The sequence below is a fragment of the Bacillus sp. BC08 genome (assembly GCF_054326875.1).
Window position 1 is genome coordinate 173,015 of sequence record NZ_JBTGPA010000034.1, and the last position, 169,486, is coordinate 342,500.

Consider the following 169,486-nt stretch of genomic DNA (forward strand, 5'->3'; position numbering starts at 1 on the left):
CATACGTATATATACATGCAGGTGTTTTACTATGATTATTCAATCTATTATCATCCTCTATATCGTTATAATTACAATACTTTTTCATATAAAATTAAATGATATCACATGCCTGAAATAAAGAGAAACGTTAATAAATAAAAGAGACTGCCATTGGCAATCTCTTTTGATGTATTAACGGAAAGAAGATACGCTATTACCCTTCGCTTCGTAATAATCTAAAATACCTTGATAAATCGCTTCCGCTGCAGCTTGTCTCTGTTTTGGTGTAGCAATTTTATCTGCATCACTTTTATTATCTACAAATGCTAATTCTGTTAATACAGCTGGCATTGTATTTTCTCTAGTTACGTATAAGTCCTGATGTCTTATACCACGATCTTTTGTTCCAAGTGCTGCTACAAGACGGTCTTGAATTTTTTGTGCTAATAACATACTGTCTTCTACATGCGGATTCGTTACTTTTGCTCTTGCTGACTGATAATATAATGTTTCTGTACCTTGTCCATTTTTCTTTTCAGAACCATTGGCATGGATACTTACAAAAATATCTCCATTATGTTCCTGTGCAAACTCTACTCGTTTTTTCAATGAATCTGTTGAGTCTACTCCTGGACGTGTATTATCTGTACGAGTGAACATCACAGTAAATGGTGCCTTTTGCTCAAATATTTTCTTTAATCGTAATGATACATCTAATACAGTTTGACTTTCTTTCTCATAATAACCAGGATTACCCGAGTCAATTCCGCCGTGACCTGGATCAATAATAATCGCTTTACCTTCTAAGAAGTTCTCTTGTTTTACTGGGTTTAATTGATTTTTATCAACCCACTGGAATCCAGCGCCTACGCGGATACGAATCCAGCTACCACTCTCTTCCATAATCGTTACTGTTTGTGCATTATATGTTCCTAGCACTTTAGAACTATGTGAAGCTGTTTCATATGCAGTAAAGTTTTGGTTAATCTTTTCTGTTTTTTCTTGTAAAGGTGTCCACTTCTCACCTTTACTTGTTACAATTTTCAACCAGCCGTCTGCTCTTTGCTCTTTCACTTCAACCATTTGTGGCTTATGCTGAACGTCAGTAATACCAGATGATAATGATGGTTGATGATATGTAATAAAGTTTCTGTTCATATACATTCTTTTTGATGTATTTGTTTTATCTTTATCAGCCATTGCAATGAACTGAGCTGCTTCTGCACGCGTTACAGTTCCTTCAGGATTCCAGCCACTTCCCGTACCCTTAGAAATCTCTAAAGCTACTAAAATATTAGCTTGTTTCTTACCCCAATGAGGTTCCAAATCTTTAAACTGTGTTGGAAGTTCTCCAATAATTTTCTTATCTAATGAGTACGCTTGTACTAACATAGATGCCATAGATGCACGGTTAATTTTGCCGAATGGATTGAAATTACCAGTACCATCTCCACTAATTGCACCTGCTTTTTCCACTGCAGCAATGTACGGTGCTGCCCAATGGCTTTGTGCATCTTTAAAAGATGGCTTTGCTTTTAAATCAATTGGTAAACCAAGAACGACTGCTAAGATTTTTGCAGCTGATCCTCTATCTACTGCTTCCGATGGAGAAAACGTTCCATCTGGCTTGCCATCAAGCGCTTTTTTTCCTACTAAATAATCAACTGATTCTTGCGCCCATGTAGGAACATCCGAAAACTTCTTCGCTGCTGCGAAACTACTTACTGGAGACGATAATAAACTTGCGGCTAAAATACCTGCCGCGACTGCACGATACTTCATAAAAAATAATACTCCTCTCGACAATCACCTTTTTATAACGCGTAATCTTAATATATAAATCTCGATAAATCCGGACAAAAAAAATTAATGCGCCTCTATTATTTTATAATACTCGAATTATGTAGTAAACCTACTTTCTTAATATTGTAAAATAAAATACAATTAATTTACTTTTTGTTAAATAAAGTCGTTCAAACTCGTTTTAAATCGACCTCCACAAAAAATAGACTACCTCTGGCAGCCTATTTCTTTTCTTACTCCGCTATCATCTCTGATAATACGTATGCATAAACAAGTGCTTCTGTATGTGCAATCGAGCTTTCATGCGTACGCTCAAATGCATGAGAAGAATCAATACCCGCTCCAATTAATGCATGTTTCACATCAAATCCAGCGTGAATCGCAGCTGATGCATCCGATCCGTAATACGGATAAATATCTACTTTATATTCGATATTGTTCGTTTTCGCAAGCTCTACTAAATGTTTACGCAGTGCATAATGATACGGACCACTAGAGTCTTTTGCACAAATAGATACTGTATATTCGTCAGATGCTTGTCCATCACCTAACGCTCCCATATCAACTGCTAAATATTCAATCGTTTCTTCTGGAATGTTAGAGTTACCACCGTATCCAATCTCTTCATTATTAGAAATTAAGAAATGAGTTGTATATGGTAATGTTACGTTTTCATCTTGTAATCTCTTAATTAATTTTAATAGAATCGCAACACTTACTTTGTCATCTAAATGACGTGATTTTATGTATCCACTCTCTGTAATTTGAACGCGCGGATCGAATGAAACGAAGTCTCCTACTTCAATTCCTAATTCGCGTACTTCATCAGCTGAAAAGACACGCTCATCAATACGAACCTCAATATTTTTCTCATCGCGTTTCGCTTCACCTGCATCTTTATATACATGCACAGATGTTTGATGCATTAAAATCGTCCCTGTATACGTCTTACCACTTGATGTTTCAATTTCGCAATATTCCCCTTCTACAGAGTTCCAGCGAAATCCACCAATCATAGAAAGACTTAGACGACCGTCAGGCTTAATTTCTTTCACCATCGCACCTAACGTATCAACGTGTGCTGTTAATAAACGGTGCTGTGCATCATTTTTCCCTTTTACCGTTAAAATAAGAGCGCCTTTATTGTTACGCTTCGTTTCTACGTTCCACTCACTTACATAGTTTTCAATAAAACGAATGATTTTCTCTGTATTTCCAGACGGACTTGGAATAGAGACAAGCTCCTTAATAAGTTCCATCGTTTCTTTCGCATGATATGCCATTGTTGTTTCCTCCTCATTTTTTCTACTATTTAGTATACAAAATTTGCTAGAAAACCTCTACTCATATAGCTTAATTTTCTAAATTGCGGTAAAATTCTTTTAGTATACAAAAGGAGGTATAAAATATGAATATATCAAAAAAATATATATACATTGCACTCATTTGGTTTTTAGCATCCTTATTTTGTTTACAAGTTTCTTATGCAGTTCACACTACTACTTCTATTACAATTGGCTGGGTATTAACAGCTATCTTCTTCATTATTAGTTTAATTGCAACAAAAAAGCATAGCGTTACTCACTAACGCTATGCTTTCCCTACGAAACTATTCTTCTGACACATCTAATAAATAAATGCCTCTTTCAAACCCACCGCGCTCTATTTCTTTTTGCTTTCGTAAACGCTCTACATCTTCAATTGTTGCACCTTCTGCACGCGCTAATGAGATGATGACTTCCAGTGCATCTGCAAGAGAATCAAGCGCATGTTCACGCTCTTTCATGGAAGCAAATTCACGAATTTCTTCCGTTCCAATTTTCGCTAAAGCTTGTATGTATGCGTGTCCTGTTAATTTTTGTGCTGTATATGTTTTTCCAGACATCAAAATCTTCTCTGGAACACGGTCTCTTACTAACTTGTTATATGCTGACATCATTCATCCTCCTATGTTTAATAACAACCGAGCTCTGCTTTATAGAAAAACCATTTTTTCTTCACGCACGCACTAAGCATATCAATTCCTGATCCATGCGCCCTTACGTGAGGAAAGAAATAGTGCTCTGATTCTTCTTCCTTACCATATAAAGTTTGGTACTCATCTGGAATTGCTTCTTTTTTCACATCTTTTTCTTTCGTCACCTCGCCAGAAAACGCAACGCTTGGATGTCCTTCAAAAAACAAAGCAGTCCGTACCGCCATAGATGGTGTACTATGCAACGCATAATATGCTATGACAATTATGCCGATAACACCGATAATTTTCTTCATATATTACTCCTTAAAAAAAGTGCTAACACAATTATACTAAAATGTGTTAGCACTTTCTCCCCTTTGCCTTAAATTAACCGGCAGTAAAACTACCATTCATTCAAATTTCACTTTATTCCCCTTTAAATGCTGGCAAACGTTTTTCTAAAAATGCAGCAATGCCTTCTTTATGATCCGCTGTTTGTCTCATCGCATATTGGCCGCGTTTTTCAAGCTGCAATGTTTGTTCTAAATTAGAGCGATTTACTTCACATAAAATTTGCTTCGTTTGAATCATCGCTTTAATCGGCTTTTGTGACCATTCACTAATTTTTTGCTTCACAGCCGTTTGGAAATCCTCGCCGCTTACTTCATCAATTAAGCCGATATCAAGCGCTTCTGTTGCTGATAATTTCTTTCCTTCCCAAATAATTTGCTTCGTCATATTTTCACCGACGCGCTTTTGAAGGAAGAAATGGCCGCCACCATCTGGAATTAAAGCGATTCCAATAAAGTTCATCGCAATAACAGATGATATATCTGCCATCACATAGTCAGCTGTTAATGCAATACTTAATCCAAGACCAGCAGTTGGTCCATGAATCGCACTAATAACAAGCTTCGGCATCGTATATAAAGTTACAACAACTTCAGAAATATTATTCATAATACCATCAAACTTGCTTTCATCATTACTTGAAAGCATCGATTTAATATCTCCACCCGCAGAAAAACCACGGCCGTTCCCGCATAACACAACAATGTGTGCAGAACTCTCCGCTACTTCTTTCAGTTTTTGTAATAACTCTTTTAACGTTGGCTCATCTAATGCATTTAACACCTCTGGGCGATTGACCATAACCGTTGCAACGCGCCCTTCATATTTCACAACAACAGATTCTGTTTTACTTGTTACTTCCATTATATACCCCTCTTTTCTACATAAAGTGAAACTTTAATCAGTGGGGGTTTTCTTCATCCCCCACTGATTATTAGTTGAACCAATCGGACTTTTATGGGCAGTTGATCCCCTACCTAACTTCTTTGCTTTCGCTGCATTTTGAGGTGGGGATCTTACTGCCCATTAAAGTGGGATAAAGATTATACTTATATAATTATAGAAAGGAGTTGAAAAACCCTTCTTTTTTCTTAATTTTCTGTCTAATAATCTCAGAATTTGTATAGAACCCTGCATAAAACATACAATTCCGTTAAAAAATATAGCAATTAAAGTCGGTTTATCGCCTCTCCTCATCTATTTACCATTACAATGAAATGGTGTATTCTTAAGTTTGATATAAAAAATCAAATATAGAAATTCATTTTCCTTCCTATTATATATAGAAGTGCTGAAATAAAGGAATGAAGAAATGGAGGCACATATGGTTACTAAGTTAAAACAGACGGATAACTACTTCCCGCATTTCCTACTGCTATTCATTGTGTTTCAACCAATTTTAGATTTATTAACGTCTTTTTCAATCTATGTATTACACATGAGCGCAACAGTCGGAATCGTAGTCCGTTTTGCCTTTATGCTTCTTGCATTAGGTTATCTACTTCTTCATCATAAACAACAAGGCGCGAAAAAGTATATTCTTTATTTATGTCTCTTTGGCATCGTACTCGCAATCGGCCTTGTGAATAATTTAATGGTCAAATCTCCAGTTTCATTTGGAGAAGAAGTGAAATTTATTTTGAAAAGTGTATATCCAATTGTACTACTGTTTGGATATATTATCGCACTAAAAGAATTAAAAAATAACGAATATGCGTTTCATAAAATCATTACGTATTTCTTATATGCAACGTTAATATTAAGCATTTCAATCATCGCGGCTATGGCAACTGGTACAGATTTCCCAAGCTATCCAAACTCAAAGATCGGTTCAAGAGGATGGTTCTTTGCTGGAAATGATTTAAGTTCCATTTTCGCAATTATGTTCCCAATCGTTGTCTTATACTCGGTTCATAAAACAACTTCTTTCTCAAAAGCGTATTACTGGATTCCAACTGTACTTGCGATGTATGCAAGCATTATGATTGGAACAAAAGTAGGCTATGGTGCCATCGTTATTACACTTGGTATCGCCCTTTTCTTCCTATTCATTGAATATATGATTCATCGTAAAAAAGAAGGAAAAGGATTCACATATCTTGTAAACACAATTGTTGCTGCTGTCGTATTAGGAGGGTTACTCGTACTTACACCGCAAACTCCTATCGCAAAAAACATGAGCATCCATTTACAAATATATGAATACAAAAAATCAGTACAAGAAGAAAAAGACCGAAAAGAAGGAAAAGTAGTCACAGAAGAAGAACATAAAGAAGGCGAACTAACAGACTCTGAAATGAAGAGTTTAATTTACAGTGATCGCGACAAATTTTTAAAAGTATATAAACAATACTATAAAGAAGCACCACTATCTCAAAAACTATTTGGAATGGGCTACGCTGGTAACTATACAACGAAAATGAAGTTAGTCGAAATGGATTTCCACGACCTATTCTTCGCATTCGGAATTGTCGGCTTCCTTATGTACTTACTGCCGCTTCTTTATTTCGGTATAAAAATATTCATTCGCTTAATCACAAACTTCAAGAAACTATTTAGCGTAAAACATATGCTACTAGCTAGCACACTCGTCTTATCGCTCGGTATCGGCTTTATGTCTGGACACGTATTAACAGCACCAGCCGTTAGCATTTTCTTTGTTGTGATACTTGCTTACTTAATTGTTGATTTAGAAATAGAATAAAAGAAGCAGCATCCATCTGGATGCTGCTTCTTTTCTATTCCAATCCTTTACCGCCTCTAGCATTCAAAGCACTCATTCTTTCTGCTCCAGTAATCATTGGTTTTGCTCGCTTTATTAAATTTTGTGTAGACTCTAACATTAAAGATGCTTTATGTGCTTCTTCATTACTCCATACTTCAAAAACATATACAGCATTCGGCTCTTCATCAGAAGTACTTACAATATACACCTCACAACTATGAAGTGAGTTCATCGATTCCGCCGCCTCTAGCAAAATATTCGTTAATTCTTCCCGGTTACTTTCCTCAACAATAAACTTACCGTACAATCCGAATTTACTCATTCTTCTCCCCCCTAATTATGCCTCTCCCCTTATCCAAACTAATATTTCTACACCAACATTTATGTTTCCTGTAAAAAAAGACCGAATCACATTATGATTCAGTCTTTTTTACAAAACTATTCTTTCTATTGAAAAGACGCCCGAATTTCCTCCAGCACCTCATCAATATTGTCCTTCGTAATAACAATACCGAAATCTTTCGGCACAGTACTATCTTCTTCATTTACAACTTTATGTGCAATCATCTTCCCGATTTCTGGTCTGAAATGATGTCCATCCATATAGTTATCTAAATTCTTTGTTACTGAATTTAAATACATGAAATGATGTACTTCTCCAAATACATCGACAGCATCATGGAGCCATCTTTTATAATCTTCCCATCGTCCTGATTGAATCATCGTACGGAACAATGGCTCTGAAACAGGCGTTGTAAAAATATAAAACTTTGCATTCGGATTATGGGATTTTACAGTACCCAATATTTCCTTCATATTTTGATAATCATAATTCCCGCCATAAATCTCTCTACTAAATTTATCTACTTGCGCGGCAATTTGTGCATCCCGTTCTTCCTTCGTATACTCACGCATCGATTTTACATTATCACGATTATATACATCGATAGTCTTATTGTGATGAATGGAGTTTTGAATTGTATTTCGGGAATATGTAATCCCATCCATACTCACGTACGATTTAATTGGATATAGTAAGCTTTGCGCCTCCTTAATATACACTTCTGGTTTATCAAAACCGATTTCTCTATTTTTGTTCGTTCCAAGGAAATCTAAACCAATCACAATAGAAGATAGTTCACTACCTTTTCGCTCTTTTGCATATTCAATGTACGCATCATATTCACGCGGATCTGTACTACTTACCGCATAATTAAATGCGTTTAATCCCGTAAAATCATTTTCATTGATAAACGTTGTTCTACTACTTCCAAGTATAACGCCATCATATGTAAACTGACGATATGTTATATAATTCGTTTTTTGTTGCCTCTCATTAAACCCAAACTGAACATCATTCCACTTATTTTTATGCGAGAATAACCAAAGCGAATCTGCATAGCCATTAAATATTCCAACACCTGCAAGTGGAACAAAAACACATACAAAAACGAAAATAAGCCACTGTTTGTTTTTCATATTCTCCACCTAGAAATTAAAGTATAAAAACTCACTAATACTCGTTAAATGCAACACACTATACACAAGTAATATTGCAGTAAATAACGCCGTCCATACTGTCGGACGGAATGAGTCTTTTAACTGAATTGAATTTTTTAAGAAGAAACTAATACATACTGCTCCGAAAATGTACGCAACTATTTTCGTATCTAATAATGAAACATGATATGCTTCAGTAAATGAAACACCGTACTCTTTTAAAAATTGTAGTTTCTCCATAATAAATACTGGGAACACGCTATTTGCTAGTTCGAATCCATTAAACCCAAACATTCCTTTTAACACTTTCACCGCATCATGCATCGATGTTGCTCTAAAGAATACCCACGTTATATTAATGAAGAAAAACGTTACGAGCCATCCTGCCCAGGCCGGCATGCGACCTCCTGCTTTATTCCACAGACGATGAATGACAGAAGCTAATCCGTGCAGGAATCCCCAGAAAATAAACGTCCAACCCGCTCCATGCCAGAGTCCACTTATTAAGAAAACAATCATAATATTGACGTATGTACGCGTAATTCCTTTTCTATTTCCACCAAGAGAAATGTACACATATTTCGTTAAAAACTGGCTTAATGTCATATGCCAGCGATGCCAAAAATCTTGTATACTCACCGCTTTATAAGGGGAATTAAAGTTTTGAGGCAATTTAATATTAAACATTAACGCAATCCCAATCGCCATATCGCTATATCCACTGAAATCAAAGTACAACTGGAATGTAAACGCTAATGAGGAAAGCCACGCTTCAACAAATGTTAGCGACTGCTGTACATCAAACCCTTCTCGTACAACGGGAGATAACACATCTGCAATCCCTACCTTTTTGAAAATACCGATGGCAAATACAAAAATACCGAGAACGATATAATTTGATTGCCAACGCTTTTTACTACGATCAGCAAACTGCGGCATAATTTGCGCATGGTGCACAATTGGCCCTGCAATAAGTTGCGGGAAAAATGTTACGAACAGAGCGTAATCAAGAAAATGACATGCCTCCGTTTCCCCACGATACGTATCTACTAAAAACGCAATCTTTTGGAATGTATAGAAACTAATCGCAAGCGGTAACGTTAATGATAGTAATGTAAAATGACTTCCAAATAACGAATTCACATTTTGTAAAAAGAAATCATAGTACTTGAAATAACTAAGCATTCCTATATTAAATATTAAGCCTACTGTTAAAAGGAGTTTGCTCTTATACTTCACGAGCCTCATTCCGATAAAGTAGTTCACAATGAGCGATATTAACATAAGCGGCAAATATTTTATATTCCAATAACTATAGAAAAATAAAGATGCTGCCACAAGCCAAACTTTCGCTAAAGTAGTTTGTCCAAATTTATTTAATAGAAAATATAAAAGAAATGCTATCGGTAAAAATAAAAAAATAAACTCAAACGAGTTAAATAACACACCATCTCTTCCCTTCTAAACAAATCACACCTTATTCATCTTATCTTATCCAGATAGCGAGTGTCAAAAGGATTCCATACCGCTTTCCTTCTATTATATAGAATAATTATTTTAATCGAATTATTAACATGATAAAATATTAAAGGCATCATTATATAAAAGAATATATAATAGATATGTCGGTTTTTTGCACGAAATGTATTTCGAAAAAGTGAGGAGAGTCCTTTGGTATTTAGTAGTTCGATTTTCTTATTTATCTTTTTACCTCTCGTATTATTTTGCTATTTTATAGTGCGTGCCGAGCTACGTAATTTCGTATTACTTGCATTTAGTTTAATTTTCTATGCATGGGGCGAACCACGTTTCGTTCTTTTAATGCTCTTTTCCATCGCATTAAACTACTGCTTTGGCCTACTCGTGCATCATTATGATAAACGAAAAAATATGAAAGTCACATTCTTAATTATGGCTGTGGTCGGAAATATTTTATTACTGTCTTATTTTAAATATATTTCATTTTTCACAGACATTTTAAACAACGTATTGCATTTATCTATTCATGTGGAACCTATTCCACTACCAATTGGAATTTCATTTTATACATTCCAAGCGATGTCCTATGTCATCGATATATACCGTAAAGATGGGGATGTTCAAAAAAATCCACTTAACTTAGCGCTATATATATCTATTTTCCCTCAGCTTATTGCTGGACCAATTGTTCGTTACAATATCGTCGCTGAGCAAATTAAAACGCGTATCCATTCTTTTGAACGATTCACAGAAGGTATTCAAATTTTCGTTCTCGGACTAGCAAAAAAAATATTAATCGCCAACCAAGTAGGTTTTGTAGCCGATAAAATATTTGCCTTACCACCATCTGAAATAAGTGTTGGAACGGCATGGATTGGTATTATCGCCTACACCCTGCAAATTTATTTCGATTTCTCAGGGTACTCTGATATGGCAATCGGAATTGGAAAAATGTTCGGATTTGATTTCCCGAAAAACTTCCACTATCCGTACATCTCTAAATCTATTTCAGAGTTTTGGAGAAGATGGCATATTACACTTGGTTCTTGGTTCCGCGATTACATATATATCCCGCTCGGCGGAAACCGCGTTTCAAAACTAGCGAATTATCGTAACCTCTTCATCGTATGGGGATTAACTGGTTTATGGCACGGGGCGAGTTGGACATTTATCGCCTGGGGCTTATATTACGGCTTTATTATTTCAATTGAAAAAGCCGGATTCGAAAAAATATTAAACAAACTATGGAAACCGCTGCAACATGCATACGTATTATTCATCGTTATGATTGGCTGGGTCTTCTTCCGAGCTGACAACTTCGCTTACTCTTTCCAATATTTAAAAGCGATGTTCGGCATAGGAGGACAATCTTTCATTGATGACAATACTATGCTATACGTACATGAATACATTATCGTATTTCTCATTGCCTTTATCGCAGCGACACCAATTTTAAAACGAATAAAAAACATACTAGAACTTGCGCCAAAAACGTATATGTTCATGATGCAAATTGTACGTCCTATATTATTACTATCATTATTTATGATTTCGGTTATGTACTTGATTAACTCAACATATAATCCATTTATTTATTTCAGGTTTTAACTTATCCCGCATTAATGGGCAGTAAGACCCCCACCTCAAAATTCAGCGAAAACAAAGAAGTTAGGTGGGAATCAACTGCCCGTAAAAGCCCGATTGGTTCAACTAATAATCAGTGGGGGATTCCCCCCACTGATTAAAGTTTCACTTTATGTAGGAAGGAAAAGTTACTATGAAAAAATTGGGAAACCTCATCCTATTAATCGGTTTTCTCACCATTATCTTTTCATTTGGCATATTATCGTTACTCAAAACAGACCGAGCCATTTCACCAGTTGAAAATCGACCGCTCGCTCAAAAACCAGCAATGACGAAAGAAGCTCTCCTAACTGGTAGCTTCTTTAAAGATTTTGAAACATACACAAATGATCAACTAATCGGACGAGATGAATTTATTAAAAGCTATACAATTGCCCAAATTAATATGGGCAAATCTCTCATTAACGACATTATTTTGACTGATGATAAATGGCTCCTAAAAAATCCAGCGTGGACGAAAAAATATAATGAAATTGACCAATCCATGCCCGCTATAAAAGACTTATCTCAGTTTTCAAAAGAACAAAACGTTGAGTTTTACTTTGCTTTACCACCGTCAAAAACGAATGCTTTATCATTTAAATTACCTTCTCATATTTATACATATGCACAGGACAATTTAAATTACTTTCTAAAAAAACTTCCTGCTGACGTAAAGCCAATAAAACTGATGGAGCAATTTAAAAAGAACTATACGAACGAAGAAATACAGGACATGTATTTCAAAACAGATCATCATTGGAATATGGATGGTGCCTTCTTAGGCTACCAATATATAATGAACACAATCGGGCAACAATCTTCTATATATAAAGGAAAAGAAATAAAAAAAGAAGACTACACTCGTACATGTGCGCAAAATAAGCATTTAGTCGGTAGCTTCAACAACCAACTATACCAACTCATCGATGCAACAGGTGAAAAATTGTGCTACTACACACCGAAAGACGGTTTCAACTTCACAAGCGTAACCGCAAAAGATGTGACAGGTACTGTTCATCAAAACTTAGATAGCATATACGGCGTAGAAAAACAAAAAGATACAACATCATACGCAGGTTATTACACAGACGACTATCCAGAAATCGTCTTTGAAAATAACAATGCACCAAATGAAGTACGCGCCTTAGTCCTAAAAGACTCATTCGCAAACGCAATCGTGCCACACTTAGCACAAAGCTTTAAACATACGTCCATCCTTGACCTGCGTCACTATCACGAAAAAGATGTATATCAATACATTAAAGACAACAACATTAACATGGTATTGTTCGTGTATAGTGATTCAAATTTGAGTGGGGATATGTTTAAATTTAAGAAATAACTATTAAAAATAGGTGTCTTTAGAAGATTCTAAAGACACCTATTTTTTCAGAACAAAAAACAATCCTCATGTCACAATGACATGAGGATTGTAAATCTAATCATTAGATTTTTTCTTTAATAACGTTGATTGTTACAGCTTTTGTACCATACTCAGTAGTTGGTGCTACTCTATCTTTCATTACTTTAAAGATTACTGTACCTTTATCTCCAAATGCAGTTGTTACACCTTTGAAGACGTCGTTTTTCTTAGTAGCAGTTTCATCAGTTAAGAAGTTGAATAATTCATTTCCTTCTTTAGAAACTGTATCATTTGATTTAACAGCTGTTACATAACCAAGCACAACATCGTTACCGTCGAATGTAGCATTGTCGTTACGATCTAGGTAAACTTTACCTTGCTCTGTACCTTCAGCATCAACGATACGTACTTTATGTTCTGTTGAGATGTTTAATTTGATGCCATTTAGAACATCATCTTTATCACTCTTCACAACGTCTAGTACTCTGTCGATATCAACTTTACGGTTTTCAAATTGCTCAACTTCTACATCTTTAAATTTAACAGATGTAATTTGGATATTTTCTTGTGTAACAGTAATTGTTGCGTGTCCAGCTGTAGCGCCATCTTTCGTTAAGATAACATCTGTAACACCAGCTGTTTTACCTGTTACTTTTAATGTTTTCCCTTCAATTTTAGCTGAAGCGATAGCATCATTACCTACTCTAAACTCATATCCTGCTAAATCAGCTGCATCAGCATATACGCCTTCAGTAGTGTAATTAGATAATTGATATGCTACTGTATTTCCAGCACCAAGTGTAGTGTCAGCAGCTTCACCTTTTTGACCAGCTTTAGAAACAAGCTCTAAGCGTGGAGCTTCATGACCGATATTGCTCTTCGTAACTTCAACATGAAGTGATCCGTAGCCTTCACCACTTGCATTTGGATTTTGGAAGTGGATTGTACCAGCTCCAACTTTTGCACCTTTAACTTTAATTGAAGATGTACCGATAGAACCTTCATTTGTTGTAGTAACATCTAATTCAGCTACAACGCCTGTTTGTGGGAATACTTCTTTAATAGCACCAGTATTTGCACCAAATGGATCGCCGTATTGGTCAGTCGTTACGAATGTTACTGGTAACTCTTTACCATCTACAACTTTTAATTGATCTGGATTAGCTTTTACAGTTGTAAGTTTACGAGTATCCGTTTTTACAACGAAATCAAATGTTTTTGTTACATCGCCAACTTTAACTGTAAGTGTTGCAGAACCAGCTGCTTCAGCTTTAATTTCACCATTTTTAACAGAGATAACACCTGGATTAGATGATTTTAGGCTAATCGCGCTAGGATCAACAACTTTGTTTTCTTTGTTAATTTGAGCAACAACTTTGTGGATACCAGCTTTTTCACCAGCAACTAAAGTTTTGCTGTTTAATGTGAAGTCTGTTCCACTTAAAGCTTTAGCGTAATTCACACCAGCTTTATCTGTATCTACTGCAAATACAACATCTTTAATTGCAGTTGCTTCTGCATCAAGGTTTTTCACTTCGATAATACCAGTGTTAGAAACTGTGATGCCGCCACGTTTCGTAACTTGTACTTCCACTTTGTATTTACCTTCATCGATACCAACTGCTAGTTTACCAGTTTTTGACTCTGCAGTGCCACCTTCAAAGATGTTTGCTGGAGTGCCATCTAATTTATTCGCAACAAATTTCACATCATGACCAGCGATATCTAAATACTCGATATCAGCGTTATCTTTTTCTTCATTTAATTTGAAGACAACTGCTTGATCTGCACGGTCGTCATCAAATGTAAGTTGTTCTACGCGTAATTTTTTCACTTCGTATACATACTTCACAATAAATGTATTGCCTTTTACTTTAACAGGAAGCTCTTTATTTGGAGCAATTTTTCCACTTAATGTTACAACTGCAGATTTCCCATCTTTACTCGCTTCAAGTGCAATTGCTTTATTTCCTTCAAGCGTAACATCTTCAGCTGTAAGCTTGTTTAATCCTGTACCAGTTAACGTTAATTGTGTTGGCTCAGTAGCAGCAACGTTTGTTACTTTCGCATCACTGTTCTCTGGTTTTGCATATTTTTTATCTGTTAATGCGATAAATTGAGCTGCTTCTGCACGAGATACAGATTTATTTGGCTCCCATTTACCACCAGTACCTACAGAGATTCCAAGGTTAACTAGGATGTTAGCTTTCTCTTCACCCCAATGTCCTCTTAAATCATCAAATTTTGTAACTAATGTGCCATCTACTTTTTCTTTTAAGTTATAAGCACCTACTAGCATAGACGCGAAAGAAGCGCGGTCAATCTTTCCTTCAGGATAGAAATTATCTTTACCGTCACCTTTAACGATACCAGCTTTTTCAACTGCTGCGATATATTTAGCAGCCCATGTATTTTTAGCATCTTTGAAAGAAGGTTGCGCATTGTCATCAACTGGTAAATTTAAAATTTTAGTGAAGATAACAGCTGCAGAAGAACGATCGATTGTCTCATCTGGAGCATATGTACCGTCTGGCTTACCTGCAATTGCACCTTTTTCTACTAAGTAATAAACTGATTCTTTAGACCAGTGGTTTTCTACGTCTGGGAATGTTTTACCTGCTGCTGCTACTGGAGCGACAATTCCTGCTACCATTGCTGCTGTCATCGTACCTGCGATTACTTTTTTGTAAGAGTTAGTCTTTGCCATTTTATAAATTTCCTCCTTCAGGAATATGCTACTAGTTTCATATCATATTAAATTTGAAAACTAGCTAGTTAGAAAAACCATAAAACAATAAAAACACAAACAAAAATACTATAATGAAAAGTAGTTCACATAATAAAATGATACAAACCGCTAAATGTAAATATAAGGTTTAAATACCATTTTTTGAAACAAGTTCATCATACTATACAAAACCATTCGTTATCAAGAACTTTCTCAAAAGAAGATTCGACACATTCTGATAATTCAGTCTTTTAATCGTATTATTTTTATATTAATAATACTCAAATATAGAAATAAACAAACTGTTTTCCTATAAACCACTCTCACTGCGCTTCGTATATTTTTCATATCGAATACACAATTGGAATTATAGCACATATTTCCACTTCATCACCTAAATATTTTTTACAATAAATACAATTTTCAGACTACATTCGACTAAAATGATTGCATTTCGACATTTTTTTCTTCTTTTCGAAGGTTTTTTTAACAGGAAAAGGTGTGAATTTACAAATAATTTACATATCGGTGGGATATTCTTCTACTTTTGAAAGCGTTTTCGATTTATTTCTCAATACAACTAACTACTAATCTGCAAAATATGATCTACATTTCAGAGCTCCTTTTATATAAAAAATTAGATAAAAAAGAGCCCACATGTTGTGGACTCTTTCTATTGAAATAAATTTTAATTAGCGAGTTACTGTTACTGGTTTGAAAGCAACAAGTGCATTTCCTGCTTTGTCAGTAGTTTTGAACTCATATTTAGCATTATTTTCTAACTCTGTAGCTTTTACTGTTACTGTACCAGTTGCTAAGTTAACATCTGTTGGAGCTGTTACTTTAAGAACTACGTCTTTAGCAGCTTCTGCATTTTCGTCAGCTTTTGCTACAGTTAATTCTACACCGTTTAAATCAACTGTGAAGTCAGCTGTATTAACGTTTACAGCTTCAGAGAATGTTAAAGTGATTTCTTTAGCATTAACTTTTGTAATTTTAGCTGATTTGAATTCAGGAGCTTTTGTATCTACAACATTTAATAATGAGTTTGTTGTACCCATTTTTACTCCAGATTTGTTTGCAACGTTAGATACTGTGAACTTCACTGTTTCTGACTTTTCGAAAGTGAATGTTTTTGGAAGTTCGATAGTTGCTGTTGTTTTTGTTACTTCTTTTCCTTCTACTGTTACTTTTTCATTAGCTAGAGTAATTAAAGTACCTTCTGGTAATTTAGCACCACCTAATGTGTAGTTGTTAACGTTAGAAGCAGATTCTGCAACTTGGCCACCTTTTACTTCTTTATCAAATTTCACTTTGATTTCGTTAGCATTTTTATCGAATACAACTTCTCCCTCTACTTTTGGAGCTACTTTATCTGTTTCTTTTTCAGCTTCTTTTTCTACAACTTTTACTTCTTTAGTAAATGCTACAGATTCATTACCAGCTGCATCTTTTACAAAACCTTTTGTAGCAGCAACTTTGTAGTTACCTTTTGATGGGAATGTTAGTGTAATACCTTTTTTATTATCTTTAGCTGCTGGTGCAACAGTTACATTAGCAGTTACATCTTCACTTGTATCTAAGTTAATTACACGAAGTTTTCCGTCTTGTGCAGTTACTTCTTTGTCAAAAGTGAATGTCGCTGCTTTATCTTGATCAGCCTCAACTTTTACGAAGTTAGGAGCTACAACGTCTTTTGAAACTTTTACTGCTTTAGATACTTTAGAACCTACGTTGTTAGCTAAATCTTTGTAGCCAACAAACTCAACTGTAAGATCTGTAGCAGTTTCTTTTTCTTTAAGAGCGCCTGTTACTTCAATAACTGCCTTTGTTTTATCTTGAGGATCAACAGCAATTGTAGATTTTAATCCTTCTTTACCTTTTTTAACTACAACTGTTCCTTGACCATTATTAGCAAGTTCTTCTGAGAAAGTAACTTCTAATGTTGCGTTTCCTTCAGCAGTAATTTCTTTAACTTTAACATCTTTAACTTCTGGAGCTGTAGTGTCTTTTTCTACTTTGTAAGTAGCTTTACCTTCGTACATTTCCATAGTGTTGTTAACTAAATCTGTAGCACCCGTTACGATGATTGAGAATTCTTTACCATTTTCAAGGTTTAAAGCGTTAGTAGAAGTGAACGTATTGTTTTCCACTTTACCTTCAACTTTTTGACCGTTAACTACTACAGTTGCACCTTTTGCTTCATTTAATTTTTCACTGAATACAACTTTAAGTTTTCCATCTGGAGTAGATACTGTAGATACAGTTGGAGCTACTTCATCGTTAAAGAAGATAACTTCTAATGCTTTTGGGATTGCTTTGCCTTCAGCAGTTTTTAAGCCGTCAACAGTTACAACATAAGCATTGTTATTTTTAAGCATAGCAGCATCTTCTAAAGTTAAGATTACAGATTTTTTGTCTTCACCGATTTTTGCTGCAACTTTTACTGGGTTGTCGCCTTGAGAAATTGTGAATGTCGCTTTCTCCACATCTTCTGCTTTCACTGTAGCGCCAAGTTTAACTTCGATTTCTTTAGCGTTTACTGCTTTAATAGACTCAACTTTAGCTTCTTCTTTTTGTCCGAACTGCTTGTCAGTCATAGCAATAAATTGAGCTGCTTCTGCTTTAGTTACAGATTTATTTGGCTCCCATTTGTCGCCAGTACCAACAGAGATTCCTAATTTAACTAGGATGTTAGCTTTATCTTTACCCCAGCTATCTTTTAAATCATCGAATTTAGTTTCTAGAGGACCGTTTACTTTAGTATCTAATTTGTAAGCTTCTACAAGAAGAGATGCCATAGAAACGCGGTCGATTTTTCCAGTTGGATCGAATTTGCCTTCGCCTTTACCTTTAACAACGCCAGCTTTTTCTACAGCTGCGATGAATGGAGTGTACCATTGTCCTTGAGAATCACCGAATGATGGTTTAGCATCTTTATCGATTGGTAAGTTTAAGATTTGAGCCATCATTGTAGCTGCTTCTGCACGAGTGATTTCTTTTTCAGGCTCGAACATTCCTTTGTCGTTACCTTTTACTGCGCCTTTTTCTACTAAGTAGTTAATAGACTCTTCTCCCCAGAATTTTTCTGGAACGTCTGGGAATGTTTTACCTGCTGCTGCTACTGGAGAAACAACACCTGCTACCATTGCTGCTGTCATTGTACCAGCGATTACTTTTTTGTAAGAGTTAGTCTTTGCCATTTTATATATTTCCTCCTTAGGAATGTAATACTAGTTCCATAAGTTTTTAAATAGATATTCTATTTATTTTTGAAACTAGTAGATATAAATGTGGTTAAAGTATTCTTTGTATAGAATCACAAAGAAAGTATACACCATTTTTATCCAATCGAAAATCTGAAATTCGACAAAAAAGTGAATTTTCGCAATTCTAAACGATCGCTTTTTCGACTTATATTTTAAAAATCCAGATTATAAAATCAGAATATTTTAAACAGAAAGAAAAACGCGTCAGAATTACGTTTCAAATAATTTTCTCATAACCATTTACAACTATAGCAGAAAAACGTTTCCAATTTCAATATTTAACTATGAAGATATTACGACATTAATCGACAGTTTATTTTTATGTAATTCGACATTTTTCTTACCTTCTCATTTTTCGAAATTACCATACCTATTTTCTTATAATTTACTAAGTAAAACGCCGAATTCTAACATTCCCTATATATTAATGTTAGGATTATTAAACATACATCTTATCCCTCAAACTTCTTTTTTTATGAGCATACATTTAAAATCACTTATGTAATTCGACATTTTTCTACAAATGTTTCTTTTCTTTCGACATTTTCTTTTTTTCAAAAAATAAAAAAGAGGATGTCCTCTTAAATTAAGATTACATTCCTCTTTTTTCAAACTCTTTTGAATTCAAGTCACTTATGATGTAGCGAGACGCTGTTGAAATTTGTTCTCGCAATTCTTCTACTCTTTGTTCCAATGTTGCTTGTACATATTCTTTTTGTTCTAGTTGCTTCGTTGCCACATTATACAAAGTTTCAGCCGTCCAGTCACCATCTACGTTTCCGATAATCGGCTGATTTACTTGTTGTAAAAATGAATCGATCTTTGGATCATACGAAATACCGACCATAGGAATATTAGCAACCGCAGATAATATGAGCGCATGAAGTCTCATCCCTATTAGAAGCGAACATTCCGACAAAATTGCAATCTTCTCATGGATATCCAGCTTATAAGGAAGCATGTGAGCTTCTTCTCCCATTAAGTTAATAATATCGCGTGATGCATTTTGATCAAAAGGTCCATGCATTGGTACGAATAAAATATGGTATCCATCACGCTTAAATTTTTTCAGCGTATCTGCTAGCTTCTTCATATAATCTTCTTTCGCATCCCAATATCTCACACTAACTGCAATTACTTTCCCTTGAATCGAATGTTTTTGCAGCCAATCCGATTTCATTCCTTCTGGTTGACATGCCAATACTGGATCTGGAACTAGTTCGATATCTTTCTTAATACCCATATCTTTTAAATACAAAAATGAATCTTCATCACGAACTGATATATATGCCGCTTTTGATACTTGCCATTTCACTAATAAACGATTTTGTTTTTTCGTAATTGGACCAATTCCTTGCGCATAAATATAATACGGCTTCTTCAAAAAACGAGCAATCCGCATAATACCTGTATAGTACAAAATACTTTTAATACTCGTTTTATCTTGAAGGAGACTTCCCCCTCCGCTAATTAAACCATTACTTTTCTTTATTTCCTTATAAATTGCTCTTATATCCCAGCGATTTACTGCCTCTACACCGTACATTTTTCTTGTATAGTCGGGGTCATTCGAAAGTACAACAAGCTCAAGAGTAGGATCCTCTTCATGTAGCGCTTTAATAATTGATTGCAAAATTGCTTCGTCCCCAACATTATAAAAACCATAATATCCTGATAAAACTAACCGCACTCTTAATCTCCTCCAACATTTCGCAATCAACTTTTTGTCATTCAACAAATTGCTATCAACTCTTTAATAAGAAAAGTTGGATAACTTCAAATTGATTTCTTTCACAAACATATACATAACCATACTCATTTATAAACAAATTTACTTACGCAAAAATGGAATTTGCTTTTTGGATATCCAGTTCAACTTTAATGCGCATATGCCATATATGAACAAGGCCACACAAAATGCTAAACCACTATATATTACTGCAATAAGTCTAGAATCTACAACATTTATTACAGTAGATGTGAAATATAACCCTATACCTACTATACTAGATACTCCAATTACAGCAAAAAATCTTCCCATTCGAATCGAATAAGCCAATTCTTTTCGAATGTATATATAATTTACGATACAAATCATGATATATATGATAAGTGTACTATAAGCCGCACCAGTTATGCCAAATTGACTTACGAGTACTATATTTAATATGACTTTTACAAAACTCGCTCCAACAACTATCCACGCCGCTTGCTTAGAACGATTAATTCCTTGCAAAATTCCTATTGATAATACCATAAGTGATGTGAAATACGAACTACCAATTAAAATAGCTAACATGCCGCTCCCTTTCGCATCTGTAAACAACCCAACATTTAACGGGACTGTAAGTGCCATGAGCCAGATTGTTATCGGCGTTGTTAAAACATGAGCAAGCTCATTTGTTCGTTCAATTGTGTGTTTTGCTAACGCTATATCTTTCTTTGTTAATGCAGCAGTTAACAATGGGATTAACGGAAATACCATCGCACTTGCAAACACAACAATTAATTGTGTAAACGCAAAGCCACGACTATATATACCAAATTGTTCTTGAATCGTTGCAGTGGATTCATGTAGCATATGTGGAATCGTTACAGAATCAACTAAATTTAACACTGGCATTGATAATGCCCCAATTGCAATTGGAATCGAAACCTGAAGTATCTTTTTTGCATTATCTTTAAAGTCTTGCAGTGAATATGTATTACTTTTATAACGATATATACTTTTTACATACTTCAATCTCAAATAAATAAGTGACGTAATTACCCCAAGGCAAGAACCAATCATTGCACCGCCTGTTACAACATCACTATCTTTATTCCAAGATACGAATAAGAATGCAATTGCTAACATAAAGAAAACACGAATGAACTGCTCAATTACTTGTGACACCCCGGTAGGAATCATATCTCCAAAACCTTGGAAATACCCTCGATATACCGCCATATATGGTGCGATTAATAAAGCAAACGAAGTGATAATTAATGGAAGTCTTGTATCTTGTCCACCAAGCATATTTGCAAACATACTTGAGCCAATCATAATAACCGAAAATCCAAGCACCCCAAATATTACTCCAATAATAGATGCTGACGTAAATAGTTTGGCAATCCCATCTTTATCATTCTTCTCATGAAGTTCAGCGATTAACTGTGATATTGCTAGCGGTACTCCCGCTACTGATAAAGTTAACGCTATCATATATACAGGAAAAACAAGGCGAAAAATCCCAAGCACTTCATCTCCTGCTATATTTTGTAATGGAATTTGAAAAAAACTTCCCAACACTTTCGATAGAAACGTTGTAATCGTTAAAATCGCAGCGCCTTTCACAAACTTATTATTCATCTTCTAGCTCTTTTCTTTCAATATATAATTTCCATACCTAATACATCATAAAATGAGATAACTATATTCTTCTCTTTTTTGAAAAATTCCACTTTATCTCATTTAGCTATCATACCAAATTTATTATACATTGAATACTCTCTTTCTTTACGGCTTTTAAATATATCATATGTAATAACCCTTTATTTTTATCCAGTTTTTTCTTCAATTTACTACTTCTACTTATTCCTGATAAACATGTGCTATAATGTAGCTATTGTCAGTAAGAGGAGTGTTTACAACATGCTGAATTCGGTAAAAAAGCTGTTAGGAGATTCTCAAAAGAGAAAACTAAAAAAATATGAACAATTTGTTCAAGAAATTAATAATCTAGAAGAAAAACTATCTGATTTATCTGATGAAGACTTACGTCATAAAACGATCACCTTTAAAAGCATGCTAAACGATGGAAAAACAGTAGATGATATAAAAGTAGAGGCGTTCGCTGTTGTACGTGAAGCTGCAAAGCGTGTACTTGGATTACGTCACTACGATGTGCAGTTAATTGGTGGTCTTGTACTATTAGAAGGTAATATTGCAGAGATGCCAACTGGCGAAGGAAAAACATTAGTTTCTTCTCTTCCAACATACGTACGTGCCCTTGAAGGAAAAGGTGTTCACGTTATTACTGTAAACGACTATTTAGCAAAACGAGATAAAGAATTAATTGGCCAAGTTCATGAATTTCTAGGTTTAAAGGTTGGATTGAATATTCCTCAAATCGATCCTTCCGAAAAGAAACTTGCTTACGAAGCTGATATTACATATGGTATTGGAACAGAATTTGGCTTTGACTATCTACGTGATAATATGGCATCTTCAAAAAATGAGCAGGTACAACGTCCCTATCATTTTGCTATTATCGATGAGATTGATAGCGTTTTAATTGATGAAGCGAAGACGCCTCTTATTATCGCTGGTAAGAAATCAAGCAGCTCTGATTTACACTATTTATGTGCAAAAGTTATTAAGTCATTCCAGGATACTCTTCATTACACGTACGATGCAGAAACGAAATCTGCTAGTTTTACAGAAGACGGTATTACAAAAACAGAAGATTTATTTGATATCGATAACCTATATGATTTAGAACATCAAACTTTATATCATTATATGATTCAAGCATTACGAGCTCATGTCGCTTTCCAATGTGATGTTGACTATATTGTACATGATGAAAAAATTCTACTTGTAGATATTTTCACAGGCCGCGTTATGGATGGTCGCTCTTTAAGTGATGGTTTACACCAAGCTCTTGAAGCAAAAGAAGGTTTAGAAATCACAGAAGAAAACCAAACACAGGCATCCATTACAATTCAAAACTTCTTCCGTATGTATCCAGCATTATCTGGTATGACAGGTACAGCAAAAACGGAAGAGAAAGAATTTAACCGTGTATATAACATGGAAGTTATGCCGATTCCAACAAACCGTCCTATCATTCGTGAAGACAAAAATGACGTCGTGTACGTAACAGCCGATGCTAAATATAAAGCCGTACGTGAAGATGTTCTAAAGCACAATAAACAAGGACGCCCGATTTTAATTGGGACAATGTCTATTTTACAATCAGAAACTGTTGCTCGTTACTTAGATGAAGCGAATATTACATATCAATTATTAAATGCAAAAAGTGCCGAACAAGAGGCCGATTTAATCGCTACAGCTGGACAAAAAGGACAAATTACAATTGCGACGAATATGGCCGGACGAGGTACTGATATTTTACTAGGTGAGGGTGTCCATGAAATTGGTGGATTACATGTAATTGGAACAGAACGCCATGAATCAAGACGCGTTGACAATCAGCTAAAAGGTCGTGCTGGTCGTCAAGGAGATCCAGGTAGCTCTCAGTTCTTCCTTTCTTTAGAAGATGAAATGCTAAAACGTTTCGCGCAAGAAGAAGTCGAGAAATTAAATAAATCACTGAAAACAGATGAAACAGGACTTATTCTAACTTCTAAAGTCCATGATTTCGTGAACCGTACACAATTAATTTGTGAAGGTAGCCATTTCTCAATGCGTGAGTACAATTTAAAGTTAGATGATGTAATAAATGACCAACGTAACGTTATTTATAAATTACGTAATAACTTGTTACAAGAAGATATAAATATGATTGAACTTATTATTCCAATGATTGATCCTGCTGTAGAAGCCATTTCTAAGCAATATCTTTTAGAAGGTATGCTTCCGGAAGAATGGGATTTCGCTCGTTTAACAGAAAATATAAACGAAATTTTACCAGTAGAAAACATGCCATCACTATCAGCGAATAATGTACATTCACCTGAAGATTTACAATCCGTTTTGAAAGAAACATTATCTCTTTATAAAGAGCGCGTAAATGAACTAAATAGCCATACTGATTTACAACAGTCGCTACGATATGTTGCCCTTCATTTCCTAGATCAGAACTGGGTAAATCACTTAGATGCGATGACCCACTTAAAAGAAGGCATCGGGCTAAGACAATATCAACAAGAAGACCCTACTCGTCTTTATCAAAAAGAAGGTTTAGATATCTTTTTATACACATATGGTAATTTCGAAAAAGAAATGTGCCGCTATGTTGCAAGACATTTAGGTGTTCCTGAAAACGTACAATAACGAGGTGAAAGATTATGTTATCATTCCTAAAAAGAGCTAAGAAAAGCGGAAAAGATACGACTGTCTCTAGTAATCAATTATTCGGACAGGAAGAAACAACTACTGAAAATAAAACTGTAAAACCAACGCTTTACTTCCACCCTAGCTGGGGTGCAGTAGCACAAGAACAAAAATACATTTATCAATTTTTACATAAAGAACTAACACGTTTACAAGAATATCAAATTTCTTTATCTGGAATTGAGATTGAAAAACGTGATAATGGTTATGACGTAGCTGTATTTATTCGTAGCACTGTTCCGAAACCAATTTCTTTCGAAGAGGTTACATTAATCCTTCTAAATAAAGAGAAGAAACTATGTGCTCGCAAAACATTTAACCTTTCTGCATTAGGAGATATTCCTGCCAATGTAAATATGCCATTCATCTTTACATTTGAGCAAGAAACAATTACAGATGCTGAATTATCGCAAACAGATTGGGAATTAGCATTTGAACTTGAAAGTAAGCATGCATTAGATTTAGATCCATCTTGGGAAGCTCAGTTACCTGAAGCAAGCAAAGAAGCTTTACGTAATTTCGTAGACAATTTAACACCTCCAAATGATGGTGAAATTAACTTCCTAGGTCTGCAAGCTGCAAGAAAAGAAAACGGTGATTTACATACAACGCTTCTTATTCGTAACGGTTGCAAAGACAACATTCAACTAGAGCAACTTCCTCTTCATATTGAAGATGCTTCAGGTGCAGTTGTTGTGAAAGGTGCTTTCACATTACCGGATCTTGAAATTAAAGCGAATACTACAAAACCGTGGTCATTTGTCTTCCCTGCTTCGTCTATATTAAAAGAAGATATGGATCTATCTTCTTGGAAAGCGTTTGTACCACAAGACTAATAAGAGAGGCTGCTCTGGAAGCAGCCTCTCTTATTCTTTTTCATACAAAAAGCCTGTTCAAAAAGATGGTCATCACACCTCCTTGGACAGGCTTATTCTTTATGTAAAATTTACTTCGTTACTAATAAACGTTCAATATGATATTCAGCTTCTAATTTGCACATTTCATCTGCGTGTTGCACTTTATTTCTCTTTAATTGCTCTACTTGCTCTTCGCTCGGCTCTTCATTAATAAGCTCGTTAATTTTTTCATTCACTTTCACTGCTAATGCTTGATGGAAATCTGGATGTCCTTTCAACTGATCATCTACTTTATTGACCCAAGTTGATTTTGTGTATAAGTATTGTTTCCACTGTTCAACAAATTGCTGCATATCAAATTTTTCTTCATTCCATTCAATTTCTTTCATATACTTCTCAAAAGAAACAACAATTGATCGCGTAATCCCGATCTTCACTCCATGTGGTAACTGTTTGTACATCAAATATTCCCTCCAGCTTAAAGCTCTTCCTTCTGAATATAAAGGAATCTCAAAATTCATATACCTTCTTATAATAGCACATTGATAATCTAAGATGTTACTATACTGCTAAGATTAATAAATGTCAATAAACGCAAAATATCTCTATATAGAGATATTAAACAAAATAAAAAACACCCTCATACGAGGGTATTTCCTTATATAGCTTCAGCTTTTACAAACTGTAATTTATCTTTCTGCTCATTACTCGCCATCGTTACTAACGTGTTTTCAATATGAGCAGGCACTTGTTCTAGCGTCACACTCGCGCCCGCTTTATCCGACTGTTCAACAAAGTTCAACAATGCCATAGCTCCTGATACATCCATATAGCGTACATCTTTCATACGTAAAACAACCGGAGACGTTACGTCTTGTAACGCATAAAAAATACGATCCACTGTTAAAAAAGAAAGTGGGCCTTTAATTTTATACGTCGCTTCCTTTTCTTTTACAATAGAAGCTTTACGTTCTTTACATTTCACTATGTATATAATGAACGAAAGAATAATTCCGAACGCAACAGCAATCATTAAATCAAACTTCACTGTGACAACCATTGTTACGAGCATAACAATGACATCACCTTTTGGTGCTACATGCATTTTCTTCATGCTTTCCCAATCAAACATGCCAATACCAGTTAAAATTAAAATACCTGATAATACAGCAAGTGGAATGTATTGCACGACTGATCCAAGTCCCATAATGAAAATAAATAATATAACACTATGCATACTTGCTGAAAGCGCCGTTTTACCGCCACTTCTTATATTAACGATAGACCGTACAGTCGCACCTGCTCCTGCCAATCCGCCAAACAATCCACTCATCATATTACCGATACCTTGTCCAACCAGTTCTTTATTACTTTTATGACGTGTCCCCGTCACATTATCCATTACGACCGATGTTAACAACGAGTCAATCGATCCTAATAAAGCAATACTAAGCGCTGGTAAAATAAGTTCCGCTAAGCCTGTTCCACTTAAAGATGGAATATGAAGCGTCGGCATCGCTTCTGGAATCGTCCCGATCTTCTCAATCACCTTATTTAATGACAGATTGCCGATAATCGGTAACCTCACTGTAAGTCCTTCTAACGCAGAAGAAAATAAAGGAAGCAAAGCAGTCACACCAACTAATGCAACTAAACTAGATGGAATAGCCTTAATCCATTTTCCAGAAACAATCATTACAATAATCGTTAATACTACGAGTAGAAAACTATTTTGCACATGCTTCATTTCACCTAAAATAATAATTAATGCGATTCCGTTCATAAATCCTGAAACGACAGGATACGGAATATATCGAACGTAAGAACCAAGCTTACATACACCGAATAAAATTTGAAACAGTCCCGCCATCATAAATGCTATAAAACTCGCCTCTAATCCGTGCGTTGCAATAACGCCTGTTGCAATAACCGTAATCGGTCCAGTTGGCCCTGTAACCTGACCCGGTGTACCACCGAACAACGCCGCAAATAAACCTGCAAAAATCGCACCATACAATCCGACTAGTGCTCCCTCAGACGTTCCCGTTGCAGCAATACCAAATGCAATGGCAAGTGGCAACGCAACAATCGCAACAGTAAAACCAGCTAAACATTCCTTTGCTATTTTTTGAAACATATAAATAACCACCTTCACATTAAGTCCACATTCCATTGTACACCTAAAAGAATATATTCGTTAGCCCACTTTTTACAGTATCGTGACGTAAACGCATTCAATTATAAGCCTCTCCTTACCTTTGGAAACTATTATAACTATGGTATAATGAACAAATTAAATCTTTTATTATATATTTGGAGGCACTATGCTAACTTTTGAAGAAAAATTATCGATTATTGAATCTTTCCCAGAATTAGAAAGAAAGAACGTATCATTAAAACGCGTGAACTTTCACTTTGAAGAAAGTCGTTTAGATAAAAAGAACGTTGTATATCATTTACACCCAAATGGAAACGGATTTGTATATGCAAACTTCATTAAAGGTTATAAAACAGATGATAAAGGTATGATTAACATCCGTGAGTTTTCAGAAGAAGAACTACGTTCATTAATTGAAAAAGTAATTGAACGTCTATCACAAGAGCCAGAGGAAATTGTAGCACCAATGGAACCTGCTGCTGAAGAAGAATGGAAGAACGAAGACGGTCATATCCTAACTCTTATTCAAGAGGATGACATGTGGAACGTGTACGCTGGTGTAAACTTAGACGGTACATTCAACTCTTATCCAGAAGCTGCGGAATACCTTGATGAAGAAGGATTTTCACGTAAATAAAAGTAGAAAGTGGGCATACCAACATGACCATCAAACAATGTTGCGAACCCCATTTCATTCAATGATTTTTATAACAATAAAAAACCCCTCAAGTATTCATATACTTGAGGGGTTATCAATTGAAAGGTAGAACTTGTGGGCTTCCTTAAATTAAGAACAAAGTGGAATTATTCCTAAACCAATTAATAGAGCTGCAGCTACTGCTGGAATTGGTACAGGAATTTGAATACCTTCTACAAATAAGAAGTATTGACCACTTATTATTTTAAAACAAACTAATTGCATAGCTATTCCTCCTTTCTGTTAGATTAATACATTATATTAGTTAATCTTATTATTGATATAATTAAATAGTTTGTTTTTTAAAAGTTACTATGTTACCATATCTTCACCTTTCTTTTTGACTATATAAACTCCTTCCTCACACTGTTTCTATTAATTTACATAAAATGATCTAGAGGAGGATTAAAAATGAATACAACTGCTAGATTAGTAAATTGGAAAGAACATGGAGATATGATTATTTTGGAATGTGAATCAAATGGAAAACGCTTCGAGATATCAACGTATAAACCAAGAATATATAATGCCCATCTTTTGTCAGATGACGTGTATGTTCGTTTAGATTCATCTGATAATATAATTGGAATAAATATTTATAAAAAATAAGAAAAGCCCCCTATTTTTTGTAGGTGGGCTTCACCTTTATTACAAAATAACAAAGCATACTCTCTTTTTCTTATGAAGTTTATGTAATTATACATATTCACAAAAAATAAACCAAATGAATATTACATGTAGTAAAATACAACTTATGGACACGTTCTATAAAGCAGATTCTTTTAAAAGGCGTAACATATCAATCATTTCAGGGGATGTGGCGTTACTCCAATACTCAGTTCAAATCTCTTGTATTTTTTGAACTAACAATTAGTGTATATAGACGATTCTGCTTTATAGTATGTGTTTACACTTATAACAAAGGGGTAATACGGATAGATTCGTATGAAATGAAAATGGTTCAAGTCGGAAAGAGGCACCTTAGGGTGTCTTTTTTTGTACATTACATCCCTTTAGTTCTTTCACATTGTTCCAAATGCACGAATTTCTCGTCTTTACAAAGAAACGAGAATTAAGTGAAGACTAATTGATCTTCACTTAATTCTCCACCTCTACAAAAGAGCAAAGATATTACTTACAGACAAACAGGCGAAAATCACATAGGTATAGTGCATCCCACACTTTCTATTTTTTCGCACCTTTCAACGACTCTCTCAGGACAAATTTTTGTAATTTTCCACTCGCATTACGAGGCAGTTCATCCACAAATAAATAATGACGCGGACGTTTATAATCTGCTAATTCATCACTGTCTTTACAATATATTTCTAAATCCTCTTCTGTAATCGCTTCATCTTTCTTTACAACGACAGCTACAACACGTTCTCCCCATAATTCATCTGGCTCACCAAGCACAGCAACATCTAATACACCAGGATGACTATGAAGGAAATCTTCAATTTCACGTGGATAAATATTAACCCCTCCGCTAATTACCATATCATCCACACGATCTGCGACGAATAAATAGCCATCTTTATCGAAATAACCTAAATCACCCGAGTGATACCATCCTTTATACATCGATTTTGCATTTGCTTCTTCTCGGTTATGATAACCAGCCATCATAGTTGGGCCGCGCAAAATAATCTCCCCAACTTCATAAGGAGGCAATACATCATCTGGCTCTGCTGGTGCATCTTCGTTCGGTTTTACGATGCGGATTTCATGACTAAAGCATGGTGTTCCCGCTGAACCTGCTTTCGTAATTTGATCTTCTTCTACGAGAAACGCAACTACTGGTCCCATTTCTGTCATTCCGTAAATTTGGACAAGATTAATATAAAGACGCTCTTTACATTCCTTCACTAACGCTGGAGCCATCGCCGCTCCTCCATAAACACCAATCTTCATCGAAGTTAAATCGTACTCTGTTAAATCTTTTTGCAGTAACATATTCCACATCGTCGGTGCTGCAAAAAACGTCGTAATCTTCTCTTCTTGAATCGTATGTAATACTCTATCTGTATCAAAGTGATGTAAAATCACATTCTTTCCACCAACTTGAATACGCGGAATGATTCCAGCATTTAACTCGCCGCAATGATATAAAGGCGCAACTACAAGCCCAACACTATCTCTATTATATTTTATGAAATACGTACAAATCATACTATGCTCAGTCATTTCACGATGGCGATGTAGTACGCCTTTCGGATGACCAGTCGTACCGCTCGTATACAGCATAGAACAATAATCCATTTCATCGACTTCAATATCTACTTTTTCAGCTGGTGCTTCATTTACTTTTTCATGGTAAGAACTCGCATAGGAAGGTGTATCGTCTTCTACATACCAAAAAGACGAATTTGGAAAATCTCGTTCAATGATAGCAACAGTTGATTCAACCGCTTTTTCAAAGACTACTACTTTCGAGGCTGCATCTTGAAGGATATACGATAATTCTTTTGCTTTTAAACGGAAGTTAATCGGGTTAAAGATTGCCCCAATTTTCGCACAGGCTAAGTAAACGTTTACAAATTCACGGCAATTATATAAGTAAACAGATACAGTATCTCCCTTTCTTACCCCTTCTTTCAACAGAGCTTGCGCCGTTTTATTTATTTGCTCATCCCACTGTTTATATGTCCAGCGAATATTTTTTTCTGGTTCTACTAACGCCTCTTTATTCGGATACTTACCAACCGCTAAATCAAATATTCTCCCTATCGTCATGTACATGCCAACAATTTCCCCCTTTTCTCTTTCATAAATCTATCATTTCGTCCATAAGTAGACATTGTCCTCTAATGATTTGACTAATTTTTCTGATTATTATCGACATAGTTTTACAAACAGTGCTGCTTAGCGGTAAATAAAATTATATCGAACACAACTTGAATCAACCCACAAATAGCGGAATAAAAAAGAGGCTATTCCAAATCGGAACAACCTCTTTCTTCTTATACAAATAGCTCTTCTAAAATTTTCAGTTTATCTTCTGTATATTTTACGAAGCCATCGTTATATGATTTTGGATCTTTCGGATTTGCGAAGTGCGTAATTGCACCTGTCTTCGGATGAACAAACTTACTTGATGCACCACAGCCAAGTCCGATAATTGATTGAACTTCTTCCATAATAACAATGTTATAAATACTTTCTTGCGTCGGCATTGCATAACCAACGTTCTCTAAGTTACCTAAAATATTCTTTTGACGATATAGGTAATATGGTACGTAATTATGCTTTTGCGTCCACTCTTCTGCTTCGTGCATCATCGCTGTAATTTCTTCGCGACCAGCTACTTTATATTTACGTTTGTTTTGCGTCATTTCAGAAGCACGTTTAAATGATAACGTATGAACTGTTAATGATTCTGGCATTAACTTTTCTGTCTCATCTAACGTGTGCTTGAAGATATCTAGCCCTTCACCAGGAAGACCAATAATTAAGTCCATATTAATATTGTTCATTCCCATTTCACGAGCTAAGTGATACTTCTCAATTGTTTCTTCTACAGTATGATGACGCCCAATTGCTTTTAATGTCTCTTGATGGTATGACTGCGGATTAATACTAATACGGTCAATATTCCATTTATTTAACACTTCTAGCTTAGCTGGCGTAATTGTATCGGGGCGACCTGCCTCAACTGTTACTTCACGCACATTTTTCACATCTGGGAACGCTTCATACATTTCTTCATACAGCATATCCATCTCTTCTGCTGTAATACTTGTCGGTGTACCGCCGCCGTAATAAATCGTCGTAACTGTTACACCTTTTTCTTTTAAAAACTTACCAATTTCACGAACTTCATAATGTAAACCACCTAAGAACGAATCAACAGATCCTTGGCGTCCGTTAATTGCATAAGCCGGGAATGTACAATATGCACATTTTGTTGGGCAGAATGGAATACCGATATAAATACTTACTTCCTCTTTTAAACGGTATAAATCCGGAACTACCGCTAATTGGCAATCCACAATACGCTGAAGAAGTTCAATTTTCTCTTCATGAATTAAATAGCTTTCACGAAGTTCTTGATGCGCTTCTTCTTTTGACATACCACTTTGAAGCATTTTATGAAGAAGTTTTGTTGGACGAACTCCTGTTAAAATGCCCCAGCTTTGTTCAAGACCAGTTAACTGCTGAAGAACAGAAAGATATACATAAGAAACAACGTGCTTCACTTGCTTCATACGCTCTTTCTCATCTGTGAAAGCAGATAAATCTTTTGCGAATGTTTCTTCATACACATTTCCAGTAGCAACATCTGTTAAACGAGCAGATGCTTTTACATTCTCTTCAATGTGTATATCAACAATAAGATTTGCTTCCTCTTTCTCAAATCCAATCGTACTATCTTCAAAAAATAAGCCGCCAATATTTTGCAGCGGACGTAAAAAACGATCATCTTGTAGCGTTTTAATTGAAATTAACAACATTATCACCTTTTCATTTGCAAACTCTCTTTAGTTTACTTGAAGGGCGTTTGTAGGTCAATACAGAAGGTTTTACCTTATTTCTATATCCTATTTAAAACAAACTGAATATTGGTTTTTCACGAACTTTTCCTAGTTATATAGACATTAGAATATACTCTTGTTACAATCTAGAACGTATTAGTACTTGCTACTAATTTAAATACACCTAAAGGAGGACTGTTAACACGACATAGATACTATAACGTGTTAAAAAACAACTATGAAAAAAAGGTTTTACAACATTTTAGCACTACCTTTGGCATTACAAGTATTTATAGCACCTACCCATTCATTCGCAGAAAATATAGAGAAAACTGCGGAATTGTCTATTGAGGAACAAGCTTTGAAAAGCATTGAAGAACATGCAAAGCAGCATAGACATGACGAAGAAAACGACCTTGAAATCTCGGGTGAATATCTTCTCCACTTATCAACAAAACTTCCACTTTACGATACAAACGACTTAAAAACCAAAACAAATATTGAAATTACCGAACCAGTAGTAAAGGCAACGAAGAAAAAAGGGAATACATATTACGTACAAACTACATCCGGTTCTGGTTGGGTTAATGAGGACAATAATAGTTTAGAAGTACAAGAGATTCATAAACTCTCGGGACAAAAACTAATTGTGAAAGACGAAACATCAATATATTCATTCCCTTTCCAATCATTTAAAGAAAAAATAACATTACAGCCACAAACAGTAGCTCCTACCGAACAAGCTAGGAATTGGTTTAAAATTCAACTGAACGGAACTGAGAAATGGATTTATGCTCCTTCAGCTACATTCGAAGGTACGAAAACATCATTATTTGAAAAAACAGGTTCTATCGAAAAGAGAAGCGCAACTTTCTTCAAAACACCATCTAATTTGCCTACAAATAACGTTTATGGTGTTACGTTTAAAGAAATGATCGTTCCAAAAGGGAATGAAAACATTCGTCCTGGCTACGCAATGGAACCGAAATACATTACAATTCATGAAACCGCTAATACAAGTAAAGGTGCTAACGCGTTAAATCATGCGAAGTACTTAGATAGCCAAGCCCGCGGAAATACTGATCGTTCAGCATCTTGGCATTTTACAGTAGATGACAAAGAAATTTATCAACACCTTCCATTAAATGAAGTTGGTTGGCATGCTGGAAATAAGACAGGAAACTATGAATCTATCGGAATTGAAATTGCCGTGAATAGTGATGGAAATTATGCGAAAGCGGTAGAAAATGCGCGTAAGTTAGCTGCTTATTTAATGAATGAATTAAACATATCTCTAGATCACGTTCAAAAGCATCAATTTTGGAGCGGAAAAAACTGCCCTGCATTTATGATTCAGCGCGGACAATGGGATGCTTTCTTAAAAGGAACGAACGCTTACTATAATGAACATCATAAAGATGATATTCCGCCGCCAGGAATCCCTCATGAAAAAGACGACATTACAGGCGGGTGGTATGAGCAAGACATTCGCCAGTTAGCAGCTAGGAAAATCATGTTCGGTGACGGCAATGGTTCTTACTGGCCAAACCGCCTCGTAACACGAGCGGAGTTTGCAAATTTAATGTCGCGAGCTTTAAAATTACCGGCTGGAAACGCTAAATTTACAGACTTAAACGAAGCACATCCATCTTTAATAGACGGAATTAACCGTGCCGCTAGCGCAGGTATCATTAGTGGTCGCGGAAATAATAAATTTGATCCAACCGCTACAATCACACGTGATGAAGCTGTTATTATGATTGACCGTGCATTAGCATATAACTCGATTTATAGAAAAGAAATGAAATTGCCATTCATTGATCAAGATGTAGCATACGATAAGAAGGCATTACAAAATGTTTATGCCTACGGAATTGTAAAAGGGAACGAACGGAATGAATTCGTACCAAAAGGTACAGCAACACGTGCTGAATCAGCCGCATTTTTAAATCGAATGCTTAAAGTTATTGAAGCTTAAAAAACAAAACTAAAAGGCATAAGAGATAACATTTCTCTTATGCCTTTTATAATACTATTAACTATTTTTAATCATAAATCTAAGACGTATTCCTAATAAAACAAGAGCAAAACCAATGAATGGTAGATAATTCATATCATGTCCTGTGGCTGGAAGACGTTGCGCATGGGACGCACCTTGTTCTTTTTCTGGTAAGGTAGGTTTTCCTTTATCTACGTTTTCCATTCCTTCACCTGGTTTTTCTGTTTCTTTACCCGGCTTTTCTATTCCTTCACCTGGATTCTCTGTTTCTTCACCCGGTTTTTCTGTTTCTTCACCTGGTTTCTCTGTTTCTTCACCTGGTTTCTCTGTTTCTTCGCCTGGTTTCTCTGTTTCTTCACCTGGTTTCTCTGTTTCTTCGCCTGGCTTTTCTGTTTCCTCACCTGGCTTTTCTGTTTCTCCACCTGGTGTTTCTTTTTCATTTGTAATTTGAAGTTTTACTACTTCAATTTTTTGATTAGAAATCGTAAATTCGATTTCCTTATCAGATAACTCATAACCTTCTGGTGCTTGAACTTCCTTTAAAATATAATCTCCTGGATCCAGTTCTTTCGAAATTGCTTTACCATTTCCATCTGATCTTAATGTGTCTATTTTTGCTCCATCTTTCAAAATTTCAAACACTGCGCCCGCTAATTTTTTATCTTTATCATTAGCATCTACTTTTATGATTTCTATTTGACCTGTAATTTTTTCTTTCACTTTTTCATTTAATATTTCTTGTTTTACTACTGTATTTGCAACAACATTTACTTCTACCGTCACTTCTAACGCTTTATAGCCTTCTGGCGCTTTCGTTTCTTCTAACGTATACTTTCCTGGCAATAAGTTTTCGAATGTTACTACACCGTTTTTATTCGTTGTTTTCGCTTCTCCAACTACTTGACCAGCTTCATTCTTCAGCTTAAATTCTGCACCTTCTAGAACTTTTCCACTCTCTGCATCCTTTTTGATTACTTCTAAGCTTCCTAGTTCTTTTGCGTTTTCTACTTGTACTTCTACTACTTTGTTTGCTTCCACAACGACTTCAATTTCTTCTTTTAACAACTTATACCCTTGTGGTGCTTTCGTTTCTTTTAATGTGTATGTTCCTGGTTCTAATTTCTGAGAGATTACTTTACCTGTTTTATCTGTTCGTAACGTCTCTACCTTTTTACCATTTTTGTACACTTCAAATTCTGCGTCTGACAATACTTTCGCTTTATCTTCTGCATCTACTTTTACGATTTCAAATTGACCAAGGCTCTTACTGTTCGTTACTTTTACATCAATAACTTTTTCACCATCAACTGTTACATGAATTACTTGTTTTGTTAACTCATAACCTTCTGGCGCTTTTGTTTCTTCTAACGTATATTCACCAGGCACTAGTCCGTCTACTTTAACAATTCCAGACTTATCTGTTGTAATTCCTTCTTTTACAACATTCCCTTGTGCATCTTTCAATGTAAATTCTGCGCCTGCTAAATGTTTCGCTTGATCTTTATCATCCGTCTTAATAATTTGTAGAGAACCTAAGATTCTTTCGTTTTCCGCCTCTACTTTCACTACTTCTTTCTCGTTTTGTATTGTTACTTTCCATTCTTTATTTGAAAGCTTGTAACCTTCTGGTGCTTTCGTTTCTTTCACTGTATATTCACCTAATGGTAATTTTGGTGACATCACTTTTCCACTCTCATCTGTTTTCAGTTCCGCTACCTTTTTACCATCTTTATATACTGTAAATTCTGCACCTGATAATACTTTCGCTTTATCATTCGCATCTACTTTTACAATTTCAAATTGACCTGTTACCTTTTCATTCATAACTTCTTGTTTTACTACTTCATTCGCTACTACGTTTACTTCCACTGTTACTTCTACTTTTTTATAGCCTTCCGGCGCTTTCGTTTCTTCTAGCGTATACTTTCCTGGCACTAAGTTTTCGAATTTCACAACGCCGTCTTTATTCGTTGTTTTCGCTTCTCCAACTACTTGACCAGTTTCGTTCTTCAGTCTAAATTCTGCGCCTTCTAGAACTTTTCCACTCTCTGCATCCCTTTTGATTACTTGTAAGCTTCCTAGTTCTTTTGCATTTTCTACTTGTACTTCTACTACTTTGTTTGCTTCCACAACGACTTCAATTTCTTCTTTTAGTAATGTATATCCTTGCGGTGCTTTCGTTTCTTTTAATGTGTATGTTCCTGGCTCTAATTTCTGAGAGATTACTTTACCCGTTTTATCTGTTCGTAACGTCTCTACTTTTTTACCATCTTTGTACACTTCAAATTCTGCGTCTGATAATACTTTCGTTTTATCGTTTGCATCTACTTTTACGATTTCGAATTGACCTGTTACTTTTTCAACTATCTTTTTATTCAACACATCTATAGTCACTGTATTATTAGCAACTACATCCACATGAACTAAGCTAGATGATAGTTCGTAACCTTTTGGTGCTTCTACTTCTTTTAATGTATATGTTCCAACTAGAAGTTGTTTTGATAAAGCTTCACCTTTACCATCTGTAATAATTGTTTCGACAACGTTCCCATCTTTATCTATAACATCAAATTTTGCACCTGGTAAAAGTTGACCAGATTCACTATCTTTTTTCAATAATTTAAATTGACCATTTTCTACTTTTTTCGTATTCTTCATAACAAATTCAATTATGTTTGTATTATCAATTGTTACTTTTACTGGTGTATCAACTTTTATATATCCCTCTGGTGCACTAATTTCTTTTACAAAATAATCACCAAATGGTAAATCTTTAACTTCCGCAATACCCTTTTCGTTTGTTGTAACAGTAGCCACAACATGATTATCTTTGTCTATAACATCAAATTTCGCGTCTTTTAAAACAATGTTTTCATCGTTTTCATCAACTTTTTTAATTTGTAAATTTCCTTTTTCAGCTGCCGGCTTTTTCCACTTTGGCCAGTTAAATTTAAAATTATGAACCTCAAATCCATCTCTTTGGTGTAATCCACCAACATAGGCTTGTCCGTTAATAGAGCCACCCTTTGTATCTACAACTGCATTAGGTGCAAATACACTTCCTACTACACCATATCCTTTAGTTGTTATCTTTTTAGCATTAGGGAACACCCAAATGACTTTACTAGCTAACTCAGTAAAGAAGGAATTAGGGTCATATGCTTGAGAGGTATTAACTAATGTGAACCCGCCCTTATCTGTTGTATCATACAAGATTGCACCGCCACCAAAATTAACTTCTTCTGCATCTGAATGAATAACAATAAAATCTTTGTTACTTACATTTGGAAGATAAACATCCTTTACATTGAATGGTTCTTGCCCTTCTAATCCTGAAGAGACATAAATGTTAGGATTCTTTACATCTTCACCGATTCCAAAGGTCATACCCGATTTTGGTTTATCAGTATGTAATTGGCCCGCATCCTCAATTACACTATTAACGTCTTTTCTAAACTCTTTAAATTTAGCATCAATCTCCGCTTGCTCTCTATATGAGATACGGTCATATGATGATTTCATTGCCCCTTCTGGATCACCATCTTTTGTCATTGCCACTGTTCCATCTTGGATAATTACTTGTCCTGTTCCCGCTTTCGTAAATTGACCGCCTAGTAATAATGATGGATATCCTTCATCTACCCATGTCGCTCCAGCTAAATTATTCGCCCCAGTTGCAGCCGCTACGACTGTATAACTTGATGCATTCATATTTTTTTGAACAGCCATCGCACCCTCAATATCCGCACTCGTTGCACTATGATCTCCAAAAATGATTGCATTGTAATAAGATACATCACCTAAGCCTTTTAATTCTGTTGTAGCTGCCTCCGCTTTATACGGTAAATGGATTAAAAAATTCATACATACTAGTAACACAACTATAAAACTACTACTTAATTTTTTTATTTTTTGATTAAATGATTTCCTCAAGAAATTCATTCCCCCTTTTAAACTTCCTAAAACCAAACAACAAGCATCTTTCATATGTACCCAGCCTTACTTACAATAACCTAAAATCATCCATTTAAATAAAACAAAGAAACTCTACAACTGCTTAATAAAATTACTACAATTCATTTTTGAAATAATGCGTAAACGGAACTAACATGCGGAAGTATTTTTGCATACGGAGCTCAATAACATTAACCTGGAGAATATTTCATATGGTATAACTATTTTGGCAACATCACTCACTCTACAATATTTTCCCAGAGTATTCAAGTGAATTGTATAGATTTCATACACAATTCACAATCTAAAACGTTTTCATTCATTTTAATACGTTCAACAAAAAAACGTAGCCCAAAAGCTACGTTTTTCTTTCATCGTTTCGGTGTATTTTTATGATTCTTCAAAAATGGAAGCGGAAATTGCTTACGGAAATGTTCTTTAATCATATACTCTACACCGTTCTCACTATTTGAACGTGTAATCCAGTCGGCTGCTTGCTTTAATTCTACAGGCGAGTTCCCCATCGCTACACCAAGCCCAACATTTTCAATTACTTCTAGGTCTTCTAAACTATCTCCAATCGCAACCATTTCGTTTAGCGAAATATTTAAATGCTCTCCAAGCAATTGTAATCCACGTAATTTTGATACATTTTGCGGCAAAATTTCTATTCGTTTTGAATCACATTCAACATACTCTAAATCTTGGAACGCTTTTCTTAATGTATGGAGCCCTCTTTCTTTTTCACCTTTACTCTGGAAAATCACATCAATTTTTGGTGCGGCTACTGGATGATCACGAAGCGCATCACCTAACGAGTCTACAAACTGAACCGGATAAAATAACGGATCTGCGCTTGATAATACAGTACGAGCAATTAAGTTTGGTGTATTTCTCTCACGATTTCCAATTGAAAACCGTTCATGAGAAATGCGGACGTTACAATCGAAGTGCTCTAACACTTGCACAATGTTAAACGTCTTCTCTTCCGATAATCTTCTTTGAGCGTACGGCTTATCTAACGTTGCTGAAACGAAAGCACCGCCATGTGTCACTAATATAGAATCTAATTTTAACGCCTTTGCTACCTTATAAGCGGATTGAAAATTACGGCTCGTAAATAATGTAACGTATACATCTTTTCTTTTCACAAATTCAATCGTTTCTCGTAATCCTTTTGCAATTTTTCCGTTGTTGTATAGTAGTGTCCCATCTATATTAAGAGCTAGTAAGCGATAAATCATGTCGCACTCCCCCTCTTCGCTGTTGTACTCTATCCATAATTTATGAAATAAATGTAGTAAATAGAACGAGTTAGAATTACTACTGAAAATTTGGTTTACTATATACATATACACTCAGTAAAGGAGATAGTACAATGCAAGCACCTCCTTCCTTTTATGAAGGCGATACGTTAGAAATCGCAAAGAAATTACTCGGACAGAAACTTGTACATATTGTAGATGGAGTAAAACGAAGCGGAATTATTGTAGAAGTAGAAGCATATAAGGGACCCGATGATAAGGCCGCACATAGTTACGGCGGGAGACGGACAGACCGCACAGAAGTCATGTTTGGCGCACCTGGACATGCTTACGTATATTTGATTTACGGTATGTATCATTGCTTTAACGTCATTACAGCACCAGTTGGCACCCCGCAAGGCGTTCTCATTCGAGCCCTTGAGCCAGTAGACGGAATAGAAGAAATAAAACTTGCACGATACAACAAAACCGACATTACAAAAGCGCAGTATAAAAATTTAACGAATGGCCCTGGCAAACTATGCCGTGCCCTTGGAATTACGTTAGAAGAACGAGGCGTATCCTTACAAAGTGACGCATTGCATATTGAACTCGTCCCAGAAGAAGAACACATATCATCACAATATAAAATAACAGCAGGACCTCGTATTAACATCGACTATGCAGAAGAAGCTGTACATTATCCGTGGCGTTTTTATTATGAGGGGCATCCGTTTGTTTCAAAAAAATAAAGTGAAACTTTAATCAGTGGGGGGTTTTTTCATCCCCCACTGATTATTAGTTGAACCAATCGGACTTTTATGGGCAGTTGATCCCCCGCCTAAATTCTTTGCTTTCGCTGAATTTTGAGGTGGGGGTCTTACTGCCCATTAAAGCGGGATAAACGATATTAACGACACGGCAAATAAAAGAAGACTGTTCCACAATGGAACAGTCTCTCTCTTTTACTCTGCGCCTTCCGCAGTCGCAATATTATCCTCTAAGTTTTCTCTTGATAATTCAGCTGCCATAAAATCAGCTGTTTCTGGAAGTGCTAAATGCATATGCGCTTTTTGACAAATTTGGATCGTACAGTTTTCAACAACATAATCGAAAACATGTCCGCCCCCGCTTCTTTCATCATCAATATAATGTAAGTGGAAACCAGCTACACCAATACCTTGCGCATAATCTGGTGTCCAAAATCCAGCCAGCGTACCTTCTGTATGCTTAAATGAAAAGATTGGTTGCGATTTCGTCACTTCAACGAGTGGTGTATACGGTTTTTCTTGTCTTGGAACAGTTCTCGTTCTTACTTCACGGAACGTACCATCCATTCGAATACCATAAAATAAGTTTTTACTCGGCATTAATTCATGTAATAAAGCTTCCACTTCTTCACGATTCATCGGACGCTCTATTGTATAACTCATTTCTTTTTCAAAAAACGTTACCGTCGCAAACGGTGTTGTTTCTTCCGGTTCTACTTTTTCTGCTGAACCGTCTGAACGTAAATGATAAAATTCGTTATCAAATGCAATCATTTCACCATCTAATTGATCAAATGTGCCAATGCCGAAATCGCCACGTTCTTTCAATTCCTCAAAGCTAATCACACCATCATATATACCATCTAATAGCGCAAGCATTGTAGATGTTTGATATACTTCATTACTCGTTTTCGTTCTTTTTGCATCAATATCGATTAATTGCGCAACAGTCATCTCAAATCTGCCTCCATTAGTTTAATTGGTTTGGTAATAGTTTTTCACTTAATTTAATGTTGTCACGGTAGTCAATTGGAATATCAATGATGACAGGGCCTTCTGCCGCTAGTGCTTCTTTTAATACACCTTCTAATTCATCAGGCGTGTTAACACGAAGACCCTTTGCACCGAAGCTTTCTGCATATTTCACAATATCAACATCGCCGAACTCTGTAGCGGATGTTCTACCGTATTTCATCATTTGTTGGAATGCAACCATATCATACGTACCGTCTCTCCATACAAGATGTACAATTGGTGCGTTTAATCGTACCGCTGTTTCTAATTCCATTGCTGAGAATAAGAAACCACCGTCACCTGATACGGAAACTACTTTTTTACCTGGTTCTACTAAAGTAGCAGCAATTGCCCAAGGAAGTGCAACACCTAACGTTTGCATACCGTTACTAAATAATAATCTACGTGGTTCATAAGAACGGAAACATCTTGCCATCCAAATGTAATGGGAACCGATATCACACGTAACAGTTGTATCATCATCAATTAAAGAACGAAGTGTACGAATCACTTGCAGCGGATGTGTAACACCTTCCGAAGCACGGTTTGGAACTTCTGCTTGTTCTGATAATTTCGCGCGTAATCGTTCTAACACTGCTTCTGATTTCGTACTTAATACAAGTTTTGGTAATTTCTCTGCAATGCTATTTACAGTTAAAGCAATATCGCCAATTAATTCACGCTCTGGTTGGTAATCATGGTCGATATCTGCTTGATGGTCATCAAGATGGATAATCGTTCTGTCTCCAAGTTTATTCCAGAATTTCGGATCATACTCAATTGGGTCATAGCCGATCGAAATAACAAGGTCTGCTTCTTCTAGTAAAATATCACCTGGTTGGTTACGGAATAATCCAACGCGGCCGAAGAAATGATCTTCTAACTCACGTGAAATTGCTCCAGCTGCTTGATATGTTTCAACAACAGGAAGTTCTGTATCCGCAATTAATTCACGAACGGCTTTCGTCACTTCATTTGTGCTCGCTCTCATACCGAGTAAAATAACCGGTAATTTCGCTACTTTTATTTTTTCTACTACATATGTAATATCATGTGTGGGAGCGATTCCAAGCTGTGGCTTAGAGAGCGCACCGATAGACCCTACAGTCGTTTCCGCAGTCATAACGTCTTGCGGCAAACTTACTAAAGTAGCGCCTGGATTTGTGGAAGTCGCACTTCGGAATGCATTTGATAATGCTTCTGGCACATTATCAGGATGCTCTACTTCTACGCTATATTTTGTGATTGGTTCGAATAGTGCAGCATTATCCATAGATTGATGCGTACGTTTTAATCGATCCGTACGCGGAACTGCACCAGCTAAAGCAACAACGGGATCACTCTCCGCATTCGCAGTAACAAGACCTGTCGCTAAATTTGATGTCCCTGGTCCTGAAGTTACAAGACATACGCCCGGTTTCCCTGTTAATCTACCAATAGCAGCTGCCATAAATGCTGCATTTTGTTCATGACGACAAACAATTAACTCTGGTCCTCTTTCTTGCAGTACATCAAATACAGAGTCAATCTTCGCTCCTGGAATACCGAAAACATGTGTAACACCTTGTTTAATTAAACAATCAACAACAAGATCTGCTCCTTTTGTTTTTGTCTTCACATCGTTTGCTTTTACACCTGTACTCAAACTAATCATTCCTTTATTTCATAATGTGTGTAATAAAGATTTTTTAATTTCACCTAGTTAATTAACGTGGTGAAGTATTATTTATCATTATAGTACAAATGCATTATTTTTCCAAGAATATGAATTTGGCAGTATTTTGACAAATAATAAGGAATCCGCTTACAACCCTTTATTTATCCTAAAATAATATTTTTATATCTCATCTAAAAATGCCCGAAAAACTCCCATCACATCACAGTATTAAAAACATTACAGTACCTTGCAAAGAACATTAGTAAATGATATATTTGTAAATATTGGAATACCCATTAATTGGAACATTCTTTGTATTTCGTATCCTCCCTTTCAAAATATAGCATTCTCAACTTTAATTCATCATTCTATAAAGGAAAGTGATTGTTATGAACAAAAATGAATTTTTGGAACAACTTAATTCTGCCCTGCGGAATATGCCTAATGCAGAAAAGAAAGATATTATTTCGGAGTATGAAACTCATTTTATCAGTGGTAAACAAGATGGGAAATGTGAAGAAGAAATTGCTAGAAAACTAGGAAACCCTAAAACGATCGCGAAAGAGCTTACTGTTTCCTATGCAATAAGCAATGCTGACAAGAAACGAAGCTTTAAAAATATGATAACTGCACTATTTTCTGTTATGAGTTTAAGTGTTTTAAACTTTACCTTTATCATTATCGCCTTTTTCGTACTACTCTTTTTATTACCGATTCTTCTAGCACTTATCATTGCCACTCCATTATTAATCATCTCACCTATTTTATTAATAGGACTAGGATTCTTTAAAGGGTTTCATCAAATCAGTTATTCGGATGTTTATAATGTGTTCATCGCTTTTTGCAGTGGTTTACTCATATCCGTCATCTGTTATCAAATGATAAAACATCTATACGCAACTTTAGTTAAGTACTTGAAATGGAATGTAGCTATTTTACAAAGATATTAATGCAAAAGGAGATTAAGATGAAAAAGTATATTTTATATGCACTCATGTTACTTACAATTTTATTTCTATCAGCTTGTTCAAACAGTGCGCAACCTAAAGAAGAAAACGATGTACAATCTATTAAAGATGTTACGGTTAAAATTCCGGAAACTATATTCACTTCTTCAAAAAAGAATGAAACGATTAACGAAGACGAAATGAAACAAAATATAAAAACGTATTTAGATTATAGCGGAGAGTTATACGAAAACACCGTCCCGCTTTCATCAGCCATGTCTGACGAGGAAGTCACGGAATCCGACCGCGAGAAATTACAACAACTTGTCGATTTAGCAAAACAAAACGATGCGAATTTCCATGCTTTTATTAGTAACAATACGATTCCTGATGATTACAAAAAACCTTCGAAGGAAATTCATGATTATATTTCAGCGTCTACGGCACTTTCAGTGGAACTAGAGCAAGAACTAGACAAACTCGCTCAAGATGGTAACTTATTCAAAACTGATTTTTCTTTTACAAAACGCTTTGAGCAAGTGAATGGTAGGAAGCAAAAAGAAATCGAAAAGTTTTTGAAGGAAAAGAATATTGAGACTGATTATTTCCACAAATAACAAACAGAAAAGACGCCCCTATACAGGGGCGTCTTCCACTATTACGCTTGTTGTTGCGCGTTATATAATTCTTCAAGTGGCTGCATGATAATTTTGTTAACGTCAGTGATAACGATGTTTAAACGTTGTTCAGTTTCCATTAACTTTGTGATTTTAGCATCTTGTTGAATGCGAGCTACAACTTCTTGTGCTTTTTGGTTATCTTCTTCAGTGATTTCTTGACCTTGCATCATTTTTTGTTGTAGGCCAAGTTGCATTGTACGGAACTCATCGAATAAGTTCTTTGAAGCTGCGTCACCTTGTACTGCTGCGTAGCTTGCTTTTAATGTTTGGAAATCTTCGTTTTCAGCGATTGCTTTTTGTAATTCATATGCAACATCATGAATGTTTTTTGTCATTTTATTTTTCCTCCTTTAGAAGGCTAGCGCTTTTCGCTCGCACTGCCTTTTAAGTGCATTTACATACGCACCTCTTCTTACCATATCAAACTATGCAAGAGATGTGAAGAAATTTCACTTTTATTTCTATGTACTCATCTTATTATTTAAGAAACAACAGTAACAGTCCTTGCAAGAGTCCAATCATCCCGCCTAATAGTGCTCCTAAATACGTAATCATTTTTAGCTCATTTTTTGTAATGGACAGCACTAAATCTTCTAGTCTCTCCGTTGAAAATGTGGATACTTCTTGCTGCACAATTTCCGCAAGGTGGAGATTGTTTAATATACTCGCTACGTTTTCTGTCCCCCACTTTAAGCCTTTCGTTACTGCACTTGGGACTACCTTTTCCATGATTGTTTCTCGAACTGGCTCACATACTTGCTGCACAGATTGGTTTAAAAACTTGCTCACTGTTTCCTCCACTTTAACTGCTGACAATATAGAGCTTACAATCATTTCTTTTTCTACAAACGTTTCTACTTCTTTTACATCTCTTCCTTTTAACTTCTCCCACTCTTTTTGCAGTACATCAGTTAAAAGCTGTTTTGTGCCATCTTGCCCTAAAAACTTAATAACCTCTGGCTGCACACGATCCACCACACTTACATTCCCTAAAAACATTCCGACTAAATTAAGCAGCGTTCCCCTAGAAGCAAAGAAATCATCAATCATTTTTGAAAGACGTACTTTCCCTTCTTCACTTTCAAAAAAACGAATTCCTCGATCTAAAATAAAAGCCGAGACATTTGGGATCGCATTCTCAATTTTTTCATGAACAGAATGAGGTAAAGCCTGTTCCCATGTATATGTATAGTACTCCGCTAAAAATGCCTGAATCTTTTCTGTAATCACATGCTCGATTTTCTCGGTTGCTTCTTTTTCTACATGCGCTACGTTCCATTTTTCTAACATTTGTCGCAGTGATTGTTCATTCGTCATTACTTTATCCACTTCTACTTGTGCCCAGTGGATTAACCCTTTTTGAAACTCTTCATTTGTTAGCTTCTTTCCGATTCCTTCTGGCGTCAACAAATGCTCGACAACCATTTTCCCTAATTGAACAGCAAGCTCATCACGGCGCTTCGGAATTAATCCTGGTGTAAATGGAACTTGAAAATTCCCAATATAAATAGGGCGATGAGGACGAAATAACATTTTTATTGCTAAATGATTTGTGAATCCCCCAATAACTGCTCCGAGCCCTGTCGTCGTTAACATACTTAACCATATATTCATTACAATCAACCTTTCGCTTCTCCAAAACTATAGCATATCATCATACGGACAAAAGTATAATGGTATAAAAACGTATTTGCAATATATAGCTTCGCCTATTGTGCCATCATTTTGTTAGTAAAGGAGTGATTTCGTTGGTTCTCGGTATTTTAACTTCTCACCCTCATTATGAGCAAACGTATTACACCGAAATCGCTAAACGCGCTCGGCTTTATCATAATGTCGTTGCCCAGTTTACGCCATTTGGTATTGATCCTAAAACAGATCTTATTTCTGGTCTGATTTATGATACTGATACAGGAAAATGGAAAGAGCAAACATTCCCTATTCCTTCTTATATATACGATCGTTCTTCTTTTAACGAGGAAACAGACTTCGAAAAAGCAAAGTCAATTATTCACTCATTACACAACCGTCCTACCACTACCTTTTTAAATAACACACTCATCGACTTAAGCGAACTACATGATGTATTTCTCACGAATAAAAAATTATCTCCTTATATACCAAAATTTGAAATAGCAACGATACAAAACATTTTCAAACTGTTATTAAAAACAAAAGATATTATTATACGTCCTACTCATACACATTCCAATGAAAGTCTATACCGGATTGCTTACAAAAATAAAACGTTTCATATCGATACGATAAATGATGACTATCATACTTCTACTCCAATCAAGCGGACAGATGCATTTATATCTTGGTACAAATCTAATATACGATCAGCACGTTACATCACCCATACGATGCTGCAGCCACCTAATCAATTAACATACCCACTCCATATTCGAACCATTTTGCAAAAAAATAAAGAACAGAAGTGGAATGCTATCGGCCAGTTTATACAAAAAAGCTCATTTCCGAATCAACTATTACTTTCGGCAACAGAGGATTCCTCACTGCATTCATTTTCAAAAGTTAAATATGTATTATCTAGTACCGGTGTACAATTATTACAGGACGCTTTACACGATATTATAAATGAAGTGTTTCAAACATTAGATCAATCTTATTCTTCATTATTCGAGCTAGAGCTTTCCACCATTATGGATCAAAAGGGGGCAATTTGGCTTATGTACGTCAACACGATTCCCCCGTATGAACATTACATTCGTCATAGTGATGCATTAGCCGAAAAGATATATCACGGACCACTAAAGTTTAGTCGCTTCACACCATAATGAAAGGGGGGAAACCCATTTTGAAAGAGCACATATATACGTTAAACATTTCAGATGAGCATCCAAATAGTATTACTTTACCTTATATTTTTTCCATTACACCACCCATTACATCCCTTTCCTTCGGCGTACGCCATGTTGCGAGTGAAGAGGTAAAAATTCATTATTCCTTTACTCGTGAAATCATTATCGGACAACAAATTGCAGAGAAGCTTTTGCTTCCTCATTCCACTACTATCCATGCATTCACGCAAAATGAAACCATTATTTTCGGACCATTAATCGGGATTTTCACAACTGGTTTTAACGATGACTCTTCTAACCCTTTAGGAAACCGTTCAACTTCTCTTGGTGAGTTACTAACGCCGCCATTCACCTTGCGACCATTTGTATTCGTTTTTGGTGTGCAACATATAAACTGGGAAGATGAAACAATTGAAGGCTATTTCTTTCAAGAAGGGCAATGGATTAAGAAAAAGGTCCCTTTACCAAATGTCATTTACGACCGATTACCAAATCGTAAAGCCGAAAACTATAAACCGATCGTAAGAGCAAAAAGAAAATTAGAGCATGACTATGCTATTCCGTGGTTTAATCCAGGATTTTTTAATAAATGGGAAGTGCATCAACTTCTTATGAAAGACGATTCGATCATGCCATTCTTACCAAACACAGAAACATTTCAACACTTCGAACAAGTAGAACGATTTCTCGGTACGTATAAATCGATTTACATGAAACCGATTCACGGCAGCTTCGGTCGAAATATTCATCAACTATTTTATTCTCAAGCAGAGAATTGCTACTACTGTCGTTATCGTGAAAATGAAGAAAACAAACTAAGAAAGTATCAATCATTAGAAACGCTTCTGAACCATGTATTAAAAGGACATGATTTAAAAAAGTTTATCGTACAACAAGGTATTTCCTTACTTCGCTTCGATGGGCAACCAGTTGATTTCCGCATTCATACAAATAAAAATCATTTCGGTCAATGGATTGTCAGTGCAATCGTTGCAAAAATTGCTGGCAAAGGTAGTTTAACAACACATGTAAATAGCGGTGGCGATACAAAATTACTACAAGAACTATTTCCTGATTCAACGAAACAAGTTCAAATTGAAAATAAATTAAAACAAACTGCCTTACAAATCAGTTACGCGCTCGATGAACAAGTAACCGGAAATATTGGAGAAATTGGCTTTGATATCGGTTTAGACACGCAGGAAAACCCGTGGCTCTTTGAAGCAAACTCTAAACCTGGGCGAACTGTATTCCAAGATGAAAAGTTAAAAGAACAAAGTGAACTGACGCGCCAATTATTTTACGAATATGCCATCTACTTAACTGAACATTCTTTGCGCGATGCAAAAGAAAAAATGTCTCAAATAAAATCAGAGGCTTCCTCAAACACCGAGAATATCCCGTCCCCTATGATTCACTCACAAATACGAAAACAAAAACTTCCACCTCATTCATAAGGTGGAAGTTTTCTATTTACACAAGTTTCACTACAACTTCTGTTTCCACATTACACATCCCGCAATAAAAAACATGATTGCAGTACTCTTGTGAATTACTATGTGTTAAACCATCTACTGCACTTAATAATTCTTGATCCATATACGCACTATAATCGTCTATGTAATCTACAGTTTTCCCGTAATCTTGGAGTATACCTTGGCAATTTTGACAAGAATATGTTTGTGATTCTAATGCGTTGCAAAGCGGGCAAATTCCCATCACGATTCCTCCATGCATTATCATTTACAAGCTGATTGAAGAGAGCATCAAGCCGTGCATAGGAGCATTTCGTTCCACTCCTATTCAAAATAGAACTATAAAGTTAATGATTTGCCCCACAATAGCGGGATACAAACAAAAAAACATATTTCATATCTCTCTTAGTTTAGCCTTCTTTCTAAAAAATACAACGATTACTCTTATTTCATACTTTACGAAATCACTAAGATTTTTTTACAAAATTTACAAATTATTATTTCGTATATCTTTCTAGGTAACATCCATACTATGAGTACAAACTTAATTACCGATGGATTAGCGCCAAACGGGGCGATAATCTGGTTCAACTCCAGCTAGTCCAACCAAAAAAAATTTTTATAACTCTAAGGAGGATATATTCCTATGGCAAACCAAAATTCTTCAAATCAATTAGTAGTACCAGGAGCAACAGCAGCAATCGACCAAATGAAGTACGAAATCGCTCAAGAATTTGGTGTACAATTAGGAGCAGATTCTACGGCTCGTGCTAACGGTTCTGTTGGTGGAGAAATTACAAAACGTCTAGTTGCAATGGCTGAGCAAAGCCTTGGCGGATTCCAAAAATAAATATATATGGCAAAAAGGTCTCAAGGCATATGCCTTGAGACCTTCCTTCATTTATCCCGCTTTAATGGGCAGTAAGACCCCCACCTCAAAATTCAGCGAAAGCGAAGAAGTTAGGTGGGGAATCAACTGCCCATAAAAGTCCGATTGGTTCAACTAATAATCAGTGGGGGATGAAGAAAACCCCCACTGATTAAAGTTTCACTTTATTGCAACATTTGTAAAAACTTCTTCGTACGTTCTTCTTTTGGATTTGTAAATACATCTTCTGGTGTACCTTGTTCAACAACGACACCGCCATCCATGAAAATAACGCGATTCGCAATTTGATGTGCAAAGCGCATTTCGTGTGTTACAATCACCATCGTCATGCCTTCTTTCGCAAGTTCTTTCATGACTTTCAGAACTTCTTGAACGAGTTCAGGATCAAGCGCTGACGTTGGCTCATCAAATAGTAACACTTCAGGCTCCATCGCAAGCGCGCGAGCAATTCCAACGCGCTGTTGTTGTCCGCCTGATAATTGGAATGGATATAAGTCTACTTTATCCGCAAGACCAACTTTTTCAAGGAAATAGTTTGCTTTTTTCTTCGCATCTTCTTTCCCCATCTTTTTCACTGTAACAAGCCCTTCCATAACATTTTGAAGTGCTGTTAAATGCGGAAATAGATTATGGTGCTGGAATACCATACCTGTTTGCGTACGAAGATTGACAATATCTTGCTTCGATACTTTTTTTGAGAAGTCGAGCTCTTTATTACCGATACGAATGCTACCAGCGTTCGGTGTTTCTAGCACGTTAAGACAACGTAAGAATGTCGTTTTACCAGATCCAGATGGTCCGATAATAACAACAACCTCCCCCTTCTCAACTGATAGATCTATATGTTTTAGTACAGTATTATCTCCGAAACTTTTTTGTAAATGTTGAATTGAAATCATAAAAACAAAAACTCCTTTTATGAAAGGGTTATTTTAGAGTGTAACGTTCTGAACGTTTTTCTAATATTTGTTGCACAATAGATAATAAGAAGCAAATTGCCCAATAAATTAGACCTGCTTCGAAATAAACAATTAAAAACTCGTAGTTCATTGCCGCAATTTCCTGCGCTTTTCGGAACATTTCTGTTACTAAAATTAACGATGCTAATGAAGTATCCTTCACTAAACTAATAAATGTATTCGAAAGCGGCGGGATTGATACGCGCGTCGCTTGCGGTAAAATAACACGTTTTAACGCTTGCGGATACGTCATCCCAATTGTGTAAGCTGCTTCCCATTGCCCTTTCGGAATAGAAAGAATTGAAGCACGAATAATTTCAGATGCATATGCACCGACATTTAATGAAAATCCAATAACTGCTGCTGTATATGGCTCAACTTCAATATTAAGAGTTGGAAGACCATAGAAAATAATAAATAATTGTACAAGAAGTGGCGTTCCGCGAATGATAGATACATAGATACGAGCAATCCATTGTAAAATACGACTACCTGAAATACGTGCAAGCGCCGTTAACGTCGCAAGTATAATCCCGATAATAAATGTAATAAGCGTTAATGGAATTGTCGTAAACACAGCTTCCTTCAGCATAGGCATGAAGGAAGACTGCATAATATCTATCCAAGTAGACAATCGATCTGAAACCAACGCACTACTTAGATACATTTTCACCGAACCATTTTTTCGCTATTTTATCGTACGTACCATCTTTTTTCATATCTTCTAACGCTTTATTTACTTCTTGTACTACCTTGTCGCTACCTTTACGGAATAAGAATCCACTTTGTGACGCTTCTTTTTCTGTATCTACAATTTTAATTTTTGCATCTTTTTTCGTTTCTAAATAGTTTAGCACTGATAATTTATCATTAATTGTGAAATCAACACGACCAGTATTTAACAATTCCGCCGCTTGGCTAAAGCCTTCTACATTCGTAATTTCTGCGCCATTTTTCTTAGCAATATCTGCATAGTTACTTGTTAAAGATTGTGCTGCTTTTAATCCTTTTACATCAGCAAATGTAGCAGGTTTATCTTTATCCTTCGCAATAACTAATACTGCTGAAGATGAAACGTATGGGCTAGAGAAATCATATTTCTTTTGACGATCTTCACGAATACCAACTTCGTTTGCAACCATGTCGAAACGTTTTGCATCTAGACCAGCAAGTAAGCTATCCCATTGTGTTTCTTTAAATACAGGTTTTACCCCTAAACGTTTTGCAACTTCTTCTGCTAATTCAACATCAAATCCAGTTAATTTATTGCTTGAATCGTGGAATGTGAACGGTGGATATGTACCTTCTGTTCCAATTACAAGTTCACCACTTTGTTTTATCTTTTGTAACGCATCTTGACTAGCTGTATCTTTTTTCTCTTCTTTACCGCAGCCCGCTACAATCCCGATCGCTAATGTAGTTACTGCAAGTACTGAAAATAATTTTTTCATGATGGTAATCCTCCAAGTATTCTGATAGGAATTTAAAAACTATATTGATTGTATGCAATCTTGAACAATTTTTCAATGAAAATGTTCTTATTTAGTTTATCCTTTTTCTTCATAATCAAACAAAAGGAGAAAATAACGCTACATACAAAAAATAAGTAACATTTTTTAATATAGCATTTATAAAGAAAAAGGTAAAACAATACTTCTTATTTAACTGTCACGATTCACTAAAAAAAGAACTTGTGAAAATCACAAGTTCTCCTCCATACCTATTAAGCGCTCTGATTACCTTCCATTTGCGTTTTGTACATATCGTAATAACGCCCGCGCTTTTTCATTAGCTCATCATGAGAGCCTTTTTCTAAAATCGTTCCTCTATCAAGCACAATAATTTGATCTGCACTTTTAATTGTTGAAAGTCGGTGAGCAATAATAAATGTCGTTCTTCCTTTTTTCACAACTTCTAGCGCTTGTTGAATCATCGCTTCTGTCTCCGTATCAATACTAGATGTCGCTTCATCTAAAATTAAAATGGCCGGATCAAAAGCAAGTGCCCTAGCAAACGATATAAGCTGACGTTCTCCGGTTGAAAGTGTACTTCCTTTCTCCGTAATTTCTTCATTTATATTATTCGCAAATCGTTCAGCACCAACATCACGTAATGCTTTTACGATGCGCTCTTTTGAAATTTTTTCATTCTCTAAGCTAACATTAGATGCTACTGTTCCGCTAAATAAAAACGGATCTTGCAGTACGATTCCCATGTGCTCACGAGTTGCTTGCTTCGGCATCTCTTTTACATCGTGACCGTCAATTGTAAGCTTTCCTTTTTCAAACTCATAAAACTGGAAAAGTACATTCATAATGGAACTTTTTCCTGATCCAGTATGACCAACAAGCGCTACTGTCTCTCCTTGTTTCGCTTCAAAAGAAATATTTTTTAACACTTCATCTTTTCCATTATAAGAAAACGACACATTATCAAACTTCACATTTCCTTGTAAGCGAGGCATACGTTCCTCTTCTACCGCTTCCCCTTTTTCCTCTAACAATTCAAAAACACGTTCTGATGCAACGCGCGATTGTTCTAAGTTAGCAAGCTGATTTACCATATTTGTAATCGGTGAGAACAATCGTGTTAAATAATCAACGAACGCATACAGTATCCCTAAAGAAATGACACCTGAAGCACTTAATGAAGCACCACCGAAATACCAAATCACACCCGTGAAAGCAATATTTCTTAATACAGACACTAAATTATGCGAAGTTGCTGCATTTAAATTTAAAATTTTATTTTGATACTTAAAATAATCGCCATTTAATTCTTCAAACTCTTTTTTCGTTTCACGCTCTTGACGGAACGCTTGAATAATTGGCATCCCTTGAATGGATTCATTCACTGTTCCATTAATATCAGATAAACGTGAACGCATTTTATGATTGTATACAGACGCATACTTTCTATAAAGAATTGCCCAAACGATTAAAATCGGGATGATAAGTAAACATAACGTCGCCAATTTTACGTCGAGTAAAAATAGCGCAGCGAATATCCCGATAATATAAATGATACTAGAAACGAATGTTGCAAGCACCGTTACGTATAAATCCCGAATGGCTTCCGTATCATTCGTGACACGCGATACAATTTTCCCTGCTGGTAAATGATCGAAATACCGAATCGGCAACGTTTGAATATGAGAAAAGACATCTTCCCTCATAATTTGAATAATTTTGTTCGCTGCCTTCTGTAAGAAAAATTGCTTTCCGTATGCAAATAATGAAACGACTACTAATAAAGCGAAATACCCACCACCAAGTAGAAGTAGACGGTTTATTTCTGGTTTATAAAACGCAAACACTTCTTCTTTTGTTAATGCTTTCGCTTTATACACTTGCACCGCCTTACCATTTTGAACGGTAATCATATCACCTTTTACAGTACGTGACCCTTCAGCATTCACTTTATTCGGCACAAAGTAATATTGAAAACCGACTTGCATCACGCGTACTTCTTTTCCTTTTTTCTCACCTTGTTCAAAGCGATCGCTTCGCTTATAAAAGGCGCCATTATATGAAACAGCCTCTTCACTCTTTTCTGTTTCATACCAAGGTTTCTCGATTCCAACGATATGATCGTCAATCATCGTTTTTGCGACGAAAGGGCCAGCAAGCTCTGCAATAACGAAAATAAATAACATTAGCATCGCTGCAAAAATTGTCCCTTTCACTTTCATCGCATATTGAAACAATCGTTTTGAAACGCTCATATTTTCACCCCACTATCCGCACTTTCACTTTCTCCTTGTTGTCTTTCGAACTGCTCAGCATACCAGCCTCCGCTTTTAATAAGCTGATCATGCGTACCCTCTTCCATTACTTGCCCTTCATCCATAACGAGAATCCAATCCGCATGTTGTACGGCAGATAAACGGTGCGTCGTAATAATCGTCGTCTTTCCGCTTCTTTCTGTTCTTATATTTTCAATGATCGCTGCTTCCGTACGAGCATCAACAGCTGATAAAGAATCGTCCAAAATTAAAATTTCTGGATTTTGAATCACAGCTCGCGCAATTGAAATCCTTTGTTTTTGCCCTCCTGATAAAGAAACACCCTTCTCTCCAACGAGCGTTTCTAACCCTTCTGGTAAAAACTCTAAATCCTTTGTAAACGCCGCAATTTCAATCGCTTTATCGAGTTCTTCTTCCGTCGCTTCTCGGTTCCCGAATAAAATATTTTCCCTCGCTGTTTTTGAGAACAAAATATGTTCCTGAGGTACATACCCAATCCACCCGAGTACATTTTCATTCGTTATGTTATTTAACGTCACATCAGAGACTGCAATATCCCCATCTCCAAGCGGATATTGACGAAGAAGCTGACGTACGAGCGTCGTTTTTCCGCTTCCTGTTTTCCCGACAACCCCAAGCGTTTCCCCTTGTTTTAATGTAAACGAAACCTTCTTTAAATTTGTTTCAGTTGATGAAGGATATGAAAAGGTAACGTCATCAAACTGAATATAATCCGGCTCTTGTACAAGCTTTGGATTTTTCGGGTCCTTTACATCTGGTTCATACGCTAACGTTTCATTCACACGGTCTAATGATGCATTTCCTCGTTGCATAACATTAATTAATTCGCCAATTGCAAACATCGGCCAAATCATCATCCCTAAATACACGTTAAATGAAACAAGTTCACCAAGTGTTACCTTTGATTGAAATACAAGATACGCGCCATACACTAAACCAATTAAATAACTAAGACCAACAAGCATTTTCACAGTTGGCTGGAATAATGCATCGATTCTAGCTACTTTCATATTTTTTTCGTAGACGTCATCTCCTAAATGATGAAATCTTTCCTGATCTGCGTTCTCTTGTACGTATGCACGAATAACGCGCACACCAGCGATTGATTCTAATACTTTATCGTTCATATCACCGAATGCATCTTGCGCAACTGTAAATCTTTCATGCAATTTCTTTCCATATATATTCATCGCATACGCCATAATCGGAAGCGGGATAAGTGCCGCAAATGTAAGCTCCCAACTAATTGTAAATCCCATCATAAAGACAATCGTAAGCATATATAAACTCGAATCCACGAGCGTTAATATACCGAAACCAGCCGTCATAGCGATTGCTTTTAAATCATTTGTCGCTCTCGCCATTAAATCACCAGTACGATTTTTTTGATAAAACGTCGGTGTCATTTTAAGTAAATGCCCCATAAATTTAGAGCGCATCGTCTTCTCCAGTACGAATGCTCCTCCAAACAACTGATGTTGCCACACAAAAGTAAGACCGTATCCAACGATTGTAACCCCTATTAAAATAAGAATAGATTGCATAATTGCTTCATTTGATAACGTTCCTGTTTTTATGTTATCAATCGTAACCCCTAACACTTTCGGGGGAATGACTTCAACTATATTTACAATTAAAAGAGCTCCAATGGCGATACTATATCTCTTCCAATGCTCTTTAAAAAACCATTTTAACTTTAGTAATACTGATAACAATGTAACCTCTCCCTTCTCGTGCTCGTTTACCTCTCATTTCTTTATCCACTATCCAGACCCATCACATTTACATTTCGTAATCCATACAATCTCATCACATTTTTCCACCTTCCAAAGTTTTATATAGTAATATGGAAAACAAAAAAAAGCATACCGCCGCTTGACGATATGCACAGAAATGCATAAAAGCGTACGTTACGATATACGCAACGTACGCTTTTTATAAGACAAAGATGCCTTATATATCCGCACGGGTTGCGTAATGATATGAATGTCTTCTGCCATTTAACAGAGCTAAGCCCATTACATTTACGATTACAATCATTACGCACACCCCCTTCATTTATTTTCCATTTATAATCTTACAACTTTATTGAGTATTCTGTCAATTGTTTTTTTGCACACCGAATAAAAATATACACTACATCATTTTGAAATAAGGAAATGTTCTGTAAGAAAGGGCATACAAAATAAAAAAAGAATAAGAAATCGTTTTCACAAACATTTCATTTGAAAAATGTTATCAAACCCCCTACAATCACCTTATACTCACTCTTACAAGTTGCTATTTTAGGAGGACTAATCATGACAACTAGCAATACGTACAAATTTTATTTAAATGGAGAATGGAGAGAAAGCTCTTCAGGACAAACAATTGAAATTCCATCTCCATACTTACACGAAGTAATTGGACAAGTACAAGCAATTACTCGCGGAGAAGTAGATGAAGCAATTGCATCTGCAAAAGAAGCTCAAAAATCATGGGCGGAAGCTTCTCTACAAGATCGCGCAAAATATTTATATAAATGGGCTGATGAGCTCGTAAATATGCAAGATGAAATTGCCGATATCATTATGAAAGAAGTCGGTAAAGGATATAAAGATGCGAAGAAAGAAGTTGTTCGTACAGCTGACTTCATTCGTTATACTATCGAAGAAGCTTTACATATGCACGGAGAAAGCATGATGGGCGATAGCTTCCCTGGCGGAACGAAATCTAAACTTGCAATCATCCAACGCGCACCACTTGGTGTTGTATTAGCAATCGCACCATTTAACTACCCAGTAAACTTATCTGCCGCAAAACTTGCACCAGCATTAATTATGGGTAACGCTGTTATTTTCAAACCAGCAACTCAAGGTGCAATTAGTGGTATTAAAATGGTGGAAGCACTTCATAAAGCTGGCCTTCCAAAAGGTCTTGTAAACGTAGCGACAGGACGCGGTTCTGTAATTGGTGACTACTTAGTAGAACACGAAGGCATCAATATGGTATCGTTCACAGGTGGTACAAACACAGGTAAACATTTAGCGAAAAAAGCTGCAATGATTCCACTTGTATTAGAACTTGGTGGTAAAGACCCTGGTATCGTTCGTGAAGATGCTGACTTACAAGATGCTGCAAACCATATCGTAAGCGGTGCATTCTCTTACTCTGGTCAACGTTGTACAGCTATTAAACGTGTACTTGTACACGAAAACGTAGCAGACGAGCTTGTTAGCTTATTAAAAGCGCAAGTAGCTGAACTATCAGTTGGATCTCCAGAACAAGACAGCACAATCGTTCCATTAATCGACGACAAGTCTGCTGACTTCGTTCAAGGTTTAGTTGACGACGCTGTTGAAAAAGGTGCAACAATCGTTATTGGTAACAAGCGTGAGCGTAACTTAATTTACCCAACATTAATCGACCACGTAACAGAAGAAATGAAAGTTGCTTGGGAAGAGCCATTCGGCCCAATCCTTCCAATCATCCGTGTTTCTTCAGATGAGCAAGCAATTGATATTGCTAACAAATCAGAGTTCGGCTTACAAGCAAGTGTCTTCACAAAAGACATTAACAAAGCATTTGCAATTGCTAACAAAATCGAAACTGGTTCTGTTCAAATTAACGGACGCACAGAGCGCGGCCCTGACCACTTCCCATTCATCGGTGTAAAAGGTTCAGGTATGGGCGCACAAGGTATTCGCAAGAGCCTTGAGTCTATGACACGTGAAAAAGTAACTGTATTAAACTTAGTTTAATCTTATATGTAGAAGCTGATCTAATTTTGGATCAGCTTCTTTTTATATACATCCTTCCAAAAATAATAGCTTATTTATTTCAAATTCTGATTTGGTTTTCCAAATCGAACTAAAACATGCCATAATAATTTTAATTCCTGAAGCACTTCTTCATACGTTCCACGATCACTCCAGGATAGTGGATTCCTTTTCAAATCCACTACAGCAGAGCCAATTATATGTGCATCGATACAATTATTTCGTGCAATGCGTCTTGCCAAAGATGGCATTTTTGAACCTCTAAAATCCATCGGAACTTCATCCACCGTAAGTACAAAACCCATGTGCCAATACAAATCAATAGAATACTTCAGACAAATTTCTTCTAAAGTTCTACCTACATTCGTACCCTTAAATGAAGGATCTACAACAAGTGCTTCCACATCTTCTTTAAGAGAAATATCTCCATGAATCTGTGCTTCAATATAATGATTAAGATTACGAGCTGACTCTTTGTTTACGAAATCTATAAACGGCCTTTCCAAGTTAGCCAGTAAATGATGAATAAGTCTTGTTGGAGTCAAATTCCCTTCACCAATTGCAAAATCTCTTACGAATGTCTCTTCCAAAAGAGCAGCTAAAATCATATCAAACTCTTCATAAGTACCCTTTTCTTTTGGATCTTGATGCGAATCTAAATACGTATATGTAGAGCGATAAGAAACTTTTGGTGATAAGAGGAGATAACATGATCCAAAGCGCGGGGCAGGTCCATCTGGATGTAGCATTACATTTAGCGCCCCATATTTGGGACGTTCATTATTCGTTACGCCTTCCAATTGATATGCGCCTCCAAATATCCTCTGTTCCCAAAGGTCACGTTCACCACCCGGATAAGCAGACACACTTCCATTAGATAGCAATGTTTCAAACTGACTTTTATATATTCCTTGCTCAAACAGTGCTTCAGCAATATTTTGCATATTCGAATCTAATCTGTCTGGATGAAAGTGTAAAGCAATCCTCGCATTTGCTTTTAAATGAACGACAGCTTCTTCAAACATTTCATCAGTAATATTAGACATTTTCAATATATGGTTAATTGTTGCTTTAGCCTCATGTTTTTCGTTCTCTGCATATTTTGAAATGTACTCTAAAGCAAATAATTGAGATCTTGATAATTCCATAACCAAACCTCTCCTTTCATTGAAATGACCTTAATCATTTCAATGAAAAGCTTGTTCTTTCCTTCTTATGAAACGAAGCCTGTTAAAAAAATAAATACTTCGGATTAAGATTTTCAGACAAAATTCTTTGTACTGTAAAGTGGAACTTTAATCAGTGGGGGGCTTGATTCCCACCTAACTTCTTTGCCTCCGCTGAATTTTGAGGTGAGGGTCTTACTGCCCATTAATGCGGGGTAAAATTGACCTTCACTCTGTCGCTATTTCCTCTGCACAACTAATAAACGCTACAGCCCTTCCTAGCCCCTTTTTAATAACAAACTCTTCTCTATAATCTGATTATTACTATATCCATTGACGTACAAAAATTCATTTGTTACTCTTAAATACGTTAATTTAATATTTTAATCCTCATTCGTATCTCGGTGAGGTAGAGGTTGCAGTCATTAAGAGTATCATTTCAGGAGATGTAGTGGCATTGATGAAGGAATGAGAAAGGAATGATTGCCGAAGTAAGCCCGTGTCCACCATGCACGCTTGCTGGGTCTGCATTTAATAAGTGCAGAACTGTCACAAACGAAACGTTTCATTTGTGGAGAGCTATCGAGAGGTATGTCGTGGGTTTCTTATAAGATAGAAAGCATGTAGCGGCAAATTACGTGCTTTTTTTGTTTTGTTTGGGACTTCTCTTCTCTACTAAGAAGACATACATATCTCCTCGCTTGACTTGGTTATACTAACTTTGGAGGTATTTTCTATGCAACAAAAAAAATGGGGCTTTTGGGTACTAACAGCTTTCGTTGTCGGTAACATGGTTGGCGCTGGGATTTTCATGGTGCCAAGTACGTTGGCACAAACAGCAAGCCCTCTCGGTGTCACTTTAGCTTGGTTAACAACAGGGTTTGGTGTTTTAATGCTAGCTCTTGTTTTCGGTAATTTAGCAATTCGTCGTCCTGATTTAACGACAGGACCACAAAGTCATGCATATGCTTTATTCTCATCACCAAAAAAGAAAAAAATGGCTGGTTTCAGTATGGTGTGGGGATATTGGGTTGCAAACTGGGCAAGTAACGTTGCCATCATTACATCTTTCGCGGGATATTTATCACTCTTCTTCCCAATTATGAAAGATACACGACTACTATTTTCAATCGGTTCTTTTAACATAGAAGTCGGAAAACTAATTACATTTACGATTTGTTCCATCTTACTTTGGGGAACTCATATTATATTAACAAACGGTGTAAGCGGAGCTGGAAAGTTAAACTTCTTAGCAACAACAACGAAAGTAACTGGATTCCTTTTATTCATCGTCGTTACGTTATTTGCATTCGAAGCTTCTAAGTTTGGACAATGGTACACACCGATGATCGATAAATCAGGTGTATCACACGGTCTTCTTTCACAAGTAAACTTAGCTGCTCTTACAACGCTTTGGGCATTTATCGGAATCGAATCGGCAGTACTTTTATCAAACCGTGCTACCTCTCCTAAAACAGTAAAACGCGCAACAGTTGCAGGATTACTTATTACAGTTGCGATTTACTTAGGAATTACCATTTTAACAATGGGTGTACTTCACGTTGATACATTACAAGCTTCTGAACGTCCATTAGCAGATGCATTAAATGTTGCAATGGGTCATGGCGGCGGGAAACTGATGGCATTACTTGCTCTTACTTCCCTATTCGGTTCCATCTTAGGCTGGATTTTATTAAGCTCAGAAGTACCGTATCAAGCAGCAAAAGAAGGTTTCTTCCCTTCCTTCTTCACCAAAACGAACAAAAAAGGAAGCCCAATTTACTCATTACGATTAACAAACATTATGTCGCAAGTGTTCTTATTCTCAACATTATCAGGAACTATTGCGGAAGCTTATACATTCGTTATTACCGTATCAACACTGGCCTACCTCATTCCATATCTCGTTTCACCAATCTTCCAGTTAAAACTAGTCGCAACTGGTGAAACATATAAAAATGAAATGCGGGCAAGAATTACAGATGGTATAGTCGCAGTGATCGCACTTTGCTACGCACTATGGGTTATTAAAACCGGTGCATCCGATATAAAAACGTTCCTTCTCGGAATTGGTTTATTCGTAATCGGCTTTGCCTTCTATCCATTAATGAATCGTGATCAGAAAAAAAATAACGAAAAGAAAAACGAGCAAGTTGCATAACGCAATTTGCTCGTTTTTTCTTTTATAAAACATATATAATAGAACAAAGAGGTGAAAAACATGTCAATCGAATCACTATGGAGCAGTCGCTTCCAACAACATATGCAAAATATCATTACATACTTTGCACGTATGATTAACGGTTTACTATATAGCTTTATCTTTATTTCATGCGTTGGTGCATACTACTATGCTCAGTTTCTAAAAGCATCTCCTTCTAAAGGAATAGCTTTACTACTCATCACGATTGTACTTACATTTATTATAACGAGATGCCCGATCCGTACATTTATTCAAAAACCTGATGCTGTCTATTTGCTTGCATTAGAAGAGAAACTAACATCTTATTTTAAAAAGTCTCTTCTATATAATTACATCATTCAGCTTTTTCCATTATTATTTACGTTCCTTATTCTCGTTCCACTTGCAATGCAATCATTACAAGTAACAGTCCCTTTCTTATGTACAATCTTTATCGTTTTAATGATTACGAAAGCTTGGAATATATACATACATTGGATGTGGCGTGATAGCCATGAAAAAAACATATGGTTCATTATTCGTATTGCTTGTAACGCCCTAATCATTTACATGCTGTTTTACTCGGCATATGTTCTCATATTAGGCGGATTGCTCTTACTACTTGCTTTCCTGCTTCTATATACGAAAAAACAGCCTACAAAACGAATACCGTGGGATTACATAATCGAACAAGAAGAAAAAATGAACGTTCGTTTTTATCAATTTGCGAGCATTTTCACCGATGTTCCGCAACTGAATAAGCAAGTAAATAAAAGAAAATGGCTTACAAATTGGATTGAACCTTTATTACATAAAAAACGAGCAACTTTTTTCTATTTACATACACTCGCATTTTTACGCGGGAATGATTATTTCGGTATATATATTCGCTTAGGCTTAATCGGTGCCTTCGCCTTATATTTTATACCAAACATATACGCAAAAGGCGCTATCGCATATATCATCCTATATATGATTTCTATGCAGCTCCGTTCCCTGTGGAAATATTTTTCGGGAAATATTATTGTAGCATTATATCCATTTGATACTGAAAAACGAATGAATCAATTTCTTCGCTTAATCTTGATATTGCTAAGCATTCAACTCATTGTATTTTCAATTGTTATACTCATTGCTACAGGTCAATTTTTACATAGCCTTATCATTATGATTGTCGGGTTACTCTGGATCAAATTTATTATTGTACCAAAAACGAAGCAACGCGTTTCCGCATTTTAACGAAAAAAATCATCTTAAAAGCCAAGGAGAAAACAAATTATCTCCTTGGCTTTTTTATTTTTCTTCCTCAAACAAGAATTACCGGCACAACCTATATTTTATGATTTTACATACAAAAACGATAATACATGTTTACGTCCTAATAAAAAGGGTATGTATTAAATTAACAGGGCAAAGAAACTGGAGGGAATGAAAAAATATGAATTAAAGTTTCACTTTATAAAAGACATTGCTCAAGGATGATTCTGAAACCGATAATATAATGTAAGGAGCGGATTAGAATGAGTAAAAAAATTGCTATTTTAATAACGGATTATTTCGAGGACACAGAATACACAGAGCCAGTAGAAGCTTTTAATGAAAAGGGATATGAATTAACAACTATTGAAATGGAAAAAGGTAAAACGGTACACGGTAAACAAGGAAAAAGTGAAGTCGTAATTGATAAAAATATTGATGATGTTTCTCCAGAGAACTTTGATGCCCTCTTCATACCAGGCGGATTTTCCCCAGATATACTTCGTGCAGATGAACGTTTTGTTCGCTTTAGCAAAGCATTTATGGATGCGAAAAAACCTGTTTTTGCTATTTGTCACGGCCCCCAATTACTCATCACTGCACAAACACTTGAAGGACGCGATGTGACTGGATATAAATCCATTACGGTCGACTTGAAAAATGCTGGTGGACATTTTCATGACAAAGAGGTTGTCGTATGCCAAAATCAGCTAGTAACAAGTAGACAACCCGAGGATATCCCAGCGTTTATTGAAGAATCATTGCGTATATTAGGATAGTTATTAGAGGTTAGCCAAAATAGCTGTTTAGCTACTTTGGTTAACCTTTTGATTTGTATAAAAAACAAAAAGAATCTCATTTTCAATAATCTTTTGAGACACCCTCTTTTCTTGCCCCAAAATTTCTAATCACTTTTCATAGGCATTTCTCATATAGTGAAAATGACTATACGATTCCTATCCATAAGTTAAATAATGATTTTACACATATATAAATAAAAAAAGATGGGAGCCTTAATCATGAATAACAATCCACTTTCAACGCCCCAAGACAACTCCGAAAACAATAGCCGTGACATTACACTGCAAACATTAAGGGTCATCGGACTCGTCGTCCTTATTAGTGGTTATATCCTCGTTGCGCTCTCTGAAGTAGGTGAGCTGAAAGTCTTATTAACAAACCCAAATAGCAATCCTGATTTAGCTGAAGTTGATCCGTTTTAAAAGCCATATGAAAAGCGATTTCTATCATCGCTTTTCATATAGTTTTATCCAATCTGAGAAACTTCCCTTTCATCTTCATACTTCTCTTTCCCTATCGCCTTCATAAATAATAAAATACTACTCATACCAACGATAAAGTACAGAGCACTCATGCCCCAAGATGCAAGAAACGAGCCTAGCATAACACCTAATGCCCCGTTCATTTTTGCCACTTGAAAGACCATTCCGTTAATCGCCATGTATGAACCTCTTGCCTCATTTGGCACCATATCTGCCATAATAGATTGACGTACTGGCACATACATCATCTCACCTACCGTTTGGAAAAGCCCTGCAATTAATAAGATCCATAAGCTATTGCTCGTTCCAAGTATTGTAAATCCAATTGTATAAATGAATAAACCTACATATAAGATTTTCAAATCGTTGAAGCTTTTCAGCATTTTAATCAGGAGTGCCGAACATAACACAACTAAAATGGTATTCTCTGCTGAAATCCAGCTCATCATTCGAATACCTGTTAAATCAAACGTAACACCATTCCCAAAGAAAAAGTGCACCGTTTCAAATTCCTGCTGCAAACGTACTCCTAAATAATTATTAACCTGAAACTCTAAAGATAATGTACATATACTTGCTGCACAAAAAATTAAAAACGCTCTATCTTTCATTACGACTTTATAACTATCCACCATATCTTTTAATACATTTTTCTTCTCCGCCGTTTTCCGTACTACATACACTTCTTCCATATATACAGCCATCACATATAAAGTAATAACTGCAATCACTGTTAATCCAATAAACAATTGCAATCTATAGTTTTCAAATAGTAATCCTCCAAATATCGCTCCAATTGCAATTGATAAATTAATCGCCCAGTAGTTAATACTGTACATCATTTTTCGATTTTCCGGTGTACTCACGTCGATTAACATCGCCTCTGTCGCAGGGTTCATAAGTCCAGATCCTAAACTATTCACTAACATAAATACAAATGTTAGCCACGGTGAATCTACATAATTTGAATTGGCAATCCCCATACAAGCAATGGAAATGACTTGTATACTTTGACCGATAATCATCACCTTTTTACGACCAAGCCGATCCCCAACATATCCACCATATAAACCAATTACTAATGAAGCTATGACATTAATGAGTAGTAACGCACCAGCAATCGTACTACCTAATTTTATTGAAAAATAAATCGCCATAAATGGAAAAATCATCGTGGACACAGTACGTGTTAAAAACGAAGTTATAATTCTAATCTTGATATTTCGATGCATACTCCAAAAACCCATTGTTTTCCCCTCCTTATGCTTACTTATTTTACTTTGAAAAAAAGGAAGGAAAAGGTTAGAATATTCTAAAGAGTTTCCCCTTTTATGATAGAAGGAAGTGTATATATGAAAATTATGGACTATTACATTAGACTAAGACTACATGCACAGGATCAACAACATATGCGAAATAGCTTACAAGAATTAGCGGATGTTTTATATTGCAGTACGAAAAACGTAAAGATTTTATTAAAGAAAATGAGTGAGGAACAATTAATTCGTTGGACTCCAGGGCGTGGCCGCGGGAATAAAACAGAAATCCTATTTATACATAATTTCGTAGAAGCGATTGAATGCTATACAGATGAACTGTTAGCACAAGAAAAATTAAAGGATGTTTTTCTTCTTTTAAAAGAACCGCTCCCCCTTGCACTTCAAAAAAAGATAGAGAATAAACTACATCATCATTTTGGATATGAACCTTCAAATGATATGTATGACATATTAAAGATTCCTATATCGAGAAAAATCTTCCCATTAGATCCGGCTTTTGTCGCTGTAACTACAGAGAGCCATCTTACGAGTCAAATTTTTGACACGTTAGTCGTTTATAACGATGTTACTGAGAAAATGGAGCCACACATTGCGCATACGTGGGAATTAAGTGCAGACGGGCTTACGTGGACCTTTTATTTACGAAAGGATATATATTTTCATAACGAAACAGTTTTAACTTCTACAGATGTACAATTTTCATTTGAACGATTAAGGCAAGTTCACTCTCCTTTCGAATGGTTAATAGAAGAAATTGTTCAAATTGAAACACCATCACCACTGCAAATTCGATTCCATTTAGCAAAACCCAACTTATTTTTTTTACACTATGTAAGTTCCATGCAACTAGCAATTTTGCCGCGTGATGCTAGTATTCAAAATCATCATTATATAGGTACTGGCCCTTTCAAACTTGCTCATTACTCTGAAGATAATATCGTACTCGAAGCGTTCACCCATTATTTTAAAGAGCGCGCGTTATTAGACCGTATTGAATTTTGGGGTATTCCCGATCATGTGCAAATAGATGCTGATTATGAACTACCAAATGAAGAGGAAAATGAAAGGCATGATATACAAATAGAAGAAATAGGTTGTATTTATGCTAGCTTCAACTTTAAAAAACCTGGTCCTCATCACGACATGTACTTTCGAAAAGCTTGGAGAGAACTATATGACGTTGAAACGATACTTCGTAGCATAGATGGTAGACGAACAATTGCTGCATCAAGCTTTTTCCCTGAAAGAAGCCGCCAAGCTACTAAAAGGTCCTACTCTTTAGAAAAAGCGAAGGAGTATTTAAAAAAGAGCACCTATAATGGCGAAACGATACATATTTACTTCTTCGCATTTAAAGACAGTGCAAATGACGCAGATTTCCTAAAAGAACGTTGCGGACAATTAGGAATACACGTAGAACTTCACCCATTTCTCGTTTCAGATTATATGGATCATTCTATCGATAAGCACGCCGATATTATTTTCATGGGAGAAGTATTTGCTGCCAATCATGAACTCGCATTCTTAAATGTGTTTAAAAATAAAAGTTGCTTCGTAAATCGGTTCATGGACCCGCACTATGAAAACCAAATTAACTGTTTACTTGATACCTTTTTATTAGAAGAAAATAAAGAGAAGCGCTATGAGCTCATGTATGAAATCGAAGAATTTTTACAAGCAGAGCACATCATTTTATTTAACTATCACATTTTAAAAAGAAAAACATATCCCTCTTCTTTAAAGAACGTAACAATTGATTCATTCGGCTGGGCAAATTTTGCGAAGTTATGGATACAGCCATCCCCGCATTAAATACGGGGATGGCTTTAATCATTGAATGACTTCTTCTAAATGATTCTTCAAGTTCTCTAAATACGTATCAATTGTAGGATTCTTCACCACATCATAACAAGCAAAACTCTTTAACGGACTCATACCAAGAAACTTCTGTACGCGATATAAGTGGCTAAGCGCTGACTCTAAACTTTCCCCTTCAAAGAACTTCGTCTTATCTCCAAATGCTTTCTCCGGTGCGTTCCAAGTTGTAGAAAACATATACTCTTTCTCTTTTAATAAACCACCTGTTCCATATTCATCAGCACCTTTAAAGAACAAACCGTATGCATATACTTCATCCATATATGTTTTAAATAATCCAGGTACACTAAACCAATAAATCGGCGTTTGATAAATTACAACATCAGCCCATAAAAACTTATCTTGTTCTTCTTTCATATTGTAACCATCTTGAATCGTTGTCGTTTTTACATAATGATTCTCGCTTAATACCGTTACCATATAATCAACTAACGTTCTATTTAAACGTCCTTCTTTCGTACCGTATTTTTCATGTCCATTTATAATGAATATATTTTTCATTGCTTTTCTCTCCCTTATATAATTTACTCTTCAGCTATTAACCCAAGTTGCTGTTTCAGCGTAAGATTATCTTCTAAATGCCAGTCTTCCGTTATCTTTCCGTCTTTCACATGTAAAATATCAATAGCAAAAAAATTGATTTTCTTATCATTATGCGTTCCTGTAAAAGAAAGACGAGCTGTTACTTTATCATCAACGACTAATAAATCTTCAATCTCGCAATGTATGTTAGGAACGACTTTATGAAAATTTTGTGCCGCAAGCTTTAATCCTTCCGTTCCTTGTGGTCGCCCTTTCGGCAATGTATTATCGAAAAATTTTTCAGTAACAGTCTGCGGAATAAGCTCCTCCTTACCTGTATCCCAAAATGCATAAAAACGCTGCGCTGCATGAACCATTTCGGTCGCTTCCTTTTTACTTAGTGAGGGATCAATTGTCATTACTTTTGGCTTTGGCATTTCTTTTAATAACTGGACTTCCGTTTTTTCTTCCACGCCGCATGCTACAAGTACAATGCAAACAATAAACAAACTAAGGAATCCAACCAACTTTTTTATCCCCATGAAAATCACCTCCCCTTCATCTAATCCCTTTGTATTTCGTATTGCTATTGTATATGCATTAACTTCCTTGATGGAAGTAGTGATATTTTTTTCATATAGTTACCAAAAGTATAGTTTTGTGATACTATAAAGCAAATTCATTCAAAAAAATTTTATGGAGGCTAGTTCCATGAACAATATAGATCCAGTTGAATTAACGAAAGGTTTACCTGGCATACCTTGTCCTATCGCTAAAACGCTTGATGTAATTCGTACAAAATGGACGTTTTTAATCATTCGTGACCTTCTTATCGAAGGAACATTGCGCTTTAGTGATTTACAAAAATCAATGGACGGGATTAGTCCGAAAACATTATCGCTTCGACTAAAAGAACTAGAGTCTCAAGGGATTATAACGAGAAGAGTATATCCAGAAGTTCCGCCTCGTGTAGAGTACACATTAACGGATAAAGGAAAGCAATTAGAGGGAATTTTCATTGAATTAAAACGGTTTGGATTAAGTTTATAAAGTGAAACTTTAATCAGCCCTCACCAATCGGACTTTAATGGGCAGCCCGATCCCCACCTAACTTCTTTGCTTTCACTGAATTTTGAGGTGAGGGTCTTACTGCCCATTAAAGCGGGATAAAACAAAAACCCCTTACCGTCGTAAGGGGTTTTATTACTTCGCAAAACTTTCAGCTAGCTGTTTCTCTCTCCACATAAACGTGATACCGAGACCAACTATTAAAACAACTCCTGAAAATGCATATGGATAATGAATATTCATATCAAATAATATTCCGCCCATCGCTGGTCCTGCGATATTTCCTAAACTCGTATAAGTCGAGTTCATACCAGCAACGAATCCTTGCTCTTTCCCGGCTGCTTTTGATAAAAACGTCGTTAAAGCTGGACGAAGTAAATCAAATGCTAAGAAAATAAAGCAAGTAACAAGAAGTACAATCCAATAATTAAAGACTACAGTTGAAACAAACGCTAATACTGCACCTACAATTAAACATATTTGAATTAACACTTTTTCACCGAACATGTCGACCAATTTGCCAAACATAAATACTTGCACAACTACCCCAAAGATGGAGCTAATCGTAATAATTGCCGCAATATCTTTCGGCGTAAATCCAAACTTATGATCAGAAAACAGACTAAACACAGTTTCATACGCTGATAATCCGAATGCGAGTACAAATACGATAATAAATGCAATTGCATACATTGGATGTAATGATTTCTTTAAATCACCAATAAAACTTGATTCTTTCGTATTAGCAGAAATCTCTGCAAGCTCTTCCTTCGTTAACGGCTCTTTCAAAATAAAGATCGAAATTACACATGCTATAAAGGCAATTGCTGCTGCAACGAAAAACGGCACACGTATACCGTATTCTGCAATAAATCCGCCAATTCCTGGCCCTATAATAAATCCAGTACTAATTGCCGCAGATAAATATCCCATCGCCTTTGGACGTTCTTGCATAGAGGTAATATCCGCAACATATGCCGTAACACCAGGCATAATAAACGCAGCACTAATTCCGCCTAACACCCGTGCTACATAAAGCATCCACACATCTTTTCCTAATCCAAAAAGAAGTTCTGAAACACCAAAAATAAATAATCCAATGATGATCATTTTCTTCCTGCCGTAAAGATCAACCCACCGGCCTGTAATAGGAGACGTAATAAGCTGAGCCATTGCAAACACTGCAACGAGATATCCCATCGTCTTCCCTGTTAAACTCATGTCATTCATAAAGGACGGCATAACCGGAATGATTAATCCAATCCCTAAAAAAGCGATAAATATATTACTCAAAAGAATGACCAATACCATCTTTTGTTCTTTTATCGGTTTCTTCACTTTTTAACACCTCTTCCCGTAAGTTCCTCAAAAAATAATGCCCAAGAACCTTTTTCTTTATCCTGCTATTTGTGGGCTAATCATGAATAGAGATGCCTCCACTCATTAGAATTTCACACTATCCTTCCACACATACATAAGCATTAGGTGAATGACTATCATTCAGTTTTCCTCAAAAATGAACCTACCTTTTCAGACAGGTTCATCTTACTATTTCTTTATATGTAGTGCATGTGTTAAAAAATCTAGTACTTCTGCCTTTTGTAGCTCGACTTGCTCTTCATCTTTATGATCATATAAATAAACTTGTTCCGCTGCTGACTCAACAAGAGCGATAAATAACTTCGCTGTTCGCTCTGCGTGAACCGAATCACGAATTTCACCAGCTTCTTTCGCCTCACTTAAAAACTCGCTTAGCCACATATAAAGAGGCTCATACACGGCTTCCCATTCTTTTATATGTTCTGTAGATGCAAGACCCGCATACATTAAAGCTTGTATTTCACGATATTCCGCTATAAAGTGAAACACCGCATCTATTACTTGCGTAACTTTACTTGAGAAAGGCGCATCGTTTTGCACTTTTTCTTTCACTGCAAGTATCATCTTTTCAACCATCACTTCTGCTATTGCAGGCATAACAGATAACTTAGAAGGAAAATATAAATAGAAAGTTCCTTGTGCAATGCCAGCTAATTTCACGATATCAGAAATCTTCGTTTTTTCAACGCCCTTTTCCTGAAACACTTCAATAGCTGCATAGACAATTTTCTCTTTTTTATTCATCATCTAAACCCTTTCAAACACGTATTGAATGACTGTCACTCATTTTATAAAATAACTAGCTGTACTGTCAATTATCGTGCACTTTTTATAACAAAAATCTCCTAACGACTTGTTAGGAGATACAGTATATTTTTACGAAAGAGCCTTTAATCCTGTCACTCCGCATACAATAAGAGCCACACTAATGATACGTGCTTTACTTTTCGACTCACCAAATAGGAACATGTTTAATAAAACGGCACCTGCCGTTCCAATACCAATCCAAACCGCATACGCGACACTTACTTGTAAGAATAAGAAAGATGTATACAAGAATGCGAAGGATGTAGCAAACCCGCCTATATAAAGTGCACCATTTGTTAACGTCTTATCTTTACTATACATTTTCAGACCGATTACACCGACTATTTCACTAATTGCAGCACAAAATACGAAAAACCAACCCATCTTTAAGCAGCTCCTTCCACAGTTTCTTCTTTATTATCAGCTAACTTTAAACCGATAACGCCAGCTACAACCATCACGATAAAGAATAGTTTCCCTACGCTGAAACTCCCGCCGAAAAGGAATACATCCATTAAGAAAGTCCCTACCGTACCAGCTCCGGCAAAAATGGCATATACAGTTCCTGTCGCAAGATGTTCACACGCTTTAGAAAGAAAGTGAAAATCAACAGCGATAACGCCTAAAATAATAATCCAATGCCACCAAGTATCGGCCGTATTAAACCCAAACACCCAAAAAATTTCAAAGATACATGTTAATATGACATATAACCAAGCTCTATTTTTCATACCTCTCACCCTTTATGACTGACTATCAGTCATTTTTATTTTAAAAAATATTACCTTTCATCTCTACTATATATAAACAACTATCATCCTCATTTACCATTGTATTTGTTCCGTTTCTAAGCTAACTACATCCTGCTACATAAAAAATGACTGAATGTCATTCATAAATATTGTACATGAATATTTTAAAAACTGTCAATGCCGAAAGTTTATTTAAAATTTATTTCATCCGATTTGTATATTTCCTAATAATCTGTCAATAATGCTAGTAACATAATATTTTCTCCACTCCCCCTTGGAGAGATCCCTTGAATAGAGCAGTTAGCTTTTGCTAGCTGCTCTTTTTTATTTACCAGCACACTGTGAGATTAAATCCATTTTTATCATATATTTTCTATTTACTTTCTAAAGAGGCTTTGTATGCAATAATTTTATTCTCAAGCATCTTTTCTGTAATGACTAAGTTTTCTCTTTGCATCTGAATAGATTTCCTATGATCTTCTAGGAGCTGTAAACGAGCTTCCGTTGTATGCTCCCCTTCTAAATATAACTTAGCGTATTCTCTTATTTTCGCTATCGGCATTTGCGTTTGTTTTAATTTCATGACAAACTGCAACCACTTTATATGTGACTCTTCATAAAGTCGATTCCCATTTGCATCGCGATTTGCAATTAATAGATTTTCCTTTTCATAATAACGTAATGTATGTGTGCTCACTCCTAATAATTTAGCCACCTCGCTAATTGTATACATACCCTAACTCCCTCCACATGCTTATCCTCATATATTTTATAGCCTAATCAAATTGATAAATAACATTTGACTTAGAGTATACTCTAACAAATAAAATCTAACCATAATATATTTATTTGAACTTAGGGGGATTTTATATGGAATACACTGTTATTACTGGCGCTAGTTCTGGAATTGGCTATGAATCGGCTTTAGCCTTTGCATCTCGTGGAAAAAACTTAATACTTGTCGCTCGAAGACAAGTAGAATTAGACGGATTAAAATTAAAAATTAATGAAATGAATCCAGAATTGGATGTTGTTATTCGAAGAACGGATTTATCTATCACGGAAAATGTTTATAAGCTTTATGAAGGCCTACAATCTTTTCAAATTGAAACGTGGATTAACAACGCAGGGTTTGGTAATTTCGCCTCAATTGCTGAACAAAATTTAAATAAAATTGAAACGATGTTACATGTAAATATAGAAGCACTAACAATACTCTCTTCTCTTTTCGTTCGAGATTATTCAATGGTTGATGGCACACAACTTATTAACGTTTCATCAGGCGGTGGATACACAATCGTTGCTGATGCTGTTACGTATTGCGCTACGAAATTCTATGTAAGTGCATTTACAGAGGGTTTATCTCACGAATTGAAAGAACAAGGTGCAAAACTGCAAGCAAAGGTTTTAGCACCTGGTGCAACTGAAACAGAATTTGCAAAACGTTCATTTGATATTGATGAATTCCAATACGATAATGTTGTACCGAAATTCCACACTGCAAAACAAATGGCACAATTTATGCTTGATCTTTACGACAGTGATAAAGTTGTAGGGCTTGTCGATGGTTATACTTATAACTATGAGCTTAAAAATCCCATTTTTAATTTTGCAGTAAGAAAAACGAATTCAAGTTCTTAATTCCCCCTAAACTATAGAGTCCCACTATTACCTAAATAATAGTGGGACTTTTTTTCTCTGAAAATTTCACCCAACATACCGAATCATCGCCACCTCATCACAATAATCAACCTTTGGACAATGTCTACAATCAATCCATACTTTCTCTGGTAACGCCTCTCTATTCACAAAATCAAACCCGCACTTTTGAAAAAATTCCGTTTCATATGTTAAAGAAATGACTCTATTCACTTTTATTTTCGCTGCCTCATTTATTACATGGTTCACTAACATACGTCCGATTCCTTTTCCTGCATATGTATGCGAAACGACTAATGATCGGACTTCTGCAAGATCCTCCCCTAACACATGTAAACCAGCAACTCCAACAATTTCTTCCCCTTCTTTCATAACATATAAACATTGTAAATATTGATAGAGAGACAAAAGCGAACGTGGTAAAACAACTCCCTCTTTTGCATAAACTTCAATGAGACTATAAATTTCTTTCACATCACTCGTAACCGCATTAAAGATTTTCATATTTTATCCCCTTGCCCCTGATATTAATATTTATAAAAATAAATGAATTTTAATACATAATTTTATATAATAATACATCTCTCCTTTCTCCTCGTCAATCACTTTATACAAACAAAAAACCGAGCAATCTAATCGATGCTCGGTTCCTCATTCCGTATCGGCAATACCGTCGAATATTTAATTTCACGAAGTGCTAAACTCGTCTGTATCCTTGTAATCCCAAGCTTATTCAGCTTTCTAATAAAATGCTCCAGCTCTTTACGATCACGATTTGCAACCTTTAATAAATAATCATACTCTCCTGTTAAACAGTGACATTCTAACACTTCCGGCATCGCTTCTAATTCTTTTTCCAACACGTCAAGTTTATCCGATTTATGAATATTCGTACTCATAAAAATGAAGCATAACAAATCAAAACCAAGCTTTTCTTGATTTAAAATGGCTACTTGCTTATCAATGAACCCTTCTCCATCTAATCTTTTTATTCTCGCATGCATCGCAGCTGGTGATAAATTAACGCGTCGCGCAAGCTCTGCATTACTTACTTGTGACTCCTTCTGCAATATATCTAAAATTTGTACGTCTAAATCATCTAACACTTTAATAACTGACGACTCCATCAAAATTCCCCCTTTTTATTACCGATGATTATTCGAAAAAACACCTTACAATCTTTATAAAACTGAATATTTTTCTGCAAATAGTATTCAAAACAAAATATCTTATCGATTTTTTTCTATTATACAAAAGAATATATTACATAATAAAGAAAAATGCTAAAATTATTTAAAATTCACATTGATTACAACAACAAAGGGGATTGTAATATGCCTTATTTTTATGTCTTTTTACTATTACTAACGAGCTTATTATGGGGAGGAAATTTCGTCGTTGGAAAATCGCTCGTTGATCACGCGTCTCCGATGACACTTACAAGTTTAAGATGGATGATTGCGATTGTTTGTTTATTACCGATGGTTTGGTTTAAAGAAAAGAAAATCATTCCACCCCGTGCTGCAATACTTCCTTTAATACTAATGGGGATTTCAGGGGTCGCTCTTTTTAACATCTTTCAATTTTTAGCACTAGAAAAAACATCCGCAACGAATGTAGGGCTTATTTCTACATTAAATGCGATTTCAATAGCACTATTTTCAGTATTATTTCTAAAAGAAAAGGTAAATACACTTCAAATTCTATCCATGATTCTTTCATTTTTTGGGGTTATTCTTGTCCTATTAAAAGGTAACTTTGCACTTTTATTTTCACTACATTTTAATAGTGGCGATTTATGGATGATTGCGGCTGTTTGTATTTGGGGAATGTATTCTGTTTGTAGTAAATGGGCAACAAAAACAACTACACCGCTCATGGCAACATTATACTCTGGTATTTTCGGTGTTATTTTATTACTACCATTTAACATTGGGAGCTTCACTGTTACAAATATAAATACTTCTTTCATCACATCCCTTTTATATACAGGGCTTATTTCTACCGTGCTATGTATGGTGTTTTGGAATATTGGCGTACAAAAATTAGGAGCTACAACATCCGGAATTTTTCTAAATTTCAACCCGATTTTCACAGCTATTTTAGCATTTCTTTTCCTCGGTGAAGAACTAACGTGGATACAAATTGTAGGGACAATGATCGTTGTGACAGGATGCTATTTATTTTCCCACTTCAAAACGGTTGCTGTTCAGCCAACTAGATCTTTAATGCGAAAACATTCTTAACAAAAAAATGTCGCCACCAAAGTGGCGATATTTTTATTTACCTTTCATTTCTTTCACATACTGCTTTTCTTCTTCTGGCGATAAACGTTCTGTTGCCTTTCCAGTATCACCACCTTGAATTTCCCACAAAAAGTTATGCTCCTCAACCGTTTGTGAAAAATCCCCTTTCTCCCAGCGCTCTAATGTGGCAAGTAACTTTGATTTATATTTAAAATTTGTACTACTTTCTACTGCCTTCTTGGCACTAATAATTTCCTTATTTGTCATTTCAATAAATCCCCATTTTTCAGAGGATTTCACTTTTTGATGTACCATTCTATGCATGGTAGAAATAATTTCATCCTCACTAAATTGTGGCTTCTCTTCCGCAACTTTCTTATCCTGTTGGCTCATCACTTTTTGTGTTTTAAGACTCTTCTCCTCTTCCTCTATATAATTTAGAAGTTTAGTAACACCGAATACAGCTCCTATCGCAATTACAACCATTGTAATTGCCCCTATTATCCATTTTTTCATATTATGTACTCCCCATTCCCCTAATAATCACATAAACAAATGGAATCGCCTGCGCACAGCCGATTCCATTTGTTTCCTTATTTCATTTTAAACCTTCATCGCTTCTCGTACAATATAACTATCCACATATTGCTTGAATTTTACGATTTTTCCGTTTTTAAGCTGCCATACATGAACAAAATTTGCTTCAAATGATTTTCCCGTTTCTTTATAAACTCCTGAATAAATACCCTCAGCAATAATTACATCTTTTCCGTTTACTTCATGATACATATTTATACTCGCTTTATAATCATCCCATTCTGATCCTAATCGGCTAAATACATTTTCCATTATTGCTTCTACACCTATATAAGTTCCCCCGTATGGGAATCCTTCTGCCTCTGTCCACTCTACTTTTTCAGAGAGGGCTTCTGCTAAATGTTTTGCATTCGAAGAAGCTGAACCTTCATATGTACTTCGAATAATTTCTAAGTTTGATTTAGGCATGTTACTTCCTCCCGTTTTATTTATTTTTTACACAAGATGTAATCATTGCAGTTACATCTTGTGTAAAAAAATATTTAAATTGTTTTATTCTTAATTCACATGTTGTAATCATTATAGTTACAATTATGATTCAAGTCAACAATTTATAAATAATTTTACTTCGTTTTCATTACTTTTTCTTTTAAGAAACGATCTACATACCCTTCTGCTTTTACAACGAATAAATACGCACCCATTGCTAGTAATGCAAGATCTAATTCATATCCTGGATTCTTTCCATCTCCTAATAAACCTGCTGCTCCATTTACCTTTACGATAGCTCCAGCTAAAATAAGAGCGAATAACAATCCTACATATTTTACTCCTAAACCGATAATTAACAAGATGCCACCAACTAATTCAACTGTTGCTACGCCGTATGCAAGACCACCTGGTAAGCCGATACTTGTAAACCATCCTGCTACGTTATCGATACCTGATTGAAACTTCGCTAAACCGTGTGCAAAGAATGTCACTCCTAACACGATGCGAATAATTAAATTCCCAATATATTGGTTCATTTTGAACTCTCCTTTTTGTTTTGTTATGGTGAACTTTTATTTACAAGTCAAAACAATACGGTATTTCATTTCATTCGTCAAATACTTTTTTAAAGAAAACAAAAAACATTATCCCATTTACGGATAATGTTTTCTTACAAAATAGCGCTAATGCAAGCTTTTACTCTATCGCACAAAAAAGTTGAAACATTTTTCCAGCGCCAACATACGACAATAAAGACAAGTCTTCTTCTACAACCATTCCAACAACATTCACTTTCTTATCTACAGACAAATCCTGTACAACAACCTGCATCTCCCCAGCATATCTACCATACAATTCATTATCAATTGTAATGCTACCCTTTTTTCTTACAATGGTATGCATCGGCTGTACAATCACCTTGTTTTCTTCTCGCGATTCTACAGAGCGAATAACATCACGAGCTGGATCTAGTCTGTTTGTATGCACTTGTTCTACCATTTTTAATACTTCACTTTTCTCTATCAACGGCTCATATCGCAGCGGAATAATTCCTCTGCTCGCACTCGCTATTTCTTGTACACTTTCTACACTTCCGCTTATATCCCCAATTAACACCTTATCGACACCACAATCTTGTACAAGTTCTAAGTACGCTTCCAGCGGGCGCATATTACGGTGCTTTTCTAACGTTGGTAAGCCTTCATATAGCGGACCACGTTTTTCACCGTCTCCCGGAATAAATGCCATCGTTTTTATGCCACACTCATGTAAGTATTCGTTTTGTTTTTGTAAGAAAGACTTTGCTAGTCCTGTTTCTGGACGCGGATAAAAATTATGCCACGCTTCTACATTCTCTACCTTTATATTTTCTATGATTAACTCTTTCCAAAATGAATCTGTAATCGTACTCGCATTTAAAGCTACTTTCATTTTATGAGATACGCGTGCGATTTCTTTTGGCGCAATGCCGTAGTCCATTCGTAAACCAGTAATGCCCCAGTCTACTAGCTCTTCGACATTTTCGTACGTCATACCTAAATGGTGTAACGATTTTGGAGAAACATCGACCATTAATTCCATTTCATATTTGAGAGCCTGTTTCCCAAGTATTTGAATTAATTCTTTATACGTACCAGGGTCATCTTCAGGAATGTGCAATGATGTAAAAATAGATGAAAACCCGTTTTCCTTCGCTACTTTTAGCCACTTTTCTTGTTTCTTTACTCGTTCTTTTGCAAGATAAATTGAAACTCCTATCATATGAATCTCCCTTTCTATGAATAGAAAAAGAGAAAGGAATCCCTTTCTCTATATGTTTTCTGCCATTTCTTCTTTAAATCCGAAGAAGTACGTAAAGATGAATCCGAACGTATATGCCACTACTAATCCAAGGAAATATAATAAATATTTATTATCAGCAATTAACGGAATTAGTGATAATCCTGATACGCCAATTCCGAGTGCGGCTGTTTTCATAACTGCTTGGAATGCACCGCCAACTGCTGCTCCTAAACAAGCTGTAAGAAACGGTTTCCCAAGTGGTAATGTAACCCCGTATAATAACGGTTCGCCAATTCCTAAAAAGCCAACTGGTAATGCACCTTTAATTACGTTACGAAGTCGTTTGTTTTTTGTTTTCACAAAAATCGCAATCGCCGCTCCTACTTGCCCAGCACCTGCCATTGCTAGTACTGGTAATAAAGGCGTTACGTGCGTTTGATTAATAAACTCCATATGAATCGGTGTCAAACCGTGATGTAATCCGACCATAACGAGTGGTAAAAATGTTCCCGCAAGCACTGCTCCCGCAAACGCTCCACCGATACTTAAAATACCGTTAATTCCGCTCGTAATCCCTTCAGATAAGAAACCTGCTACCGGCTGAATCGCTAACATCGTTACGATACTTACTACTAATACAGTAATGAGTGGTGTCACGATAATATCAACTGCATTTGGCACTGCTTTTCGAACTTGTCTTTCCACTACTACCATAAGCCACGCTGCAAAAATAACGGCAAACAATCCGCCCCGTCCGGGTACGAGCGCTTCACCAAATAACTTTACATTCGCCATCGCCGGGTTAAAAATTAAAATACCAGCAATTGCCCCAAGAACTGGTGTCCCGCCAAATTCTTTCGCTGTATTCCAGCCGACTAAAATTCCTAAGAATGTAAAGATACCGCCACCAATGAGTAGTAGCATTTGTAGCCACGTTGCATTTGGATCAGCACCTGCGTTTTTCGCAAAGTTAGCGACCCCGTTTATAATTCCTGATGCAACAAGACCTGGAATTAACGGAATAAAAATACTTCCTATTTTTCGTAAAAAGTTTTTCACTGGTGTATTATTTTTCTTCTTCCTCTCTGACTTCATTTCTTGCCCAAGATCTTCAAGGTGATGATCTGCCACCTCACCAATTCGCAGTCCCGTTAAACCTTCCATTTCAGCTGCTACTTTATTTACTGTCCCTGGTCCAACAACAACTTGAAGCGTCTCATCTTCAATAACGCCCATAACCCCTTCAACCTTTTTCAAAAGGTCCATATTCACTTTACTTTCATCATGAAGCGTTAATCGTAGTCTCGTCATACAATGAGCAATGCCACGAATATTCTTTACTCCCCCAAGTTGCTCTGAAATTTCTCTGGCCATTCTCTCTTCTTTCTTCATAATAGAATCCCCTCCCTATTATTTTATAGTGCCTTCTTCACAAACCCTTTCGCTTCTTTTAATTTCTTCAGTGCTTCCCCATACTCACACTGCAATAACACCATAACAATCGCAGCTTTCACATTACGTTCTGCTTTTTCATAATACTCCGCTGCTACTTCATAACTAACCCCTGTTGCTTCCACAATAATTCGTTTTGATCGTTCTACTAATTTTTCATTTGTAGATTGAACATCTACCATTAAGTTTTTATATACTTTCCCAACACCAATCATAGAAGCTGTTGAAATCATATTCAGCACTAATTTTTGCGCTGTACCAGCTTTCAAACGTGTTGAGCCTGTTAAAATTTCTGCACCTGTTTCTACTTCCACATTTAATTTTGCATATTTACTTATTTCAGCATTTTTATTACAGGAGACACTAGCTGTACTCGCTCCCACGCTATGTGCGTATTTCAAGCCGCCAATTACATAAGGAGTTCGACCACTTGCCGCAATTCCAATCACTGTATCTTTCTCGTTTAATCCAATACTTTTTAAATCTTCTTCTGCTAACTCTTCGCGATCTTCGGCACCTTCCACCGCCTTAGTAAACGCTTTCAATCCACCTGCTATAAATCCTTGCACCATTTTATCATCTGTGCCAAATGTCGGCGGACATTCCACCGCATCCAAAATACCTAAACGGCCACTCGTACCAGCCCCAATGTAAATTAATCGGCCTTCATCTTCAAAGGATTTAATGACAATCTGTACAACCTTTTCAATTTCTTCTATTTCATTTTCAACTGCTAACGCAACAGTTTGATCTTCTTCATTCATACTTTGCAAAACTTCTTTTATGCTCATCTCATCTAAATTCATCGTCTTCTCATTACGATGTTCTGTCGATAAATTTTCTAACATATTACCACCCTCTTTGAAATTTAATTTCATACTTTCATTATAGCTTTAAGAAATTTAAAATCAATATCACTTTATTATTTTATGAAATTTTATTTCTTTTCATGACGAATTTATCCCACTTTAACTGGCAGTAAGACCCCCACCTCAAATTCAGCGAAAGCAAAGAAGATAGGTGGGGGATCAACTGCCTGTAAAAGTCCGATTGGTTCAACTAATAATAAGTGGGGGATGCCCCCCCACTTATTAAAGTTTCACTTTATGTCAGCACGCAAAAAAAGATGGGTTTCCCCATCCTCTCATTTTAGCTTCCGTAACCGAAGAGCTTCTTCTCTTGTCTCCATAAATTGATCTAGTACTTTATTACCAATTCGATTAAAAGTAATTACATATAAAGCATCAATCATATTGAGTTGTGTCATTCTCGAAGCAATACTTGCAATGCGATGATCTTGTTCTACATCTGGCATACAAAGACGAATATCCGCCTCTTTATATAATGGTGATGATTGATCGAGCTTCGTAATCGCAATAACTGTTGCACCTTGTCTCTTCGCATATTGCGCCATTTCAAGTACATCTTTCGTACGACCAGATGTTGAAATCGCCACAAATATATCGCCCTCTTTTAAGTTCGTCACAAGCGGTAACATCATATGAAAATCAGATAGCATCATCGCTGTAAATCCGAGCCTTGTAAATTTATAAGCCCCGTCCATCGCTGGAGTAGCTGACCCGCCTACTCCGTAAAATATAATTTTATCCGCATTTACAATACGATCTGCAGCTTTCTCAAGTTCTTTTTTATCTATCGCCGTAACGCTCGCCTCAATTGCAGCTTTATTCACATATGTAACTTTATTAAACAAGTCGTACGGGCCATCTTCCGTATTCATCACTGAAAAATCGTTAATATTATAATCAGCAATCGTCAATTCACGAACGAGCGCGATTTTAAATGCTTTAAAGCTTCCGATTCCAATCGATTTACAAAAGCGAACAACACTTGCCTCACTTGCGCCTGCATTCGTTGACACTTCTTTCGTCGTTAAGTTCGGAACAATCTCTGCGTTCTCCATTATGTACATGGCAACCTTCTTTTCAGCTGGTGAAAATTGATCCATATTACTTTCAATTTTAAATAGTAATGTTGAAGCTTTCACTATTTAACCTCCACTTCTTACGGTTGCGTATATTCTCTACTATCATTTACACCATATAGATAAAAACCATCATTACCAGGTGGATGGTGAACGATTACAGTTCGATCCCCTTTTTTATATGACGTTATTTCACCTTCAGATCGCTGTTTTTCCCATCCATGTATCCAAATTGCAAAGTCAGGTACAAAAGCAGTGTACTTATAGTCTTTCGGGTTTTCGTCTTCTACATAAGAAGAAAAAATAGAAACTGGAAAATCTTTCACTTTTGATTCTTTCCATGCGGTAAATGGTATGCATAGTGCAATAAGTATGATTACACCGATAACCTTCTCCTTCGTAATCTTCACACATTTTCTCCCCTTGACTTATCATATACGTAGATTTTACCATAATTACAACCTATTCAAACTAATGACTATTGCTTTTTTCAATAAAAAAAGAGCTTATCTACATCAGATAAGCTCTTCCTCACTATACAAAATACTTCTTCAAAAGCGGCGGCGTAATAATCGTCGTTAATATAACAACAATAACAATCGCTGTGAAATTTTCTTTCGCTAATAAATTCGCCGTAAGTCCATTCGCTGCAATGATAAGCGCTACTTCACCACGCGATACCATTCCCGCACCGATACTAATAGAAGATTGAAGGTTGAATCCTGTTAATCTTGCTCCTAAACCTGACCCGATTAACTTTGTGAAAATCGCGATAAGCGTCATGATGATAATGAACCAAAGCTGGCTTCCAATACCTTGAAATGTAATTTCCATTCCGATACTTACGAAGAACACTGGTACAAATATCGCATATGCAATCGGTTCAATTTTATGTTCTACTTCGTGCTTATACTCTGTTTGAGAAATGGCAATTCCGGCTGCAAATGCTCCGATTATACCTGCAATCCCCATCATTTCACTATAATACGAAAAAGAGAAACAAATAATAAGAGCTGCACTAATTAATGCCTCCGTTACACGAAGTGGCACAAGCATTTTCATAATCCAAGGCACAACTTTCCAGGCAATAAAAACAATGCTGACAAAGAAAATAATTTTCTTTACGATAACAAGTGTTATATTCACATCTTGCGTTCCTAAAAAACTCATAACAAACGCTAATAAAATAACGACAATGACATCATCAAATACGGCAGCACCTAAAATCGTTGTACTTTCTCTCGTATTCATTTTCCCTAAATCTCTTAGCGTTTGTACCGTAATACTAACTGACGTTGCACAAAGTAATAATCCTAAGAAAATTGCATGGGATTGTATTAATCCAAACAGCAATCCTGTTACATAACCACCGATAAAAGGAAAAATAATTCCACCAGCCGCTACTGCAAATGATGATTTCAAATTCCGATTTAACTCTTCTAAATCTGTTTCAAGCCCTGCCATAAACATAAGTAGCAAAACACCAATCTCACTCAGTTCATCGATCAATTCAGAGCTATTAATAATACCGAGTACAGCCGGACCGATAATAATACCGACAAGTAATTTACCAAGTACAGAAGGCTGGCCGAGTCTCACGCTAATATCGCCAGCTAATTTCGTACAAAGTAAAATGACAACAAGTTCAAAATAAAATAACATAGCATCTGCTCCTACTTTAACTTTAATGAGTGGGCTTTCTCCATGCAAAGTAGATTATTAACCCTCGTCCATTCCTGCGAGTAGTTTCCCCTATTCATCCGCATTTTATTTGTCATATTTTTATTTGACAAAATATTCTGAATTATATTAAAATTAATCCAGCAATTTTAAAAACTACATACCATAACTGTACCTCCATTTACTTACATACTCTTTTCTAGTGGGCTCATACTATATTCGCAGTTATGGAAATGAAAAAACGGGGGGAGAGTCCAAAGTGAAGTCATTATTACGAAAAAAACCGCTTAGTACTGAATCACCACGGCAGTTAGAGAGAACATTAACCGCACTCGATTTAACATTCTTAGGAATTGGCGCCGTAATTGGGACAGGGATCTTTGTATTAACAGGTATTGTCGCAGCGAAACATTCTGGTCCTGGTATTATGCTATCATTCCTTATTGCTGCATTTACTTGTGCTTGTGTAGCCTTTTGTTATGCCGAATTTGCTTCTTCGATTCCTGTCTCAGGAAGTGTGTATACTTACGCATACATGACAGTCGGAGAAGTCGTCGCTTTCATCGTCGGCTGGTGTTTAATGCTCGAATATTTACTTGCAGTCGCTGCAGTCGCGGTCGGTTGGTCTGGTTATTTACAATCTTTACTACAAGGATTTAACATCCATCTGCCCGCCATAATAGCCTCGGCCCCTGGCGTAGGAAAAGGCGGCCTTATCGATTTACCAGCTGTTTGTATTTTACTACTCATTACGGGGCTTTTAAGTTTTGGTATACGCGAAAGCGCACGCATTAATAACATTATGGTTCTTATCAAGTTAGCTGTTATTATCGCCTTTATCGTAGCAGGCGCAAAATATGTAAAACCTGAAAATTGGACACCGTTCATTCCGTTCGGATACGACGGTATTATTACTGGGGCTGCCACTGTATTCTTCGCCTTCTTAGGCTTTGATGCAATCGCAACCGCTGCAGAAGAAACGAAAAAACCACAGCGCGATTTACCAATTGGCATTATCGGTTCCCTCCTTATTTGTACTGTTTTATATATGATTGTATCTTTCGTTTTAACTGGTATGGTTCCGTATACACAATTAGATGTTTCTGATCCAGTTGCGTTTGCCTTACATTTCGTTGGCGAAGATACAATTGCAGGACTACTCGCTGTTGGAGCGATGACTGGAATGACAACCGTCCTCTTAGTCGTTATGTACGGACAAGTTCGCGTTTCTTATGCGATGAGCCGCGACGGACTACTTCCAAAAGCACTAGCACGTGTAAATAAAAGAGTAAAAATCCCTTTATTAAACACATGGATTACTGGCGTTGTATCAGCTTTATTAGCAGGACTTTTAGACTTACATTTACTAGCGAATTTAGTAAACATCGGTACGTTAACAGCATTCACATTCGTTTGCTGCGCGGTACTTATTTTACGAAAAACACACCCTGATTTAAAACGTGGATTCCGCGCACCTTTCGTACCTGTATTACCAGTTGTTGCAATTCTTTGCTGTTTATATTTAATGATCAATTTGTCTAAAACGACATGGATTAGCTTTGCAGTTTGGCTTCTAGTCGGCTTATGCTTCTATTTCTTCTACTCTAGAAAACATAGTCATTTAGCTACTGAAAAAACAAATGATGAACAAAAAAAAACATAAAAAAATAGCTCGCCGATAAAACGGCGAGCTATCTTTCTGTATTATTATATTTTTTCGTTAACGATTGTAAAATGAAAAATATGCCGATGCAAGCTGTAAACGATGCCCAATTCCCTATTGGTGTAGCATATGTAAAAACGCCAATACCTACAAGCACTATGAAAATGATCACCTGATATATGAGCTTCCAATTTTGCATATATTCCCGCCTTTACTTCGTTCCCTTCTTTTTCTTCTTCCATGCATTTAGACTATCAAAGAAGAAATTAATAAATAACGTGCCTAAACCCGCTAATAAAAACGTCATTAAAAATAGAATCCATATACTTTTTTCTTTTAAGAAATAATATCCTACAAGGAGCACAACCGCGATCCATACATATTCAAGAATTCTTTTTAGCTTTTTCTCTTCCAAATTATTCGCTCCTTCATTCTATACTACTTTTAGTATAACAAAAAAGAAGCCTATCATGATAAGCTTCTTTTCTTCTCTCTTATTTGTTTATGCTTTTTTCAACGAGTGAAATCGCGTATTCAATCGTACGATTCATCGTTTCTACTTGTGCATCTTTTACTTTCGAATCTTTTAACACAGATTCTGCCACTGTAATTTTTTGACTCAATGATTTCACTGAACCGTCCGTTACATTTGCAGCTTGCGCTTTTTTCACTAACGCTTTTGCAGATTCAATATTAATTTGTAATTTTTCTTTCGGTGTTTTCGGTTGTTCTTCTGCCACTTTTGATTGTACAAATGTTACATTAGCTGTTTTTAATTCGTTATACGTTTGAACGATTTGCTCTCCAGTACTTCCTACATTTTCAAATGCTTGCTTTGCATTATTATAGCTTTTCTCTAATTCTTGAAATGCTTCCTTTGAATATTGACCTGGCTTATCACCAAACTCATACGTACCAGCTAACACTTCTTTTACTTTTCCAAGCTCTTCATATAAAGCGTTTACTTCTTCTAACTTTGTACGGTTAGAAAACTCATTATATGCTGCTAATACTTCTGAAGAACTTAACGCTTTACTATATAATTTTGCAAGCGCAATTTGTCCATTTAACGGAATACCACCATTCCCGTTGCTATCTGGATCTGCACCAAGTGCAAATGGTACGTTCGGATGATATACTTTCCCTGTAGCTGGCTGGCTATTTACTTTTTTACCATCTACGTAAATAGCTACTTCACTTCCATTATACGTCCCTGTTAAATGATACGTTTTATTGGCCGCTAATTGAACACCAACACGCTTATAGCTACCGCCAATATGAGCCCATAATTCAACATATCCACTTCCTGTAGATTCAAAACCAATTCCGCCGCTCTCTGTATTTTGTAAAATACCTTGCCCACGGAGTTCATTCATTGAAAATACAGTTTCTAACGTAAACGTATTTGCTACTTTCTCTTTTTGTGCTGCTGAAAACGGAAGATATCCAAATGTATTTGCTTTTCCGTTTAGCTTCATAACATTCTTTTTCAATGCTTTATCATATTCAATAGTCACATTGCCCTTAACATCACCTTTTGTACCAAATGATGAATTGTCTTTAAATGTACCATCCGCAAAATTCACATCAAAAACATCTGCCTTTGGTACTTTTACATTCGGGTCAATATTATCTTTTTTCGTAGTAATTTCTGCCGTTAACGGTTGTACACTTTCATTGCCGAATGAATCAATTGCAACGACTTCAAGTGTATATGTTTTCCCGCCATCTAGTCCTGCAAGAGTAAATGTCAGTTCTTTCGGCACTGGATCACGGTAAAACTCTGAGAATGCTAACAATTTATTCTTGATTTCTCCCGTTTGTTTATCTCTAGCTTGTACACGGTAAGAATGAACAAGAAGGTTGTCCAATGCTTGCATGAATGTTACTGTTGCTGCATTTTCAGTTACATTTGATACTGATAACTTTGCATCTTTTGCAAAATAAGGTTTTTCTTTATCACGATCTTCTACATGAGTAAATGTTTCTTTCTTTGATGGCAACTGTATTTTCCACGGTTCACCTGTCCAAGAATTCGTATGGAAGTCGCGGCGATTAATTGTTACTTCTTTATCATCTACTTCTACTAATAAACCTTGGCTTAATGTACTAGCTCCTGACGGGATATTTCCTTGTACTTTACCACCTTCAACCTCCATATAACTTACTGAAGATGTGCCAACTGATGTAAAGTCTTTTTGATGAATCGATCTTGGATCATCTAACGGATAATGTGAATGACCTGAAAACGTAATAACTTGTGGGTATTGTTTTAATATCTCATTAATTTTCGCACTATCTTTTGTTCCCCATTCTTGGCTACCATATACTGTATCTTTAATATGCTGATGTAAAAATACGAAAATAGGTTTTTCTGGATCATCTTTTTGCGCCTTTGCCATCTCTTCTTTTAACCAATTAATTTGCTTGTCCGAATAATATCCATGAGTTGTTCCATCCTCTGGAGACATAACAAGGAAATGATAACCTTTTACCACGTTATGATAATAAATTGATTTCATTCCTGTTTTTTCTAAGAAACGCTTCTGTGCTCCTTCTACAGATAAACCATTCCAATAATCATGATTACCAAGAGAATTCATTCGTACCGCATCTTTATTTGCATTTTCATTATACACTTGCATGAAACGATCATATTGTTGTACCGATCCTGAATCAGTAAAATCTCCCACAATTACGAACGCATCTTGTTTAGGTGCAAGTGTATTAAGTTGCTCGATTGCTCGTTTCCAGCGAAACGTATCATCTGCTCCACTATTTTTAATATGTACATCACTTACAACTGGAAAAACGATCTTCTTCTCACTTGGTGCCTTTTCTTGCTTTCTCTCTTCCGCTTTGACTGACGTACTCCACGGAAATGATACGAATGCTAATACAAAAACCATTAATAATCCAATAAGACCTTTTACTTTTCGTAAAACAGTTCTTTCCACGTGAATCCTCCTCATAATAGTTGATTCATTACAAGGGCTATTTTATCTAAAACATATTAATGCAGTTTAAATAACAAATAAATTTTATTAGATTCTTGTAAATATACAGTTAATTAAAAGTTAAGTCCAACATTCCTCGTACTATTGTATACAACCACCTTTTGTCTAAAAGAGTCTGATCATTCTTTTCCTATGACTATTCACATATAATCTTTTCTATAACACTAATGATAAGTTAAGGTTTAAGCCTATTAGACAATCTTAATTTTTAACATTTCCTTCTTTTTTTAACACATCGGCCATGCTTCTACATTTAATAATAGTAAAAGACAACTTAAAAGGAGGGGTTGTATTGAAGAACAAAAAAAATATTGGCTGTTTCGCTCCTTTATCTATCATTTGTCCAGACCCTTGTCCATCGCCCCCTCCTCCAAATCCAAGTTGTGAGCGAGTAACTAATGAATTTGCAGGGAATTTCCTCATAACGAATAACACCATCCCCTCTGTCAAAGATGCATCACAATCAATGATACTATGGCAAAGTGATGGGATACTACTTATATCAGGTAATGTCTCAGTTTACAATAGTACTAGCAGCACAGAAGCAATTACAATTCAAATTGTTGGAGCAGTAACTAATGTTTTCACTGTGTTTCCTGGTAATACAATATCGTACACGGGAAAAGACTTAGAGTCAGTCAGGATTATCAATATACAAAGTAATCCTTCACTATATTTAGAAGGTAAGTACTGTTGCCAATTTACATGTTGCTTATGAACACTCCCCCACTTAGCAAAGCTTGAAGTGGGGGTTTCTAACGTTTCGACCTAACGGACGATTAACGTCAGGGGAGTTAACACATTAGCGAGCTGTTTCACGCCTAACCCCTCTATCCCATTTGTCCATGCATTTGGGATTACTTTTCGTAAAATGTTAGCCGCAGCATTTACATCTGCATTAATTAAAGTTTTATTTGCTGAACGATATATGCCGCGCTCTATTCGTTTTCCTGAAAAAGTTGTATTTTGGTCATTTTCTCCATACGTTGGAATGAAGTCGTTATCCAGAAAACTTGCTTTCGATGTATATGATTCTTCAGTTACAACCACTTGAATGCCTACAGCATTTGCTTTGTATGTAATCATTTGAATCAGTAAATTATGCGGGATATGACAAAACGATTGGTTATTTCTTTTTCCCATATTCGTTTCTTGTTTCCAACTTTTGTTTTGACCAATAACGATTTTACAAACTTCTTCTTCTTGAGCTAGTTTTACGATGTGGTGACTAACTTTATGGAAGACGTCTTTTATTTTCAAGTAACGTTTTTGATGAAGTTTTTCTATCCTTTTAGAAGTAAAAGATCCTTCATTAGTTTGTTTTCCATTTCTAAGAATGCTTGTAAAATGACTCCTCATTTTATTGTAATATTGATTTATGCTTTTGATATGTTTGCCCTTAACAAGGACAGGTTTCATACCTGTGTTTGTTACGATGGTTGCAAGGTTATCAATCCCTAAATCAATACTCATATAACGAGCATTCTCTTCAATCATTTGTTGTTCAGAAGGAACATCAATTACCAATTCCACAACATATTCATTGTATTTTGGAATCACACGAACTTGTTTCAGTTTACCTTCAGTGAAACCTAGTTTCCCAATATTTAATTGTAATTTCGTCTTTGGAAAATTTAAAAATCTACCGTTTTTAATGATGCAATCTTGGTTTGTATACAGAATCTCTTTTTCAGAAGAACGAATATACTTTGGAATCCTAGGCATTCCAGCATATTTGTTTGGATTCTTTTTATAGTCTTTTAAACTAGCAAAAAAAGATTTCCAATTTTGGACCAAACCTTTCATGATTGACTGGCTACATTGCGTAGGCAAAGCTCGATAATCATTTTGAATCATAGTCTTAAATAGTGCATCTAGAAAGTTGTAATCTACATAAGGTTTTTCAAAATTAGGTCCTGAAAACAAATTACATTTAATCTCTTTCTGTTCTTCTTTAGGCTTTAATTTCTCTTTTTCCAATTTCTTCTGATAGGCAAGAAGTTGTGTGTCATTCATTTTACCAATATTTTCATGAATATTATCCAGAACTTCTTTTTGCAAAGGCTGCAACTCTTTTTCTTGTGTTAATCCAGTGTACACCTGGCGTATATAAAAGTTTGTGGTGTTGTACATGTTCTTAGCGTTATGACAACATTCTTGAAAATAAGAATACATACGATGCCCTTTTTTAATCCAAATTTGAAGAGTTTTATAGTTTGATGGATTTTCCTTTGTCACTTTATTTACCTCCTTGTTAAGGATATTATAGCAAAAAGGAACATACATTCCCTTTTTCTTGGAAATAAAATATTTCTTTCGATTCACCTCACCACCTTCACTTACGTTTAGAGGTGGGAGTCCTCTCGAAAGGCATGATAGAATACCAATTTCATTACTTCCTTAATAAAAAAGCATACCATTTACGGTATGCTTTTTTATGAAATTGGATAACGTACAGTAATACAAAACTCTCCTTGATTAACAGTTGTGCCTGTCGTAGTAATTCGGACAGTCGTAAAATATCGTACAGTGAAAGTACCACTACTTTGTGGTTGTACAGTAATTGTATCAACTACTGTAGCACCTACTAAAAAATCAACTGTAATCGGAGCTGCCCCCACATCATATTTCACGTAACCTGAACCATATACTTCTTGTGTAATATTATTCGTATATACAATTTGAGTACCAGCACCTGTAATAGACCAGTCTGTACATACTTGATCTTGCACAAGTGTTTTATTAGAACAACAAGACAAACCGGAACTTCTCATTCCCATTTTGATCCTCTCCTATTCTGCTATGAAAGTGGATAACGTGTTGTAATACAAAATTCTCCCTGATACGTTCCAGCAGGTGTTGCAGGTAACACAACTTGTATACTATCAAAACGACGATACGTGAAAGCAATACTCGTTCCTGGGTTTAATGTTTGTGTATCAATTGTAGCCCCAGCAGAATCAAGCGCTTCTACAGTAATTGGACCTGGACCAACATCATATTTAACAAAACCAGTACCAACTACATTTTGGTTAATATTATTTGTATAAAGAACATTATCAATTGCTGTTGCAACTACAGTAGCAGACCATGGACTACACACTTTATCTTGCACATAATTTTTATCTGGACAACACGTTAATGCCGCCCCTGAGCATTCACAAGACATAGAAGTTTCCCCTCTCTCTTACTTATTCCTTATATGTGTATGTCCCTCAGAGTCTTTTGCCTGTACGATTCATCTATTTTCAAAAAATAAGACAACTCCTGTACTAATGACTAGATAGATTCCGTTCTATTTCTTTTTTTCATAAATTTATAGATTAAAATACCACCTACAACAATAACTACGACTAGTAATATCGGTAGCATATATTGCCCAACAACATCCGCCGCTTTTTCCCAATGCGGACCCAATTTCATTCCAAAATAGACATATAAAGTCGTTAACGGGAACATTGCTACAAATGTATATATACTAAATTTCCATATGTTCATTTTCGCCATACCACATGGAACAGAGATAAGCGTTCGAACTCCCGGTACAAAGCGTCCAACAAATGCTACAACTGGTCCATATTTCTCAAAGAAATCATCTGCTTTTTGAATTTGTTCTTCTTTAATAAAGAAGTATTTTCCGTATTTTATTAATATAGGACGACCACCGTAATAACCGAGTGCGTATAACGTTAACGGCCCTGTCGTTCCCCCCAGTGTCCCAGCTAATACAGCTAACCAGAAATTCATATCACCCTCGTATACCCAATATCCAACCATAGGCAAAACTACTTCTGCTGGAATAAATTCAAACGTTAATGCTAACACAACTCCAAAATAAGAAAACTGCTTTAAAAACTCGATTATATCTAAAATAATTTGCTCCATATTTTCAACTCCTATCCAATATTTACATTATGCTTTTCTTGCAATTGCACTGGCGCCATTTTTACAATTCGATTCAAAATGAATAACACAATTCCAATATCATCTAAAATACCGATAAACGGTAAGAAGTCCGGAATTAAATCAAGCGGCATCGCAACATACCCAACTAAAAAAGCAACAGATAAAATTTTCTTCTTTATTGAAACCTCTTTTGAAGTAAAAAAGTCAAATAGGAATGGAACGAAACGACGGACATGAAATACAACTCTTAATCTACTAATAAGTTTTTTCATTTTTATTTCTCCTCTCTTTGTATACGAAAAGGACCCTACCAAATATGGTAAGGGTCCTCAAAAAGACAGAAAGGGGCCTTTACCATTGCTGGTAAAGGTCTCACTAACAACGAAACGTTGCCAATAAAGCCGAGGGTTTCTCCCTGTAATGACGACTTTACTGTAATAAGTTACTCCCCTTTATATACACAGTTTTATACAATCACATTAAAATATTTCAGAGGGCTTGTCAATATATTTTATATTCCAAGCCCTTCCGTAAAAAACAAAAAACGTATAGGAAATTTCTTACTATCTCATAATATACATAATCATTTTTGAACGAAAGGAGATGTTTCATTTGCATACCGTATGGAAAGGTGCACTTTCACTTGGACTATTAAATATAGGAATTAAACTATATAGCGCCGTAGAAGAAAACGATATAAAATTTTTAAGTCTCCATAAAGAATGCTTAACACCTATTAAATATAAAAAATTTGCTCCTGATTGTACGGATGAAGAAATTGATGATAAAGATATTGTAAAAGCCTATGAATATGCACCTCATAAATACATCATTATTGATGAAAAAGAATTAGCTGCGTTGCAAAAAGCTCATGAACCACGATCCATTCGTATTATATCTTTTATCCAAAATAACGAAATCGATTCTGTTCTTTATGACCGTTCTTATTTTATAGGTCCTACCCCAGGACATGAAAAATCATATTTATTATTAAAAGAAGCTCTTGAACGTACAAATAAACTTGGGCTTATTCATATTTCTATTAGAAAAAAACAACATTTAGCTATTATCCGTAACTTTGAAGATGGACTTATGTTACAAACCATCCACTACCCTAATGAAATTCGCGGTATAACAAATACACCTAACTTACCGAGTCACGAAAATTATCCTATACAAAAACAAGAACTCACCGCAGCAATTAATTTAATCCACCACCTTACAAATCCTTTTGAACAAGAAATGTATACAGATGATTATAAAGAAGCCCTTACCGAATTAATCGAGAATAAAATTGAACAACAGGAAAAAACTGAAACAATCTCTCCAGCTCCGAACATCATTAATATTATGGAGACATTACAGGCAAGCATTGAACAAGTAAAAATAAAAAGAGAAAACAAAAAAGAACAAGAGGCCAAATGAAATTGACCTCTTGTTCTTTAAAGTGGATTACATTTCGGCATTTCGAGTCCAGATGATTGAGCTAATTTTAATAAATAATAACATTCCTCCCTTGCCATATGATCTGCCATTCTAGCTGATAGTGCACTTAATACTTCATGCGATAACTCCAGCTCTTCCACTTCATGTAAAAAATGCGAAAACAATTTCAATTCAAGTGAAACATCTTTTGTAAACTTTTTTAATGCTGGAAAATGATGAAGCTCCGTTCGTAAATACCCAGTCATCTCAACTGCCTTTAAGTAAAATTGTTCAAAATGCTTCGTAAATTCTTCGCTTTTTTCTTTTAATCTTTTTTCAACAAGATCTAGCCCACCAGAAATAGAACCCGCATGACCAGCCGCATCAGTTAACCAAACGAGATGATAATGCAGTTCATGAAAAACAGGCGGAACTTCCCCCTTCTTCAAAAACTCTAAAACCGTTATATACTCTTCCACTTCGTTTACCATATGATTAATAAAGGTCGGCGTAAAATGAATGGTAATTTTCCCTTCCAACTGCTTCTGTATAATATTTAATTTAAACATCCGAATTTCCTTAGCAGCTTGTTCTGCCTCTTTTGAGAATGCTATCAGATTCACATTCCGAACTTTATTTAACAAATTCGTAAATGTTTCAACAAAGTAAGTAGCTTTTTTTATATCCTCTTTTTCCTTCGGAGCTAATGCATCAAGTAAAAATTGTGCATGATCAGTAAGTACCTTTAGCCAAAATTGATGCTCAAACAATGCACTTTCTTCGTAATTTCTCTCCACTAAATCCCCTCCATTTATTCATTCTTCTCTATCACTTGAAGTTTATATCCATCCGGGTCTTGTACTACAATACTCTTCTCACTTTTGTTTTCTGTATATACAATTTTATAAAATACTAACCTCTTCTTTACATTCTCTATGTTAGAAATTGAAAACGTTAGAACATCAACTGAGTCCGCAACACTCTTCTCACGCCCGCCCAAACTGCGATTCATAACAAAACTAATTCTCGTTGAATCGGTATCATACCAAACCCCTGTAACATCTAATTGCGGCCTCTCTGAACTAGGTGTTATTCCTAAAATCCCTTCGTAAAAATACAGCGTTTCCTTTAAGTTCTTAACTTCTAACACAATTAAATTCTTTACATTCTCCACATTCATTCCCCCTGTACTTATTACTTTTTTATATGTGTCATAAATGCCTATTATGTCTGAATACAATACGTAGTAATGAACATTTAAGGAGGTCTATTCGTGAATAAATATATGAGATCATTCGTGCCCTATCATAGTCCTCTCGATCCTTGTCCTCCTATCGGAAAAAAATATTATTCTACTCCGCCTAATTTATTTTTAGGCTTTCAACCGCCAAACTTACCGCAATTCACGCCAAAAGAAGCGCTACAAAAAGGGACTTTATGGCCTGTTTTTTATGACTATTATGAAAATCCTTATAAAAAAGGGCGGTGACTACTGACGTGACTCAATCGCTACCAGAAGAATACTATCAGCTTTTACTGGAGCTTCAAGAACTGGACTTTGTACTAGTTGAACTCACTCTTTATTTAGATACACATCCAGATGACACCGCCGCGATTAATCAATTTAATGATTTTTCCTATAAACGAAGAGTATTAAAACAAAAGATGGAAGAAAAATACGGACCACTCCAACAGTTTGGAAACAGCTATTCTAATGCTCCTTGGGAATGGAGCAAAGGTCCTTGGCCATGGCAAATATAAAGGAGAGAAACTATGTGGATTTATGAAAAGAAATTACAATACCCAGTTAAAGTGGGAACTTGCAATCCAGCACTTGCAAAATTATTAATTGAGCAATACGGCGGTGCAGATGGCGAGCTAGCTGCTGCACTACGTTACTTAAATCAACGTTATACAATTCCTGATAAAGTCATTGGCCTACTTACTGATATTGGTACAGAAGAATTTGCTCACCTTGAAATGATTGCTACGATGGTTTATAAACTAACGAAAGATGCAACTCCTGAACAAATGAAAGCTGCTGGACTCGATCCTCATTATGTTGATCATGATAGTGCACTTCATTACCATAATGCTGCTGGTGTTCCATTTACTGCAACCTATATACAGGCTAAAGGTGATCCAATTGCCGATTTATACGAAGATATCGCAGCTGAAGAAAAAGCACGCGCAACATATCAATGGCTCATTAACTTATCAGATGATCCTGACATAAATGACAGCCTACGCTTCTTACGTGAACGCGAAATTGTCCATTCACAACGGTTCCGAGAAGCAGTTGAAATATTAAAAGAAGAACGTGATAAAAAAATATTTTTTTAAAACACGTATCCGAGCGATATGTGTTTTTTTTACGTTAAAAGTTAAATCTTTCCTATTAAAGATATAAATAGTATATTTATTCGATTTAATGCATTATTTTTTAATATTTTCAAAATTCCCTATTGCTTTCTAGTCATCAGACCTTTAAAATAATAACAGTTACTCGACAAATTGTTTGAATTTTCGACAAAAACACTCATTAGGAGGCTTTTCTTTATATGCGTACAACTTTAAAACCAGCGCAAATACTTTCGATTAGTTTATTACTATTCGCAGTTTTCTTCGGTGCTGGTAATATGATTTTCCCGCCCCTTCTCGGTCTTTCTTCCGGAGAAAACATGTGGATTTCCATTACAGGATTTATTATTACAGACGTCGGTTTATCTTTACTTGCTATCGTCGCTGTTGCCCTTGCCGGTGGTAGTTTTAACACTTTAGCAAGCCGTGTTCATCCAAAATTCGCAGCAATATTCGCTATCATTATTTATCTTTCAATCGGCCCACTATTTGTTATTCCACGAACTGGATCTGTATCTTACGAAATTGGGATTGCACCACTTTTCCCGGACCAATGGTACTCTATGTTAGTCTTTAGTGCGATTTTCTTTACAGTCGTCTACTTCTTATCATTAAATCCATCAAAATTAGTAGATCATATCGGAAAAATATTAACGCCAATTTTACTTGGAATTATTGCAATTATGGCAACAAAAGCGATTCTTTCACCAGGAACGTTTGCAGAACCTGTTGGTGACTATAAAGAAATTCCATTTTTCAAAGGATTTCTTGAAGGATTTTTAACATTAGATGCAATCGGAGCACTTGTATTATCAACAATTGTTGTCAATGCAATTCGCCAAAACGGGATACAAGAGAAGAAGTCAATTGCGAAATATACAATTATTTGCGGAAGCATTGCAGCTCTATTCTTAACAATTGTTTATTTCTTACTCGGTTATATCGGCGCTTCAAACGGCAACTTAGGACAATTCGAAAACGGTGGTCAACTATTAGCTACTGTTATGTATCAATTCTTTGGGACAAGCGGTAATGTTTTATTAAGTATCGCCATTATCTTCGCTTGTTTAACGACAGCAATCGGCGTTGTAAGTGCGTTCGCCAACTATTTCGCAACAGTACTAACAAACGTTTCATATAAGAAGCTCGTACTATACGTTTGTATTTTTAGCTTCGTGATTTCAAACTTAGGATTAAGCTTATTAATTAAAATCACATTACCTGTATTAATCATTTTGTATCCAATTACAATCATTTTAATTTTCGTATCATTTATTGATAAATATACGAAACGTAAACCTTCTGTCTACATCGGAGCAATGCTCGCAGCATTCATTATTAGCTGTATTCATGCACTTGATAATGTGGAATTGATACCAAGTTTTATCGCTAATATCGTACACACCATTCCTTTTTATAGCTTAGGGATTGGCTGGATTATTCCGGCAATCATCGGTGGTATAATCGGTTACTATATCCCCCAAACAGAAACTGAAGGTGAAGTTTCTACAAAATAAAAAGAAGCAAGCATGAACTCCATGCTTGCTTCTTTTCACATCGTATGTTTAAAAGTAAATAACTCTTCTTTTGACTGCACAGCAGATTGTTCCTCTTCTATAGCGTCCTTCTTTATCTCTCCTCCTAACCTTACTTTCATCATCGCCTCTTCTATACTTTTTACAATCATATTTCCTGAAAAAATAGTAAGTCCAAAAAATGTAATGGGAACGAGCGGAATCCACGGATTCACTGTTAATGATCTAAAGTATACTCCAATTAAACCTGACCATTCATGCGTATAAGATTCCACCTCTTTTATAAATCCACCAAACGTAACAGTTCCGCCAAAGAACACTTCAAGTAATCCTAAGTGGAGTAAAATAGTAAGAGTCTGCGTAAACTGTTGAAAAAATACAAGTATAAACGTCATATAAAGATGCGGAAAAATATGTTTTATAACAATATGCCTTCTCGATCCACCTAATATGTACGCAGCTTCAATAAATTCTTCGGTTCTCAACTTACGGACTTCCTTCGCAACATACAGTGCAATAACTGGCATCACAAGCATTACAAGTAATAAAACTTGAAACGAAGCTCTTTCAAAAAAGGTTGTTGTTTCCTCTCCACTCCCAAATGCATTTGCAGATTGAAGAAAAAAATATGCAATCATAACTGTTGGAATAACTGTAAAACTATCAAAAAAAGCCTCAATTTTTGAAAAACCTCTTTTTACATATGTTCCGAGTACGACACCGAAAAACACACCTATTAACATTCTAAGTGCCGCAATTAAAATAGATATACCAATTGTCCACTTCGCACCTTCAATGACTAAATGTAACAGGTCGTATCCTTTCCGGTCTGTCCCAAGTAAAAATTGGAATGAAGGTGAAAACGGTGGTACTTGTGGATTTTCATCTGCATCATATTGCAATGTAACTTGTCTAATATGTCCATCATTCCATATCGTATTTCCGATGCTCAAAAGAACTAATATGAGAAGAAACCCAATGCTTATCCAAAATCTTTTATCGCGTTTTATATACGTCCACATATTATAGTCTCTCCTTCATCGCAGCTGGAATGAAATAATGAAACAATTTAAACAAAATAAAAATCGGAATATAAATAAGTAGCACACTAACGATGAAAACTTCCACCCTAATACCTTCATACGATTTCAAAAACATAAAAATACCACTCGTATTAAAAATCCATTCTATAATATATAAATTAGATAACATAAAAAAGATATTCGTTTTCGCAAAGAAAAGTGTACTAAGCAACACATTTCGTAAAATATGACGATTTAAAATATGAAAACGATTAAGTCCTTTCGCCTTAGCAAATAGTACATAATCTTTTTCTAGCTCATTTTCAAAACGAAGCACTAACATTTTTACAAACAGAATCGTAGTCGGTATACTCAAGCAAAATATTGGCAATCCTCTAATCGACTCGCCTCCAATTGACGCAATTTGAAAAGGTAAAAAACCTGTTTGTTTAAAAAACCATACAACTAAAATTTGTGATACTAAAATAAGAAGAATGTCTGGAATAGATTCTAGGAAGATGAGAAATGATTTAATGCGATGTTGTATACGCGGTGAACTACTCATAATGACATAAACAATACAAAATGCTACAAATAATGAAATGAAAAAAGCAGCCAAAAAAATAATAATCGTTTCTTTATAATGGACGAACAACTGCGGAAATAAAAATTTACCTCTCACATATTGCAAATTGGAAATATCCATTAAGTTCACAAACACTTCTTTTAAACTCTGTATGTACTCTGATGCATGCAGCTCAAATCCGTAAAACAATTTCGGCAATGCCCCTAAACAAATAATACCCAAAATCGAAATAATAAATTGAACCGTCACTTCCATCCCATTCAGAAAAACTTTTTTGACCACGTTTTCCCTTCTCTCTCTATATAATTTACCCCCTTAATTTTATTCTTAATTTTCTGAATTGTAAATATTTATACATAAAAAAATCACTAGGTTACGATCCTAGTGATTCTTTATGCGCATGCCCTTCTCTTTTCGCAAATGGCATATACAAAATAAAACATCCAATAAGCGCAGCTATTTCTAATGAAATAATATAGTAAGGGTGCGGCCCTAACATATCAAGTAATGAAGCAGTTTCTGGCTTACGAGCTAAAAACATATAATTGCCACCTGTTTTGTAGTTCACAAAAGAAACGATTGGAATTATTATGTTTAAAAATATCATCGTACGCTTAATTGATTGCAAGGTCGGTCTATATCCTTCTACCCACGTCATAAAGAGTGGTGCCCAAATGAGTAATACATGTGCAGCGTAGAATTCTATAAAGCGAAAATGTGGAAAAGCATATTGCACGTTCGGCGTTAAAATCGCTTGTGATGCACCGATAATTCCTGTAAAAAATACAATCTCATATATGCGGTAACTTTTCGTTACAATCATAATCGACGCTAACAATAAACTAATCGTACATAACTCAAATGGTAATGAAGTGCCTAGTTCAAAAATCCCCGCTTTCCATTCCCACATATGGAGGCCAATTTCACTCCCAATAAATAAAAATGCAATCGCATATCGAACCGTTATATTCCACTCACTTTGACGTAATACATCTTGGTATTGATATAGAAAAAATATCCCCACCAACATAATAAATAATATAATGACATGTTGCCTTGAGTATGGAATAAATGGTTTTAATGGATGCGCACTAAAATAAGCTTCCATCTTACCTCCTCCTCTCCTTCATACAATATTATTGTAAGAAAGAAACAACGAGTCAATTCATTTGCTCACAATTGGACAAGCTCTACCTTACATTTACATATTCATACCTTACAAAACTGTAAGGTTATTGTAAGCTAAAACGATTTGTCAGATTCTTCACCTCTTTTATACTGAATGTAGATACTAAAACGAACGAAAAGGTGATAAATAGATGAAGAAGAAAAATAAAGTGTTAATTACTAGTGTAGTAGCAATCGGTATTGCAGCTGGATCATATTTTGCATTTGCTGGCGGTAATTCAGAAGTAGCAATGGCATATAGCGGATATAAAGTAACAGAAAAACAAATTGAAAACGCGCAAAAATTTGGCGGTGAAGTCATTCCAAACGGCATCGAAACAATTTCATTTGATCCAACAAAAGGTACGTATGAATTAGCTGTAAAAAAAGGTGATGAAGTAAAAAAAGGTCAGCTCCTTTTTAAATATAATGACCCTACTGCGAAACAAGGTGTAACAGAAGCAGAAATGCAAAAGAAAATCGCACAAAAAGAAGTAACATTGTTCCAAAAACAAATTGATACAGCGAAACAAAAATTACAAAAAGATAAAAATGCAGGCCTTCCTGCTGAAGCATTGAAAGCATCAGAAATCGAAGTACAACAATTAGAATCACAAATTGAAATGAAAAAGTTTGAAGTTGAAAAATCTGATGAAATGATTAAAGCAGCAAAAGAGAAAGTAAACACACTTTCTGTAACGAGCCCTACTGATGGCGTAATTGATGATATCGTAAAAACGGCTGATGAAAAAACAGGTATGAGCGGCATTACACTTCGTCATGCTGGTCCATTTAAAGTAAAAGGTCAACTTTCTGAATATGAGCTTGCTAGTATGAAAGTTGGGCAAGAAGTAACTGTTTCCTCAAAAACGGTTGCTGGTAAGACTTGGACAGGAAAAGTAACAGAAATCGGTTCTACACCATTAAAGAGCATGGACGAAAACAAAACTGTTTCTAACTATCAATTTACTGTTACATTAGACAACAGTGAAGAATTACAAAACGGCTTCCACGTTTACGTAACAAGTAAATCTGGCGAAGCAACTGGGACAATTGTTCCGAAAAGCAGTATCGTGAAAAAAGGTGACAAAAATGTTGTCTTCATTGTAAAAGACGGGAAAGCGAAAGAACAAGCGGTTACTGTTGAATTCGAGACTGATAGCGAAGCAAAAGTTTCTGGAGTGAAAAAAGGAGAACAAATTATCTCTAAACCTGAAAAAGACTTAAAAGATGGTATGGAGGTTGTCGTTGAATGATTAACTTAAAAGGCATCACGAAATCTTTCCAAAATGGTGCAGAATCCGTACAAATACTACACGGCATTGACGTAACACTGAACCAGGGAGAATTCACTTCTATTATGGGACCATCTGGTTCTGGTAAATCAACATTAATGAACATTATCGGTTGCTTAGATAAACCGACGACAGGTGCGTATGAACTAGCTGGTCAAAATATTTCAAACATGTCTGAAACAGAACTTGCACGCGTTCGTAATAAAGAGATTGGATTCGTATTCCAAAACTTCATGTTATTACCGAGACTTACAGCACTTCAAAATGTAGAGCTACCTCTTATTTACGCTGGAGTTGATAAAAAAGAAAGACGTGAGCGCTCATTAGCTGCTTTAACAAAAGTAGGTTTAGCTGATCGTGCTACTCACTTACCGAACGAATTATCAGGTGGACAAAAACAGCGTGTCGCAGTCGCACGTGCAATCGTAAATAATCCAAAGTTCATTTTAGCCGATGAACCGACGGGTGCACTTGATACGAAAACGAGTACACAAATTATGGACCTCTTTTACGAATTAAACAAACAAGGCTCAACAATCATTATGATTACCCACGATCGTGAAATTGGGGAAGCTGCAGCACGTCAAATTGTAATTCGTGACGGAAATATCGTCCAAGATTGGAGAGGTTAATTTTGAACACGAGTGAAAATATACGCATGGCCCTTTCCTCTATCTTTGCCCACAAAATGCGTTCTATCTTAACGATGCTAGGTATTATTATCGGTATTAGTGCCATTATTACTATTATTTCAATGGGTGATGGTACAAATGCAAAGTTTAAAGAAGAATTAGGCCAAGGAAAAGATAATGAAATAACCATTTACTATAACAATCCTGATTACGGAACAGATAGTGCCAAAATCACACCTGATATGCTAAACCGTCTTCAAACCGTACCAGACGTTAAAGATGTGTATCCAGATGTAAGTATGAAAGTAAAAGCATCTGCTGGTTCAAAAGATGTAAATCTTGATTTAAAAGGTGGAACAGGCGCCTTTATGACAGATTCGAAGATAAAATTAGTTCACGGTCGTGAATTAAACGACAGCGAATTAAACCAAGCAATCCCTGCTGTTATATTAAATGAAGAAGCTTTCAACAAATTATTTAGTGGTTGGGAATCAAATCAATACACAGATATAAAAGGAAAGCCGTATAAAATAGTCGGTGTATATGAAACGAAAAACGATTTCGGAATGCCTATGCCTGAAGGTTATACGTCACTTGAAAACGCGCCTGTCATTTCAGGAGTAAATGAGTATGACTCTGTAAGATTAACAATGACCTCTCCGACAGAACGTAAAAGTGTAGAAAAACAAGCCGTTTCTGTTTTAAACGAAATGAAAGCTCCTAAATTTGAGCACAAATTCGAAGCACAAGATTTAGGTGAATTTACGAAGCAATTAGACGAATCAATCGGTATGATGAAAATGGTATTCGGTGGTATTGCTGCTATCTCCTTACTTGTTGGTGGTATCGGCGTAATGAACATTATGCTTGTATCTGTAACAGAACGTACACGTGAGATTGGTATTCGTAAAGCACTCGGTGCAACACGCGGTAAAGTATTAACACAATTCTTAATTGAGTCTTGTATTTTAACAGGACTTGGTGGTTTCATCGGATTCATGCTCGGTATCTTCTTCGCTTGGATCGTCTCCATCTTTGCTGGATGGCCACTCGTTGTCTCAAAAGAACTTGGACTTCTTGCAGTAGGTATCTCCATGTTAATCGGTATTATATTCGGTCTACTACCAGCTAACAAAGCTGCAAAACTGGACCCAATTGAATGTTTACGATATGAATAAACAAAAACGTAGGAATTTGCACTCCTACGTTTTTTTATTTATCCCGCTTTAATGGGCAGCCCGATTGGTTCAATTAATAATCAGTGGGGATGAAGCCCTCCCCCACTGATTAAAGTTTCACTTTATCTATTAAATCGTGTTTCTTCTATTATATATGTTTCACGTTATACATACCTTTAACTATTTCAAAGTACTAAAGCTATTATAGAATCCTATTATTGCAAAAATAATATGTGACAGACTGAAATCAAGGCGTAATTTTTTCCATACCTCGACTTATTTTGTAACAATTATAGCTATATTTCATTGATTTTCACCTCATATATATATTTACACAACCAAAATAGTTATTATTACATAACTATTTTGGCGTTATAATAGCGAAAAGCACCATTTTTGTAACGCATACGAAAAGACTATGTAATGCTAATGAAACATTTTTAATTGATTAGAAATTGAAATACTCCCCTTTTTATGTATTACATGCTCTAACTCCCCCTATCAACTGTAAGAAAGCGCTTTTAGGATATTACTGGAATTATTACAGAATATTAATGACCCGTTACGAATGCTTTGTAGTTTTGTGTTTTCCGCAAATAAGAAAATAATGGTTGCTATAATGAGGTCAACGAAAACAAATGCAATGGAGGCTATTATGAAAAAATTTATGGGTATAGCAACAGCAGCGGTTTTTGGTCTTGGGATTTTCACAACATCTGCTAAAGCAGAAACGATTGTAACAACTGACGTACTAAATGTACGAGAAAACCCAACTACTGAATCACAAGTTGTCGGAAAATTATTAGATGGATATAAAGTTAACGTTTTACATACAGAAAACGGATGGTCAAAAGTGAAATTGAACAGCGGTAAAGAAGCTTTCATTAGCGCTGACTATACAAAAGACACTTACTACGTAACAGCAAACGTATTAAACGTACGTGCTGGTGCAAACACTGACTCAGAAATTCTTGGTAAGTTGAAACAAGATGATGTAATCGAAACAACACACCAAGTACAAAATGACTGGATTCAATTTGAATATAACGGAAAAACAGCGTATGTTCATGTTCCTTACTTAACAGGTAAAGCACCAGTTAAAGTTCAACCAGTAGTTAAAGTTCAACCAGTAGTTAAAGCTGAAAAAACAACTAAAGTTCAAGATACAACTAAAGTTCGTGAAGCAGTTAAAGCTCAAGAGGCAGCTGAAGCTCAAGCAAAAACTAAAGCTCAAGAAGCGGCTAAAGCTCGTGAAGCAGTTAAAGCTCAAGAGGAAGCTGAAGCTCAAGCAGCAACTAAAGCTCAAGAGGCAGCTAAAGCTCAAGCAGCAACTAAAGCTCAAGAAGCGGCTGAAGCTCAAGCAGCAGCTAAAGCTCAAGAAGTGGCTAAAGCTCGTGAAGCGGCTAAAGCTCAAGAAGCGGCTGAAGCTCAAGCAGCAGCTAAAGCTCAAGAGGCAGCTAAAGCTCGTGAAGCGGCTGAAGCTCAGGCAGCAGCTGAAGCTCGTGAAGCAGCTAAAGCTCAAGAGGCAGCTAAAGCTCGTGAAGCGGCTAAAGCTCAAAAACCAGCTACACAACAACCTGTTGCAAAAGAAACTGAAACAAGTGCACCATCATCTTCTCGTGAATTACGCGTTGTAGCAACTGCTTACACAGCAGATCCACTTGAAAATGGTTATAAAGCAGGCGACCAAGTAAAATCAGCTATGGGTCATAACTTAACAGCTAACCCAAACATGAAACTAATTGCAGTTGATCCAAGTGTCATTCCATTAGGTTCAAAAGTATGGGTTGAAGGTTACGGAGTAGCAATCGCTGGTGATACTGGTGGAGCTATTAAAGGAAATAAAATCGACGTTTTAATGCCAGATAAAGGCACATCTAGTAACTGGGGACGTAAAACAGTTACAGTGAAAGTTTTAAACTAATTACGCAAAAGAGTCAGTCTCAATAATGAGACTGACTCTTTTTTTATGATTCTTACATTCTTTCTCCTTCTCTCCCGTCCAAATTAAATCTATCTCTTTGCATTCTATATACGATAGATTACTATTTCAACAGAAAAAAGAGGATGCCATAGCATCCTCTCCTGCCCTTCCCTATTCCACACAAGTAAACTGCGTCCAAGCTCCTACATAATCTAGTAAGAATAACTCCTCTTCTGCAATTGTACCGACAATATTTTTCCGTTCATCTATCGGCATTTCTTTTAGAATGATTTGTAGTTCACCTTTATACTTTCCGAATGAGTTGTTACCAATTACAACTTGCCCTCTTTCCTGTAATACACTTTCGCGTACCGGGAAGTCATAGTCTTTGTACTTTTTACGCACTTCTGTAGAACGTACCATATATTCTGTTATATCGCCGCGTCTTACGTGTAATTCTTGCAGCGTCGCTTTCTTCTCTACTTCAGTCGCTTCGTCTACAAAGTGTACCTTTAGCTGTAACATGTAACGATTTAAGTTTCCTAGTTTCTCTAACTCTTCTTCACTCGCATAAGCATTTCCGATAATCACATCATCAATAAGCCCTGTCGCCCATAAATGTTTCGCTTGTACTTCAATTGGTAAGTTACGATGCCCTTCTAATGTACATAATCCGTCGTTAATATCCCATGGGCCAATGTCAGCTGCATGTGACGTAATAAATGCTGCCGTACGAATACCGTGTTTTTTAAAGCGTTCACTACAGCGAATGAAATAATCATACGGAAGACCAGTGAACTTTTGCGGATAGAAGTTATGACAACCAATTAAAGCTGGCTTATTCGCCTGATGCGAAAGAATATTTTCTAAGTATGCAATATCATTACTTACGTTTAGTTCAATTTTTAAGCCATACGGATTATTCGTCATTTTTGCTTCTGTTAATCCATCAAAACCTAAATCTAAACGAATACCATCTGCACCTAACTCTGCAAAGAATGATAGGTCGCTATAACTAATACCAAGTTGATCAAATACTGCCGGAGCTACATCTAAAATAACTTCCATATTATTATCTTTTGCATGATTAATAATTTCTTTAAATTCAGCTACAATCTCTTCTTTCGGTCGATTCACAGATAATAGACATGTGAATATTCTTGAAAAACCGTGGCGTGCCGCTGCCGAAATGTATGCCATATCTTTTTCTTTCGTTGAATGCTCTGGATAAAGTGAAATTCCTAACTTACGCTCCATGCTTTTGCATCTCCTTCACACGTTGTATTAATGCCATGCTCGTAAATCTATATTTTGCAGATAAACATGTTGCACATAAAATCGTTGGTACAATAATTACGTACGGTGATTGTAACCCTAACATTACATAGGCACCCATTGAACTACCGATAAATAAAATTGATACGAGTAGTAAAACTAATAAAGATTTACTTTGTACCCATTTTGAATAATGCGCAATACACTGCCCCGCTACGAATGTAATTAAGATGATAATTGCTCCGAGCATTTTTCTTTCTCCTCTCCTGCTACTTGTTGTTTCTCATACATTTTGAAGAACGGATAGTAAATAACGAATGAGATAACAAAGTTAACAAGTACAAGTACACCAGCCATAATTGTCCAGTCCGTACTAATAACCGCTGCAATTGGTGCTAACATCGTAAATGGCAATTTCGCCATCATCAGCGGAATCATCCCTGAAACAACTGCGAAATATGATACTGTCGTTGTCACTAACGGTGTAATAACGAACGGAATAATTAAGATTGGGTTCATTACAATTGGTGCCCCGAAAATAATCGGTTCGTTAATATTAAATAAGCCTGGCACAAATGATAATCTACCTAACTCTTTTAGGAACTTAGATTTAGAGAACATAAACATGATAACTAAAGCTAACGTTGAGCCTGATCCACCGATCCATACGAACCATTGAATAAATTGCTCTGTAAATAAGTTTGGTAATTGATGTGCATTTCCTGTAGCTGTGAATACTTCCATATTTTCAAGAATTGCTGAATCCCACATCGGACGAATGATTGGTCCTAAAATCGCAGGGCCATGTATACCGAATGACCAGAAGAACACGATTAAGAATACTGTTAATAAACCGCCGAATAAATTATTTCCTACTAATACTGATTTTAGTGGTGCGATTAAATATGTGATTGTTGTATTTACATCAAATTTTAAACCGTAACGAATACCCCAGAATAAAAGAATAACAACTAAAGTTGGAATTAATGCTGCAAACGAATTTGAAACTGCTGGTGGTACACTATCTGGTAATTTAATCGAGATATTATGCTTAATCATAAAATGATAAATTTCTACTGCAATTAATGCTGTAACAATTGCTCCGAATAAAGATGTTGCACTTAATGTTCCTACTGAAATATATCTACCTGCATCAATAACACCTGGTACAGCTTTCGTAATTTGAATTGGTTCAACTGATGCTAGTAAAAAGGCGAGTACAGATAACAATCCTGCACTTAACTGATTGAGCTGATAAAAATTCGCGAGTGAAGCTCCTACCCCAAATGCTGCGTATAATGCCATTAAACCTACTGTAAATCGGAATGGAATATCTAAAATATGGCGGAACGGTGCAATCCACTCCATATATGCATCAATTGGTAAATTTAAAAAGATAACGAAAAATGATCCGACAATCGTTAACGGCAATGTAGAAATAACCCCGTTTCGAATTGCTAATAAATGTCGTTGTCCTGCAATCTTTTGCGTTGTTGGCATAATCTTTTGTTCCATAAAACTCATAAAACCATTCATCAATACCCCTCCTCTTTCTCTTTACTACGAAAGAATGAAATAAAGTTATAACATTATAATGTTTATATTTAAAAAAATATAATTATACTAAAACTAATTGTTCTGCTTGTTTCAATACTTTTAAACCGTCACACATGCCATAATCTCGTTGCTCTATAATTGCAACCGGTATATCGTATGAGCTCGCAAGAAACTGTACAGCTGGAAACAAATACTTCACCTGTGGTCCAATTAAAACTACATCAGCATTTTTTATCTCCAGTTTCACAAGTTCTGAATCAACTGCTTTAATTTTATAATCCTTCCCTTGTTTCTTTGCCTCTTCTTGCATTTTTCTTACAACCATACTCGTTGACATGCCCGCTGCACAACATAATAAAATGTACATCTTATACTGTCACTTTCTCTTCTACTCGTTTATGAAGAGTGATAAATTCTTCAGCAAGTTCTTTCACTGTAATTGCATTCATTAAATGATCTTGTGCATGCACTAACAGTAAACTGATTTCTGCATGATTTCCTCTTGCTTCTTCTTGAATTAAGTCTGTTTGAATGCGATGAGCTGCTGAAATTTCTTCACTAGCAAGTGACATCTTTTCACTCGCATTCTCAAAATCTCCTTGTCTTGCAAAAGCGATTGCTTCAAGTGACGCGCTTCTCGCATTGCCACCATGTAAAATTAACGCAAATGGAGTTTGCATATCAGTCATTTTAAATTCCCCCAAGCTATCTTTTTTCTATATTGTTATCTTATTATGAAAACGCATACAATTAAACATAAAAAACTTCCGTTGTGTAACGGAAGTTTTTACATACTTTTCTTATAACGATACTAATATCTCTTGAAAATCTTCAATCATTTTAGCCTGAGCTAATTTCTCTATCGTATTTTGACTAGACATAATATCATATAAAAAATCATACAGCTTTTGTAAATCTTCATTATTATTACGCTTTACACTAAATAAAATAATAACTTGTACTTTCTTATCTCCCCAGTCAACCGCTTTATCAAGTGTACAAAACATCAAAAATGTTTTCTCACTTAATAACTGCATCGGATGAGGAATCGCAACTAAATTTCCAACTGCTGTAGGAGATGTATTCTCTCTTTCCATAACAGAATCATAAAAGTGTTCTGGTACATAGTTTTTCTCAGCAGCTTTCTCACATAAAAATTGGATAGCCTCTTCTTTCGTAGAAGCGCTATGATTTAAAAAGATTAAATCTTCCTTTATATATTGTTGCACACTAGTATTCACATGCGTAAACAACTGCTGACCGATCGATTTAATCTCTTTATCATCAAATATTGAGTTCACTTTTATAACAGGTACAGGCAAACCACTCGGTATATGAATCGTACTAATAATACAATCTATTTTATCTTTATAAAGGTCTTCCACTTTCAATTGATAATAACCTGTAATTCCTACAATCTCTAATTTATCTCGGAACTGTGATAGAATTTTATATTTCAATAGCTGGGCGCTTCCTTGACCAGTCGCACAAACTAATAAACATCTTTTCTTTTGATTCTCTTCCTGTAAACGGCTCATCGCTCCACCAAAGTGAATCGCAATATAACCAATTTCACTTTCCGGAATCGATTCTCCCGTATATTCACCAATTATATCTCCAACGAGAACCGCAATTTCAAAAGCATACGGATAATTCTTTTTCACTTCTGCCAAAAGAGGATTTCTCGTATTTAACTTATACTTCAAACGATTTAATAACGTTTTTAAATGAACACCAAAACCAAATAATAATTCTTCATCATAATAAAAAATAAGATTCCGTTCTTCCGCTACTTTAAAAAGAATATGTTGCATGAATGCATATAAATCTTTCCCTAATAATTCTTCCACATTTTCATAACGATCTCTCGCTGTAACAGCAGTACTTAATAAGTGCATCGTCACATATAAAACTTCTTCTTCTGGAAATGAAAGATGTAACGCTTGCTCTAAATCCCCTAAAATCTCTTTCGCAATTGTATATTCTTTCTTTATGATAAGTTCAGCTTGCTGTTTATTTAGCACTTTCATATAATGTTGATCTTCACAACGCTTTAACGCAATCGCAATATGAATGACTAAATTATCAATTTCTATATCTGATAAATATATCGTTCCTCCCTCGATATACTTTAATATAACCGAACGGATAAGCGGTATATGAGGTAACGATACATATGTATCACTCTGCTCAAATTGCTCATGAAACGGAGTATGGTCATAACGCGGTAAACCATATTGTGATAAACAAGAACGAATATGAAACTCCTCTCCCACAATACGTATACCATAATACGGTCTCTTTTCAATTTGTAATTGATAGCGACTACATATATCTGTAACATCTTTCATAATTAAATTCACAGTCGATTTACTCACATAAATCTCCTCTGCTAACTGTGAAAGCTTCACATATCCCTCAGTCGTTAAAATACGTTGCAGAATGTACGCTATTCTTTCTTCATAAGAAGTTGGGATTTTTTCTGTCTGTTTTTGAAATAGATTCACGCAAAACTCTTCAAACTTCTTCGTTTGTATAATTTCTAGTTCGTATCCAGTCCCTCTTTGCGATTCAATTTTCGCTCCGTTTTCTTCCAATATATCATTTAATAATTTGATATCTTTTTGAATTGTCTTCGTTGATACATGTAAACGGCTCGCTAAAAAAGCTCGATTTAACATCGATTTCTCTTCTAAAAACTCCTCTAAAATAGAAACTAATCGCTGATGCACTTTTGTCATAGCTCTTCCTCTCGCAATTTATATATAAAAAGGAAAAAGCTGCTGAAGTCAGTAGTTTTTTCCTTTTTTATTTAATCTATTTCTTTAATGTAAACCCGAATTTATCCCATGCTTGTAAATACTCTAATAAGAAAATTTCTTCTTCCACAATTCGGCCAACTACATTTGTTTTTCCTGTGTTCATCATATCTTTTAACGCAATTTGCAATTCACCTTTATATTGACCATATTGTTCATTATCAATTAAAAGATCACCGCGTTTAATTTCGCGTGTATTATGCGGTTTGAACTCTTCTTTCTTATATTTCACACGACTTTGTGTCGAGCGAATCATATATTCAGATACATCTCCGCGGTAAAAATGAGGCTCTTCTAATACGATAATTTTTTCTAATTCTGTTGTTGTATCATATAACCCTATATCAAATGTTTGTTTCTCTTTATTTAATGCACCTAGTGCTTGTAATTCTTCTTCTGATGCATAAGCATTCGCAATAATGACATCATCAATTAATTCTGTCGCAAATAAATGCTTTGCCTGTGTTGTCATCGGTAATTCACGATGCTGCTCTAACGTACATAATCCTTCTGTTACTGGCCAAGGTCCGTATGTTGCATCAAATGATGAAATAAAAGCAGCTGTTCTCATACCGTAATCTTTAAATTGTTTCGAGCATTTAATGAAATGATCGTATGATAACCCTGAATAACGATGTGGATAAAAATTATGGCAACCAATTAAATTTTCACGATTTGGTCTATGACTCATAATGTTATCTACATATTTCGTACCGTTACTCATATTAATTTCAATTTTTAAGCCGTATGGATTGTAAGTCATAATCGATTCTTCTAAACCAGAGAAACCGACATCTAAACGAATACCGTACGCTCCCAGATCATGGAAGAACGATAAATCATTATATGAAATACCTAATTGTGTAAAGACAGACGGACTAATATCAACTAATACTTGGAACCCTAATGCATTTGCATGCGAAATCGTTTCTTTAAACTCTTCTATAATTTTCTCTTTTGCTCCATCTACAGACAATAAGCATGTGAATACACGATTAAATCCGTATTTACTTGCTAATGTTAAATATTCCTTATCTTTCTCTACTGTTGAATGTTCTGGATAAATAGAAATACCTAATCGTCTCATATGTACACGCCTCTTTCTTCATTGTTTTGTAAACCTTTTCAAATATATGTAGTGAAAAAGTATATATCCCCTTCTCATTCACTACCTTTTGAATCCGCTTTCTTTAAAGAAAAACCAATTTCTATCATTCATAACAACTACAAGTCTATACATCTATACTTTACATCTTTTTTTCATAGTTGTGTAGCTTTTACACAAATTTGTCAGTTTTTTCACCGCAAAAATTGTTATACGTTTTCAAGGCACCTTCCTTGACTGTTACATTGACCAATACATATACTCGAAAGAAAAGAGATAAAGTGAAACTTTAATCAGTGAGGGGGGTGTTCATCCCCCCCACTGATTATTAGTTGAACCAATCGGGCATTTACGGGCAGCCCCACTCCCACCTAACTTCTTTGCTCCAGCCGGATTTTGAAGTGGGAGTTTTACTGCCCGCAAATAGCGGGAAAATTTTATATAGGAGATGAATATATGGGAGAGGCAATACTCGTAAAACGAGAACCGTTATGGACGAAAGAATTTGTTGCACTAATTCTAGCAAACTTATGTATGTTTTTAGGGTTTCAAATGTTAATTCCTACGTTACCTGTTTATGTGAAAGAAATTGGCGGCACAAGTTCCAATATCGGATTTGTTGTCGGTATGTTTACCGTGGCAGCACTTTTTGTTAGACCGCTAACTGGAAATGCCTTGCAAAAGTTCAGCAAAAAAATCATTTTAATGATTGGTACTGCAATTTGTTTACTCGCTATGGGCAGTTACCTTTTCGCTTCAACCGTTTTCCTATTGCTTGCCGTTCGAATTTTACACGGAGCTGGCTTTGGTATTACAACGACTACATATGGAACTGTCGTTTCAGATTTAATTCCGCAAGCTCGCCGCGGTGAAGGTATGGGATATTTCGGCCTTTCTGGAACGATTGCAATGGCGCTCGGTCCACTTATCGGACTTTGGCTTATGCAAACATATAACTTCACGATTCTTTTTTTATGTGCACTTTCATGTACAATTATTTCATTAATATTAACGAAACTACTTCAAATCAAAAAATCGCCACAACCACCACAGCAAACATCTGGTACCTTTCTCGATGGATTTATTGAGCGCAAAGCTTTACTTCCTTCATTATTAATATTATGTATTACATTAATGTACGGAGGAATCGGGAGCTTTATTACATTATTTGCTACGGAAGTCGGCATTGCTGATATAAGCCTCTTCTTCTTATTTAATGCACTCGCAATCGCTGTCACTCGTCCGTTTTCTGGAAAATTGTATGATACGAAAGGCCATGCATTCGTTATTATTCCAGGAGTTATTATTACGTTTACAGGCATTATTTTATTGTCGTATACAACTACCATTCCAAGTTTAATTATCGCAGCGGCATGCTACGGAAGTGGTTTTGGAGCGATTCAACCTGCACTACAAGCATGGATGATTGACCGAGTAGCACCGCACCGACGAGGAGTCGCAACAGCTACATTCTTCTCAGCATTTGATCTCGGCATTGGCGCTGGCGCAATTATTTTTGGATTCATTGCACATTTTACAAACTACGCAACTGTATATCGCTATTCCTCTCTATTACTTATTGCATTCCTGTTCATTTACATCACAAGTATAAGAAAGCAAAAGCATGGAGATAAAAACAGAGAAAAAGCTGCTGGATAATTTCAGTAGCTTTTTTTATCGTATTTTGCTGTTATAAAACTACATGCATTTTCCTACATATTTTTTTACCTTTCATCAAAAAATATACGATGAACTCGCAGACGCTTTCCTTGATATTTAACTGAAAAATACTATTCTAAAAAGTATGATTTCTTTACAAAATTAAGATTTATATAAGCTGAAAACCAATAAAATACAGCTGTTTCTTTAAGTAATTGTAAACTTTTTATCTCTTTGTAAAGTTAGTGTAAATTTTACTAACAAACCGTTTACAGTGCCTCAAGGTTCAGTTAATAATTACATCGTACATGAAATTTAAGGAGTGGAATGCGTGGAATATAATGTTCAAGATATGATCTTCCAGTTCATTGGTGGATTAGGTATTTTCTTATTTGGGATTAAATACATGGGCGATGGACTGCAACAAGCAGCTGGAGATCGTCTTCGCGATATTTTAGATCGCTTTACAACAAACCCACTTATGGGTGTACTAGCAGGTATGTTAGTTACTGTATTAATCCAATCAAGTTCAGGAACAACCGCTTTAACAGTCGGACTTGTAAGTGCCGGATTTATGACATTAAGACAAGCAATTGGTGTTATTATGGGTGCGAACATCGGAACGACAGTTACTGCCTTTATTATCGGAATTAAAATCGGAGAATATGCTCTCCCAGTTATGGCAGTTGGAGCGATTTTACTATTCTTCTTTAAAAATAAAAAAGTACATTCTGTAGGTCAAGTTGTATTCGGTTTTGGTATGTTATTCTTCGGTTTAGAATTAATGAGCGCAGGTATGAAACCTCTTCGCTCTTTAGAGTCATTCCAAGAGTTAATGGTTAGCATGAGTGACAATCCAATTTTAGGAATTATTGTCGGTACAGTGTTCACTTTAATTGTACAAAGCTCAAGCGCAACAATCGGTATTTTACAAGAACTATTCGGTCAAGGTGCAATCGATTTACAAGCTTCTCTTCCTGTATTGTTCGGTGATAACATCGGTACAACAATTACAGCAGTATTAGCAGCAATCGGTACTTCAATTGCAGCAAGACGTGCAGCATTAGTTCACGTTATCTTTAACATTATCGGTACCATTATCTTTACAATTTTATTAGTACCATTTACAAGTTTAATCCAGTATTTCCAAACGTCATTAAACTTAAATCCAGAAATGACAATTGCATTTGCACACGGAACATTTAACGTAACGAATACAATGATTCAGTTCCCATTTATTGCAGTATTGGCATGGATCGTAACAAAAATCATTCGTGGTGAAGATTCATCTATTAACTTCAAACCGCAACATTTAAATCCAATCTTTATTGAGCAATCTCCAGCTATCGCTTTAACTGAAGCTCAAAAAGAGGTTGTGCGTATGGCTGAATTTTCATTACACGGCTTAAAAGAAGCGAATCAATATTTAAATACACAAGATAAAAAGCATGAAAACATGGCTACTCAATTAGAAGGAGCTATTAACAATTTAGATAAAAAAATTACCGAGTATTTAGTTTTACTATCAGAAAAGCCACTTTCACCTTCAGACTCTGAAAAACATTCGGTTTTAGCTGGTGTTGTTGGAGATATTGAACGTGTTGGTGATCATGTAGAAAACCTAGTAGAACTTGTAGATTTCCAAATTTCAAACCGCGTTTCACTATCAGACGAAGCACTAGCTGAACTAAATGAAATGCTTGAATTAACGATTTCAACATTACAAGACGCAGTTGAAGCTTTAACAAACTTCGATACTGAACTAGCACAAACGGTTATTGCAAAAGAACGTAAAATTGACCAAATGGAACGTGTTCTTCGTAAACGTCACGTATTACGTCTGAACGAACGTAGCTGTTCAGGTGATGCAAGTATCATCTTCGTTGATATGGTAAGTAACTTAGAGCGTATCGGTGATCACGCTGTAAATATTGCTGATGGTGTTTTAGGTGAACAAGGTAAAATCAATTTAAAACAATCATTATAATAAGAAAGAGACGCTAATGTAAGCGTCTCTTTTTTCATTTCATATTTACAACCGTTCTTCCTTTTAACTTTCCTTGCAATATAAGTGTAAACTTCTCATCTAACTCTTCTAATGTACATTCTTCTGTATACGATAGTAGCTCTTCATTTTCCCATTCACTTGCTAAGAGCGTCCACACATCTCTTCTCACATCCACTGGGCATTGTACAGAATCTATCCCTAACAGACTTATACCTCGCAAAATAAACGGATATACCGTTGTTTGTAATTCCTGGCCTGCCACATTACCGCATGTCGTTACACAACCACCATACTTTATCGTTTTTAAAGCAGTTTCTAGCATATGTCCACCTACAGTATCGATAACCCCGGCGTATATCCCTTTTAACATCGGTCTTCCTGATTCATCATTCAACTCCGTACGATGCATCACTTTTTTCGCTCCTAGACGTAGTAGCATCTCTTCCTCTTCCATTTTCCCTGTCGCTCCTACTACGTTAAATCCTAACTTACTTAAAATACTAACAGCTACACTCCCTACGCCGCCTGTGGCACCCGTTACTAAAATATCTCCCATACTAGGCGTTATCCCTGCCCTAATAAGCTTATGTACTGATAGAGCAGCTGTAAAACCTGCTGTTCCATACATCATACTTTCCTTTAATGACATTCCCTCTGGTAAAGGGATAACCCAAGATGCTGGCACACGAATATATTCTCCGAAACCACCAGAAGTATTCATCCCTAAATCATATCCCGTTACAATGACTTGATCTCCGACCTTAATAGTAGCATCTTCACTACTCACAACTTCCCCTGCTGCATCAATGCCTGGCGTATGAGGATATGTTCTCGTAACACCTTTATTACCAGTAGCTGAAAGTGCATCTTTATAATTTAATGAGGAATAATGAACCTGTATTAATACGTCTCCCTCAGGTAAACTACTTACTTCTCTCTCTACAACGTTTCTTACAAACTGCTTACTTTCTGTTTCGTTCACAACGATTGCTCGGAATGATGTATGATTCATTATGCTCTCTCCTTTATCCGTCAAATTCTTCTTTATTATATAGAAGAAACAAGTAAACCTACTCATTTCTTCTTGGCTATATTTCAACAAATCTTACTTCTCTATCACTTTCTCACAATACATATTTTCATTTCTATTAAAAAACCTTATACTTAGTCTACATCTAAAAAGTAAAATATAGAAAATCTGACTTTTTATAAATAAATTGAATTTTTACGAAATGTAAATGATTTGTAATGTCTTTTTTCGCTAAATTTCATTATAATAAGTGGATATGAGTGTCGTATTTCAATCCAAATGAAGGAGTACAGGAAATGGAGCAAAACCCATCTTTGCAAGAAAATACACGCAGTAAACCGAAAAAAAGTAAGAAAAAAACAAAAATTATTATAAGCGTTATTCTATTCTTTTTAATAATAGGTGGCGGTTATACTTGGTTTTTAGTAAATAAAGCATCTTCTGCTGTTCGAAATGCCGCACACGATTTAGCGCGCGGTGATAAATCTGATTTACGTGATAAAGCTGTAAAACCTATTACAAACAATGTCTCTGTCTTAGTAATGGGTGTTGATGAAAGCGATGTCCGAGGAAAAGAATATGGTGAAGCTATAAGAACGGATGCACTATTACTTGCAACGTTTAATAAAGATAGCAAAACTGTAAAACTATTAAGCATTCCACGAGATACATATACTTATATCCCAGTGGAAAAGAAAAAAGATAAAATTACACACGCTCATGCATATGGTTCTACTAAAAATGGAAAAGATGGTGGACCACAAGCAAGTATTGATGCAGTTGAAAAATTACTAAATGTTCCTGTTGATTACTTTGTAAAGTTTAACTTCAAGTCATTTATGAAGATTGTCGACGATTTAGGTGGTATTGAAGTAGATGTACCAGTTGAATTTACTGAACAAGATAGTAATGATAATGCTGATGCAATTCACCTAAAGAAAGGTGTTCAAAAGCTAAATAGTGAAGAAGCTCTTGCTCTTGCTAGAACGCGCCACATTGATAGTGATGCAATGCGTGGACAACGTCAACAACTCGTTATTGAAGCAATTTTAGAGAAACTAACAAGCGTTGGATCTGTAACAAAAGTTGGTAACATCATTGATGATATTAACGGGCAATTCGTTACAAACTTAACATTTGATGATATGCTTTCATTCTATAAGTATGGAGCGGATTCTTCAATTGAGAAATTACAAATTCAAGGTGACGACTGCTATATGGAAAAAGGTGACGATACATGCAGCAAATCTGCTGGTGGCGGTCGAACATATTACTACAATCCAGATAAAAAAGAACTAGCAAATGTTACAAACCAACTTCGTACTCACCTTGGATTACCTGCATATACAAAAACAGACTCTGATTCGAAGAAAACAAGCACAGAGAAAACAAAAGAATCTAAGTCAGAAAACTCAAGTGAACGCGAATCAAGTAACAATGAAGTGAAAAATAAGAATAAAAATAGCAGTGAAGACACAGAAACATCGTCTAACGACAATGAATAAAAAAGAAGCAGTTCTCTATGGAGGTAGAGAGCTGCTTCTTTTTATTTCTGCAATGTTAAAAATCAGAACTTTCTAACTATCTTTTTTAATATTTTTAAATTATAATAAATAGTAGCAATCTATTCCAATTATCAGGGGGCCCATACATATGAAAGCTGCAGTAAAACATAACATCTCAGATTTTAAAGACTACTTAAAATCAAATGATATATACATGGAAGAAAATATAGATGAAAATGATGGTTCTGTTCATTTTTCAGTAGGATTAGAAACAGAAGCTGGCGCAAAAATTCAACTAATCGCTGCTTTCCAAAACGAACATCCTACTGTGGATATATACTGCTTCAATGTTGCTCACGTACCTGATGCAACATCAACAAATGATATTTTGCACGTTATCAATGAATTAAACACATCTTATCGATTTGCAAAATTCACATTAAATAAGCAAAATGCAATTGATATTTCAGCATCACTTGCATTCTCAGAACCAAACTTTAATCCAGCACTTGTCTTTGAACATACGAGAATGCTATATAAATTAGCAAATGACGAATATAAAAACTTAATGAAAGTTATTTGGGCATAAGTAAAAGGATGGGCTGCAAGCAGCGCCATCCTTTTATTTCGATAACATATCAATCCACATCTTAACAGCAGTTCCTACAATCAAAATCGATAACATATATTGCAGTGCTTTTTGATTGATTTTTTTCCCAACTCGCGCTCCAAGCGGCGCAGCAATGATACTTGCAACCGCAATAATAAGAGCTGGAATTACAACTACTTGCCCAGTTATCACTTTTCCAGTCGTAATCCCTACTGAGGAAATAAACGTAATTGCGATAGATGTTGCTATTGTTGTGCGTATCGGCAATTTTAAAATAACTAGCATAATTGGAACTAAAAGGAACGAACCTCCAGCTCCTATAATGCCTGATGCTCCGCCTACAATAAATGCTAACAAACTTGCTAACCATTTATTATATTTCACTTCATCACCATTATTTCGTTTCGGTACGAACATCATAATAGCAGCTATTGTTGCTAACGCTGCATAAACAACATTGACTGTATGTTCCGCTAATACGTTAGCACCAAAACTCCCTATGAAACTTCCTATTAATATACTAGCTCCCATATATACAACTAGCGTTTTATCCATATCATTACTTTTCCGATAGGCCCATGCCCCTGCAAAAGTTGCAAAGAATACTTGCACCGCTGTAATACCACTCACTTCATGTGACGTATAGCCAGTAAATCCTAGCAATACCGGAATGTATAAGATCATCGGATAATTAATGATCGCACCGCCAATTCCAACCATTCCTGATATAAACGATCCGATAAATCCAATTATAAAAAGTAATACGACTAAGCTCATCTTACATCCCCTCCCTTCTAGAAAGAAGATGAATTAAATGAATAAGTTTACATTCCCATCCGAAGCATCTGCTAAATAAGCTCCTACTCCTGCAAACTCTACCCCTTCCATAATCTCTTCCTCTTTTAACCCTAATAAATCTACTGTCATTTGACAAGCGACAAGTTTAATCCCTTGTTCTTTCGCCAAATCGATTAAATCTGGTAAAGGCATCGCATTATGTTTTTTCATAATACCTTTAATCATCTTTGGTCCCATACCGGCAAAATTCATTTTCGATAATCCCATCTTGTCAGCACCACGCGGCATCATCTTTCCAAATACTTTTTCGATGAAAGTTTTCTTTACCTTCACATGCTCATCTTTCCTTAAAGCATTTAATCCCCAAAAAGTATGAAAAATAGTTACCTCTTGATCATACGCCGCTGCACCATTTGCAATAATATAAGCAGCCATTGCTTTATCATAATCTCCGCTAAATAAAACGATTGTTGTTTTCTTCTGTTGTTCCATGTTGTTCTCCCTCCAATTACCTATAGGGGTATATTATTATTTGTAAAAAGGCTCAAATCATTTATCTCTGTACTATACGACTTTACCTTCCCACGCTAACATACCACCTACCATATTGATTGCTTGAAAACCGTAGCTCTCTAAAAATTGAACTGCTCGTGCACTTCTTCCGCCAGAACGACAAACGATAATATACTCTTTCTTTTTATCCAACTCATGCATACGAAACTCCAATAGTCCTAGTGGAATATTACACGCTTCTGGAATTTTCCCTTCGGCTACTTCTTCTACTTCACGTACGTCTACGATATTTACTGCTTCTTTACGTAACAATTTTTCTTCCAATTCTTTTACTGTCATTTCTTTCATTTTAAATTTCCTCCTCACAAACCATTCATACCACCTGAAACATTAATAACTTGCTGAAATCCTAATTTCTTTAATACCTTTGCTGCTTGCTTACTTCTCATCCCGCTCTGACAAATAACAATTACTTCCTTATTTTTATCTAACTGATTTGCCTTACTCGCTAACTCATTTAGGGGAATATTTTGAAATCCTTTCATATGATTCCCTCTATATTCACCTACTGTGCGAACATCGATAAATTGTTTTCCCTTTTTTCCTGCTATACGCTTTAATTCTTTCCCACTTATATTTTGAACACCTTTCACCGGTAAAAAACGTGAAATAACAAACGCTGCAGCTAGTACAATGAAAAGCGTACTTAATATTGTATTCATATAACCAACCTCTCTACATTTATAAACATGCTACGCCTTCTTAATCCAGAATTTCAGCACATCAGCTTCTTCTTCATGCTTTACGATGTCATGACCACCTTTATTTGCCCACGCTGGAATATCCTTAACTGATCCTTTATCCGTTACATGTACTTCTAACACTTCTCCAGTTTGCAAAGTATCCATCGCTTTCTTCGTTCTTACAATCGGCATCGGACATGCTAAACCTTTCGCATCTAATACTTGTTTTACATTCATCATCTATTCCTCCATTTTTTTATTTGTTTATTTCATTATTCATGAACTGCACAACGGTTTGGACCAATCTCCATTTCACGCTCTTCGTCTTGACTTGGATTTAATCGCCCCATATTTGTTTGACGAATTTCTTGATATGCATTCGGTTGAGGTGGTAAATTCTCTGTGACAACTTTACGAAACTCTCCCTCATCCTCAATATTTAATCCTGCATTATACGCAAACAAATCTTTTAATTTAGCACTAACAATACCACTCTCGTCCATTTCACTTATTTTTGAATAATGAGCCGGTAACACAACTAAGTTTTGAGATAATTCTTTATATCGGCTATACAAAGTAGTACGTAAATCACTTACCCAATCTTCAGCTTTCCCAGCAAGGTCTGGACGCCCAATTGAATCTACAAATAAAATATCGCCTGATAATAAATAGGAATCATCTACAATAAATGACGTACTTCCAATCGTATGCCCCGGTGAGTATAATGCGTCAATTTCAATTTTAGTACCCCCCACCGTAATAACAGATCCTTCAACAAGCGGTTTATATGAGAACACAACTTCCTCTGCATCTTTTGGCGGCAACCAATACGTACCACCTACTTTTTTCGCTAACTTACGTCCGCCAGAAATATGGTCTGCATGTAAATGTGTATCCATTACATTCGTAATCGTAACGCCATGCTCTTTCGCAAACTCTTCGTACGCTTCAACTGTTCTTACCGCATCAATAACTGCTGCTTCACCGTTTGAAATAACCATATATGATAAGCAACCTTTTCCAAGACGGTTAAACTGATACATACTTCCGCCATCTTTTAAATCTCCCACTTTTATAGGCTTTACATATTCACTCCAAGCCTTCATACCACCAGATAAATAATAAATATTTTCTAATCCAGCCTCTGTTAATTGCTCTGCCACAAATATAGAAGACCCTTCTTTTGCACATACTACTAAAACATCTTTATCTTTAGGTAGTTCACTGACAATATGATTTACACCATCTAACAAATCAAAATACGGTTTATTTATAGAAGAAATTTGTCTCCCTTCAATTTTCCAATCTTCATAATCCGTTTCATTACGAACATCTAAAATAAACAACTCTCCGAATAAAACTTTCTCTGCAACATCTTTTGCTTGTAATGCTTTAACATTCATCTCATTACCCCCATAGGTATATTTTTATTTAAAAAAATTTTATTTTTCCACATTCCCTTTCCACTCTAACATGCCTGGAATGACATTTTTCACATTTGCATAACCTTTCTCTTTCAACATATGGCAAGCTACATCACTACGGTTACCAGTTCGGCAAACAACATAAATTTGCTTCGTCTGATCTAATTCCGCACTACCAAGTTCGCCTAATGGAACTGAAATAGCCGATGGAATATGACCAAAAGCGAATTCCGCCGCTTCACGAACATCTACTACAATACACTCTTCACCACTTAATACTATCTCTTCCAATTCCGAATTCGTAATTGTATGAGGATATTTCACTATTTCATTCATTTCATGCTCATTTGCTTTTCTAACGTAATGCATCAATACATCACCTTCTTGTTTCGTACCGATATATTGATGACCTACTTTACTCGCCCAACTTTGTATATCTACAGTAGACCCTTTATCTGTTGCCTGAACCTCAATCACTTGCCCTGACGTCAATCCTTCCATCGCCTTCTTCGTCTTTACAATCGGCATCGGACAAGCCAAACCTTTACAATCTAGATTCATATCCACTTTTATACTCATAGTCGATTCCTCCATAATTTATATACATATACCTGTAGGGGTATATTAAAATGTTTTTGAAAATCTGTCAACAATTATGTCTGACAGATTATCGGCTTTTTACAAGTAATTGAACAGCTTCTTTAATTAACTCTTCATTTGAACCATTACCGCTTTCAAACTGCTCACGCAAACATTGCTCTAAATTTGTCCCAACAACAAGTCCAATTGTACGATCTAGTGCAGAACGAGATGCCGTTAACTGTGTAATAACCTCTCGGCAATCTTTTCCTTCTTCCATCATACGAAGTACACCACGAACTTGCCCTTCAATACGTTTCAATCTATTTTTCATATCTTGATTATATTCCATTCTATAATCACCTCATTACCATTATGTCACTATTTATAGCTTATGACAATATATTATACCCTGCAGGGTATTTTGTAAACCCCTATTTTTAATATTTATCTTATATGTTCACAAAACAAGAAGTGCAACCTTACAATATAGGCTTTCATCTTCCACCAAATTTTAAAGTGGAAGATGAAAAAATATTAATATACAACACGTTCTGGTACTACTGTTCCGTATAATTTAAAGCCACCATCTACGTTCTTTACCTTATATCCTTTTTCCATTAACATGCGCGCTGCAACATACCCTCTCATACCAAGTTGGCAAGTAATATATATTTCTTTATCTACCGGCACCTCATCCAAACGATCACGTAATTCATCTAAAGGAATATGAATAGAGCCTTTAATCATTCCTTGTTTGAGTTCATTCGGCTCTCGAACATCAATAAGATATCCACCATTTTCAACGATATGATCTATTTCATGCCATTGTACTGTGTCCACGAAACCATCTACTATATTACTTGCTGCATACCCCACCATGTTTACTGGGTCTTTTGCAGAAGAATATGGCGGGGCATATGATAATTCTAAATCCGGCAAATCGATTACAGTTAAGTTTGCCTTCATTGCCGTTGCGATAACATCAATACGTTTATCTACACCGTCACGCCCTAACACCTGCGCCCCATACATTTTTCCGCTTTCTTTATTAAAAATTAATTTTATTAGCACTGGCGTAGCATTCGGATAATATCCCGCATGCGAATTCGCCTGTACATGTACTACCTCATAGGGTATATTTAATCGTTTTAATATTTTCTCATTTACGCCCGTCGCGGCAACTGTTAAATCAAAAACTTTAGCTACAGAAGTTCCCATCGTACCTTTATATAAAGAATCTGTATGACCATGAATAATATCTGCTAACATGCGACCTTGACGATTAGCTGGCCACGCTAACGGAATCATTGTCTCTGTTTCTGTAACAAAATCTTTCACTTCAATCGCATCACCAATTGCATATATGTGCGGGTCCGACGTTTGAAAACGCTCATCTACCTTTATCGTTCCTCTAACTCCTAGTGCTAACCCTGCATCCTTCGCTAAACTACTCTCTGGTTGCACACCAATTGCTAAAATAATCATATCTGTCTTTATGATTGAACCACTTTTTAACCGTACAACAGTCCCTCGCTCTTCTAATGCATCTACACCATCTTCTAAAACAAGCTCCACATTATGCTTTTTCATATGCTCATGCACATATGCTGCCATTTCATAATCAATTGGTGGCATTACTTGATTTGCCATCTCTACAAGAGTAACATCAATTCCTCGTCCTCTTAAGTTTTCAACCATTTCAACTCCAATAAATCCACCACCAACAACCGTCGCATGACATGGTTTCTTCTCATCAATATACGCTTTAATACGATCTGTATCAGGTACATTTCGTAACGTAAACATCGCCTTCGCTTCTTCAATACCTGGAATAGGTGGAACGATTGGTTTTGCCCCTGGTGAAAGAATTAAAATATCATATTCCTCGTTATACGTTTCATTTGTAGTTACATTCTTTATCGTAATTGTTTTCTCTTCTTTATTAATCTTTACTACTTCACTCAATACACGTATATCTAAATTAAAACGCTTTGACATCCTTTCAACAGTTTGTACTAATAACTTTTGTCTTTCTGTAATAACACCGCCAATGTAGTATGGTAATCCACAATTTGCAAATGAAATATATTCACCGCGCTCCACCATAATAATTTCATCTTCCTCACTTAAACGACGAAGCCTTGCAGCTACTGATGCTCCGCCGGCAACTCCACCTACTACTATAATTTTTCTAGACATATTTCAAACCTCCATCTTGTTTAATTTTCTCAATGTATTACAAACGAAAATCTAATACCCGTATGGGTATATAATAAAATATACAAAAGTCATTTTCAATATATATGGCTTTCTTTCACAAATTTGAAACAAATAAAAAGAACAGACATAGCATTCTATGTCCGTTCTTTTCATCACACATACTTCCGATGCACCATCTTCCCATCATAAGAAAACACAACACCCTTACTCTCCACAATCGACTCCATATGCACCGTTCTTCCCCATAATTGATGAAGATATGGCAGTACTTTTTCTAAATATTTTAAATCGAGCTCGATTCCTTCGTAACTATGTTTAATGTACAATTCTCCATTCTTTAAGTAGTCCCCGTCTTCTACTACTAAGTACGGGAAACCGCCATTTGTACGCATATTTACGAGCTGATCACGCACATGTTCCCACTCTTTATCTATTACTTTATATTCTTTTCCTTGGCGCTGGAATAAGTACATATCTTCTCTCATTACGAGATCTTTGTTTAAGTAGTTTCTTAAGAATGATACATCCCATTCAATTTCGCGTACTTCAAAGATTTTGTCGCGACCAGAACCAGGTTTAACGCCTCTTCGTTTCATTTCTTCTGTCGGGTTGTTGTAGCGCTCTTCAATATCTTCAAACATTTTAATACCGAGGTAGTATGGGTTAATGCTCGTTTTTGACGGCTGAACGACACCTGCATTTAATTTCGCAAATTCGATTGCTTCATCAGATGTTAAGTCCATTTCACGAAGTATACGTTGATGCCAGTATGATGCCCAGCCTTCATTCATAATCTTCGTTTCAAGTTGCGGCCAGAAATATAACATTTCTTCACGCATCATCGTTAATATGTCTCGCTGCCAATCTTCTAGCTCACGGCTATATTCTTCAATAAAGAGAAGTAAGTCTTTCTCTGGTTGCGGCGGAATTTTCTTCTTTTTACGTACATTGGGCCGTTCCCTCTTTTTATTGCGATCATCTAAATTCCATAGGTCATCGTATTGTGAAGCCTTTTTCTTTCCTACTTCTTCCTCTTCTAAGTCATCGATACTCCACGCCAGTTTCGGGCGCATAAGTGACGGATCAATATGTTCTTGAATAGCAAGTACGGCATCCAAAAATGTTTCGACTTCTGCCTTTCCGTACTTATGCTCATATGCTTTCACGCGATCAGCTGTTGCCGCCATACTCTCCACCATATCTCGTTTCGTATTAGAGAAGCGAATATTATTTTTAAAGAAGTCACAGTGTGCTAAAACGTGCGCTACAATTAATTTATTTTGAATTAACGAGTTCGTATCTAATAAAAAGGCATAACATGGATCAGAGTTAATAACGAGTTCGTATATTTTACTAAGACCTAAATCATATTGTAATTTCATTCTGAAAAACTGTTTTCCAAAACTCCAATGTGAAAACCGCGTCGGCATCCCATATGCACCAAATGTATAAATAATTTCCGCTGGACATATTTCATAACGCATCGGATAGAAATCAAGCCCAAATCCAGTCGCAATTTCCGTAATTTCCGCAATCGCATATTGCAGTGCTTTATCGTCACTTGCTCTCATTATTTTCCCTCCTTACACTTTCCCTTAAGAAAGTGTATGATAAGGAACAAGCTTTCATGAGGATTGATTGCATAATAAAAAGACATCCTCATAAAAACGAGAATGTCTCATCTATTAACCTTCAATAATCTCCATCTTCTCCGTAATCGGTGTACGAGCTTTTCCTTCTGGTGCTTTATCGAAATAGCCAAGGTGAAGAATTCCAATGATGCGTTGACCTCTTGTTAAACCAAGTCCTTCTATAAATAATGGATTGTAGTTTAATCCGCCTGATTTCCAAACACAACCTAATCCGCGTTCCCAAGCAAGCAGTTGGAAGTTTTGCATAAATGCACATGTTGCAGCGTAATCTTCGTCGCGTTGAATTTGACGTGGATCTTCATTAATATAAACAACAATTTGTGCAGGCGTGCTTAAAAAACGATCTGATAAAATTTTACCGCGTTTCGCTCTTTCTTCTTCTGTGAAAGAGTTTAATACTGCATCTACTAATTTTTTGCGACCTTCTCCAATGTATAATTTACAATTCCATGGTTCACGGTGTTTATGATTCGGTGCCCACGTTGCGTCGTTTAATAGTTCAATTAATAACTCTTTATCTACAGCTTTATCTGTGAATGTACGTACAGAGCGTCTTTCTTTAATCACATTTGCGATGGAAGTATATGTAGTCATATTTTTCTCTCCCTTATTTTCATCTATATGTATACATTTGTTATTGATATTGATTTTCAATTTCGATTATACCTTAGTTTTTTACTATTAATCAATGTTTTATGTTGGAAAACTTCCAAAAACGTCATTTTATACTGTGAATAAAAAAACTTCATTTGTTCACAAGTATTTCACATTTTATGGAAATGATATGTGTACAGTTTTCCACATTATCCATCTAGGAGGAATTTATATGTACAAAAAAATCGTAGTAAGTATGACTATGGCAGCATTATTATGCGGGATATCTACCTTCCCTGCTTCCGCTACCACGCCAAAAGAAGTAACATTGCACCATTATCATAAGCATATTTCAGAAGAAGAAATGCAGTCGCTCGAAAAACTCGGCTATAACAAACATGAAATTTGGAAAGCTGCTCACATTGCAAGAATGAGTAAAAAAGAAATAAAAGACGTTTTAGCTTACTACAAACAAAATAAATCTTGGGAGAAAACAGCCCAGCATTTCGGTGTAGATCCAAATAAGTTGAAAAAGCATCATATGAATAAAGAGACGAAAAAAGCACTGCTGCAAGAATTAGCAAATATGCAAAAATCTACACCAGACGGCCTAAAACAAAAAATGAAAGATTATAATATCGGATTACGTCAGCTCACAGTATTAACAATCATCTCTCAAAAAAGTAATACCCCTCTCGATGATGTACTGAAAATGAAAAAAGATGGAATGGATATTAAACAAATTGCAGAAAAATTAAATGTAAAAAAAGAAGATATACGAGCAGAAATGATTAAATTAGTGAAGTCTATTAAGGAAAAGAAAACAAATTAATACGCCAAAAAGGAAGAGATTTTCACTACTCTTCCTTTTCTTTATGAACTTTCAATTTTCAAGTATAAATTCCCGTCTTTCCCAAAAACTAACATAAACAAATGATATATGTTAGGGGTGAGAAAATGTTCGGTTTATCATCTAAGAAATCCAAAAAGACTAATACAAAAACAATTTGTTCTATTCCAGAATTTATACATACTATGAAAGAATCTAGCGATTTTGTTTCATATAACGTATTTGAAGATGAAACGTTATGCTTGTTTTATTATAAATCTGTCGTGGAAGCACTTATTATTAAACAGTTTATTTTAACTCCTGTGAAAAAGGAATCTGAACATATTCAAAACATCTCTGACCTATGTAATATTGTCTCTATTGAAGATATTATTACCTCTCCCTCTATTGATGATATTCGTGAGAAATTATTAGGTGGATATATTTTAGTACGCTTAAAAAGCAATTCGAATCCAGATCAATATGCTTTAATTCGCGCCGAAAGTACTGTTTTAGGAACTCGATTATATAACGACACAGAAAATGAGTATAGCGTAATTGGACCTAAAATCGGTTTCGTTGAAAACATTGACACAAATATACACTTATTGCGCCGAAATATTGTAACGGAGCAACTCATTTTCAAAGAAGTTATCGTTGGATCTATGTCAAAAACGAAAGTAGCAGTTGCTTATATCGAAGGGGTTACAAATGAACAATTTATCAATACTGCAATACAACGACTAGAAGACATTGACTTTGATGTCCCATTTGATTCGACTATGATTGAGCAATTTATTAGTGATAATAGCAATTCACCCTTCCCTGTTCTATTACCTACAGAACGATTAGATCGAGCAGTATTTGCATTAATTAACGGGGAAGTTTTAATTTTAACAGATGGCTCTCCATATGCTTTATCGGGACCGACAACGTTACTAGATTTTTTCATTTCACCAGAAGATTATTATTTACCGTGGATGATTGGATCGTTCTTTCGCATGATTCGTTTTTTCGGAGCTATATTTTCTCTTTTTTCCTCCGCTATTTATACAGCGGCTTTAACATATCATTATCAAATGATTCCTGCTGATTTACTAGGACCTATTATTTTCTCGAGAGCGAACGTACCTTTCCCGCCTATTCTAGAAGCACTCTTTTTAGAAATTACAATCGAATTACTTCGTGAAGCGGGAGCACGTTTACCGACAAAAGTTGGACAAACAATTGGTATTGTTGGCGGGATTGTAATTGGGCAAGCATCTGTTGAAGCCGCTCTAACAAGTACGATTTTATTAATTGCAGTTGCTTTATCCGCTCTTGCATCTTTCACAACACCGACTGTAAAAATGTCTTCTACTATTCGGTTGTTACGATTTCCGCTTATTCTTTTAGCTGGTGCATTTGGTGGATTAGGTCTTATCGTCGGGTTTGTATTCATTTTAGCTCATTTAATTAAATTAAAATCACTTGGATCACCTTATTTATTACCTTTATATCCATTTCGTGGTTTAGGTACAGCGGAAGGTTTTCTCCGTTTACCGTTTAGCCAAACTGCACAAAGGCCTTCTTTCCTTAGATCAAAATCTAAATGGCGCTATAACCCAAACAAAGCGAAGCAAAAACGTGATGGTGATAATGAATGAAAAAATTCTTATTGTTCCTTATTATAATCTTTTTTGTTATACAAACTGGCTGTACACAAACGTATGTAGTGGATACGCAACGTATTATTCATGTTGCTGGATTTGACATTACAAAAAACAAAAAATTCCAAGGAACGATTTTATTTCCAGAGTATACACATGGTGTAAAGTCTAAACCAGAAACTCAATCAACATCTGCTCGTTCACTTGAAACAATCGCTTCACGATTAAATGCGAAATCCCCTCACAATGTTGTTGTAGGTCAAATGCGTGTCGTTCTATTTGGAAAAGATTTAGGAGAACAAGGAATGGGGGAGATTATTACTAACTTACAACGTGATCCAAATATCGGGCGTGATGTACAACTAGCAATTGTAGACGGATCAGCTGAAGAGCTTTTAAATTATGGCAAACAAAATGGATCATTATATATTGCTGATTTACTCGAGCAAAATATAAGAAATGAGAACATTCCACAAACTGAATTAAATGTTTTTTTATATAATTACTACTCTTCGGTATGTGATGCCTATGTCCCTTATATTAAGACGGGCGATAACCATTCCGTCGCTGTCAAAGGGCTTGCTTTTTTAAGAGGCGATAAAGTCGTTATGTATACAGATAAAAGACATTCTGTTTTAGCAAAACTGCTAATTAATCCTACAAAAAATGGGCGTTACGAAGCAGCGATAAAAAAGAATAAACATAAAGGTATGGTGGTCATACAAAACTTAGCCGGGAAAAGTAAGTATGAGATTGATCAAACTGGTGACATACCAAAAGTAAAAATCCATTTAAAATTAAATGGATTGATTAAAAATTCTCCTAATTGGATTGATTTAAGAAAGAAAACAAATATCACTTATATAAAAAAACAAATTGAACGAAATGTTGAAAAAGACTGCGAAGAGCTAATAAAACAATTTCAAGAAAAGAGAATTGATCCTTTAGGAGTACGCGATGAAATTAGAAGCCATACGAGAAAATGGAATATAAACCAAATTCGAAATATGTATCCGAATGTAGCTGTGGATATAAATTTGGATATTAACATTGTACAATCTGGAATCGGTGAATAGTGAGGTGAAATAAGCAATGCATACACTAAATAAAACAAAAACTGTCTCTCCATATTTTGCATTTGTTTTATTACATTCTCTTCAAATCGGAATAGGAATTTTAGGGTATCAACGTGTAATTTTAAAAAATGCTGGTTATGATGCTTGGATTTCTCTAATCATAGCAGGCATTGCAACTCATATTGTACTGTTTTGCATGCTAAAAATGTTAGAAAAAGAGGGAGATTTAATTAGCATTCATACAACAAGCTTTGGAAAATGGATTGGTTCTATATTTTCCATAATTTTCACCCTATATTGCTTATTATTTTGCCTGACTGTTCTTCGTACATATATGGAAGTAATACAAGTTTGGATTTTTCCTACCATTAAGCTATGGAAACTAACCTTTATGTTTTTATTAGTGACTTGCTATATTATAAAGGGTGGATTTCGCTCTGTAACCGGAATATGTTTTTGGGGAGTCGTTCTTCCTATTTTCGTTGTATTCTTTTTAATTTATCCAATGAAATATGCACATTTCAGTAACATTTTACCAATTTTTACACATTCACCTTTTGACATGCTTATATCTGCAAAACACTCTGCGTTAGAATTTCTTGGTTTTGAGACAATCTTAATCTTCTATCCATTTATTGAAAAAGGAAAATCCTTAAAAATATGGGCTCATGCAGGTATTGCTTTTAGTACATTAATTTATGTAGTTTTAGCCATCGTATCTTTTATGTATTATAGCGAGGGGCAATTAAATCACACGATTTGGCCTACTTTAACAATGCTAAAAATCATTAAAGTCCCTTTCATTCAACGATTTGAATATATTATTATTTTCGTTTGGTTTTTAATTATTTTGCCAAATCTTTGTTTAACCATTTGGTCATCATGTCAAACGATGAAGCGTTCATTCCATATTCCCTTTAAATTCACATTACCATTTTTTATTTTCATGGTCTTTACAGCTTCCTTATTTTTCACAAATCGTGAAAGTATCAATACATTAAATACGGTACTATCTCAAGCTGGTTTATATATTGTATACGCCTATATCCCAATTCTCTTTCTATTTCATTCACTACGATGGCGTTTCAAAAATCAGTCGAAAAAATCTTCAACCGATACACCATAATCTCTGATACAATTTGAGTAATACATTTGTAAAGGGGACAAGCGTATGAAGAAATATGTATTTTCTTTACTTGCAGTACTGAGTTTAATTCTTGCTGGTTGCGGAGCTACTAGTATAAACGAAAAAAAATCATCTGAATCAAAAGAAGAACATGACCACGCATCGCACACTCAGCAAGCTGACATTCAAGAAAAAACAAAAGGAGTCGACACGCTCCCTACCTTCCTAGACAAGCTTGATCCACAAATGAAAGATATCTACACTGTCGCTGGACAAAATGCAGAGTTATTAGATTGGATTCCATGTTACTGCGGTTGCGGTGAAAGTGTAGGACATAAAAATAATAAAAATTGCTTTATTCGTGAAATTAAAAAGAATGGTGAAGTTGTTTGGGATTCTCACGCAACGACTTGTGTCAATTGCCTAGAAATAGCTGTTGAATCTGCTTCCATGAAACAAAAAGGAAAATCAACGCTGGAAATTCGCAACTATATCGACAATAAATACAAAGAAGGTTACGGTAAGCCAACACCTACGCCAATGCCAAAAGCTTAAAAACGAGGAAATACCTCGTTTTTTCTTTTCATTCACTTTTTTTCTTAACAAATTCTTTCAAGTGTATTTCTCCTTGCTTTTCACACACTATATATAACTCCTCAGTAAGGAGGGTATACAGTGCAAACATATAACGACTATGATAAAGCTCTCTATTACACGTATTGCTGTAATTGGGATAAATTACTCGTTCTTATGGTTCAAACGAACGATCAATTATTTTCTAAGCGTATTGAACATTTTTTACACGCTTATCAATACAGTAAAGAAATGCCAGAAGTTGATAAACAATTGCAGCTCCTATTTCAATATATTGACCACGCATCCCAAAAGTCACATATAGAAGAAGTAGAGCAAATTCAAATGTAAAATATAGCGCTATTCTCATAAAGAGAATAGCGCTTTTTAAAATGTTTATATCAATAAAAGTTTCCCCTTATAAAACTTTTATTGATAAACATATTTTTTCTTTCTTTTCTGTACCACTTCATACTATAATTTAGTATGTAACTATTATAAGAGAGGTATAAAATATGGGACGAGAAAAAAAGCAAGAATATGCTTTACTTACCGCATGGGGAGCTTCTTTTATCGCTACACTAGGAAGTCTTTATTTTTCCGAAATCATGAAATTTGAGCCTTGTGTACTTTGTTGGTATCAACGTATTTTTATGTATCCATTCGTTTTATGGCTTGGTATCGCTGTAGCAAAAAAAGATTATCGCATCGCAAGTTATTCTTTACCAATTGCAAGTATTGGTGCTTGTATTTCTTTATATCACTATGCAATTCAAAAGGTCCCAGCATTTTCAGCAGCTGGAGCAGCTTGCGGCCGTGTACCCTGCACCGGAGAATTTATAAACTGGTTTGGTTTTATTACAATCCCGTTTTTAGCACTTATCGGCTTTATTACAATCGCTGTATGTAGTTTTATTGTAATAAAAAACAAATAAGGAGATGAAACAATGAAAAAAATGCTTATATTTGGTGGTATTATTATCGCCCTGTTTGCAGCCATTTTCGCTGTCACACAAATGGAAGAAAAAAATGCTACTAGCCAAAAAATTGATAATGCTACTGATAGTAAGACAGATGGCCCTGACTACTATACAAATAAAATCTCTCTTTCAGATCTCCAAAAGAATTTAAAAGAGAAAAAAGAAGAAACAGTATACTTTTATCAAACGTCTTGCGTTCATTGTCAAAAGCTATCTCCTGTCGTAGTACCAATGGCTAAAGACTTGAACGTTGATATGAAAGTTATGGATATTGAAAAAATAGATGCTCCTTGGGATGAATATAAAATTAAAGGAACCCCAACAATCATTCACTTTAAAGATGGCAAAGAAGTAAGCCGTATTAGTGGTGAACAACCGAAAGACAAATTAAAAGAATGGCTTGAACAAACGAAAAAATAACGAGAAAAGGAAACTCCTTCTACACATGAAATGGGCGTAAAATCCCAAACTAATGTATAAGGAGGGGGTTTTATGCCAGAAGTAAGATGCTCTGTTTCCAATTGCTCATTTTGGGGACAAGGTAACTTTTGTCAAGCAAGTGCGATTATCGTTCAGCCAGATGCGGATGAAACGGGTCAAACTGAAAATGAATCGTATACAAGTGCAGTTTTAACAAACGAGACACTAGAAAGTTCTGTAGCAACAAGTGTAGAAACTTGTTGTCATACATTTAAGCCAAAATATTAAACATAAAAAGCATACGATTACTCGTATGCTTTTTTACATTCCTCTCCAAAAATCATGCATCATAAAAAAGTACAAAATAACGAGGACAACTGTCCCACATAAAGTAATGCGCCGATATATACTCTTCTCTCCTTCTCTTGCTTTCACAAATGCCCAAATAAATCCGAAGAACAATATTAAATCAACATATGGAACATAAAAAGAAAAGACGAGAAATGCATACAAATACACGATAAATAAACAGGTCGTCACTAAGAAAACTTTAAAAGCAAATTCACTTTTCATAATGGAACCGCCCCCTATCTGTACTGTATTATATTCAGCAAAATACAATAGTTGCAGTTAAACTCAAAGTAGAAATAAGCTACCGTCTATAATACGGTAGCTTATTACGGAACATTATATTTTCGTTTATATATATTACTTAAAACCGAAGAAGGAATTTGCTCATAACGAATTTTTTCTCCAGTTTCATCAACAATATACAAATTGTTTCCTATATAATATAATCCATCTTTTCGTTTTGAATACACCTTATATCTTTCATTCGGCAATACCGTTTTCACTTTCGTTAACTGCCCATTTGGTTCTTGCCAATATATATCGGCACGGTCTACTAACGTAAGCACGCCAATTTGCTCTTCTTTTACTTTACGACCATTCCAGCTTACAACGCGGTAACCAAGCTTATTCGCTTCATATTCAGGGCTCGTATGAAAACGGGAAATGATTACTTTTGTTTGTAATTGGACTCGGTCATATAGCCACTGTATATCTCTGTCATGCATACGGATACAACCATTTGATTCCCTACTTCCAATTGTCCATTCCCGATTTGTCCCGTGAATCGCATATTCATTTTTATCTAGTCCAAGCCATCTCGTACCAAGAGGGTTATTCGGTGCACCACCAGCTATTTTTTTTCGATGGTATTCTTTATTTTTATATTTAGTTATAATACAAAAATCACCTTCAGGCGTAGGGGTACGATCTCTTCCAGTTGTTACGGGGAATGTTTTTGTATAATTTCCATTTTCAAAAAAAGATAATTGGTTTGTCGTAAGATTCACTAATATTAGATGATCTGTGTCAGCAAAGGCACTAACCGGTAGGATGAAAAATAATAGTATGACGAAACATAATTTTTTCATCTATATCTCTCCCCTAGCGCTCACTATAATAAGTGGAATTAACTTTACTTTGCTCTTATAAATGAAAACTATCCATTTACAATAACGCCTCCATTTACATGTATCATCTGCCCAGTAACATAGGATGAATCGCCAGACGCTAAGTATACGTATGCTGGCGCTAATTCATACGGTTGACCAGGTCTTTGCATCGGAACATTGCTCCCAAATTGAGCAACCTTCTTCTCATCAAAGCTTGATGGAATAAGTGGTGTCCAAATTGGCCCGGGCGCAACACCATTTACACGAATCCCTTTTTGTACTAACGACTGAGAAAGTGATCTTGTAAAAGCTACGATTGCTCCTTTCGTTGCGGAATAATCAATTAACGTTTCATTTCCTTCATATGCAACGATAGACGCCGTATTTATAATGACATCCCCTTTCTTTAAATGAGAAAGTGCTGCTTTCGTAACATGAAAATAAGAAAAAATATTAATGCGAAACGTCTTTTCTAGCTGTTCTGCTGTAATATACTCTAGCCCTTGCTGCGGATATTGCTGCGCAACATTATTTACTAAAACATGTAAACTACCTAGCTGCCGGACAGTCTCCTCTACAATATCTTTACAATGTTGTTCATTACTTACATCACCCGGTAACAGCACACACTTTACACCTTCTTGTTCTACACGTTGCTTCGTCTCATTTGCATCTCCATCTTCATCTAAATAAGCAATCGCGATATTTGCTCCCTCTTTTGCAAAAGCGATGGAAACAGCTCGTCCAATCCCGCTATCCCCTCCTGTAATTAATACATTCTTTCCTTTTAATTTTTCGCTTCCTTTATAATTTGGATCTTCAAACTGCGGAAGTGGATTCATTAATGATTCAATACCAGGTTGTTTATTTTGATGTTGCGCAGGCATTGTTACAAAGTTTTTTTGCTGTGGCATAGCTTCTTTCAACTCCTTTTCTTTATAATGCGCACAATAAAGACTGAAATTCACACATCGTTTTACGATTAATATTCGAATTTAAGACACAAAATATGAATTGTTATAAACTTTTTATGCAAAACTATTGCAAAATAGTTAAAAAACGAATATTATATATAACTGTTGTGAAAATTATTCGTAAACAGAAAGGATGTTTATATGTTTAACCTTTCAAAACATAAAACTTCTATTAAAACTGAAATTATGGCAGGTATTATTACCTTCTTAACAATGGCATATATCATTGTCGTAAACCCTGTCATCCTTGGGGATGCAGGAGTTCCATTTGAACAAGCATTTACAGCAACAATTATCGCTGCTGTTGTCGGAACATTATTTATGGCGATCTTTACAAACTTACCAATCGCAATTGCACCAGGTATGGGATTAAATGCTTACTTCTCTTACTCTGTTGTAAAAGCTCATGAAGGCATGACTTTCGCAATTGCATTCTCTGCTGTATTCGTAGCAGGTATGATTTTAATTTTGTTATCATTCACATCTTTCCGTACAAAATTAATGGAAGCAATTCCTGAAAACTTAAAACATGCAATTACTGCTGGTATCGGTCTTTTCATCGCCTTTATCGGTTTACGTTTAACAGGTATCGTTACAAAAAATGAAGCCAACTTAGTTGGACTTGGTGATCTTCACTCTGCTCCAGTACTACTAGCATTAGCTGGACTTGGAATTACAATTGTCCTTATGTCTTTAAATGTAAATGGTGCGCTATTTATCGGCATGCTATTAACTGGTATTATCGCTTTCTTCACAGGACAATTAACATTCTCAAACGGTGTTACATCAATGCCTGGATTACCAGAAGGAATTATCGTTTCAAATCCAATTACTGCTGTATCTGATGTAATTAACTACGGGTTATACGGCGTTGTATTTTCATTCTTCCTTGTTACATTATTCGATACAACAGGTACATTACTTGGTGTAGCTCAGCAAGGTGGATTTATGAAAGATGGAAAGCTTCCAAAAGCTGGACGAGCTCTTCTATCTGACTCATTCTCAGCAACAATCGGTTCTATGTTCGGAACAACACCATCAACAGCTTACATTGAATCATCTGCTGGTGTTGCAGCTGGTGGTCGTACTGGTTTAACAACTGTTACAGTAGCTGTTCTATTCGCACTAGCAGCATTCTTCGGACCATTAGTAAGTGCCGTTTCTGGTGTATCAGCTATTACTGCACCATCATTAATTATCGTTGGTAGTCTTATGATGGGTTCAGTTCGCCACATCAATTGGGACGCATTTGATGAAGCATTCCCAGCATTCTTAGTAATCTTAAGCATGCCACTTACATCAAGTATCGCAACAGGTATTGCACTTGGATTTATTTCTTATCCACTTATGAAAGTGGCAAAAGGACAATTCCGTGCTGTTCACCCACTTGTGTACTTATTCGGAATCTTGTTCGCTTATCAATTGATTTTCTTACCACATTAAAATCCCTCTTTATGAGGGATTTTTTTTATAAAAAATCATTTGACAACACCACAAACTTGTGGAATAATTCAAAATAGTTGAATATTCGATGTCTTATCAAGAGCAGGTGGAGGGATGAGCCCTACGAAGCCCGGCAACCGACCCATTTATGGGCACGGTGCTAATTCTTACAACACGTTGTGTTGAAAGATAAGAGTAATATGATAAGACGTCTTTTCTATATGAAAAGGCGTTTTTTTATTTTCACTCCCTCCCCTCTCTTCTTAGTTTAGGAGGGATTTTTTTATGAAAAAATTGTATTCCATCGTACTCATTGTTCTCTTACTTACATTAACTGCTTGTACAAATGAACAAGATGCTGTCTCTTCACAAAAGCAACAAACTGTGAAAAAGGTGACTACAACAGTAGAAAATCATTTACAAACAGAAATTCCAAACCAAATAAAGAAACCATTAAAAATTGCATTAATTATGCAAATGTCTATTGGAACTTTTTCCTCTCAATATATTGAGGGCGTCAAAAAACAAGTCGAGTTATTTGGCGGTAGTGTACAAGTCTATAATTCTGATAATGATTTAGCAAAAATGGCGGCAAATTTAGATACTGCTATTAATTCAAAAGTGGACGGTATTTTAATAGATCATGGCCGATCTGAAGCGCTAAAATCTGGAGTAGAAAAGGCATTGCAAGCAAATATTCCTGTAGTGGCGTTTGATAATGATCTACGCTTGCCAGGCGTAACGATTATTGATCAAGATGACTATAGTCTTGCATGGAAATCATTAAAAACATTAGCGGAAGATTTGAATGGACAAGGAAATATCGCAGTTGTATGGGTTGGTGGATTCGCTCCAATGGAACGTCGCAATGTTATCATTGATGCTTTTTATAAACGTTATCCAAATATAAAAGAAGTTGCACGATTCGGTACTGCTAGTAATAACACACCGCTTGATACACAAACACAAGTAGAAGCTTTACTAAAAAAATATCCGAAAAAGGGAGATTTACAAGCTATCTTCGCTTCATGGGATGAATTTGCTAAAGGGGCTGTCAAAGCACTCGAACAAGCTGGTCGTACAGATATAAAAGTATACGGCATTGACTTAAGTAATGAAGATTTACAACTCATGCAAAAAGAAAATTCGCCTTGGACTGCTACAGCTGCAACTGATCCAACTGAGATAGGTAAAATTCAAGTACGTTTTTTATATAAAAAAATTGCTGGTGAACAAACTCCAGATATTTATTCGCTAGAACCTTATTTAGTGAAGAAAAATAATTTACCAAAAGAAAATATAACAATGGATCAGTTATCAAAACACATAAATGGTTGGGGAGCTTCAAAAGATGGATATTCCCCTTGGATGAAAAAATTAGAGAAGGAGAAAAACTGATGACATTCTCTCTTCAAAACATTACACATTCTTATCATGTAGCTACACCTGTTCTAGAAGATGTTTCTATTCATATTGAAAAAGGCAAAGTGCACGCTTTACTAGGAATGAACGGCGCAGGAAAAAGTACTTTATTAAAAATAGCAACTGGTGAAATCCAACCAGTTGCTGGCAATATAAAAATCGATAATCAGACTGTTTCCTTTACTTCTCCACGTGATGCAAAAAAGCACGGTATTTCTTTCGTAACACAAGAAGTAGATCACGGACTTATTCCAGGATTATCTGTCTTAGAAAATGTACTAATCGATCAGTTAGCAATGCAAAACCGAGCAATATTCTCAAAATCAAAATTAGTCGCACTCGCGAAACAACACTTACAAACTGTGCAGCTCGATTTAAACGTTTTGGACGACGTTTCAAACTGCTCATTACATGAAAAACAGTTACTTCTTATCGCAAGAGCTTTATCTAACAATACAAATTATCTTTTATTAGATGAGCCAACTTCCTCTCTTGGGCCAAAAGAAGTGGAAACCTTTGGGAAGCTCTTAAAAGATTTAACATCAAAAGGTATTGGCATTATTTTAATTTCTCATCGTCTATCAGAGATTCGAAACTTTGCGGATGATGTAACTGTATTACATAACGGTAAAGTTTCACTTTCTGAAGCTATTACAAAGATTACGGATCAACAAATTGTGGAAGCAATGACTGGAAAACAACTTACACTTCCAATTAATACAGCACCAAAAACCGGAAGAAAAGAATTATTTAAAATACAAGAACTTCAATTACACAAAGGGCATTCTCCCCTTTCTCTCACTGTATGGAAAGGCGAAACTGTCGTGATATATGGATTAATTGGAAGTGGAAAAACAACACTCGCTGAGACCTTATTTGGTGCTCGTCATACGTATCATGCAAAAATAGATGGTCACAACATTACAATTAAAACACCGCGAGATGCAATTAAAGCGAAAATTGCACTTGTACCAGAAGAAAGAAGAAAGCAAGGCGTATTTCTTTCAGAAGACATTATAAGTCACACAAATTTACACCGATCTGGTTGGAGACGAAAACAAACCGAAGTAAATACTGCTACTGCAGCAATTACTTCTTTCGGCATCTCACCAAACGATCCAAAAGCCTTTATTCATTCACTAAGCGGTGGAAATCAACAAAAAGTCTCTATTGCAAAGTGGAACGGATTCAAACCTACTCTATTTCTTTTGGACGAGCCAACTAAAGGTGTAGACATAGCTGCGAAACAAGACATTTTTCAATTCATTCGCAACATTACAGAAAACGGAAGTTCCATAATTTATTTCACAGGGGAACAAGATGAAGCGCTACATATCGCTGATCGCATTCTTATACTGGCAAACGGAGAATTTGTAGGTGAATACTTACCGAACGAACTATCTCCTGAACAGCTTTTACATTTATCTGAAGGGAGTTATTCCATTGAATCTCGTTCATAAAACTAAAAAACTATATTTACCTACTCATCTTTTTTATCAATTTAGTACAATTGCTATCATTATAGGTGTTACAATTTTTTTCTCTATCGTCAATGATTCTTTTTTAACATACAACAATATTAGTGATATTTTACGCTCTATTTCTATCGTAACGTTACTTGCAATTGGTGTTACCTTTACATTAATTGTAGACGGATTTGATTTATCAGTTGGCTCTACCGCTAGTTTAGCAACAATTGCAGCTGCTTCTTGTCTCGTTTTATATCGACAAGAACTATTAGTTACACTGCTTATCCCTATTCTTTGTGGACTGTTAATTGGATTATGTAATGCACTACTCGTTATCCGAATTAAACTACCAGATTTACTAGCTACACTAAGTATCATGTATATCGTTAATGGACTACACTTAACATTTTCAAAAGGATCTTCCATTTATGAAGGAATGTCTGGGGCTAAAGGACATTTTATTCCATCCTTTTTATTTATCGGTCAAGGTTCTGTGCTAGGAATTCCAGTCCCTGTCATTATCATGCTTATCGTCGTTCTGATTGCATATTTATTTTTAGAAAAAACAACGTACGGTCGTTTCTTTTATATGACAGGTGGGAACCGAGAAGCTGCTAGACTAGCTGGTATTCCTACTGATCGTTACCGTGTATATGCTTATATGATTAGCGGTTTACTTGCATCTATAGGTGGTATTATTCTATGTAGCCGTGTGGGAACAGGACAAGTTTCAGCTGGCGCTCCATTATTAATGGATGCCGTTGCAGCTGCCTATATCGGTTACGCAATGTTCGGCGCCCAGAAACCAAATATAGTTGGAACATTCCTAGGCTCCGTATTAATCGGAATTATATTAAATGGCCTCACAATGATGAACGTCCCTTATTATGCACAGGATATAATTAAGGGGAGTATTTTAATTACAGCTTTAGCCTTTTCATTTATTAAAAAGAATCGTAAATAAAAAAGTAGCGCATCAAATTTCGATGCGCTACTTTCCTTTTGCAACAATCAAACGAACTACTTTCAATGCAAAAAGTAAAAGACTGTTCACTATCGCTGCAATCCCCAAAGTGACCGCTATCATCAGCTCTCCCATTCCATTATTCAACACAAACATAACAGAAGAAATGAAAGCCAAAATAAGCAATATGAACGTTGGTATATATTTAATAACAGGCTTCTTATATGATTTTTTTGAAAGAAGAAACGTAATTAACAACGTCATAATGATCACAAAATATACTATAAATAAGAAAACCATACGAAAGCCTCCACTATTCCTAAACTATGAAAAATATAAAAGGAGTTAAAAATTATTAATATTTTTCATTCATTTGTAATTCTTTACTATACTTTTGAATGCAAACTGACAAAATAACCATTACCATCCCTATACTGAACCCAATAATCTGATCCAGTAGTATGTCATCATGAATGAACCAGCGCAATAAAAATACACCGCCAAAAATAAGCAACATAGTAAATCCAGTATGTCTAAGCTCTTTATATACATTTTCCACCTGTATCACCACTCCATATACTTTTATCCATATTACACCACATATCCATCCAGCAAACGTATTGTCCTCTCGCAGTATGCAGCTACCTTTTGATCATGTGTAACAACTAGCACCGTTTTTCCTTGTTTATGAACCTCTTTTAAAATGCTCATAATTTTCTCTCCGTTTTCTTGATCGAGAGCACCAGTCGGTTCATCAGCAAGTATAATTTTTGTATCTTGTGCTAATGCCCTCGCTATCGCTGTCCTTTGCTGTTCTCCTCCAGATAATTCGTGAGGATAATTATTAATATGTCTCTCCAGCCCTACCATCTCAAGCATTTCTTTTGATATTTGTATACGTTTCTTATGAGAAATTTTTCTATATATAAGCGGGAGCATTACATTTTCAATCACTGTATAATCATCTAGTAGCGAAAAGTTTTGAAACACAAATCCAACTTCCTTATTTCTATACTTATGATAGTTTGACTTTAATTTACTCGTATCCATGCCATCTAAAAAATACTTTCCAGTAGAGGGGTTATCAATTAAGCCAATAATATTAAGTAAGGTTGATTTCCCTGAACCAGATGGTCCCATAATGGCTATCATTTCGCCTTTTTCTATTGTAAGATTAATATCTTTTAAAGCACTAAAATTACTCTTTCCGTATCCCTTAGCCACATTTGCGAGCTGAATCATCTATAACACCTCTTTCATATATGTATTTTTTATTTTTAGTACATTGAAATAAATGATTGCATATATAACAAGGATCATTACAAGTGATAAAGCACCTATAACAACCAATGATTCTATAGAGACTTTTAACGTTCCAAAGAAAGATAATATACTATTTTCTAGCCCTTTCTGAATTTCAATTACTCCGCTATTCTCCCATTGAAAATACATAATTCCTATACATATAGATAAAACGAATAACAACATATACTCAATAACAAACGGGAGACATAGTTGAAAAGTACTTGCTCCTAATGCTGATTTAATAGAAATATTTTTACGTTCCATATAAAGCGTGGCCATTGATGTTAATAAAATAGATATAAATGAAAAAGATAAGACTGTACCGCTTAATAATAAGGGATATGACATATTATCAATACCTTGCTTTTCATTTTCTAATAATTTATCCGGAATAGAAAGAAAAGAAATAAAAAATGCCATAAGAAGAATGACTGAAAACAGTTTATTGTTTTTTATATTTTTAAAAGCTAAATACATGTCTCTGCTCCTTTTAGATAAGAAGGAGATGATAAACATCCCCTTCTCCTTATCCAAATATTTATAAAGACAACTGTTTAATGCTTTTTACCACTGTAATCGTAAGTTACCATTACTATCAAAAGTACCTTTGTGTGTATCTTCTTGATAGTCATTATTCTCATTAGCATAATGCTCAGAGTATAGTCCTTTTGCACCAAAGGCGTTATATGCACCATTACTCACAGTTGCGTTTAATGCTCTTCCAGATTCATGGGATCCTAATTTGTCTGAAGCGCTTTCAATATATGAATTATTTCCATTTGATTTAATAAAAGAAATTGCTACTGAACAACGAGATGCATTTTGATTCGTAGTAGTTTGAGCTCTGTAAGATAGTAGGTTACCGCTTTTGTGACCGCTTAGAGTTGGATAGAATGCACTTGTTGAGATTGATGTTGCTAATATTACTAAAGTCGTAATTGAAAAGACTTTTCCTTTCATTAACAATCACCTCATAAATTTAATAGTTTAGTAGCGCTACATCATCATAATATCCTTCAAATAAATTCTCCTCAATAAGAAACCCGATGTTTTACAAACTCTTTAAACACTTAAACATTAATACATTTTTAAAAAAGTAACGTATAAGTGGCAATATAAAAAGACTGCGGAGAAATTCTTCTCCACAGCCTCATACTTATTTTTGTAAAAACGACTGTAAATCTGCAAACTGTCTCTTTGCATCTTCATAGCCTTGCTCATATAAATTTTGTAGTTTTGCCGTATCTTTTTCCATACGATCTACTTGAAGTTGTACTTCTGGACGAATAACAAATAAGTTCCCCGCTTGCTCTTCTTTTTCAATGTAGTGAAGTGTTTCATTATATACTTCATAACGATTTAACATCGTATTAACAAGGTTCGGATATTTTTTATAAGCTTTCGCTGCCACCCATCCAAACTTTGATTTTTTCTTAGCATAACCATGATTTCTCGTTAAAATAACGACTGATTTTTCAAATCCATCTTCTTGCGCTTTACGAACTGGAATCGGATCAGAAATTCCTCCATCTAATAACTGCTTACCACGGTAATTTACTACAGGTGCAATGAAAGGTAATGAACTAGATGCTTGTAATAAATTTAGTGCATCATCATTTGTTCCCTCTTTTTCAAAATAAACAGACTGTCCTGTTTCACAATCTGTTGTGCCTACAAGGAAACGCTCTGGACTATTAAAGTATGTTTCAAAATCAAACGGTACATGCTTTTCTGGAATTTCATGAAAAATGAACTCCATATCAAACAATTGGCGTTTTCTCCATAAATTTTTATACGATAAATATTTCGGATGTGATGCATAATCAATATTTACTGTTTTATTTCTATTTCTTTGTCTGGAAAGATACGACGCTGCATGACAAGCACCAGCTGATACACCGATTACATATGGAAAATATAAATCTTGTTCCATAAAATATTCTAATATCCCCCCCGTATATACACCACGCATACCGCCGCCTTCTAATACTAATCCCGTATTTTCAAGCATGTTATTCTCTCCTCTTTATATATTGACTCTTTAATTATTCACTATGTTAAGTATCTGTTTCTATTATATATGAGTTCTTTTAGAAATTATATTCAAAAGACTTGAAAAAAAGGAGTTTTTTCTTCCAATTATATTTCCAAATGTTTGGAGACATCCTTTATAAACCTTTGAATAAAACCTTGCTCTTCTTCCGTATATCCATCTAACAATAACAGCCACTTTTCTTCAGCTTGTTTATGCAATTTATCATGAGCTTTATATATTTCATTTCCGCTTTCCGTTAAGCGGAAGAAAATTTCTTTTTGATTATCTAACATTTGCATCTTCTCAACGAATTGCTTTTGAAACAACTTTGTACAAATTTTAGAGATTGCGCCCTTCGTCATTCCCATTTCTGTCGTAATAGCAGTCACATTCATCAGAGTATTTTTTCCAATACACTCGATAACATGTAATTCAGATAAAGACATACCACTTATACCTGTTTCACGAAGAAACTTCTCATTTTGCCCTTTCGAATGTTCTTCTTTTTTATGCAAAAGTGTACGAATGTCCGAAAGTATTTCCACTTGTTTCATTGTACGTTCCAATCCGTTCGCCCCCTAGGTTTCCAAAGAAACAATTTAACTATATACCATTTTAAAATCATTTTTTCATATTTACAAGTGAGAAAATCATGTTAAAATAAATTTAGTTTCCAAGGAAACTAAATAACAAGGAGGTTAACATAATGAAAAAAAACAAACTACATTTCATTTTATATGTCGTCTGTATGAGTGCCTTACTCGGTTCCTTCGCTCAAAATATTTACACACCTATCTTGCCTATGATTCAAGCTTCTTTTCACACTTCTCTTTATCTAGTAAATTTAACAGTTTCACTATTCACATTCGTTCTTGCAATTATGCAGCTCATATACGGACCTTTAATTGATACAAAGGGGAGAAAATATGTCCTTATCCCTAGTTTAATCATTAGTACAATTGGTTCAATCGGATGTGCTTTTTCGGCGAACGTTTATTTATTTCTATTTTTCAGGGCTGTTCAAGCTATAGGAATAGCCGCTATCCCTGTAGTTGCAGCAACGATTATTGGTGATTTATTTAAAGGAAAAGAACGCGGAGAAGCGATGAGCCTGTATCAAATGTTACTTGCTCTCGCACCTGCAATTGGTCCTCTTATAGGTGGTTATCTCGGCAGTATAAATGGCCATTTATACGTATTTTTATTTTTATCTACACTTGGCATTCTCTTATTAATTATAAATATTTCACTACTTCCAGAAACAAAACCAACTGTAAGTAAGCAACCGCAAGCAAAAAAGAGTTATTGGTTTATCTTAAAAAATAAAACTGGATTTTCTATTACTCTTATTGGCTTCATTCAATTTTGTATTTACTTTTGCTTCCTCGTTTTTTTACCAAGCATTTTAACAAATTCATTTCACTTAACTGCAAGTAAAATTGGTCTTATATTTGTACCGATGTCCCTTTCTATTATGTTAGGAAGTTATTGCTACAAGCTTTTGCAAAAACGCCTCACAACAAAGCAAGCTTTATTCATCACTAGTTTCTTCAATACTATATGTGTCACTTTATTCTCTTTCACATATAGCATCAATATCTCATTCATCATTATCGTTACATCTTTATACGGTTTTAGTATGGGACTTTCTATGCCAACTCACACTACTTTATTAACGGAAGAATTCGTACAAGAACGCGCAACTGCTATCGGTATGTACAACTTTATTCGCTATCTCGGTATGGGCACAGGGCCACTTGTAGGTGGATTTCTTGTATTTAATCAAAATTACTTTTGGATTTTCTTCCTAGGTGCAATTACATTTCTATTTATCATTTTATGCGCAATGAAAATACTACGTTTTCAGGCTGTACAAAAAGCAAAATAGAGACCTATAGATGGTCTCTATTCTAAACTCTTTGATCTGCAACGATATGAATATCAATATACTTCGTTTGCCTCATAATTTCATTTACAATTGAACCTTTTCGTATTTCTTCCCAACGTGTTCTTGCCGATTGTCCGAGTAGAATTTGCGTTACTTGTAGTCTTTTCGCAACTTCAATAATAACATCCGCTGGCTTTCTTCCTTTTGCCTCTTCTAAAACAAAACTCGCATCAAATTGATTCGTTAGCAACTTCCACTCTTCAATCGTTTGCTTTTTCCCTGCTGCAAGAGACTCTATATTTTCTCTTTCAACATTTAATACATACAATTCAGCGTTTAACCGATCCGCCATGCGCCATCCCCGTCTTATTAACTTCTCTGCTGTTGAACTGTATTGTACACAAACGAGAATTTTTTCTTTCACGCCAATCGGTTCTATAACGGTTTGACTAATTTTCTCGTCCATATCATCGGCAACTTCCCGAAGTGATAATTCTCTTAGTGCCCCTAAATTATTAAGCGTGAAGAAATTTTGTAAGCTTTGCTCTATTTTTTCTTCTTTATATATCTTCCCGTCTATTAATCTCTTCCTTAATACCTCGGGCGTTGCATCAACAAGCTGAATTTCATTTGCTTTTTGTAAAATGAAATCTGGAATACGTTCTCGCACTTTGACATTCGTAATTTGAGCTACAATATCATGAACGCTTTCTAAATGTTGAATATTAAATGCTGATAAGACGGATATACCGGCATCTAGCAATTCCTGTACATCCATATAACGTTTCTTATTTTTAGATCCAGGAATATTACTATGCGCGAGTTCATCCACAACAACGACTTGCGGTGCACGTTTTATAATTCCTTCCACATCGAGTTCATAAAATACTTTCCCTTTATACTCTATTTCTTTTAAAGGAACTTTTTCTAAATCAGCAATTGCGTCTTCCGTCTCTTTTCTCCCGTGCGTTTCAATTAAACCAATTACAATATCCGTACCATCCTTTTTCATCTCTCTGGCATCAAAGAGCATTTTATAACTTTTTCCTACTCCTGGAGCCGCTCCTACATATAGCTTTAACTTCCCGCGGTTTTGCTGACGAATATATTCTAAATACTCTTCTGGTGTTCGCCTTTGAAAAGTTGGTTTATAGTCATCCGCATACAAAACACTCACAACCTTTCTTTCGAAACAACGCTACCTCAATCCGTTAGATTGAGGTAGCACTGTTACTATTTCAGTAGTTTCTGTAATTCTAAATTTAACTTTAAAACGTTTACGCGGTTCTCTCCAAATAAGCCAAGTGCCGCACCTTCCGTTTGATCTTTAATCAATTGATCTAACGTTTCTTTCGGAATTTTCGTTATTTTTGAGATACGCTCTACCTGTACAGAAGCTGCATTCGGACTAATATCAGGATCAAGCCCTGAACCTGAATTCGTCACTAAATCAATCGGTACTTCTGTAACTGGAACAGTGGGGTTTTGTTTCTTCCACTCCTCAATACTTTTCTCTACTCGTTTCTCTAAATCTGGATTAGACGGTGCATAGTTATTAGACCCTGATGCTTCTGCTTTATATTCAATACTAGAAACACGCCCATGAAAATAACGTGGATCCGTGAAATTTTGACCAATTAATTTAGAACCAATCACTTCATCTTTATCATTATATATTAGACTTCCATCCGCATTATCCTTCATCACTGCTTGTGCAATACCAGTAACAACAAGCGGGTATACAAGGCCGCACAACACTAAAAATGTAAAAGTAATACGGATGATTGGTGATAGTATACTTTGTTTCTTCGCCATCTCTTTCCCCTCTTCCTTATATAAACAAGCCGACAATTATATCAATTACTTTAATTCCAATGAACGGTACAATCACTCCACCAAGCCCATAAATAAGTAGGTTTCGGCCCAGTAGTGCATTCGAACTCATCGGTTTATATGCGATACCTTTCATCGCCAATGGAATAAGTAACGGAATAATAACTGCATTAAATATTAATGCTGATAAAATTGCTGACAGTGGTGATGTTAATTTCATAATGTTTAATGCTTCCATTTGCGGAATCGCAAGTGTAAACATCGCTGGAATGATAGCGAAATATTTCGCGATATCATTCGCAATACTAAACGTCGTTAACGCACCACGCGTCATTAACAATTGCTTACCGATTCCTACAACCTCAATAATTTTTGTCGGGTTCGAATCTAAATCAATCATATTTGCTGCTTCTTTCGCAGCTGTCGTCCCACTATTCATCGCTAATCCAACGTCAGCTTGCGCTAGTGCCGGAGCATCATTTGTACCATCACCTGTCATCGCTACAAGTTTCCCTTTATCTTGCTCTGCTTTAATAACCGCAATTTTATCTTCTGGTTTACACTCGGCAACGAATTCATCTACCCCTGCTTCTTTTGCAATGGTTGCTGCTGTTAATGGGTTATCACCCGTACACATAACTGTTTTAATCCCCATTTGGCGCAATTGTTCAAAACGTTCACGCATACCTGGTTTGACTGTATCCTTTAAATAAATTAAACCGTAAATACGACTATCCACTGCAACGACAAGGGGTGTTCCGCCCTCTTTTGAAATGAAATCTGCTTTTTGATTTACATCTTTCGGAATCGTTCCGCCTTGTGACCTAACCCATTCAATAACGGCACCGACAGCACCTTTTCTCACTTTCGTTCCATCCTGTAAATCGACACCACTCATTCTCGTTTCTGCTTTAAATGGAACAAATTCACCTTGTTCTGCAAGTGCTCTATCATATAATAGAGCTTTCGTTTTTACATATTCGATAACAGATCGGCCTTCTGGTGTTTCATCTAAGACTGAACTAATCGCAGCCCATTTTCCTACTTGCTCAATCGTTTCATTCCCTACAGGAAGTAGTGTATGTGCCATCCGGTTCCCGAAAGTAATCGTACCTGTTTTATCTAAAATGATTGTATTAATATCACCCGCAGCTTCTACTGCTTTACCCGACATTGCTAACACATTAAACTTTGTCACGCGGTCCATTCCAGCAATACCAATCGCTGATAATAACCCACCAATTGTCGTTGGAATTAAACAAACTAACAACGCAACAAGTACAGCTGTATCAATTTGAAATCCTAAATAGTTCGTAAAGATTGGTAACGTCACAACTACTATTAAGAAAATAAGAGTTAAGCTCGTTAATACTGTATTTAAAGCAATTTCATTCGGCGTTTTTTGACGAGCAGCCCCTTCTACTAACGAAATCATTTTATCAATAAAGGATTCACCTGGATTACTCGTAATGACAATCGTAATTTCATCACTGACGACCATCGTACCACCTGTTACGGAACAAAAATCACCGCCCGCTTCTTTTATAACAGGAGCGGATTCACCTGTAATCGCAGATTCATCAACAGACGCTAATCCTTTTATAACTTCCCCATCACTTGGAATCATTTCTCCTTGTTTTACAATAACAACATCACCTTTTCTCAGATCAGTTGCTGAAACTTGAACAATATCTCCATTTTCTTTTACAACATTTGCAAACACATCTTTCTTCGATTGTTTTAAAGAATCGGCTTGCGCTTTCCCCCGTCCTTCCGCTAACGCTTCTGCAAAGTTAGCAAATAAAACTGTAAATAAGAGAATGAGAGAAACTGTTATATTAAACCATCCTGGTACACTGCTAGAATGACTTGGAAGAAAAGATAAAATGAACGTAATGATAAATCCAATTTCTACAACAAACATAATTGGATTCTTTATCATGACTTTCGGGTTCAATTTCGCAAAGGATTGCTTCATTGCGTGTTTCACAATATCACGATCCATCGTTTTTGCTTGTCTAACTTCATCTTCTACAGCATGTATTTGTGACTCATTTACTCTTTTTTCTTTTACTACTACCGGTCTCATCATTTACCCTCCATTACTTCAATGTAAGAAATTCTGCAATTGGGCCAAGTACTAACATCGGGAAAAATGTTAACGCACCGACAATTACAATCGTTCCGATAAAAATACCACCAAATAAACTATTATCCGTACGGAATGTCCCGACTGTTTCTGGTACTACCGTCTTTTCTTTCAATGAAGCTGCAACAGCTAGCATCGTAATTAAACTGAAATAGCGGCCTAAAAACATAACTAAACCAGTTGTAATATTCCAAAATGGTGTATTATCCGCTAACCCTTCAAATCCAGATCCGTTATTCGCAGCTGACGATGTATATTCATATACCACTTGCGTTAAACCGTGGAAACCGGAATGAGAAATGGCATCCGTTCCTAAACTTGTTGAAAGAGCTAATGCTGAAAATCCTAAAATAAGCAGTGGATGAAATAGTATTGTTACCGCAATTAATTTCATTTCTTTACCTTCAATTTTCTTACCTAAAAACTCCGGCGTCCGTCCAACCATCAATCCAGATATAAAGACTGCGATAATCGCATACATAATAATGTTCACAAAGCCAGCTCCAACGCCGCCGTATACTGTATTTAACATCATATTTACAAGTGGTACTAACCCGCCAATTGGTGTTAACGTATCGTGCATCGTATTAACGGCTCCCGTTTCAGCAGCTGTCGTTACTGTTGCGTATAGTGAAGAAAATACCGTTCCAAATCGTACCTCTTTTCCTTCTGTACTTCCTTGTACATGTTCAATACCCATTCCATTTAACGCTGGATTCCCATGTAATTCAGATGTCGTAATCGTTATAAATCCTAGTAAAAAGACCATGAACAATGATACGAAAAGGATACGTCCTTGCTTTTTATTGCCTACCATTCGTCCGTACGTAAATGGAAGTGCTGTTGGCAGTAGCATCATAAGCATCATTTGCAAAATATTACTCATTTGCCCTGGATTTTCAAAAGGGTGCGTAGAGTTTGCTCCGAAAAACCCACCACCGTTATTTCCAAGTTCCTTAATGGACACGAATGATGCAACAGGCCCACGTAAAATACTTTGTTTCGCGCCATCAATCGTTTGTGCGGTAACGGCACCGTCTAACGTTTGTGGTACACCAAGTGCGACAAAGACTAGTGCCGCAATAAATGCGATAGGAAGAAATACTCTCGTTAAAGCTCTCGTAAAATCAACGAAAAAGTTACCGAGCTCTTTTCCAGCGAGCCCTCTTATAAATGCCATAACGAGTGCTAACGTCGTTGCCGGTGCTGCAAACATTAAAAATGTAATTCCGATTAATTGTGCTAAATAAGATAAACCATTTTCACCGCTATAATGCTGTAAGTTTGTATCAGCCATAAAACTAATTGCTGTATTAAAGGCGAGCGTAGGCTCCATTCCTTCAATGTGTGCTGGATTTAATGGCAATACTCCTTGTAGTCTGAAAATGAAATATACGACAACAATCATAAATCCATTTAATAAAACTAATGACAACGCGTACTGTTTCCACGTTTGATTGTATTCTTTTACACCCGTAATTTTAAAAATAAGTTTTTCAAAAGGCCCGAATACTTTATCTAGCTTTTTACTCCCTTGAAAGGCTTTCTCTAAATAAATTCCCGTTGGCTTTGCCACAAGAATAAACAACAGCATTGTAATAACAACTGCGACCCAGATCATAATGAATGACTCCCCCTAATTAAAACTTTTCCGGATTTAATAATGCATACACTAAGTACACCGTAATTGCTCCAACAATAACCGATAAGGCAATCGTCATGATTGCTTCCCTTCTTTCACAACTTTATCTGACCAACTTGCAAGACTTGCCATCGATGCAACTAACACAACAAAAATCCCGATCATTACAACATCTAGCATAGATACCCTCTCCTTTTGTAAAAATTTACCATCAATTAATCAAAAAAAGAACACTAAGCTCTACTTAGTGTTCGAAATGAACAACACAAAGTAAACCTCCTCTCTAAACGCTTACGAGGTTAGCTGTCGGATTCGGGCCTAAAGAGTAGCCCTACTTTCAAAACTGAAAGATTCACCCCAAGTGACGATGCACAAAATTGGTTCCCCCGCTCCATTTCTGGAACTCAGCGATTTTAGGTTTTTTTGGAAATTTCATGAATGATTTATGAGAGTAAATATACTCCTCTATATTTCACTTGTAAAGAGGAAAATTACTGAAAATAAGAAAATATCTATCTATTTAAACGCTTACATTAAGTATTATTAATATCCTCTCATCTATTTTCTCGTCTTTTCTTTCTTTTTCACAGAAATGATCTTTTAAATACGAAATAAAAAGAGCGAATGACATGAAGTGCATAGCTTGTTGCACTTCGCATTCGCTCTTTTTTCATTCACTATTTATTCCCCTCGTAAAAAAGCACCTAAATTTCTCCCACGAATATAAACTTGTGACAATTCTGCATGTAGCTGCTCATATTCGATAACATCTGTTTTTAAGTATAAAGCGTCTTTCGATGGCAATATAATATAGGGCCTTGGAAAAATAGGGTCAAGCACCACCAATTCTTGAACTCGCTCTACCGATACCGCCCAACGATTCGCTATATCTCCTACTAACAACACTTTCATCTTCATTTCCCCCGCCCTATTCAAAAAATAAAAAAGAAATATTATCACAATTCGTAAACACGACAAATGTAGCTCCTATTATTTCATAGAGCCTCGCTGGATATCGTTTATTCCTTGTAACAACAGTAATAGGCGCTTGAAAAGAAAAGCGAATGTGTTCTGTAAAGAAGCTAACGATTGGAAGCTCATCACCTAGTAAAATCACCTTTTTAATACACTCACAAATACTAGTAAAATCCTGCTCCTTACTACAACTATACGTCCAATCAAATCCACAATCCCTAACTTCATCCGCTATTTCTTCATTTGCTGTAAAAATGATTAACTCATGTTGAAATGCTACTAAATCTCTTAAACTATTTACCTTGCTTTCTTCTCCAACACAAATAAGTGTTAGTTCCATGTACCTCATCCTCCTTAGCATAAAAGAAATCAAACATAGATTGATATTCCCCTATACTAATCAGATCGATGAAGTGATGTATCCATCATGGCACCGTCCTCTCTCAAGACGCTTACGAAGTTAGCTGTCGGATTCGGACTTTGAGAGTAGCCCTACTTTCAAAATTGAAAGATTCACCCCTAGTGACACTGCACAAATTGGTTCCTCCGCTCCTTATATTTGGACTCAGCGTATTACAAAAAATGTATTCTGGCTGATATATTACTCCTGTATTTGGAAAAAGTAAACAGAAAAAAAGCCAGTTAACAAACTGGCTTCTCATGTCTTTATACACGTGTATTATTCATCTTATATGCAAAATGATTCGTCGGTCCATGACCGCTTCCAATATTCAACGGCTCTTCAATTGCTATACTAATAAATCGTTTTGCTTCTTGAACTGCCTCTTCAATGGAGTAGCCTTTCGCAAGTCCTGCTGTAACCGCTGAAGCAAATGTGCACCCGCTTCCGTGCGTTTGCTTTGAAGGAATTCGTTCACTTCTAAATTCGATAAACGTTTCTCCATCAAAGAGTAAATCAATTACTTCATTACCTTGATATTCTGCATGTCCGCCTTTCATAAGCACGTATTTCGCACCTAATTCATGCAGTACTTTCGCAGCTTCCTTACTATCTTCAACATTATGAATCTCCATCCCAGTTAACACTTCTGCCTCAGGAACATTCGGTGTTACAACTGTTGCTACTGGTAATAAATATTCTTTTAATGCTTGTACTGCTTCTTGTTGTAATAATGATGCACCACCCTTAGCAATCATAACAGGGTCTAGTACAATATTATTCCAGCCAAATTTATTAATATGTTCTGCTACAATTTGAATTATTTCACCGCTAAATAACATTCCTAGTTTCACAGCATCAGGTGTTAAATCTGTACCAATTGAATTCAACTGTTCCGTAATCCCTTCTAACGGAACTGGATATACCCCTTGAACGCCAAGCGTATTTTGAGCAGTAATTGCCGTAATAGCCGTCATCCCATACACACCAAGTTCTTGGAATGTTTTTAAATCTGCTTGAATGCCGGCACCGCCGCCACTATCAGATCCTGCAATTGTTAAAGCTTTATTTACTTTCATTCCACTCATCCTTTTCTATCCAAAATAGCGATGATAAATTGTTTTTGCTTCGCTTATATCTTTCGTTCCATGTACAAGTACACGTCCATCTTTAAAAGCAACTAATCTCTTTTCTTCCACAGAAAATGATAATAAATATGGATTTACATTTAAATCATTTACACGATCATTCAGCAATTCTTTGTATCGTTCAAAATCCATTTCTTCTTTATGAGGTGGTCTAATTTGAACTGTATTTCTCCCGCATAAAACTGCTGTTTTCGATGTGTTTTCTTTATTTAAATACGGGTATATCGCATTCTCTCCACACGAAGGACAATTATGCTTACGAAGCTTTTGCACATTCATACATGAATATTCATTCTTCCATACATCAAACGACACAAGTCCATCTCGAAGCGATTCATAATCTTCCACCAACAGTTTCATAGCTTCCGTTACTTGATGAGAAACGACGAGAGATACAGCAGGAGATATAATGCCCGCTGTATCACATGTCGCTCCGCCAAGCGGAATCGATTGTAATAAACAAGATAAACATGGCGTTTTACTTGGAAGAATTGTGTAAGAAAGGCCGTAACTCCCTACACATGCTCCGTAAATCCATGGAATAGAATATTTTTGCGCTATATCATTTACGATAAAACGTGTTTCGAAATTATCAGTTGCATCAATAATTACATTAACGTTTGTAACGAGTTCTTCTAATTCTTCAGCTGTTACGTCTTGAACGAGAGCTTCTATCCTTACTTCACGATTGATCTCTTCTAGACGTTTTTTTGCCGCTACAGCCTTCGGAAGGTTATTTTCTACATCACTCTCTGCATACAATTGCTGCCTTTGTAAATTACTCCAATCGACATAATCCCGGTCAACAATCGTTACTGTGCCAACACCAGCTCTTACAAACATCTCCGCATTTGCACTACCTAATGCACCTGCACCGATAATGAGCACATGCTTTTCTCTTATCTTTCGTTGTCCTTCTTCTCCAATTGGAAAAAATAATTCTTGGCGAGAATATCGATTATTCAACTACGCTCATTCCTTCTAAAGGACTACTTGCTGTCGCACAACGTTTACGTGCAATACGACCCGCTTCAAAGCCAATGCGCCCTGCCTCGATACCTAATTTCATTGCATATGCCATCTTAATTGGATCTTTTGCTCCCGACACAGCAGTATTTAATAACACACCATCCGCTCCTAATTCCATCGCAAACGCCGCATCAGCTGGGCTACCGATACCAGCATCAACGATAACTGGTACTGTCGCTTGTTCGATAATGAAGCTTAAATTTAACGGATTTACAATACCAAGCCCTGAACCGATTGGTGATGCTCCTGGCATAATTGCATGCACACCCAGTTCTTGTAATTTACGTGCTAATACAACATCATCAGATGTATACGGAAGAACGATAAACCCTTCTTCTAGTAACATTTCAGATGCCTTTAACGTTTCTACTGGATCAGGTAATAACGTTTTATCATCACCAATAACTTCTACTTTAATCATGTCGCAAAGCCCCGAAGCTTTTGCTAATTTTGCAATACGAACCGCTTCTTCGGCATTTTTTGCTCCAGCTGTATTCGGTAATAACTTATATTTTTTTACATCAAGTTTCTCTAATAAATTAGGCTGCTTTGCATCAAATATATCCATACGACGTACTGCGAACGTTAAAACCTCCGCCTCAGATACATCAATTGCCTTTTGCTGCACATCAAAATCAGGGAATTTTCCTGTTCCTAATAAAAGTCTAGAATGAAATGAAAATGGTCCAATGTTTAACATAATCAACCGCCTCCTACGAAAGTTACAATCTCAATTTGGTCTCCATCAAAAACAGATGTATCTGCATGATCATCTTTTTGTAAAATATCTTTATTACGCTCTACTACAACAATTCTGTTTTCTAACTCTAAATGTGTAAGTAGCTCAGCTACTGTTTTTACACTCTCTGGCACTTCAATTTGATTACCATTAATTTTCAAATTCAAACTTCCAGCCCCTTTCTAAACTGTTTTAGAAAGCAATGAATCTAGCAAGTGATTCTCCTGCTTTCCTTCTATTAAATCCGCCATATACTGACCAGAAACAGGACTTAATAAAATACCGTTTCGATAATGCCCAGTACAAGCATATAAACCTTTTATTTCTTCATGCTCTCCCATATAAGGAGCTTCGTGATTCGATTGTGGTCTTAATCCTGCCCATGTGCTTTCCCACTCTGCTTCTTTTAAAGCTGGCAATATTGTATATGCGCGCTCTAATATAGAAGTAATACTTTCTGGCTGCACAGTTTTATTAAACGTATGAGGCTTCATCGTCGCTCCAATTACGTAACGTCCGCCGCGCTTTGGTGCAATGTAAAATCTTTCTTGAAAAATAGGCGCCTTTATAAGTGGTTTTCTACTTTTTACCGCTACTACTTCTCCTTTAACTGGATATGTACCCCATTCACGGTGAAAATGACGCAGTAACTTCGTACTCCATGAACCACCCGCAATAACAACCTTCTCACATGTGATAATCCCTTCGCTCGTCACAATCCCAGTCACTTTATTATTTTCAATACGAATATCGAATACTTCTGTCTGTTCATATATATCAGCACCCGAAAATGATGCAGAATGTGCGAATGCTTTCGTAAGCTCCGGTGCAATAACATGACCATCTTTCGGATAATATACAGCACCTATAATTGACTCAGAAAGAAATGGTTCTTTCTCTCGTAAACGATCTCCCGTTAGAAAGTAAGAATCTTCACCTGTTTTCTGCTGCCAATCCATAATGTGAAGAATTCTTTCCTTCTCCTCTTCATTTTGGGCAATACGATAAATGCCTTTCTCTTCATACCCAATATCGATACCTGTTTTTTCACGTAAAACTGCTGCAAGTTGTGGAAATATAGCACGGCTTTCTCTAGCAAGTTCAAATAGTGGGTCATATGCATCCCATTCTGCCTGAACTCCAAGTAAACCAGCGGCTGCTTTCGAGGCTTCAGATGCAATTCTTTGCTTCTCTACAATCGCTACTTTATGTCCTCTTTCTGCTAGAAAATGTGCAACTGAACTACCAATTACACCACCGCCAATTATCGCTACATCATACTTCTTACACATGTTTTTCCGCCCACTTTCTTATTGATTCCTTATAAGATTTCGCTTTGCTATACGGGTTACTACTGCTTATAATCCCAGACATAACAGCAATACCACTGACGCCGTTAGTCAGAACATCCCTAGTGTTTTCCGTGGTGATTCCTCCAATTGCTGTAATTGGTATGGATAAACACTTTGCAATGTCTGAAACTTCTTCAAGCCCTCTCGCTGGCACACCTTTTTTACAATCCGTCGGAAATACATGACCATAGACGAGTGAATCCGCTCCATTCTTAAATGCATCGATCGCCTCTTCTAAAGAATGCACAGAATAACCAACATGCAAATAAGAGAACTTTTCTTTCACTGACCTTACATTTGCACTTCGATATCCTAGCTGCACACGTGGAATGTTTAATAAAATAGCAATATCAATTCGATCATTTATCACTATTTTTGATGCCGGAAAGCCTTTCTTCAAAAGACTTTCCACACCTTCATACAATTCCTTCGTACTTTTCTCACGCTCACGAATATGCAAATAATCAATCTCACTCTCAATTTGCATCGCTACATTCACCAACTCTTCGAATGTCATGTGGCCATTTGAGATTACATGAAGCTCATTTTTCATATTCATTCGCCTACTTTAAAATGTTTTCGAATAATTCATCGGCCGGAATGATTTCTTTCGTCATTCCTTTATCCTTCAGCCATTTATTTTGTTTCTCCCATGATTCTTTTGAATCCGATAAGAATGGCTCATCTTTCGTTTCCATCTTCTCTAATAAAATTTTCATACTTTCTTTTTCAACTTCTGGTACAAGTGGGAAGTTTTCTTTTTCTTGATGATTTAATAAAATATTTAATGCTTCATCTGGATTTTTCTTCATAAAATCATAGCCTTTTTTCGTACCACGTAAGAAGGCTTGTAACGCTTCTTTATCTTTTTTCAACGTTTTATCACCTGTTACAAATACAAGTTCATGATAATTTGGTACACCGTAATCAGCTGGATTAAAGTATGCTGGTTCATGGCCTTCATGACGCATAACAGGTACTTCATGGTTAATGTATGCCCCTGTTACCGCATCCACTTTTTTCGTAATTAGTGCCGGTACTAAATCAAAGCCAACATCGACTACTTTCACTGTATCTGGATTGCCACCAGCTTCTTTTACCATCGTTTTTAAATACATCTCACTTAAAGGTGTTCCAGAATATCCAACTGTTTTCCCCTCTAAATCTTTCGGCGATTGAATGCCTGCTGATTTCAGCGATACAACATGATTTAATGGTGAACGTACGACCGCTCCAATTGATTTCACTGGAATTTGTTCATTAGCTTTTGCCATGACAACATCTGGCTGATAATATAAGCCCACTGTTACTTTTCCTGCAGCTGCTAAAGTTAATGGGTCAGTCGGATTGGAAGGGAATTTAATATTCACCTTTACTCCCTCTTCTTTAAAGTAGCCTTTTTCTATTGCCGCATAAATAAAGCTATGTACCGCATTTGGGTACCAATCAAGCATGACCGTTATTTCTTTGTCTTTTTTACTCTTATCTGATGCTGAATTACTAGAACATCCAGCAATCATTGCAACTAATAATGTAAACACAAAGATGCGTTTTAAAAATTTCATGAATGCTTCCTCCAACTAATGAATTTCTTTTCTAATACCGAAATAAGTATGACGAAGAAAATAGCTAGTAATGATAACAATACAATGGGTGCAAATACACCCGCTCCGTCTAACTGCGTCATCATTCTTTTACTGAAATACCCTAGCCCAGCTTGTGCACCGAGCCATTCACCAATTGCTGCCCCAATCACACTAAGCGGAACTGCAATTTTTAAAGCTGAGAAAAAATAAGGCAGAGCAGACGGCAATTTTAATTTAAGAAAAACATCTTTTTTCGTTGCCCCGTACGTAACTAAAAGCTCTTCCCATTCTTTTTTCGTACTGCGTAGTCCATCATACGTATTGACCGCAATTGGGAAAAACGTAATTAAAACCGTAACAACAACCTTACTCCAGATCGTATATCCAAACCATAAAACGAAAAGCGGAGCAAGCGCTGTAATAGGAATCGTTTGTGAAGCAACTAATAGTGGATAAAATGCTCTCTCCATCCAATTACTCGCATTCATTAACATCGCTAGCCCTACCCCAAGTACGATAGAAATAGCCACCCCTATTAAAACAACGTATAATGTTGCCGGCAAATGAACTGTGAATAATATATCTTTTAGTTTCCATATCTTCATTACAATGGCAGACGGTGACGGTAAAATGTACATTTCATCTACGATTCTTGCGCCTACTTCCCAAAAGGCAAGTAAAATGCTAGAAAGTGTAAGAGCAGGTAATAGCTCCTTCAACCGCTTCATCATACGAGTACCTGCCTTTGTAACATACTAAGAAGCTCATCTTTAAGTGCTAACACTTCAGGCTCATATAAATCTTTTCTTGTTCGATTATGATCAAGTGGTACAACCCTCTCAGTTAAAGTAGTTATCGGTTGCTGCTCTACTACTAAAATTCGATTAGAAAGAAACAACGCTTCTTCCACATCGTGAGTGATAAATAAAATTGTTTTTTCCCACTCTTTCCATTGTTCAAACAGCCATTCTTGCAAAGATGCCTTCGTTAAAGCATCCAACGCGCTAAACGGTTCATCTAACAACAATATCTCCCCGCCTGTTAATAAAGTTCGAATGAAAGATACGCGTTGCCTCATACCACCAGATAAATCTTTCGGATATTTTGTCTCATATCCTTGTAAGCCAAATTTATGTAACAGTTCCTTTGCCTTTATTTGTGCTTCTTTCTTCTGTACACCTTGGCATTCTAGCGGCAAGGCCGCATTCTCAATAATCGTTCTCCATGGCAGGAGCATATCTTTTTGGGGCATATACCCTACAGGATGGCTCTTTGTTTCTGTCAACTCTATCTGTCCAGTACTCGCTTCTTCTAAACCTGTAATAAGGCGAAATAAAGTACTTTTCCCACATCCACTCGGTCCGATAATACTTACAAACTCTTTATCTTGTATAGAAGCATTTAATTCATTGATGATTGGTTTCTCATCATAATGAAAAGAAACATTATGAAACTGTAGTATGTTCTTGCTCCTCAAATCCCCACATCTCCTTACGATAGGACATATCCCAGAATAAATATTCAAATCGACTGGAATATAGGAAAATCTCCTCTAATCGATCTAGCTCTTTTTCAGACTTTCCAACTGCCATTTCATTTAATAAATCTATTAACCAAATACAAAGGTTACCGTATTCTTCAGAACTATATCCTTGAATCCACTCTCCAAAGAACTCATGATCTCTTGCTCCAGGAATATCATTTAAACGCTTTCCAATTTCCCAATAGCTCCACATACATGGAAGAAGTGCTGCTATTAATTCCGCAAGTGTGCCGTTTTGAGATACAGACATCATGTAATTTGTATAAGCTAAATTTTTAGCAGATGGTTTTGCTGACTCTATCTCCTCTATAGAAATTCCAAGCCTTTTTGCATACTGTTTATGAATCGTCATTTCTCCATTTAATATTCCATCAATTTGTTCAGCGAATTTCCCCATTACTTGTGGATTCGTTGCCTTTACAACACCAATCGCATATAGCTTTGCATAATCTAACAAATATAAATAATCTTGAATAATGTAATACTGAAACTTATCTTTTTCTAACGTACCATCCCCCATACCTACTACAAACGGATGATTATGACTCATCTCCCAAACTGGTTGTACAGTTTCTAATAATCTATCGCAAAATTTCATTTCCCTATCCCCTTCCGGTATGTGTATATAAATAAAAAACCACTTCTAAATAAGAAGTGGTTACAGCAAATAAAATTATAATTTATTCGTTGCTCCACTTCCCTTCGCTAGTATTACCTAGATCAGGTGTTATAAGGGTTAAGGATTATTCCTCTCTCAGCACAACAAGCACCCCTAGTGGTTTCAATATGAAATTTTCAAATAAAAAAGCCCCGTTTCTATACGCAAAGAAACGGGGACTCATTATTAGTGTCCGAATTGCTTCCCTACGCTAGCATAATCTAGATCAGGTAATGAAAAGGATCAAAGGCTTACGGCCTACTCTCAGCTGGCAACACCAGCTCTCCTAGCAAACTATGAAATTAACACTGTCAGTATAACATCGTAATAAGACATCATCAACTGTTTTAATTTTCTCAATTGTCAACAAAATAACGAAACTATATAATACTTATATTCTATCTTAGAAATTTTAATCCCAATTAATTGGATAAAAAGGAATTATTATCCTCAAAAAATTTATTTTTATATTGATTTCATATTACATTTATGTGAATACACCCACTATATTATATCTTTATACTATAATAAAATTACAACTATACAACTAGAGGAGGTCTCTATTATATGAATATGAAAGCTACTGCTTTAACAGCAACTACTATCGCAATTGCCTCTTTACTTCCTTCTATGGGAGAAACAAATGTACAAACAGCCAACGCTGAACAATTATCTAATGTGAAAATTGGATATGTCAAAGTCGATCAAGTAGCCTTACATACAAAAGATAACGCAAATAGCTCATCAATTGATACAATTCGCTTTAATACGAAAGTAAACATACTTGAAACAACAAATGGTTGGTATAAAGTATCTGTTAATAATAAAGTCGGTTATGTACAAAAAGATGCTATTCTACTAAAAAACAAACTTCAATCTAATAATCAATACATTGTTAATGCCAATGCATTAAACGTTCGTTCTGAACCTAATTTAGAATCTTCAATTTTAGATGTATTACCAAATGGGAAATTCGTTACCATTCAAGAAGAACAAGGCGAGTGGTATAAAATTTTACATAATGGCAAAACAGGTTACGTACAAAAAGCGTTCGTGTCTAATGGTTCACAGCCTTTAGTAAAAGGCATCACAGTTCAAAATAATACGAAATACACAGTTGCAACACCTAAACTTAATGTACGTAGCAACGCTAGTACAAATAGTGCACTACTTGGTTCATTACAAAATGGTACACAAATACAAGTAGTGGAAACTGTGGGAACTTGGTATAAAATTCGTTTTGGCACAGGATACGGATACGTGGCAAAACATTATGTGATGCAAAATCAAACACAATCACAAGCTCAAACAGCTCAACCTACTTCCATTCCAGCTGTGTTCAAATTCCCTACTCAAGGAAGAATTAGCTCAACCTTTGATATACGCTGGGAACAAATGCATTATGGTATAGATATCGCAGCTCAAGGTAATGTCTCTATCCAGGCGGCAGCTGCAGGTAAAGTTGTGAAATCATATTATTCAGCTAGCTATGGCAATGTTGTGTTCATCTCCCATCAAATAAACGGGAAATTATATACAACAGTCTATGCTCACATGAAAGATCGCACTGTACAAGTTGGTGATCAAGTACAAGCTGGACAATTAGTAGGTCATATGGGAAACACAGGTCATTCATACGGGCAACATCTTCATTTTGAATTACACAATGGAGAATGGAATTTTGAAAAAACAAATGCAGTAAACCCACTGCCATATTTAGTTAGGTAAATTGTATGCCACGCAATATCAATATACCTCTCTTAATTGAATACTTAGCCTTTTTAGGTTTAATCTGTTGTTTAATCATTTACAATACAAACACTGTATTTTTATCTATTATCATTGCTTTTGTTGCTTTAGAAATTATGATGGAAGCCTTTCAAGTGCAACTAAAACAAAAAATTGCCCATATTTATAATGCCATCTTTCTATTAGGTGCCCTAATAACAAATATTATTAGTAATGGTTTTTATTTATCTACCGTATTTCCTGTATTCTTTATGGCTGTTTTATTATTCATAGCTAGGTACATTCATGTTCCTAAAAACAAGAAACACGAACAAGAAGCTTAGTAAGAGGAGACACTGTGTACCGATCTTTCAAAGATAATCCGCTAAAATATATATTAAATTTATATAAAAAAACAAATACTTTTTTTGGTATACAAGGAAGCAATACGTCACAATTTCTCCTTTATGGAATGTTATTGCTCGTCTTAATTGCGTTCTCCTTGTTTTACTAATAAAAAAAGGATCTCACATAAACTTGAGATCCTTTTTAATTTATATAGAAAATGCTCTTTATCCGCAAGCATATTTTTCATAAATAAAGCTAAGATTATATTTTTTCTCTAAGCTCATTCTTTGTTCATCATCACACCAATAGAACAGAATGTCATGAATCGTTGCATAACGTTTATTTTTAAGAAATAGTTTAAAGAATGATGGTAAACAATCATGTAATTGTATAAATATATAATTGCGTAATATTTCTTCTTTATATTCAATGCCCTTACAAATATACAGTAATTCTTCACAATAATATGCATGTTGTGGAACTTGAATCATTTCGAAAAATGGCACATATGATAATAACTTCCCGATAAAATGATTATATCGATCCATTATTCCTATCGTCATATGCTCCATCATTTCTTTCATTACATATAAATAATCATCTACATGAGTAGTTTTCAATGGATCTAATCGATCTGAAATTTGAGAAAGTACAGCTCTTTGACAAGCTAACACCGCTTGACTAGGTCCATAGTACGATAGGAAGTCTGTACACTTACGATATTTTCGTAATAAGTCATGTGTATATAAGTCATACACAAAAGTATTACAATACATTGCTAGACTCATCATATCACTATTTAATTGCTCTTTTGATAGAGATTTAGCTCTCTTACACATATAAAAGAATGTAAATTCTAATACTTCTTTATGGGATAATAGATGTTTACAGTCTGTTACACATTTCTCATTAAATTTAACTCTATCCCAAATTTCTACATCCTCATCAGTTAATTCACCAATACGATATTTAATAATTAAATAGTTTAAAGCAACCGCCTGTGTCAAAAGATCCCACGTTTCATATTCCAATGAAGTGTGAACAAACTCAGCAAGTCCTTGATTCACCATAAAAGTATTCGCTTCTTCATACCAACCGATTTCTTGACATAAGCGAAGAATGCGTACTAAAGTTGGAATTTCATCTTTATGGAACTGTGGTAAATTTTTTGCTTTATTCATTCCATATACAATAAATGCAGCTAAATTTTCTTCTTTATAAAATTCTTTTTCTTTCCACACTAATATAGTTCGTTCTTTTCCTTCACCTTTTGGATGACAAGGTACAAGTAAAGAAAATAATTCAGCGAAATTATTTGGTTCTATATATGTATCTGTAACCAAATTCCAATTTGGATCGCGCTGTATAGCCCTCATATAATTCCCCTTCCCTTTTATCTACATAGGAAATATTAATCCGTTATTACATCATTAACAATAAATATTGCTATATTCGAAATCTTACATAATACTTATATCTATCAGTATATCATTTTTTCTCTTATTTAAAATTAAGAATGACAAATTTAAATAAACTGTCGAAATTACTACCTATATACTTATTATATAATGGCTCAGATACATCATGCTAACATATTAGTTTAACCCTATATACTAGAACAATGTATCTGATTTTTATACGTAACTTATTCCACTAATTAAAGTCGCACTTCATTCTGTATGCTGCTCCGATATTTCACTTAAAGCAAATCCCGCTTGATCATCTGCCGATTCTCTTATAGCTAAATCTCCTAGTGCCAGCATTCCAACGAGTTGACCACTCTCAACTACTGGTAATCGTCTAATTTGATACTGTGCCATTAACTCTGTAGCCTTTTCAATAGAATCATCTGGAGAAACTGAAACAATGTTTGTTGTCATTACATTCGTAATTTTATTAGATCCAGGATGTTTTTCAGCAATCCCCCGAACAACTAAATCTCGATCCGTAACAAGACCAACAACTTGCTCATTTTCAACAACCGGTATCAATCCAATCGATTCTTCTTTCATCTTTACAGCGGCCTCATATACATTGTCTAACGGTGTACACTGTACAATATGAGTGCTCATCAAGTCTCTCACTCGTGTCATTTGTATCTCCTCCTTTTTATACATACCATAGCTTTTCCTAAATCCCTTTATTTATTTCAGGAAAATCAGTCGATAAAGGAGGATTCTACAAAATAAAAAAGAGTCAGCAATATGCTGACTCTTTTTTTATGACCCGTACGGGATTCGAACCCGTGTTACCGCCGTGAAAGGGCGGTGTCTTAACCACTTGACCAACGGGCCATGGCTCCGCAGGTAGGACTCGAACCTACGACCGATCGGTTAACAGCCGATAGCTCTACCACTGAGCTACTGCGGAATAATATATGGTGGGCCTAAATGGACTCGAACCATCGACCTCACGCTTATCAGGCGTGCGCTCTAACCAGCTGAGCTATAGGCCCATATACTTACAGGGGCAGTAGGAATCGAACCCACACTGGAGGTTTTGGAGACCTCAGTTCTACCTTTAAACTATGCCCCTAAAGGATGCCGACTAGAGGACTTGAACCCCCAACCTACTGATTACAAGTCAGTTGCTCTACCAATTGAGCTAAGTCGGCATAAAAAAAATGGTGGCTCGGGACGGAATCGAACCGCCGACACGAGGATTTTCAGTCCTCTGCTCTACCGACTGAGCTACCGAGCCAACATAAATGGCGGTCCCGACCGGGGTCGAACCGGCGATCTCCTGCGTGACAGGCAGGCATGTTAACCACTACACCACGGGACCATTTGGTTGCGGGGACAGGATTTGAACCTGCGACCTTCGGGTTATGAGCCCGACGAGCTACCGTGCTGCTCCACCCCGCGATAATACTATTTATATAATTTATATGGTGGAGGATGACGGGATCGAACCGCCGACCCCCTGCTTGTAAGGCAGGTGCTCTCCCAGCTGAGCTAATCCTCCAAAGTGGTGACCCGTACGGGATTCGAACCCGTGTTACCGCCGTGAAAGGGCGGTGTCTTAACCACTTGACCAACGGGCCAAATATTATAAATCCTATGGCGGAGAGCAAGGGATTCGAACCCTTGATACGCTTGTGACGTATACACGATTTCCAATCGTGCTCCTTCGGCCAGCTCGGACAGCTCTCCAATGGCTCCGCAGGTAGGAATCGAACCTACGACCGATCGGTTAACAGCCGATAGCTCTACCGCTGAGCTACTGCGGAATAATATTGCCTGGCAACGTCCTACTCTCACAGGGACAAGGTCCCAACTACCATCGGCGCTAGAGAGCTTAACTTCCGTGTTCGGTATGGGAACGGGTGTGACCTCTCTGCCATCATTACCAGACTGTATTCATTTAAGACAAGAATTATTGTAACTTATTTAACTTTTAAAGTCAACAAGTTTTTTATATTCTTTCAAAACTAGATAACATTTGCTTCATATTATATGGTTAAGTCCTCGATCTATTAGTATTCGTCAGCTCCACATGTCACCATGCTTCCACCTCGAACCTATCAACCTGATCATCTTTCAGGGATCTTACTAGCTTACGCTATGGGAAATCTCATCTTGAGGGGGGCTTCATGCTTAGATGCTTTCAGCACTTATCCCTTCCGCACATAGCTACCCAGCTATGCCCTTGGCAGAACAACTGGTACACCAGCGGTGCGTCCATCCCGGTCCTCTCGTACTAAGGACAGCTCCTCTCAAATTTCCTACGCCCACGACGGATAGGGACCGAACTGTCTCACGACGTTCTGAACCCAGCTCGCGTACCGCTTTAATGGGCGAACAGCCCAACCCTTGGGACCGACTACAGCCCCAGGATGCGATGAGCCGACATCGAGGTGCCAAACCTCCCCGTCGATGTGGACTCTTGGGGGAGATAAGCCTGTTATCCCCGGGGTAGCTTTTATCCGTTGAGCGATGGCCCTTCCATGCGGAACCACCGGATCACTAAGCCCGACTTTCGTCCCTGCTCGACTTGTAGGTCTCGCAGTCAAGCTCCCTTATGCCTTTGCACTCTACGAATGATTTCCAACCATTCTGAGGGAACCTTTGGGCGCCTCCGTTACACTTTAGGAGGCGACCGCCCCAGTCAAACTGCCCACCTGACACTGTCTCCCGGGTCGATAAGACCCGTAGGTTAGAATTTCAATACAGTCAGGGCGGTATCCCACCAGCGCCTCCACCGAAGCTAGCGCTCCGGTTTCAATGGCTCCCGCCTATCCTGTACAAACTGTACCAAAATTCAATATCAGGCTACAGTAAAGCTCCACGGGGTCTTTCCGTCCTGTCGCGGGTAACCTGCATCTTCACAGGTACTATAATTTCACCGAGTCTCTGGTTGAGACAGTGCCCAAATCGTTACACCTTTCGTGCGGGTCGGAACTTACCCGACAAGGAATTTCGCTACCTTAGGACCGTTATAGTTACGGCCGCCGTTTACTGGGGCTTCAGTTCAGAGCTTCGCTTACGCTAACCCCTCTCCTTAACCTTCCAGCACCGGGCAGGTGTCACCCCCTATACTTCGCCTTACGGCTTCGCAGAGAGCTGTGTTTTTGCTAAACAGTCGCTTGGGCCTATTCACTGC

167 protein-coding genes, 12 tRNA genes, 2 rRNA genes, 1 pseudogene and 6 riboswitches (2 of these 188 cut by a window edge) are annotated in these 169,486 nt (G+C 36.0%); of the genes and pseudogenes, 55 read left to right on the forward strand and 127 right to left on the reverse strand.

The genetic code is table 11. From position 1 onward, the window contains the following. From ACXVYO_RS17005 to ACXVYO_RS17015, 3 genes are all read right to left on the reverse strand, one after another. Positions 1–43 carry the beginning of a TRM11 family methyltransferase gene (locus ACXVYO_RS17005; protein WP_144565426.1) on the reverse strand. Its footprint begins 911 nt before the window's first position, so only the first 43 of its 954 coding nucleotides appear in the window; its start codon is at positions 41–43; its stop codon lies off the left edge, out of view. Positions 44–174: 131 nt separating this feature from the next. Then, positions 175–1,764, reverse strand: coding sequence for an N-acetylmuramoyl-L-alanine amidase (locus ACXVYO_RS17010; RefSeq protein WP_458467931.1), 1,590 nt, complete (start codon positions 1,762–1,764; stop codon positions 175–177). Between the two features lie 254 nt (positions 1,765–2,018). Next, a complete protein-coding gene (locus ACXVYO_RS17015; RefSeq protein ID WP_458467932.1) occupies positions 2,019–3,068 on the reverse strand; it encodes a M42 family metallopeptidase in 1,050 nt (349 codons plus the stop codon). A gap of 125 nt (positions 3,069–3,193) precedes the next feature. Here ACXVYO_RS17015 and ACXVYO_RS17020 point away from each other — a divergent pair, with 125 nt between their 5' ends. Continuing rightward, positions 3,194–3,373, forward strand: coding sequence for a hypothetical protein (locus ACXVYO_RS17020; RefSeq protein WP_098596503.1), 180 nt, complete (start codon positions 3,194–3,196; stop codon positions 3,371–3,373). A gap of 21 nt (positions 3,374–3,394) precedes the next feature. Here the strand turns inward: ACXVYO_RS17020 and ACXVYO_RS17025 are convergent, their stop codons facing one another. From ACXVYO_RS17025 to ACXVYO_RS17035, 3 genes are all read right to left on the reverse strand, one after another. Further along, complete coding sequence (locus ACXVYO_RS17025) at positions 3,395–3,721, reverse strand: nucleoside triphosphate pyrophosphohydrolase (protein ID WP_001277346.1); 327 nt, start codon at positions 3,719–3,721, stop codon at positions 3,395–3,397. A 17-nt stretch (positions 3,722–3,738) separates the two neighbouring features. Beyond that, complete coding sequence (locus ACXVYO_RS17030) at positions 3,739–4,056, reverse strand: hypothetical protein (protein ID WP_458467933.1); 318 nt, start codon at positions 4,054–4,056, stop codon at positions 3,739–3,741. A gap of 112 nt (positions 4,057–4,168) precedes the next feature. After that, positions 4,169–4,957 (reverse strand): enoyl-CoA hydratase, encoded by a 789-nt coding sequence (locus ACXVYO_RS17035; RefSeq protein WP_458467934.1) that lies wholly within the window; start codon positions 4,955–4,957, stop codon positions 4,169–4,171. 460 nt (positions 4,958–5,417) lie between these two features. Here ACXVYO_RS17035 and ACXVYO_RS17040 point away from each other — a divergent pair, with 460 nt between their 5' ends. Continuing rightward, on the forward strand, positions 5,418–6,797 hold the full coding sequence (locus ACXVYO_RS17040) for an O-antigen ligase family protein (RefSeq protein WP_458467935.1): 1,380 nt from the start codon (positions 5,418–5,420) through the stop codon (positions 6,795–6,797). A gap of 34 nt (positions 6,798–6,831) precedes the next feature. Here the strand turns inward: ACXVYO_RS17040 and ACXVYO_RS17045 are convergent, their stop codons facing one another. The 3 genes from ACXVYO_RS17045 to ACXVYO_RS17055 all read right to left on the reverse strand — a co-directional run bounded on the left by ACXVYO_RS17045 (position 6,832) and on the right by ACXVYO_RS17055 (position 9,764). Further along, positions 6,832–7,140, reverse strand: a complete 309-nt coding sequence (locus ACXVYO_RS17045) for a putative quinol monooxygenase (protein WP_458467936.1) — start codon at positions 7,138–7,140, stop codon at positions 6,832–6,834. Positions 7,141–7,265: 125 nt separating this feature from the next. Beyond that, on the reverse strand, positions 7,266–8,297 hold the full coding sequence (locus ACXVYO_RS17050) for a hypothetical protein (protein WP_458467937.1): 1,032 nt from the start codon (positions 8,295–8,297) through the stop codon (positions 7,266–7,268). A 9-nt stretch (positions 8,298–8,306) separates the two neighbouring features. After that, positions 8,307–9,764 (reverse strand): MBOAT family O-acyltransferase, encoded by a 1,458-nt coding sequence (locus ACXVYO_RS17055; protein ID WP_458467938.1) that lies wholly within the window; start codon positions 9,762–9,764, stop codon positions 8,307–8,309. Positions 9,765–9,989: 225 nt separating this feature from the next. Between ACXVYO_RS17055 and ACXVYO_RS17060 the strand changes: the two genes are divergently transcribed. Next, positions 9,990–11,405: an MBOAT family O-acyltransferase gene (locus tag ACXVYO_RS17060; protein WP_458467939.1), complete on the forward strand. Its 1,416-nt coding sequence runs from the start codon at positions 9,990–9,992 to the stop codon at positions 11,403–11,405. A 169-nt stretch (positions 11,406–11,574) separates the two neighbouring features. Beyond that, on the forward strand, positions 11,575–12,765 hold the full coding sequence (gene patB1, locus ACXVYO_RS17065) for a secondary cell wall polysaccharide O-acetyltransferase PatB1 (RefSeq protein ID WP_458467940.1): 1,191 nt from the start codon (positions 11,575–11,577) through the stop codon (positions 12,763–12,765). Positions 12,766–12,868: 103 nt separating this feature from the next. Here patB1 and ACXVYO_RS17070 read toward each other — a convergent pair whose 3' ends face one another. The 4 genes from ACXVYO_RS17070 to ACXVYO_RS17085 form a co-directional block, all read right to left on the reverse strand. Then, positions 12,869–15,493, reverse strand: a complete 2,625-nt coding sequence (locus tag ACXVYO_RS17070; RefSeq protein ID WP_336180885.1) for an S-layer homology domain-containing protein — start codon at positions 15,491–15,493, stop codon at positions 12,869–12,871. Positions 15,494–16,206: 713 nt separating this feature from the next. Further along, positions 16,207–18,717, reverse strand: coding sequence for an S-layer homology domain-containing protein (locus tag ACXVYO_RS17075; protein WP_458467941.1), 2,511 nt, complete (start codon positions 18,715–18,717; stop codon positions 16,207–16,209). A gap of 658 nt (positions 18,718–19,375) precedes the next feature. After that, positions 19,376–20,473 (reverse strand): polysaccharide pyruvyl transferase CsaB, encoded by a 1,098-nt coding sequence (gene csaB, locus ACXVYO_RS17080; RefSeq protein ID WP_073518877.1) that lies wholly within the window; start codon positions 20,471–20,473, stop codon positions 19,376–19,378. Positions 20,474–20,614: 141 nt separating this feature from the next. Next, positions 20,615–22,135 carry a putative polysaccharide biosynthesis protein gene (locus ACXVYO_RS17085; protein WP_458467942.1) on the reverse strand — a complete coding sequence of 507 codons (1,521 nt, stop codon included), beginning with the start codon at positions 22,133–22,135 and terminating at the stop codon, positions 20,615–20,617. Between the two features lie 282 nt (positions 22,136–22,417). Here ACXVYO_RS17085 and secA2 point away from each other — a divergent pair, with 282 nt between their 5' ends. Both secA2 and ACXVYO_RS17095 read left to right on the forward strand, forming a co-directional pair. Then, positions 22,418–24,784, forward strand: coding sequence for an accessory Sec system translocase SecA2 (secA2, locus tag ACXVYO_RS17090; protein ID WP_458467943.1), 2,367 nt, complete (start codon positions 22,418–22,420; stop codon positions 24,782–24,784). A gap of 14 nt (positions 24,785–24,798) precedes the next feature. After that, entirely contained in the window at positions 24,799–25,680 is an 882-nt protein-coding gene (locus tag ACXVYO_RS17095) for an accessory Sec system S-layer assembly protein (RefSeq protein ID WP_458467944.1), read from the forward strand. A gap of 110 nt (positions 25,681–25,790) precedes the next feature. On the opposite strand, the gene ACXVYO_RS17100 is transcribed toward ACXVYO_RS17095, so the two are convergent. Together ACXVYO_RS17100 and ACXVYO_RS17105 are read right to left on the reverse strand one after the other, a co-directional pair. Next, positions 25,791–26,162 (reverse strand): hypothetical protein, encoded by a 372-nt coding sequence (locus ACXVYO_RS17100; protein ID WP_458467945.1) that lies wholly within the window; start codon positions 26,160–26,162, stop codon positions 25,791–25,793. 197 nt (positions 26,163–26,359) lie between these two features. Continuing rightward, the gene (locus tag ACXVYO_RS17105; protein WP_458467946.1) at positions 26,360–27,874 is read right to left on the reverse strand and encodes a SulP family inorganic anion transporter; all 1,515 of its coding nucleotides are present in this window, start codon (positions 27,872–27,874) and stop codon (positions 26,360–26,362) included. A gap of 151 nt (positions 27,875–28,025) precedes the next feature. Between ACXVYO_RS17105 and ACXVYO_RS17110 the strand changes: the two genes are divergently transcribed. Further along, positions 28,026–28,496 (forward strand): hypothetical protein, encoded by a 471-nt coding sequence (locus ACXVYO_RS17110; protein WP_061679992.1) that lies wholly within the window; start codon positions 28,026–28,028, stop codon positions 28,494–28,496. Between the two features lie 150 nt (positions 28,497–28,646). On the opposite strand, the gene ACXVYO_RS17115 is transcribed toward ACXVYO_RS17110, so the two are convergent. Then, entirely contained in the window at positions 28,647–28,781 is a 135-nt protein-coding gene (locus ACXVYO_RS17115; protein ID WP_458467947.1) for a hypothetical protein, read from the reverse strand. Positions 28,782–28,967: 186 nt separating this feature from the next. Here ACXVYO_RS17115 and ACXVYO_RS17120 point away from each other — a divergent pair, with 186 nt between their 5' ends. Continuing rightward, positions 28,968–29,165, forward strand: a complete 198-nt coding sequence (locus ACXVYO_RS17120; RefSeq protein WP_458467948.1) for a hypothetical protein — start codon at positions 28,968–28,970, stop codon at positions 29,163–29,165. Between the two features lie 576 nt (positions 29,166–29,741). On the opposite strand, the gene ACXVYO_RS17125 is transcribed toward ACXVYO_RS17120, so the two are convergent. Next, on the reverse strand, positions 29,742–31,298 hold the full coding sequence (locus tag ACXVYO_RS17125; RefSeq protein WP_458467949.1) for a fatty acid--CoA ligase: 1,557 nt from the start codon (positions 31,296–31,298) through the stop codon (positions 29,742–29,744). 221 nt (positions 31,299–31,519) lie between these two features. Beyond that, the gene (locus tag ACXVYO_RS17130) at positions 31,520–33,010 is read right to left on the reverse strand and encodes a coproporphyrinogen III oxidase (protein ID WP_063263540.1); all 1,491 of its coding nucleotides are present in this window, start codon (positions 33,008–33,010) and stop codon (positions 31,520–31,522) included. Positions 33,011–33,269: 259 nt separating this feature from the next. Here ACXVYO_RS17130 and ACXVYO_RS17135 point away from each other — a divergent pair, with 259 nt between their 5' ends. After that, positions 33,270–35,009 carry an N-acetylmuramoyl-L-alanine amidase gene (locus ACXVYO_RS17135; protein ID WP_458467951.1) on the forward strand — a complete coding sequence of 580 codons (1,740 nt, stop codon included), beginning with the start codon at positions 33,270–33,272 and terminating at the stop codon, positions 35,007–35,009. A gap of 57 nt (positions 35,010–35,066) precedes the next feature. Here ACXVYO_RS17135 and ACXVYO_RS17140 read toward each other — a convergent pair whose 3' ends face one another. Further along, on the reverse strand, positions 35,067–38,963 hold the full coding sequence (locus tag ACXVYO_RS17140) for a SpaA isopeptide-forming pilin-related protein (RefSeq protein WP_458467952.1): 3,897 nt from the start codon (positions 38,961–38,963) through the stop codon (positions 35,067–35,069). A 392-nt stretch (positions 38,964–39,355) separates the two neighbouring features. Beyond that, the gene (locus tag ACXVYO_RS17145; RefSeq protein WP_458467953.1) at positions 39,356–40,228 is read right to left on the reverse strand and encodes a Cof-type HAD-IIB family hydrolase; all 873 of its coding nucleotides are present in this window, start codon (positions 40,226–40,228) and stop codon (positions 39,356–39,358) included. A gap of 134 nt (positions 40,229–40,362) precedes the next feature. Between ACXVYO_RS17145 and ACXVYO_RS17150 the strand changes: the two genes are divergently transcribed. Next, complete coding sequence (locus ACXVYO_RS17150; protein WP_458467954.1) at positions 40,363–40,980, forward strand: DNA-3-methyladenine glycosylase; 618 nt, start codon at positions 40,363–40,365, stop codon at positions 40,978–40,980. A gap of 213 nt (positions 40,981–41,193) precedes the next feature. On the opposite strand, the gene alsD is transcribed toward ACXVYO_RS17150, so the two are convergent. Both alsD and alsS read right to left on the reverse strand, forming a co-directional pair. Then, the gene (gene alsD / locus ACXVYO_RS17155) at positions 41,194–41,952 is read right to left on the reverse strand and encodes an alpha-acetolactate decarboxylase (RefSeq protein ID WP_458467956.1); all 759 of its coding nucleotides are present in this window, start codon (positions 41,950–41,952) and stop codon (positions 41,194–41,196) included. Positions 41,953–41,968: 16 nt separating this feature from the next. Next, complete coding sequence (gene alsS / locus ACXVYO_RS17160) at positions 41,969–43,657, reverse strand: acetolactate synthase AlsS (RefSeq protein ID WP_458467957.1); 1,689 nt, start codon at positions 43,655–43,657, stop codon at positions 41,969–41,971. Between the two features lie 401 nt (positions 43,658–44,058). On the opposite strand from alsS, the gene ACXVYO_RS17165 reads away from it, so the two are divergent. Beyond that, on the forward strand, positions 44,059–44,619 hold the full coding sequence (locus tag ACXVYO_RS17165) for an HAAS signaling domain-containing protein (protein WP_458467958.1): 561 nt from the start codon (positions 44,059–44,061) through the stop codon (positions 44,617–44,619). 17 nt (positions 44,620–44,636) lie between these two features. Next, positions 44,637–45,233 (forward strand): NDxxF motif lipoprotein, encoded by a 597-nt coding sequence (locus tag ACXVYO_RS17170; RefSeq protein WP_458467959.1) that lies wholly within the window; start codon positions 44,637–44,639, stop codon positions 45,231–45,233. Between the two features lie 41 nt (positions 45,234–45,274). On the opposite strand, the gene ACXVYO_RS17175 is transcribed toward ACXVYO_RS17170, so the two are convergent. After that, positions 45,275–45,631, reverse strand: a complete 357-nt coding sequence (locus ACXVYO_RS17175; protein WP_064473844.1) for a YlbF/YmcA family competence regulator — start codon at positions 45,629–45,631, stop codon at positions 45,275–45,277. Between the two features lie 142 nt (positions 45,632–45,773). Continuing rightward, positions 45,774–46,910 (reverse strand): DUF445 domain-containing protein, encoded by a 1,137-nt coding sequence (locus ACXVYO_RS17180; RefSeq protein WP_458467960.1) that lies wholly within the window; start codon positions 46,908–46,910, stop codon positions 45,774–45,776. A gap of 134 nt (positions 46,911–47,044) precedes the next feature. Here ACXVYO_RS17180 and ACXVYO_RS17185 point away from each other — a divergent pair, with 134 nt between their 5' ends. After that, the gene (locus tag ACXVYO_RS17185) at positions 47,045–48,097 is read left to right on the forward strand and encodes a YheC/YheD family protein (protein WP_458467961.1); all 1,053 of its coding nucleotides are present in this window, start codon (positions 47,045–47,047) and stop codon (positions 48,095–48,097) included. Between the two features lie 20 nt (positions 48,098–48,117). Further along, on the forward strand, positions 48,118–49,578 hold the full coding sequence (locus tag ACXVYO_RS17190; protein WP_458467962.1) for a YheC/YheD family endospore coat-associated protein: 1,461 nt from the start codon (positions 48,118–48,120) through the stop codon (positions 49,576–49,578). Between the two features lie 16 nt (positions 49,579–49,594). Here ACXVYO_RS17190 and ACXVYO_RS17195 read toward each other — a convergent pair whose 3' ends face one another. After that, a complete protein-coding gene (locus ACXVYO_RS17195; RefSeq protein ID WP_000510463.1) occupies positions 49,595–49,840 on the reverse strand; it encodes a hypothetical protein in 246 nt (81 codons plus the stop codon). Positions 49,841–50,242: 402 nt separating this feature from the next. Here ACXVYO_RS17195 and sasP point away from each other — a divergent pair, with 402 nt between their 5' ends. Continuing rightward, positions 50,243–50,446: a small acid-soluble spore protein, SasP family gene (gene sasP, locus ACXVYO_RS17200; RefSeq protein WP_000013339.1), complete on the forward strand. Its 204-nt coding sequence runs from the start codon at positions 50,243–50,245 to the stop codon at positions 50,444–50,446. A 203-nt stretch (positions 50,447–50,649) separates the two neighbouring features. On the opposite strand, the gene ACXVYO_RS17205 is transcribed toward sasP, so the two are convergent. The 5 genes from ACXVYO_RS17205 to ACXVYO_RS17225 all read right to left on the reverse strand — a co-directional run bounded on the left by ACXVYO_RS17205 (position 50,650) and on the right by ACXVYO_RS17225 (position 56,925). After that, positions 50,650–51,384, reverse strand: a complete 735-nt coding sequence (locus ACXVYO_RS17205) for an amino acid ABC transporter ATP-binding protein (RefSeq protein WP_073518856.1) — start codon at positions 51,382–51,384, stop codon at positions 50,650–50,652. A 28-nt stretch (positions 51,385–51,412) separates the two neighbouring features. Further along, positions 51,413–52,111 (reverse strand): amino acid ABC transporter permease, encoded by a 699-nt coding sequence (locus tag ACXVYO_RS17210; RefSeq protein WP_033657688.1) that lies wholly within the window; start codon positions 52,109–52,111, stop codon positions 51,413–51,415. Then, complete coding sequence (locus ACXVYO_RS17215) at positions 52,098–52,895, reverse strand: amino acid ABC transporter substrate-binding protein (RefSeq protein ID WP_000732851.1); 798 nt, start codon at positions 52,893–52,895, stop codon at positions 52,098–52,100. The genes ACXVYO_RS17210 and ACXVYO_RS17215 overlap by 14 nt, the downstream gene beginning before the upstream one ends. Before the next feature lie 272 nt (positions 52,896–53,167). Further along, entirely contained in the window at positions 53,168–55,168 is a 2,001-nt protein-coding gene (locus ACXVYO_RS17220) for an ABC transporter ATP-binding protein (RefSeq protein ID WP_458467963.1), read from the reverse strand. Next, positions 55,165–56,925, reverse strand: coding sequence for an ABC transporter ATP-binding protein (locus ACXVYO_RS17225; protein WP_458467964.1), 1,761 nt, complete (start codon positions 56,923–56,925; stop codon positions 55,165–55,167). The genes ACXVYO_RS17220 and ACXVYO_RS17225 overlap by 4 nt, the downstream gene beginning before the upstream one ends. Before the next feature lie 585 nt (positions 56,926–57,510). Between ACXVYO_RS17225 and gapN the strand changes: the two genes are divergently transcribed. Beyond that, positions 57,511–58,950, forward strand: coding sequence for an NADP-dependent glyceraldehyde-3-phosphate dehydrogenase (gene gapN, locus ACXVYO_RS17230; RefSeq protein WP_458467965.1), 1,440 nt, complete (start codon positions 57,511–57,513; stop codon positions 58,948–58,950). Positions 58,951–59,024: 74 nt separating this feature from the next. Here the strand turns inward: gapN and ACXVYO_RS17235 are convergent, their stop codons facing one another. Next, positions 59,025–60,116 carry a DUF3626 domain-containing protein gene (locus ACXVYO_RS17235; RefSeq protein ID WP_458467966.1) on the reverse strand — a complete coding sequence of 364 codons (1,092 nt, stop codon included), beginning with the start codon at positions 60,114–60,116 and terminating at the stop codon, positions 59,025–59,027. A 420-nt stretch (positions 60,117–60,536) separates the two neighbouring features. Further along, a riboswitch (Lysine riboswitch) is annotated at positions 60,537–60,724 on the forward strand. A gap of 146 nt (positions 60,725–60,870) precedes the next feature. Here ACXVYO_RS17235 and ACXVYO_RS17240 point away from each other — a divergent pair. From ACXVYO_RS17240 to ACXVYO_RS17255, 4 genes are all read left to right on the forward strand, one after another. After that, a complete protein-coding gene (locus tag ACXVYO_RS17240) occupies positions 60,871–62,295 on the forward strand; it encodes an amino acid permease (RefSeq protein ID WP_458467967.1) in 1,425 nt (474 codons plus the stop codon). 60 nt (positions 62,296–62,355) lie between these two features. Next, positions 62,356–63,555, forward strand: a complete 1,200-nt coding sequence (locus ACXVYO_RS17245; RefSeq protein WP_458467968.1) for an ABC transporter permease — start codon at positions 62,356–62,358, stop codon at positions 63,553–63,555. 281 nt (positions 63,556–63,836) lie between these two features. Continuing rightward, a complete protein-coding gene (locus tag ACXVYO_RS17250; RefSeq protein ID WP_458467969.1) occupies positions 63,837–64,352 on the forward strand; it encodes a type 1 glutamine amidotransferase domain-containing protein in 516 nt (171 codons plus the stop codon). Positions 64,353–64,592: 240 nt separating this feature from the next. Then, a complete protein-coding gene (locus tag ACXVYO_RS17255; RefSeq protein ID WP_458467970.1) occupies positions 64,593–64,796 on the forward strand; it encodes a hypothetical protein in 204 nt (67 codons plus the stop codon). Between the two features lie 44 nt (positions 64,797–64,840). Here ACXVYO_RS17255 and ACXVYO_RS17260 read toward each other — a convergent pair whose 3' ends face one another. Next, on the reverse strand, positions 64,841–66,103 hold the full coding sequence (locus ACXVYO_RS17260) for an MDR family MFS transporter (protein WP_458467971.1): 1,263 nt from the start codon (positions 66,101–66,103) through the stop codon (positions 64,841–64,843). A gap of 84 nt (positions 66,104–66,187) precedes the next feature. On the opposite strand from ACXVYO_RS17260, the gene ACXVYO_RS17265 reads away from it, so the two are divergent. Continuing rightward, complete coding sequence (locus tag ACXVYO_RS17265) at positions 66,188–67,948, forward strand: SgrR family transcriptional regulator (RefSeq protein ID WP_458467972.1); 1,761 nt, start codon at positions 66,188–66,190, stop codon at positions 67,946–67,948. An 18-nt stretch (positions 67,949–67,966) separates the two neighbouring features. Here ACXVYO_RS17265 and ACXVYO_RS17270 read toward each other — a convergent pair whose 3' ends face one another. Together ACXVYO_RS17270 and ACXVYO_RS17275 are read right to left on the reverse strand one after the other, a co-directional pair. Next, on the reverse strand, positions 67,967–68,515 hold the full coding sequence (locus tag ACXVYO_RS17270) for an NAD(P)H-dependent oxidoreductase (RefSeq protein ID WP_458467973.1): 549 nt from the start codon (positions 68,513–68,515) through the stop codon (positions 67,967–67,969). Positions 68,516–68,538: 23 nt separating this feature from the next. Next, positions 68,539–69,078 carry an ester cyclase gene (locus ACXVYO_RS17275; protein WP_458467974.1) on the reverse strand — a complete coding sequence of 180 codons (540 nt, stop codon included), beginning with the start codon at positions 69,076–69,078 and terminating at the stop codon, positions 68,539–68,541. Positions 69,079–69,247: 169 nt separating this feature from the next. On the opposite strand from ACXVYO_RS17275, the gene ACXVYO_RS17280 reads away from it, so the two are divergent. Further along, on the forward strand, positions 69,248–69,586 hold the full coding sequence (locus tag ACXVYO_RS17280) for a winged helix-turn-helix transcriptional regulator (protein ID WP_458467975.1): 339 nt from the start codon (positions 69,248–69,250) through the stop codon (positions 69,584–69,586). A gap of 153 nt (positions 69,587–69,739) precedes the next feature. On the opposite strand, the gene ACXVYO_RS17285 is transcribed toward ACXVYO_RS17280, so the two are convergent. The 5 genes from ACXVYO_RS17285 to ACXVYO_RS17305 all read right to left on the reverse strand — a co-directional run bounded on the left by ACXVYO_RS17285 (position 69,740) and on the right by ACXVYO_RS17305 (position 73,276). Then, a complete protein-coding gene (locus ACXVYO_RS17285; protein ID WP_061677864.1) occupies positions 69,740–70,942 on the reverse strand; it encodes an MFS transporter in 1,203 nt (400 codons plus the stop codon). Positions 70,943–71,152: 210 nt separating this feature from the next. After that, positions 71,153–71,731 (reverse strand): TetR family transcriptional regulator, encoded by a 579-nt coding sequence (locus tag ACXVYO_RS17290; protein WP_048562455.1) that lies wholly within the window; start codon positions 71,729–71,731, stop codon positions 71,153–71,155. Between the two features lie 129 nt (positions 71,732–71,860). Next, positions 71,861–72,175 (reverse strand): DMT family transporter, encoded by a 315-nt coding sequence (locus tag ACXVYO_RS17295; protein WP_073518843.1) that lies wholly within the window; start codon positions 72,173–72,175, stop codon positions 71,861–71,863. 2 nt (positions 72,176–72,177) lie between these two features. Further along, entirely contained in the window at positions 72,178–72,522 is a 345-nt protein-coding gene (locus ACXVYO_RS17300) for a DMT family transporter (protein ID WP_000796014.1), read from the reverse strand. A gap of 394 nt (positions 72,523–72,916) precedes the next feature. After that, on the reverse strand, positions 72,917–73,276 hold the full coding sequence (locus ACXVYO_RS17305; protein ID WP_458467976.1) for a MerR family transcriptional regulator: 360 nt from the start codon (positions 73,274–73,276) through the stop codon (positions 72,917–72,919). Between the two features lie 137 nt (positions 73,277–73,413). On the opposite strand from ACXVYO_RS17305, the gene ACXVYO_RS17310 reads away from it, so the two are divergent. Beyond that, a complete protein-coding gene (locus tag ACXVYO_RS17310) occupies positions 73,414–74,184 on the forward strand; it encodes an SDR family NAD(P)-dependent oxidoreductase (protein WP_458467977.1) in 771 nt (256 codons plus the stop codon). A gap of 66 nt (positions 74,185–74,250) precedes the next feature. Here ACXVYO_RS17310 and ACXVYO_RS17315 read toward each other — a convergent pair whose 3' ends face one another. Together ACXVYO_RS17315 and ACXVYO_RS17320 are read right to left on the reverse strand one after the other, a co-directional pair. Next, on the reverse strand, positions 74,251–74,706 hold the full coding sequence (locus tag ACXVYO_RS17315; protein WP_048562458.1) for an N-acetyltransferase: 456 nt from the start codon (positions 74,704–74,706) through the stop codon (positions 74,251–74,253). Between the two features lie 128 nt (positions 74,707–74,834). Beyond that, positions 74,835–75,329, reverse strand: a complete 495-nt coding sequence (locus ACXVYO_RS17320) for an Lrp/AsnC family transcriptional regulator (RefSeq protein WP_073518839.1) — start codon at positions 75,327–75,329, stop codon at positions 74,835–74,837. 207 nt (positions 75,330–75,536) lie between these two features. Here ACXVYO_RS17320 and ACXVYO_RS17325 point away from each other — a divergent pair, with 207 nt between their 5' ends. Continuing rightward, entirely contained in the window at positions 75,537–76,448 is a 912-nt protein-coding gene (locus ACXVYO_RS17325; protein WP_458467978.1) for a DMT family transporter, read from the forward strand. 33 nt (positions 76,449–76,481) lie between these two features. On the opposite strand, the gene ACXVYO_RS17330 is transcribed toward ACXVYO_RS17325, so the two are convergent. The 9 genes from ACXVYO_RS17330 to ACXVYO_RS17370 all read right to left on the reverse strand — a co-directional run bounded on the left by ACXVYO_RS17330 (position 76,482) and on the right by ACXVYO_RS17370 (position 84,318). Continuing rightward, positions 76,482–76,964 carry a PRK06770 family protein gene (locus tag ACXVYO_RS17330; protein WP_458467979.1) on the reverse strand — a complete coding sequence of 161 codons (483 nt, stop codon included), beginning with the start codon at positions 76,962–76,964 and terminating at the stop codon, positions 76,482–76,484. An 87-nt stretch (positions 76,965–77,051) separates the two neighbouring features. Further along, complete coding sequence (locus tag ACXVYO_RS17335) at positions 77,052–77,453, reverse strand: nuclear transport factor 2 family protein (RefSeq protein WP_458467980.1); 402 nt, start codon at positions 77,451–77,453, stop codon at positions 77,052–77,054. Positions 77,454–77,608: 155 nt separating this feature from the next. Continuing rightward, positions 77,609–78,013 carry a DoxX family protein gene (locus ACXVYO_RS17340; protein WP_001077744.1) on the reverse strand — a complete coding sequence of 135 codons (405 nt, stop codon included), beginning with the start codon at positions 78,011–78,013 and terminating at the stop codon, positions 77,609–77,611. A gap of 160 nt (positions 78,014–78,173) precedes the next feature. After that, positions 78,174–79,238: a DUF871 domain-containing protein gene (locus tag ACXVYO_RS17345; protein WP_458467981.1), complete on the reverse strand. Its 1,065-nt coding sequence runs from the start codon at positions 79,236–79,238 to the stop codon at positions 78,174–78,176. 48 nt (positions 79,239–79,286) lie between these two features. Continuing rightward, positions 79,287–80,651 (reverse strand): PTS transporter subunit EIIC, encoded by a 1,365-nt coding sequence (locus ACXVYO_RS17350; RefSeq protein WP_063263498.1) that lies wholly within the window; start codon positions 80,649–80,651, stop codon positions 79,287–79,289. A gap of 23 nt (positions 80,652–80,674) precedes the next feature. Next, on the reverse strand, positions 80,675–81,559 hold the full coding sequence (gene murQ, locus ACXVYO_RS17355; RefSeq protein WP_458467982.1) for an N-acetylmuramic acid 6-phosphate etherase: 885 nt from the start codon (positions 81,557–81,559) through the stop codon (positions 80,675–80,677). A 296-nt stretch (positions 81,560–81,855) separates the two neighbouring features. Next, positions 81,856–82,719 (reverse strand): MurR/RpiR family transcriptional regulator, encoded by an 864-nt coding sequence (locus ACXVYO_RS17360; protein WP_000648163.1) that lies wholly within the window; start codon positions 82,717–82,719, stop codon positions 81,856–81,858. 17 nt (positions 82,720–82,736) lie between these two features. Next, positions 82,737–83,066: an outer surface protein gene (locus ACXVYO_RS17365; RefSeq protein ID WP_458467983.1), complete on the reverse strand. Its 330-nt coding sequence runs from the start codon at positions 83,064–83,066 to the stop codon at positions 82,737–82,739. Positions 83,067–83,190: 124 nt separating this feature from the next. Beyond that, positions 83,191–84,318: a cation:proton antiporter gene (locus tag ACXVYO_RS17370; RefSeq protein WP_061687463.1), complete on the reverse strand. Its 1,128-nt coding sequence runs from the start codon at positions 84,316–84,318 to the stop codon at positions 83,191–83,193. A 277-nt stretch (positions 84,319–84,595) separates the two neighbouring features. Here ACXVYO_RS17370 and ACXVYO_RS17375 point away from each other — a divergent pair, with 277 nt between their 5' ends. After that, positions 84,596–85,999, forward strand: coding sequence for an amino acid permease (locus ACXVYO_RS17375; protein WP_458467984.1), 1,404 nt, complete (start codon positions 84,596–84,598; stop codon positions 85,997–85,999). 28 nt (positions 86,000–86,027) lie between these two features. On the opposite strand, the gene ACXVYO_RS17380 is transcribed toward ACXVYO_RS17375, so the two are convergent. From ACXVYO_RS17380 to ACXVYO_RS17395, 4 genes are all read right to left on the reverse strand, one after another. After that, positions 86,028–86,198, reverse strand: coding sequence for a hypothetical protein (locus tag ACXVYO_RS17380; RefSeq protein WP_458467985.1), 171 nt, complete (start codon positions 86,196–86,198; stop codon positions 86,028–86,030). Between the two features lie 12 nt (positions 86,199–86,210). Continuing rightward, positions 86,211–86,414 (reverse strand): hypothetical protein, encoded by a 204-nt coding sequence (locus ACXVYO_RS17385; protein WP_000391503.1) that lies wholly within the window; start codon positions 86,412–86,414, stop codon positions 86,211–86,213. 79 nt (positions 86,415–86,493) lie between these two features. Next, the gene (locus ACXVYO_RS17390) at positions 86,494–88,956 is read right to left on the reverse strand and encodes a LamG-like jellyroll fold domain-containing protein (protein WP_458467986.1); all 2,463 of its coding nucleotides are present in this window, start codon (positions 88,954–88,956) and stop codon (positions 86,494–86,496) included. A gap of 261 nt (positions 88,957–89,217) precedes the next feature. Continuing rightward, complete coding sequence (locus ACXVYO_RS17395; RefSeq protein ID WP_458468076.1) at positions 89,218–89,466, reverse strand: hypothetical protein; 249 nt, start codon at positions 89,464–89,466, stop codon at positions 89,218–89,220. On the opposite strand from ACXVYO_RS17395, the gene ACXVYO_RS17400 reads away from it, so the two are divergent. Further along, positions 89,354–89,734: an S-Ena type endospore appendage gene (locus ACXVYO_RS17400; RefSeq protein WP_458468077.1), complete on the forward strand. Its 381-nt coding sequence runs from the start codon at positions 89,354–89,356 to the stop codon at positions 89,732–89,734. The genes ACXVYO_RS17395 and ACXVYO_RS17400 overlap by 113 nt on opposite strands. Before the next feature lie 50 nt (positions 89,735–89,784). Here ACXVYO_RS17400 and ACXVYO_RS17405 read toward each other — a convergent pair whose 3' ends face one another. From ACXVYO_RS17405 to ACXVYO_RS17425, 5 genes are all read right to left on the reverse strand, one after another. Beyond that, on the reverse strand, positions 89,785–91,254 hold the full coding sequence (locus ACXVYO_RS17405) for an RNA-guided endonuclease InsQ/TnpB family protein (RefSeq protein WP_458468078.1): 1,470 nt from the start codon (positions 91,252–91,254) through the stop codon (positions 89,785–89,787). A 197-nt stretch (positions 91,255–91,451) separates the two neighbouring features. Next, positions 91,452–91,796, reverse strand: a complete 345-nt coding sequence (locus tag ACXVYO_RS17410) for a DUF3992 domain-containing protein (protein ID WP_000525802.1) — start codon at positions 91,794–91,796, stop codon at positions 91,452–91,454. A 20-nt stretch (positions 91,797–91,816) separates the two neighbouring features. Then, on the reverse strand, positions 91,817–92,185 hold the full coding sequence (locus tag ACXVYO_RS17415) for a DUF3992 domain-containing protein (protein ID WP_088062054.1): 369 nt from the start codon (positions 92,183–92,185) through the stop codon (positions 91,817–91,819). 110 nt (positions 92,186–92,295) lie between these two features. Further along, complete coding sequence (locus ACXVYO_RS17420) at positions 92,296–92,901, reverse strand: DedA family protein (protein ID WP_458467987.1); 606 nt, start codon at positions 92,899–92,901, stop codon at positions 92,296–92,298. A gap of 11 nt (positions 92,902–92,912) precedes the next feature. After that, positions 92,913–93,194 (reverse strand): YkvA family protein, encoded by a 282-nt coding sequence (locus ACXVYO_RS17425; protein ID WP_000733851.1) that lies wholly within the window; start codon positions 93,192–93,194, stop codon positions 92,913–92,915. A 340-nt stretch (positions 93,195–93,534) separates the two neighbouring features. Here ACXVYO_RS17425 and ku point away from each other — a divergent pair, with 340 nt between their 5' ends. Then, positions 93,535–94,347, forward strand: a complete 813-nt coding sequence (ku, locus tag ACXVYO_RS17430) for a non-homologous end joining protein Ku (protein WP_458467988.1) — start codon at positions 93,535–93,537, stop codon at positions 94,345–94,347. Between the two features lie 17 nt (positions 94,348–94,364). On the opposite strand, the gene ACXVYO_RS17435 is transcribed toward ku, so the two are convergent. Both ACXVYO_RS17435 and ACXVYO_RS17440 read right to left on the reverse strand, forming a co-directional pair. Beyond that, positions 94,365–95,144 carry a DUF2935 domain-containing protein gene (locus ACXVYO_RS17435; protein ID WP_458467989.1) on the reverse strand — a complete coding sequence of 260 codons (780 nt, stop codon included), beginning with the start codon at positions 95,142–95,144 and terminating at the stop codon, positions 94,365–94,367. Between the two features lie 14 nt (positions 95,145–95,158). Continuing rightward, a complete protein-coding gene (locus ACXVYO_RS17440; protein WP_458467991.1) occupies positions 95,159–95,587 on the reverse strand; it encodes a VOC family protein in 429 nt (142 codons plus the stop codon). Positions 95,588–95,620: 33 nt separating this feature from the next. Between ACXVYO_RS17440 and ACXVYO_RS17445 the strand changes: the two genes are divergently transcribed. From ACXVYO_RS17445 to brnQ2, 4 genes are all read left to right on the forward strand, one after another. Then, the gene (locus ACXVYO_RS17445; protein WP_001046257.1) at positions 95,621–95,836 is read left to right on the forward strand and encodes a spore coat associated protein CotJA; all 216 of its coding nucleotides are present in this window, start codon (positions 95,621–95,623) and stop codon (positions 95,834–95,836) included. 8 nt (positions 95,837–95,844) lie between these two features. Continuing rightward, on the forward strand, positions 95,845–96,108 hold the full coding sequence (locus ACXVYO_RS17450; RefSeq protein ID WP_000194492.1) for a spore coat protein CotJB: 264 nt from the start codon (positions 95,845–95,847) through the stop codon (positions 96,106–96,108). A gap of 12 nt (positions 96,109–96,120) precedes the next feature. Continuing rightward, a complete protein-coding gene (gene cotJC, locus ACXVYO_RS17455) occupies positions 96,121–96,690 on the forward strand; it encodes a spore coat protein CotJC (RefSeq protein ID WP_000265275.1) in 570 nt (189 codons plus the stop codon). A 218-nt stretch (positions 96,691–96,908) separates the two neighbouring features. Continuing rightward, a complete protein-coding gene (brnQ2, locus tag ACXVYO_RS17460; protein ID WP_458467992.1) occupies positions 96,909–98,225 on the forward strand; it encodes a branched-chain amino acid transport system II carrier protein BrnQ2 in 1,317 nt (438 codons plus the stop codon). 35 nt (positions 98,226–98,260) lie between these two features. On the opposite strand, the gene ACXVYO_RS17465 is transcribed toward brnQ2, so the two are convergent. From ACXVYO_RS17465 to ACXVYO_RS17475, 3 genes are all read right to left on the reverse strand, one after another. Then, positions 98,261–99,265: an ABC transporter permease gene (locus ACXVYO_RS17465; RefSeq protein ID WP_458467994.1), complete on the reverse strand. Its 1,005-nt coding sequence runs from the start codon at positions 99,263–99,265 to the stop codon at positions 98,261–98,263. A gap of 1 nt (position 99,266) precedes the next feature. Continuing rightward, positions 99,267–100,133: an ABC transporter permease subunit gene (locus ACXVYO_RS17470; protein WP_458467995.1), complete on the reverse strand. Its 867-nt coding sequence runs from the start codon at positions 100,131–100,133 to the stop codon at positions 99,267–99,269. A 91-nt stretch (positions 100,134–100,224) separates the two neighbouring features. Then, positions 100,225–100,959, reverse strand: coding sequence for a YwaF family protein (locus ACXVYO_RS17475; RefSeq protein WP_458467996.1), 735 nt, complete (start codon positions 100,957–100,959; stop codon positions 100,225–100,227). 211 nt (positions 100,960–101,170) lie between these two features. On the opposite strand from ACXVYO_RS17475, the gene ACXVYO_RS17480 reads away from it, so the two are divergent. The 4 genes from ACXVYO_RS17480 (at position 101,171) to entC (ending at position 106,047) form a co-directional block, all read left to right on the forward strand. Next, on the forward strand, positions 101,171–102,274 hold the full coding sequence (locus tag ACXVYO_RS17480) for an efflux RND transporter periplasmic adaptor subunit (protein ID WP_458467998.1): 1,104 nt from the start codon (positions 101,171–101,173) through the stop codon (positions 102,272–102,274). Continuing rightward, on the forward strand, positions 102,271–102,945 hold the full coding sequence (locus tag ACXVYO_RS17485; RefSeq protein WP_000609098.1) for an ABC transporter ATP-binding protein: 675 nt from the start codon (positions 102,271–102,273) through the stop codon (positions 102,943–102,945). The genes ACXVYO_RS17480 and ACXVYO_RS17485 overlap by 4 nt, the downstream gene beginning before the upstream one ends. A gap of 26 nt (positions 102,946–102,971) precedes the next feature. Continuing rightward, positions 102,972–104,123 carry an ABC transporter permease gene (locus tag ACXVYO_RS17490; protein WP_458468079.1) on the forward strand — a complete coding sequence of 384 codons (1,152 nt, stop codon included), beginning with the start codon at positions 102,972–102,974 and terminating at the stop codon, positions 104,121–104,123. 667 nt (positions 104,124–104,790) lie between these two features. Beyond that, positions 104,791–106,047, forward strand: a complete 1,257-nt coding sequence (gene entC / locus ACXVYO_RS17495; RefSeq protein ID WP_458468080.1) for a cell wall-binding protein EntC — start codon at positions 104,791–104,793, stop codon at positions 106,045–106,047. 171 nt (positions 106,048–106,218) lie between these two features. Here the strand turns inward: entC and ACXVYO_RS17500 are convergent, their stop codons facing one another. From ACXVYO_RS17500 to ACXVYO_RS17530, 7 genes are all read right to left on the reverse strand, one after another. Further along, on the reverse strand, positions 106,219–107,304 hold the full coding sequence (locus ACXVYO_RS17500; RefSeq protein ID WP_458468000.1) for a DUF871 domain-containing protein: 1,086 nt from the start codon (positions 107,302–107,304) through the stop codon (positions 106,219–106,221). Next, positions 107,294–107,572 carry a hypothetical protein gene (locus tag ACXVYO_RS17505; protein WP_061680153.1) on the reverse strand — a complete coding sequence of 93 codons (279 nt, stop codon included), beginning with the start codon at positions 107,570–107,572 and terminating at the stop codon, positions 107,294–107,296. Before ACXVYO_RS17505 ends, ACXVYO_RS17500 begins: the two co-directional genes overlap by 11 nt. Next, positions 107,548–108,858, reverse strand: coding sequence for a PTS sugar transporter subunit IIC (locus tag ACXVYO_RS17510; protein ID WP_001013061.1), 1,311 nt, complete (start codon positions 108,856–108,858; stop codon positions 107,548–107,550). The genes ACXVYO_RS17505 and ACXVYO_RS17510 overlap by 25 nt, the downstream gene beginning before the upstream one ends. 82 nt (positions 108,859–108,940) lie before the next feature. Continuing rightward, the gene (locus ACXVYO_RS17515; RefSeq protein ID WP_458468002.1) at positions 108,941–109,246 is read right to left on the reverse strand and encodes a PTS sugar transporter subunit IIB; all 306 of its coding nucleotides are present in this window, start codon (positions 109,244–109,246) and stop codon (positions 108,941–108,943) included. Position 109,247: 1 nt separating this feature from the next. Next, a complete protein-coding gene (locus ACXVYO_RS17520; protein ID WP_458468003.1) occupies positions 109,248–109,568 on the reverse strand; it encodes a PTS lactose/cellobiose transporter subunit IIA in 321 nt (106 codons plus the stop codon). Positions 109,569–109,679: 111 nt separating this feature from the next. Next, positions 109,680–111,620 (reverse strand): BglG family transcription antiterminator, encoded by a 1,941-nt coding sequence (locus ACXVYO_RS17525; RefSeq protein ID WP_458468005.1) that lies wholly within the window; start codon positions 111,618–111,620, stop codon positions 109,680–109,682. A 76-nt stretch (positions 111,621–111,696) separates the two neighbouring features. Then, positions 111,697–112,785, reverse strand: a complete 1,089-nt coding sequence (locus ACXVYO_RS17530; protein ID WP_458468007.1) for a DUF871 domain-containing protein — start codon at positions 112,783–112,785, stop codon at positions 111,697–111,699. 474 nt (positions 112,786–113,259) lie between these two features. Between ACXVYO_RS17530 and ACXVYO_RS17535 the strand changes: the two genes are divergently transcribed. Both ACXVYO_RS17535 and ACXVYO_RS17540 read left to right on the forward strand, forming a co-directional pair. Continuing rightward, positions 113,260–114,462, forward strand: a complete 1,203-nt coding sequence (locus tag ACXVYO_RS17535; protein ID WP_458468009.1) for an MFS transporter — start codon at positions 113,260–113,262, stop codon at positions 114,460–114,462. 331 nt (positions 114,463–114,793) lie between these two features. Further along, positions 114,794–116,449, forward strand: coding sequence for a Na/Pi cotransporter family protein (locus ACXVYO_RS17540; RefSeq protein WP_458468011.1), 1,656 nt, complete (start codon positions 114,794–114,796; stop codon positions 116,447–116,449). Between the two features lie 34 nt (positions 116,450–116,483). Here ACXVYO_RS17540 and ACXVYO_RS17545 read toward each other — a convergent pair whose 3' ends face one another. Continuing rightward, positions 116,484–117,482, reverse strand: coding sequence for a YhdH/YhfP family quinone oxidoreductase (locus ACXVYO_RS17545; RefSeq protein ID WP_458468012.1), 999 nt, complete (start codon positions 117,480–117,482; stop codon positions 116,484–116,486). Positions 117,483–117,796: 314 nt separating this feature from the next. Here ACXVYO_RS17545 and ACXVYO_RS17550 point away from each other — a divergent pair, with 314 nt between their 5' ends. Together ACXVYO_RS17550 and ACXVYO_RS17555 are read left to right on the forward strand one after the other, a co-directional pair. Then, the gene (locus tag ACXVYO_RS17550; protein ID WP_458468014.1) at positions 117,797–119,005 is read left to right on the forward strand and encodes an LCP family protein; all 1,209 of its coding nucleotides are present in this window, start codon (positions 117,797–117,799) and stop codon (positions 119,003–119,005) included. A 148-nt stretch (positions 119,006–119,153) separates the two neighbouring features. Next, the gene (locus ACXVYO_RS17555; RefSeq protein ID WP_000642361.1) at positions 119,154–119,594 is read left to right on the forward strand and encodes a hypothetical protein; all 441 of its coding nucleotides are present in this window, start codon (positions 119,154–119,156) and stop codon (positions 119,592–119,594) included. A gap of 33 nt (positions 119,595–119,627) precedes the next feature. Here ACXVYO_RS17555 and ACXVYO_RS17560 read toward each other — a convergent pair whose 3' ends face one another. The 11 genes from ACXVYO_RS17560 to ACXVYO_RS17610 all read right to left on the reverse strand — a co-directional run bounded on the left by ACXVYO_RS17560 (position 119,628) and on the right by ACXVYO_RS17610 (position 128,141). Next, positions 119,628–120,392 carry a sulfite exporter TauE/SafE family protein gene (locus tag ACXVYO_RS17560; protein ID WP_458468016.1) on the reverse strand — a complete coding sequence of 255 codons (765 nt, stop codon included), beginning with the start codon at positions 120,390–120,392 and terminating at the stop codon, positions 119,628–119,630. Positions 120,393–120,425: 33 nt separating this feature from the next. Next, on the reverse strand, positions 120,426–120,905 hold the full coding sequence (locus ACXVYO_RS17565) for a DsrE/DsrF/DrsH-like family protein (protein ID WP_000437728.1): 480 nt from the start codon (positions 120,903–120,905) through the stop codon (positions 120,426–120,428). A gap of 72 nt (positions 120,906–120,977) precedes the next feature. After that, on the reverse strand, positions 120,978–121,274 hold the full coding sequence (locus ACXVYO_RS17570; RefSeq protein WP_000661816.1) for a rhodanese-like domain-containing protein: 297 nt from the start codon (positions 121,272–121,274) through the stop codon (positions 120,978–120,980). A 14-nt stretch (positions 121,275–121,288) separates the two neighbouring features. Continuing rightward, the gene (locus tag ACXVYO_RS17575) at positions 121,289–121,648 is read right to left on the reverse strand and encodes a rhodanese-like domain-containing protein (RefSeq protein WP_458468018.1); all 360 of its coding nucleotides are present in this window, start codon (positions 121,646–121,648) and stop codon (positions 121,289–121,291) included. A 30-nt stretch (positions 121,649–121,678) separates the two neighbouring features. After that, positions 121,679–121,909: a sulfurtransferase TusA family protein gene (locus ACXVYO_RS17580; protein WP_048526303.1), complete on the reverse strand. Its 231-nt coding sequence runs from the start codon at positions 121,907–121,909 to the stop codon at positions 121,679–121,681. A gap of 32 nt (positions 121,910–121,941) precedes the next feature. Then, the gene (locus ACXVYO_RS17585; protein WP_458468020.1) at positions 121,942–123,072 is read right to left on the reverse strand and encodes an MBL fold metallo-hydrolase; all 1,131 of its coding nucleotides are present in this window, start codon (positions 123,070–123,072) and stop codon (positions 121,942–121,944) included. Between the two features lie 39 nt (positions 123,073–123,111). Then, complete coding sequence (locus tag ACXVYO_RS17590) at positions 123,112–123,672, reverse strand: sulfurtransferase TusA family protein (protein WP_458468021.1); 561 nt, start codon at positions 123,670–123,672, stop codon at positions 123,112–123,114. A gap of 88 nt (positions 123,673–123,760) precedes the next feature. After that, a complete protein-coding gene (locus ACXVYO_RS17595; RefSeq protein WP_000456206.1) occupies positions 123,761–124,024 on the reverse strand; it encodes a metal-sensitive transcriptional regulator in 264 nt (87 codons plus the stop codon). A gap of 185 nt (positions 124,025–124,209) precedes the next feature. Then, on the reverse strand, positions 124,210–125,874 hold the full coding sequence (gene cdr, locus ACXVYO_RS17600) for a CoA-disulfide reductase (protein ID WP_458468023.1): 1,665 nt from the start codon (positions 125,872–125,874) through the stop codon (positions 124,210–124,212). 173 nt (positions 125,875–126,047) lie between these two features. Beyond that, the gene (spoVR, locus tag ACXVYO_RS17605) at positions 126,048–127,466 is read right to left on the reverse strand and encodes a stage V sporulation protein SpoVR (RefSeq protein WP_458468025.1); all 1,419 of its coding nucleotides are present in this window, start codon (positions 127,464–127,466) and stop codon (positions 126,048–126,050) included. Between the two features lie 114 nt (positions 127,467–127,580). Next, entirely contained in the window at positions 127,581–128,141 is a 561-nt protein-coding gene (locus ACXVYO_RS17610) for a nitroreductase family protein (protein WP_000214806.1), read from the reverse strand. Positions 128,142–128,373: 232 nt separating this feature from the next. Between ACXVYO_RS17610 and ACXVYO_RS17615 the strand changes: the two genes are divergently transcribed. The 9 genes from ACXVYO_RS17615 (at position 128,374) to ACXVYO_RS17655 (ending at position 135,082) form a co-directional block, all read left to right on the forward strand. After that, a complete protein-coding gene (locus ACXVYO_RS17615) occupies positions 128,374–128,973 on the forward strand; it encodes a hypothetical protein (RefSeq protein WP_458468026.1) in 600 nt (199 codons plus the stop codon). A gap of 125 nt (positions 128,974–129,098) precedes the next feature. Continuing rightward, positions 129,099–130,616: a spore germination protein gene (locus tag ACXVYO_RS17620; RefSeq protein WP_458468028.1), complete on the forward strand. Its 1,518-nt coding sequence runs from the start codon at positions 129,099–129,101 to the stop codon at positions 130,614–130,616. Then, the gene (locus tag ACXVYO_RS17625; RefSeq protein WP_458468030.1) at positions 130,613–131,695 is read left to right on the forward strand and encodes a Ger(x)C family spore germination protein; all 1,083 of its coding nucleotides are present in this window, start codon (positions 130,613–130,615) and stop codon (positions 131,693–131,695) included. The genes ACXVYO_RS17620 and ACXVYO_RS17625 overlap by 4 nt, the downstream gene beginning before the upstream one ends. Positions 131,696–131,711: 16 nt before the next feature. Beyond that, complete coding sequence (locus ACXVYO_RS17630) at positions 131,712–132,821, forward strand: GerAB/ArcD/ProY family transporter (RefSeq protein ID WP_458468032.1); 1,110 nt, start codon at positions 131,712–131,714, stop codon at positions 132,819–132,821. A gap of 45 nt (positions 132,822–132,866) precedes the next feature. Further along, positions 132,867–133,376, forward strand: a complete 510-nt coding sequence (locus ACXVYO_RS17635) for a PCYCGC domain-containing protein (protein ID WP_458468034.1) — start codon at positions 132,867–132,869, stop codon at positions 133,374–133,376. Positions 133,377–133,496: 120 nt separating this feature from the next. After that, positions 133,497–133,745, forward strand: a complete 249-nt coding sequence (locus ACXVYO_RS17640) for a YhdB family protein (protein WP_001195460.1) — start codon at positions 133,497–133,499, stop codon at positions 133,743–133,745. Positions 133,746–133,909: 164 nt separating this feature from the next. Continuing rightward, complete coding sequence (locus ACXVYO_RS17645) at positions 133,910–134,329, forward strand: disulfide formation protein C (RefSeq protein WP_000532264.1); 420 nt, start codon at positions 133,910–133,912, stop codon at positions 134,327–134,329. Positions 134,330–134,341: 12 nt separating this feature from the next. Continuing rightward, the gene (locus ACXVYO_RS17650) at positions 134,342–134,794 is read left to right on the forward strand and encodes a thioredoxin family protein (RefSeq protein WP_353841562.1); all 453 of its coding nucleotides are present in this window, start codon (positions 134,342–134,344) and stop codon (positions 134,792–134,794) included. A 72-nt stretch (positions 134,795–134,866) separates the two neighbouring features. Beyond that, a complete protein-coding gene (locus tag ACXVYO_RS17655; protein ID WP_001115486.1) occupies positions 134,867–135,082 on the forward strand; it encodes a DUF1540 domain-containing protein in 216 nt (71 codons plus the stop codon). 33 nt (positions 135,083–135,115) lie between these two features. Here ACXVYO_RS17655 and ACXVYO_RS17660 read toward each other — a convergent pair whose 3' ends face one another. From ACXVYO_RS17660 to ACXVYO_RS17670, 3 genes are all read right to left on the reverse strand, one after another. Next, entirely contained in the window at positions 135,116–135,367 is a 252-nt protein-coding gene (locus tag ACXVYO_RS17660; protein ID WP_000834197.1) for a hypothetical protein, read from the reverse strand. Positions 135,368–135,471: 104 nt separating this feature from the next. Further along, positions 135,472–136,233 carry a L,D-transpeptidase gene (locus ACXVYO_RS17665; protein ID WP_458468036.1) on the reverse strand — a complete coding sequence of 254 codons (762 nt, stop codon included), beginning with the start codon at positions 136,231–136,233 and terminating at the stop codon, positions 135,472–135,474. Positions 136,234–136,301: 68 nt separating this feature from the next. Then, on the reverse strand, positions 136,302–137,168 hold the full coding sequence (locus tag ACXVYO_RS17670; protein WP_458468038.1) for an SDR family oxidoreductase: 867 nt from the start codon (positions 137,166–137,168) through the stop codon (positions 136,302–136,304). 201 nt (positions 137,169–137,369) lie between these two features. Between ACXVYO_RS17670 and ACXVYO_RS17675 the strand changes: the two genes are divergently transcribed. The 4 genes from ACXVYO_RS17675 to ACXVYO_RS17690 all read left to right on the forward strand — a co-directional run bounded on the left by ACXVYO_RS17675 (position 137,370) and on the right by ACXVYO_RS17690 (position 142,526). Then, the gene (locus ACXVYO_RS17675) at positions 137,370–138,671 is read left to right on the forward strand and encodes an NCS2 family permease (protein ID WP_073518767.1); all 1,302 of its coding nucleotides are present in this window, start codon (positions 137,370–137,372) and stop codon (positions 138,669–138,671) included. Positions 138,672–138,761: 90 nt separating this feature from the next. Next, positions 138,762–138,867: riboswitch (SAM riboswitch) on the forward strand. Positions 138,868–138,956: 89 nt separating this feature from the next. Next, positions 138,957–140,069, forward strand: coding sequence for a sugar ABC transporter substrate-binding protein (locus tag ACXVYO_RS17680; RefSeq protein ID WP_073518765.1), 1,113 nt, complete (start codon positions 138,957–138,959; stop codon positions 140,067–140,069). Then, entirely contained in the window at positions 140,066–141,553 is a 1,488-nt protein-coding gene (locus tag ACXVYO_RS17685; protein WP_458468081.1) for a sugar ABC transporter ATP-binding protein, read from the forward strand. Before ACXVYO_RS17680 ends, ACXVYO_RS17685 begins: the two co-directional genes overlap by 4 nt. Then, positions 141,537–142,526 carry an ABC transporter permease gene (locus tag ACXVYO_RS17690; RefSeq protein WP_458468040.1) on the forward strand — a complete coding sequence of 330 codons (990 nt, stop codon included), beginning with the start codon at positions 141,537–141,539 and terminating at the stop codon, positions 142,524–142,526. The genes ACXVYO_RS17685 and ACXVYO_RS17690 overlap by 17 nt, the downstream gene beginning before the upstream one ends. Positions 142,527–142,553: 27 nt before the next feature. On the opposite strand, the gene ACXVYO_RS17695 is transcribed toward ACXVYO_RS17690, so the two are convergent. The 7 genes and pseudogenes from ACXVYO_RS17695 to ACXVYO_RS17725 form a co-directional block, all read right to left on the reverse strand. Beyond that, the gene (locus ACXVYO_RS17695; protein WP_458468042.1) at positions 142,554–142,826 is read right to left on the reverse strand and encodes a sugar ABC transporter ATPase; all 273 of its coding nucleotides are present in this window, start codon (positions 142,824–142,826) and stop codon (positions 142,554–142,556) included. A 55-nt stretch (positions 142,827–142,881) separates the two neighbouring features. After that, complete coding sequence (locus ACXVYO_RS17700; RefSeq protein ID WP_458468043.1) at positions 142,882–143,085, reverse strand: hypothetical protein; 204 nt, start codon at positions 143,083–143,085, stop codon at positions 142,882–142,884. A gap of 32 nt (positions 143,086–143,117) precedes the next feature. Then, positions 143,118–143,768 (reverse strand): ABC transporter ATP-binding protein, encoded by a 651-nt coding sequence (locus tag ACXVYO_RS17705; RefSeq protein WP_458468045.1) that lies wholly within the window; start codon positions 143,766–143,768, stop codon positions 143,118–143,120. Then, positions 143,769–144,221: pseudogene (locus ACXVYO_RS17710) on the reverse strand (FtsX-like permease family protein); the annotation flags it as partial. A 174-nt stretch (positions 144,222–144,395) separates the two neighbouring features. Further along, positions 144,396–144,791, reverse strand: coding sequence for a hypothetical protein (locus ACXVYO_RS17715; protein WP_064473913.1), 396 nt, complete (start codon positions 144,789–144,791; stop codon positions 144,396–144,398). 196 nt (positions 144,792–144,987) lie between these two features. Then, positions 144,988–145,842, reverse strand: coding sequence for a patatin-like phospholipase family protein (locus tag ACXVYO_RS17720; protein WP_458468046.1), 855 nt, complete (start codon positions 145,840–145,842; stop codon positions 144,988–144,990). 128 nt (positions 145,843–145,970) lie between these two features. Next, complete coding sequence (locus ACXVYO_RS17725) at positions 145,971–146,420, reverse strand: MarR family transcriptional regulator (RefSeq protein ID WP_458468082.1); 450 nt, start codon at positions 146,418–146,420, stop codon at positions 145,971–145,973. A 152-nt stretch (positions 146,421–146,572) separates the two neighbouring features. Here ACXVYO_RS17725 and ACXVYO_RS17730 point away from each other — a divergent pair, with 152 nt between their 5' ends. Continuing rightward, positions 146,573–147,754, forward strand: coding sequence for an MFS transporter (locus ACXVYO_RS17730; protein ID WP_458468047.1), 1,182 nt, complete (start codon positions 146,573–146,575; stop codon positions 147,752–147,754). A gap of 22 nt (positions 147,755–147,776) precedes the next feature. On the opposite strand, the gene kdpDN is transcribed toward ACXVYO_RS17730, so the two are convergent. From kdpDN to tenA, 18 genes are all read right to left on the reverse strand, one after another. Continuing rightward, positions 147,777–148,931, reverse strand: coding sequence for a KdpD-like non-kinase potassium sensor (gene kdpDN, locus ACXVYO_RS17735; RefSeq protein WP_458468048.1), 1,155 nt, complete (start codon positions 148,929–148,931; stop codon positions 147,777–147,779). Positions 148,932–148,987: 56 nt separating this feature from the next. Then, entirely contained in the window at positions 148,988–149,569 is a 582-nt protein-coding gene (gene kdpC / locus ACXVYO_RS17740; protein WP_458468050.1) for a K(+)-transporting ATPase subunit C, read from the reverse strand. Between the two features lie 16 nt (positions 149,570–149,585). After that, the gene (kdpB, locus tag ACXVYO_RS17745; protein WP_458468052.1) at positions 149,586–151,676 is read right to left on the reverse strand and encodes a potassium-transporting ATPase subunit KdpB; all 2,091 of its coding nucleotides are present in this window, start codon (positions 151,674–151,676) and stop codon (positions 149,586–149,588) included. A 13-nt stretch (positions 151,677–151,689) separates the two neighbouring features. After that, complete coding sequence (gene kdpA / locus ACXVYO_RS17750) at positions 151,690–153,357, reverse strand: potassium-transporting ATPase subunit KdpA (RefSeq protein ID WP_458468054.1); 1,668 nt, start codon at positions 153,355–153,357, stop codon at positions 151,690–151,692. Positions 153,358–153,376: 19 nt separating this feature from the next. Further along, complete coding sequence (gene kdpF, locus ACXVYO_RS17755; protein WP_000150657.1) at positions 153,377–153,457, reverse strand: K(+)-transporting ATPase subunit F; 81 nt, start codon at positions 153,455–153,457, stop codon at positions 153,377–153,379. Then, positions 153,454–153,558: a SipW-dependent-type signal peptide-containing protein gene (locus ACXVYO_RS17760; RefSeq protein ID WP_000887889.1), complete on the reverse strand. Its 105-nt coding sequence runs from the start codon at positions 153,556–153,558 to the stop codon at positions 153,454–153,456. Before ACXVYO_RS17760 ends, kdpF begins: the two co-directional genes overlap by 4 nt. A 94-nt stretch (positions 153,559–153,652) precedes the next feature. After that, a riboswitch (cyclic di-AMP (ydaO/yuaA leader) is annotated at positions 153,653–153,798 on the reverse strand. Between the two features lie 261 nt (positions 153,799–154,059). Then, positions 154,060–154,290: a hypothetical protein gene (locus ACXVYO_RS17765; RefSeq protein WP_458468056.1), complete on the reverse strand. Its 231-nt coding sequence runs from the start codon at positions 154,288–154,290 to the stop codon at positions 154,060–154,062. A gap of 16 nt (positions 154,291–154,306) precedes the next feature. Continuing rightward, on the reverse strand, positions 154,307–154,693 hold the full coding sequence (locus tag ACXVYO_RS17770) for a hypothetical protein (protein ID WP_458468058.1): 387 nt from the start codon (positions 154,691–154,693) through the stop codon (positions 154,307–154,309). Positions 154,694–154,786: 93 nt separating this feature from the next. Then, a riboswitch (cyclic di-AMP (ydaO/yuaA leader) is annotated at positions 154,787–154,934 on the reverse strand. Positions 154,935–155,019: 85 nt separating this feature from the next. Then, a complete protein-coding gene (gene thiD, locus ACXVYO_RS17775; RefSeq protein ID WP_458468059.1) occupies positions 155,020–155,841 on the reverse strand; it encodes a bifunctional hydroxymethylpyrimidine kinase/phosphomethylpyrimidine kinase in 822 nt (273 codons plus the stop codon). A gap of 6 nt (positions 155,842–155,847) precedes the next feature. Continuing rightward, positions 155,848–156,867, reverse strand: a complete 1,020-nt coding sequence (locus ACXVYO_RS17780; protein WP_458468061.1) for a thiazole biosynthesis adenylyltransferase ThiF — start codon at positions 156,865–156,867, stop codon at positions 155,848–155,850. Continuing rightward, positions 156,860–157,630 carry a thiazole synthase gene (thiG, locus tag ACXVYO_RS17785; RefSeq protein ID WP_458468063.1) on the reverse strand — a complete coding sequence of 257 codons (771 nt, stop codon included), beginning with the start codon at positions 157,628–157,630 and terminating at the stop codon, positions 156,860–156,862. Before thiG ends, ACXVYO_RS17780 begins: the two co-directional genes overlap by 8 nt. A gap of 2 nt (positions 157,631–157,632) precedes the next feature. Continuing rightward, entirely contained in the window at positions 157,633–157,836 is a 204-nt protein-coding gene (gene thiS, locus ACXVYO_RS17790; protein WP_458468065.1) for a sulfur carrier protein ThiS, read from the reverse strand. A 15-nt stretch (positions 157,837–157,851) separates the two neighbouring features. After that, the gene (gene thiO / locus ACXVYO_RS17795) at positions 157,852–158,961 is read right to left on the reverse strand and encodes a glycine oxidase ThiO (protein ID WP_458468066.1); all 1,110 of its coding nucleotides are present in this window, start codon (positions 158,959–158,961) and stop codon (positions 157,852–157,854) included. Then, positions 158,954–159,574 (reverse strand): thiazole tautomerase TenI, encoded by a 621-nt coding sequence (gene tenI / locus ACXVYO_RS17800; protein WP_458468067.1) that lies wholly within the window; start codon positions 159,572–159,574, stop codon positions 158,954–158,956. Before tenI ends, thiO begins: the two co-directional genes overlap by 8 nt. A 10-nt stretch (positions 159,575–159,584) precedes the next feature. Further along, positions 159,585–160,586, reverse strand: a complete 1,002-nt coding sequence (locus ACXVYO_RS17805; RefSeq protein ID WP_458468068.1) for an ABC transporter substrate-binding protein — start codon at positions 160,584–160,586, stop codon at positions 159,585–159,587. Further along, entirely contained in the window at positions 160,583–161,335 is a 753-nt protein-coding gene (locus ACXVYO_RS17810) for an ABC transporter permease (RefSeq protein WP_097818522.1), read from the reverse strand. Before ACXVYO_RS17810 ends, ACXVYO_RS17805 begins: the two co-directional genes overlap by 4 nt. Further along, positions 161,335–162,084 carry an ABC transporter ATP-binding protein gene (locus ACXVYO_RS17815; protein WP_458468069.1) on the reverse strand — a complete coding sequence of 250 codons (750 nt, stop codon included), beginning with the start codon at positions 162,082–162,084 and terminating at the stop codon, positions 161,335–161,337. Before ACXVYO_RS17815 ends, ACXVYO_RS17810 begins: the two co-directional genes overlap by 1 nt. After that, on the reverse strand, positions 162,053–162,748 hold the full coding sequence (gene tenA / locus ACXVYO_RS17820; protein WP_000666826.1) for a thiaminase II: 696 nt from the start codon (positions 162,746–162,748) through the stop codon (positions 162,053–162,055). The genes ACXVYO_RS17815 and tenA overlap by 32 nt, the downstream gene beginning before the upstream one ends. 82 nt (positions 162,749–162,830) lie before the next feature. Next, positions 162,831–162,934: riboswitch (TPP riboswitch) on the reverse strand. A gap of 60 nt (positions 162,935–162,994) precedes the next feature. After that, a riboswitch (TPP riboswitch) is annotated at positions 162,995–163,106 on the reverse strand. 269 nt (positions 163,107–163,375) lie between these two features. Here tenA and ACXVYO_RS17825 point away from each other — a divergent pair. Together ACXVYO_RS17825 and ACXVYO_RS17830 are read left to right on the forward strand one after the other, a co-directional pair. Next, positions 163,376–164,536 (forward strand): SH3 domain-containing protein, encoded by a 1,161-nt coding sequence (locus ACXVYO_RS17825; RefSeq protein ID WP_458468070.1) that lies wholly within the window; start codon positions 163,376–163,378, stop codon positions 164,534–164,536. Between the two features lie 5 nt (positions 164,537–164,541). Further along, positions 164,542–164,880 carry a hypothetical protein gene (locus tag ACXVYO_RS17830; RefSeq protein WP_458468071.1) on the forward strand — a complete coding sequence of 113 codons (339 nt, stop codon included), beginning with the start codon at positions 164,542–164,544 and terminating at the stop codon, positions 164,878–164,880. A gap of 228 nt (positions 164,881–165,108) precedes the next feature. Here ACXVYO_RS17830 and ACXVYO_RS17835 read toward each other — a convergent pair whose 3' ends face one another. The 16 genes from ACXVYO_RS17835 to ACXVYO_RS17910 form a co-directional block, all read right to left on the reverse strand. Beyond that, positions 165,109–166,260, reverse strand: coding sequence for a DUF3965 domain-containing protein (locus ACXVYO_RS17835; protein WP_458468072.1), 1,152 nt, complete (start codon positions 166,258–166,260; stop codon positions 165,109–165,111). Positions 166,261–166,554: 294 nt separating this feature from the next. Next, positions 166,555–166,977, reverse strand: coding sequence for a CBS domain-containing protein (locus tag ACXVYO_RS17840; RefSeq protein WP_073518729.1), 423 nt, complete (start codon positions 166,975–166,977; stop codon positions 166,555–166,557). A 129-nt stretch (positions 166,978–167,106) separates the two neighbouring features. Next, positions 167,107–167,178: transfer RNA gene (locus ACXVYO_RS17845), tRNA-Glu, on the reverse strand. Position 167,179: 1 nt separating this feature from the next. Then, positions 167,180–167,254, reverse strand: a tRNA-Asn gene (locus tag ACXVYO_RS17850). A gap of 8 nt (positions 167,255–167,262) precedes the next feature. Beyond that, positions 167,263–167,339, reverse strand: a tRNA-Ile gene (locus tag ACXVYO_RS17855). A gap of 9 nt (positions 167,340–167,348) precedes the next feature. Next, positions 167,349–167,419, reverse strand: a tRNA-Trp gene (locus ACXVYO_RS17860). A 6-nt stretch (positions 167,420–167,425) separates the two neighbouring features. Next, positions 167,426–167,498: transfer RNA gene (locus tag ACXVYO_RS17865), tRNA-Thr, on the reverse strand. 10 nt (positions 167,499–167,508) lie between these two features. Further along, a tRNA-Phe gene (locus ACXVYO_RS17870) sits at positions 167,509–167,584 on the reverse strand. Positions 167,585–167,592: 8 nt separating this feature from the next. Further along, positions 167,593–167,668: transfer RNA gene (locus ACXVYO_RS17875), tRNA-Asp, on the reverse strand. Between the two features lie 3 nt (positions 167,669–167,671). Continuing rightward, a tRNA-Met gene (locus ACXVYO_RS17880) sits at positions 167,672–167,748 on the reverse strand. A 24-nt stretch (positions 167,749–167,772) separates the two neighbouring features. Beyond that, positions 167,773–167,848, reverse strand: a tRNA-Val gene (locus ACXVYO_RS17885). A gap of 4 nt (positions 167,849–167,852) precedes the next feature. Next, a tRNA-Glu gene (locus ACXVYO_RS17890) sits at positions 167,853–167,927 on the reverse strand. A gap of 17 nt (positions 167,928–167,944) precedes the next feature. Further along, positions 167,945–168,036 (reverse strand) — tRNA-Ser (locus ACXVYO_RS17895). A gap of 2 nt (positions 168,037–168,038) precedes the next feature. Then, a tRNA-Asn gene (locus ACXVYO_RS17900) sits at positions 168,039–168,113 on the reverse strand. Positions 168,114–168,121: 8 nt separating this feature from the next. After that, positions 168,122–168,237: ribosomal RNA gene (gene rrf, locus ACXVYO_RS17905) — 5S ribosomal RNA — on the reverse strand. 102 nt (positions 168,238–168,339) lie between these two features. After that, a 23S ribosomal RNA gene (locus tag ACXVYO_RS17910) occupies positions 168,340–169,486 on the reverse strand (it continues 1,775 nt past the right edge of the window).

Excerpts from the sequence above, each read along its gene's own strand:
- ACXVYO_RS17175 (WP_064473844.1), bottom strand. The coding sequence starts at position 45,631 with ATGACAAAAAACATTCATGATGTTGCATATGAATTACAAAAAGCAATC.
- ACXVYO_RS17165 (WP_458467958.1), top strand. The coding sequence starts at position 44,059 with ATGAACAAAAATGAATTTTTGGAACAACTTAATTCTGCCCTGCGGAAT.
- ACXVYO_RS17760 (WP_000887889.1), bottom strand. The coding sequence starts at position 153,558 with ATGCTAGATGTTGTAATGATCGGGATTTTTGTTGTGTTAGTTGCATCG.
- ACXVYO_RS17550 (WP_458468014.1), top strand. The coding sequence starts at position 117,797 with ATGGAGCAAAACCCATCTTTGCAAGAAAATACACGCAGTAAACCGAAA.
- ACXVYO_RS17515 (WP_458468002.1), bottom strand. The coding sequence starts at position 109,246 with ATGTACATTTTATTATGTTGTGCAGCGGGCATGTCAACGAGTATGGTT.
- ACXVYO_RS17465 (WP_458467994.1), bottom strand. The coding sequence starts at position 99,265 with ATGTGGACGTATATAAAACGCGATAAAAGATTTTGGATAAGCATTGGG.
- ACXVYO_RS17485 (WP_000609098.1), top strand. The coding sequence starts at position 102,271 with ATGATTAACTTAAAAGGCATCACGAAATCTTTCCAAAATGGTGCAGAA.
- ACXVYO_RS17635 (WP_458468034.1), top strand. The coding sequence starts at position 132,867 with ATGAAGAAATATGTATTTTCTTTACTTGCAGTACTGAGTTTAATTCTT.
- ACXVYO_RS17830 (WP_458468071.1), top strand. The coding sequence starts at position 164,542 with ATGCCACGCAATATCAATATACCTCTCTTAATTGAATACTTAGCCTTT.
- tenA (WP_000666826.1), bottom strand. The coding sequence starts at position 162,748 with ATGAAATTTTGCGATAGATTATTAGAAACTGTACAACCAGTTTGGGAG.
- ACXVYO_RS17475 (WP_458467996.1), bottom strand. The coding sequence starts at position 100,959 with ATGGAAGCTTATTTTAGTGCGCATCCATTAAAACCATTTATTCCATAC.
- ACXVYO_RS17670 (WP_458468038.1), bottom strand. The coding sequence starts at position 137,168 with ATGCCACAGCAAAAAAACTTTGTAACAATGCCTGCGCAACATCAAAAT.
- ACXVYO_RS17585 (WP_458468020.1), bottom strand. The coding sequence starts at position 123,072 with ATGAATGTTAAAGCATTACAAGCAAAAGATGTTGCAGAGAAAGTTTTA.
- ACXVYO_RS17260 (WP_458467971.1), bottom strand. The coding sequence starts at position 66,103 with ATGGGTTTTTGGAGTATGCATCGAAATATCAAGATTAGAATTATAACT.
- ACXVYO_RS17120 (WP_458467948.1), top strand. The coding sequence starts at position 28,968 with ATGAATACAACTGCTAGATTAGTAAATTGGAAAGAACATGGAGATATG.
- ACXVYO_RS17410 (WP_000525802.1), bottom strand. The coding sequence starts at position 91,796 with ATGGGAATGAGAAGTTCCGGTTTGTCTTGTTGTTCTAATAAAACACTT.
- ACXVYO_RS17255 (WP_458467970.1), top strand. The coding sequence starts at position 64,593 with ATGAATAACAATCCACTTTCAACGCCCCAAGACAACTCCGAAAACAAT.
- ACXVYO_RS17320 (WP_073518839.1), bottom strand. The coding sequence starts at position 75,329 with ATGGAGTCGTCAGTTATTAAAGTGTTAGATGATTTAGACGTACAAATT.
- ACXVYO_RS17025 (WP_001277346.1), bottom strand. The coding sequence starts at position 3,721 with ATGTCAGCATATAACAAGTTAGTAAGAGACCGTGTTCCAGAGAAGATT.
- ACXVYO_RS17010 (WP_458467931.1), bottom strand. The coding sequence starts at position 1,764 with ATGAAGTATCGTGCAGTCGCGGCAGGTATTTTAGCCGCAAGTTTATTA.
- ACXVYO_RS17510 (WP_001013061.1), bottom strand. The coding sequence starts at position 108,858 with ATGAATGGTTTTATGAGTTTTATGGAACAAAAGATTATGCCAACAACG.
- ACXVYO_RS17130 (WP_063263540.1), bottom strand. The coding sequence starts at position 33,010 with ATGTTGTTAATTTCAATTAAAACGCTACAAGATGATCGTTTTTTACGT.
- ACXVYO_RS17520 (WP_458468003.1), bottom strand. The coding sequence starts at position 109,568 with ATGACTGATATGCAAACTCCATTTGCGTTAATTTTACATGGTGGCAAT.
- ACXVYO_RS17590 (WP_458468021.1), bottom strand. The coding sequence starts at position 123,672 with ATGAGTATAAAAGTGGATATGAATCTAGATTGTAAAGGTTTGGCTTGT.
- ACXVYO_RS17245 (WP_458467968.1), top strand. The coding sequence starts at position 62,356 with ATGTCAATCGAATCACTATGGAGCAGTCGCTTCCAACAACATATGCAA.
- ACXVYO_RS17420 (WP_458467987.1), bottom strand. The coding sequence starts at position 92,901 with ATGGAGCAAATTATTTTAGATATAATCGAGTTTTTAAAGCAGTTTTCT.
- ACXVYO_RS17145 (WP_458467953.1), bottom strand. The coding sequence starts at position 40,228 with ATGATTTATCGCTTACTAGCTCTTAATATAGATGGGACACTACTATAC.
- ACXVYO_RS17075 (WP_458467941.1), bottom strand. The coding sequence starts at position 18,717 with ATGGCAAAGACTAACTCTTACAAAAAAGTAATCGCTGGTACAATGACA.
- ACXVYO_RS17645 (WP_000532264.1), top strand. The coding sequence starts at position 133,910 with ATGGGACGAGAAAAAAAGCAAGAATATGCTTTACTTACCGCATGGGGA.
- sasP (WP_000013339.1), top strand. The coding sequence starts at position 50,243 with ATGGCAAACCAAAATTCTTCAAATCAATTAGTAGTACCAGGAGCAACA.
- ACXVYO_RS17290 (WP_048562455.1), bottom strand. The coding sequence starts at position 71,731 with ATGATGAATAAAAAAGAGAAAATTGTCTATGCAGCTATTGAAGTGTTT.
- ACXVYO_RS17325 (WP_458467978.1), top strand. The coding sequence starts at position 75,537 with ATGCCTTATTTTTATGTCTTTTTACTATTACTAACGAGCTTATTATGG.
- ACXVYO_RS17555 (WP_000642361.1), top strand. The coding sequence starts at position 119,154 with ATGAAAGCTGCAGTAAAACATAACATCTCAGATTTTAAAGACTACTTA.
- ACXVYO_RS17345 (WP_458467981.1), bottom strand. The coding sequence starts at position 79,238 with ATGATAGGAGTTTCAATTTATCTTGCAAAAGAACGAGTAAAGAAACAA.
- ACXVYO_RS17210 (WP_033657688.1), bottom strand. The coding sequence starts at position 52,111 with ATGTATCTAAGTAGTGCGTTGGTTTCAGATCGATTGTCTACTTGGATA.
- ACXVYO_RS17660 (WP_000834197.1), bottom strand. The coding sequence starts at position 135,367 with ATGAAAAGTGAATTTGCTTTTAAAGTTTTCTTAGTGACGACCTGTTTA.
- ACXVYO_RS17665 (WP_458468036.1), bottom strand. The coding sequence starts at position 136,233 with ATGAAAAAATTATGTTTCGTCATACTATTATTTTTCATCCTACCGGTT.
- ACXVYO_RS17615 (WP_458468026.1), top strand. The coding sequence starts at position 128,374 with ATGTACAAAAAAATCGTAGTAAGTATGACTATGGCAGCATTATTATGC.
- ACXVYO_RS17525 (WP_458468005.1), bottom strand. The coding sequence starts at position 111,620 with ATGACAAAAGTGCATCAGCGATTAGTTTCTATTTTAGAGGAGTTTTTA.
- ACXVYO_RS17530 (WP_458468007.1), bottom strand. The coding sequence starts at position 112,785 with ATGAGACGATTAGGTATTTCTATTTATCCAGAACATTCAACAGTAGAG.
- ACXVYO_RS17695 (WP_458468042.1), bottom strand. The coding sequence starts at position 142,826 with ATGGTTTTCTTATTTATAGTATATTTTGTGATCATTATGACGTTGTTA.
- ACXVYO_RS17425 (WP_000733851.1), bottom strand. The coding sequence starts at position 93,194 with ATGAAAAAACTTATTAGTAGATTAAGAGTTGTATTTCATGTCCGTCGT.
- ACXVYO_RS17335 (WP_458467980.1), bottom strand. The coding sequence starts at position 77,453 with ATGCCTAAATCAAACTTAGAAATTATTCGAAGTACATATGAAGGTTCA.
- cotJC (WP_000265275.1), top strand. The coding sequence starts at position 96,121 with ATGTGGATTTATGAAAAGAAATTACAATACCCAGTTAAAGTGGGAACT.
- ACXVYO_RS17110 (WP_061679992.1), top strand. The coding sequence starts at position 28,026 with ATGCTAACTTTTGAAGAAAAATTATCGATTATTGAATCTTTCCCAGAA.
- ACXVYO_RS17270 (WP_458467973.1), bottom strand. The coding sequence starts at position 68,515 with ATGAAAAATATATTCATTATAAATGGACATGAAAAATACGGTACGAAA.
- ACXVYO_RS17720 (WP_458468046.1), bottom strand. The coding sequence starts at position 145,842 with ATGCTTGAAAATACGGGATTAGTATTAGAAGGCGGCGGTATGCGTGGT.
- ACXVYO_RS17415 (WP_088062054.1), bottom strand. The coding sequence starts at position 92,185 with ATGTCTTGTGAATGCTCAGGGGCGGCATTAACGTGTTGTCCAGATAAA.
- ACXVYO_RS17730 (WP_458468047.1), top strand. The coding sequence starts at position 146,573 with ATGAAAAAAAACAAACTACATTTCATTTTATATGTCGTCTGTATGAGT.
- ACXVYO_RS17825 (WP_458468070.1), top strand. The coding sequence starts at position 163,376 with ATGAATATGAAAGCTACTGCTTTAACAGCAACTACTATCGCAATTGCC.
- ACXVYO_RS17620 (WP_458468028.1), top strand. The coding sequence starts at position 129,099 with ATGTTCGGTTTATCATCTAAGAAATCCAAAAAGACTAATACAAAAACA.
- ACXVYO_RS17765 (WP_458468056.1), bottom strand. The coding sequence starts at position 154,290 with ATGAAAGTGTTGTTAGTAGGAGATATAGCGAATCGTTGGGCGGTATCG.
- ACXVYO_RS17680 (WP_073518765.1), top strand. The coding sequence starts at position 138,957 with ATGAAAAAATTGTATTCCATCGTACTCATTGTTCTCTTACTTACATTA.
- ACXVYO_RS17040 (WP_458467935.1), top strand. The coding sequence starts at position 5,418 with ATGGTTACTAAGTTAAAACAGACGGATAACTACTTCCCGCATTTCCTA.
- ACXVYO_RS17050 (WP_458467937.1), bottom strand. The coding sequence starts at position 8,297 with ATGAAAAACAAACAGTGGCTTATTTTCGTTTTTGTATGTGTTTTTGTT.
- ACXVYO_RS17500 (WP_458468000.1), bottom strand. The coding sequence starts at position 107,304 with ATGGAGCGTAAGTTAGGAATTTCACTTTATCCAGAGCATTCAACGAAA.
- ACXVYO_RS17840 (WP_073518729.1), bottom strand. The coding sequence starts at position 166,977 with ATGACACGAGTGAGAGACTTGATGAGCACTCATATTGTACAGTGTACA.
- patB1 (WP_458467940.1), top strand. The coding sequence starts at position 11,575 with ATGAAAAAATTGGGAAACCTCATCCTATTAATCGGTTTTCTCACCATT.
- ACXVYO_RS17070 (WP_336180885.1), bottom strand. The coding sequence starts at position 15,493 with ATGGCAAAGACTAACTCTTACAAAAAAGTAATCGCAGGTACGATGACA.
- ACXVYO_RS17535 (WP_458468009.1), top strand. The coding sequence starts at position 113,260 with ATGGGAGAGGCAATACTCGTAAAACGAGAACCGTTATGGACGAAAGAA.
- ACXVYO_RS17215 (WP_000732851.1), bottom strand. The coding sequence starts at position 52,895 with ATGAAAAAATTATTTTCAGTACTTGCAGTAACTACATTAGCGATCGGG.
- ACXVYO_RS17205 (WP_073518856.1), bottom strand. The coding sequence starts at position 51,384 with ATGATTTCAATTCAACATTTACAAAAAAGTTTCGGAGATAATACTGTA.
- thiD (WP_458468059.1), bottom strand. The coding sequence starts at position 155,841 with ATGAGTGGAATGAAAGTAAATAAAGCTTTAACAATTGCAGGATCTGAT.
- ACXVYO_RS17610 (WP_000214806.1), bottom strand. The coding sequence starts at position 128,141 with ATGACTACATATACTTCCATCGCAAATGTGATTAAAGAAAGACGCTCT.
- ACXVYO_RS17240 (WP_458467967.1), top strand. The coding sequence starts at position 60,871 with ATGCAACAAAAAAAATGGGGCTTTTGGGTACTAACAGCTTTCGTTGTC.
- ACXVYO_RS17580 (WP_048526303.1), bottom strand. The coding sequence starts at position 121,909 with ATGATGAATGTAAAACAAGTATTAGATGCGAAAGGTTTAGCATGTCCG.
- ACXVYO_RS17810 (WP_097818522.1), bottom strand. The coding sequence starts at position 161,335 with ATGAAGCGGTTGAAGGAGCTATTACCTGCTCTTACACTTTCTAGCATT.
- ACXVYO_RS17705 (WP_458468045.1), bottom strand. The coding sequence starts at position 143,768 with ATGATTCAGCTCGCAAATGTGGCTAAGGGATACGGAAAGAGTAATTTT.
- ACXVYO_RS17630 (WP_458468032.1), top strand. The coding sequence starts at position 131,712 with ATGCATACACTAAATAAAACAAAAACTGTCTCTCCATATTTTGCATTT.
- ACXVYO_RS17770 (WP_458468058.1), bottom strand. The coding sequence starts at position 154,693 with ATGGAACTAACACTTATTTGTGTTGGAGAAGAAAGCAAGGTAAATAGT.
- tenI (WP_458468067.1), bottom strand. The coding sequence starts at position 159,574 with ATGAAAAATGAGCTTCATGTAATCTCAAATGGCCACATGACATTCGAA.
- ACXVYO_RS17835 (WP_458468072.1), bottom strand. The coding sequence starts at position 166,260 with ATGAGGGCTATACAGCGCGATCCAAATTGGAATTTGGTTACAGATACA.
- murQ (WP_458467982.1), bottom strand. The coding sequence starts at position 81,559 with ATGTTAGAAAATTTATCGACAGAACATCGTAATGAGAAGACGATGAAT.
- ACXVYO_RS17595 (WP_000456206.1), bottom strand. The coding sequence starts at position 124,024 with ATGGAATATAATCAAGATATGAAAAATAGATTGAAACGTATTGAAGGG.
- ACXVYO_RS17275 (WP_458467974.1), bottom strand. The coding sequence starts at position 69,078 with ATGGGGATAAAAAAGTTGGTTGGATTCCTTAGTTTGTTTATTGTTTGC.
- ACXVYO_RS17350 (WP_063263498.1), bottom strand. The coding sequence starts at position 80,651 with ATGAAGAAAGAAGAGAGAATGGCCAGAGAAATTTCAGAGCAACTTGGG.
- ACXVYO_RS17330 (WP_458467979.1), bottom strand. The coding sequence starts at position 76,964 with ATGAAAAAATGGATAATAGGGGCAATTACAATGGTTGTAATTGCGATA.
- ACXVYO_RS17650 (WP_353841562.1), top strand. The coding sequence starts at position 134,342 with ATGAAAAAAATGCTTATATTTGGTGGTATTATTATCGCCCTGTTTGCA.
- ACXVYO_RS17045 (WP_458467936.1), bottom strand. The coding sequence starts at position 7,140 with ATGAGTAAATTCGGATTGTACGGTAAGTTTATTGTTGAGGAAAGTAAC.
- kdpC (WP_458468050.1), bottom strand. The coding sequence starts at position 149,569 with ATGGCGAAGAAACAAAGTATACTATCACCAATCATCCGTATTACTTTT.
- ACXVYO_RS17030 (WP_458467933.1), bottom strand. The coding sequence starts at position 4,056 with ATGAAGAAAATTATCGGTGTTATCGGCATAATTGTCATAGCATATTAT.
- ACXVYO_RS17235 (WP_458467966.1), bottom strand. The coding sequence starts at position 60,116 with ATGGAATTATCAAGATCTCAATTATTTGCTTTAGAGTACATTTCAAAA.
- kdpA (WP_458468054.1), bottom strand. The coding sequence starts at position 153,357 with ATGATCTGGGTCGCAGTTGTTATTACAATGCTGTTGTTTATTCTTGTG.
- thiG (WP_458468063.1), bottom strand. The coding sequence starts at position 157,630 with ATGTTAAACATTGGACCATTTTCATTTCATTCTAGACTTTTATTAGGA.
- ACXVYO_RS17305 (WP_458467976.1), bottom strand. The coding sequence starts at position 73,276 with ATGTATACAATTAGCGAGGTGGCTAAATTATTAGGAGTGAGCACACAT.
- ACXVYO_RS17490 (WP_458468079.1), top strand. The coding sequence starts at position 102,972 with ATGGCCCTTTCCTCTATCTTTGCCCACAAAATGCGTTCTATCTTAACG.
- ACXVYO_RS17570 (WP_000661816.1), bottom strand. The coding sequence starts at position 121,274 with ATGAAAGAAATGACAGTAAAAGAATTGGAAGAAAAATTGTTACGTAAA.
- ACXVYO_RS17715 (WP_064473913.1), bottom strand. The coding sequence starts at position 144,791 with ATGAAAGGAAAAGTCTTTTCAATTACGACTTTAGTAATATTAGCAACA.
- ACXVYO_RS17020 (WP_098596503.1), top strand. The coding sequence starts at position 3,194 with ATGAATATATCAAAAAAATATATATACATTGCACTCATTTGGTTTTTA.
- ACXVYO_RS17115 (WP_458467947.1), bottom strand. The coding sequence starts at position 28,781 with ATGCAATTAGTTTGTTTTAAAATAATAAGTGGTCAATACTTCTTATTT.
- ACXVYO_RS17265 (WP_458467972.1), top strand. The coding sequence starts at position 66,188 with ATGATAGAAGGAAGTGTATATATGAAAATTATGGACTATTACATTAGA.
- kdpF (WP_000150657.1), bottom strand. The coding sequence starts at position 153,457 with ATGACGATTGCCTTATCGGTTATTGTTGGAGCAATTACGGTGTACTTA.
- cdr (WP_458468023.1), bottom strand. The coding sequence starts at position 125,874 with ATGTCTAGAAAAATTATAGTAGTAGGTGGAGTTGCCGGCGGAGCATCA.
- ACXVYO_RS17505 (WP_061680153.1), bottom strand. The coding sequence starts at position 107,572 with ATGCTCGGAGCAATTATCATCTTAATTACATTCGTAGCGGGGCAGTGT.
- brnQ2 (WP_458467992.1), top strand. The coding sequence starts at position 96,909 with ATGCGTACAACTTTAAAACCAGCGCAAATACTTTCGATTAGTTTATTA.
- ACXVYO_RS17370 (WP_061687463.1), bottom strand. The coding sequence starts at position 84,318 with ATGTTATTTTATTTTGAACTTGTTGTCATTTTACTTTGTACGAAATTA.
- ACXVYO_RS17315 (WP_048562458.1), bottom strand. The coding sequence starts at position 74,706 with ATGAAAATCTTTAATGCGGTTACGAGTGATGTGAAAGAAATTTATAGT.
- ACXVYO_RS17625 (WP_458468030.1), top strand. The coding sequence starts at position 130,613 with ATGAAAAAATTCTTATTGTTCCTTATTATAATCTTTTTTGTTATACAA.
- spoVR (WP_458468025.1), bottom strand. The coding sequence starts at position 127,466 with ATGAGAGCAAGTGACGATAAAGCACTGCAATATGCGATTGCGGAAATT.
- ACXVYO_RS17565 (WP_000437728.1), bottom strand. The coding sequence starts at position 120,905 with ATGGAACAACAGAAGAAAACAACAATCGTTTTATTTAGCGGAGATTAT.
- ACXVYO_RS17310 (WP_458467977.1), top strand. The coding sequence starts at position 73,414 with ATGGAATACACTGTTATTACTGGCGCTAGTTCTGGAATTGGCTATGAA.
- kdpB (WP_458468052.1), bottom strand. The coding sequence starts at position 151,676 with ATGAGACCGGTAGTAGTAAAAGAAAAAAGAGTAAATGAGTCACAAATA.
- ACXVYO_RS17560 (WP_458468016.1), bottom strand. The coding sequence starts at position 120,392 with ATGAGCTTAGTCGTATTACTTTTTATAATTGGATTTATCGGATCGTTT.
- ACXVYO_RS17180 (WP_458467960.1), bottom strand. The coding sequence starts at position 46,910 with ATGAATATATGGTTAAGTATGTTAACGACGACAGGGCTCGGAGCAGTT.
- ACXVYO_RS17150 (WP_458467954.1), top strand. The coding sequence starts at position 40,363 with ATGCAAGCACCTCCTTCCTTTTATGAAGGCGATACGTTAGAAATCGCA.
- alsD (WP_458467956.1), bottom strand. The coding sequence starts at position 41,952 with ATGACTGTTGCGCAATTAATCGATATTGATGCAAAAAGAACGAAAACG.
- ACXVYO_RS17575 (WP_458468018.1), bottom strand. The coding sequence starts at position 121,648 with ATGAATACAATATTAAGTACGCTTTTCATTGTACTAGCTGCAGCGTTT.
- ACXVYO_RS17300 (WP_000796014.1), bottom strand. The coding sequence starts at position 72,522 with ATGAAAAATAGAGCTTGGTTATATGTCATATTAACATGTATCTTTGAA.
- ACXVYO_RS17805 (WP_458468068.1), bottom strand. The coding sequence starts at position 160,586 with ATGAAATTTTTAAAACGCATCTTTGTGTTTACATTATTAGTTGCAATG.
- ACXVYO_RS17100 (WP_458467945.1), bottom strand. The coding sequence starts at position 26,162 with ATGTACAAACAGTTACCACATGGAGTGAAGATCGGGATTACGCGATCA.
- ACXVYO_RS17280 (WP_458467975.1), top strand. The coding sequence starts at position 69,248 with ATGAACAATATAGATCCAGTTGAATTAACGAAAGGTTTACCTGGCATA.
- ACXVYO_RS17085 (WP_458467942.1), bottom strand. The coding sequence starts at position 22,135 with ATGAATAATAAGTTTGTGAAAGGCGCTGCGATTTTAACGATTACAACG.
- ACXVYO_RS17655 (WP_001115486.1), top strand. The coding sequence starts at position 134,867 with ATGCCAGAAGTAAGATGCTCTGTTTCCAATTGCTCATTTTGGGGACAA.
- secA2 (WP_458467943.1), top strand. The coding sequence starts at position 22,418 with ATGCTGAATTCGGTAAAAAAGCTGTTAGGAGATTCTCAAAAGAGAAAA.
- ACXVYO_RS17545 (WP_458468012.1), bottom strand. The coding sequence starts at position 117,482 with ATGAATCATACATCATTCCGAGCAATCGTTGTGAACGAAACAGAAAGT.
- ACXVYO_RS17480 (WP_458467998.1), top strand. The coding sequence starts at position 101,171 with ATGAAGAAGAAAAATAAAGTGTTAATTACTAGTGTAGTAGCAATCGGT.
- ACXVYO_RS17170 (WP_458467959.1), top strand. The coding sequence starts at position 44,637 with ATGAAAAAGTATATTTTATATGCACTCATGTTACTTACAATTTTATTT.
- ACXVYO_RS17380 (WP_458467985.1), bottom strand. The coding sequence starts at position 86,198 with ATGCAAAATTGGAAGCTCATATATCAGGTGATCATTTTCATAGTGCTT.
- ACXVYO_RS17195 (WP_000510463.1), bottom strand. The coding sequence starts at position 49,840 with ATGGGAATTTGCCCGCTTTGCAACGCATTAGAATCACAAACATATTCT.
- ACXVYO_RS17015 (WP_458467932.1), bottom strand. The coding sequence starts at position 3,068 with ATGGCATATCATGCGAAAGAAACGATGGAACTTATTAAGGAGCTTGTC.
- entC (WP_458468080.1), top strand. The coding sequence starts at position 104,791 with ATGGGTATAGCAACAGCAGCGGTTTTTGGTCTTGGGATTTTCACAACA.
- ACXVYO_RS17295 (WP_073518843.1), bottom strand. The coding sequence starts at position 72,175 with ATGGGTTGGTTTTTCGTATTTTGTGCTGCAATTAGTGAAATAGTCGGT.
- ACXVYO_RS17340 (WP_001077744.1), bottom strand. The coding sequence starts at position 78,013 with ATGAACCAATATATTGGGAATTTAATTATTCGCATCGTGTTAGGAGTG.
- gapN (WP_458467965.1), top strand. The coding sequence starts at position 57,511 with ATGACAACTAGCAATACGTACAAATTTTATTTAAATGGAGAATGGAGA.
- ACXVYO_RS17675 (WP_073518767.1), top strand. The coding sequence starts at position 137,370 with ATGTTTAACCTTTCAAAACATAAAACTTCTATTAAAACTGAAATTATG.
- thiO (WP_458468066.1), bottom strand. The coding sequence starts at position 158,961 with ATGTGTAAGAAGTATGATGTAGCGATAATTGGCGGTGGTGTAATTGGT.
- ACXVYO_RS17035 (WP_458467934.1), bottom strand. The coding sequence starts at position 4,957 with ATGGAAGTAACAAGTAAAACAGAATCTGTTGTTGTGAAATATGAAGGG.
- ACXVYO_RS17095 (WP_458467944.1), top strand. The coding sequence starts at position 24,799 with ATGTTATCATTCCTAAAAAGAGCTAAGAAAAGCGGAAAAGATACGACT.
- ACXVYO_RS17220 (WP_458467963.1), bottom strand. The coding sequence starts at position 55,168 with ATGAGCGTTTCAAAACGATTGTTTCAATATGCGATGAAAGTGAAAGGG.
- ACXVYO_RS17125 (WP_458467949.1), bottom strand. The coding sequence starts at position 31,298 with ATGTACATGACGATAGGGAGAATATTTGATTTAGCGGTTGGTAAGTAT.
- ACXVYO_RS17105 (WP_458467946.1), bottom strand. The coding sequence starts at position 27,874 with ATGGAATGTGGACTTAATGTGAAGGTGGTTATTTATATGTTTCAAAAA.
- ACXVYO_RS17250 (WP_458467969.1), top strand. The coding sequence starts at position 63,837 with ATGAGTAAAAAAATTGCTATTTTAATAACGGATTATTTCGAGGACACA.
- ACXVYO_RS17725 (WP_458468082.1), bottom strand. The coding sequence starts at position 146,420 with ATGAAACAAGTGGAAATACTTTCGGACATTCGTACACTTTTGCATAAA.
- ACXVYO_RS17135 (WP_458467951.1), top strand. The coding sequence starts at position 33,270 with ATGAAAAAAAGGTTTTACAACATTTTAGCACTACCTTTGGCATTACAA.